This is a genomic window from Aureimonas sp. AU22, from assembly GCF_001463745.1.
GTDB lineage: Bacteria > Pseudomonadota > Alphaproteobacteria > Rhizobiales > Rhizobiaceae > Aureimonas.
Genome location: NZ_BBWJ01000014.1, coordinates 56,459 through 277,661, shown reverse-complemented (window position 1 = coordinate 277,661; position 221,203 = coordinate 56,459). Strand labels below are relative to the sequence as shown.

Sequence of the window (221,203 nt, the reverse complement as noted above, 5' to 3'; positions counted from 1 at the left end):
TCCGTTCGACGGTTCGGGCACGGCGGTGATCCCGGGCCAGTTCACGGACTTCCGCTCGAACGGCGACTTCGACTTCCACACGGTCACCGCGAAGCTGTCCTACCGCTTCAACTAAGCCTCCGGGCCCTTTGGCTCACACTTGAAAAAAGCCCGCCGCGTCGAAGGACGCGGCGGGCTTTTCGTTTCAAACGCTCTGAAAACTCGGGTCAGCCTGCGTTGTACTTGCGGTCGAGGGCGTCGATGGCGTCGACGTTCGAAGCCGACGAGCCTGCCGGGTCGAACTCCGACTCCAGGTACTTGTCGACTATCGCCTTGGCGAGTTCGGGGCCGATGACCCGCGCACCCATCGTGATGATCTGCGCGTTGTTGCTCTTGGCGGCGCGCTCGGCCGAATAGGTGTCGTGGGTCAGAGCGGCACGGATGCCCGGCACCTTGTTGGCTGAGATATTGACGCCGATCCCGGTGCCGCAGCACAGGACCGCACGGTCGTATTCGCCGTCGACCACCGCGCGCGCGATGCGCTCTGACGTCGTGGCGTACTTTTCGGCCGATCCATCCGGTGCCTGGCTGGCGTCCACGACCGTCAGGTTCGCGCGGTTCGCCAGATGGTCCTTGATCGCCTGGACGAGGGGCTGACCGGCGCTGTCGCCGCCGAGGATGATCTTCATGGGGTCTCACCTGATCGATTGGAACATCGGCCCACACGCTGTCGGCCGACGGCGCCGAGGGGCGCCTTTGAGATCATAATATCGTAGCCCTGTGCAAACGATCAAGCATTCATCCGCGCTCGCGGGTGGCCTGATCGAGCGCCAGAATGCCGTGGGCGTTGGCCAGCGATGTCGCGATCACGTCGATGGCGCCGGTGCGAAGGGCTGCGAGGATCGGCATCGCCTTCGTCGGCTCCGCGGCGACCGCGATCGCGGTCGGAATGGCGCGAATGTCGGCGAGACGCAGGCCGACCACGCGCCCGCCTAGGATCTCATTCCGCTCCCGGCCCTCAATGTCGTAGAAGTCGTAACCCATCAAGTCGCCGACGATGCCGGCCGCCCGTGCCGCCAGCAGCTCCTCGCGGCGGAACCAGCCCATGCGCGCCATATGGCTCGCCTCCCCGAGGTCGCCGACGCCGACGAGGGCGAATGCGGCGCTGCGGCCGAGGTCCAGCGTCTGCTTCACCGTCGGGTTGCGCATCAAGGCGGCGCGCAAGGTGGCGTCGGGAACGTAGGCGGGCGCGTAGAGCGTTTCGGGCACGCCGCCGAATCGGCGCGCGAGCTTCCGGCAGATGTGGTCGGCGTTGGCCGGCTCTCCCGCCTGGTGCGCCCCGCCGGTGGCGGAAACGAACGTCGCCGACTCCAGCATCGGGCGCCCGCGCGTTTCCGCAACGGCGGCGATGTTGCGCCCCATGCCGACGGCCACCACCGCGCCCTCGTGCAGCACCCGCTCCAGATAGTCGGCGACGAGCAGCGCCACTTCCGCCCGCTGCGCCTCGGGGTCGCGCCGGTCCACGGCGATCAGCGCGGCCTTCACCCCGAACCGCTCCTGGAGCCGCCGCTCGAGATCGGCTTCCACTGCGCGATGGACGCGGATGCGCACGTCTACGATTCCCGCCTCGCGCGCCTGGCGAAGCAGTCGGTTCACCTTCATGCGGGAGAGCCCGAGTTCGGTCGCGATCTCCGCCTGCGTCGCCTGCCCCTCGTAGTAGCGGCGAGCCACCTGCATCATCGCATCGACATCGGCGGGTGCTACGGCGTCCATGGTGGCCCTTTCGGATCGGCCCCGCGCGGGTTCGGCACGCGCAACTCTATGCGTTCATATGACAGACACGCGTTCATATGAACAAATTTCATCGGCCGGACATTGATTCAAGCGGCTGCCCGTGTTTCTGGTGACGGACCACAAGGCGAGACCGGCATGGCCGGTCGCGCCGCAAGGAGGCCCCGCGACGACGCGCGGGCCGCGATCGAGGGAAACGAGGACACCGTGGATACGACACAAGCTCCCAGCCTGGATGCCAAGGAAATCCGCGCGATGGCCAGCGGCATCCGCTTCCTGTCGATAGACGCGGTGGAAGCGGCGAAGTCGGGCCACCCTGGCATGCCGCTCGGGATGTCGGACGCGGCGACGGTGCTGTTCAGCCGGTTCCTGAAGTTCGACGCCAAGCGTCCGCACTGGCCCGATCGCGACCGCTTCGTGCTGTCGGCCGGCCACGGCTCCATGCTCCTCTACAGCCTCCTGCACCTCACGGGCTACGAGGACTTCACGATCGACGAGCTGAAGCGCTTCCGTCAGCTCCATTCCAAGGCGGCCGGCCATCCCGAGTTCGGCGAGGGCGCAGGCATCGAGACCACGACCGGTCCGCTCGGCCAGGGCCTCGCCACCGCCGTCGGCATGGCGCTCGGTGAAAAGATCCTGCGCGAGCGCTTCGGCGAGGAACTCGTCTCGCACTACACCTACACGATCGCCGGCGACGGCTGCTTCATGGAGGGCGTCAGCCAGGAGGCGATCTCGCTGGCCGGCCACCTCAAGCTGAACAAGCTCATCGTCCTGTGGGACGACAACCGCATCACGATCGACGGCGCGACCGACCTCTCGACGTCGGACGACCTCGCAAGCCGCGTCGAAGCATCCGGCTGGGCCACCGCCGCCGTGGACGGCCACGATCCCGAGGCGGTGGCTGCCGCGATCGAGGCCGCGCGTCGCTCCGACAAGCCGACGCTGATCGCCTGCCGCACCACGATCGGCTACGGCGCGGGCAAGAAGGCCGGCACCTCCGGCGTCCACGGCTCGCCGATCGGCGCCGAGGGCATCGCCTACGCCCGCGACTATTTCGAATGGGCGCACGAGCCCTTCGTCCTGCCCGATGTCGTCACCGATTTCTGGAAGGCCGTGGGCCACCGCGGCGCGGCGGAAGCCGACGCCTGGGAACAGCGCCTCGCCGCGTCCGCCCACGCCGATGCCTGGAAGGCCCTGATGGCGGAAGGGCTCGACGGCGACGCGGCCGCGATCCTGGCCGACGTCAAGGCGACGTTCGCCTCCGAAGCGGCTTCCGTGGCGACGCGCAAGGCCAGCCAGACCGTCATCGAGGCTCTGGCGGCCAAGTCCGCCAAGCTGATCGGTGGCTCGGCCGACCTCACCGGCTCGAACCTGACGAAGGCCGGGGCGATGAAGCCGATCACGGCCACCGACGCCACCGGCAACTACATCTACTACGGCGTGCGCGAGCACGGCATGGCCGCCGTGATGAACGGCCTCTCGCTGCACGGCGGCTTCACCCCGTTCGGCGGCACGTTCCTGTGCTTCTCCGACTACGCGCGTCCGGCGATGCGCCTGTCGGCGCTGATGCACCAGCCGGTCGTCTACGTCATGACGCATGATTCCATCGGCCAGGGCGAGGACGGCCCGACGCATCAGCCGATCGAGCACCTCGCCTCGCTGCGCGCCATGCCGAACATGCTGGTCATGCGCCCGGCCGACGGCGTCGAGACCGCCGAGTGCTGGGAAGCCGCGCTGAACGCGACGAAGTCGCCGACGACGCTGGTCCTGTCGCGCCAGAACCTCAAGGCCCTGCGCACCGGGCAGCAGGGTGAGAACCTCTCGGCCAAGGGCGGCTACGTTCTCGCCGAGGCCGAGGGTGGCGCCCGACAGGTGACGATCCTCGCGACGGGCTCCGAGGTCGAGATCGCGGTGGCGGCGCAAAAGCTTCTGGCAGGGAGCGGCGTGCGCGCCGCCGTCGTGTCCCTGCCCTGCTGGGAGCTTTTCGCCAAACAGCCCAAGAGCTACCGCGACGATGTCCTCGGCTCGGCGCCGCGCATCGCCGTCGAGGCCGCCTCCCCGTTCGGCTGGACGCGCTTCGTGGACGAGGAGGACGACGTCGTCGGCCTGCCCGGCTTCGGCGCCTCGGCCCCCGGCGCCGACCTTTACAAGCACTTCGGGCTGACGCCCGAGAAGGTCGCCGAGAAGGCCCGCGCCAAGGCCGGCGCCTGATCCGCAACTCCCGTCCCGAACAGGGCCGGCCGATCGCATCGGCCGGCCCTGTCCGCATCTGCGCCGCACAACCGACAAGGCAATCGCGATGACCAAACGTCCCTGGATCGGCACCAGCTGGAAGATGAACAAGACGATCGCGGAGGCCGACGCCTTCTGCCGGATCGTCTCGGGTTCGTCCCTTGCACGCGACGACCGGGCGCAGCTCTTCGTGATCCCGCCCTTCACCGTCCTGCACCGGGTGGCCGACGCGCTCGGCGAGACCGACATCATCGTCGGCGCCCAGAACGCGCATTGGAAGGACGCCGGCGCCTGGACCGGCGAAGTCTCGCCCGTGCAGGTCAAGGACTGCGGCGGACGGCTCGTCGAGATCGGTCATTCGGAGCGTCGCGAGCATTTCGGCGAGACCGACGAGACGGTCGCCCTGAAGACCGAGGCCGCTGTCCGCCACGGCCTCGTGGCGCTCGTCTGCATCGGCGATACGCGCGAGGAATACGACGCCGGCCGCACGGCGGAGGCCCTTCGCCGCCAGACCGAAGCCCTGATCTCGCGCGTCGACTGGAGCCAGCCCGCCAAGGTGATCGTCGCCTACGAGCCGGTCTGGTCGATCGGCGAAGGCGGAACGCCGGCCGAGCCGGGCTTTGCGAACGAACAGCACGCCCGCATCAAGGAGCTGACGCGCGAGAAGCTCGGCTTCGCCCTGCCCGTCCTCTACGGCGGCAGCGTCAATCCCGGCAACTGCGTCGAGCTTGCCGGCCAAGAGCATATCGACGGCCTCTTCATCGGCCGGTCCGCCTGGAATGCGGAGGGTTACCTCTCCATCGTGTCCGACGTCGTCTCGTCCCTGTCCTGACCCCGCCCGGAGGAACCCTTTGGCCCTGATCACGCTTCGCCAGCTTCTCGACCACGCCGCCGAGCACAGCTACGGCGTGCCCGCCTTCAACATCAACAACATGGAGCAGGGCCTAGCGATCCTGGCTGCCGCGGCCAAGACGGACTCGCCCGTCATCCTTCAGGCGAGCCGCGGCGCGCGCGCCTATGCCAATGACATCATCCTCGCCCGTCTGATCGAGGGTTTGGCGGAAATGCATCCGGACATTCCGATCTGCATGCATCTCGACCACGGCAACAACGAAGCGACGTGCATCACCGCCATCCAGCACGGCTTCACCTCCGTGATGATGGACGGCTCCCTCAAGGAGGACGGCAAGTCGCTTGCCGACTACGCCTACAACGCCGCCATCACCCGCAGCGTCTCCGATATGGCGCACTGGTGCGGCGCTTCGGTCGAGGGCGAGATCGGCGTTCTCGGCAGCCTCGAGACCGGCGGCGGCGAGCAGGAGGACGGCCATGGCTTCGAGGGCACGCTCGACCACGACCAACTCTTGACCGACCCGGACGAGGCCGCCCGCTTCGTCGAGGACACGCATGTGGACGCGCTCGCCGTCGCGATGGGCACGAGCCACGGCGCCTACAAGTTCTCGCGCAAGCCCGATGGCGAGGTCCTCGCGATGAACGTCATCGAGGCGATCCACAAGAAGCTGCCGAACACCCATCTCGTGATGCACGGCTCCTCGTCGGTTCCCCAGGACCTGCAGGACATCGTCAACCAGTACGGTGGCGACATCAAACCGACCTGGGGCGTCCCGGTCGCCGAGATCCAGCGCGGCATCCGCCACGGCGTGCGCAAGATCAACATCGATACGGACTGCCGCCTGGCCCTCACCGGCGCGATCCGCAAGGTCTTCGCGGAGAACCCCGAGGAGTTCGACCCGCGCAAGTATCTCGGTCCCGGCATGGCCGCGATCACCAAGCTCGCGGCACAGCGCTTCGAGGAGTTCGGCACTGCCGGTCACGCCTCGGGCATCAAGCCGATCGACCTTGCCGACATGGCCAAGCGCTACAAGACCGGCAGCCTGAAGGTGTCGAACGCAGCCTGAGGGCGTCCGGGCGCGGCTCTCAAGCCGCCGCGCCCGCTCTCTGCGAGACGCCTGCGATCAGATCGACCGCGCGGCTCGCCAGCGCCATCACCGGCGCATTGGTGTTGCCGGATGGGATCATCGGCATCGCCGAACAATCGATCACCCGTAAGCCCTCCACCTCGCGTACGCGAAGCGCCGGATCGAGCACCGCCATCGGATCGGCGTCCGGCCCCATCGGGGCGGAGCCGACCGGGTGGTAGTTCGTCTTCACCGTCTTGCCGCAGAAGGCCTCGAGCCCCGCGTCGTCGGCCACGTCGCGGCCCGGCAGGAGTTCGTCCTTGATCCCGTCCGACAGCGGACGCGAGGCCAGAACCTCGCGTGCGAAGCGCAGTGAGGCGACGGTCAGGCGCAGGTCGTCGGGATGGCCGAAGAAGTTCGAGTCGACAAGCGGCATGGCGTCCGGATCGGCCGAGCGCAGCCGGACCGTGCCGCGCGCCTTCGGCCGCAGGAGGCACGATGTCAGCGTCACCCCGTGGCTGGGCTTGGCACTCGAGACGTCGCGATCGAGGTAGACGATCGGCGCGCAGTAGAGCTGGATCGTCGGACGCTCGCCGCCGTCCGGGTCGTAGAACAGACAGGATTCGATGCCCGTCGTCGTCACCGGGCCGGAGGCGAAGAGCATGTATTGCAGGCCGTTGCGAACCATCGGCCAGCCCTTGTCCTGCCCGAAATAGCCGCTCGGCCCCTTCGTGGTCGCGATCACGGGAACCTCATGGTGGTCCTGAAGCGCGGAGCCGAGACCGGGTAGATCCGCGACCACCTCGACCCCATGCTCACGCAGGTGATCGGCAGGCCCGAGGCCGGACAGCATCATGAGCTTGGCCGTGTTGTAGGTGCCCGCGGCGAGCAGAACCTCGCGGCCCGCGCGAACCGTCTTCACCTGTCCGTTCACCCGATAGGAAAGCCCCGTCGCGCGGCCGCCTTCGAACAGCACGCGATCGACCTGCGCTCCGGTGACGATCGTCAGGCGCTCGTCGTTCAGGAGGTCGGCGATGAAGGCCGTGACGGCGTCGCAGCGCTCCATCCGGCCGTTCCGAACGCCCATCGTGTGCTGCATCACTCCGACGCCGGCCTGCCGCGCGCCGTTGAAATCGGGGTTCAGCGGGATGCCCATCCCCTGCGCCGTCAGGAGATAGTCCTGCGTCGTGTCGCACAGGGCTCCGGGGTCGGAAACGAGGAGCCCACCGTCGATCCCGTGGTAGCGATCGTTGAACTTCGTGTTGCGCTCCAGCGCGCGGAAATGCGGCAGGAGGTCCTCGTAGGCCCAGCCCGAGCCCGAGCCGAGATACGCGTCCCAGCCATCGTAGTCCTCGCGCTGCCCGCGCATGTAGACCATGGCGTTGACCGCGCTGCCGCCGCCGAGCGCCTTGGCCTGCGGCACGATAGGTGCACGCCCGCCGAGGCGCGGCTGTGCGGCGGTCTTGTGCATCTCGAGGAAGTCGTCGCGCGCCAGATACTTCATGTACCCTGCCGGCATGCGCATCAGGCGGGCGGTACGGGCCGGCCCGCGCTCCAGGATGAGAACGCGCGCGCCGTGTTCGCGCACGAGGCGCATGGCGGCGACGCACGCCGCCGTTCCGCCGCCTGCGATAACGAAGTCGTATGCACTCATGGCGTTCCGTTTCCCCGCGGAGGCAGCATCGTTCGGCGTGCCGCCCTCGTGCCGATGCTTGCCGATGCCGGAGCGGCACGCAAGCTCAGCCGTAGCGGGCGATGTCCTGCAGCGACGGCATGAGTTCGGGCGAAGCCGCCACCAGCGCGTTGCCCACGAAGAGACTGTCGCCGGCGAGGAAATCGCTGACCTCGCCGCCCGCGCCCTCGATCACCGCCATGGCGCCGAGGCAATCGTAGGAATTGATGTGCGACTCGACGTAGCCGATCAACCGTCCCGCCGCGACATAGGCGAGCGACAGGGCGCCGGAGCCGTCACGGTAGAACATGCCGCCCGCTTCCAGCAGGCGCTCGAACACCGGAAGGAGCTCCGAGGGCGGGCGCCGCGTCGAGTATCCCGTGGCGACGAGCCCTTCCTTCACGCTCGCCGCGCTGCGCACGCGGATCGGCTGGCCGTTCAGCGTCGCGCCCCGACCGGCACCGCCCACGAACAGCTCGTCGCGCGCCGGCGCATAGACGAAGCCCATCCGGTTCACGCCGCCCTCGACGAAGGCGATCGAGATGCACCAGCTCGACATGCCGCACACGAAGGGCTGCGTGCCGTCGATCGGATCGACGACCCAGATGCCCTGCCCCGTCCGGAACTCGCTGCGTCCGCTCTCCTCGCCGAAGAAGGCGTCGTCGGGAAAGGTCTCGGCCAGACGCGCCCGAATCAGCTTCTCCACCGCGACGTCGGCTTCGCTGACGACATCCTGCAGGCCCTTCGAGGAGATCGTCAGCGTCTCGACCCGGCGGAAATAGTCCAGCGCCAGTGCGCCCGCCTCACGGATCAACGCGAGGGCGAAATCGGAGCGGCGGTCGAGTTCGGTCTGGTGCATGAGATGCTTTCGAAAAAACGAGGGGACGTCGGTCAGAGGCGCGGCGTCAGCCGTCCTTCCAGAGCCAGGCGGCGCCGCGCACGCCGCTGGAGTCGCCGTGCCGGGACTGGACGATCGGCGTGTGGAAGACGGTGGAGAACGTGTACCTGGCGATGCGGCCCGGCAATTCGTCGTAAAGCTCGGGAATGTTGGACATGCCGCCGCCCATGACGAAGACGTCCGGGTCGAGCGTGTTGACGACGACCGAGAGGCCGCGCGCGGTCCGGTCGCAATAGCGGTCCCAGATGAGGCCGGCCAAGCGGTCGCCGGCGCGCACCTTCTCCATCACGCCTCGCGCCTTGAGTTCCGTGCCCGTATGACGCGCGTACTCGGCCTCGAAGGCACGGCCCGAAACCCAGGTTTCCAGGCATCCGTGCTTGCCGCAGTAGCAGGGCGTGCCGGGAAGCTCGGAGGCATGCGGCATCGGCAGCGGATTGTGGCCCCACTCCCCGGCCGAATTGTTGGGGCCGTGATGCGCCCGTCCCCCGACCGCGATCCCCGCGCCCGCGCCGCTGCCGAGGATGACAGCGAAGACGACGTTGTAGCCGGCGCCCGCCCCATCCACCGCCTCGGACGCGGCGAGGCAATCGGCATCGTTCTCCACGCGCAAAGGGCGGCCGAGCCGCTCGTGCAGGTCGGCCTCGACGGGTCGACCGAGCAGCCAGGTGGAACTGGCGCCTTTCCCGATGCGGGTTTTGGGCTCCAGCGAACCGGGAATGCCGATGCCGACGGTACCGCGCTCTCCCGTCGCCGTCTCGAGCCGGTCGATGATCGAGCCGATCATGGCGATGCAACCGTCGTAGTCGTGGCGCGGCGTGTCCTCGCGAAACCGAGCGAGCTCCTGGCCATCGGGCGAAAGCGCCACGCCCTCGATCTTCGTGCCACCCCAGTCGATGCCGATCAGCATGCCCCATCCCTTCACGCGGCGTCCGTTTGCGCCCATCCCCGCGCAAAACCCGTCATAGATGCTCATGATACCAGACGCCAGCGGAAGCTTTCCCGTGACCGATCCGAACCGGTGGAAAGATGCGTGATCGCGTCCCATCTGCGGAGGACATGCCCCGGCCCGGAGACTTCGCGATGGGTATCGCCATTCCGTTCGACAACAGCTACGCGCGCCTGCCGAAGGACTTCCACGCCCATGTTCCGCCGAAGCCCGTCGCGGCACCTCGCACGGTCAAGGTGAACCGGGACCTGGCGGCAGAACTCGGGATCGACGCAGCCGCACTGGAATCGAGCGAAGGCGCCGGCGTCCTGTCGGGCGCTGCGGCCGCGCCGGGCTCGGAACCGATCGCGCTGGTCTACGCCGGTCACCAGTTCGGCCAGTTCGTGCCGCGCCTCGGCGACGGACGTGCGCTGCTTCTCGGCGAGGTGGTCGATCGAAGCGGCACGCGGCGCGACATCCAGCTCAAGGGCTCGGGCATCACGCCCTATTCACGCCAGGGCGACGGCCTCGCCGCCCTCGGTCCGGTTCTGCGCGAATACCTCGTCAGCGAGGCGATGCACGCTCTGGGGGTGCCGACGACGCGCTCACTCGCCATCGTGACGACCGGTGAAAGCGTCTATCGCGAGACCGAGCTTCCCAGGGCCGTGCTGACGCGCGTCGCCGCGAGCCACATTCGCGTCGGCACGTTCCAGTACTTCGCCGCGCGGGACGACATGGATTCCCTGCGAGCACTGGCGGACCACGCCATCGCGCGGCACCAGCCGGACGCGGTCAGCGAGCCCGACCGCTACCGCCGCTTCCTCGAAGGCGTCGCCCGGCGCCAGGCGGACCTGATCGCGCGCTGGATGCTGCTCGGCTTCGTCCATGGGGTGATGAACACGGACAACATGGCGGTGTCGGGCGAGACGATCGACTACGGTCCCTGCGCCTTTCTCGACGCCTACGATCCGGCCACCGTCTTCAGCTCCATCGATCGGGGCGGCCGCTATGCCTACGGCAACCAGCCGGCGATCGGTCAGTGGAACCTCGCGCGCCTTGCCGAATGCCTGCTGCCGCTTCTCTCCGATAAGGAAGCGGAGGCGATGGAACAGGCGACCGGCGCGCTGTCGCTTTACGCCGACGCGTTCAATACTGCCTATCAGGCGGGGTTTCTGGACAAGATCGGCCTTTCCGGCGGCGGGGAGGAGGACAAGGCGGTGGCCGAAGACCTCCTGCGCCGGATGCAGGCGAACGGCGCCGACTTCACCGCGACGTTCCGTGCCTTGTCGATGGTGGCGGACGGCGGCGACACCTCGACGGTCTCCTCGGGCTTCCGCGATCCCGCCGTCTTCGACGAATGGGCCGAGACTTGGCGGCAGCGCTGGGCATCGGGCCGTGCAAGTCCCGCCGAGCGCGCCGACGCGATGCGCCGGGTGAACCCGGCGTTCGTTCCCCGCAACCAGCGGGTGGAGGAGGTCATCGCCGCAGCCGTCGGGAACGACGACTTCGCTCCGTTCGAGGCGTTCTTGTCGGTGCTGACCCAGCCCTACGCCGACCAGCCGGACGCTGCGCGTTGGGCGGATCCCGGCCCGGCCGCACCGTATCGGACATTCTGCGGCACCTGACCCAGCATCGCATCCACGGGGAAGCTTCACGAAACCGTCATGCGCGCCCTCCCGCGGCGTGGATGACCGTTTCCAGCCGGCCATGCCATTGGCGAACACCGTCTGCGCCTTAGTCTTGCCAGTACGAGGCCGCGTGCCCCGATCTCTGGATACCAGACGAGGTGTTGCCCCCGGCCATGCTGGAGCGAGCGGACGAACCCTATTGCGGCAGCCCACCGGTTCCAGCCGAGCTCTTCACCGCCTGGAATCTCGATCCCGTGCTCATCACGGCGCTGGGGATCGGGCTCACGGCCGGGCTTCTGGTGATCCGCCGAAGCGGCGTCGATGTCGCCGCCCGCCGCCGATGGTTCCTCGCCTGCGTCTTCGTGCTGGCGGTCGCGTTCCTGTCGCCCCTCTGCGCCCTCTCCTCGGCGCTGTTCTCGGCACGGGTCGTCCATCACGTTCTGCTTGTGGCCGTCGCAGCCCCCCTGGCCGTTCTGGCGTTTCCCGCCCGCTCGGCCCTCGGTGCGCGCTGGCTCGGCGTGGCGACGCTGGTGCATATCCTGACCCTCTGGATCTGGCATGCACCGCAGCCCTACGCCTTCGCGCTGTCGAGCGACGCGGCCTACTGGATCATGGAGCTGACGCTGATGGCGTCGGCCGTCACCTTCTGGCGCGGCGTGCTCGGCCCGCGTGCGGCGACCGCTCCCGCCCTCTTCGCGCACCTGACGGTGATCGTGCAGATGGGTCTCCTCGGCGCCCTGATCACCTTCGCGCCCGCGCCGCTTTATGCGCAGCACTTTCTAACCACCACGCCGTTCGGCCTTACGGCGCTCGAGGACCAGCAGCTTGCCGGTCTCGTGATGTGGGTCCCGGCGCTCGTGCCGTACCTTGCGGCAGCTCTCGCCGGCGTGGTCCGGCTGGCGAGCGGCGAGGACGCGCGAGCGGGGTCGCCCGCTTGATTCTCGTCTGGGCCAAGAGCCTGCACATCGCCGCGCTGGTGGTATGGGCCGCGGGGCTTCTGACGCTGCCTGTCCTGATGGCCCAACGCGAGGCGTTGGGTCACGGACGCGAGCTCGACCGTCTGCATGCTTTCACCCGTTTCGCCTATATCGTCGTGATCTCGCCCGCAGCCTTCGTGGCGGTCGGCTCCGGCACGGCGCTGGTGCTCCTGCGCGAGGTGTTCACGCCCTGGTTCGCGGTGAAGCTGCTGCTCGTGGGAGCCCTCGTCGCGGTCCACGTACGCCTCGGGCTTCTCGTGCTTGCGGTGTTCGACGAGGAGGGTCACTTCCGCCTGTGGCGCCTCGTGCTGGCGACGGTTCTGATCTCCGCGATCCTCGTTGGCATTCTTTGGGTGGTGCTCGCCAAGCCCGTGGTCCCCTTGGACTGGATCCCCCGCTTCGCCTTCGAGCCGGGCGGGCTCGGCCGCGCCGGCGACGACGTCATTCGTCGTCTGACACCATGATGCCGACGCCATGATGCAGGATCAGCTTGCCGCCGTGCCATCCCGCCAGCCCCGTGAAGATGCTGCCGAGAACCGACAGGAACAGGCCGACCGGCAGCACCTGATCCGGGCTGGCCAGACGCAGGCCCCAGTTGGTCGCGATGATCGAAATCAGCATCATCGCGGCGATGGCATGGGTCCAGCTTGCCGCACGCGCGCGGATGCCGGGCACGAAGATCAGCTCCATCGTGCCGACCATGGCCGCGATCACCCCGAAACCGAGTGCCGCTCCCGCCGACCAGAGCCCGGCGCGCAGCCAGAACGGATCGCCGGACCACCAGTAGAAGAGGTCGCAGCCGAGCGTCGCGATCACCAGCGCGATCGGGAAATGCACGCTCATCGCATGGATCGGGTGGCCGGCGACGGCGATCGCGGAGCTCACGTCCTTTTCCGCCACCCGTTGAAGGACGGGGCTCTTGCCGGACGTCGTCTCGCTCATGAAGCGGCTCCCGTTTCGGTGCCCGTTGGGCCTTTGCGCTCAACGGGCATGTGGGGCGTCGCGGCCTGCCTGCCACTCCTGTCGGCCTGTTCCGGTCCGCTCTCGGCGCTCGAACCCGCAGGTCCGGCCGCCGCCTCGACCGCGTTTCTCTGGTGGGTGATGCTGGCGGGCGCGACCGCGATCTTCCTGTTCGTGCTGGCGCTCGTCGCTCTGGCCTTCTGGAAACCCGGCATCGGCCGCAACGTCCCGCCCAAGCGGTGGCTCGTCTGGGGCGGCCTCGCCTTTCCCGGCGTGGTGCTGAGCGCCCTCCTCGTCTTCGCGCTTCTCACCGGCGAACGGCTGCTCGCCCATCCAGGCACGCCGGGCCTCTACACGGTGGAGGCGCATCCCACCCGCTGGGCCTGGCGCTTCCGATACGAGGACGGACGGACAAGCGCCGACGTCCTGCACCTTCCGGCCGGACGGCCGGTCGACATCCGCGTCGTCGGCTCCGACGTCATCCACTCGTTCTGGGTGCCGCGTCTCGGCGGCAAGATCGACGCCATACCCGGCCACGTGAACACGATCCGCCTCCAGGCCGACCGGCCGGGCGCCTACGGCGGCGTCTGCGCCGAGTTCTGCGGGGTCGGCCATCCCGCGATGAAGTTCGCGGTCGCGGCGCACGAGGTCGGCGACCTCGAGGACGCGCTCGCCGACCTGCCGCAGGAGGGCCGATGAGCGCCGCCGAGCCCGTCCGTCTCCATCACGAGCTGGAGCGCATCTGGCGCACGCCGCGCGGCCTCGGCCAGCTTTCGGCCGTGAACCACACGGTGATCGGCCGGCGCTTCATCGCGGCCGCCTTCGTGTTCTTCGCCATCGGCGGCATTCTGTCGATGCTGATCCGCGCCCAACTCGCCTCGCCGCGCAGCGCCTTCGTCGGGCCGGAACTCTACAACCAGATCTTCACCATGCATGGCACGGTGATGATGTTCCTGTTCGCCATCCCGATGTTCGAGGGGCTGGCGATGTACTTCCTCCCGAAGATGCTGGGCGCTCGCGATCTCGCCTTCCCCCGCATGTCGGCCTACGGCTTCTGGTGCTATGTCTTCGGCGGCTCGATCCTGATCATGGCGCTTCTCGTCGGCGCCGCGCCCGACAGCGGCTGGTTCATGTACACGCCGCTCTCGTCGGGCCGCTATTCGCCCGGCATCAACGCCGATGTCTGGTTGCTCGGTATCACCTTCGTCGAGATTTCGGCGATGGCGGCAGCGGTGGAGTTCACCGTCTCGATCCTCAAGATGCGCGCGCCCGGCATGTCGCTTGCCCGGATGCCGATCTTCGCCTGGTACATCCTCGTCACCGCCGGGATGATGCTCGTCGGCTTTCCACCGCTGATCCTCGGCTCCATCCTCCTGGAGCTGGAACGCGCCTTCAATCTGCCCTTCTTCGACCCGCTGCGCGGCGGCGATGCGCTTCTCTGGCAGCACCTATTCTGGCTGTTCGGGCACCCGGAGGTCTACATCATCTTCCTGCCGGCGGCGGGCATGATCTCGACGATCCTGCCGGTCCTCGTCGGACATCGGCTGCTCGGCTACTCCTGGATCGTGGTCTCGGTCACAGCCATGGGCTTCCTGAGCTTCGGCCTCTGGGTCCACCACATGTTCACCGTGGGCATCCCGCATCTGGCGCAGGCGTTCTTTTCGGCGGCGAGTGTGCTCGTAGCGGTGCCGACGGGTGTTCAGATCTTCCTGTGGATCGGTACGATGATGGCGGGCCGGCCGAAGCTGACGCTGCCGATGCTCTATCTCGTCGGCTTCTTCGCGGTCTTCGTGTGCGGCGGGCTGACCGGCGTCATGCTCGCGATCGTGCCCTTCGACTGGCAGGCGCACGACACGCACTTCGTCGTCGCCCACATGCACTATGTGCTGGTCGGCGGCTTCGTGTTCCCGATGCTGGCGGCCGCCTACTACTACCTCCCGCACTTCAGCGGCCGGCTGCCGCTCTACGGCGTCGGACACGTCGCCTTCTGGCTCATCTTCATTGGCTTCAACCTCACCTTCCTCGTCATGCACCTGACAGGGCTGCTCGGCATGCCGCGCCGCTACTACACCTACGAGAGCGGCTACGGTTGGGACTGGCTGAACCTCGTCTCCTCCATCGGCGGTTTCGTGACCACGATGGGCTTCGCGCTGGTCGCCTTCGACTTCATCTTCCAGTTCCGCTTCGGACGCGTGGCGCAGCGCAACCCCTGGACGTCCGGCGGCCTGGAATGGGCGACCGCGACGCCGCCGCCGTCCTACGGTTTCGCGTCGCTGCCGCAGGTCGAGGGGCGCGATCCCCTCTTCGCCGACCCGGATCTCGGCCAGGCACTCGCGGCCGGCAAAGGATACCTTGCGATCCCCCGCAACGACTGGCAGGAAACGCTGGTGGTGGAGATGGCGACCGGCAAGCCACAGGCGATCCAGCTGCTGCCGCAGCCGACCGTCCTGCCGCTTGCGACCGCGCTGTCGACTGGCGTGTTCGTCCTTTCGCTGCTGTTCAAGGTCTATCCGCTGGCGATCGCCGCCGTCGGCTTGACCCTGTTCCTGTTTCTCCTCTGGACACGTGCCACGGGTGCGACCGTCGATCGCGGCGAGATCGACGCCGGGCAGGGTCTTCGCCTGCCCGTCCACGCCGAGACCGCGCGTCCGTTGTCGTGGTGGGGCATGAGCTTCGTCCTCCTGGCCGACGCCACGATCTTCGCGTCGCTCCTGTTCGGCGCGCTGTTTCTCTGGCTCGTCGCCCCCGGCTGGCCGCCACCGGTGGTGGCCGAACTGCCCGCGGGGCTGCTTGCCGCGGCCGGACTGGCTGTCGTGGCCGCCGCGCTCGGGGGGAATTCGGCTGTCGCGGCGCTGAAGCGAGGGACAGGCCTCCCCGGCGTCCTCGTGGCAGCGATCGCGTCGGCAGCGGGAACGGCGCTTCTCGTATGGGCGGTCCTTCTCGTGCCGACACCGACCGCGCACGCGCATCTGGCGCTCACGGCCGCGATCCTCGTCTATGCCGCGCTTCATGCGGCGCTCGGCACGGTCTTTGCCCTGTTCTGCCTCTGGCGCATCCGCGCCGGGATCGTTTCGCCGCGGCGCAGCGCGGACCTCTCGATATCGGCGCTTTGGCAGGGCTACACCGCGGTGTCCGGCGTCGTCGCCGTCGCCTTCGTCGCCATCATGCCGTGGCTGGCCGAGGTCGAAAGGATCGCACCGTGATCGGGGACCGGTCGGCCGCCAATCTTCTGGTCCTCGTTGCCGGTCTGGTGATCTGGAGTTCCGCCTTCGTGTCGCTCTACGCGCTTCTGTCGGTGGGGTGTGCGTTCGGATGGGAGGCGCGCAGCATCGGGCCGATCTCCGTCCAGCGTGCCGTTCTCCTGGCGGTATGGATGGGCCATCTGGCCGTGCTTGCGCTGCTCGTCGCGTGGGTCTGGCGAAGGGCGCGCCGCGCGAAGGGTGACGAGGAGATGGCCGGTTTCTTCGCTCGCACCGCGCTCGGCGCCGCCGGCGTCTCGGTCGCGGTGACGTTGGTCAACTACGCGCCGATCATCGGGCTTTCGGCTTGCCTTTGACAGGCGGATGGGCGGGTCGATCCATGCCGACCCGTCCGGCTTCATGCGTCAGGACACGGTGCCGCTCAGCGGCCCGTCTCGAACCCGTTGCACCAGGCGCGCCAGTCGGCACTGCCCGGACGGTAGGGGTTGTCACGGCGCGACCGGTTGGTGCGGGCGGCATCCTCGCCTTCCATGCGCACCATGTCGTCGCGCGTCAGAGCGAAATTCGCTGCCTTCATCATTCGATTTTCCTTCACGATATCCATCAGTCCCTCCCGCCTATGGATCACAACAATTGGTCAACCATACGACGGGGCCGCTCTATAGGGCGACCGTGTCGCCTGTCAAAGAGGCGCGGCCGAATTTGCCGCCGATGGTTTCCGCCCCCAAAGCTGGGACCGTTTCCTTTCCCGTGCAACTGACACTATGTTTCGCTTCGTAGCATTTCGCTTTCGTTTTCGTTTTTGCCCGCGGTCGATCGAGGTTGCCCATGTTGTCGGAACGCCAGGCCCGGATCGTCGAAGCCGCGAAACGTGAGGGCAAGGTCCTGGTGGATGCGCTGGCGAGCCGTTTCGAGGTCAGCGTCCAGACCATCCGCAAGGACCTGAACGAACTTTGCGAACAGCGTCTCCTGTCGCGTATCCATGGCGGCGCCGTGCTCGGCTCTGGGGCGGAGAACGTGGGTTACGACGCGCGGCGCGCCATCGCCGCCGTGGAGAAGCTGGAGATCGGCCGGGCGGCGGCCGACCTCGTGCCGGACCGTTCCTCGCTCTTCATCAACATCGGCACCACGACGGAAGCGGCCGCGCAGGCCCTCCTGCATCATGCGGGCCTCCTCGTGATCACCAACAACCTCAACGTCGCCAACGTGATGCGGCCGAGTCCTCAGATCGAGGTCATCGTGGTGGGCGGCGTGATCCGGCGCAGCGATGGCGGGATCGTCGGTGAGGCGGCCGTCGACTTCATCCGCCAGTTCAAGGTCGACTTCGCCATCGTCGGCGTTTCGGCCATCGACTCGGACGGTGCCCTCCTCGACTTCGACTACCGCGAGGTGCGCGTTGCACAAGCCATCATGGCCAATGCCCGCCATGTGATTCTCGTCTCCGACGCTTCGAAGTTCGACCGAAGCGCTCCGGTTCGGATCGGCCATATCTCGCAGGTGCAAAGCTTCGTCACCGACCGCTGCGGGTCGGAGGAAGTGCGCGACATCTGTCGCCAGGCCGGCGTGCGACTGATCGAAACGGCGGCACCCGCCGGCGACCGCTGAGGTCGCTTGACTTTCGTTTATTTTCGCTTTTAATCGACTGACTTTCGCATCTGCGCGGTTATTGCTGCAATGCGAAAGCGGTGGAGTCATGCGGCACTTCGACGTTTTCATCATCGGTGGCGGGATCAACGGGTGCGGCATCGCCCGCGACGCGGTGGGTCGCGGCTACTCGGTGGGGCTCGCCGAAGCCAAGGATCTCGGCAGCGGGACCTCGTCCTGGTCGACGAAGCTGATCCATGGCGGCCTGCGCTATCTCGAGCACCACGAGTTCCGCCTGGTGCGCGAGGCGTTGATGGAACGCGAGGTGCTGTGGGCCATCGCGCCGCACATCATTCAGCCCCTGCGCTTCGTGCTGCCGCACCATTCGGGCCTGCGTCCGTCCTGGCTCCTGCGGCTCGGCCTGTTTCTCTACGACCATCTCGGCGGACGGAAGAAGCTCGCGGCGACGAAGACCGTGGACCTCACTGGCCCGCTCGGTGCACCGTTGAAACGGGAGTTCTCCAAGGGTTTCGAGTATTCGGACGCGCGCGTCGACGACACGCGCCTCGTCGTCCTGAATGCGCGGGACGCAGCCAAGCGCGGCGCCACCATCCAGGTTCGAACCCGCGTCACCGCCGCGCGCCGCGACGGCGACGGCTGGCTGATCTCGCTGGAAGACGCCGAGACCGGAGCGACGGAGACGGTCGGGGCGCGTTTCCTCGTCAACGCCGCCGGCCCTTGGGTCGACCGGGTCATCCAGACGGCGCTGTCGAAGCCGGACGCCCATAACATCCGCCTCGTCCAGGGGTCGCACATCGTGATGCGCAAGCTCTACGATCACGACCGCGCCTATATCTTCCAGAACGCTGACGGGCGCATCATCTTCGCCATCCCCTACAACGACGATTTCACCCTCGTCGGGACGACCGATCGCGACTACTCCGGCGATCCCGGGCAGGCGGCGATCAGCGAGGAGGAGACGACCTATCTCCTTCAAGCCGCCAGCGAGTATTTCGCAAAGCCCCTGCGGCGGGAGGACATCGTCTGGACCTTCTCGGGCGTGCGCCCGCTGTTCGACGACCACGCATCCAAGGCGCAGGAAGCCACCCGCGACTATGTGCTGAAGGTCGACAAATCGGCCGGCGCGCCGCTTCTCAACATCTTCGGCGGCAAGATCACGACCTATCGTCGCCTCGCCGAAGACGTCGTCGAAGCGATCGAGAAGGCGTTGGGGTCCCGGAAGGGGGCCTGGACCGGCGCCGCTGCCCTGCCGGGCGGCGACTTTCCGGTCGATGGCCTCGCGGCACTGGAAGCCCGGCTGGCCGATGCCGCACCGGATCTCTCCCCCTTCACGCGCGCCCGGCTGGTGCGCGCTTACGGCACCGACGCCCTCGCGATGGCAGGCGAAGCCGGTGCGGATTGGGGTCGTGATCTCGGACATGGCTTGACCGAACGCGAGGTGGCATGGCTCGTTCGCAATGAGTGGGCCCGCACCGCGGAGGACGTGCTCTGGCGCCGCTCCAAGCTCGGCCTGCGCTTTGCGCCCGCCGAGACCGCGGCGCTGGAAGATACCCTGCGGGCTCTCGTCTCGCGCGAGCGAAGTCCGGGCCTCGCGGCCGAATGAACGACACCGCACCGGGGAGGGTGCGGCGATGACACGACGGGACAAGCTGCACGGGAGGACTTGGTGCTGCTACTGGAACAGGTCGGCAAGCGCGTCGGCGCCGAGACCCATATCGCGGACGTGAGCCTGACGCTGCAGCGCGGCTCGCTCAACGTCCTGCTGGGCCCGACGCTGTCGGGCAAGACCAGCCTGATGCGGCTGATGGCCGGCCTGGACCGGCCGACGAGCGGCCGCGTCTACATGGACGGACGCGACGTGACCGGCGTGCCCGTGGCCAGGCGCAACGTCGCGATGGTCTATCAGCAGTTCATCAACTACCCGTCAATGACGGTCTTCGAGAACATCGCCTCGCCGCTGCGCGTCAAGGGTCGAACCGAGGCGGAAATCCGAGAGGCGGTGGCCGGCGCGGCGAAGCTCTTGAAGCTCGAGCCCTATCTCGAGCGCACGGTGCTGAACCTTTCGGGCGGCCAGCAGCAGCGCACCGCGCTCGCCCGTGCGCTGGTGAAGAAGGCCGACCTCGTTCTCCTCGACGAGCCGCTCGCCAATCTCGACTACAAGCTCCGCGAGGAACTGCGCGAAGAGTTGCCGCGCATCTTCGCCGAGGGCGGCGCGATCTTCGTCTACGCCACGACCGAGCCGACCGAGGCGCTGCTTCTCGGCGGCAATACGGCCACCCTTTCGAAGGGCCGTGTGACCCAGTTCGGTCCGACACCCGACGTCTATCGCCGCCCGGCCGATCTCGAGACCGCGCGCATCTTCTCCGATCCGCCGCTCAACGTCCTCGCCATGACGGCACGCGCCGGCCTCCTGTCGTCGCCGCACGGCTTCTCGATCCCGGCAACCAATCTTGCCGATGGCGACTATCTCGTCGGTGTTCGTGCGCACCATCTGCGGGCCGGCACCGCCGCCCCCGGTGCGGCTGCGTTCGAAGCCCGCGTCGTGGTGACGGAGGTCACGGGCTCGCAGACCTATCTCCATGCCGAACTCGGCGGCGAGCGGATCGTGGCCGTCCTGCCGGGTGTGCGCTCGGCCGAACGGGGCGAGCCGATCACGCTGCATTTTGCCCCCGCCGACATGCGCGTTTTCGGCGCCGATGGGCGGGCCGCCGCCCCTGCCCTCGCACGCGCGGCCTGAGGACAAACCGATGGCCAAGATCCAGCTCGACCATATCCGCCACGCCTACACCCCGGAACTCGCGCGCGCCGGCACCTATGCCCTGCGCGAGGTGGACCATGTGTTCGAGGACGGCGGCGCCTATGCGCTGCTCGGCCCCTCCGGCTGCGGCAAGACCACGCTCCTGAACATCATCTCGGGGCTTCTCGTCCCGTCCGAGGGGCGTCTGCGCTTCGGCGACCGGGACGTGACGGAGCTGGCGCCGGAAGCGCGCAACATCGCGCAGGTGTTCCAGTTTCCCGTGATCTACGACACGATGACGGTGGCCGAGAACCTCGCCTTTCCGCTGCGCAACCGGAAGGTGCCGGAGGCCGAGATCCGCACCCGCGTCGCCACCATGCTCGACCGCCTCGCGCTGACGCCGAAGGCCGACCGCAAGGCCCGCGGCCTCACGGCGGACGAGAAGCAGAAGATCTCGCTCGGCCGCGGCCTCGTGCGCAACGACGTCAACGCCATTCTGTTCGACGAGCCGCTGACCGTGATCGACCCGCAGATGAAATGGGTCCTTCGCTCGCTTCTGAAGGAGCTGCACCGCGAATTCCGGGCCACCATGGTCTACGTCACGCACGACCAGACCGAGGCGCTGACCTTCGCCGAGAAGGTCGTCGTGATGTACGAGGGCCAGGTCGTCCAGATCGGCACACCGAAGGAGCTCTTCGAGCGCCCCCGCCACACCTTCGTCGGCTACTTCATCGGCTCGCCCGGCATGAACGTCCTGCCGTGCCGTATCGAAGGCGGGCGGGCGGTGCTGGACGGCGGGTCGGTCGAGACCGACCTGGCGGCGCCCGCGACGGCCAAGCGCCTGGAGCTCGGCGTGCGGCCCGAGTTCGTACGGCTCGTGCCCCAGGGCAGCGACGGCTCCATGCCCATCCGCATCGACAAGATCGAGGATATCGGCTCCGAGCGCATCGTGCGCGCACGCCTCGGCAACGAGAAGCTCGCCGCGATCCTCGCCGAGGGTGCCGAAGTGCCGGCCGACGCCGCCGTGCGCTTCGAGCCCGGCGCCGTCAATCTCTATGCCGACAGCTGGCTCGTGGCGGAAAGGGCCTGAGGCGATGGAGAAGACCTGGAACAACAAGGCCTGGTTCATGGTCCTGCCGGTGCTCCTGCTGGTAGCCTTCTCGGCGGTGATCCCGCTGATGACCGTGGTCAACTATTCGGTGCAGGACTCGTTTGGAAACAACGAGTTCTTCTGGGCGGGAACCGAATGGTTCACCGACGTCCTCCAGTCCTCGCGCTTCCACGATGCGCTGGTGCGCAACCTCATCTTCTCCGCCATCATCCTCGCGATCGAGGTGCCGCTCGGCATCCTCGTAGCGCTCGCCATGCCGAAGAAGGGTATCTGGGTGCCGGTCTGCCTCGTCCTGATGGCGCTGCCGCTCCTCATTCCCTGGAACGTCGTCGGCACGATCTGGCAGGTGTTCGGGCGCACCGACATCGGCCTCCTCGGCCACACGCTGGCGAGCCTCGGAATCCCCTACAACTACGTGCAGAATTCGTTCGACGCCTGGGCGACGCTGATCGTCATGGACGTCTGGCACTGGACGAGCCTCGTCGTGCTGCTTTGCTACGCCGGCCTCGTGTCGATCCCCGACGCCTACTACCAGGCCGCCAAGATCGACGGCGCCTCGCGCTGGGCGGTGTTCCGCTACATCCAGCTGCCGAAGATGGGCCGCGTGCTGCTGATCGCCGTGCTCCTGCGCTTCATGGACAGTTTCATGATCTACACCGAGCCCTTCGTGGTGACGGGCGGCGGCCCCGGCAACTCGACGACCTTCCTGTCGATCGACCTCGTGAAGACGGCGGTCGGGCAGTTCGACCTCGGTCCCGCCGCCGCCATGAGCCTGATCTACTTCCTGATCGTGCTGCTTCTCTCCTGGGTCTTCTACACGGTCATGACCAATGCCGGGACCGACCGGCCGAACACGGGAGACCACGCATGAGTGCCACGGCCGTCTCCCCCGCCACGGAAGCGCATGGCGCCATTCCGCCGGCCCTTCATTCGGAGAATGCCCTGAAGGCGCGCTCGCGCATGGCCTCCGGCCGGTTCCGCCCGAAGGCGCTGATCCCGGCGCTCTACATCCTGTTCCTGCTCCTGCCGATCTACTGGCTCGTCAACATGAGCTTCAAGACGAACCAGGAGATCGTCTCGACCTTCACGCTGTGGCCGCAGAATCCGACCCTCGAGAACTACCGGACGATCTTCACCGACCCCTCCTGGTACAACGGCTACATCAACTCGATCATCTACGTCGTGATGAACATGGTGATCTCGGTGTCGGTGGCGCTGCCGGCGGCCTACGCCTTCTCGCGCTACCGGTTCCTCGGCGACAAGCACCTGTTCTTCTGGCTGCTGACCAACCGCATGGCGCCGCCGGCCGTCTTCGCCCTGCCCTTCTTCCAGCTCTACTCGGCCTTCGGTCTCATCGACACGCATATCGCCGTGGCGCTCGCCCACTGCCTCTTCAACGTGCCACTGGCGGTGTGGATCCTGGAAGGCTTCATGTCCGGCGTGCCGAAGGAGATCGACGAGACCGCCTATATCGACGGCTACTCGTTCCCTCACTTCTTCTTCAAGATCTTCATGCCGCTGATCGCGAGCGGCGTCGGCGTCGCGGCCTTCTTCTGCTTCATGTTCTCGTGGGTCGAGCTCCTGATCGCGCGCACCCTGACGGTTACGGACGCCAAGCCCATCTCGGCGATCATGACGCGCACGGTCTCGGCCTCCGGCATGGACTGGGGCGTTCTGGCGGCGGCGGGTGCCCTGACCATCATCCCCGGCGCGATCGTGATCTGGTTCGTGCGCAACTACATCGCCAAGGGCTTTGCCCTGGGGAGAGTGTGATGGATCGTTCGAGCCCGTTCCTGCGCAACACCATCGCCAAGGGCTTTGCCCTGGGCCGCGTCTGAGGAGGCACACATGAACTTCTCATGGATGGCCTGGACCTGGCCGACCGCCGCCTTCTTCCTCTGCATCTTCGCGCTGATCGCGATGATGGGCGTGTGGGAGGTGGCCTCGCCCGGCGGGGGACCGCGCCACGGGGTCCTTCGCTTCGAGACGACGCGCGGCGACCGCCTCTTCGTCTCGCTGCTCGGCTCGGCCTTCATCTGCTTGGGCTCGCTGTTCTTCTTCCCCGATGCCGACCTCTGGTGGGCGCTCGGGGTGTGCCTCGTCTATGCGGGGCTGGTGTTCCGCTTCGTCTGAAGCGGTTTCGAACCCCATCGCGCGCGGCCGGTCGCGCGGGAGGGCCTTGCCGACCGGCTGCAGACTTTAAGGTTTTTGGGAGGAGACCGACATGAAGAAACATTGGATGATGAGCGCGGCCGGAATGGCTATCGCGCTCGCCACCGGCCCCGCTTTCGCCGACATGAACGCGGCGAAGTCGTTCCTCGATGCCGAGATCAAGGACCAGTCGAGCCTCTCGCGCGCCGAGCAGGAAGCCGAGATGCAGTGGTTCATCGATGCCGCGAAGCCCTTCGCCGGCATGGAGATCAAGGTCGTCTCGGAAAATATCACGACCCATGACTACGAGTCGAAGGTCCTCGCCAAGGCCTTCTCCGACATCACCGGTATCAAGCTGACGCACGACATCATCGGCGAAGGCGACGTGATCGAGAAGCTGCAGACGCAGATGCAGTCGGGCGAGAACATCTACGACGCCTACGTCAACGATTCCGACCTGATCGGCACGCACTGGCGCTACAACCAGGTCCGCAACCTCACCGACTGGATGGCCGGCGACGGCAAGGATGTGACGTCCCCGACGCTCGACATCGCCGACTTCATCGGCACCAGCTTCACCACCGCGCCGGACAAGAAGCTCTACCAGCTTCCCGACCAGCAGTTCGCCAACCTCTACTGGTTCCGGTACGACTGGTTCAACGACGAGAAGAACAAGGCCGACTTCAAGAAGGAATACGGCTACGACCTCGGCGTGCCAGTCAACTGGTCGGCCTACGAGGACATCGCCAAGTTCTTCACCGGCCGCGAGATCGACGGGAAGAAGGTCTACGGCCATATGGACTATGGCAAGAAGGACCCCTCGCTCGGCTGGCGCTTCACCGACGCCTGGCTGTCGATGGCCGGCAACGGCGACAAGGGCCTGCCCAACGGCCTGCCGGTCGACGAATGGGGCATCCGCGTCAACGACCAGTCGCAGCCGGTCGGCTCGTGCGTGGCGCGCGGCGGCGACACCAACGGCCCGGCGGCCGTCTACTCGATCGAGAAATACCTGGAGTGGCTGAAGGCCTATGCCCCGCCGCAGGCGCAGGGCATGACCTTCTCCGAGTCCGGCCCCGTGCCGGCGCAGGGCGAGATCGCCCAGCAGATCTTCTGGTACACGGCCTTCACGGCCGACGCCGTCAAGAAGGGTCTGCCGGTGGTCAACGAGGACGGCACGCCGAAGTGGCGCATGGCCCCCTCGCCGCACGGCGTCTACTGGGTCGACGGCATGAAGCTCGGCTACCAGGACGTCGGCTCCTGGACGCTGATGCAGTCCACCCCGACCGAGCGCGCCAAGGCCGCCTGGCTCTACGCCCAGTTCGTCACCTCCAAGACGGTGGACGTGAAGAAGAGCCACATGGGCCTCACCTTCGTGCGCGAATCCACGATCCGGCACCAGAGCTTCACCGATCGCGCCAAGGATCTCGGCGGCCTCGTCGAGTTCTACCGCTCGCCGGCCCGCAAGCAGTGGTCGCCGACCGGCACCAACGTTCCCGACTACCCGAAGCTCGCGCAGCTCTGGTGGCAGGCGATCGGCGATGCCGCGGCCGGCAACAAGACGCCGCAGCAGGCGATGGATTCGTTGTGCGAGGAGCAGGAGAAGGTGATGGCCCGCCTCGAGCGCGCCGGCATCCAGGGCGACAAGGGGCCGAAGCTCAACGAAGAGCACGACCTCGCCTACTGGAACGCCGAAGCGCAGAAGAACGGCACGATCGCGCCTCAGCTCAAGAAGGAGAACGAGAAGGAGAAGCCGATCACCGTCAACTACGACGAGCTGGTGAAGAGCTGGGCGGACGCGGCTCCGGCCAAGTGACCGCCACCGCGTGACGCATGAGCGGGAGGGCCGGATCGTCGGCCCTCCCGCACCCGTTTAACGATAAAGGGCACCGCCTCATGACCGGATACGTGCTGGCGATCGACCAGGGCACCACGTCCTCCCGCGCCATCGTCTTCGACGACTCGTTCCGCGTGGTGGGCGTCGGGCAGCAGGAGTTCGAGCAGATCCTGCCGCGCTCCGGCTGGGTCGAGCACGATCCGGAGGAGATCTGGCGCACGGTGGTGGAGACCGTGAAGACCGCCCTTGCCGACGCCTCGCTCTCGGGCCGGGACATCGCCGGCATCGGCATCACCAACCAGCGCGAGACGACGCTGATCTGGGACCGGGAGACCGGCCAGCCCATTCACAACGCCATCGTCTGGCAGGACCGGCGCACGGCCGACATCTGTCGGACGCTCGTGGAGGACGGCGCCGAGGGGCTGATCTCCGAACGCACGGGCCTCGTGGTCGACCCTTATTTTGCGGGCACCAAGATCGCCTGGATGCTCGATCACGTCTCCGGCGCGCGGGCGAAGGCGGAAAGCGGCAAGCTCGCTTTCGGCACGGTGGACACGTTCCTTCTGTGGCGGCTGACGGGCGGACGCGTCCATGCGACCGACGCCACCAACGCCTCGCGCACCATGCTTTTCGACACCGCGCGCAACGAGTGGGACGACGAGCTTCTGAGGCTCCTCGACGTGCCCCGCGCGATCCTGCCGGAGGTGCGCGACTGCGCCGCCGACTTCGGCACGACCGACGCCTCGCTCTTCGGCGAGGCCATCCGCATCTGCGGAATGGCGGGGGACCAGCACGCCGCGACGCTCGGCAACGCCTGCTTCCAGCCCGGCATGATGAAATCGACCTACGGCACGGGGTGCTTCGCCGTCCTCAACACCGGCGCGGAGCGCGTGCGCTCGGCCAACCGCCTCCTGTCCACGATCGCCTACCGCATCGACGGCCGGACGACCTACGCGCTGGAGGGTTCGATCTTCATCGCGGGTGCCGCCGTGCAATGGCTGCGCGACGGGTTGCGGCTCGTCGAGAAGGCGTCGGACACCGGGCCCATGGCGGACAGGGCGGACGACACGCAGGACGTCTATCTCGTCCCCGCCTTCACCGGGCTCGGCGCGCCCTGGTGGGACGCCGATGCGCGGGGCGCGATCTACGGCCTCACACGCAACACGGGGCCGAACGAGATCTCGCGCGCGGCACTGGAGGCCGTCTGCTTCCAGACGGCCGACCTCCTGTCGGCGATGCGGCTCGACTGGCCAGGCGCGGCGGACACGGTGCTGCGGGTCGACGGCGGCATGGTCGCCAGCGACTGGACGATGCAGCGCCTCGCCGACATCCTCGACGCGCCGGTAGATCGGCCGACCGTCCTCGAGACCACCGCGCTCGGCGCGGCCTGGCTGGCGGGACGGCACTGCGGCGCCTGGCCCGACATGGACGGTTTCTCCGCCCGCTGGCGCCTGGAGCGCCGGTTCGAACCGACGATGGATGCCGTGCGGCGCGGCCAGAAACTGAAGGGCTGGCGGCAGGCCGTGCGCCGGACCCTGACGGAGACCGTCGCGGGCTGAGTATCCCGCGAAAGCCGTGTCCGCTTTCGCCTCCGGACGATGCCGCGTTCAGCACGTCCGGTGAACTGACTGCGATGGGCGGGCTCTAGAACACCGTGACGTCCGTTCCGTCGCGCGGCGAGGCGGTCTGGCAGCCGGGGTTGAAGAGATCGGCCGGGTCGAGAAGCGCCTTGATGCCGAGGAGGATGTCCTGCTGGACCGCCGAGCGTCGGGCGGCGAAATCGTCCCGTTTCAACCGGCCGATGCCGTGCTCGGCGCTGATGCCGCCGGCGTAGCGATCGACGATCGCGTTGAGCGTCGTCTTGGCGAGGTAGAGCTTGGCGTCGCGCTCTTCGCGCGAGATGCCCGCAGGCGGCAGCACGTTGAAGTGGATGTTGCCGTCGCCGACATGCCCGTAGGCGACGGGCAGGCAGTCGGGAAGCCGGGCGGCGATCTCCGCCATGCCGTCCGCGATGAACGTGGCGACCTTCGACGGCGGCACAGACAGGTCGGTGCGCAGATGCACGCCGCGCTTCGCCTGACCCTCGTTCATGCCGTCGCGGATCTGCCAGAGGTCGGCCGCCTGCGCCTGGGACGCGGCCAGCACGCCGTCGATCACGTAGCCCCGATCCATGGCGAGTTCGAAGAAGCGCTCGACGAGGGGTTTAAGATCCAGCGAACCCGTGGCCGACACGTCGATCAGGGCATAGGCGGGGGCCGCTGCGATCTGCGGCAGCGCGAGGCTCGGATCGGCCTCCTTGGCCAGCATCATGCCTTCCGGCGGAACCAGCTCGAACGCCGAAAGGAGATCGCAACATTCGCGCCGGGCCAGCGCATAAAGCGCCATGACGTCGTTCCGGTCGCCAAGCGCCAGGAACGCGGTCTCGACACGGCTCGGCTTCGGCACAAGGCGGATCGCGGCGGCCGTGATCAGGCCGAGCGTGCCCTCGGCACCGATGAAGAGCTGCTTGAGGTCGAGGCCCGAATTGTTCTTGCGCAGCGTCGACAGGCCGTTCCACACCGTGCCGTCGGCGAGCACGACCTCGAGGCCGAGGATCATCTCGCGCGTCATGCCGTAGCGCAGGACGTTGATGCCCCCGGCATTGGTCGAGATGTTGCCGCCGATCTGGCAGCTGCCCTCCGCGCCGAGGGACAGCGGGAAGAACAGATCCTCCGCCTCCGCCGCCTCCTTGATGGCGGCCAGGACGCAGCCAGCCTCGACCACGGCCGAGAAGTCCGCCGCGTCGATGCCCCGGATGCGGTTCATGCGCTCCATCGAGACCACGACATGGCCACGCGCGCTGGTCGGCAGCGCGCCGAGCACGAGCCCGGTATTGCCGCCCTGCGGGACCACGGCGAGACCGTTCTCGGCGCAGAAGCGCACCATCGCCGACGCCTCGGCCGTATCTCCGGGGCGCAGCACCGCCACGGCGCTGCCCTCGACGTCGCCATGCCAGTCGCGCCGGTAGCGCTGGGTATCGAGGGGATCGAGCAGAACCGCGCGGCTTCCGAACAGCTGGAGAAGCGCCTGTCCCGTCTCGGCGGCATCGGTCAACGTGGTGGTGTCCATTCGCTTGTCCTCCCGCACCGGAAGTGCACCCTCGGCACGGGCGAGGCAAGCGACATCGCGTTTGCCGCACACGGAGGGCGTGAGCCGGGGCGGCTGGCCATCCACTCGGCTATCCGGCAGGCGATCGTCTCTCATGGCGCTCCAGCCAGGCCTGCAACTCGGCCTCGGCCTGGTCCAGCCCCGCGCGGTTGAGAAGGCGGCGCATCAGCGCCAGGCTGACGGCGCGGGTGCGCAGGTTGAAGAGGTCCGCGCCGTTTGCGCCCTGATAGGCCCCGACCTTCTCGTAGACTTGCTGCAGCCGGTTCTGGACGCTGCGGAGCGAGATGCCGCGCCGCTCGGCGATCATCCGGTCTGTGAGGCCGAGCGCCAGATCGACCAGCACCTCGTACTCGACATCGGACAGCCCTTCCGAGCGATTGGCCGCCTTCTGCTGCACGCCGCGGATCTCGCGGTCGATGACGCACTGGCCTTCGACGAAGACGCCCTTCAGGGCGAGGCCCAGGCGCTCCTCCGAGGCCGACTTCAGGATGTAGCCGTAGGCGGCGCCCGCCGGCACGATGCGCGAGACGCCGCGCACATAGGCCTCGTCGGCATAGTTCGACCAGAAGAGGATGCTGGTGTCCGGCCTGTCGCGCCACAGCGAACGCGCCATGTCGACGCCCGTTCGGCGCGGCATCTGGAGATCGACGACGATCGCCCGTGCGTCGCGGTTGCGCGCCAGCCGCTCGCCCTCTTCCCCGTCGCTTGCCTCGATGAGCGCACGGCCCGGCAGGACGTTGCGGATCACGTCGCGCAGGAAGGCACGGTGCACGGCGTCGTCCTCGACGAGCAGGATCTCGCCGGCACTCATCGGGCGACGCCCGTCGCATCGGGACCGATCGGGAGGACGAGCGACATCAGCGTCCCGCGCCCGCCCGGCTGGCGGTCGAGGAAGAAGCTCGCGGAGATCAGCCGGGCGCGGGTCTGCATGTTGCGGATGCCGCCGACGCGCCGCCGCTGCGGCATGGGGGCGAAGCCGGTCCCATCGTCGCGGACTTCGATGCGCAAGGCGCCGTCGCGCCCGTGGCCGATCCCGACCTTGATCAGCGAGGGCTCGGCATGGCGCGTGGCGTTGTTCACGGCTTCCTGCACGATGCGGAACAGTGCGACGCGAAGCGCGGGATCCAGCGTGTCCACGAGCCCTTCGCTCGCATCCTCCAGGCGCCACTCGATGCCGGTATCGGCGAGCGCGCGGCCGAGAAAATCCTCCACGCCTTCCGCGAAGCCGAAGAGTTCGAGGACGTTGGGCCGCGCGTCGTCGATGATGCGGCGAAGCTCGTCGACGCAGCGGTGCAGCCCATCGATGGCCGGCGACAGCGTGTCCGGCGCGGGCGCGCCGTCGCGCACCGTTTCCAGCCGGCGAACGATCCGGGTGAGGTCGGCCAGCGTCTGGTCGTGCAGATCCATGCCGATGCGCTGGCGCTCGCGCTCCAGTTCCTCCGTCAGCCGCAGCGCTCCTTCGCGAAGACCCTCCTCGCGCGCCCGGCCTTCGGCCTCCTCGATGGCGAGCCGGCGGGCGTCCTGGCTGGCGCGCAGGGCATAGAAGTAGGGGGCCAGCATTTCCGCGACGTGCCTGGCGAGCGTCACGTCCTCCTCGCCATAGAAGCCGGCATCGTGCTTGGAACAGGAGAACGCGCCAATCACCTCGCCGCGCACCAGCATAGCGGCATGGATGCGCGAGCGCAGGTTCTGGTCGAAGATCGGATGGTTGAAGGCGCCCTCGAACCCGAAGCGCGGGTCCTGCGTCGCGTCGCCCGTCACCATCGCATGCTCGTGGCCGAGGAGGATGCGGCGGATCGGGCTGCCGGAAACGGGAATCGGGTGGGCGGTAAGGCTCCAGTCGGTGTGCAGCCCCGCCTCGTAGGCCGCATGGATGTTGCCGCCGGAGCCGAGGAGGCAGACGTCGAGATGGTCGTGCGGCAGCACGTCGCCGAGTTCCGCCGATACGGCCTGGATGGCGGCCTGGAAATCGAGATGGCCGGCGAGCGCCCGCGAGATGCGCAGGAGATGGCCGAACACGGCTTCCGCCCCCGGCAGGGTGCGAGAGCGCACGGATCGGCGCGGGGAATGAAGGCGCATCGTCATGCCGGGGATCGCACCATGTTTGCGCCGGGGCCGCCAGTGCCGATCGCATGGGAGACACCGGGTTCCCGGCAAGCCATTTGCGGGAACCCGCAAACGTCTTGCACGAACCGGATTGGACAGGGAGGCCCGCGATGGTCAACACTCCGGTCCAGCCGTCGGGAGCGGCCCTGTCCGTGCGGCCTCGTGCGGACCTGGAACGGGAGGGGCCGAAGCGGCCCATGGGAGGACCTATGATCGCAACGCGTCTCTTGATGGCGGGCACCGCCGCCGCATGTCTGTTCGCCGCCGGATCGGCTTTCGCCGACACCGCCGACAAGACCATCGCCCTGTCCAACAACTATGCCGGCAATTCCTGGCGCCAGGCCATGTTGCAGAGCTGGAAGACGGTGACCGACAAGGCCGTCGCGGACGGTGTCGTGAAGTCGGCCGACGCCTTCACCACGGCGGAGAACCAGGCGACCGAACAGGCCGCGCAGATCCAGAACATGATCCTGCAGGGCTACGACGCCATCGTCATCAACGCTGCTTCGCCGACCGCGCTGAACGGCGCGGTGAAGGAAGCCTGCGACGCCGGCATCACGGTGGTCTCCTTCGACGGCATCGTGACCGAGCCCTGCGCATGGCGCGTGGCCGTCGATTTCAAGAAGATGGGGTCGGGCCAGATCGACTACCTCGCCAAGCGCTATCCGGACGGCGGCAATCTCCTGGAGATCCGCGGTCTCGCCGGCACCTCGGTGGATACCGAGATCCACGAGGGCATCGCGGCCGGCGTCGCCGCCAACTCGAAGTTCAAGATCGTCTCCGAGGTCCAGGGCGACTGGACACAGACCGTGGCGCAGAAGTCGGTGGCGGGCGTCCTGCCCAGCATTCCGCAGGTGGTCGGCGTCGTGACGCAGGGCGGCGACGGGTTCGGCGCGGCCGAAGCCTTCGCGGCGGCCGGCCGCCCGACCCCCACGATCATCATGGGCAACCGCCAGGACGAACTCGCCTGGTGGAAGCAGCAGAAGGACAAGGACGGGTACGAGACCATGTCGGTCTCCATCGCACCGGGCGTCTCGACGCTGGCCTTCTGGGTGGCGCAGCAGATCCTCGACGGTCAGGAGGTCCCGAAGGACCTCGTCGTGCCGTTCCTGTCGATCGACCAGGCCGGGCTCGAGGAGTCGCTGAAGACGACGCCGGAAGGCGGCGTCGCGAATGTCGAATACAGCCAGGACGACGCCAAACAAGTGATCGCCGAGGCGAAGTGACCTTTGACGGCGGAGGGGACGCGCTCCCCTCCGACGTCTGAACACCACGCCGAAGCAGCCCTGTGAGTGTTTCCATGATGCAATCCGACGGCGGCGCCGCGCCCGCCAACGCCTCCGTGCGTCCGCTGGTGGACCTCCAGGGCGTCACCAAGGCCTATGGCGCGGTGCGGGCACTCGGCGGTGTCGACTTCGCGATCGCCGCTGGCGAATGCGTCGGGCTCGCCGGCCACAACGGCGCTGGCAAGTCCACGCTGATGCAGGTCCTGGCCGGCAACGTTCGGCCGGACACCGGCACGTTGTCGGTCGCAGGATCGGACGAAACGGGCCGATATTCCGTCGAGCGCGCGGGCCGCCTCGGCGTGCGCTGCGTGTTCCAGGAACTCTCCCTCTGCCCCAACCTGACGGTGGCCGAGAATGCGCGGGTGCGACATGCCTTCCTGCGCGGGTTCGGCTGGCGGGCGCGCGCCGCGACGCTGATCACGGGACAGCTCGACGCGATCTTTCCCGGCCATGGTATCCGGCCGGGCGATCTCGTGTCCGACCTCGCCCTCGGCCAGCGGCAGATGGTGGAGATCGCTACCGTCTTCGCAGCCGGGGAGACCCCGCTGTCGCTCGTCATCCTCGACGAGCCGACCTCCTCGCTCGACGCCCAGGTCGCGGGCCAGCTTCTGGCCCATGTGCGTCGCTTCGTGGCCGAGGGCGGCAGCGTCGTCCTGATCTCGCACATCCTCGGCGAGATCCTCGACACCTGCGACCGCATCACCGTGATGAGCGACGGTAGGGTCGTTGCCGACCGCCCCGCCTCCGAGTTCACCCGCCACTCGCTCGTCGAGGCCATGGGCCACGTGGCGCATACGGACGACACTGGGAGCGAGCCCGAAACGGCCGCCGAACGTTCCGGAACTCCCGTGGTCGCCGCGGCCGCCCCGCCCCGCCAAGGCAACGGACGCCGCGTCGAGGCGCGCCGGGGCGAGATCATCGGGCTCGGGGGGCTCGCCGGCCACGGGCAGACCGCGCTGCTCGTCCTCCTGCAGAACGCCTCGCGCGGCCGCTCGCGCTTCGCCGAACTCCATGGACGCACGGCGTTCGTGGCCGGGGACCGGCAGAGCGACGGCGTGTTTCCGCTCTGGTCGATCGGCGGCAACGTCACCGTGCGCTCGCTGTCGGCCCTCAGCCGCTTCGGCCTCATCGACGCCAGGGCCGAGCGGGCGATGGAGGACGCGTGGAAGGCGCGCATCGCCATTCGCACGCCCGACATGGGAAACGGCATCCTGACGCTGTCGGGCGGCAACCAGCAGAAGGCGCTGTTCGCCCGAGCGCTCGCTTCCGACGCCGAGATCGTGCTGATGGACGACCCGATGCGCGGCGTCGACATCGGCACCAAGCAGGAGGTCTACGCGCTGATCCGCGCTGAGGCCGCCAAGGGCCGCACCTTCCTCTGGTACACCACGGAGTTCGACGAGTTGCGCGCCTGCGATCACGTCTACGTCTTCCGATCGGGGCGGATCGTCGCCGACATGGCCCGCAGCGAACTGTCGGAAGCCCGCGTGCTGCAATCCTCGTTCGAGGAGAGCGCGGCATGACGCGCAGCCCAGCCCTCGCCCGGACGCTGCGAGACCTCCTGCCGCCGGTCTCGCTGGCGTTGCTCCTCGTTGCGATCTTCGTCATCCAGCCGCGCGCCATGAGCTATCTCGGCCTGTCGCTGATGCTCAACCTCGCATTGCCGATCGCGCTGGCCACGATGGCGCAGCTCTGCGTGATCGCGGTCAACGACCTCGACCTCTCGATCGGCGGCTTCGTGTCCTTCGTCGCCTGCATCGGCGCGACGCTGCTGAACGACGCGCCGCTCCTGGGGCTCCTCGCGCTTCTCGGCTGCATCGGCGTCTATGCGCTTCTCGGCGCGCTGATCCACCTGCGCAACCTGCCCTCCATTGTCGTCACGCTCGGCATGAGCTTCGTCTGGCTCGGCGCGGCGGTGCTGCTTTTGCCGAGCCCCGGCGGCAGCGCGCCGGCCTGGCTCTCGGGCCTCGTTAAGCTCAAGACGCCGCTGGTGCCGCTCGCCATCATCGCGAGCGCGCTCCTGGCGATCGCTGGGCACTTCCTCCTGATGCGCTCCTCCTTCGGCACGGTGCTGCGCGGCGCCGGCGGCAATGCGCAAGCAGTGCAGCGCGCCGGCTGGTCGCTGCTGCGCGCGAAGATGACGATGTATGCGCTCTGCGGCTTCTTCGGCGTCCTGTCGGGCCTCGCGCTCGTCGGGCTCACGACGTCGGCCGATGCCAACATCGCGCTGCGCTACACGCTCCTGTCGATCGCGGGCGTGATCCTCGGCGGCGGCGAATTCACGGGCGGACGCATCTCGCCGGTGGGCGCGGTGCTCGGCGCCCTGACCCTGACGCTGGCGGGCTCGCTCCTCTCCTTCATGCGCATTTCGCCGGACTGGCAGATCGGCGCGCAGGGGGCGATCCTGATCGTCGTGCTGGCGCTGCGCGCGCTCGTCAATCGCGTGGAAAGGCAGGCGGCATGAGCGGCGCGACCACCCCCTCCCCGGCCGTGCGAAGCGCGGCGCCCTCGCGCCCCTGGGTCTTCTCGTTCCTGGGTGCTGGCGCGGTGTTTCTCGCAACGATCGCCTTCACCGGCGGCACCGGCGCCGGGCAGATCCTGTCCACCGCGCTCACATTCGCGACCATGTACGTGATCGTCGGCCTCGGGCAGATGTTCGTCATCACCACCGGTCCGGGCAATGTGGACCTGTCCATTCCCTCAACCATCGCGCTGGCGGGCGCCGTGTCGATGACGGTGATGGGTGGCAGCGACGCGATGATCCTGCCGGGGCTGCTGGCGGCGCTCGGCGTCGGCGTCGCGGTCGGGTGCTTCAACTTCGCGCTGATCCGCCTCCTTCAGATCCCGCCGATCATCGCGACGCTGTCCGCAAGCTTCCTCATCCAGTCGGTAGCCATCGCCTATGGACGCGGCCTGCGCGTGCGCCCGCCGGAGGCTTTCGGGGACTTCGCCACCGGTCGCGTTCTCGGCATCCCCTATCTCGCGATCGCCACGCTGCTTCTGTGCGCCGTGATGGGCATCCTGCTTCATCGCACCGTTTACGGGCGCTCGATCTCCGCGATCGGGCAGAACCCGCGCGCTGCCCTGCTCGCCGGCATTCGCGTGGAGCGGCTGCGCTGGGCGACCTATGTCCTGTCGGCGGTGCTCGCCGGCCTCTGCGGCGCGGTGCTGGCCGGCTTCTCCGGCGGCTCGTCGCTCAACATGGGCGAGGAATACCTGTTGGCGTCCATCGCCGTGGTGGTCGTCGGTGGCTCGTCCGTGTCGGGCGGGCAGTCCAACGTGCCGGGGCTCTGGGGCGCGTCGATCTTCCTCTACCTGCTGGTGACGATGCTAAACACGTTCGGCGTCGGTGCCGGGCTGCGTCTCCTCCTCACCGGCCTCATCATCATCGCGATCATCACGGTCGCCGGCGGTCCGAAGACCGGTCGCAACTGAAGGAAACGCCCATGGCGATCATGACGCCCTACGAGGTCGACGACGAGCGTTTCGAGGCGCTGACGCTTCTCAACGTCGAGCTGGAACAGCTCTTCGACGGCTGCCGCTGGGCGGAGGGGCCGATCTGGATCGCCGACGCCGGGCACCTCGTATGGAGCGACATTCCCAACAACCGGATGATGCGCCACATCCCCGATGTCGGCACCTCGGTGTTCCGCCAGGGCTCGAACTACTCCAACGGCAGCACGCGCGACCGCCAGGGACGGCTTCTGTCCTGCGAGCACGGCACGCGTCGCGTCACCCGCACGGAAATCGACGGAACGATCACCGTCGTCGCCGACGGCTTCGCCGGCAAGCGGTTGAACTCGCCCAACGACCTCGTGGTGCGCTCGGACGGCTCGATCTGGTTCACCGATCCGACCTACGGGATCATGGGCGACTACGAGGGCAATCGGGCCGAACCCGAGCAGCCGGCGCGCGGCGTCTACCGCGTGGACGGTGGGAGCGGCGCGATCACGAGGGTCGTGGACGACTTTCTGCAGCCCAACGGGCTAGCCTTCTCGCCGGACGAAAGCCTGCTCTACGTGGCCGACAGCGGCGCCAGCCACACTCATGGCGCGCCGACACATATCCGGCGTTTCCGCGTCGAGGGCGAGAGGCTGAAGGACGACGGCGTGTTCTGCCATATCGACGCCGGGGTGCCGGACGGCATCCGGGTCGACACGCAAGGCAACCTCTGGTCGAGCGCTGCGGACGGCGTGCATTGCTTCGCCCCGGACGGCACGCGCCTCGGCAAGATCCGGGTGCCCGAGGTCGTTGCCAACCTCTGCTTCGGCGGCGCACGGCGCAACCGCCTGTTCATCACCGCGACGCGCTCGCTCTACGCGATCTACGTGGGTGCGAGGGGCTGCTAGCCCCTCATCTCGGCCTACAGGAAACCGAGGATCCCATTCGAGCCGGCGCTGCCGCCCAGCAGTGCCACGGCGGGCGAGGTCGCGGCACTCGCGTTCGCGGTGTCGTAGAGCGTCGAGAAGCGCGCGATGAACTTGTCGAGCTTCTTGGCGTCCTGGAAATCGGTGAAATCGATCTTCGCTTCCAGGAGCTTCGCCTGCTTCTCGATGTCCATGCTGGCAATGCTCGCCGGAAGGCCGAGAGCAGTGCGCACGACCTCGAAGAGAGCCTTGTCGGCGAGGATGCCGTAGGCGCTCGTCACATCGGGCGCCTTGCGCAGGAAATACAGTGCGAGCCGCCCACCCTCGCTCTGTTCCCCGACCTGCTTCTCCATCGTCTGGAGAAGAAACTGGTTCTGGGTCGACAGGAGCTTCGCGCCGCTCTGCGCCCCTTCCGCATCGCGCTGGATCGTTCCCTCCGGCGTGAAGTTGAAGGCCTGGACGAACTGGACGTATTTCTTGTCGCCCTTGGCATTGGCGAAGCTTTTCGGATCGGACAGATCGCTCGTCAGGAGCTTGCGCAGGTCGCGATCGGAGATGGTCTCGTCCTGCAGCCCGTAGGCCCGGAGCGCATACTTGACCGTCGCCGTGTCGGCGACGAGGTCGTCCAGCGAACGGATCTGGCCCATGGCCGTGAGATACGCCTTGGTGTCCGCCTTGATGACCTCCTTCTTCGCGTCGTTCACGTCCTTGCCGAAGGACGCGGCATAGAGCGAACCGGTCGCCGTCTGCGCCGATGTGGACTGCGCAAGACGCTGCGTCGTCGTCTTTCCGTCCGCACCGAAGTTGAAGGCGGCGGCAAGTCGCTCGTAACGCTCGTCCTTGAGCTTGCTGACGTAGCTGTTCGGATCGGACGGATCGCTGAGCAGGACCCGACGGATCTTCATCGACGACTCGGTCTTCGGGTCGATGTCGAAGGCGACGAGGATGTAGTCGAACGCCGCCTTGCCAAAGGCCGCATCGCGACCCAGCAGATCGTTGATCGTCTTCATGTTCGACAGGCGCGCCTGGAACACCGACGTCTTGCGCTTGTCGTCCTGAAGGGCGGTCGTCTGGTAGTTCGCATGGAAGCCGTCTTCCAGCGTCTGGACGCTCGCCCCGCCGTCGAACAGCGCCCCGTTCGCCGGCAGGCTGCCGTCCGCCTGGAAGTTGAAGGCTGCGTTCAGGGCCTTGAACTTCTGCTTGAGGGCGATCGCCTCGGGGGTCTTCTCGGACATCTCGGGCAGCGCGCCCACGAGGTCGCCCGGCTGCGCCTTCAGGACGTTCAGGACGAAGCTGTCGGAGGTCAGGGCGGGGTCGATCCCGAACGCGTTCAGCACGTAGGACAGAAGCTGAGGGTCGCCCGTGATATCCGATGCCTTCGCGACGTTCGTGATGGCGGCGGCGAAGTAGCTCGTCTTGGCCGCCGCGGCCTGGGACGTGGCTCCCGCTCCCATGCTGTCGAAGTAGGTGGCCGTCAGATCCGCGACCTGCGCGCCGGTCTGAAGCGCCATCCCGGCCTTGACGCTGCCGTTCGCGTCGAGATTGAACATGTCGCGCAACGCCACCAGGCCGGGGTGGCCGGAGGTCGTGCCGTTGGTGATCGCTTCCCTGATGGCCGCCTTGTTGGCGGACGACGGCTCGAGGGAAGCCGCCTTCTCCAGGAAGGCCAGAAGAGCCGGGTCGTCGAGGATGACCGCTGCCACGTCGGTGGCCTGCGGGTTTGCGATGCCGGCGACGAGTTGGTCGATCCTGCTCTTGAACAGGCCGACATCGGCGGAGGCCCGTCCCGCAAGCGCGACGCGATGCTGGCTGTAGGCATCCGCCAGCGCCTCGCTCTGTGCGGCCGTCTGGATCGCAGCCTTGCCGGCGGATCCGAACTGGAACGAGGACGCAAATTCCCGATAGCGCTTGTCGGTCAGCTTGTTGGCGAAGCTGTTCGTATCCGACAGGTCGCTCTCGAGGACCTTACGCATCAGCCCCTTGGACTGGATCTGGTCCTCCAGCCCATAGGCCTTCATGGCGTAGGCATAGAGACGCTGGTCGTCGAGCAGATCGTCCGGCGTCTTCACCTTGCCGATATTGGCTTTGTAGTATTCGGCGTCCCGCTGCACCGCCGTTTGGGTGGCCACGCGGGCCAGCGACTTCGACAGGTCGGCGCTGTAGAGGCGGTAGTTCATCAGGGTCGAAAGCACGGCACCAACCTTTGTCGAGCGCACCGTTCCCGGCGCGGGACAGTCGCGCGATTGTCGCGTGGCATGATTAATCGACGGTGAATGAGCTGGCGCCTTACTGGGTCTTCAGGATCTCGCCGCCCAGCTGGTTCTTCGGCAGGAAGTCGAACTGGTCGACCATCATATCCTCGACGACCGGCTTGCCGTACCGCGCGTTGACGTTGCCCTTGAGCTCGGCCAACAGGGCCGGGAGGTCGTAGCGCGCGGGATGCTTGAAGTCGAAGTTCGAGACCGAATAGACCGACTTGAACGCCTGATCGAGGATGATCGGATCGGGCGGCACGGCGAGGGTCGCGGCCGTCTTGCCGTCGATCGTGTAGACGAAGCGAGCCAGGACATAGCCCTGGATCGCGTTCTCCGCGATGATGGGGACTGCGATCGTGTCGGTCTTCTTGTAGTCGAGACCTTCGAAATAGGTGGGCGCGGGCGGCGCCCCTGGCGGCGCTTCGGCCGCCATGTTGGCGACCGCGTACCCGGTACCCAGCGTCACGATGCAGACCCAGATGCCGATACCGAGGATCTTGATCATCCGATCCGCTTCGTCCCGTTCTGCGGGGCGCCATAGGTGCCGTCGGACTCGGCTTCTGCGATCGCCCGCGTGATCAGGCCCGCGACCTCGGCCGTGGCTTCCATGTGCAGTTCGAGAAGGCGGCTGTTGTCGTCGAGACGCTCGCGCAGGGTGGTAAGGCGGTCCCGCAGGTCGCCGCTCACCGTGGCGGCGTCGATGCCACGATTGATGCGGGTGAGCTCCAGGAGGCTCTGGTTCTTGCGATGACTGATGTCGCCCAAGCCCGAATGGTCTCGGGCGTTCAGCGCCATCATCTCCCCGGCGATGACGGCTTCGAGCCTGTTGATGGCCTGCGTAAGAACCGCTTCCAATGCCTCTACCCTTTTACCATGCGGACGAACCGCTTTTCATCGTTGACGGGGGATCTCGCCCCCGTTCGTCAGGTCGTCTTCCGCGTGGTCGCCGGAGCCGAGGGCACGCCTCGTCCTTCCTTCTCCAGCATCTCGGCAATTCCGACCCCGCCGGCCTTCGCCATCTCGTCGCCGATCCGTTCGGCCAGCATGGAGCGCCAGATATTGCCGGCCGTACCGGTGCCGAAGAACGACGTGTTTTGGCTCGGCAGCATGCTTTCGATGAAGCTTCTGAGTACGAAGCCCTCGAACTTCTGCAGGGGGCGCAGTTCCGCACTGCGCGAGGTCTGGTGGCGGAAGCCGACGTCGTCGAGCCCGCCACCGAGCGAGGGCGAAGCGGCCGGCCCCGACGGCATCGCCTTCTCGAACGCCTCCGCCTGCGCCGCGCCGTCGATCGAGCGGGAAGCACTCGCAGAGGCCGCCCGTTCCGTGCGCTCGGAAGCGAACGGAGCCGCGAGGGGAGAAACGGTCATGGATGCCAGTCCCGGAGTTGGATCACAGCGCGGGGACCGATTCCGGCTCCGCGACTTGCTGACGAAACTTGTAAGCCAGCCCACTTATTCGAAGCTTGCGGCGCGTGCGGCGAGATGATCCTCGAGCGCCAGAAGCAAATCGGCGCGCTCCGCCTCGGCACGCTCCGAGGCGCCCGCCTTGTCGGCGGCACGCTCGATCCGCTTCTCCGTCGCCTGCGCCTTCTGCACCTTTTCGCGCGCCACGGCTTCGCGCTCGCGCGTCTCGCGCAGGGCCAGGTCGTTGCGCCGAAGCGCCGCCGCCTTTCCCTCCAGGAACAGCCCGTGCATCAGGGACTGGGATCCGAGCGTCTCGAGAAGTTCGCGCTCGTTCTCCAGAAGCCGGGTCTCCTCGCGAACGAGTTCGCCGAGGCGCCACTCTTCCAGCTGGCGCATCTTCTCCTGGACGTCGCGCACGCGCGCGAGACGTTCGGCTCGGCTCTTGCCGCTCATCCGTTGATCACCCAGGTGCGGAAGCCTTCGATGAACAGCGTCAGGTAGTCGCCGATCGAGAAGCCGAGAAGGACGAGGCCGCCCGCGAGAACGAAGGGAAGCGAGATGAAGTAGATCGGGATCTGCGGGGTCATCTTGTTGGCGAGGCCGACCGCGAAATTGACGATCACGGCATAGACGACGAACGGACTGGCGATGCGCAGGCAGAGGTGGAACGTCTCGTCGAGATTGTCGACGAGCGAAGTGAGGCCCGTCCGAATGGAAAAGCCGAGTTCCACCGGCATCGCCCGATAGGACGCCAGGAGCGCATGCACGATCTCGGCATGCAGGTTGAGCGCGAAGATCAGGACCGTCGCGGTAAGCGTGATCAGCGACACGAGGGCGGGGTCGGCCTCGTGCCCCTCGATCGGCACACCGAGCGCCTGGCCCATGCCGATCGCGTTGGCGATCACCGCGCCGGAGAACTGCAGCGCGATCATGAAGACGCGCCCCAGAAGGCCGATCAGGAGCCCGTTCAGGAGTTCACCGAACATCATCGCGATGCGCAGGTCGTCGGAGGCGCCGCGAACCAGCGGCATGATGTCCGGCAGGAGCCGGGGCGACACGGCGAAGGCGATCGCGATCGCCACGAACAGGCGGATGTGGGCCGGGATGCGCAGGGACGAGAAGCCCGGCAGCACCATCAGGCAGGCGCCGATCCGGCAGAAGACCAGAAAGGCCGACAGGATCAGGACTTGCGCCTCGGGCGTCACGAGATCGAACCGAGCGCCTTGATGTCGACGCCGCGCGCGATTTCCAGGTGCGAGAGCACCGGCAGGTTCACGAAGATGCGCTCGATCATCATGCGCACGTAGGGGCGCGCGTCCGGCGAGGCGACGAGGACGAAGTTCTCGCCCTGGTCCGTCTTCTCGCGGATGACCTTGGACGCTTCGGTCGCGAACTGTTCGACAAGGCGCGGATCGATATCGAACTCGATGACGTCGCCCTTGGAATCGCGCTTCAGTGCCTGGTGGAATGCGAGGTCCCAGCGGTTGCCGAGACGCAGCACGCCAAGCTGGCCGTTGTGGAGGAGATCGCCGCAGATCTGTTGCGCCATGCGGGTGCGGACATGCTCGACGATCTTCTCCGACCGGCGCACGTGCGGCGCGATCTCGGCGATGGCCTCGAGGATGAGCGTCAGGTTCCGGATCGAGACGCGCTCGGCGAGAAGCAGCTTGAGCACCGCCTGAAGACCGGAATAGCTCATGTGCGTCGGCACGATCTCTTCGATCAGACGCTTGTACTCGGGCTCCAGTCGCTCGAGCAACGAGCGCATGTCCTTGTAGGACAGGAGATGGGCGAGGTTGTTGCGCATCACCTCCGACAGGTGCGTCAGGATGATGGAGAGCGTGTCCACCGGCTCGAAACCGGCGCGGCGCGCGGACGAGGCGAAGGTCTCCGAGATCCAGGCGGCACGCAGGCCGAAGGCCGGCTCCTTGGTGAGATCGTGCGGCATGTCGGGCGCCGGGGCATCGCCGAGCACGATGAGAAGGTCGCCGAGGCGCACGTCCTGCGTGGCGACCGTGGTGCCGTGCACCTTGATCGCATAGGCCTTGCCGGCGATGGACAGGTCGTCCGACAGCTTGATCTCGGGGATCACGAAGCCGTAGCGCGAGGCGAAGCGACGGCGCATCTTGCCGACGCGGCTTGCCAGCTCGTCGCGCGAGAAGGACAGGTGCGCCGAGACCTGCTTGCCGAGCACGAGCTCGACCTCGATGATGCGCAGCGATTCCTTGACCGACTGACGTTCGGCTTCGACGGCCTGCGCCTCGCGCTCGCGCTGGGCGACCTGCACCTTCTCCGCTTCCGTCGCGCGGCGGCGCGGGATCACATAGGCGATCGTGCCGAGAAGCACCGCGACGATCGCGAACGGCAGGAACGGCAGGCCCGGCAGCAGCGACAGGACGAAGAGCAGCGAGGCGGCAACCATCAGCGCGCGGGGGTAGTGCCCGAGCTGCGTCATGATCGCGCTTTCCGCCGCGCCGCGCGTGCCGCCCTTGGACACGAGGAGGCCGGCGGCGAGCGAGACAACGAGCGCCGGGATCTGCGTCACGAGACCGTCGCCGACCGACAGCTTGACGAAGACGTCGGCCGCATGCCCGGCGTCCATGCCGTGGCGCGTGACGCCGATGATGATGCCGCCGAAAATGTTGACGGCGGTGATGATCAGGCCGGCGATCGCATCGCCGCGCACGAACTTCGAGGCACCGTCCATCGAACCGAAGAAGGAGCTTTCCTCTTCGAGTTCGCGGCGGCGGGTCTGCGCCTGCTTCTCGTCGATGAGGCCGGCGGACAGATCCGCGTCGATCGCCATCTGCTTGCCGGGGATGGCGTCGAGGGTGAAGCGGGCGCCGACTTCTGCGATACGCGTCGCGCCCTTTGTGATGACGAGGAAGTTGACGGTGATCAGGATGATGAAGACGACGATGCCGATGACGAAGTCGCCGCCCATCACGAACTGCGAGAAGCCGCCGATCACGTAGCCGGCCGCGTTGTGGCCCTGATCGCCTTGGCTGAGGATGACGCGCGTCGTCGCGATGTTCAGCGACAGACGCAGCATCGTTGCCAGCAGCAGCACGGTTGGAAAGGCGGAGAAGTCCAGCGGCTTTTCGATCCACAGCGCCACCATCAGGATCAGGATCGACAGGGCGATCGAAATTACGAGGCCCATGTCGATCAGGAAGGCCGGTATGGGAACGAAGAGCACCGCAAGCACCGCGACGATGCCGAGCGCAAAGCCGATGTCGCGCATGCTGGCCCGTGGGGGCAAGGACGATGAGGAGATTTTCAGCGTATCGACGGCCATGCGCATCGGTCCTGGACGGCCTTCGGCGCCAGTGCGCGGAAGGCGGGATCGTTAACGCTTTATTGCCAGTCCGGACTGGTGCCGGGCTGGCGGACGCCCGAAACGAAAAAGGCCCGAGCCGGTCGGCTCGAGCCTCGTGGATGCAGACGACGCGGCTGGTGCCGCGGCCGTTCAGAAGCCGTGCTCGATCCGCGAGAAGGCTTCCTGCGTGAACGCATAGACCTGCGCGCCGGTGAAGGACGCGGTGAAGGCGATGATGACGAAGATCGCCAGGATCTTCGGCACGAAGGTCAGCGTCACTTCCTGAATCTGCGTCAGCGCCTGGAACAGGGCGATCACGATGCCGACCAGCATGGCGCCGCCGACGGCGGGACCGCATGCGGCGACCACGGTCCAGATCGCGGACTGGACGATGTCGATGGCGTCCGCCTCGTTCATGCTACTCGACCTTGATGCCGGCTTCGAGAAGCACGAGCTTGCCGTCCGCAAGCGTCGCGATCGCACCGTCTGAGGCGACCTGGATGGACTTCACGACACCGGTCACGCTTCCGTCGCCGGTCGTCACGGTCCGCCCGATCAGGTTGTTCGCCTGGGTGAGCGTCGAGAGCGTCGTCATCGCCTCGAGCTTCTGGTTCAGCTTGATCGACTGCTCGACGTTCGAGAAGGACGCGAGCTGGCTCATCTGCGCCGTCGGATCCGTCGGGTTGAGCGGATCCTGGTTCTTCATCTGGGCCACGAGCAGCTTCAGAAAGGCATCGTAGTCGAGGCCGGTCTTCATCTCGCTGGTCTTGTTGCCGGTGGCGGCGGCCGTGGTCGCGGCTGCGGCGGAACCCGTCACGTTCGATACGGTGGTCATGGTTCAGCGTGCTCCCACTGCGACCGCCGCGGGGCGAACGATCGACTTGAAGTCGGGCAGGTGCAATCCCTCCCCCTTCATCACCAGTTCCTCGAGCGGGAGCAGCGAGCGCAGCCGCTTCAACCCCTCGAAGTTGCGATCGCGGTGGACGAGGTCCACGACATCCTGGATGCCCGAGCGGATATCGGCCGACGAGAAGGCCGCCAGAAGCGACGGATAGGTCCGGTCGAACAGCGCGCGAGCCTCGGCGGCACCCGCGGGATCGATCAGCATCAGCTGGATGATGAAGTAGAGCTGGCGAAGCGGCGTGGTCGCGTCGTCGGCCTGCATGACGTGGCTTTCCAGAAGAAAGGTCACGTCGTTCATGAACTCGAGATGGGTCTTGCGATCGACGCGCATCACAGCGCCGTTGACGAAGATCCGCTCGCCGGCGCGCAGCGTGATCCGAAGCGTGGACATGCCTATTCTCCGAGTCCGTCGCGGATCATGGCGGTGATCTCGATCATCGCCGAGAAGTCGTCGCTGCGACCGAGCCGGATGGCTTCCGCCTCGCGCATGATCCAGAGGCCGATCGAGATCAGCGCGGCGCGCAGCTCCTCGGGAAGAGCGTTCTCGGGGTTGGCGAGATCCTCGACGAGCACGCTCCACAGGCTGCGCGTGAGATAGATGGCTTCCACAGCCTCGCGGGACTTCGGACCGGAGGCCTGCGCGCGCTTGAGGGCGTCCACCGTGCGGTCGAGCGCCTCACGCTCCCGGTCGCGAGCCGTCGCGGAACTCTCCGAAGTGACTTCCGCATAGGAGAACTGATACATGCTTCGTGTCCCGTGAGGCTGGTTCGCGGTGGCCGGCCCGTGGTGTCGGCGGCGCAGCGGGATGGATCAGAGATAGTTGAGAAGGCTGAGGTTCTTCAGTCGGCCGGTGACGGTGTAGGACGCCTGCAACTGGGTCTCGAGCGTGGTCACGCGCAAGCTCGCCTCGGTTGGGTCGACGCCTTCCAGACGTTCGATCGCGGCCTTCACGAGGTCCTTCTGGGTGTTCAGCGCGGTATCGGCGAGCGTCACGCGGTTGATGCGCGTGCCGACCTGCGCCTGAAGCTGGATCAGCCCGTCCTTTCCGGCATTCAGCCGCGTCAGGGCGGCGTTCGCCACTTCCCGGCGCGCGGCTTCGTTCATGCCTTCCATTCCGACCGAACCCAGAAGGGAGTATGCGGCCGTGATCTTGCGGAAGGCTTGCTCGTTGGTGGTGAGCGAGGACTCGATCGTCTCGTTCTTGGAGATGCGCGAGACGACCGGCGTGTCGGACGCGTTGGACCAGTCGTCCCAGCGCGTGTCCTCGAACGCCGCGTCGAAGCGGTACGTGACTCCCCCGACGTCGATGCCATCGTTCGAGAAGTACCCGTTCAGATCGGTCGCCGATACGTTGGCGGCGGTGATGGTGGTGCCCTTGTCCGCGCCGAGCGCAAGCAAGAAGTCCTTGAAGTCCGCCGCGACCTTTGCGCTGGCGTCATCCAAGGGGGTCTGATCGGTCTGGGCGCCGGCGAAGAGGTACTGTCCCGTGACGTTGACGTTCAACGATCCGATCATCGCCTCCAGCGACGCCTTGGCCGTGTCCTTCACCGCGCTGACGGCCACGGCGTTGTTCACGTCGCTCATGAGCGTCGTCAGCGCGCCCGACACGGTCTCCGACTGCGTGCGCAGGCTGTCCAGCGTATCGTCCATCAGCTCCAGGCGGCTCGTGACGAGCTTGTTGGAGTCCAGCATCTTCTGGATCGTGGATTCCTGCGAGTGGTACTGCACCGCTTCGCCGGTGAGGCGGCCGAGCGTGTTGCCGACATCGACCAGTCGGCCCGAGCTCAGTTCGCTGCTGGCGTCCCGGAGGTCGGACTGGACCCGCATGATGGTCGCGCGCGTCGCAGCGTTGAAGGAGAGCGAGGAAATGGACATGGCAAGCGCGATCCGTCAGATGGACTGGAGGAGTTGGGACAACATCTGATCAACGGTGGAGATGATCTTGGCCGATGCCTGGTACGAGCGTTCCAGTTCGATCAGGCGGGTCAGTTCGACATCGAGGTTGATTCCGGTTTCGTTCGACAAGGTCTCCTCGGTCTTGGAAACCAGGGTCGAGATCGACGTCACCGACCGCGAGGCGGCGGAGCGGGCGTCCTGCAGCCAGGAGATCGACGAGGACGCATAGCCGCTCAGGGTGGCACGTGGATCGGCGCCGGAGGTGGCGGAGAACCCGCGCATGCTGTTCATCGCGTTGGCGAGCGCGTTGATCCGCCCGCTGAAGCCGCCGAGAGCCGTCGGATTGTAGTTGTATTCGCCGCCGTTGACGCCGTCGCGCACCTTCGTCGGGTTGGCGAGAACACCGTCCGCGAGGGCCAGCGTCGAGGCCAGGCCGGCGTTCGGGTTGGGCCCGGAAAGCGTGGAGGCCCCGATGCTCAGTCCCGTCGTGGCAGTGGCGCTCAGTCCCGAAAGCGACAGGACGCTCTGGCCGACGCCCGAACCCGACATGGTCAAGGTGCCGCCTGCCCCATCGACGGACACACGCCCCTTGCCGAGAACGGCACCGGAGGAACTCTTTCCTTCGGCGATCATCTCCTGGAGACGGGCTGCGAAGTCGTCCGATGTGGCCAGCTGGGTAGCGTCCACCGTGCCGGACACGCTGTATTCCACGCCTTCATACGTCACGGTGAAGGAAAGCGTCCCCGGCGTCGGCGCGCCGCTGAAGGTGCCGATGCCGACGGGGCCGAGCGTTTCGGTGGCGAGCTGGGTCGAGGTGAAGAGGCCCGCCTTCGCACCGACGGCCGGAGACGTATCGTTCTGATCGGCTTCGGAGAACGCCGAGATCAGTCCGCGCGCCAGTTCGTCGAGCTGTGCCCCGTACGTGTTGGCCACCTTGTCGCGGACATCGGTGAGGCCGACGATCATGCCGCCCTTGGCGGGCATGTAGGAGTTCGAGCCGGTCACCGCGACGCCGTCGATATAGAAGGCGTTGCCTTCCCCGCCGGGCACCAGAGACGCCGTCTTCTCGAAGGCAACGGCGCGGGCGGTGTTCTCGAGCAGCGTCACGCCGGAGTCGGTGTAGATCACCATGTCGTTGTTGCCGCGCGTGCGCACGCTCACGCCGACATATTGCGACAGTTCCTTGACCAGGCGGTCCCGCTGGTCGGACTGGTCGGTCACGTCCTCGCCGCTCGTCGTTCCCGCGACGACCCTGCGATTGACCGCCTCCAGATCCTTCAGGATGCGGTTCATGTCGCTCGCGGCGATCGACAGGTTGTTGTCGGCGTCGCGGCGGATCGACTGAACCGTGTCGGCGTTGTCACGGATCGTGGTGACGAGATCCTGGGCAGCCTGCGCCGCCGCTCGCGCCAGATCGTAGTTGCCGGGCGTGTTGGCAAGGCTGCTCAGCGCGTCGTTGAGCGCGGCGACCTTGGCCTGCGGCGACTGCTTCGCGTTCGTATCGCCGACGACCTCGTTGAGACGCGCATAGGCGTCGGCCTGCATCGTGGCGACCGTGAGCTTCGACGTCGCGTCCAGCATGTTGCGGAACAGGGTGGAGTTCGACGACTGCGCGATCGAGGTGACCGTCACGGTGCCGTTCGGCCCCGTGACCACGTTCGCGATCTTCCGCGTCGCGCCCGCGGTGTTCACGTTCGCGATGTTGCTCGACGTGATCTGCGTCTGAAGCTGCGAGGCGGCCAGCGACGATTTGGCAGTGTTCAGCGCGGCGGAGAGCGACATGGGAGCGTTCCGGGAGGACGGGAAGGACGATCGTGCCAAGGGCGCGCCGCGTCAGCGCGACGCGCCCTTGCATCAGGGGTCGGCCGAGGTCAGAGACCTCAGCGCTTGAGGTTGACCAGGACGTCCATGATTTCGGAGCCGGTCTGGAAGACCTTCGAGTTGGCGGTATAGGACCGTTGGCTCTCGATCATGGTGGTCAGCTCGGAGGCGAGATCGACGGTGGAGCTCTCGAGCGCGCCGGAGATGACGTCGCCGAAGCCGTCCGATCCGCCGAAGCCCATCAGGACGCTGCCGGATTCGAGGCTCGGCGCGAAGGCGTTGCCCGAGACGACGGTCATGTTGTCGGGCGCGGTCACCTTGGCGAGCGGGATCTTGTAGAGATCGCGGAAGGTTCCGGACGTGAACAGCGCACGGACCGTGCCGTCCTTGCCGATCTGGAGCTTGTCGATCACCTCGGCGGGGTTGCCGTTGACCTCGGCCGCGAGCGGCTGGTTGTCGCCGGTGAACTGCGTGGTGTTCCCGATGTCGAGCATGAAGGAGTCGGAGCCGTTGATGCCGCTCAAGTCGATCTTGAGGGTCTTGCCGTCCGTGCTCGTCATCTTGGTGCCATCGGCGATCGCCGACAGTGCGTACCCGTTGGCCGGGTCGAACGTCAGCTTCGCGTTACCCATGGACTCCGTGAGCGCCACGTAGTCGGCGGGATCGGCCGGCAGCGGCACTTCGTTGTAGGGGAACGGTCCCGACGAACCGGGCGTCGCGCCGCGGCTGTCGAAGATCGCCATCTCCCACTCGTTTTCGCCGGTCTTGGTGTAGTAGATATCGAGCTTCACCGCTTCGCCCGAATTGTCGTAGACGGTCAGCGACTTCGAGATGGTCGTCTTCGGGTCGGCCGTCGGCGGTCCGTTCTTCGAGGGGAGATTGGCGTCGACCGTCTCGGCGACATAGTTCTTGTTCAACGGGATGGTGAGCGTGCCCTTGGTCGTCGGGCTCGCGCTGAGCAGACCGGCGCTGAGGTTCACCTCCTGGAGGCCCTCGAAGCCGTTGAGCACGTAGTCGGTGCCGCCAGCCTTCACCGGGTAGCCCTTCAGCGTGTAGCCGGCGGCGTTCACCAGAGTGCCGTCGGGCTGCTGCGTGAAGGAGCCTGCGCGCGTGAGCATGTTGGCGCCGTTGCCGTCGTCGACGACCAGGAAGCCCTGCCCCATGATCGCGAGGTCGACCTTCTTCGAGTTCACCGAGTTGGCGGTGTAGGACAGTCCCCCCTGCTCGCTGATCAGCGTGCGCACGTTGGCTTCGACGGCGCCGGAATTGTACATGCCCTTGCCGTTGGCCAGCATCTGCGACGCGAACTCGGTCGTCGTCTGCTTGTAGCCAGTGGTGTTGGCGTTCGCGATGTTCTCCGACACGGCGCTGAGGCGGGTTGCCTGCGCGTTCATGCCCGAGACGCTCGTGCGCATTAGTCCGCCGATGCTCATACTGCCAGCCTCTACGTTACCTGGGGTTGCGGCCACATTAGGAAGGCTGGCTTGTGCGAAGCTGCTGTCACACAAGGTTTATATAACAGAGCATTAACCATTTCTTAATAAAGAAAGGGCTCGGCACTTTCGCGCCGAGCCCTCCGGAAGTCGTTTGCAAGATTATGTCGCGGTGGACGCGTACGATCAGACGCCGATACCGTAGCCGAGGTAGCGCTTGGAGGAGACCGGATCGTAGCCGAGACGCATCTTGAGCTTCTTGCGAAGCTTGGAGATGTGGCTTTCGATGACATTCTCCTCGACGTTCTCGTCGAAGATCCCATAGATCGCGCTGAAGAGCTGCTGCTTGGAAACGCGGCGCCCCTTGTTGGCAGCCAGGTATTCGAGGATGCGGCGCTCGCGGCGGGGCAGAACCATCGGCTGGCCGGCCACCTCGGCATCGCGGCCATCGGCGAAGACGGCGATCTCGTCCACCGTCGTCTTGGCGCGATCGACGGTGATTTCGCGGCGGCGGATGGCACCGACGCGAGCCAGGATTTCCTTGACGTGAACCGGCTTGGCGACGACGTCGTCGATGCCGGCGGCGAAGAGGTCGAGCGTGGAGTTGAGAGCCTTGGCCTCGGCCAGAGCGATCATCGGCGCGGTGGAGCGGCTGCGAACCAGGCGGGTGAAGGTGCCGCGCTCGGGGAAGTCACCAAGCAGGAACGCCTCGACCGCCGACAGATCGTTGTCGGAAGCGGACTCCACCCAGTCGCGGAATTCCTCGACGCCGAAGCCAGCGGAGGACACCCCTTCCGTGCCGAAAAGGGACTTGTAGCCGTTCGTGACCAGCTCGCGATTGTCCACAACTACGATCATTTGTCCCCGCCGCGTGACTTGCGTTTCGTTAGGAAACAAATAACCAATCCGCCGCGAATCGGGCCATCCCCAAAAATAACTATAGGGTTAACGCGCCGTTACCGACCGTGTGCGTTTCGCGTTCATAAGCAATTGGTTAACGTAGAGTTCTGTCAAAAGACGTTAATCACACCCGGTTGATTTTCAACTTAAGGGTGCAGTCTTTCGCCGAGCTTGCAACTGCGAAAAATCCGGCACTGGGAGGATCGCGAGGGCGCATCCGGATGCAGAAAGGACGCCGCGAGCCTGTAGGCCCGATGGCGCCCTTCTGGTGAATTCGTCAGAGATAGGTCGAACCGGACCGTGGCTTGGCAGGCATCGCCTCGTCGTTGCGACGGTCGGGCGTCTGACGTCGTCCCGGGCGATCGTCCGAACCGCCCGACTGATCCCGCGTTTCCGAGCGCCCCTCGCCGGCGGGACCACCGCCGGTGTCGCGCTGCTGCGATCCCGTCGCCCCGCCTTCGGCCGTACGGACCTGGCCGCTGTCGCGCGTGATGACCGAGATGGCGGCGTCGTCCAGCGAGAAGCCGGCATGCTCGAGAAGCTTGCGCAACGAGGCCTGGTCGTCGAGCAGCATCGAAGCGGTATCGCTTCGGCTTGCGGCGAGCTCCAGCGTCAGGCGTCCCTCGTTCAGCCGCATCGAGACATCGACCGTGCCGAGATGCTCGGGATGGAGCTGGATGGTCAGGGTTTTCAGGGCGCCGCCGCCGGCCCGCATGCGCAGATGCGCATCCGTCGCGCGGGGTGCGGCATCGGCCGGGGCCTTGCTCGGGTCGCCGAGCGCCTCCATGATCGGCCCGGCGACCTGCCCGGCGAGGTTGTAGCCGGACGTGGACGACGGACCGGCATCGATCGATCCCGCCGGGGAAACGGCTTCCGCGCCCTTTGCGGCACTGCGCCTTGCGGCGAGTTCCGCCAGCGCCGACTGTGCGGCCGCCGAACCGTCGCGGCCCGTGTCGCCCCCGGAGCGCTCGTTGCCGGCGCGCCCGAGACGGGCGAGCGCTTCGTCGAAGCGCATCGGTGGCGCTCCGTCGGTCTTCGAGGTCGCAGAAACTTCCTCGACCGCTGCGGCCTTGGCGTCGGCTGCCCTCGCCTTCGACTGCTCGGCAAGCGCTACGGCCGACCGTTCGACGCCTGCCGCCACGGCCTTCGCCTTCGTGTCGGCAACGAGGGCATCCTTCTTCGCCTTCGCAGAGCCTTCCACCAGAACCATGCCGTCCTGGCGGGGTTCGAAATGCGTTTCCATTCGAAGGACGTCGAGCTTCATCGCGCCCTTCTCCTTCACCGCGGAGGCTTCCAGGGCCTCTGCCCCGTCGAGCGCCGGATCGACCGATGCAACCGCAGCGCGCGGCTCCGCCGCTTCCGCAGCGTTTCGTCGCGCGTCCTGCACGGCGGCCTTCTGCGAGGTCAGCGCCGCAAGCGCACCCAGAATGGACTGCAGGGGCGCCGTCTCGGTCTGGACGTCGGCGTCGGTATCTCCCTCAGATGCGGGACCGGAGGTCTCGTCCTTCGCGTCCACATCCGCGCCGGATATTGGATCGGCGTCTGCCTTCGCCGCCTTGTCGTTGGAATTGGCCGAACGCTTGCCCTCGGCATCGCGCACCGCCCGTCCGAACGCAGCGCCCATGGCGCCCCGGTCCGCATCGGCGCCGTTGGGAGCACGCGATGAGCCGTCCTTGTCGAGGGGCGCAAGGGACAGATCGATCTTCATGGCTGGGACTTCTTCATTTCCAGGGATGCGGCGTCGAGGGCAGCGCGTGCCCGCGACAGGATCGTGGACGTTTCCGGTGCGTCCGGAGACACGTGGCTGACTTCGGACATCAGGGCAGGTTTGGCCATCGAGTCCAGGACCGAATAGGCGGCATCGAGAAGCTTCTGGTCTTCGGCATGCAAGAGGCTGCGATCGATGCCGTCGAGCGCCGACCGAGACGCCTCCTGTCCGTCGATGCCGAGCGAGGACGCCGTTCGGTAGAGGGTGGCGCGCGCCTGGTCACCGGGCTGCAGACCGGCAAGCTCGATCGCACGATCGGCGGAGCGGGTCGCGAACTGAAGGTTGCCCGAGACCAGCGAACGCCGAGCGGCCGCAAGGTACAACCGCTGGCGCCGGTCCACGGGCAGCGCCTCCACGACGCCGTCCATCGCCAGAAGCGTGCTCTGGGGATCCGGCATGGCCCGGCCGACGACCATCGCCACGTAGCGCGTCTCGAAGTTTGCGGCGTAGCTCGAGTCGTGGAACGCATCGAAGTAGCGGCGTGCCAGCCGGTCGCCGGCTTCATGGTCGCCATCGGCGTCCACGAGCGGAACGCCCAGACGCAGCGCCGCCTCCTCGATGAGGGTACCGGGCGCTAGCAGCCGCGCCAGAGCGAGATGGCCCACGGCCGTGTCCGGGTGGTCGAGCTGGTGGATCTGCCCGAGCGCCAGGCTGACCTGCGCCGCGAGCACCGGCTCCAGCTCGTCCACCGCCACCGATTCCAGTTTCTTGGCCGCGGTCGGAAGATCGTTCTGCACATAGGCGAGCGCCCCCTCGAACAGGGGCTTCTCGTTTTCGGGGAGCCGGCCCTGCTGGAGCAGAGCCTGGATGACATCGGGCGTGCCGCCGCTGAAGGTGAAGAGCGCGACCGCGCGCGTGTTGCGCGGATCGTTCCAGACGTCCGGCTGCGCCTCCAGGAAGGTCTGGCCGAAGCGCCGCAGGAGCAGCGCCTGGACGCGAATGGCCCGGACGTTGCCCCGCGCCACCTGATCCTGAAGAAACTGCACCGAGCGCATCACGTCGAACGGCATGGGCGACCGGCTGTCCGACCAGTGCGTGTTGCGCCCCTCGGCCAGGGCAGCGGGCGTTTCCTGATGCGGGGCGTCGGCCGCATTCGGCGCATCGGGTGCGGCGGCGGCCTCTTGGGACTGGGCCCCATGCTCCGCGGCTTCGGGGGCAGCCGGGGCATCCATGCCGCGCGCCGGCAGCATGGACGCACCGAGCAGCAGCGAGCCGAGCAGGAGCCGCAGGGAGTTCGTCACGCCTTGGGTTCTTTCAACAGGATCTCGATCCGCCGGTTGCTGGCAGCTTCGGGATCGGATGCGTTGCTGGGCTGGCGGTCGGCGACGCCTTCGATGGCCTCGACCCGCTTGTCGTCGAGCCCGCCACGGCGAAGCATGTAGTAGGCCATATGGGCGCGATCCGTGGACAGGCGCCAGTTGTCGACCTGGCCGCCGCCCGAATAGGGCCGAGCGTCCGTGTGGCCCCGGATGACGATGTCGCCGGGCCGGTCCTTGAGGATGGCCGCGATCTTCTCCATGAGCCGGATGGCATCGGCCGTGGGCCGGGCCGATCCGATCTGGAACATGCCGGTGTCGAGCGTGTCGGCGAGCGAGATCGTCACCGTGCCGGAGCCGGCATCGCCGCTCTTCACCTGAACGTCGGCGCCGTCCTCGGCCGGAACGCTGGCGTCGATCTGCTTCTGCAGTTCGGCCGCATCGCTCTGTTCCGGCGTCGCGGGGGCTACCGGCTCGGCAACCTGGACGGGCGGCGCAGGCGGCGTGGGCGCTACGGCCACGGTGGCGAAGTCGTCGGGCGTGACCTCCACCTGCTTGCCGGCGACGGCGTTCGGCGTCAGCTGCCAGGACGTCGGGTCGAAGGGATCGCGATAGGCGTCGCCGCCGTTGAGTCCGGGCAGGCCCGTCCCGTCCGGCTTTCCGCTGGCCTTGCCGGTCTCGCCGGCCGCCTCGTTCTCGGCCACGATCTCGGCGAGCACGGCATAGGGATCGCGGAACAGGGCCTGGTCCTCGCCGCCCTTCGCGTCACCGCCCACAGGCTTGCCGTCCGGCATGCCCGGCTGGTCGCTGGAGCCCTTCGTCTCGCCCTGAGTTGGAGCCGCGACGTCGGGATCGCGACTGACGCCATCCGTCGGAGGAACCGGGTTGTTGAGCTGGATCGGGTTGAAGTACTGCGCGATCTGCGCCTTCGTCGCGTCGTCCGAGACGCTCGTCAGCCACATCACGAGGAAGAAGGCCATCATCGCCGTCATGAAGTCGGCGAAGGCGATCTTCCAGGCGCCGCCATGGTGCCCGTCCTCGACCTCGCCGCTGCGACGGACGATGATGATCTCATGCCTCTCGGAGTCGACTGCACTCACGAAAGCGCCTCCTCGACGGCCTTGAGCCAGGCGGCGAGACGAGTCTCGATCACCGTCTGGTTGGCGTCGATGCGCACGTCGGTATGGGTCTCGTCGGCGTCGAAGGAGACGTGGCGGGCGTGGTCGCCGAGCTTGCCTTCGAGCGAATGGAGAAGGTCGCTCGGACCCGAGGCCGCGATCTTCACCGTCGTCCCGTCGAAGGCGATCGTCTTCACGGCGCCGGCAAGCTCGTCCATCGTCATCCGCTTGCGCGCATCGAGGACGAGCGGGCGCAGGAGCGCGCTTAGCGTGGTCTTCAGCGCGTCCTCGAAGACCGCCATCTGGAGGATCACTAGATCCGCGAGGCGGTCGCCTTCGGTCTCGACCCACTGCCGACGCGCTTCGACGAGCGCGCCGTCGTTGTCGGCCGCCAGGGTCTGGCGCAGGGTTTCGATCCGCTCGTCGGACACGCGCTCAAGGTCCTGGCGCACGGATGCCTCGGCTTCCGCCGCGCCGTCCTGGTGCGCCTGTGCCAGCGCGATCTCATGAGCGCGCACGAGAGCCTCGCGCTCCCGCGCCCAGGCGCGCCGCTCGGCTTCGAGCTCGCGCAGCGGAACGCGGGGCTCCGCCACCGGGCGCGTCGGGGCCGGCGCGACGCCGGCCACTTGGAGCGCCTTCGCCGGGATGGCGGTGGGGCGAAGCGCAGCCGGGGTCTGTGCCGGCTTGGCCGCGGGGCGCGAAGGCTGGGCGGCCGGCGAGGTGACGCGCGGCAGGCCGGCCTCGAAGGCGCGGGGCGCCGCCGGGACCATCCGGCGCGGCGCCGGGGTGCGCAGGGGCACGAACTCGTCTTCGGCTTCGTCCGACAGGAATTGCGCGAGCGGGATCATGGCTTAGGCCGCCTCTTTCTGGTGAATCCACTGCTTGAGGATGGCCGCCGCTTGGGCTTCGTCGAAATCGACGAGCTTCTCGAGGCGGACCTTCGGCGAGTTGGCACGGTTGCGGGTGAGTTCGTCGAAAAGGTCGTCGTTGGCGGGAGGCTCGCCGTAACCGAGCGAAGCCACGAGGTCCGCGCCGAAGCCGGGAGGGGTGCCCAGCGGCCCGAAATCGCCGCCGTCGAGCATCGGGTTCTGCAGCTCGATCGGTCCGTCGCCGGCCAGAAGGCCCTCTTCGGCATTGTCGTTGGCGGCAGGTGCCGAGATGGCGCGGATCGCGGGCTTCAGGCCGAACCAGATGACGAGGACGGCGACCACGAGGATGGTGAGCGCGTTGACCACCGTTCCCGACTGCTTCAGCAGCATCTCGCCATAGCCGAGCGAGGGGACGGGCTGGAGGTCCTGGCCGTTGGACACGAAGTCGACGGCGGTCACCTCGAGCTGGTCGCCGCGGCTGTCGGTGACGCCGGCGGCCGATGCGACGAGCGTCTTCACCTCGGCGAGCGCGGCGTCGATCTGCTCCTGGGTCGGGTTCTCGCCGAGCGTGGCCGCGAGGCGGGCGCGGTTGACGACGACGGCGATCGACAGGCGGCGTACGTCGTAACCGTCCGAAACGGTCTGCGTCGTCGTCTCGTTGATTTCGTAATTCGTCAGCTCCTCGCGACGCTCGTTGGCCTCGGAGGACGAGGTGCCGGGCGCCGAGGCCTGCGGAGCGGCCTGCGGCACGTTCTGGGCGGCGGTCGCCGCGTTGTCGTTGCCCGCGGCATCCGTCGACTGTCCGGTCTCGCGGACGGTGCGCGTCGAACGCTCCACCCGGCCGTCCGGATCGAACTTGCGGGAGGAAATCTGGCGACGGTCGGTGTCGAGGCGCGCGATGACGCTGGACTGGAAGTTGCCGACGCCGAGGTAGGGCGCGAGCGTGCGACGGATCGAGTCCTGGATCGAGGACGAGACGATGCCTTCCATGCCGAGCTGCTTGGTCGAGGTGGCGTTGGAGGCGTCGTCGCCGGAGGCGAGCAGCGTGCCGTCCGTGTTGAGCACGGTTACCTGATCGACCTGCATGCCGGGAATGGCGGAGGACACGAGATGGCGGATCGCCTGCGCGTTGGCGAAGTCCTCGGTGTTGTCGGTGCGGATCACGACGCTGGCCGAGGGCTTCTGGGTCTCGCGGCGGAAGGAGCCGGCCTCGGGCAGAACGATATGGACGCGCGCGGCGCGAACGTCCTTCAGCGTCTGGATGGTGCGGGCGAGTTCCCCCTCGAGGGCGCGCACCCGCGTCACTTCCTGCATGAAGGTGGTGAGACCCATCGAGCCCATCGAATCGAACAGCTCGTACCCGGCGTTCTCCGAGCGCGGCAGGCCTTTCTCGGCGAGCAGCATGCGGGCGCTGGCGGTCTGGGAGAAGTTGGTCGAAACCGTGTCGCTCGCCGCGTTCACGTCGAACGGGATGCCGGCCTCCGTGAGCGCGGCGCCGATGCGGGCGACGTCCTGCCGGTCGAGGCCGGAATACAGGGTCTCCATCGCCGGCTTGGACAGGTAGAAGGCGGCGAGGCTCACCAGCGCGATGGCGACGACGCCGATCAGCGCGAGCGCCCCCAGCTTGCGGCCGCCCAGCGCCTGAAGGTTGGACAAGAGTTTTTGGGCCTCGGCCCGAGCGACCATCGCCATACGTTCGCCTGCGGATGCGGGAAGTGATGGCTGCAATGTGGCCGCACAAGCTTGCGCGGACGTGATGACCTTACCGAATAATGAAGAATGGAGGAGTTGGCGTGGAACCGCTTCCGGAATCGTAAACCCTCCGGCACGGGGAGCACCGGAGGGTCGCTTTGCTAAGCCGCCAGCGAGTGGCGCGACGGGGAGACGCGATGCGTCGCCTTGGCTTAGCGGAAGAGCATCAGGACGTTCTGAGCCGAGTTGTTGCCAATGGCCAGGGCCTGGTAGGCGAGCTGCTGGCGAACCTGAAGGGCCGAAGACTTGGCGCTTTCTTCTTCAAGGTTCGCGTTGACGATCGATCCGAGGGCGGTCTCGTTGATGCCCTTCAAAGTCGTCTGGAAGTCGAGTTGGGAGGCAATGGTTTCGCCGAAGGCGGCGATCTTAGCCTGATAGCCCGAAATTTCGCCGATAGCGGCATCCGCCAGGGCCGAAAGCGCAGTCACGTCGGCAAGGTCATCCTTATCAGCTCCGGTCAGTGCCGTCATCGCCGCAGCACCCGTAGCGTCAACTGCGGTAAATGAGGCGGACGCACCGGTTTCATTGGACCACTTTACCGTCGTTGCGCCGGCTGTGGTGACGAGGTTCGTACCCTGGAACTTCGCCGAGGCCGCGACGCCTGTGATCTGCGACATGTAACCGGTGATCTTGCCGATCACTGCAGTGAGTGCCGAGCCTGAAGCGCCAGAAATGGTCGCATCGTCGGATGCCGTCTTGATCTTGTTGAGAAGCTCGGTGATCTTGTCGATGCTAGCGTTGGCCGCATCGAACTTGCCCTTCGCGATACCCAGATCACCTGCCAGCTTATCCTGCGCCGTGATGTTGCTTCGGATGCTCTGAGCCGTTGCGAAAAGAGCTGGGTTATCGGAAGACTTGTTGATCTTAAGGCCGGTGCCGATTCGCGTCTGGTTCTGCGCGATATCCTGGTTGATCTGACGCAGGCTGGCAAGAACGGCAGAGTTGGCGGCAGTGGTGTTGAGCGAAACCATTGTATTTTCCCCGTTTTGTTTGAAGCTTTTCTTGAGCCGTTGCTCTCTGCTTCGAAGACAAAACTACCGGGGAACTCGGAACGCCTACTGTATTCGATCGCTAAAATTCGACGCATCGACCCGAAACGACTGCAGCGCTCAAAGTATAGATTACAACCTCAACAGCGTTGCGCGACCATTCGATTCAAGTTTTATGCGTTCAGGGCCAAGTCGCTGAAATCTCTGATATCGAGGGGATGGAAAACGAAAAAGGCCCCCGAACCCGTTGGGTCGGAGGCCTCGAAAGTCAGGGAATGTGCGTGGGAGCGTCGCTACATGAACGAGCGCACTAGGCTTCCCGTCAGCATGTTCCAGCCGTCGATCAGGACGAAGAACAGGATCTTGAACGGCAGCGAGATGATCGTCGGCGGCAGCATCATCATGCCCATCGACATGGTGAGCGTGGCGACGATCAGGTCGATGACGAGGAACGGCAGGACGATCAGGAAGCCGATCTCGAAGCCGCGGCGCAGCTCGGAGATCATGAAGGCGGGAACGAGGATCCGGAAGTCGACCGTGTCACCCTCGTTCGAGCCCTGCTCGACGACCGGCAGGCGGTCGCGGATCGAGGCCTCGTTGATGTTGTTGAAGAGCGCGAGGTCCTCTTCGCGCACCTGATCCAGCATGAAGGCGCGGAACGGCTCGGCAATGCGCGGCAGCGCCTCCTCTTCCGTGACCTCGCCCCGCATCATCGGCTGGAGGCCGTCGCGCCAGGCCTGGTCGAAGGTCGGCATCATCACGAAGAAGGTGATGAAGAGCGACAGCGAGATGATGATCAGGTTGGCCGGCGTCGTCTGCAGGCCGAGGCCCGTGCGCAGGATCGACAGCGCGATCACGACGCGGGTGAAGGCGGTGACCATCACGAGGAGGCCGGGGGCGACCGAAAGGACGGTGACGATCCCGAACAGCTGAACGATGCGGCCGGAAACGGCGGTATCTCCGGCTGGGATGAGCGAGGCGAGACCGCTCGCCGCGCTCGCGACCGCGTCCTGCGCGAGCGCCGGTGCGACGCTGGCGGCCAGGATCGCCAGAAGGATGAGAAGCCGCTTCACTTGACGATCAACGAGCGCACGATGACGTCTTCGACGGCTGTGGAGCGCAGCTTCGCGCGCTCCAGCAGATCCTCCTTCAGGTGAAGGAGGCCGCGCGAGCCCTCGATCTGCGCCAGTTCAAGCGTGCGCAGGAACACGAGCGTGTCGGCCTGGATCTGGGCGGCGAGTACGGCCTGATCGACGCTCTCGTCTTCCGAAAGCGAAAGAAGAAGGCCCGCCTCCAGTCGCACCTGCGTGCCCGGCGGCGAGGCGAGATCGGTGACGATCGCTTCGAGCTGCTGGACCACTTGCTTGGTGCCGGCCGGAGCCGCGGCAAGCTTGGGCGTGTCGGCCGAGACCTCGGCGGAGGCGGCCGCAGGCGGGGCGACGGCAGCCGGCGGGTCTTTCTTGAGAAGGAAGCCGAGCGCGCCGCCACCGGCGAGCGCGATCACGGTCAAGCCGACCAGCGCGCCGATCGTCTGCGCCTTGCTGCTCTTCTTGGGCGGCGCCACGCCATCTGGCAGGAGACCCAGGGCTTCGTGGCTGAGCTCGGTCATCGGTCGCTCCGGCGGCATGGAATAGGGCAGCCGGGCGCGGTCTGGGCGGGATCGTCCCGCCGGGCACCGCAGCCCGGCAAGGAAGTGTTAAGGATTTGCCCTGTCGCGAGCCTTGCCAACCGGAGGCCGCGAGGCGGGTGCCGTCGCCGCCACGTTCGGGAGAGCGGCTCCGCCGCTCCCCCGGATGGGCTTGATCCGTCAGTAGGGCAGCACGGTGTCCAGGACCTGCTGGCCCCAGCCCGGCTGCTGCACCTCGGTGAGGCGCCCGCGTCCACCGTACGAGATGCGCGCTTCGGCGATCTTCTCGTAGTTGATCGTGTTGTTGGGAAGGATGTCGCCCGGCCGGATGATGCCGGCGATCGACAGGACGCGAACCTCGAAGTTCACGCGCACCTCCTGCTGGCCGGCGATGTAGAGGTTGCCGTTCGGCAGGACCTGCGTGACGACGGCCGCCACTGAGACGTTGATCTCTTCCTTGCGGTCGACCTTGCCCTTTCCGGTAGCCTTCGTGCCGTTCTTCAGCCCCAGCGTCGCGCCGACGGTGGGCAGTCCGATGGAGCCGAGCGAGCCCTGCAGATCGGCGCCGACGTCGACGCCGGTGTCGCGCGAACGCTTGGTGTTGTTGTCGAGCGTCGCCTTGTCGTCGATCTTGATCTTGACGGTGACGATGTCGCCGACGTTGAGGGCGCGCGTGTCGCGGAAGAGATCGGCATTGCGGCCGGTCCACAGCGAGTTGACGTTGCGCGGCAGCTCCCCGGGGCCCGGCCCGGGCGCGGGTTGGACGATCGGCGCGTTCTGGTAGAGGCCGGTTCCCACGGGGGTCAGGATTGGCTCGCGGAGCGCGTCTTCGCGGGTGGTGGAGCAGCCGGCCAGAAGGCCCGCCGCAAGGAATGGGGCGATGGCTCTCACAGGGTCTCATCCTTCGCACCGGCCTCGGCGGAGGCACGGTCGGTCTTCTTGACGATCAGCCCGGCGAGCTCCGAGGCGATGGGCGCGGGCATCTCGGCGAGGATCGCGCTGGCCTGGCGCGACTTCAGGCGCGTCAGGAGCGAAGCGGCGATCGGGCGCTCCAGCGCCGCCATCTGCGCGGCGGCAGCATCCGGCTTCATGCCGGAATAGATGCCGATCACGATGTCGGATGTGGAGTCGATGAAGGCGCGGCGCTCGCCGAGCCATTTCTCCACCTCGGCGCGCTTGGTCTCCAACTCGTCGATCTTGGCGGAGATCTCGTCCTCCGCCTTCTTGATCTCGGCGAGCTGCAGCGCGTTGCGCGCGTCGAGTGCGGGATTGGCGATGTTGGTGCAGAAGCGCTGGGTGTCGGTCATCGACACTTCGGGCGGCACGACTTCCTTTCCGTCCGGTCCGATGACGCGCAGCTTCGCGGGGCCCGTCGGCATCTGCGACGGCGGCTCGGACGCGCCCTCCGCTGCATAAGCGGAGCTAGCCGTCAGGAAGGCAAAGGCCAGACCGAGGGAAAGGCGGGCGCGCGGGGAAACGGTGGAGGTCATTACTGCACCACGATCTCGGCCTGCATGGCGCCGGCCGTCTTGATAGCCTGAAGAATGGCGATGATGCCCGTGGGCTTGAGGCCGAGACGGTTCAGCCCGCGCACGACGCTTTCGAGATTGGCGCCTTGCACGATGGCGAGGTTGCCGCCGCCCTGCTCGGCGTTCACCGTCGTATCGGCGGTGACGACGGTCTCTCCGTTGCCGAAGGGCGCGGGCTGGGAGACGTTCGGTATGTCGGTGATACGCACCGTCAGGCTGCCGTGCGTGACGGCGACCGTCGAGATCTGCACATCCTTGCCGATGACGACGGTACCGGTGCGCTCGTCGATGACGACCCTGGCGGACTGGTCCGGCTCGATCATCAGGTCGCCGAGATCGGCGATGAAGCGGGTCGACGACATCTTGGCCGGGCGCGTCAGCGAGATGGTTCGGAAATCCTGCTCGCGCGCCACCGGCTTGCCGTAGGCGCGAACGGCGAAGGCGTTCACGGCATCGACCACACGGATCGCGGTCCGGTAGTCCGGGTTGCGCAGTTCCATCGTGATGTTGGGCGTATCGACCGTGGCCCGCGGCACCTCGCGCTCGATCAGAGCGCCGCCGGCGATGCGGCCCGTGGTCGGCGTGCCCTGCGTCAGGCTTTCGTTCGTGCCCTCGGAGGTGAAGCCGCTGACGGCAAGCGCCCCCTGCCCCACCGCGTAGATCTCGCCGTCGGGTCCGTAGAGCGGTGTCATCACGAGTGTTCCGCCCATCAGCGAAGCGGCGTCGCCGAGCGAGGAGACCGACACGTCGATGCGTGAGCCGATGCCGGCGAAGGCCGGCAGGTCGGCGGTGACGATCACCGCCGCGACGTTCCGGGTGCGCGGGTTGGCGCCGCGCACGTTGACGCCCATCCGGTCCAGCATCGACTGCAGCGACTGCTCGGTGAAGGGCGAGTTGCGCAAGCTATCGCCCGTGCCCTGGAGGCCGATCACGAGGCCGTAGCCGACGAGCTGGTTGTCGCGCACGCCCTTGATCGTGGTGACGTCCTTGATGCGCACGCCGCCGGACTGGCGGGCGCGCGGCACGATGGTCTGGAAGTTCTCGCGCGCGCCGATGCCGGCCTGCGCGTAGCCGAAGTCCTGAAGGCCGTAGTCGGCGGCCTCTGCGGGAAGCGCGAACGCGACGAGGCAGGAGCCGAGGACGAGGCGACGGAAGATGCCGCTCATTGCGCCAACACCTCGACGGATCCGTCCTCTGAAGCGATGCCGCTGACGAGGACGCCGCTGTCGATGTTGCGCACACGCACCGCCTGGCCCGCCTGGGCCGACTGGAGCGGAACGCCCTTGCCGGTGATCAGGAGCCCTTCCTCGCGGTACACGAGCGTCACCGGCGCACCGGCCGTGACGGCGTCGGGCGACTTCAGGTCGCTGAGGAGGATCGGCTTGTTCGGCAGAAGGGTGCGGCGCGCGAGCCGGTCCTTCAGCATGCCCTCTTCCACCACATAGGCGGCGAGTTGGTTGCCGGGCACGGAGAAGCGGGCCGAGATGACGCCCCGCTCCAGAACGCTCTGGCCGGGATAGACCACAGCGGTCGGCACCGGCAGGTTGAGGTCGGCCGCACCCGCGGAGCCTGCGGCCGGGACGAGGCCGAGCGCGGCGGCGGCCAGGACGTTTCTCGCAAGACGGACGATCGCGGTCATGATGCTTAGCGGATGCCCTTGGAGACGACGCCCGACATCTCGTCGGCGGCCTGGATGACCTTGGAGTTCATCTCATAGGCGCGCTGCGCCGAGATCAGCTCGGAGATTTCCTTCACCGGGTCGACGTTCGAGTTTTCGAGATAGCCCTGCTTGATGACGCCGTAGCCCGGATCGCCCGGCACACCGGCGATCGGGGCGCCGGAGGCGGCCGTCTCGCGGAAGAGGTTGTTACCCTCGGCAGCCAGGCCCGGCTCGTTGGCGAAGTTGACGAGCGTCAGCTGGCCGATCAGCTGCGCCTCCCCGTCGACCGTCGCGTACACCTCGCCCGAATTGTTGACGGTGATGTCGGTCGTGTTCTCCGGAACGGTGATGCCGGGATCCACGGTGAAGCCATCGAGCGTGACGATCTGCCCCGTGTCGTTCTTGTTGAGGGCGCCGTCGCGCGTATAGAGCGTCTCGCCACCCGGGCCCTGGATCTGAAGCCAGCCCTGGCCGTTGATCGCGAGATCGAGATTGTTGCCGGTCTGCTCCAGGGCGCCCTGGATGTGAACGGCGCGCACGGCCGCGGTGCGCACGCCGAGGCCGATCCGGGCGCCTTCCGGCACCACGTTCTCGCCGCCGCGCGACGGCACGCCCTGCATCCGCTCCACCTGGTAGAGAAGATCGGTGAACTCGGCGCGGGCGCGCTTGAAGCCGGTGGTGTTGATGTTCGCGATGTTGTTCGCGATCACTTCGACGTTGGTCTGCTGGGCGTTCATGCCGGTCGCGGCGATCGCAAGGGCGCGCATGGGCTGGTACTTTCGTTAGATCGACATGCGGGAAAGTTCGAGATAGGCGGAGACGACCTTGTCGCGCAGCGCGACGGCCGTCTGGAGCGTGCGCTCGGCGCCCATCACGGCATCGACGACGGCCTGGGTGGAAGCCTTGCCGTTGACGCCCTGGATGGACGTCGTCTCGGCGCCCTTCATGGTCTGCGAGGCTTCACGGGCGATCTCGGTCATCGCGGCGGCGAAGCTCTGGCCGGCTTCGGTCGTGGCGCCGGCACCGATGGCGGAAGCGGGGGACATTCCGTCGAGGCGCAGGGCGTCGACGCGCGGCATGGCACTGCCGATGGCGGGGATCATGGGCGTCAGCCTCTCATGAGATCGATGGTGAGATTGATGAGCTCGCGCGCCTGCTTGATGACCTGCAGGTTCGCCTCGTAGGAACGGTTGGCCTCGCGCATGTCGGACATTTCGACCAGCATGTTGACGTTCGGCATCTTCACGTAGCCGTCCTTGTCCGCGGCCGGGTTGCCGGGATCGTGCTCCATCTTGAAGTCGGAACGGTCGGTGCCGACCGACTTGATGCGCACGAGGTCGGCGCCCAGCAGGCGGTCGATCTCGCTGGTGAAGGCCACCGTCTTGCGGCGGTAGGGATCGCTGCCGGGCGTCTCGCCGGTGGAACGCGCGTTGGCGACGTTCTCGGACACGACGCGCATGCGCTCGGACTGGGCCTCGAGGCCGCTGGCGGCGATCTTCAGGGCGGAGGTGATGGAGTCGGTCAAGGCATCAGCCCTTCAGCGTCGACAGGTACATGCGTTGAAAGGACTTCGCGACCGAGGTCGAGAGGGCGAAGTCGCGCGAAACCTCGCCGGCTTTGAGCATCTCCTGCTCCAGGCTCACCGAGTTTCCGGAATGGGTGACGTCCCAGGGCGTCTGCTTGGTCTCGTCGGTGCCGAACTCGCGCCCGGCTGAGGCCACGAGGTGGCTCGGGTTGGAGCCGGCCATCTGCAGCGAAGTCGTCTCCAGCACCTCGGAGAACGGCGTCACGTCCTTGGCGCGGTAGGTCGGCGTGTTGGCGTTGGCGACGTTTTCAGCCACCACGGCCTGGCGCGCGGACAGCCATTCGGCACGGCGGGAACTGAGCCCGAAAAGGTAGAACTCGCTCAACGGTCGCGTCCTCGAACAGGTCTTCGATGTCCCTTCATAGGAAGAAGCACTTGTCCGAAGCTGACGATCTTACAGATTTCTTAGTATTAAGAGATCGTTAATTAGTATTAACGGACAATAAACCCACAAACGAAAAGACCCCGCCGATGGCGGGGTCCGAAGAATGCGACTGCGTTGGATGCGTCAGGCGTTGCGGGCCGTCACGAGGCGCGCGGCGGCGATGGCGGCCTTCAGGCGTTCCGTGTTCGCGGCCGGATCGGCGTCGGGATCGGAAAACGCGATGTAGTTGATATGGACCGCCGCCTTCGTGGCGGTGAGCGACAGCTTGAAGTGCACCGTCACCTCGCCGCCGTGGAACTCCATATCGAGGTCGATCGTCGGCGCGCTGCCCCAGTTGAGGTGCACGTCGCCGCCGCCGGCGAAGCGGAGCGAGCCGGGAGCCAGGTAGAGCTGCGCCGAGGACTCCACGATGTCGGCGATGTTGCCGAACTGGTCCATGCGCAGGAAGGCGACGTAGTCGACCACGTCGACCAGCCGCAGCTCGGCCACCACTTCCTTGATCCCGTTCGCCAGCGCCTTCTCGCGGTCGGCTGCATACTTGTTGCGAACGTTGAGCATGACGTGGGAACCCATGGAGGACCTTTACACGATGTGGACCGATACGACTTCCCCAAGGGAAGGCAGGCGTCGACAGGTCGGCCGGTTTAGGCTGCCCCGATCTCCAGGCGCGATTGTGGCCGCGACTGAAGGAAGTAGATGAGTTCCGCGACCGCCTTGAAGAACTGCGGCGGAATCATCTGGTCGATCTCGACATGATCATACATCGACCTTGCCAAGAGCTTGTCTTCGATGACGGGGATGTCGTTGGTCTCGGCGATCTCGCGGATCTTCAGCGCGAGCACATCGACACCCTTGGCAACGACCACCGGCGCGCCGCCTTCCTCGCGCACATAGCGCAGGGCGATGGCGTAGTGCGTCGGGTTCGCGATCACGACGGTGGCGCGCGGCACGGCGGCCATCATGCGGCGCTTGGTGCGCTCGCGGGCGATCTGGCGCTGGCGCGCCTTCACCATCGGGTCGCCTTCGGACTGCTTCATCTCGTCCTTGATCTCCTGCTTGGACATGCGCAGGTCGCGCCGCCAGAGGATGCGGGAGAAGAGGAGGTCGGCGGCGACGAGGACGATGGTGGCGACCGATACCGCCGCCAGGAGCCGCATGGCGAGGCCGAGGATCGTTTCGGGAAGAAGGAGTGGGTCCGAGAACATCGTCTTCAACAGCAAGGGCAGTTCGTCGGACAAGATCCAACCAACGATGATCGTAACGGCGGAGAACTTGAATAAGGCTTTACCGAACTCGGTGAATCCGCGGCGCCCGAACATCCGACCCCAGCCGCTGGAGAGCGACAGGTTGGAATATTTCGGCCGGATGCGTTCCAGGTTGATCTGCGGAGGGTTCTGCAGGAGCGAGGCGAGAATGCCGGCGAGCATGAAGAGACCGGTCGCCGGCAGCACGAACTTGGCGCTTTGCAGTGTGATGGTATGCAGGAACTGCAGCGCGTCGATGCCGTTGCCGATCGACCATTGCGTCGGGTTCTCGAAGGTGACCTTGAGATCGCCGGCCAGCTGGGCGGCGTTGTTGCGGGCCTGGAAGACCACGACCGCGATCGCGGCCAGCAGCGAGGCAAGGATCGGCGCCTCGCGGGAAACGGGAAGGTTGCCCTTCTCGACCGTATCGCGAATCTTCTTCTCGGTCGGTTCCTCGGTTTGGGACTCCTTGTCCGCACCCTCCGCCATGCCGCGCTCGCCTCCTCATGAAACGATGGCGACCCCGGACGCTCATTGGCGCCGGGGTCGCGCGTTGGATCAGCCCTCGGCCTTCTCGGTGAGGTCGATGCGGCCTTCTGCGGCGAGGCGGAGCGCGGCTCCGGCGATCGCGCGTCGCGCCGCCTGGATCCCGTCCGCCGGCGCGGGTTCGTTGCGGCCGAGTTCGGCCTCCACCATGCGACGGGCTCGGGCACCCATCGCGGAGAGGACCGCCTCGCGCAGATCCTGCGGCGCGCCGTTGAGCGCCAGCGTGACCTGCTCGACCGAGATCGCGTCGAACAGGACGAGGCGCCCCTTCTTCGACAGATCGGCCACGTCCTCGAAGGCGAAGAGCAGCTTGCGGAGCGCTGCCGCTTCCTCGGGCTCGGTGGTATCCAGCGAGGCGAGGAGTTCCTCGGTCTGCGCCTTGTTCATGCGATTGACGATCTCCGCCATGGTCGCATAGCGCTCGCGGCGCTCGGCACCGTTCGAGGAGGCGACGAAGGCTTCGCGGCAGCGCCGCTCGATCAGTCGGGCGATGGGCTCCGGCGGCGGAGCCGACGAAAGCATGCGGCGCATGATGTCGTTGCGCCGGGCCGGCGGCATGTTGGCGACGATGGTGGCCGCGAGCTCGGACTTCAAGCGCTGCAGCATGTAGGCCGCGACCTGCGGATGCTCGCGGTCGAGCAACTTCGTCACGGCTTCGGACCCAAGCTGCTCGATCTCCTGCCAGACGGGCACGCCGCTGTCGTCGACCGGCATCGCCTCGCCCTCGAAGACGAGCGCGAGCTCCTCCTTCGACAGGCTCGAGCGCAGGAGCTTGGTCATCTCGTCGTCGAGCCCGGTGATCGCCGGACCCGCCCGGAAGGCGTCCTGGAAGTCGGCGACGATCTCGTCCAGTTCCATCGGGGTGACGGAGTTGGGCAGCGCCGCGCTCTGGCGCAGGGCGCGGATCTCGTCCGCGGAGAGGTGCTTCAGGAGCTTGGTCGCGCCCTCCCCTCCCAGCGTCAGGAGCAGGACCGCGGCGCGCGAGGCGCCGGACAATGTCGGCGCTCCCAACTCTCGGCTCTGATAGGCTTCTGAGAGCATCGTTGATTAAGCGCCCTTGGCGCGGGGCTGGCGAGCGGTCGGGGAGACGATCTCCGTCAGCGTGATGCCGAAGCGCGATTCCTCGTTCTCGAGCACCACCACTTCGCCGCGGGCGACGATGCGCCCGTTGACGATCAGGTCGACCGGATCGGAGATGTTGGTGTCGAGCTTCACCACGGCGCCGCGGCCAAGCTTCATCAGGTTGGCCACGGGCATCACGGTCGAGCCGAGCACGACCTGCATGGTCACCGGGATGTTCATGATGACGTCGAGATTGGGCGTCGCCTCGACGACCGGCTCCTCATCGACGTCGGCGAAGTTCATGCCGTGGCCCATCTCGTGGACCTCCTCGGCGTCCTCGATCGTCTCGTCCATCTCGAAGCCCGCATCCATGGCGCCGAACTGGCCACCGAAGGGGGTTTCGGTCTCGAGTTCCATCGTCTCGTTCTGCATCGGGGTCGTCCTCGGAATGGGTCGGATCGCGGGCGATCCGCAAATCAACGGATAGCGGTCGGAACTGACGCGAAGCGGGAGATCGCGTCGTTGTCATGGGAGATCGGAGCGGCCGTGGCGGGAGCGACACGCCGGTGCTCGTAGGACTCGATGAGAACGTCCAGCCGGTCCGCCAGCTCCTGTGCCTCGGCGGCCCGTTCCTCGAGCGCCCGCAGCGTGCGCACGCCCTCACTCTTGAGGAGCACCACGGCGTTGGCCGCGCGATTGATCGACGCGTCGGCGTCCTCGAGGGCCTGGCGGAAGCCGTTCTCCTCCGAGCGAAGCCGCTTCAGCTCCTTGTACATGGAGCCCGTCCGCCAGCTGGTGACGAGAAGGGCGCCGACGAGAACCGCGTCAATGAGCCAGGATGTCATCGATGAACTCCTCGGTCGGGTCCACGGGTTCGGACACCTTGACCACATAGGTGTCGCGCGAACGGCCCATCGAGCCGCGGAACAGGCGCTGCCCCTCGCATTCCAGAAGCACGAGGCTCTGCATGGTGGCGTCCAGCGCAATCGTCTGGCCGACATGGAAGGTGGAGATTCCGCCGAGCGAGGTCTGCTGCTCGCACAGGATGGCGCGCACATGCATGTCGGTCTTCTGGAAACCGGCCTCGAGGTCGCGCGCCCAGGTCTCGTCGACGATCGAGGGGCCCTCGTCCGGCATCGCCGCGAACTTGCGGCGATGGGGCGAAAGAACCGCCTCCGGGATCGCCACCCGCAGCGCCGCCTCGCAGCGCCCGATCGAGACGCGGAACCGGAATTCGATGAAGGTGCGCGCCTCCGGGGCGATCCACTCGTCGAGCTTCTCGCCGATCGCGTCCGTGAGGAGGCGGTCGGCCGACATGCCGAGCGCCACGACGTCGGCGAAGACCGCGTTGCCGGCCTCCACGAAGGTCCGCAGCGCGGCGTCGGCGAAGAAGCGTCCGACGCTGGTCAGCGGCCGGGCCGGGCCCGGGGCATCGCGTCCATCGCCGCCGAAGCCGGCTTCGGTGACGGTGTCGGCGAAACGACCGTCCGCCGCCACCAGCGCCGTCTCGCGCCACTTGGCGGAGCGAACGGAGAGGACGAGCTTCGTGTCCGTGTCCGACAGGGCCGAAGGCGACAGGACGAAGGGCGAGGATGCGATGAATTCCACGGTGAGCGGCGAGGCGTGACCCGCCGCCAGCTTGGCGGACACGGCCTCGGCCCACTGGGTGCCGATCAGCTTGAGACGCGGAAAGCGCTCGGGCTCGATGCGGGCGGCGGAGCGCAGGCGCTCGCCGATGTTGCGTTCGGTGACCGTGTCCATGATCAGTCCTTACGCGGCGGAGGGAGCGCCGCCGATGGTTTCGGCTTCGACCTGGTCGATGGTCGGGCGGTCGTAGGCGGAGATCGCCTTGCGGCCGTACTCGAGCGCCACCTGCGGCAGGGCGCCGTTCATGTAGGCGATCAGCGTCTGCTTGATGATGACGTAGAGGCGTATCTTCTTCTCGCGCACGCTCTTCACCTTCGTGGCGAGCGGTCCGAAGATGCCGTAGGCGAAGAAGATGCCCGCGAAGGTGCCGACGAGGGCGGCGCCCACGAGATGGCCGAGCACTTCCGGCGACTGGTCGAGGGCGCCCATGGCGTGGACGATACCCAGAACGGCGGCGACGATGCCGAGCGCGGGCAGACCATCGGCGATGTCCTGGATGGCGTGCTTGGGCTTCAGCTGGTCACGCGCGACCGTCTGGATCTCTTCCTCCATGAGGGATTCGATCTCGTGAGGACGGGCATTGCCGACGATGATGAGGCGGCAGTAGTCGCAGATGAAGTCGGTCATCGGCTTGTTCTTCAGGATGTTCGGAAACGCGCTGAAGATCGCCGACTCGGCCGGGTTGTCGACATGGGACTCGAATTCGGAGCGGGACTTCGACTTCATCTCGCGCATCAGCGAATGCAGCAGGCTGAGGAGATCGAGATAGTCGCGCTGCTTCGGCACGGCGTTCTTGAACGCCTCGCCGATCGCCTTGCCGGTGTCCTTCACGACCTTCATGTTGTTGGCCACGAGGAAGGTGCCGAGCGCGGCGCCCAGGATGATGACCAGCTCGTAGGGCTGCCACAGGACATAGAGGTGGCCGCCCGCCGCGACGTAGCCGCCTAGAACGCAGCCGATCGTCACGATAAGGCCGAGAATGATACCCATCGGGGTGTCCCTTGAACGATAAAGGAATTGGTAAGAAGGATTAACGGGGCGGACTTGCGCGAGACTGTGCGTTCGCGGGCTTTGCGGGTCAGCTTCGATCCATTCGGGCAAGGCAGGATGGCGGCGATTTCGGTCCGCCCGCTGGCGGCGCCGGCACCATTCCTGCCGATCATTCCCGGGTTCTTCCATGCAAACCACGCTTCCCGTCGCCCTCTCCGCGCAGCTCGCCATGGAGAAGCGTCTCGACACGATCGCCAACAACCTGGCCAACGTGGGCACGGCGGGGTTCCGCTCGGAGGAGGTCAAGTTCGAGAGCGTCCTGTCGCGGGCCTCGGCGCGCACCGTCGCCTTCGCCTCGGACGGTCAGCAGTACATTTCGACCCGCGCCGGCGCCCTCACCGAGACCGGCAACCCGATGGACATGGCGGTCGCGGGCGAGGCCTTCTTCGCGATCCAGACGCCCAAGGGGACAGTCTACACCCGCGACGGCCGGATGCAGATGTCGGAGGCCGGCCAGCTTCAGACGGTGAACGGCGAGCCCTTCCTCGACGTCGGCGGCGCGCCGATGGAGGTCGATCCGAACGGCGGCCCTATCCATATCGCCCATGACGGCATGCTCACGCAGGCCGGCGGGCAGCTCGGCGCGGTCGGGCTGTTCCGGATGCCGGCGGGCGCGAACCTGACGCGTGCGGGCACGTCCGGCGTCATTCCCGACGTCGCGGCCCAGCCGGTCGTCGAATTCAACGACGACCGTGTGGCGCAGGGTTTCGTCGAGGGCTCGAACGTCAACCCCATCCTCGAGATGACCCGGCTCATCGAGGTTCAGCGGATCTTCGAGCAGGCCGCCAGCATGATCCAGACCTCCGAGAACTCCCTCAACGAGGCGGTGACGCAGCTCGGAGCCTCGAAGTGAGGGAAGCCAGCCGGAAGAAGGACTTGTCCGTCCTGGACCAACCGCTGGTGCGCGTCAGTGGCCATGTGGTCGACGTCACGCCGCAAGCGTTCCGCGTCGCCGGCCTCAGTCCCTATGTCCGCCTCGGTGACTGCGTCGTCTGCGAGGGGCCGCATGGCCCGGAGCTTGGCGAGGTCGTGCGCGTCGAGGAAGCTGCGGCAACGGTCAAACCGTTCGCCGTGCGCTTCCACAGCGGCGTTCGCACCCTTGCCTACCGGACGGGTCCCGTCACCGTCTCGCCCTCCCCGGCCTGGAAGGGGCGCACGATCGACGCCTTCGGGCGGCCCTGCGACGACCTCGGTCCGCTGGAAGACGGCGACCGCGAGTTCGCCACCGACACCCTGCCGGACGCCGCCATGCGCCGGGCCCGCATCCGCCAGCCCGTGCCGACGCAGGTCCGGGCGATCGACATCTTCACGCCGTTGATCCGCGGCCAGCGCATGGGCATCTTCGCTGGCTCCGGCGTCGGGAAGTCCACGCTGATGGGCATGCTGGCCCGGGCCCCCGGCTTCGACACCGTGGTGGTGGCGCTCGTCGGCGAGCGCGGCCGCGAGGTGCGCGAGTTCCTTGAAGAAACCATGCGCGGCGAGCTTTCGCGCGTCGTCACCGTGGTGGCGACGGGCGACGAGAGCGCCATGATGCGGCGCCTCGCGCCGAAGACCGCGATGACGGTGGCGGAATACTTCCGCGATCGGGGCGAACACGTCCTCCTGATCGTGGACTCTGTCACGCGCCTTGCCCATGCCGCCCGCGACGTGGCGCTCGCGGCCGGCGAGCCGCCGGTCGCGCGTGGCTATCCCCCGAGCGTCTTTTCGGAATTGCCGCGGCTTCTGGAGCGGGCCGGCCCCGGCTTGGAAGGCAGCGGAACGATCACGGGCCTGTTCGCGGTTCTTGTCGACGGCGACGATCACAACGAACCGGTGGCGGACGCGATCCGGGGCACGCTGGACGGTCATATCGTTCTCGACCGCACGATCGCCGAGGAAGGCCGCTTCCCCGCGATCGATCTCCTCAAGTCGATCTCGCGTATGGCGGATCTCGCCTGGAAGCCGGAAGAGCGCGAACTCGTCTCACGCCTGAAGGCGATGATCGCGCGGTACGAGGATACCCGGGACCTAAGGCTTCTCGGCGGCTACCAGCGCGGCGCCGACCCGACCCTCGACCAGGCGGTCGACCTCGTGCCCCATGTCTACGGCTGCATGATGCAGCATCCGGGCGACGACCCCGCCCGGGCCCCGTTCGACGAACTGTCGCATCGGTTGAAGACGGGCCTCGGCGGATAGGCACCGCCGGCGCCCTCGCCGACCGTCCGGGAATGCCGGGGCCGTCTCAACCGGCCTTGGCGGCCTCGGTCTCGATGGGGCGGCGGAAGCGGCCCGTACGGAAGCCCTCGCGAACGTCCATCAGCATCTTCGGAAGATCGGACGCCGGCCGGGGCCGCGAGAACAGGTAGCCCTGCACCTCGGTACAGCCCTCCTGCTGCAGCCGCATGAGCTGATCCACCGTCTCCACGCCCTCCGCGATCACGCTCATCTGCATGGCCGCGCCCAGCCCCATCACCGCGCGCACGATGGCGATGTTCTCCTCGCGGCCCATGTCGCGCACGAAGGACTGGTCGATCTTGATCTTGTCGAAGGGGAATCGGCTGAGGTAGCCGAGCGACGAATAGCCGGTGCCGAAATCGTCCATCGAGACGACGAGGCCAAGCCGCCGCAAGTTCTGCAGCGTTTCCAGAACCCCTTCGGCATCGTCGAGGAACAGGGATTCGGTGACTTCGAGCTGCAGCCGCTCGGGCGCGAGCCCGCTCGACTTCAGCGCGCCCTGCACCACCGAAACGATGCTTGGGCTCTTCACCTGGAGCGGCGAAAGGTTGACGGAGAGCGTGAGGTTGCCGGGCCAGGCGGCAGCCTGACGGCAGGCTTCGATCAGCACGAACCGTCCGAGCGGCCCGATCATGCCCATCTCTTCCATGAGCGGGATGAAGGTCGACGGGCCGACGAGGCCGCGCGTCGGATGGCGCCAACGGGCCAACGCCTCGAAACCCGAGACGGCCTGCCGCCGCAGATCCACGAACGGCTGGAAGTGCAACTCGAATTCGTTGCGCTCCAGCGCGGCCCGCAGGTCGGCGACCATCAGTTGCTTGGCCTGCAGCTCCTCGCGCAGTTCCGGCCGATAAGCCTTGAACTTGCGTGTCGGCTGAGCCTTCGCCTGCTGGAGCGCGAGTTCGCAGTTCTGCATCGCTCGCGCGGCGTCGAGACCCGCCATGCGGTCGTCGCGGCTGATCGCCACCATGCCGACCGCCACGGCGACCGCGAGCGGGCGTCCGGCCACGCGGATGGGTCGGCCTTCGACCGCCCCCATGATGGTGCGGGCGAGCCGCTGCTTGGCGCCCGGCTCGCCGCCGATGGCGAGGAGAATGCCGAACTCGTCGCCGTCCAGTCGCGCCACGAGGGCGTCCTCCGGAACGAGCGAGCGGAAGCGCTCACCCAGCTGCCGCAGGAGGTCGTCGCCCGCCGCCTGGCCGAGCGTCGCGTTCACGGTGTTGAAGTCCTCGACGTCGATCGAGAGGACCACGACCTCCCCTTCGACCACGTCGTCTCGCAGCATCGTGTCGAGACTGGCGTAGAACCGCGCACGGTTGGCGAGCCCGGTCAGCGCATCCTGCCCGGACAGTCGCTCCATCTCGCGGCTGACGGCCTTGAGGCGCGTCACGTCCTCGAAGATCACGATCGTTCCGCCGACCTGCTGGCTGGCATGGCGGCGCAGCTCGAAGCAGCGGCCGTCCGGCGCGTCCCGCGTCTCGGTCTCATGATGCGGTTGGGCGAGGAGGTGGGCGAGAAGCGGGTCGCCGCCTGGCGACACCGCATTCATGCCGACCTGCATGGACGGGAAGAGCTGGGTGAAGGCGGCGTTGACGCTGAGCAGCTTGCCGGCATCGTCCATCACGCAGAACGCCTGGGACACATTGTTCAGTGCCGCTTCGAACCGCTTGCGCTGGCGCTGGATCTCGTCCTCGTAGCGGCGCGCGGTCTCGCGACGGCCCGCGGCGATCTCCTGGATCCGATCGTCGAGGGCCACCTCCACGAACTGGATCGCCGATTCGAGTTCCGCGATCGCATCGCCGCCCTTGGGCGCGATACCCTCCTCGCCGCTCACGCGCAGAAGGCTGGAGGTTGCCTGACGAATGGATCCCGCGATGCTGCGGGACAAGTAGAGAAGGATCAGAAGCCCGGTCAGGAGACTGGCGAAGGCACCGACCGCGATCAGCCGTTTCAGGTCTTCGGAGCGGGAGGCGGCGTCACCGCGCAGGGTCTCCACGCTCTTGCGCAGATCGTAGCCGATGCTGTTGAGGCTGGCGACGATCTCCCCCATCTCGCGGCGAACGAGGCGCCGCGTGACCTCTCCGTCCGCCATCCGGAGCCGGTTGATGCTGTAGTCGAGTTCATCGAACTTCGCCGAGACGTCGCGACCGTCGAGCGAAACGGAGCGCAGTTCGGCCAGGACCTTGGCGAGGCCATCGGCGAGCTGAGCCGCATCCTCGCGCGTGACCACGTGATTTACGTCGCCAAGGCGTTGCCGCTCGAAGCGATCGGCCAACTCGTCCGCCCTGATGGCGGCGGCTTCGACGCGGGCGAGCGGGCTGGTCCCGTCGCGCAGCACGCGCTCGGACGCCTCGACGAGCGCTCCGCTGCTTCGATCGATCGTCATCGCGAACCCGGCGCCCAAGAGCCCGAGAACCAGTCCGCTCGCCAGAAGCTTGGCATTGATGGACATGAACGACCGCATCTTTCGCATACGGAAACTCGCCGGCCGGACAAACCCGAAGATTCGACCGATGTCGTCAAGATTTAGAGCCTTCACGTTATGGTTCCGTTACCTGACCGGGCATTTCGGAACGACCGATCCGAAGGTGCAAGAAGATCGACACTTTCCTCGGTTCGATGGCGGGTCCTGATTTCCGGCTTAATTTTCCGCAAGGTCAGCGGTCGGTCTTGTGGCTTGCGATGAATTGGGCCAATCCCCCTTCGCCTTGAGCCCGGCGAGATGTTCGGCGAAGGCAGGATGTGCGGGTGACGATGAGCGTGGAAGCGGAAGTCACAGAGCTCGCGGCGACGCCGCGGTCGAGCCGAGGCTGGAAGACCTGGGTGCCGGTCGGCATCGGACTGGCCATCACGGTGGTCGCGTTCGCCACCCTCCACACCATGATGTCGAGTCTCTCGGTCGAAGAGATCCACGACGCCGTGGCGAGCGTTCCGATCACGGCGTTGTTTCTGGCGATCCTCTTCACGATCGTCAGCTTCGCGGCCGTCTCGCTCTACGACGTCGTGGCCGTGGAGACGATCGCGCCCGGACGGGTGTCGCGCCCCGTGGCGGCGACCGTGGGTGCGGCCGGCTACGCCATCTCCAACGCCCTCGGCTTTCCGCTCCTGACCGGCGGCGCGCTGCGCTACCATGCCTACAAGTCGGGCGGCATCGAGCTCGCCGATATCGGCCGCATCGTCGGCACGTCCTGGTTCGCGCTGTGGTTCGCGCTCGCCATCATGCTCGGCGTCGCGCTGATGGTGGATCCGAGCGGCATCCCGCTCCTCAAGGATCTCGACCATCGCGTCGATCTGATCCTCGGTGTCGTGATCGTCGCGCTGGTGGCGCTGTTCGTGCTGTGGCTGTCGAGGGGTGCGCGCGAAGTGCGCATCGGGCGCTTCCAAATGGCTCTTCCCTCGCACAGGGGCGCCCTCGTCCAGCTCGTCGCCGGCATCGTCGACGTCGGAGCGGCGGCCGCCGTGCTCTATGTCCTCATGCCGCCCGGTACCGTCGGCAGCTTCCTTCTGTTCTCCCTGGTGTTCGCGGTCGCGACCGTCGTCGGCGTCGCGTCCTCCGCGCCGGGCGGGCTCGGCGCGTTCGAGGCGACGCTGCTCGTCACGCTGGGCGTCTCCGATCGGGCCGACGTCGTCGCCGCGCTCGTCCTCTACCGCCTGATCTACACCGTCCTGCCGCTCGTCGTGACCGTTGTGGCGCTGGCGGTCATCGAGGCGGTGCGGCGGCGCGGCGTGGTCGCCGGACCGGCCAAGGAACTTGTGCGGGCGGTCGAGCCGATCGTGCCGCCGGCCGTCGCGGCGCTCACCTTCGGCGGCGGGCTGGTGCTTCTCGCTTCGGGTTCGCTGCCGAGCGTCGAAACGCGCATTGGCGTCCTCGGCGACATCATCCCCCTTCCCTTCATCGAGATGTCGCAGCTCGCGGCAAGCTTCGTCGGCGTCGCGCTTCTGATCGTGGCACGTGGTCTCGCCAAGCGGCTCTGGCGCGCCTGGGTGGTGTCGCTCGGCCTCCTTCTGGCGGGCGCGGTCTTCGCCCTCTTCCGCAGCCTCGACTGGGAGGAAGCCGTCCTTCTCGTCGTTCAGGCGACGCTCCTCCTCGGGTTTCGCCGCGCCTTCTATCGCCGCTCGGTGCTCAACCCGTTCGCGCTGACATGGAGCTGGCTGGCCGCGGTGCTCGCAACCGTGATGGCGTCGATCTGGCTCGGCTTCTTCGCCTATCGCCACGTCGAATACGCCAACACGATGTGGTGGGACTTCGCACTGGATGCCGATGCGCCCCGCTTCCTGCGCGCCAGCGTCGTGGCGGTCGCCATCGTCGCGGCGGTGGGCCTCGATGTCGCCATCCACCGCCGCACGGAGCGGCTGCATCGGTCGAGCGCGGTTCCGCCCGAAGTCGCGCCGATCGTCGCCGCCTCGCCGTCCACGGTCGCCTCGCTGGCCCTCCTCGGCGACAAGCGGTTCCTGTTCTCGCCCGACCGACGGGGCTTCGTGATGTATGCCCGCTCCGGCGGCAGCCTCGTCGCGCTGGGCGAACCCATCGGGCCGCCGGACGTCGTGGCGGAACTCGCCTGGAGCTTCCGCGATCTCGCCGATCGGCAGGCCGAACGACCCGTCTTCTATCAGGTGGGGCCGCAGAGCCTGCCGCTCTTCCTCGACATGGGCCTGTCAGCCCTGAAGCTCGGCGAGGTCGCCCGTGTCGACCTTCCGGCCTTCAAGCTCGAGGGCCAGAAGATGCAGAACCTTCGCACCGCCATGCGGCGCGCCGAGCGAGAGGGCCTCCTCTTCGAGATCATCGGGCCGGACGCGGTGGCGGCCGAGATGGCGGAACTGCGTACCGTCTCCGATGCGTGGCTGGAGAACAAGGCCGGATCCGAGAAGGGCTTCTCGCTCGGCTATTTCGACGAGACGTACCTGTCGCACTTCGACATGGCCATCATGCGCAAGGACGGTGCGATCGTCGCCTTCGCCAACTTGTGGCGCGGCGCCGACAAGGAGGAGTTGTCGATCGACCTCATGCGCTTCCTGCCCGACGTGTCGCGCGTTCTGATGGACGCGCTGTTCGCCAAGCTCCTCCTCTACGGCAAGGAAGAGGGCTATCGCTGGTTCAATCTCGGAGCCGCGCCGCTGTCGGGGCTCGTGGATCGCCGCGGCGCCTCGCGCTGGAACCGCTTCGGCTCGTTCCTCTATCGACGCGGCGGCAACTTCTACCATTTCGACGGGCTGAAAGGGTTCAAGCAGAAGTTCAACCCGGTCTGGACCCCGCACTACCTGATCTGCCCCGGCGGCTTCGACACCGCCAAGTGCCTCGTCGACGTCACCGCCCTGATTTCCGGACGCCCGAAGCAGGAACCATGAAGCGCACCCATTCCGTTCTCTCCGCGTCCCTTGCCCTCATGCTTCTGGGCGGCGCGAGCGCGGCATTCCTCGCCTCGCACGCCTTCGACGAGGCAGCGGGAAGCCTCGCCGCCGCGCGCATCTCCTACGAGAACCTGCAGGACGTCGAGGTTCTGCAACCGAGCGACGACCCGAACGGGCTCGTCGTGCTCGTTTCCGACCGGGGCGGCATCACCCAGGCCGACCGGGATGTCGCGTCCGAACTGGTATCCGAAGGGTTGATCGTGATCCCGGTGGACCTCGATCGATGGCGCACCGCGCTGGAAACCGATGCCGGGCCGGACGGCGAGTGCCTCTATCTCGGCTCCGACCTCGAGGGCATCGCCAAGGAGGCGCTTCGCGCGCTCGAACTCGACACCTATTTCCATCCGGTCGTCGTCGGCCGTGGCGAGGGCGGCACCCTGGCCTATGCGGCCGTGGCCGATGCGCCGGCGGCGACGCTGGCCGGTGGTGTCGCCCTGGATGCGCCGCCCGCCGCCCACACCCGCGTCCCCGTCTGCGAGGGCGCGACCGCGACGCCTGCCGGTCCTGGTGCCTACTCCTACGACCGCGCCGCGGATCTGCCGGTGCCCTTCACCTTCGTCGTGGCCGAGGGCGCCGAGACCGCCACGGCGATGACGGCGCCGATGCGCGCCGGCCAGTCGGCGGTCGCGACCGCCGATGGTCGCGTCGCGGCCGTCGCCAAGGCTGCGCTGGCGATCGCCGACGCGGATCGCACGGAGCTCCCGATCGTCGTCGGCAAGCCGAAGGGCCAGCCGAAGGGCGTCGTCGTGTTCTTCTCGGGTGACGGCGGATGGCGCGATCTCGACAAGACCATCGGTGATTGGCTCACCGCCGAAGGCATCGAGGTGATCGGCGTCGATTCGCTTCGCTATTTCTGGTCCGAGAAGTCGCCGAAGCAGATGGCCGAGGACATCGGCGATATGCTGTCCGATGCCAAGCCCGCTCCCGGCGTGCCGATCGGCCTCCTCGGCTATTCGTTCGGCGCCGACACGCTTCCCTTCTCGTTCGATGAACTCGCCCCCGAATGGCGGCAGCGCGTCTCGCTGATCGGGCTTCTCGCCCCTTCCGCGCAGACCGGATTCCAGATCTCGGTCGGCGGCTGGCTCGGCATGTCGACGGGCGACAGCGACGTGATCGCGGCGGCGACCGGCCTGCCCGCCACCCGCGTTCTCTGCGTCTACGGATCGGACGAGGACGACAGCGCCTGCGAGGACGCCAAGCTCTCGGCCTTCACGAAGCTTGCGCTGGATGGGGGCCACCATTTCGACGGCAACTACGACGCGCTCGCGGCGCGTCTCCTGGCCGCCCTGCGGAACGGACCGACGGCCGCCCTCGCGGCGCCACCAACCCCCGCCGGTCCGCCCGCGCCCGCGCCCGCGAACTAGGGCATCAGCTGACCGCCGTTCACCTCGAGAATCTGTCCGGTGACGTAGCCGGACAGGCTGTTGGACGCGAGGAAGAGGTAGGCCGGCGCGCAGTCCTCCGCCGTCCCCAGCCGCTTCAACGGGATGGCGGCCGCGGTGGCGTCGAGCTTCTCCTGCGAGGAGTAGCGACGGTGGAAGTCCGTCATGATCGTGCCCGGCGACACGGCGTTGACGCGGATGCCGTCCGGCGCGAGCTCCTTGGCGAGCGTCTTGGTCCAGGCGGACACGAAGGCCTTGGCGCCCGAATAAAGCGCAGATCCCGCGCTGCCACCCGAACGGCCGGAAATCGACACCGTGTTGACGATGGAAGCACCCTCGGCCGCCCGAAGAGCCGGAAGGAGCGCGCCGGTCAGTGCGACGACCGAGCGAATGTTGAGGTCCAGCACATGGTCGTAGTCTTCGCGCGTTTCCGTGCCCGCCGGGATGCGCCCGCCCATGGTGCCGGCATTGTTCACGAGCACGTCGACCGAGGAGACACGCGCCAGGATCTCACGCGCAAGGTCGGAGCCTCCCTCGGGCCTCGACAGGTCCTCGGTCAGGAGCGTGAGGCGCGCACGTGCGCCGGCCGGAAGGCGGGCCAGAAGATCGCCCTCCACATGCGAGAGGTCGCGGCCAGCATGAACGAGGACCTGCGCCCCGCAGCGCAGAAACGCGAGCGCCACGGCGGCACCGATGCCGCGTCCCGCGCCCGTCACCACCACCGTCCGCCCCTCGAACAGCCTTGCGTCGAATCCGATCATGCCTGCCTCCTCATTCCCCGCATCGGAACGGGCGGAGAGCGACACGTCAAGCCGGACGGCGCGGCAGGAGGGCGAGCACCACGAGGCTGAGCCAGCCGGCGATCAGCACCGTGCCCCCGATCGGGGCGGCGTTGGCGAACAGACGGCTGCCGGCGACGGCGCGCATTGCGAGATCGCCGGAGAAGAGGACCGTCCCGAGGAACATCAGCCCGCCCGGCAGGAAACGCGCTCGCAGCGTTCCGCCCGGGGCCAGTCCGAGAGCGAGAAGTGCGGGCGCATGAACGAAGGCGATGGCCGCCGCGATGGCGACGAGGTTGGCGTCGGCTCCCCCGTGCGCGGCGAAGGCGGCACCAGCCGTTCCGGCGGCACCAAACAGACCTGCAGCGGCAACGAGAATCCTTGCCGTCACAGGATCGGTCTTTGCGGATCGCCATCCACCGCGTCGTCCCCGCCGGGTCTTCGGGGCTTCATCTCGTCCAGCACCGAACCCGACCACATGCGATAGCCGGCCGTATAGGCCGCCTTTCCGAGAAGATGCGCGGCGATCGGTGCGGTGAGGAAGAAGAACACGATGGCGGCTATGGCGCGAAGCACTTCCGCCGTCTGCACCGAGACGATGGCGAGCGCCACCAGCGCCAGCGCCGAGCCGACCGTCCCGGCCTTCGAGGCCGCATGGACACGGGTGTAGAAGTCGGGCAGGCGCAGGATGCCCACCGATGCGACCAGCGCGAACAGCGATCCGAGGATCACGAAGAGCGCGGCGAGCAGGTTCCCGACGGCGGTCATGGCTGCGGCTCCTTGGTGAGGACGGCCTCGTCGATCTTCTCCGGCTCCATGACCGCTACCGGGGAGCGCTCGGTATCGCCGCGTGCCATGATGAAGCGGGCGAAGGACACGGTGGCGAGGAAGCCGACGAGACCGAGCGCGATGGCGATGTCGACATAGAGCGTGAAGCCCGTGTCGATGCCGATCACCGCGATGAGGCCGATGGAGGAACTGGTGAGGACGTCGAGCCCGAGCACGCGGTCGGGCAGCGTCGGTCCCTTCCAGATGCGCACGACGGTGAGCGTCAGCGACAGGCACAGGAACACCAGCGCGATCGACAGCGCCCAATCGAGCACGAGCTCCGAAAACTGGAGGAAGCTCATTGCGACAGCTCCAGAATCCGGCGCTCGAAGCCTTCCGAGATTTCCCGTCGGCGGGCGTCCGGGTCGGAACAGTCCAGGGCATGGACGTAGAGGGTGCGCTCGTCGTCCGCGATGTCGAAGATCAGCGTTCCCGGGGTCAATCCGACGAGGTTGGAGAGGAGCGCGATCTCGAACTCGCTGCGCATCTTGTGGCGATACAGGAAGACCCCGGGCTTGAGGTCGAGCTTCGGCCGCATCACCACGAAGGCGACCCGCCAGGCCGAAACCGCAAGGTCGTAGATCAGGAACAGGATGAGCGAGACGACCTTGCGCCCGTGCTGAAAATAGCTGCCTGCCCCGACCTGCTCGCGGATGAGATAGAGCGAGGCCGCTCCCAGAAAGAAGCCGAAGATCAGGTTGGCGAGGCTGAACCCGCCGGTGATCACCAGCCAGACCAGGGCGAGCAGGAGGTTGGCGACGAAGGGGGTCATGGCACCTCTCCAAGCACCGCTGCCAGATACTGGGACGGGTGCAGCACCTGATGCGCCGCCTGCATGGACAGGTCCGCCAGGGGTTGCGGCCAGACACCGATGGCGATCACGAAGACGCAGAGGGCCACCAGCGGAATGGTCGCAAGGGGACGCCCGGGGGGCGGCGCACGGAACGCGTCCTCGGCCGCATGGTGGTCGGCGTCGGGGTGCGCAGGCAGCGGGCGCCAGAAGGCGAGTGCGAAGACGCGTGCGCAGGCGATCGTCAAGAGGAAGCCCGAGAGGAGCACGGCGAACGCCAGCCACGGCAGGTCTGCGGAGATGGAGGCGCGCACCAGCAGCATCTTTGGCCAGAAGCCGGAGAAGGGCGGCAGGCCGGCGACGGCCAAAAGCAGCACCAGCATCAACGCCGAGAATAGGGGATGGCGCCGCCACAGACCGCCCATCTCGTGCAGCGACGACGAGCCGTTGCGGAAGGCCGCGACGCCGGCGGCCAGATACAACGCCGTCATGACGACGATGGAGTGGACGGCATAGAAGATCGCGCCGCCGAGCCCCGTCGCCAGCGGTCCGTCCGCCGAGACGCCGTTCTGTATCAGCGTTCCGGCTCCGCCGTTCCTGAGGACGCTGGCGGCGCCCGTGGTGATCGCGCTCGACGCGCTTTCCAGGACCGGCGGGATGGCGATGCCGGCGAGGATCGTGCCGATGCCGGTGATCACCGCGTAGTTCAGCATGCGCCGAAGGTCGGACTGCGCCAGCGCGCCGAGCGCGCCGAACAGCATCGTGAGCGCGGCCATCCAGGCGATGACGACGCCGAGCCCTCCGCGCTCCGGCGGGAACAGCATCAGGACCACGCGGATCAGCGCATAGATACCCACCTTCGTGAGGAGGCCGGCGAACAGCGCCGACACCACGAAGCGCGGCGTGTGGTAGGAGGCCGGCAGCCAGAAGTTGAGGGGAAACGCCGCGGCCTTCATCGCAAATGAGACGACGAAGAGCGAGGCGATGGTCAGGAGGATGCCGTTGCCCTCCATGAGCGCCGACTTGGCGGCGATATCGGCCATGTTCAGCGTGCCGAACAACCCGAAGAGATAGCCGATCGTCAGCAGGAAGACCGTCGCGCCGATCAGGTTGAGGAAGCAGTACTTCGTCGCCCCGTCGAGCTGCTCGCGCTCGGAGCCGAGGATCAGCAGCCCGAACGAGCCGATCAGCAGCACCTCGAACCAGACGTAGAGATTGAAGATATCGCCGGTCAGGAAGGCGCCGGACACACCGCCCATCACCATGAAGAGGAACGGATAGAAGCCGTAGCGCCGCCCCTCCTCGTCGATCGAGGCGATCGCGTAGATGCCGCAGGCAAGGCCCGCGAAGCCGGCGACCGAAAGAAACAGCGCGCTGAGAAGATCGGCCGTGAAGGAGATGCCGAACGGCGGTCGCCATCCCCCCATGGCCATCGACATCGGCCCGCCCTCCGCGATGCGCCAGAGAAGCGCCAGATCGGTCGCGAGAAGCAGCGTCAGCCCGATCACCGCGATCACCGGATGAAGATCCATCCGCCGGCGCATCATCAGAAGCACGGCACCGAACATGAAGCAGATGACGACGGGCAGAACCAGGAGCGCCTGGTCCGGCGCGAACCGGTCCAGCACCATGGCTTGGGCGATCAGGGTTGCGGTTTCGTCCATCCGTCCCTCCCCTCAGAAGCCGAGGGGCGGAAGCCCCTCGTCCTCGGGTTCGGCCACGCGCATTTCCATCGTGTCGTCGGTTTCAAGGTCTTGGTAGGCGCGATAGGCGAGCACGAGCAGGAACACGAAGAAGGAGAAGGAAATGACGATCGCCGTAAGCACGAGCGCTTGCGGCACCGGATTGGCGATGGCCTGCGGCGGCACCTTGAGGCCCGCCGGAATGAGCGGCGGCGCGATCGGCTCGATCCGCCCCGCCACGAAGAGCGACAGGTTGACGGAATTGCCGAGCAGCACGACGCCGAGCAGCATGCGAATGATGTAGCGCGACAGGAGCAGGTAGATCGTCACGGAGAACATCACCGCGACGAGGCCGGCCAGAGCGATTTCCATGTCAGTCGGCCTCCCTCATCCGGAATAACGCTCCTCGAGCGACAGTGCGATCGACGAGATCGCGCCGACGATGACCAGGAACACACCGAGGTCGAAGATCAGCGTGGTCGACAACGCGACCTCCGCACCCGCCACGGAAATGAAGGCCCAGAGCCCCGTCATGAAGGGCGCGCCGCCGAACAGGGGCATCAGCCCGGCGAGGACTGCCACGATCAGACCGAAACCCGCATAGGCGATCGGGTGATAGTGCAAGGCGCGGCGAACCGCGTCGACGCCGCAGGCCATGCCGTAGACCGCGATGGCCGAGGAAGCGATGAGCCCGCCGATGAAGCCGCCGCCCGGTTCGTTGTGGCCGCGCAGCAGCACGAACAGGGAGAACAGGAGCATCAGCGCGGTGATGTAGGGCGCGGTGACGCGGAAGATGACCGTTCTCATGGATGCAACTCCCCGGACCGGCGGCGGCGCTTTCGCGAATGGCGCGCATCGGGTTTCGTCGCCCGGATGCGCACGAGCGCCAGGATGGCCGCACCCGTCGTCAGGACCACCGCGATCTCGCCCCAGGTATCGACGCCGCGGAAGTCGACGAGGATGACGTTCACGATGTTGCGCCCGTGGGCGATCGTGTAGCTGTAGGTCTCGTAGAAGCGCGCCAGTCCGGCATCGAAGGGCCGCTGCGTCACGGCGAGCAGAAACATTCCCAGCCCCAGCCCGCCAGCTGCCGCAAGGCCAGCATCCCCGACGATCTTGCGCCATGGACGGCGGTCGGCCGGCATCAGCCGGAGCCGCGTCATGACAAGGGCGAGGATCGACACCGACAGGATCTCGACCATGAACTGCGTGAAGGACAGGTCCGGCGCGCCGAGCAGCATGAAGAGCAGCGCCACCGCCAGGCCCTGAATCCCCAGCGAGACGATCGCCGTGAGGCGGCTGGCCGAGAAGGTGACCACCAGGATTCCGAGGATCACGATGCCGATGATGGCCCATTCGTAGAAGAACAGCCGGGGAAAGGCAGGAACCGTCGGCAGCGAGCCAGCCCAGATCATGGTGATCCATACGGTGGCGACGATCACGCCGAACGTGACGCGCATGTAGACGTCGAGCCGCCCCGGCTGAAGGCGGTTGGTGATGTGCCAGGCCAGCACCACGAGGCCGCGGATCGCCTGATCGAAGCCCTTGTCCGGACCCCACCCGATCCGCGCCAGAAGCCCGGCGATGCCGGCACGCATCCGCTGAGCCCGGAGGAAAAGCGCGACCCCGAGTGCCACCGTGACGAGGGACAAGATCAGCGCCGGCCCCCAGTGGAAGCCGAGCGCGATGTCGACGGCGAGCGCACCGTCGAGAGCCGGCGGCGACATCGGGTTCGAGATGAACTGGTGCGTGGTCTGCGAGAAGATCGCTGCCAGAAGACCGATGACGCCGAGAAGCAGCGGTCCGAACCAGATCATCGGGCTCGTCTCGTGAGCGCGGCGCATACCGCTCGGCAGGGGACCGAGGAACGGCTTCAACGCCACGAGGAGCGCGACCGCGAACATCAAGGCATTGCCGGACACCGCGGCGATCGTGGTCAGAACGCCGCGGATGTCGGCAACCGCCGTCGCGGCGTAGACCTCTTCCTTGGCGAGGAAACCGAAGAGCGGAGGCAGACCACCCATCGCGGCGGCGCCGAGGATCGCGGCGGCAAACGTCAGCGGCATCTTCCCCCGGAGGCCACCGAGCGCCCGGATATCGCGCGTTCCCGCGCCGTGGTCGATCGAGCCGGCGACCATGAAGAGGCAGGCCTTCGCGAGCGAATGGGCGAAGAGATAGAGGACCGCCGCCTCCACCGCGAGTTCCGAGCCGATGCCGAGCAGCATGACGAGGAGGCCGAGCGAGGCGACCGTGGTATAGGCGAGCATTAGCTTGATGTCGCTCTGGCGCAGCGCCAGCACCGCGCCGATCACCAGCGTGACCCCGCCGAAGACCGGCAGCACGAACGCCCAGATCGCACTGTCCCCGGCCATCGGGAACATGCGCATCAGGAGATAGATGCCGGCCTTCACCATGGTCGCCGAGTGGAGATAGGCCGAGACGGGCGTCGGCGCCTCCATGGCGTTGGGCAGCCAGACGTGGAAAGGCATCTGCGCCGACTTCGTGAAGGCACCGACGAGGATCAGGAGCAGCGCGGGCGCGAAGATGCCGCTGGTGCGGAAGGCGTCGGGGGCGTCCAGAAGCAGGCTCAACGAGGACAGCCCGGTGCCCTCGCGCATCATCAGAAGGCCCGCCAGCAGCGCCAGCCCGCCCCCGCCGGTGACGACCAGCGCCTGCACGGCGCCCCGGCGCGCGGCCTCGCGCTCATGATCGAAGCCGATCAGGAGGAAGCTGGTGATGGAGGTCAGCTCCCAGAAGATGAACAGGGTGATGAGGTCGTCCGCGAGGACGAGACCCAGCATCGAGCCCATGAACATCAGGATATAGGCGTGGAACCGGCCCCGCTTGGAGCCGCGCGGCATGTAGCCGCCGGAGTAGATGACGACCAGCGCACCGATGAACAAGATCAGGAAGGCGAACCCGAAGGACAGACCATCCAGCCGGAAGGCGAAACGAACGCCGAAGGACGGCACCCAGTCGAATCCGAAGAGGATCGGCGTCCGCGCCTGAACCTGCGCGCTCTGCTGAAACAGAATCGCGAGCGCACCGATCGGAAAGAGCGCCAGAAAGACCGACCCGAGGCGATCCAGAAGGATGATGGAGAGGGGGGCGACGATGGCCCCAAGGAACGGAAGCGCCAGGGCGAGAAACAACAATCCGTCCGATAGGTAGTCCATCCAGTCCCCGTGATCCCCCGCGCGCTGCCCGGCTTCAGTCATGCCGCCCTTCAGCAAAGGCTAAGGCGCAAACCCGCTTTTTCAAGCTTAAACAGCTTGTGACCGGCCGGTTTCCGCCCTCGGCGAAGCGACGCGCGCTTGTGGGAGGGGCGCCGGACTCCTAGCTAGGCAGCAACCGACGATCCCGAACAGGAGGGTGCGATGTCCGACCATCTCAAGGTCCAGAAGAGCGATGCGGAGTGGCGCGAGCAGCTGACACCCGAGCAGTATCAGGTGGCACGCGGACACGGCACCGAGCGGCCGTTCACGGGACCGAACTGGGACCAGAAGGCGGACGGTCTCTACACCTGCGTCTGCTGCGACAGGCCGCTGTTCCGCTCCGAGACGAAGTTCGAGTCCGGCACCGGCTGGCCGAGCTTCTACGAACCGGTGGATCGGGATTGCGTCGTGGAAGTCACGGACCGTTCGCACGGCATGACGCGGACGGAGGTGCGGTGCGCCGATTGCGAAGCCCATCTCGGCCATGTCTTCGACGACGGTCCTCGCCCGACCGGCCTGCGCTACTGCATGAACGGATATGCGTTGAACTTCCAGCGCGATTGAGACACGAGGCTCATCGGCGAGGCGCCGGCGCGCCTCGCTTCCCGCCCTCCGCGGCCCTGATCGGACATGCCATGCCTCCCGTCTTTCGCGACGACCTTCCCCCTCCCCCGCCCGCCGTTCGCCGTCCGGTCTCCGACGAGAGGCACGGCCAGACCCGCACCGACGACTACGCCTGGCTGCGGGCACCCAACTGGCAGGAGATGTTCAAGGACACGAGCCTCCTCGACCCCGCCATCCGGGCGCATCTCGACGCCGAGAACACCTATGCCAGGGCGGTGATGGGCGATCTCGACGGGCTCAAGGCGGATCTCATCGCCGAGATGCGCGGACGCATCAAGGAGGACGACTCGTCCGTGCCGGCGCCGGACGGAGCCTATGCCTACGGCGTATCCTATCGGCACGGCGCCGAGTATCCGCGCTTCGTGCGCCGCCCGCGCCAAGGCGGCGACGAAACTGTGATGCTGGACGGCGAGGCCGAGGCGGAGGGTTCGGATTACTTCTCGATCGGTGGCGTCGACCATTCGCCCGACCATCGCTGGCTCGCCTGGTCGCGCGACGACAAGGGCTCGGAGTTCTATGACCTGACGGTGCGAGATCTCGACACGGGCAAGGATACGGCCGAGCTCGTCGCCGATACCAGCGGCGGCGTTGCCTGGGACGCCCGCTCGCATGGGTTCTTCTACACCCGCCTCGATGCCAACCACCGCCCGAGCCGCGTCTTCTACCATGCGCTCGGCACGGATGCGGCCGATGACCAGCTGATCTACGAGGAAACCGATACCGGTTTCTTCATGGGTGTCGGCGGCACGCAGTCCAACAATTTCGTGGTGATCGACATCCACGATCATGAAACCTCGGAAGCCTGGCTCATTCCCGCCGTCAACCCGGCCGCCGAGCCGCGCCTCGTCGTGCGCCGCCAGACCGGCGTCGAATACGACATCGACGAGGCGGACGGCACCCTCTACATCCTGACCAACGCCGACGGCGCGCGGGACTTCAAGATCGCGACCGCTCCGGCCGACATGCCAGGCAAGGAGAACTGGCGCGATCTCGTGCCCCACGAGGACGGGCGCCTGATCCTCAGCCACCTCGTCCTAAAGCGTCACCTCGTCTGGCTGGAGCGGCGCGACGGGCTTCCCCGCATCGTGGTCAAGCGGCTTGCCGATGGCGCCGAGCACGTCGTCGCCTTCGACGAGGAAGCCTATTCGCTGGGCCTAGGCGGGACCTACGAGTTCGACACGACGGAAATCCGGTTCTCCTACTCGTCGATGACGACGCCGAACCAGACCTTCGCCTACGATGTCGAGACGCGTGAGCGTACCCTCCTGAAGACGCAGGAGGTTCCCTCCGGCCATGACCCGGCGATGTACGTCACACGCCGCATCCACGCCCCGGCCGCCGATGGCGAGACCGTGCCGATCTCGCTGGTCTACCGCCACGATACGCCGCTCGACGGCTCGGCACCATGCCTCCTCTACGGCTACGGCTCCTACGGGATGACCATCCCGGCCTCGTTCAACACCAACTGCCTGTCCCTGGTGGATCGCGGCTTCGTCTATGCGATCGCCCATATCCGCGGCGGCAAGGACAAGGGGTTTCGCTGGTACGAGGCGGGACGGCGCGAGCACAAGCGCAACACGTTCACCGACTTCATCGCAGCTGCCGACCATCTCGTGGCCGAGGGGTTCACGCGATACGACCGCATCGTCGCGCATGGCGGCTCGGCCGGCGGCATGCTGATGGGCGCCGTCGCTAACCTCGCGCCGGAGAAGTTCGGCGGCATCGTCGCGGTCGTGCCCTTCGTCGACGTGCTCAACACGATGCTGGACGACACGCTGCCGCTGACGCCGCCCGAATGGCCGGAATGGGGCAACCCGATCGCCTCGCCCGCCGACTACGCCACGATCGCTGGCTATAGTCCCTACGACAATGTCGGCGCGCAGGCCTATCCTCCGATCCTGGCGCTCGCCGGCCTCACCGATCCGCGCGTGACCTATTGGGAGCCCGCCAAGTGGGTGGCCCGGCTGCGGGCCTTGAAGACGGACGCCAATCCCGTGGTGCTGCACACGAACATGGGCGCCGGGCACGGCGGCGCGTCCGGGCGCTTCGCCAAGCTCGACGAGGTGGCAATGATCTACGCCTTCGCGCTGAAGCTGATGGGTCTGCCGGAGCGTCGGCCCAGCGCCTGACAGCCGTTCGCGAGGGGAGCGTCAGTTCCCCTCGCCCGCGCTCGCGACGGCGGGGATCGCCTTGAGGTAGGCGGCGATCGCCTCGCGATCTTCCGGCGGAAGCCGTGCCAGATTGTTCTGCACGGCGACCATGGAGCCGCCGACGCTATCGAAGTCCGGCGTGAAGCCGGTCTCGAAGTAGTTCACGAGATCGGATTGCGACCAGTCCGCGACCGCACCGCCCGGCGTGATGTTCGGGATGTTGCCGTCGCCCTCCGGGGCGGGGCCGCCGGCGAGCCAGCGCGCATCGTCGAGACCGCCGAGGCCGCCGAGGGACCGCGGCGTATGGCATTCGCCGCAATGGCCGGGACCCTCCACCAGATACTGCCCCCGCTTCACGAGTTCGGGCGCGTCGGCCGGCAGCGCCACCACGGGCTTCGGGTCGAGGAAGACCCGCTGCCAGAGACCGACGCCCCGTCGGATGTTGAACGGGAAGCTCAGCTCGTGCGCCGGCGCGACGACGTCGGACGCCGGCAGGGTCAGAAGATAGGCGTGGAGATCCGCGACGTCCCCCGGCGTCATCCGGGCGTAGGACGTGTACGGGAAGGCTGGATAGAGCGGCTCGCCGTTCGGACCGACGCCGCGCTGCATGGCATTGGCGAAGTCGGCGAGCGACCAGGCGCCAATGCCGGCCTGCGGGTCGGGCGAGATGTTGGGCGCGTGGAAGGTGCCGAACTTCGTCACCAGAGGCGGCCCGCCAGCCAACGCCACGGGCCCGTCGCCCTGGCCTTCCGCGGGCGCATGGCAGGAAGCGCAGCCACCCGCATGGAACAGGCGCTCGCCGCGCACCGCATCGCCGCTGCCCTCGGCCGCGATCGCCTCCGGCTCCAGCCGCGTCGGGCTCGTCAGGGCATAGGCCGCGCCGGCCAGAAGGACGACGGCTCCCAGCGCAACGAGGACGCCACGCGCGGCCACGAGCGGAGCCTACTTGGCGCGGAACTGCTGGTGGCAGCTCTGGCAGTTGGCGGCGACGCCCGCGAACGCCGTCTTGAAGGCGTCCACGTCGGCCGGCTTGGCGTCGAGCGCGGCCTGCGTGTCGGCCACGAACTTCGCGTTGGCTGCCTGGAATTCGTCCGGCTTCTCCCAGATCGCGGGCGAAGCCTCGGTCTTGCCACCCGTCTTGGAGTCCTCGGGGAACAGCGTGCCGAACTTCTTGGCGTCCGTGTTCAGCGTCTGGAGGATGTCGGTCGCCTTGGACGCCTCGTAGGGCTCCTCACCCTTGATCAGCGCGCTGGCGGCCCGAGCGGCCTTGGCGTTGTTCTTCATGAGCTGCTGGCGCTCGGCGATGACGTCCGTGTTCTGCGCGACGGCCGGAACGAGCGGCGCCATCAGCGCCGCCGAAATCACCAGCCCGGCGAAACCCATCTTCCATGTCGGCATGCCCGATTCTCCCAAACGACCTTGGAACGCTTCCAGGGAGAAGATAGCGGAATTGGATGCATGTCCATCCGTCGGTTGGTCGCGGCCTCCGCACGAAACGAAAAGACCCCGCCGCATTCGCTGCGGCGGGGTCTTCCGATTCAAACGATCGCTCGGGGCGTTCAGGCGCCGGCGGCCTCGTAGCGCTCGAGGACGTAGTCCCAGTTGACGAGGTTGTCCACGAAGGCTTCCAGATACTTCGGACGGGCGTTGCGGTAGTCGATGTAGTAGGAATGCTCCCACACGTCGACGCCCAGGATCGGCGTCGCGCCCTGCACGAGCGGGTTCTCGCCGTTCGGCGTCTTCACGATCTGCAGCTTCCCGTCCTTGACGGCGAGCCAGGCCCAGCCCGAACCGAACTGCGTCTTGCCGGCTTCGATGAAGTCGTTGCGGAACTTGTCGTAGCCGCCGAGATCGGAATCGATCGCCGTCTGCAGCTTGCCCGGCAGGCTCTTGCCACCGCCGTTCGGCTTCATCCCCTTCCAGAAGTGGATGTGGTTGTAGTGCTGGCCGGCGTTGTTGAAGAGCGGCTGGTTCTTGCCGTAGGACTGCTTCACCACCTCTTCCACCGACGCGTCGGCAAGGCCGGCCTCGGCAGCGAGCTTGTTGCCCATGTCGACATAGGCCTGATGGTGCTTGTCGTGGTGGAACTCCAGCGTTTCCTTCGACATGTAGGGCTGAAGGGCATCGTAGGCGTAGGGAAGTTCGGGCAGGGTGAAGGCCATCGGTCGTCTCCTTCTTCTCGAGTCCGCCGCGGGCGATTCGATCCCGCCGACGGGCACTGGAACCGGGGCCTTAGCTAGAGCCTCATGCCCGCTTTGTCAGCCTCGACCGTTGCGAAAGGGCGGCTGCCGGGAGAATATCCATCCGCGGAAGGTGCCGCCGGGCGACCCGTCAGGAGACCTTAAGGCTTCGGAACGAAAGTCGCCTCGGCGCGTTCTGAGCGCATGTGTTGATGCGGCCTGTTCGCAAGCTTCCGGAACAGGAAGCAGGATGGGGCGCCTGTTCTGGCTGGATCATGACCGAAGATCGTACTTCACGCGCCCTGTCGCGGCGTTCCCTGCTGCAGGGCCTTGGGCTCGGCGCCGCCGCCTTCGCCCTTTCCGCTTGCACCACGGATAGCCGCGCGCGCATCGCCAATCTCACCCCATTCAACGGCGGTACCGGGCCGGGTGGCGTCAGCCCGGAATACGCGACGGCCTACGGCCCGATCCAGGACGGCGGTTTCCTGATCCCCGGCATCGATCTGCGACGGGTGGACACGCGCTACCTCCGCCGCGAGGTCGCCTATGCCGGTCCCGAAGAGCCGGGGACCATCATCATCGACACACCGACACGCTATGCCTACCTGATCCAGCCCGGCGGCACCGCGATGCGCTACGGCGTCGGCATCGGCCGCGACGGCTTTGCCTGGGAGGGTCGCGCACGCGTCCAGTTCAAGCGCGAGTGGCCGCGCTGGACGCCTCCGTCCGAAATGATCGCGCGCCAGCCGGAACTTGAAATCTACCGCAACGGGATGGAGCCCGGCCTCAAGAATCCGCTCGGGGCCCGCGCGCTCTACCTCTTCCAGAACGGCCAGGACACACTCTACCGGCTGCATGGCACGCCGGAATGGTGGACCATCGGCAAGGCGGTGTCGTCGGGCTGCGTGCGCTTCATGAACCACGACATCATCGATCTCTACGACCGCGCCAGCGCCGGCGCGACCGTGATCGTCAATCAGGAAGGCGGCGCGGCGGTCTGAGCCGCCCTGTCCTCGTTTGCCGCCGGTCAGGTCACCTTGTTCCGGCGGCGGAACGCGGGCGTATCCCATCGCCCCGTCGTCAGGATATCCGCGAGGATCGCGGCGCCGCTGCGGACCTCGTCCTCCCCAAGATAGAGCGGCGTGAAGCCGAAGCGCATGATGTCCGGGGCGCGGTAGTCTCCGATGACGCCTTCCGCGATCAGCGCCTGCATCACCGCGTAGCCCTCCGGGTGCCGAAACGACACCTGCGATCCCCGCTTCGACGGGTCCACGGGCGATGCAAGTTCGAGGTCCGGCACGTGGGCCCGCACTTCGCGGATGAACAGTTCGCCGAGTTGAATGGACCGCGCGCGAACCGCCTCCATGTCGATCCCCTCCCAGACGTCCAACGCCGCGTCCAGTGCCGCAAGCGCCAGGATCGGCGGCGTGCCGACGCGCATGCGCTCGACGCCGGATGCCGGGCGGTAGCTCGGCTCGAAGGCGAAGGGTGCGTCGTGTCCGAACCAGCCGGACAAAGCCGGCCGCACCGTGTCCGCTAGGGGCTTCGCCACATAGATGAAGGCAGGTGCGCCCGGCCCCCCGTTGAGATATTTGTAGGTGCAGCCGACGGCGAAATCCGCTCCGGCCCCGGCCACGTCCACCGGCAGGGCGCCGGCGGAATGGGCCAGGTCCCAGATGGCCAGGGCGCCCGCGGCGTGGGTCTTTTCGGTCAGGGCGACCATGTCGTGCAGTCGGCCCGTGCGATAGTCGACCTGCGTCAGCATCACCGCCGCGACGCTCTCGTCGATCGCAGCCTCGACCGCTTCCGGCTCGACGACACGCAACTCGTGCCCGCGCCCGAGCGAGGCGATCAGGCCCTGCGCCATGTAGAGATCGGTCGGGAAGTTGCCGGTATCGGAGAGAATCACACGCCGATCCGGCCTTAGTTCAAGCGCCGAGGCGAGCGCCTGGTAGACCTTGATCGACAGGGTGTCGCCCATGGTGACCGAGCCTGCCGGCGCGCCGATCAGCCGGCCGACGCGGTCGCCGACGCGGCGAGGCAGGTCCACCCAGCCGGCACTGTTCCAGGCGCCGATGAGCGAGCGGCCCCACTCATCCGAGATCACCTGCGAAACGCGTGCGCCGACCGCTTTCGGAAGGGCTCCGAGGGAGTTTCCGTCGAGGTAGACGAGGCCGTCCGGCAGGTCGAACAGCGCGCGCGTGGCGCGAAAGGGGTCGGTCTGGGACATGGGCTCCGAGGCGAACGAGGGTGCCGGCGCACTCACGTCGCGGCTCTGGCAGCCTTGTGCGATGGATCGTGCCGAGCGTTCAAGCTGCGTCTTCCGGCAGCGTCATCTCGGAGCCGAAACCGAGACCCGCTACGAATGCGTTCCAGTCCCTTGCGCGCAGCGCGCCGCCGGAGGCGGCCCTGTGTCCGTTGCCGTATTGCTCGTCGGCCCCCGCGGGACGATGGTCGGCCAGAAAGGCCAGGATATCGCGATCGGTCGCCGTGCGCACCGCGAAGTGCACCCAGCCCGGCCTATAGCCCGTGTTGGCCGCGATCACGATCCGGTCCTTGAGGCGTCCCCGCCAGGCCTGGGCCACGAGCGGATGGATCTGGCAGCCGGAGGCGAAGCGGACGATCGCGACGTCGCCGACGACGCTCGGCGCCACCTTGCGCGCGGCGTCGAGCGCCGTCGCAACCTCCGACTTGGCGTCAAGCAAGGCGGCGGTCTCGGCATGCTCGCCCGACAGGACGGCCTTCGGGCCATCCGCCTTCTCCAGGAGGGCGAACGCGGCCGATGCATCGCCGCCTGCGGTGCGGCGCGGCGCGTTGACCAGCGAGACGGCCTTGCGGAGCGCGGTGATGCCGTAGCGCGAACGCGCATCCGCCATTTCGGCAAACCCTGAGTCGTCCGCGAGGTCGCCGATCAGCCCGATGGCCGCCAACCAGAGAAGATCGTCCGCCACCCCCATCGCCTCGGCGCAACGATAGGCAAGAAGGCTGGTGGTCGGGATCGGGTCGTCGTCGATGCCGCTGATCGTGACGGCGTTCGTGGGGCGGCCGGTCGGCACATGGTGGTCGACGAGGACGACCGGCACGTCATCGCGCGGCAGCTTTGCCGACACGCCCAGATCGGCGATCACCAGACCACCGAGAGCCCTGCCCGCGATCTCACGCCGGAAGGCGTCGGAATACGCGTTCTCGCCCTTGCCGATAATGCGCACCTCGGGCGAATGGCCCGCGCGCTGCAGGGCCTTCTTGAGGATCACGCCGGCGGACAGGCCGTCCGCGTCGTTGTGGCAGACGATGAGAGGATCGGGACCGAAGCGCTCGATGGCCGATGCGAAGTTCTCCGGCTTGTCGTAGGTCGCGCTGCCCCGGGCCATGCCCCCTCCCACCTCGGTTCCTCGCAAGACAACGCAGCGGATGCGATCCCGCTCCAGGCCGCGACGTCTGTGGTCGGCCAAGGAGTCCGCCGCGGCGAGCAGGAACCCGGCTTCGCGCATGCCCATTGCCCCAGCACCCAGTGCCGGGCGAACGGGCCCGGACGAAGCGACGAGGGGATACGGCATGGTGGACCGCACCAGCATTCGAGAGCATCAGGACGTGAAGGGATCGGACGGGGGCCATGTCGGCACCGTGGATCACCTCGACGGCGACCGGATCAAGCTCACCCGAACCGACCCGGCGGCCGGCGGCGAGCATCATTTCATTCACCTCGACAGCGTGGACCGGGTCGATGGCGGGGCGGTGATCCTGAACCGGACGACGGCGCAGGCGCGCGACGAGTGGGGGGTCGAGGCTGTGGGCGCTCTGCCGGGCGAAGACGACGAGCACGGCGCGGAGCCCGGCTCATCGACCGCGGGTCCGTAAGCGGCGCGAACACCGCAACCTTATTGGGAAGGGGCCGGCATCGAATGACCGATGCCGCTCCTGAGAAACGGAGATATCGAATGGACAGCATGCAGGACGGCGAAGGCACGCTTCTGAAGTTCTGGCGCGTGCTCTTCGGGGGCAGCGAGGGAACGGGGATGACCAAGCTGATGGTCTTCCTCGCCGCCTACATCCTAGTGTTCGGACTTCTGTTCGCGTTCGCCACGCGTTGAGTTCGAACGCGGCCGATCCCCCTTAGACGGCGCGCAGGCGAAGCTGCCGGTTCACCCGCAAGGCGATCAATGTGCAGACCGCGCCGGACAGGAGATAGATCCCGACCGCGGCCAGACCGAAGCGGCTGGTCGCACCAAGGGCCACCAGCGGCGCGAAGCCGGCACCGATCAACCAGGCCAGGTCGGTCGTGAGCGCCGAGCCGGTGTAGCGGTCGCGGCCGGCAAAGTTCGACGCCACTGCGCCCGCCGACTGGCCATGCGACAGGCCGAGAAGCGCAAAACCGATGAGGATGAAGGCCGTCTGGCCCGTCGTGCCGCCGCCCAGAAGGAAGGGCGTCGCGACGCTGAAAACGGCGATCGCTCCGGCGCAGATGCCGAGATGGGTGCGCCGGCCGATACGGTCCGCGATCGAGCCCGACAGCAGGATGCAGACGAGGCAGATGGCCGCACCGCCGAGCTGCGTCAGCAGGAACTCGCCCGGTGAGCGGTCGGAGAACAGGTCGATGTACGAGATCGGGAAGATCGTCACGAGGTGGAACAGGGCAAAGCTCGCGAGCGGCACGAAGGCGCCGACCAGCACCGCAGTGCCTTGCGTGTTGAGCACCTCGGCAACGCTGACCGGCGTCAGGTCGCGGCTTTCGTAGAGTTCGGCGTATTCCTCGGTCGCGATGAGCCGCAGCCGGGCGAAGAGCGCGACGACGTTGATCGTGAAGGCGACGAAGAACGGATAGCGCCAGCCCCAGTCGAGGAAGTCCTCCGACGACAGGTTGAGGTAGAAGAAGGCGAAGAGCGAGCTCGCGATGATGAAGCCGATCGGCTGCCCGAGCTGCGGAAGCATCGCATACCAGGCGCGGTGCTTCTCCGGCGCGTGTAGGGCGAGAAGCGAAGCAAGTCCGTCCCAGGCGCCGCCGAGCGCGAATCCCTGGCCGAGCCGGAACAGGATCAGCGCTGCGACCGACCATAGGCCGAGCGTCTCGTAGCCCGGAATGAAGGCGATGGCCGCCGTCGAGCCGCCCAGAAGGAACAGGGCGATCGTCAGCTTGACGCCGCGTCCATGCCGCCGATCGACCTCCATGAAGAGGATCGAGCCGACGGGGCGCGACAGGAATGCGAGGCCGAACACGGCGAAGGCGTAGAGCGTGCCCGTCAGCTGGTCGGTGAAGGGAAAGATCAGGGCCGGGAAGACGATCACGGACGCGATGCCGTAGACGAAGAAGTCGAACGCTTCCGACGCACGCCCGATCACGACGCCGATCGCCAGTTCGCCGGGGGATACGTGTCCGTCCGTCGAGACGAGACGGGCGTCGCGTTCCATTTCCGTGGATGATCCCACTGACTGGTTCGGCGTCGACATGCCGCAGCTCCTGCGAATTGGACGTGATGCCCGCCCCTGGAAAAATATGGCGTGCTACGATGTCGAATAGGTCGCTCGCCGCATATTCGTCAAACGGAGCGCGGTTGGACAAAACGTCCAATCCCCATTCCGAACCGCAAAACTTACATCCCGCAACAAGACACCGGGACTGAGATGGTCGTTTTGCTCCAGAGATCCTTGCGCGCCCTCGCATTGTTGCCGCTCCTCCTGCTTCTGGGCGGGTGCAATCTCGTGGTGATGAATCCGTCGGGCTACATCGCCAACCAGCAGGCCAACCTGATCCTCATCTCGACTGGCCTGATGCTGCTGATCATCGTGCCGGTGATCGTGGCGACCTTCTGGTTCGCCTGGCGCTACCGGGCGAGCAACCCGGACGCCGTGTACGACGGCGACTGGCACCACTCGACCCGGCTCGAGGTGCTGATCTGGACCGCGCCGCTGATGATCATCATCGCGCTGGGCGCGATCACCTGGATCTCGACGCACCTCTTGGACCCCTATCGCCCGCTCGACCGCATCGACGCCGCCCGGCCGGTGACCGCCGAGACCCAGCCGATCACGGTCGAGGTCGTGGCGCTCGACTGGAAGTGGATGTTCCTCTACCCCGAATACGGCATCGCGACGGTGAACGAACTGGCCGCCCCTGTGGATCGGCCGATCAACTTCAAGATCACCTCCAGCGCCATCATGAACACGTTCTACGTGCCCGCGCTCGCCGGCATGATCTATGCCATGCCCGGCATGGAGACCAAGCTGCACGCGGTGATCAACAAGCCCGGCGTCTACGAGGGCCTGTCGGCCAACTATTCGGGTGCCGGCTTCTCCAACATGCACTTCAAGTTCCACGGGCTGGAACAGGGTGATTTCGACGCATGGGTCGAAAAGGTCCGCTCCGAGGGCCAGACGCTCGACCGCGCGCGCTATATGGAAGTCGAGAAGCCGAGCGAAGCCGAGCCGGTCCACTACTACTCGTCGGTCGAGGACGGCCTCTACCCGGCGATCCTCAACATGTGCGTCGCGCCGGGCAAGATGTGCATGGACGAGATGATGCATATCGACATGCAGGGCGGCGCGGGCCACGACAGCGCCGAGAACCGCGATCGCCTGATCTACGACGGGCACCGCCATCACGACGGTGCCGGCCATGGTCCGGAAGGCTATGCCGGAGCTTCGACAAGCGAGGGCGAGAGCGAGGCGCCGGGCGCGACCTTCCCCGCCTCCGGCCGCGACTCCCGCTCGCAGGAAACGCCCGAAGGCGTCGCGCCGCAGGACGGGACAACAGGGCAGGCCGCCCCTGCCGGCGGTCACGAAGGCCATGCGGGGCACGGCGGCACCGAAGAGGGCAGCCCGGCTCCCAACCAATTGAATCAGGCGAACTGATCGACCGCCGGGACGATACGACGCCCCGGCACGACCCAGCGCGAACCAGCGGATCCCAGATGTTCTCCAATATGGATCTTCAGCAACTGATATTCGGGCGCCTGACGCTCGATGCCATCCCGTATCACGATCCGATCCTGATCGTGACCTTCGCCGTGGTGGCGATCGGCGGCATCGCTCTCCTCGGTGCGCTGACCTACTACAAGCTCTGGGGCTATCTCTGGACAGAGTGGTTCACGACGGTCGATCACAAGAAGATCGGCATCATGTACTGCATCCTTGCGATCGTGATGCTCCTGCGGGGCTTCTCGGACGCGCTCCTGATGCGGGCGCAGCAGGCCATGGCCTTCGGCGCCAACGAGGGCTATCTGCCGCCGCACCACTACGACCAGATCTTCACGGCACACGGCGTGATCATGATCTTCTTCGTGGCGATGCCGTTCATCACCGGCCTCATGAACTACGTCGTGCCGCTGCAGATCGGCACGCGCGACGTCGCCTTCCCCTTCCTCAACAACTTCTCGTTCTGGATGACCGTGGGCGGCGCGGTGCTCGTCATGTTCTCGCTTTTCGTCGGCGAGTTCGCGCGCACCGGCTGGCTGGCCATGCCGCCTCTTTCGGGGCCGGCCTACAGTCCGGGCGTCGGCGTCGACTACTACATCTGGTCGCTGCAGATCGCCGGCGTCGGCACGCTCCTGTCCGGCATCAACCTCATCGTCACCATCGTGAAGATGCGCGCCCCCGGCATGACGATGATGAAGATGCCGGTCTTCACCTGGACCTCGCTCTGCACCAACGTCCTCATCGTCGCCGCCTTCCCGGTGCTGACGGCGGTGATGACGCTTCTCATGCTGGATCGCTACGTCGGGACGAACTTCTTCTCGAACGATCTCGGCGGCAACCCGATGATGTACGTCAACCTCATCTGGATCTGGGGTCATCCGGAGGTCTACATCCTGATCCTGCCGGCCTTCGGCATCTTCTCCGAGGTCGTGTCGACCTATTCCTCGAAGCGCCTCTTCGGCTACGCCTCGATGGTCTACGCCACGGTCGTCATCACGATCCTCTCCTACCTCGTCTGGCTGCACCACTTCTTCACGATGGGCTCGGGCGCCAGCGTGAACTCGTTCTTCGGCATCACGACGATGATCATCTCGATCCCGACGGGCGCCAAGATCTTCAACTGGCTGTTCACGATGTATCGCGGGCGCATCCGGTTCGACGTCCCGATGCTCTGGACCATGGGTTTCATGGTGACGTTCGTGATCGGCGGCATGACCGGCGTCCTTCTCGCCGTGCCGCCGGCCGACTTCGTGCTCCACAACTCGCTGTTCCTCGTTGCGCACTTCCACAACGTCATCATCGGCGGCGTGCTGTTCGGCCTCTTCGCCGGCATCAACTACTGGTTCCCGAAGGCCTTCGGCTTCCGGCTCGACGAGTTCTGGGGCAAGATGAGCTTCTGGTTCTGGCTGACCGGCTTCTGGTTCGCCTTCGCCCCGCTCTACGTGCTCGGCCTGATGGGCGTGACGCGGCGCGTCAACCACTTCGAGGATCCCTCGCTTCAGATCTGGTTCGTGATCGCGGCCTTCGGTGCCGTTCTGGTGGCCATCGGCATCGCCTCGTTCCTCATTCAGATCTACGTGAGCATCAAGAACCGCGACAAGCTTCGCGACCTGACGGGCGATCCGTGGGGCGGACGTACGCTGGAATGGGCGACTTCCTCGCCGCCGCCGGCCTACAACTTCGCCTTCACGCCGATGATCCACGACGGCGACGCGTGGTGGGACATGAAGCGCCGCGGCTATGCGCGTCCGCTGACCGGCTTCCGGCCGATCCACATGCCCAAGAACACGGGCGCCGGGGTGATCCTGTCGGCCCTGTCGCTGGCCTGCGGCTTCGCGATGGTCTGGTACATCTGGTGGCTGGCCGCCGTGTCCTTCGTGGCCATCGTCGTCGTCGCCATCGTCCATAGCTTCAACTACAAGCGCGACTACTACATCCCGGCCGATGAGGTGGCGCGATCGGAACAGGAGCGCACGCAGCTCCTGGCGACGGCGAAGGTCTGACGTGATGGCGACTGCAAACGCGATCTCCGCATCCGGCAAGGCCGACGAGGACCTGAAGTTCTACGTCTCGGAAGAGGATGGGCACGCCGAAGGGGGAACCCTCCTCGGCTTCTGGCTCTACCTGATGAGCGACTGCCTGATCTTCGCGGTCCTCTTCGCCTGCTACGGCGTCTATGGGCGCTCCTACGCGGCCGGCCCTTCGGGAGCCGACCTCTTCGACCTCAAGCTCGTGGCCCTCTCGACCGCGCTCCTGCTCATCTCGTCGATCACCTACGGCATGGCGATGCTGACCATGGAGAAGGGCGCCAAGGGCGCGACCCTTCTGTGGCTCGCCGTCACCGGCCTCTTCGGCCTCGGCTTCCTCGGCGCCACGGCCTACGAGTTCCACCATCTCATCGAGATCGGCGCGGGACCGCAGCGCTCGGCCTTCCTGTCGTCCTTCTTCGCGCTTGTGGGCACCCACGCCCTGCACGTCGCCTTCGGCGCGCTGTGGCTGGTGGTGCTGATGGTGCAGGTCGTCTGGAAGGGCCTGATCCCGGAGAACCGCCGCCGCCTCATGTGCCTGTCCATGTTCTGGCACTTCCTCGACGTCGTCTGGATCGGCGTCTTCTCCTTCGTCTATCTGATGGGGTCGCTGGCATGAGCGAGAAGCATCACGGCGCACAGGTCGAGGTTCTGCACGACCACCACGAGGCGGGCCACGGCAGCCTCAAGGGCTACGTCACCGGCTTCGTGCTTTCGGTGGTCCTGACGGCGGTCCCGTTCTGGCTGGTCATGGGCGGCGTCTTCGACAGCAAGCTGGTGACGGCGCTCCTGGTCATGGGCTTCGCGGCCGTGCAGATCGTGGTCCACATGGTCTACTTCCTGCACATGAACACGAAGTCCGAGGGCGGCTGGAACATGCTCGCGCTCATCTTCACGGTGGTGATCCTCTTCATCACCATCGCGGGCTCGCTCTGGGTCATGTACCACCTCAACACCAACATGATGCCGGCCATGCAACACGACATGAGCCAGATGCCGTGACGGATACCCGGCGCACGGCGCCGGGGCCGGAACCCACGCTTCGGGCGGGGCGGCCTCGCAGCCGCCTCTCCCTTCTCCTCCTCGGCGCCTCCGGCCTCCTGGTCTTCGCGGTCCTCGTGGCGCTGGGGATCTGGCAGGTGCAGCGGCTCGGCTGGAAGCTCGATCTCATCCAGCGCGTCGAGGCGCGCATCGCGGCCCCGCCCGCGCCACCCCCGCCCCCCTCGCAGTGGGCCGCATTCGACGGCGTGGCCGAAGAATATCGCAGGGTCCGGCTCGAGGGCACCTTCCGTCATGACCGCGAGACCCTGGTCCAGGCCCTGACCGAACTCGGGGCGGGCTTCTGGGTCATCACCCCCTTCAGCACAGCCGACGGCACCACCGTCCTCGTCAACCGCGGCTTCGTTCCGCCCGATCGCCGCGACCCCGCCACGCGCCGGGAGGGAGAGGTTGCGGGTCCCGTTTCCATAACCGGCCTTCTGCGGCTCGACGAGCCGGGCGGCGGGTTCCTCCGCTCCAATGATCCGGCTGCGAACCGGTGGTACTCGCGCGACGTCGGCGCGATCGCTGCCGCGCGCGACCTCGGCCCCGTCGCGCCGTTCTTCGTCGACGAAGCCGCAGGCGAGACGCCGGGCGAGCTGCCCGTCGGAGGTCTCACCGTCGTGACGTTCCGAAATCATCACCTCGTCTACGCCATCACCTGGTTCACGCTCGCCGCCATGCTCGCCGGCGCCGGAGCCTGGATCGCGCGCGACGAGCTTCGACGCCGGCGCGCCGACGCGCCGCTCGCAAGGCCAACCGCGTGAGCGCGGGCACCGATCGGGTGGAGAACCCTCCGACGACGCGCCTCGCACGCATGCGCGCGCGTCTCGTGCACGGCGCCCCGGTGGAGGACGCGGCGGGACGCAAGAACCTCCTCCTCCTGATCCAGCTCCGCTGGCTGGCGGTGGCCGGCCAGATCGCAAGCATCGCGATCGTCTGGCAGTTCCTGGGCGTCACGCTGCCCGTCGCGCCGATGATCGGCGTCATTCTCGGGCTCGTCGTCCTCAATCTGGCGAGCCTCATGCGGCTGCGGATGCGGCTTGGCGTCAGCAATCTCGAACTCTTCGCCGCGCTGCTGTTCGACGTGGCGGGGCTGACGGCACAGCTCTACCTGAGCGGCGGCGCCACCAACCCGTTCACCTCGCTCTACCTCCTTCAGGTCACCCTCGGGGCGGTTCTCCTGAGGCCGTGGTCGTCGGTCGCCCTGGTGCTTCTGACGGTGCTCTGCTTCGCCGGGCTGACGGCGGTCTATCGCCCGCTCGACTTCGTCGAGCAGGAGGGGCTCGGTCTGATGAGCCTCCACATCATCGGCATGCTGGTGTGCTTCGCGCTGAACGCGGCGCTGCTCGTGGTTTTCGTCACGCGGATCGGCAACAACATCCGCGAGCGCGACACGCGCCTGGCCGATCTACGCCAGCAGGCGGCGGAGGAAGACCATATCGTGCGCATGGGTCTTCTCGCCTCCGGCGCCGCCCACGAACTCGGCACTCCCTTGTCGACGCTGTCCATCATCCTCGGCGACTGGCGGCGCATGCCCGCCCTCACCGCCAACCCGGAACTGGTGGACGAGATCGAGTCGATGCAGGCCGAGGTGCGGCGCTGCAAGTCGATCGTCACCCATATCCTCATGTCGGCCGGCGAAGCGCGCGGGCTTGAGGCGGGCGTGACGACGATGCACCAGTTCCTTGACGGCCTCGCAGCCGACTGGCGAACGACCCGCCCGAGCGCGAACTTGCACTACCGGAACAGCTTCGATCGCGACCTGCCCATCGTGTCGGAATCGACCCTGCGGCAGGTCGTCTTCAACGTTCTCGACAACGCCTACGAGGTCTCCCCGGACCATATCCAGTTCCATGCCGCCAGGATCGGCGACAAGCTGCGCCTTCGGGTCGAGGATCGCGGTCCCGGCTTCGATTCCGCGATCCTGGCGGCGCTCGGCAAGCCCTATCAGTCCACAAAGGGGCGCCTCGGCGGCGGGCTCGGGTTGTTCCTGGTCTTCAACGTCGTGCGCAAGCTCGGCGGCAACGTGCGGGCCGAGAACCTAGGCCAAGGCGGCGCGGCCGTCGAACTGATCCTGCCGCTGGACGCGCTGTCGATCGAGGAGGAAGGTTGATGAGCGATCGTCTGCTGGTGGTGATCGACGACGACGAAGCTTTCGCCAAGACGCTGAAGCGTTCCTTCGAGCGGCGGGAGTACGAGGTCGTGGTGGCCCCCGACGCCGAAGCGCTGCGCGCCCTCCTCGACGAACGCACGCCGGGCTTCGCGGTGGTGGACCTCAAGCTCGCGGGCACGTCGGGTCTTGCCTGCGTCGAGATGCTGCACGAACACGACCCCGACATCCTGATCGTGGTGCTGACGGGCTTCGCCAGCATCGCGACGGCTGTGGAGGCGATCAAGCTCGGCGCCTGCCATTACCTCGCAAAGCCCGCCAACACCGACGACATCGAGGCGGCCTTCGGGCGCGGTGCGGGCAATGCCAACGTGCCGCTGACCAACCGTCCGACATCGATCAAGACGCTGGAATGGGAGCGTATCCACGAAGTGCTGGTGGAAACCGACTTTAACATTTCCGAGGCGGCGCGCCGGCTCGGCATGCACCGGCGCACCCTGGCACGCAAACTCGAGAAGCGTCCCATCAAGTGACCCCAAGCCCCGCGCGGGCTATGGAACGACAAGCCCACCGGGACACGCGATTCCAGGCCATGCAGCAGGACGGAGAGACGATGCACGACGCCGGGTTCGACCCACCAACCGCCATCGAGGCGCTGCTGTTCGATCTCGATGGAACGCTGGTCCACACGGATCCGCTCCATCTCGTAGCGATGCGCGACCTCCTGAAAAGCGAGGGCGTTGCGATCGACGAGGAAACGTTCGTGACGCGCGTCTCCGGTCAACCGAACGAGACGGTGGGACGCTTCCTCTTTCCCGAGCGCACGGCCGCCGAGCACCGCGACTTCATCGCACGGAAGGAGGCCCGCTTTCGCGAACTCTCGGGCCAGCTGACGCCGCTCGCCGGGGTCGTCGCCTTCATTGACCGGGCGCGGGCGGACGGGTTGCGCATCGCGCTCGTCACCAACGCGCCGCGCAGCAACGTTGCGCACATGCTCGGCACGCTCGGCATCGCCGATCGCTTCGAGATCGTGATCTACGGCGACGAGATGGAGCGCGCGAAGCCGGACCCCCTGCCCTATCGGCTGGCGCTGGAAGCGTTCGGGCTCCGGCCGAACCAGGCCATCGCCTTCGAGGATTCGTTGCCGGGCCTGGCAGCCGCCAAGGGCGCCGGACTGTTCTGCGTCGGCGTCGCCACCAGCCGGTCCCCGGACGAGTTGCGAGCGGCCGGCGCCGACCTCGCCGTGGCCGACTTCGAGGATGCGCAGATCCTCGCCTTCCACGACGTGCGCGACTGGGACCGCGCCATCGCCTGACCCGCGAAGGCGCCGCGCGCCGCCATGGGAGCGGCGACGCGCGGGGGACGAACCGTCAGGCGGCGCGCAGGGCGGCGGCCGGCTTGAGGTTCGCCTCGGTGATCGTGCGGTCGTCTTCCAGCGAGCGGCTCGCGACGAGCCCGCCCTTCTGCAGCTCTCCGTGATAGGCGCGCACCGCCTCGTCCGGGGTCAGCGCGCCGTCGGCGACATGGCGCATGGTCGCGACCATGGCGAGAGGGTCCTCGGCAAGATTGATCTTGCGGCCGAACAGTGCGACGCGGGCGCCGTACTTCTCGGCCTGCGCCACCAATTCGAACGTATCGCGCGCGGTGCCCGCACCGCCGCCGAGAACGCCGACGACCAGCGTCGAGTCGAACCCCGCCAGTTCCTCCAGCGCCTTCGGACCGTTGTAGACGATCTTCAGGAACTCCGGGCGATCCTCGCGCGACACGCCGGCGAGCGAGCGCAGGATGCAGTCGTTCATGTATTCGCCGAGCGCTTCGCGATCGAGGTCGAGCGGCACGTTCGGATTGAACACCTCGTAGAAATACTTGAACTCGTTGGCGGCGGCTTCGCGCCGGAATTCGGCAAAGGCCTCGAGCGAGGCGATGTCGGCCGCCAGATCGTTGTTGAAGGTCACGGAGTAGAGGCCGAGGTCGGTACCCTTCACGGGCTGGCCCGGCTGGGGCGACGCCGTGCCGTAGCGAACGCGCGACAGTTCGGCGGTCCGGAACGGAAGCGAGGGGACCTGCGTGTAGCGCTGGTGGCGCATGCCGCCCCAGCAGTCCGTCGTCTCGTTGGCGCGGATGGCAGGCTTCACCGCGCTGCCATCGAACGCGCCGCGCGCATGAAGCTCGTCCAGATTGGAGACCGACACCAGCATGATGTCCACGGCGTCCTGGCGGATCACCGCCTCGATCGCGTCGAGGAACTCCTGGCGCGTGCGCCGACGCCCCTGCGTGCCGTCGGCATTGCGCAGGAAGCCGGTGCCGCCGACGCCGGACCCCATGTCGCTGTCCTTGGCGTCCGCGATGATGAAGTCCGACCGGCTGTAGCGCCCGGCGCGAATGTTCTGAAGCTTCTGGTCCAACCGCAGCACGACGAGTTTCCCTTGGAGCGTTGACGAGGGGAGCGCGGCGAGAACACGAGAGCAGGCCGCGGATGAAGCCCGATACATACGCTCAAATTCTTCCATTGGAAATCGAAATCAGTCACATTCGGAACTGACGGGTGATGCGAGGCAGCTTTCCCGAACGAACCGGACGAAGAGCCAATCTGCCCGATGTGACGCAGCACCCGATCCGGAAAGGCGCACGCGTCTGCAGCATGAAAATGCTGCATAGCGATGACGTTTTGTGGTTGACCTCTCCCAAATATTCGCATGACGCTGGAAGAGATTGACAGAGACAGAAGGTGGGGGTGGCCATGCACGACACAGAACCGGACTGGCACGCCGCATACGAAACCCTCGCCCGCCGACTTCCCGCTGCGGCGCGCACTGCGCCACTGACGCTCTGCGGCATGAGCGCCTGCGTCGATGCCCGGATCGAACTGTCGGGCGCGCACGCGCTATGGGCGGCGACGGAGGGAAATGCCGCGACATTCGCCGCCATGCTGAAGGACCGGGTCCGGCGCGGCGTCGGCGGCGAGGTTCGCGTCGAGTGGCCGGAAGGGCCAGCCTGGCTCGCCGGCCACGTTCCCGCCCGCTATGCGCTCGGCGGCGTCGGCCCGCAGGCCGGCTGGGTGCTCACGACGCTCGGCGCGCCGGCGATCGTCAACCTGTCCGACCGCAGCGCGCACATGCTGGCACGCCTGCCGCCGGGTATGCTTCTCGCCGAGGGCGACCGCACGGTGCGCGCCCGCTCGGTCCAGCCGCGCGGCGAGCGGCGGCCCGACATCTACATCTTCGAGTATACGGCCGGGCGTCCGGTGGGCGATGTCGTGCCGGGCCGCTCGTCACGCATCATCGTGCGCTTCGGCGATCCGGGCCTCGAGAAGGACGCCGCCTTCGACGAACTGACGCCGCATCTCGCCCCCGAGGCCGGCACGGGGCTCGTGGCCGGCTTCAATTGCGTCCCGCCCTGCGAACTGGCCGCCGAACTCTCCCGCGTCTTCGCCCTCACCCGCCTTTGGCTGGGCGCCGGTCTTCCCGCCGTGCATCTCGAGATGAGCACGTTCGAGGACGCGGGCCTGCGCGACGAGGTGCTCGACGCTGCACGGGGCGCGGTGACCTCGATCGGCATGAGCCATTCGGAGATGCGCGACCTCGTGCCCGGCACCGAGGACGCCGAGCTGCCGGCCGCGATGCGTGCCCTTGGGCAGCGCCTCGATCTCGACCGCGTCTGCGTCCACGCCGACCATTGGGCGCTCAGCGTGACGCGCGACGATCCCGACCGCGAACGCGAGGCGCTGATGGCCGGCTGCCTCGTCGCCAGCGCGCGCTCGATGGCCGGCCAACCCGTCGTGCCGCAAGGCGTTCCGGAAGGTGCCGCGTTTCATGCGCTGCCGGTGGAGGACGGCTCGCTTGGCGGCGGCTGGGCCAGCGTCGCGGTGCCGAGCCCCTATCTCGCCTCGCCCGCCACGACGCTCGGCCTCGGCGACACGTTCACGGCGGGCTGCCTTCTGGTGCTCGGCTCCACCGGACGTGCCGCGCAGCAGCGCCGCCGAGCCTGACCTCATCGCAGACGGGACAAGCATCGATGTACAAGCAGAAATCCGACCTTTCGGGCCAAGCCGCCTTCATCACCGGTGGCGGGCGCGGCATCGGGCTTTGCACGGCCGAGGCGCTTCTGGAGCACGGCGCGCGCGTCGTGATTTCCGACCGCGACCCGGCCGTCCTCGAAGCGGGGCGCGCGGAACTGGCCGAGAAGGGCTGGCAGGTGGACGCGGTGCTTCTCGATGTGACCGATTCGAAGGCCGTCGCCCGCGCGGCCGAGGATGCCAACGGACGCCATGGCGGCATCGACATCCTGGTCGCCAACGCCGGCATCGCCTGGCCCGACACGCCGGGCGAGAGCATGTCGGACGAGGTCTGGCACAAGGTCGTCGATGTCGATCTCAACGGCTGCTACTGGAGCTGCCGTGAATTCGGCCGGGCGATGCTGGAGCGCGGTCGCGGCGCCATCGTCACCGTCGGCTCCATGTCGGGGCTGATCTCCAACAAGCCGCAGCGGCAGGTTCACTACAATGCGGCAAAGGCGGGCGTGCACCACATGACACGCTCGCTGGCCGGTGAGTGGGCGGCGCGCGGCGTTCGGGTCAACGCCGTCGCGCCGACCTATGTCGACACGATGATGTCGCGCGGCGGCTTCACCGACGACACGCTGATGCCGACCTGGATGGAGTTCACGCCGATGAACCGGCCCGCGCGCGCCGACGAGATCGCCTCGGCGATCCTGTTCCTGGCGACCGACGCCTCCAGCGCGATGACGGGCTCGATCGTCGCGGTGGATTGCGGCTATACCATTTGGTAACCCCGTCCGGCCCCGTGCGTACGGACGGGCGGGGTGGAACGCGACGCCCGTCGACAGGAACACCCATGGACGCCCCCACCAAACGCGTCGAGATCATTCCGGCCAAGCGCCGAGCGATGATCCTCGACTACCTCAAGGTCAACGGGACGGCCTCGATCGGCGAACTGACGGACGCGATCGGCGGCTCGCAATCCACGATCCGGCGCGATCTCGAGCATCTGACCGAGGGGGGGTATCTCGAACGCACCCATGGCGGCGCGCTGCTGATCCCGCCGCTGCGCGCCACGTTCGAGCGCGAACCGGCGCTCAACGCCCACTACCAGCACCGGCAGAAGGCCGCGATCGGCCAGGAGGCAACCTCGCGGCTGAAGGGCGGAGAGAGCGTCATCTTCGATTCCAGCTCCACCGTCATCGAGGTGGTGCGCGCGACGGCGGTGCGACGGATCCCCCTCACCGTGGTCACCAACAACATCGAGATCGCGCGCATCGGGTCCAGCGTTCCGGAATGGCGCGTGATCGTGACTGGTGGAACGCTCCGGCCGGCATCCGACATCCTGATCGGCGACCCGGGCGAACCCTTCTTCGAAACCATCCATGCCGACATCTGCTTCACCGGCGCCTATGCCGTCACCGGGCAACTCCTGACCGACGCCTCCATGGAAGTGGCATCGATCAAGCGCGCCATGATCCGGTCGGCCCGGCGTACCATCCTCCTGGTCGACAGCACGAAGTTCCAGGCACCCGCCTTCTGTACGTTCGCCCAGCTTTCGCAGATCTCCGAAGTCGTCACCGACGGGGGCGTCGATCCCGAAATCGCCGCCGGCCTGCGTGCCAGCGGCACGGAGCTGACCGTGGTGCCCCTGCCGGGCGGCTGATCCTCAAGCCGAAGCGCGCAACGTCAACCGAGCCGGCAGGAGCACGCGGTCGGCGGGCCCTTCCGCGTTTCGGATCGCGCCGAGCAGCATCTGCGTTCCCTGGCTTGCCAGACCCTCCACATCCTGCGCCACCGTCGTGAGCGCGGGACAGGCGTAGCGGCTGAGCGGGTGGTCGTCATGCCCCGCGATCCGCAAGCTCGCGCCGGCCTCCCGCCCGACCCGCATCCCCCGCGCGAAGGCCGACGCCAGCGCGCCCAGCGCCAGTCGGTCGTTGGCGCAGAGAACGGCATGAAACGACGGCGCACCTGTCGCCATCATCGCTTCCATCGCTTCGAACCCCAGCCGCTCGAACTCCCATCCGCCACCGGGCGCAGGGATGAGCACGGGCTCCAACCCAAGCTCCTGCATGCGCGCCACGTAGCTCGCGCGCCGAGCGCGGGCGCTGGCGTTGACATCAGGCATGTCGAGATAGGCCGGTGTCTCGCCGCTCTCGACGAGATAGTCGACGAGGGCCGCGATGCTCTGCCGATTGTCGTTGCCGACGAAACCCGCCCCCTCGCCCGCCGGACTGTCGAGGAACACCAGAGGCACGCGACGTCCGACCTCCTCCGCCTGGCGTGCAAGTGCGTCGGCGCCGCAGGAGGCGACGAGCGCCCCAGCCACACGCTGGTCGAGCAGCGTTTGCAGCGCCAGAGCCTCCCCCTCGGCCTCGCCGCGCGATGACAGGACCAGGGGCCAATATCCGCCCGCGGAACAACGCGCCTCCACCCTTGCGACCAGCGCCGCATAGAACGGGTCGGCGACCGTCGGCACCACGATGCCGATCGTGCGCGCACGGCGGCGGTTGAGATTGCGCGCGAACGGGTTGGGCCGATAGTCGGACTGCGCAAGCGCCGCCTCGATCCGGTGGCGCGTCGCCGGCCGCACGCTGTCCGGGTCGTCGAAATACTTCGACAGCGTCGGGCGCGAGATGCCGCTCGCCCGCGCGAAGTCCTCCATCGTACGGTGGCGGGGCGGAAGCGGAATAGTGGCTCTCCATTTCGTCTGGAGCGCTATCGTCACCATGAAACTTTGCGCGCGTAAAGTTTTCCCGTTGACCCGGCGAAGGGTCCGTCGCAGGTTCGGGACGGCGCGGTGGGAGGAACGGCGCGCCCCGGACTTGGGGAGGGCTTGTGATGAAGACGGTGGTGACCACCGGCGAGATCGTCGTCGAGATCATGGCCACGCGGATCGGCCAGACGTTCCTGGAGCCCGGACCGCTGGTCGGCCCCTTCCCGTCCGGCGCACCGGCGATCTTCATCGATCAGGTCGGTCGCCTGGGTCAGCCCTGCGGCATGATCTCCTCGGTCGGCGCCGACGATTTCGGGACGATCAATCTCGAACGCCTCGCGGGCAGCGGCGTCGATGTTTCGGCGATCGCCGTTCATCAGGGTGCGGCCACCGGCAGCGCCTTCGTTCGGTACGCGCCCGATGGCAGCCGCGCCTTCGTCTTCAACATCGTCAACAGCGCCTGCGGGCTGATGGCGATGAACGAGGCGGCCGAGGCGCTGATCGCGCGCGCGGACCATATCCATGTGATGGGATCCTCGCTCTTCTCGACCAGCGCGATCGCCGTGATGCAGACAGCCGTGGACCGCATCCAGGCGCGCGGCGGCACGGTGTCCTTCGATCCCAACATCCGGCCCGAGCTCCTGGCCGGCTCGATGCGCGAGGCGCTGGAATGGGTGGCGGCGCGTTGCGATCTGTTCCTGCCGAGCGGAGCCGAGCTTTTCCTGTTCACGAAGGCGCGCGACGAGGACGGCGCGGTGGCCGAACTGCTCGCCGCCGGCCGCTCCGCCGTGGTCGTCAAGAAGGGCGGGCAAGGCGCCGTCTTCTACGATGCCGGCGGCCGCACCGCCGTTCCGGCCTTCCACGTCGAGGAAGTCGACCCGACAGGCGCGGGCGATTGTTTCGGCGCCGGCTTCGTCTGCGCCTGGCTGCGCGGCGACGCGCCGTCCGACGCCCTGCGCCTCGCCAACGCGTGCGGCGCCCTCGCGGTGACGGCCAAGGGGCCGATGGAGGGCACCCGCTTCCGTTCGGACATCGACGCCTTCATCGCCGCGCAGGCCGAGGTTGCGGCATGAGCGCCACCGAGCGGCTCCGCACGCTGCCACAGCGGTTCCAGGCGGGCGAGCACGCCGGTATCGCCTCCGTCTGCTCCGCCCATCCGTTGGTGATCGAGGCGACCTTGCGCCACGGCTTGGCCCACGACCGTGACGTCCTGATCGAGGCGACCTGCAACCAGGTCAACCAGGACGGCGGCTACACCGGCATGACGCCGGCGGACTTCCGCCGTTTCGTCGAACGCATCGCCGCCATGGTCGGCTTTCCCCTGGATCGGCTGGTGCTGGGCGGCGACCATCTCGGACCCAACCCGTGGAAGCACTTGGCCCCGGCGGAGGCCATGGCGAAAGCCGAGGCGATGATCGACGCCTTCGCGACCGCGGGCTTCGCCAAGCTCCATCTCGACGCCTCGATGGGCTGCGCGGGCGAGCCGCCGTCGCTCGACGACGAGACCGTGTCGGAGCGGGCGGCGAGGCTTGCCGCAAGAGCCGAAGTCGCCGTCAGCCGGGAGGGGCTGGTGCCGCCCGTCTATGTCGTCGGCACCGAAGTGCCGATTCCCGGCGGAGCGCTGGAGGCGCTGGACCATCTGGCGGTGACCGGCCCCGATGCCGTGCGGCGCACGGTGGACGTGCATGACCGCGCCTTCGCGGCGCTGGGTCTCCAGGACGCCTTTTCCCGCGTCATCGCCGTCGTGGTGCAGCCCGGCGTCGAGTTCGGGCACGAGGACATCGTCGTCTACCAGCCGGAAGCGGCGCGCGATCTCGTCGGCTTCCTCGCCCGAGAGCCTCGTCTCGTCTTCGAAGCCCACTCCACGGACTACCAGCCGGACCAGGCGCTGCGCGATCTCGTGCGGGATGGCTTCGCGATCCTGAAGGTCGGTCCCTGGGTCACCTTCGCCTTGCGCGAGGCGCTCTACGGCCTGTCCCATATCGCCGATATCCTCGCCCCCGCGCCGGGCGAGCCGTCGCTTCCCCAAGCGATGGAAGCGCTGATGGCGGAGAAGCCGGACAACTGGCGGAAGTACTGTCACGGCTCGGCGGACGAGCAGCGCGTCCAGCGGCATTACTCGTTGAGTGACCGCATCCGCTACTACTGGCCCGAACCGCAGGCGCAGCAAGCCGTGGATCGCCTGATGGAGCGGTTGGGAGAGCGCCCGATCCCGCTTACCCTGATCGGCCAGCATCTCGGGCGTCTGGCCCCCACGGTCGAGGCCGGCCGCACGGCGCCCACCCCCCGCGCGCTTCTTCTGGCCAGCATCGATCGGGTGCTGGACGTCTACGACCACGCCACGCACTGATACGGAAAGACCATCATGGCCCGCATGGGGATCGGCATCATCGGCTGCGGCAACATCGCGGCCACCTACCTCCGCAACGCCCGCCTGTTCGGCGATGTCGAACTCGTCGCCTGCGCCGACCAGATGCGGGAGACGGCGGAGCGCCGCGCCGCCGAGTTCGGCCTCCGGGCCATGAGCGTCGAGACGCTGCTGGCCGAGCCCGACGTCGATCTCGTCCTCAACCTCACCATCCCCGCTGCCCATCGCGCGGTGACGGAGGCAGCGCTTGCCGCCGGCAAGCACGTCTTCACCGAAAAGCCGCTCGGCGTGACGCTCGCGGAGGGCCGCGCGCTCGTCGCGCAAGCGGAGCGTCGCGGCCTCGCGCTCGGTTCGGCGCCCGATACGTTCCTTGGCGCGGCCGGGCGGCGGGCGCGGGCCCTCGTCGATGCCGGGGCAATCGGCAAACCGGTGCTGGGCACCGCCTTCATGATGGGGCGCGGTATGGAGCACTGGCACCCCAATCCGCAATTCTACTACCAGCCGGGCGGCGGACCGGTGCTCGACATGGGTCCGTATTACCTCACCATGCTGGTGAACCTCCTCGGCCCCGTCGTTCGCGTATCGGCCGTCGCGCGAACGGGTCAGAGCGAGCGCCTCGTCACCGCCGAAGGGCCCTTCCAGAACACCCGCTTTCCCGTCGGCACCCCGACGAGCCTCCTGTCGCTTCTGGAATTCGCCGGCGGGGCCGCCGTCACCTTCGGCGCATCGTGGGACGTGTTCCGTCATTCTAACCATCCGATCGAACTGCACGGCACGGAAGGATCGCTGCGGCTGCCCGACCCCGACACGTTCGGCGGCGACGTTTCGCTCTCGTCACGTGGCGAGCCCTGGCAAGATCACCCGAGCGAGCCGGAGCGCTTCGGCGCCGTCAACTGGCCCTTCGACGCGCCGCGCCTTGCCAACTACCGCATGCTCGGCGTCGCCGACCTCGTCCGCTCCGTCGGGCAAGGACGTCAACCCCGCGCCTCCGGTCGGCTCGCGCTGCACGTCCTGGAGATCATGGAAGCGATCCTGCGCGCCGGCGAAACCGGCGAGCCGGTCGCGATCGAAGGCGGCGCCGATCGACCCGCCGCGCTCGGCGAGGACGAAGCCGCCGGCCTGCTCGCCGGGGCAACCGCATGACGCTCGACCCGCAGGCCGCAGCAGTCCTGGCGCTCGGAGCCGAAGGGGAAGCACCGCCCTTCGAGGCGGGCACGGCGGCGGACGCAAGGCGCGCCTATCGTGCCTCCTATCTCGCCTTGCGCGGTGATCTGGAACCGGTGGCGAGCACGGTGGAGGTCACGATCGAGGGTCCTGTCGGCCCCATTCCCATGCGCCTCCATCGCGGCATCGACGCGCCCGAGACGGGTGCGCCCGCCCTCCTTTACCTGCACGGCGGCGGATGGGTGATCGGCGATCTCGACTCGCACGACGACATCTGCCGCTGGTTCGCCAACGCGGGGCGCTGCCTCGTCGCCTGCCCCGACTATCGCCTGGCGCCCGAGCATCGCTTTCCCGCCGCGGTGGAGGACGCCGCCGCTGCGTTGGGCCATCTTCATGCGCGTGCCGACGACCTCCGCATCGATCCCCACCGTATCGCCGTCGCGGGCGACAGCGCGGGCAGCAACCTCGCGGCGGTGCTCGCCCTCATGGCGCGCGACGGCACGGTGCCGCCGTTGGAGGCGCAGCTCCTGCTCTATCCCAACACGGATGCGAGGCAGACTGCCGACAGCTACCGTCGCTTTGCCGAAGGCTACGGTCTCACGGCGCGGACCATGCGCTGGTTCCGCGACCAGTACGTGCGAGACGGCGCCGACATCGCGGACTGGCGCGTATCGCCGCTTCTCGCCGAAACGCTCGCCGGCGCGCCGCCGGCCTTCGTGGTCGTGGCGGGCCAGGATATCCTCGCCGACGAGGGCGCGGCCTATGCCGAACGGCTGCGTGCGGCGGGCGTGCCGCTCGTCCTGCGTCGGCGGGACGACCAGATCCACGGCTTCGCCTCGGCCGGACGCCACATCGACGCAGCACGGCAAACCGTGATCGAAGCGGCACGGAGCTGGGCCGCGTTGCGCGTCTCCGACGCCAATTGACGCGCGGATTGCCGCAAAGCCCTTCCCGAAATGGTGTTGCTTCCGTATGTCCCCGTGTCTCGCAGGTCGGCTCGCCGGACTGCACGCACTCGAAGGATCTGACGCCCCGGTGAACCAGCGTCCGCAGGAAACACTCTAGAGATGGCGACGATGGAAGAGGTCGACCCCATCATCACGGTCTTGCGCCTCGTCGAGGAAGAGGACGACGGCAGCGCCATCGCGCGCCGGTTCTTCGAGCATCATCCGGAACTCGACCGAGCCGCGTTCCTGGAAGCCTGCTCCGTGGCCCTCGACATCATCGGATTGAAGCCGTCGCAACTCCACTGAGGAGAAGCGGGTTCAGGCACTGGTCGGCGGGTGCGAGGCTGGACGGATCGGACGCCGGGCCTCGCCCCGCCTAAGGGGTGCATCGGCTCTATAGCCGACACCTCGTTACAGGAGCATGACGGATCGGCGACGCTTTCTAGCGGTTGCCGAGGGCATCGCGGATCGCCGCCAGCCAGACGACCACGGCTTCCGCCCCCGGATCGGGAATGCCGACCGCCCGCTCGCCGAGATAGCTCGAACGGCCACGTCGCGGCGCCATGGCGGCCGTCGCCTCCGCGCCTTCGCGAGCCGCATCCACCGCCGCCGTCAACGTGCCTCCGGCCTCGAGGACCTCTGCAGCCGGCAGAAGCGCATCCAGCATGGTTCGGTCGCCCCGCCTCGTGTCGCCGAGTTCAGCGATCGCCTCGGTGCCTCGAACGAGGGCCGATGCCCATTGCGTCGAATTCGGCGTGGCGACGCCGTCGAGTTCGCGCGCGGCCCGCAACAGCCCCGCCGCATAGAGCGCGCCGGACGTTCCGCCGACCGATCGGCGCAGGCTGAAGGACAGGGCGCGCAGGATCGAGGCGGCATCGGCGTTCGCCCACCCGTCCATCTCCGTCATCGCGACGGCGGCGCCGCGCGCAAGGTTGAGGCCGAGATCGCCGTCGCCGACCTTCTGGTCGAGCGCGGTCAACCGTCCCTCCTCCGCCCGCAACCGCTCCCCGGCCGCGCGCAGCACCGCCAGGATGGGAGCGCTCTCGCCCGGTCGCATCGCCTGCGCCGTGCGCGCGCCCGACGCGATGACGGATGGTCCGGCGCCGAGCGGCCCGGAGCCCCGTCCCGGCCAGGCGGGCGCCGAGGCCGGCGCATCGAGGAGGCGCAGCGTGTCGGCATCGGCGCGCAGCAGCGACAAGGAGCAGCCGGCCATTTCCAGCGCGGTCAGGAAGGTGCCGGTCCAGAGTCGCTCGATCCGCAGACCATGGGCGGCGGCGGCAGACACCGCGTCGCGCGTCACGATCTGCATCTCCATCGCCGGCGTCGCGCCGAGATTGTTGACGAGGAGGGCCACCGGCTCGTCGTCGCGCAGAGCCAGTTCCGACACGATGCGATCCATCAAGGCGGCGGTGAGCGCGCGGGATGGGCGCAGCGGCTCGCGGCGCACCCCAGCCTCGCCGTGGATGCCGAGCCCGAGTTCCACCTCGTCGTCGCCGAGCTCGAAGCTCGGCTTTCCGGCGGCCGGCACGGTGCAGGCCGAAAGGGCGACGCCCATCGAGCCGAGGCCGGCGATGGCCCGTTCCGCGGCGGCCTTCACCTCGGCCAGCGAGGCGCCCTCGGCCGCCCGGGCGCCGGCCACCTTGTGAACGAGGACGGTGCCGGCGATGCCGCGCCGACCGGCGGTATCCGTACCGACTGCGAGCGCCACGTCGTCTGCGACGACCACCATCTCGACCGGGATGCCTTCGCCGCGCGCGATCTCGGCGGCGAGGCCGAAGTTCAACCGGTCGCCCGTGTAGTTCTTGACGATGAGGAGCACCCCGGCCGGACCGCCCACCGCCTGAATGGCCGCCAGCACCGCATCGGTCGAGGGCGACGTGAACACGTCGCCGCAGACCGCGGCCGTCAGAAGCCCCTCGCCGACATAGCCTGCATGCGCGGGTTCATGCCCCGACCCGCCGCCGGAGATCAGAGCGACATGGCCGCGCTCGCGGAACGCGGTGAGATCGGCGCGCACCAGGACCCGCTCGCCTTCGAGGATCGCGAGGCTCGGATGGGCGAGGCACAGCCCTTCCAGCATCTCGTCGACCACGGCACCGGCTTCGTTGATGAGCTTCTTCATGCTCTGTCGTCCCCTCCCGCGGCGCGAATGCCCGCCGCATCCCGGAAGAGCCTACAAAGACCGCCGTCGGCCTAGAAGGTCCGAAAGCGGCTTAATCGTCGGTCCGGCGAATGTTTTCGCCCCAGGCGCCGGCTTCATCCGCGTTCACGCGGGCGGATTGCCGCCGGGCTCGCGGGGCCGCGTCACGATGCGGCCTTCCTCGGCCTTGTGATAATACTGGCTTGCGACCAGCCAGCCCTTCAACGGTCGCAACGGCAGGATACAGGTGATGAGCAGGAACGGCAGCGAAACGAAGATGTGGACCCAGAACGAGGGCTCGAAGGCCACCTCGAGCCAGACCGCGAAAAGCACGGCCGGGACGCAACCGAAGCACACCACGAAGAATGCCGGGCCATCCGCCGGGTCGGCGAAGGAATAGTCGAGACCGCAGCGATCGCAGCGCTCGGCGAGCGTCAGAAACCCCTTGAACAGATGCCCCTCGCCGCATCGCGGACAGCGGCCGCGCACACCGACCTTCCATGGCTCCAACCTCGGGGCACCGGAGTGATCGGTCATGACATGTGTTCCTTTCGCGGTCGGGGTCTTGCCCTTTCCATATAGCTCGAGACGGTGATGAGACAGCGCGGGAGGTTGGGCAAGTTGTCCAAGCCCGGACCGTCCCCCTCGCTGGAGGGAAACGGTCGCGCCGGAGCGGACCGACCCGGCATGGCGCTCTCACACCGCGAGCCACCTTCGCGGCCCTCGCCGCGACGGCCCGCGTCAACGCACGACGGCGCGCCCTTCCACGCGGTCCAGACGCCGTTCGAGGTTCTCCTGCCGGATCATCGACGGCAGCAGGAAGAGGTCGATGACCTGGCCGATGCCGAAGAGGCCGAGCGTCAGGAGCCACAGGAGCCCGGTCCAGGGCCGTCCGAGATAGAAGCGGTGCAGCCCGCAGATCCCCACGAGGCAGCAGAGCCAGAGGACGAAGGCGGCCGGGCCGGATTTCATGGGGCATGTCTCCTGTTGGTGTCGCCCCAGACATGGAGATCGCCGGCCGCCATTGCCAGGAAGGCCGTCAGCGCCCCCGCTTGAATGAGCCGAGGATGCCCCGCACGATCGCGGTCGTGACGGTGGAGGCGACGGTGCGGCCGACCTGCTTCATCACCGTCTCGGCCACGGTCTGGCGCTGATAGCCGGAGCGAGGGGCGGCACGCGGCGCGGCGCGTGGGGCCGGCCGCTCGCGCGGCACCTCCTCCTCGCGCGAAGCCTCGCTTGGCTCACCCCAGGGCGCGCGTGGCTCGGCCGAGCGGCGTGCGGCGGCATCGGCTCGGGTGCGGGCGGCATCGCGCCCGCGCGCGACCGCGGCTTCCGCCTCAACGCGTGCGGTCTCCCGGCCCTGCAGCTCCGCCTCGGCACGGCCGGTCAGGAGTTCGTAGGCGGACTCGCGGTCCACCGGCGTGTCGTAGCGCCCCGCGACCGGGCTCATGCGCATCATCTCGGCGCGCTCGTCCTCGGTAATCGGGCCGACGCGACCCGCCGGCGGACGGATCTTGACCCGCTCGACCATGGTCGGCGCGCCGCCCTGGCCCAGCACCGATACGAGCGCCTCGCCCGTGCCGAGCTCGGTGATCGCGGTGGCGCTGTCGAAGGCTGGGTTCGCCCGGAACGTCTCGGCTGCCGTGCGCACCGCCTTCTGCTCGCGGGGGCTGTAGGCGCGCAGAGCGTGCTGGATACGGTTGCCGAGCTGGGCGAGTACCTTCTCAGGCAGGTCGAGCGGGTTCTGCGTGACGAAGAAGACCCCGACGCCCTTCGACCGGATCAGCCGCACCACCTGCTCGACGCGATCCACCAATGCCTTCGGCGCGTCGTCGAACAGGAGATGCGCCTCGTCGAAGAAGAACACGAGCTTCGGCTTGTCCGCATCGCCGACCTCGGGAAGCTCCTCGAACAGCTCGGACAAGAGCCAGAGCAGAAAGGTGGCGTAGAGCCGGGGGCTGCGCATCAGCTCGTCCGCCGCCAGCACGCTGACGACACCCCGCCCCTCGCGGTCGCAGCGCATGATATCGGCGACGGTGAGCGCCGGCTCGCCGAAGAACCGGTCGCCGCCCTGCGTTTCGAGAACGAGGAGCTGGCGCTGGATGGCGCCGACCGTCGCCTTGCCGACGTTGCCGTAGAGCCGGGAGATCTCGTCGGCCCGGTCGAGGACATGCGCGAGCATCGCCTGCAGGTCCTTGAGGTCGAGGAGCAGAAGTCCGTCCTCGTCGGCGATGCGGAAGGCGATGTTGAGAACGCCCTCCTGCGCCTCCGTCAAGTCCATCAACCGCGAAAGAAGGAGCGGTCCCATCTCCGAAACCGTGGTTCGGACCGGGTGCCCCTTTCGACCGAAGAGGTCCCAGAAAATCGTCGGGAAGAAGTCGTTGTACCAGGGATCGAGACCGATCTCCGCCGCGCGCTTGGCGAACGCCTCCTTCGGCTCGCCGCGCACCGACAGGCCCGACAGGTCGCCCTTGATGTCGGCGCAGAACACCGGCACGCCCGCGTCGGAAAAGCCTTCCGCCAGAACCTGGAGCGTCACCGTCTTGCCGGTGCCCGTAGCCCCTGTCACCAGACCATGACGGTTGGCATAGGCGAGATCGAGATATTCCGGCTTCGCATCGGCGCCCGCGCCGATGCCGCCGAGGAGAATGCGCCCGTCTTCGAGCATGATTCGGCTCCCGTCCCATCCTGGTCGGTCGACGATACCGCTTCGCAACCGCTGCCGTCGATTCCATCGGCCGCGATCATGGCCGATTGCGCCAATCCGGCAGACTTGCCATCCTCCCGCCGATCACCGCCCCCCGAGCCGGGGGGCGCTTGGAGAATCGCAAGGCCAATGAACGAACTCTGGAACCGCATCGCCGCCTCGGCCGAGACCGACGCCGAGACCGCGAAAGTCGCGGTGGGCCATATCCTGTCCTACATGAAGGCGGAAAGCTCCGACCCCGCGGTCGGACGGATGATCGAGGAGACACCTGGGGCGGGCGATGCCCTGGAGGCCGCCGGCGATGCGGACTTCTCCGGCGGCATTATGGCGCTGGGCGCCAAGCTGATGGGCCTTGGGCTCGACATGGGCCAGATCCGCTCGACGGCCGAGGAGCTCGTCGCCTATTCCAAGTCGACGGCCGGCGAGGAAACCGTGAACCAGGCGATCCATTCGGTCCCGGCGCTCGCGCCGTTCGTCTAAGGGCGTGTCGAAGCGGCCATAGACGGCCGGTATCCAGCGACAGGCGTCGAAGCCCGGACTTGCCTTTCGGCACGGACCGGGCTTTGGCTCGCGCCAAGCGAAGAAGTCGCGGCTCGCGGGCCGCGACCGCGTTCCAGCGAGGACGACGGCCCATGATCGACGCCTATACGGTCTTTGGTTCGCAGGTGCGGCGCCACGCGCGCATCACGGCTGACGAGCTGCCGCCCGAGGCGGTCTGGTTCGACCTGCGCAATCCGACCCGCGAGGAAGAGGACGCGATCGAGAGCCTTTGCGGCATCGAGGTGCCGACACGCGAGGAGATGCGCGAGATCGAAGTGTCCAGCCGCCTGTATTCGGAGGACGGCGGGGACTTCATGACCGCCTCGCTGGTCTACGGGCTGGACGAGGGGCGACCGGACTTCGGGCCCGTCACCTTTATCCTCGTCGGCCAGCGTCTCGTCACGCTCCGCTACACCGACCCGCGCTCGTTCCAGATCTACTCCAACAAGCTGTGCCGCGGCGAAAGCGCCGACGGCGGCAACGCGCTTAGCGTCTCGTCGCTCAAGCTCTATGGTCCGCCGCCGGCGCCGCCCAAGCCCTCGCGCATGCGGGGGCCGACGGCCGATTCCATCGCGATCGGGCTCCTGGAAACCGTCATCGACCGAATGGCCGACCTTCTCGAATCGATTGCGGCCGATCTCGACCGGATCGGCTCCGACATCTTCCGCTCCTCCAGCGACAACACCCCGACCGCCACCTCCGACTTCAAGGAACTGCTTCAGCGCCTCGGCGCCGCCGGCGACCTCGCCTCGCGCACGCGGGAAAGCCTTGCCACCCTCGACCGCCTCCTGCCCTTTCTTCAGTTCGTGCTGGACCGGCGCAAGCCGCAGAAAGAGCTGAAGATGCGGGTCAAGGCGATGGCGCGCGACATCCACTCGCTCAACGACTTCGTGTCCTTCCTGTCCAACAAGACGACCTTCCTGCTCGACACCACGGTCGGCATGATTTCGATCGAGCAGAACGCCATCATCAAGATCTTCTCGGTCGCCGCGGTCGGCTTCATGCCGCCGACGCTGGTCGCCTCGATCTACGGCATGAACTTCGTCCATATGCCGGAGCTCAACTGGAGTTTCGGCTATCCGCTCGCCATCGTCCTGATGGTGCTCACCGCCGTCTTCCCTCTCCTGTTCTTCCGCTACAAGAAGTGGCTCTGAAAGGATCGTTCCCATGCGCGACGAACGCCTGGCGCGTCTTGCCGTCCTGATCGACGCCGACAACGCGTCGGCGCAGATCGCCGACGGCCTGTTCGAGGAGATCGCCACGATCGGCGAGGCCAGCGTGCGCCGGATCTACGGCGACTTCTCGTCGTCGCGCTCAAAAGGCTGGACCGAGGTCCTGTCGAAGCACGCGATCATCCCGCACCAGCAGTTCGCCTATGTCACCGGCAAGAACGCGTCCGACATCGCGCTGGTGATCGACGCGATGGATCTCCTCCATTCCGGACGCTTCGACGGGTTCTGCCTCGTCTCGTCCGACAGCGACTTCACGCGGCTTGCCGCGCGCATCCGCGAGCACGGCGTGGACGTCTACGGCTTCGGCGAAAAGAAGACGCCGGAAAGCTTCCGGCAGGCCTGCCGCCGGTTCGTCTACACGGAGAACCTGCGCCCCGACGCCGTGGTGGCAGCCGCCGCTGCCGCGCCCTCGATCGCGCGTGCCGCCAGCGCCAACCCGCTCCTGCAGCAGGTGATGGACCAGATCGAAACCGACGATGGATGGGTGCCGCTCGGACTCTTCGGCCAGCGGCTTCTCAATCGCCAGTCGGACTTCGACCCGCGCACCTACGGACACAAGAAACTGAGCGATCTTGTTCGCGAATGCGGCCTGTTCGATCTCGAAAAGACGCCGGGCGGGATGCTGCGCATGCGCATGCGGTCGGCGCCGCCGACACCGAAGGCGACCGTCAAACCGGCGCCCGCTCCCAAACCGCAAGCAGCCGCCAAACCTTCGCCCACAGCGAAGCCTGCGGCGCCCGCACGCGCCCCAGCGCGCAAGGCGGCCGAGCCGAAGACGTAGCGGACCTCAGAAGCCGACCGCGCGGACCTCGCCCACTGCGGTCCCCTGCCAGTTGCGCAGTGTCGTGTGCGAGAGGGCCTCGTAACGGTCGGCAAGCGCCGCATCGTGCGGGCGCAACGTGCGGGAGAGGACGGCAGCGACCGCCGCTTCCGACGCGCGCGTCGCCCCGTCGTCGATCTTGAGCGCGAAGCCGAGGCCGAGTTCGGGCACCGCCCCGCAGAAAACGCCTTCCGCCCCGGTCTTCGCGAACACCCGGCCGGGCGCGGCTTCCATCAGCGTGACGCAGGCGCGCCGCGTCCCTGCCATCAGCCACGGTTCGGCCATGCAGGCCTTCATCAGCCGTTGTCCTGCCGCCGCGCGTGCCGCATCGACGTCGTGTCCGGCCGCCAACCGCGCGAAGCCTTCCGCGAAACGGTGCAACGGAGCGGCGTAGGTCGGGATCGAGCACCCGTCGATTCCGGCGGGCTCGTCCTCGCCGGGCCGGGTCCGCGTCAGGTCGGCAAGGACGTCGCGCACGCGCCGCTGCACCGGGTGTTCGGCCGCCACGTAGCCGCTGGGATCCTCGCCCTCGTGGACCGCCGTGCAGAGGAAGCCCGCATGCTTGCCGGAGCAGTTGTTGTGCAGCGGACCGGGCTCCTCGCCGCGGCGGGCGAGCTCGAGCGCCACACGCTGCTCGAACGGCCAGTGGCAGCCGCATTCGAGATGCGCCTCCGCGAGCCCGGCCTTCGCCAGCACCGCCGCCGCGCGGGCGACATGGCCCGCCTCGCCGGAATGGGAGGCGCAGGCGAGCGACAGATCACCGTTATCGAGGCCCATCGCGTCGGCGGCCCCCGTCTCGATCAGGGGTATCGCCTGAAACACCTTGATCGCCGAGCGCGGGAACACGGAGCGTTCGCTCTCGCCGCAGGCCAGAACCGTTGCGCCAGCCGCATCGCAGACGGCGACATGCGCCAGATGCCGGCTCTCGACGGCATTGCCGCGCGTCGTCTCGATCACGATATTCGTGGTCATGCCTGATGCCCCCCGCCAGATCCGTCATGCGATGGGCAGACCTATCACGCCCGTCCCGCTCCCGTCACCGGAACACCGATGATCCTTCTGCGCGCCGTTGTTCTCGGCATCGTCCTCGTCTTCCTCCTGCCGGCCGGGCTCTCGGTCCTGTTTTGGAAGCTCGGCGAGCATCCCGGCTCCTGGCGGGAGGCGGACTGGAGTTCGGCCGCGATCCTGCCGGCGTCCGACGCCGACGAGAACGCGGCGGTCTATGTCTTGGCCGCGCGCACCGGGGGGTTGAAGGGCGCGCTGTCCGAGCATTCCTGGATCGTGATCAAGCCGGCCGGTTCAGGGCGCTACGAGCGCTTCGACAAGGTGGGTTGGGGCTCGCCGATCCGTCGCAACGGCTATGCGGCGGACGGGCGCTGGTATTCCAACGTTCCACGCGTCGTCGCGAGGCTGGAGGGCGAGGCGGCGGAGCGGGCGATCCCGCAGGTTCGGGCTGCCATCGAAAGCTATCCGTTTGCCGCCCGTGGCGGCTATCGCATCTTTCCCGGCCCGAACTCCAACAGCTTTGTCGCGCATGTCCTGCGCAACGTGCCCGATCTCGGCGCGGTCCTGCCGCCAGCAGCCGTGGGGCGCGACTTTCCGGTGGACGGACGCCTTCTCGCGCTGGACACGCAGGCGCACGAGTTGCGCATGTCGCTGTTCGGATACGCCGGGCTGGCGATCGGCGCGCGGAGCGGCTTCGAGATCCAGTTCCTCGGTCTCGTCGCCGGCATCGATCCGTTCCGAGGCCTTCTGAAGATTCCCGGCTTCGGCAGCCTGTCCTTCACCGGTTGAGGACGCGCCGGCCGCATTCCCTGCCGCGCGGATTTTTGCTAGCCGGAATGAAAGGGGCGCACGGACAAGGCCCCAATGGGAGACGGCCATGTTCTTGAGTTGCGGCGACAACCTGTTCGACCTGTTCGCCGACAGCGAGGCGGCCGACGTCTCCCATATCGCGCTCAACGGGCGGATCGGCGGCTCGGCGCTCAACGTGGCGCTGGGGCTCGCCCGGCTCGGCCACCGGTCGGCCTTCTTCTCCAAGGTCTCCAGCGACCTGTTCGGCCAGCGCATCAAGGCCTTCATGGATCGCGAGGGGATCGACCGTCGGCTCGTCATCGAGACCGACCGCAACACGACCCTGGCCATGGTATCGCTCGGCTCGGGCGGCACGCCGCGCTACGACTTCTACATCGAGGGCACGGCGGATCGGTCGATCGATCCGTCCGAGGTGCCAACGTCGCTGCCGACGGACCTCGCGGCGATCCACCTCGCCGGTTCCTACTCCACCGTGGCGGAGCCGACGGCCGGTGCGCTGGCAAGGCTCGCTGCGCAGGAACACCGGCGCCGGTTCATCTCCTACGATCCCAATATCCGCGCCTCGGTGGTGCCCGATCTCGACATCTGGCGTTCGCGGATCGGGGCGACGGTGCCTTTTGCCACCATGGTCAAGGCGAGCGAGGAGGACATCGAGCAGGTCTATCCCGGCCGGAGCGCCGAGAGCGTCCTCGCTGCCTGGCTGGAGGCCGGCGCCTCGCTTGCCATCGTGACGCTGGGCGACAAGGGCGCAATGGCGATGACGAGCGGCGGCGCGCGCGCCTCCGCGCCCGGGCTGTCGGTCACCGTGGCCGATACGGTGGGCGCGGGCGATACGTTCCAGGCAACGCTTCTGGCGCGCCTCTTTGAAGCGGGCCGCCTGTCGGCGGACGGGGTTTCGTCCCTGGCCGAAAGCGAACTGTCGGAGTTTCTCACCTTCGCCGTGCGGGCTGCGGCCCTGACCTGCTCGCGCCGCGGCGCGGACCTTCCTCGCCGCGCCGACCTCGGTCTGCCGCCGCTCGACTGAGCGCATCCCGTAGAGAACCGGGCGGACGGAGCGGCGGGAACCCTGCCGCCCCCGACATTTTCGGACCGCCCCGGCATCCGTTCGGCGAACGTCCTCTGTCCCGCCATCGATCCAAGCAAAGAAAAACCCGCTGCCCAGAAGGACAGCGGGTTTTTCCGTTCAGACTGTCGAAAGGCCGTTGCCGGCCTTCCGGTATCCGCTTCTTAGTTGAAGCGGAACGAAGCCTTGGCCCACACGGTGTGGAAGTCCAGGTCGTCGTTCGACGAAGCCGTGAACGGTTGCTGGACGCCAGCGGCGTTGCGGTAGGTGACCGTGGTGTCGGTCTTGCCAAGGTCGGTGTAGAGGTACTCGAGGCCGAGCGAGAGGTTCGGCGTGACGAGGTAGTCGACACCGGCGCCGACGGCGTAACCGACGTCGTCCGAGTTGGAGTCGACGGTCGGGGTGAAGCCGGCGAGGTTGCCCGTCAGCGTGCCCGGAGCGAAGAACTTCGTCTCGGTGTCGGCGTAGGCGAGACCGCCCGTGGCGTAGACGGCGAAGCGGTCAGCCGCGATACCAGCCTTCGCGCGGACGGTGCCGACGAAGTTGATGTCCGAGGAGATGCCGAACACGTCGGTGCCGAGGCTGTAGGTCGAGGACGACGAGGCGTCGATGTAGTTGATGTCGGCAACCGCACCGATGATGAAGTTGTTGATCTGGTAGTCGTAGCCGACGTGCACGCCGCCGATGAAGGCCGCGTCATCGCTGCTGTCCGAACCGCCCGAGAAAGCGGTCGTCTGGACGACGCCCGTGTTCGGGTTGTAGCGGACGTCGCCGGCGTCGTTGTTGAACGCCACGCCAGCCTGGCCACCGACGTAGAAGCCGGTCCAGGAATAGGCCGGGGCAACTTCGACCACGGCCGGAGCAGCGGGCTCCTCATAGACGACGTCGGCAGCGAGGGCCGGGGTGACGAAGGCCGTCGAGGCCAGGAGAAGGGCGAAACGCTTCATGTTGATACTCCAGTGTCGCCGGGGCGACGTTTCTTGCAACGGACTTTTGGTCCGGAACGTGAGACCCGGTTTCGTCCGGGCTTGAGGCGATTTAGGGTCCGCACCCCTGCCGAGGCAATGGCACCGAAGGCGATCCCGACCGTCATGTGGCAGGTCGGCAACACGGGCCGTCCGCCGGGGATGACGTTCACCGCAATCAATAGGTCGGCAACCTTAAGGCAAGTTTAACCGCGACCTGTGCGGCAAGCCGCCATTCGCGTGGCATTTCAACAAGTTGCCGAGCCGAACGCTGGACGGATCACGAAGATTGTCGTGGCTGTGGGAGTTGTGATCGGCAGGATAGCCACTTGCCCTTGAAACGGGTGGCGGAGCTGCCCTCCTGACCATGTCCGCCGAAATTGAGGATGCCCCGTTTCTGACACGAAACCGCCGCAAGTCCGGAAGTTCGTTAGGATTTTCGCGCGGCTCGCCGTTTCGTCGGAAGATGGCTGCCTTGGGCCGGCGAACGATGATCCCGTTAGGTCACCCCTTGCGCTCTGCCATCGAAGGAGGCATCGTCGCGCCCCTTCAGGCGGCCCGCCTTCGGACGGGCCGCCCGTGGACTTGATCAGGCGTAGATGTCCATCACGTCGGCCAGCAGCTTCAGCGCCTCTTCCTTCGAGCGCTGGAAGGAGTTGCGGCCGATGATCGAGCCGTTTCCGCCGCCGTCGCGGATCGCGCGAACCTCGTCCAGAAGCTCGTCCGTGGTCTTGGCGGCACCGCCCGAGAACACGACGATGCGCTTGCCGGCGAAGGATGCCTGCATGATGTGGCGGACGCGGTCGGCGCCCGTCTCGCCAGCAATTTGGTTCTTCTCGTACGTCGCCTTCGCCTCGGCGAGATCGATGTGGTCGGTCGGCAGCTTCACCTTAATGATTGTGGCACCGAGAAGCGCTGCCATGTGGGCGGCATAGGCGATGATGTCGAGCCCGGTTTCGCCCTCCTTCGTGACCTTGCCGCCACGCGGATAGGACCAGACCACCGTCATCAGACCGCGCGACTTCGCCTGCAGCGTGATCTCGCGAAGCTCCTCCATCATGTCGTAGGAATCGTCGGCACCGGGATAGATCGTGAAGCCGACGCCGACGCAGCCGAGGCGCAGCGCGTCTTCCACCGTGCCGGTCAGGGCCTGGTCCTGCTTGTTGACCAGCGAGTTGCCGCTGTTGAGCTTGAGGATCAGCGGAACCTCGCCCGCGAACGTATCGGCGCCCTGCTCCAGGAGGCCGAGCGGCGCGGCGTAGCCCGACACGCCGGACTCGATGGCGAGGTTGTAGAGGTAGTGCGGATCGTAGGCGACCGGGTTCGGGGCGAAGCTACGGGCCGGGCCGTGCTCGAAGCCCTGGTCGACCGGCAGGATGACGACGCGGCCCGTGCCGGCCAGTCGTCCATGCATCAGGAGACGCGACAGGTTGGTCTTCAGGCCGGGCGTCTCGCCCTCGTACCAGGACAGGATCTTGCGGACGGTATCGGTTCTCATCATCGGCGTGTCTGCCCTCTTCGTCGGATCGGAACGCGCCGGCTTGCACGGCGTCCACGCTGTCATGCGGTCGCGTCGCCCGTCCGTAAAGTGCCGCTCAAGATGGTCGACACATTAAAATCGGTTCAAATAGTCTCCCGGCCTCGGCACCTTCCGAAGTTGCTTAACGGCGGGCCACGATCGACCGCCGCATTTCTTGTCCTATGCAGAGGCGAAAAGCTTCAGACCGCGATGCAAACAGAAAAGGAGGGGCAAGCCCCTCCTTCCGCAGTCTTCTAGCGATGGAAACCGGGTTCAGTCGCGATAGTAGCCGACGGTGCGCTTGCTGCGGCCGACGACGCCGCCGACGGCACCGGCGATCAGGCCGAGAAGCAGGCCGACGAAAGCGCCGAAGGCCGCGCCGGAGGCGGCGTCCGCCGCTTCGCCAGCGGCCTGACGAGCCTGAGCCACGGCCTGGTCGTACTGCTGCTGGAACTGGTTCAGGCGCTGCTCCGCCTCGGCCTGGCTGATGCCGGCCTGGGTCGAGATCACCTGAACGGCCGCGCTGCGCTGCTGCGGGGTCGCGTCCTGGCCGAGACCCTTGAAGATCTCCGCGGCAGCCGCCGTGAGATCCTGCTGGCCCGTGGCCTCGCGGGCCTGATTGGCCGCCTGCTGCGCCTGGTCCTGCGCCTGGCCGGCCGCCTGCTGGGCCTGATCCTCACCGCGCGCGAGGAGCTGGCGAGCCTGGTTCTGGAGCTCGGGCGGCAGCGAGTCGATGGAGTTGGGCACCACGGCCTTCACCGCCGAGCCGAGCGACGAGACCGTGGAGCCGAGCGCGCCGAACGCGGTCGTCACCAGGGCCGATGCGCCGCTGGTCAGGAGGTACACGGCCACGAGCGTCGCGGTGGCCCAGGTCGTGACGCCATGCAGCGCTGCGTCGCGCTTGGAGGCGCTGCCGGCGAAGCGCGCCGCGGCGAAGGCACCGAGGAAGGTGGCGATGAGGACGGTCGCGATCGCCCAGATACCGCCGGCCGAGCCGAACGTCGAAAGCGCCGGGCTGTCGCCGCTCTGCGGATCGAGGGTGGCAAGACCGATGCCGAAGCCCAGAAGCGCCAGCATCACCTGGAAAACCAGCGCAAGGATCGTGCCCGCAATGATGGCGCCCCAGGATATGCGCTTCACGGGCGCCGCTGCATATGCACTGCGATCGACGACATCGACCATCTCGATTACTCCACCTATGACTCGACCGCTTGGCTTTGCGGCGGTGTGATGTTCCTTCCGGCTCGGGGCCGGTTGCCAGAAGTGAAGATGGAGCGTCCCGGTGGTTTTCCAGGAGGTGCGAGTTGAATTCTGTCTCGCGCGATAGATCGTCAGCGAGACTTCGAATTGGCACCCAAGTGCTGACGGACCTCGGTGTGCGCCTGATGGCGACCGACCCCGGCTTCGTCCGGGCCCGGATGGGCCTGCGCGTCACGTTGACGGCGGCGCTCGTGCTGGCGTGCCTGACCCTGGTCTACCGGACGATGATCCCGCTTTCGCCTGCCGCATTCTCCGCCGGCCTGATCTTCGCGATCCAGGGCGTCGTCTCGATCCGCGACCCGTCCGCTTCCGCGCGTCTGCGCACCCGGCTCCTGTCGGCAGCGGCCGGCATCGGCCTCCTAACGATCTGCAGCCTCCTGTCGGCGCAACCACGCGTCGTCGATGGTCTGTTTCTCGCTGTGGCCTTTGCGGCGGTCTACATCCGACGCTGGGGGCAGCGCTGGACGGCGGTCGGCATGTTCGCCTTCATGGCGAGCTTCGCAGGAGCCTACTTCCGTCCGCACCTGTCCGAGATGCCTGGCATCGCCCTGGCCATCGTCGTCACCGGTACGGCCGCCCACCTCGTGCGCGATGTTGTCGTGCCGGACCGCCCGGTCGGGGATCTGAAACGGGCGCTTTCCGGCGTCGATCATCGCGTCGGCCGGGTCGCCGCCCTGATCGGCGAAGGGGGTCGCGAGGGATGGACCGATCGCCGCCGCCACCGCGTGCGGCTGGCCCACCAGGGGGTGCGCGACGCGATGGGGGTCGTGGAAGGCATGCTTCCGGACGAGCCGAAGCGCGGCTCCGCCACGCCGGGCGCGACGCCCCTCGCGATCGAACTCTTCGATCTCAACCTCGCCCTCGAGTCCGTTCTCGGGGAGGCGCTGGCGCAGGAGGGCCCGAACGAGACGGCGAGACGGCACCTCGCCGATAGCCTGCGCCGCCTTGCCCGCCTGCGACGCCGCCTGCGACGGGCGGCCACGGCGCTGACCGAGGCCGATCTCGCCTCCGATGTTCCGGCCGGCACCTCGACGGGAACGAAGCTTGCGACGCCGTTCTGGAACGACGACGCCGCACGAACGGCGATCCAGGTGACACTCGCCTGCGCCCTCGCCATGGCCGGGGGCATGTGGCTGTCGACGGACCGCTGGTTCTGGGCGGTCCTGACGGCCTTTCTCGTCTTCACCAATGCGCAGTCGCGAGGCGACACGGCCATCCGGGGGCTCGGCCGCGCCGCCGGAACCGCTTTCGGCATCGTGGCGGGAATGGTTCTGGCGACGCTGATGCACGGCCAGTTCGCGCCGAGCCTCCTCCTGTGTGCGCTCTGCACCTTCCTGGCCTTCTTCTTCCTGCAGGTATCCTACGGGACGATGACCTTCTTCATCACCGTGACCCTGTCGCTCGCCTACGGGCTTCTCGGGAACTTCACGCCCGAACTCCTGGTCCTCCGGCTGGAGGAAACGGTGATCGGTACGGGGTCCGGCATCCTCGTGTCCTTCCTCGTGTTTCCGCAGCGGACGAGCACGGCCACCGGCAAGGCCGTCGCGGCATTCCTGAAGGACCTCGACCGCCTCCTGCAGGCGATCGAGGAGCGGCTCGACGGCAACGCGTCGGACTGGCGCATCTATGCGATCTCGCGCGCCCTCGACCGACGACACGCCGCCATCCTGTCGGCGAGCCGTCCGCTCGGCCGCACCTGGGTCTCGGGCGCACGGCGGCGCTCCGTGCGGGTCGGGCGCCTGCGCTCGGCGGTGATCAGTCACTGGGCCCACCGGCTCGCGGCCGCCTCGATCCGCCGGGTTGTCGATCCGCCGGCGCTGCGCCGCGAACTGGCGCGGTGCCGGGGCGCCATCGCCGCGGTGTCGGGTCCGGAGTTCTTCCAGCGATCGGCGACGCTTCCCCGGCTCGCCAGCGATCGCGATCGAGAGGCAAGCGCCGGCGACGAACTCGATCCCGTGCTCGCAGCCCGGGCGATCACCCACACGCTGGCGCAGCTTCTGCCGGAAAGCGCCCCCGGCGCTGGCGCCAGGCTGGGTCGGGTGCCGGGAAGCGTCTGAAACGGCTTCACAAACCGGCCCCGGACGTGGCATTGCCGCATCACCGGAAGACTTTCCCTGGCCTGAGCCGAAGTTTCCCTGGCGCGGTCGTCGTTCCGCCCTCTTTCTGACGGCTGCGTCGTGGGCATGCGCCCTGCCGAACCGACATTTGTGAAGGACCTTCGCCGCGTGACCTCGCTCCTCCTCGACCAGCGCCGCACCCGTTTCCTCCCGCTTCTCGGCGGAGCGGTGCTGCTTGCGCTTGCCGGCTGCCAGAGCGGCCCGACGCTTCAGGCCATCAGCCTCGACCAGGCGCAGGGCTCGGCGGAGAACCTGTCCTCCCTCACCGCCGCCGTGAACGCCGATCCGCGCAATCCGGAAGCCTACAACGTGCGCGGCATCGCCTATGGCCGGTCGGGCGACAACAAGCGGGCGATCCAGGACTTCACCACCGCGATCCAGCTCGATCCCAACTTCTATCAGGCCTATGCCAACCGGGCCCTGGTGCTGCGACAGACCAACCAGAACGCCGAGGCGGTGGCGGACTACAACCAGGCGCTCAAGATCAATCCGAACTACGATTCGGCCTATATCGGGCGCGGCAACATCTACCGCATCGCCAACCGCAACCGCGAGGCGCTAGGCGATTTCCAGCGCGCCATCGACCTCAACACGACCGATCCGCGCGCCTACCACAACCGCGGCCTCCTCTATCAGCTCGACGGCCAGCACCGTCAGGCGATCGAGGATTTCGCCACCGCGATCTCGATGGATGCCAATGCGCCGGAGCCCTATTCCGGCCGGGCCGTGTCATACCTCGCGCTCAACAACGTCGAGGACGCGGCGGACGACATCAACCGCGCCATCCAGCTCGACGGCAAGCGAGCCGAGTTCTGGGCGACGCAGGGCCTCGTCCTCGAGGCGCGCGGCGACAAGGCGAAGGCGTACCGTTCCTTCGCGCACGCCGCCTCGCTCGATCCGAGCTACCAGCCGGCCAAGGACGGCGTCGCGCGCACGCGCGGCTCGGCCGGCGGCGCCGGGGCCTGACGTTTCAAGCCGTCACGTTTCGTGACGGCGGGCATGCGAAGCCTAGCGAAACCAACGGCATGGCAAATGGTTAACGGCGCGAACAAGCGTTCCTAACCGAGTGTCCATTCCATGAAGAAGACCATTCTCGCCGCCCTCGCCCTGGCCTCCGCGGCCGTCCTACCCTCCGCCGCAGAGGCGGGAGCCAAACTCGGCACGCTGGTGTGCAAGAGCGAGGGCACGATCAACCAGGTCGTCTCGTCCAGCGAGACGGTCCTGTGCAACTACGTCCCCTTCGGCAGGACGCGCGCCACCGAGACCTATGTCGGCACGCTCGACACCTATGGCGTCGACCTCGGCATCACCGGCCGCACCCTGATGACGTGGTCGGTCCTCGCCGCGAGCTTCCAGGGCGGCCAGCCGGATTCGCTCGCCGGCCGATACTACGGGACGAGCGTCGACGCATCCTTCGCACTCGGCGTCGGGGCCAAGTCGCTGATCGGCGGGCCGGACCGGGGCTTCACGCTGCAGCCGACCAGCGTCCAGATCCAGGAAGGCGTCAACGCCACGGTCGGTGTCGCGCGCCTGACGCTGGACGAGGCGCAGCCGGTCGCCATGATCTACAAGCCCTGACCCAACGCCGGACGCAAAAAGGGCCCGCACTCGGTGCGGGCCCTTCCTATATCGGACGTTTGCAATCGTTCAGTGATGCGTCTGCAGGTCGGGACGGTCCGTCTTCGCCTGGGTATCGCCGCCGAGGATGTAGCTCGCGACGAGGAAGAAGACGATCGCTGCGAGCACGCTCAGGATGATGCCCGCGCTGGCGACGAGGCCAGCCAGCATGCCGACCAGGATGGCGACGATCGCGATGGAGCCGTACTTCACCAAGGCCAGGAACCCCATGTAGGTCCTGTCATGCTCGGCATAGTCCATCGTGGTGCCCTTCCACTCGTAGCCCTGATCCTCGGCCATTCGCTCAATCCTCTCCACTACGCCCTGTTGCGCGTTGTTATACGGGAAGCGGGCGGAGTGACAATCGCCCGCGCGCAACGCCGGTCATGAAAACGGGGCACCGAAGCGCCCCGTTCCGCGGTTTCATGCTGCGCGCGTTCTCAGGCGGCCTGACGCTTCTCGTGGCGGCCTTCCTCGACCTCCTCGATGATCTTCGCGATGAAGGCCGGCAGGTCGTTCGGATTGCGCGAGGTGATCAGCGCCTGGTCCGTCACGACCTCTTCGTCGTGCCAGCGGCCGCCAGCATTGACGACGTCGGTCTTGATCGACTTGAACGACGTCACGTCGCGATCCCTGACGATGCCGGCCTCGACCAGCAGCCAAGGCGCGTGGCAAATGGCGGCCAGCGTCTTCTTGGTGTTGTAGAAGTCGCGCACGAAGGACACGACGGTCTCCTCGGCGCGCAGCTTGTCCGGGTTGATCTGGCCACCCGGCAGCACGAGCGCGTCGTAGTCGTTGACGGAGACCTGCGAGAGGACCTTGTCGACCGGTACGCTCGCGCCCCAGTCGGTTTCGTCCCACCCCTTGATCGAGCCTTCCTTCAGCGACACCACATGGACGGTGGCGCCGGCCGCGCGGAGCTTCTCCAGCGGCTGCATGAGTTCCGACTGCTCGAAGCCGTCGGTGGCGAGAATGGCGATCTTCGATTCGCGAATGCTGGGCATCGGATGGTCCCTTCGGATCGCGGACATGCCTCGACCGGGTCGTAGCCCCGTCTGATGTCCGCCGGTGTTGGTGTTCGCCTCACCAACGGTCGCCTCCCGCGACGGTTCCTGCCTTATTCCTCGCTATCGGCCTCACCGTCGATCGCCGCGGCCGCATGCCCATAGGAGAAGCCGGCGCGCATGAGCGCAGCGACGTCCCGATCACGCCGCTCCACGCGTTCCCGCAGGCGGTGCGGCCCGAGGCGTCGCCGCTTGGCGAGGCGGCGCGCGGCCTCCGCTTCGTCGGTCTCGTCGTTCGCCATGACGGCGGCCACCGTGTCGCGGTCCACCCCCTTTTCGGCCAGCTTCGCGACGCTCTGCCGCATCGAGGTGCCGCGCCGGCGCAGGGATGCCAGGCGCGCCTCGGCAAAGCTCCGGTCGTCGAGAAGTTTCAGTTCCACGAACCGCGCCACGGTCTCCCCGATCAGCGACTCGAAGGGCGCCGCCTCCTCGCCGCGCGCGTGGGCGCGCCGCATGACCTTGCGCTCCAGGACACGGCGGAGGTTCGCCTCGGTGGAAGCGTAGCGTTCGAGGTAATGGCTGGCGGCCCGGAACAGCCAGTCGCGGGTGATCGGGCGCGGGGTCTTGGCGTTGCGGGCAGCGGCGTCGGTCATTCAGCTCATGTAGGCCGCGGCACGGCCGAGGTCACCGGCCCCGAACGGGAAACGGCCCCGCGCGCGACGCGCCAGGGCCGTTTCCCGTTGCTGCATTGAGAGCTTGGATCAGGCGGCGGCTGCGGCCACCTCGAAGGAGCCCGGCTCGCGGATCACCGTCGCGGCATCCACGTCGTGGCCGAGAATGCCGATCTCGTAGGCGATCGTGGCCGCCTCGGCACGGGCTCGCTCGATGCCCGGTGCGACGTCTTCGCCCAGTGTGAACAGCGTGCCGCCATGCAGGAAGGGCGTCTCGTAGGCCGCCCGCAGAACGAGCCCGACCTCGAGCCGCGCCGTGGTGGAGCGCTCGATCATGCCCTCGATGGTGCGCGCGACGCGGCTCGGAATGGTGGTGACGCCGCTGGCGACGAAGGCCCAGTCGCGACCGCGACGACCCTTGTCGGCCTCGGTGGCGAGCAGCCGGTCGGTGGCGAGCGCCGCATAGGCCGAAAGCGGCGAGAAGCGGACCGGGATCAGCGCGCGGTCGGACAGGCGGGCACCGGCACGGATCATCTCGGCGTTGTCGCCGGCGTCAATTACCGCCAGATCGCCGCGACGGCGAGCGGCGCGCACGATGCGCTCCAGCGTGATCTCGTCGTCCGCCACCTCGACGGTGCAGAGCGCGGGACGACCGGGCTTCCGCGCCCAGTCCACGAGATCCTTGTCGCGGCCCGCATCCACCAGCACGACCGGAATGTCGGCGGCGGCGGCGACGCCGGCGAGCGTCAGGGCAAGGGTGGTGGAACCGGAGGTCTTGAGGGAGCCGATCGACAGGACGGGCGTCATGGAATTTCCTTCTGGAAGCATCGAGCCGTTCCCGGGAAGGTTTGGCCCACGCACCCGGACTGGCGGGCGAAAAGCGATGTGGATCGTTAAAGCGCTTCCTGCTTGACCGGGCCTTGCGGTCGCGCGATCCGATGAAAATGTGATTCGCGCTTGCACCTTCTCGAGGACCACGACCGTGCCAGACCATGCGACCCTGATCGCCGTGCCCGCCGATGTCAGGCGTTTCGAGAACTACGAGTGGCATGCGGCACCCTCGACCTACCTCGCCGCGATTCTCGAGGCGGCCGGAGGCGTGCCCGTGATCGTGCCAGCGCTGGTGGACGAGGGAGCGCTCGACCTGGTGTTGGCCCGCGTGGACGGCGTCCTCGTCACCGGTTCGGCATCCAACGTCCACCCGAGCCGCTACGGCGTCGAGCCGACGAGCGCGCACGAACCCTTCGACCCCGCGCGCGACCGGCTGACCGAGGCCCTGATCCGCAAGGCGCTGGCGCGCGAGGTTCCGCTGCTTGCGATCTGCCGGGGGCATCAGGAGCTCAACGTGGCGCTGGGCGGCTCGCTCGCGACCGAGATCCAGGACTTCGAGGGGCGGATGGATCATCGCGCGCCGACCCATCCCGAACAGGACGCCCGCTTCGCGCTGCGCCACCCGGTTGCAGTCGAACCCGGCGGACGGCTGGCGGCGATCGTCGGCGACGGCGCGGTCGAGGTGAATTCGCTGCATCGGCAGGCGATCGACCGGCTGGCGGAAGGGCTCCGCGTCGAGGCGCGTGCGCCGGACGGCACGGTGGAGGCCGTGTCGGTGGCCGATGCGCCGGGGTTCGCTCTCGGCCTGCAGTGGCACCCGGAATACTGGGTGCTAAGCGATCCCGCCTCGCGTGCGATCTTCGAAGCCTTCGGAGCGGCCTGCCGCGCCTATCGCGACGCGCGGGCCTGAGGGCTAGCCGGGCAGCGAGGCGAGGAGAAGACCGAGACCGACGACCATCAGCAGCAGCGCGCCGCTCGCCTCGAGACCTGTGCGCAGCCCCCTGCCCCATCCGCCGGACCGACCGGCGAGGAGCGCGAGCCCCTTGCCCGAGACCGCGACGGTGGCGATCGCCGACACCGTGATCGCGGTGCCGAGCGCCATGGCGAGAACCGACAGGCCACCGGCGCCGTAGAGGCCGTTCATGAGTGCGAAGGTGAGCACGACGATCGCGCCCGAACAGGGCCGCAGCCCGATGGCGACGACGGTCGCAAGGGCAGTGCGCCAGCGGAAGGCCGGGCCTTCGAGGAGGCGCGCGTCGATGATATGCGGCCGGCCGCAGTCGCAGGCGTCGCCCGATGGATCGTCGCAGACCTCGGCCCCGTAGCCGCCGGACGCCTGCAACCCGCTCGGAACCGCCGGGCCGCCCGCTTCCGTGAACGTGCCACGGCCCGCGAACGCCAGACCGCCGCGCGGCATCGGCGCCAGCGCGCGGAGGCGCTGCGCTGCGAGGCGCACCAGCGGCCAGCCCTTGCTTAGCAGCAGCCATGCGCCGAGAAGAGCGATCATGGCATAGGAGCCGAGTTCGAGCCCGAAGGCGAGATCGGTCATCGACAGGCCGGTGCCGCGCAGCGCGAACCAGCCCAGCGCGACGACGACGATGGCCGACAGCGCCTGAACCAGCGCCGCCGCGAAGGACAGAACGACGCCGCGACGCAGCGCGACCTCGTTCGCCAGCATGTAGGATGAGAGCACGGCCTTGCCGTGCCCCGGCCCTGCCGCATGGAAGACGCCATAGACGAAGGACAGACCGGCGAGCCAGAGAAGGCCGCCCTGGCCGTCGCGCAGCGCGACCAGCGCCTGTCGCAGCTCCACGAAGAATTGTCGCTGGACCGCGAGGATTTCCATGAACACGCCGGCGAACGGGCCGCTCGGCGCCGTCGTCACCTCTGCCGTTCCGATGCCGAGCGAGGACTGCGCGTGGGCACAGGCGGCGGCCGCGAGGAGCAGCGCCAGCGCCGCTCCCAGACGCCTCAGCCCGCCTTGCACGACACGTCCACTCGGGTCGCGAGGAGCTGGGAGAAATTCACGCCGTCCTCCGGGATCGACTGACCGGGTTTGAGCATCGACACGGAGTTCATCCACTCGCTCGCATCCTCGTCGGGATCGGGTCGCGTGTAGGCCTTGGTGCATGTCTTGGGCAGGTCGAGGAGCTGGAACGCGTTCTCGTCGGCGAAGTCGAAGGCGACGAAATAGGATTCGTCGTAGGCGGAGAAGGTGACCGGAGCCGCCTTCAGGTCGATCGCCTCCGCCGGCTTCATCTCGAAGAAGAGAATGAGCTGCCCGTTCTGGAACAGGCCCCGGATGTCGGTCGGAGGGGTGAGCTTGATGTCCCGATTGCCGACGCTGACGAAGGTGTAGAAGTCCCATTCCGCGATCGACTGGCGCACCGTCTCGGCGACGGCCTGCACCTCGTCGTCGTCGAGCGTGCCGTTGCCGTTCTTGTCGAAGTCCACCACCACGCTGGAGGAGAACAGCTCGTCGAAACGCCAGATGTTGCGCAGCGAGGAGAGCATGCCGTCCGCCGTGCCGACGATCTCCATCCGGGAATCGGCGAAGACGTGCGGATGGGCTTCCGCAGAGCCGCAGGCGGCGATCGACGCAACAAGGGCTCCCGCCAGGAAAGTTGGTCGACGCATGCTCGTCCCCGGTTCGCTGCCGCCGCGCAGGGACGATTAAACCAAGGCGAAAGTGCGGAGAAGGCCCTCGTCCCGCGTCAGCGCAGGACCACCACGCGCGCCCCGACATGGACGCGCTCGAACAGATCCATCACGTCGTCGTTGCGCATGCGGAAGCAGCCGGCCGAAGCCGCCGAGCCGATCGAGTTCGGCGAGTTGGTGCCATGGATGCGATAGGTGCCCCAGCCGAGGTTCATCGCGCGCTTGCCGAGCGGGTTCTGCGGTCCCGGCCCCATGGAGGGGGGCAAGCTCGGCTTCTTCTCGCGCATCGACGGCGTCGGCACCCAGGTCGGGTTCAGGCGCTTCTTGGACACCCAGCTGGTGCCGAACCATTGCTCGCTCGGCTTGCCGACGGCGATGTCGTACTGCAGGGCGGCATCCTCGCCCGTCACCAGGAAGAGCTGGCGCGCGCCGGTCATCACCACGATCGTGCCGGGCTCGTAGTCGCCGATGAACACGGTCTCGCGCACCTGGACACCGGCATGAGCCGCCGAGCCTGCCCCCAGGATCAGGGCGGCAGCGAGAAGCTTGACGATCGGGCGCATTCGGGACCTCGGCATTCCTGGTGATGCCGGGACGCGCGCGTCAGGCGGCGGCGCTCATGTCCCGGCCCGGACAATTCTTGCGGAACCAGGTTGCCAAGAAGTCAACGAAGACGCGCGTTCTCGCAGGAAGATGGCGACGATGCGGAAACACCGCATAGATGCCGGCGTCCTTGGGGACGAAATCGTCGAGCACGCTGACGAGCCGACCGGCCTCGATCTCCGAGCGCGCCACGAACTCCGGGAGCATGGCGATGCCGAGCCCGGCCAGCGTCGCCGCGCGCACCGTGTAGGGCGAGTTGGCGGAGAAGCGGCCGGACACGCTGATCGGCAGCGGGTCGCCGGTGCGGGGGTCCTTGAACGTCCAGTTGTAGAGAGCCTTTGCGTTGGAATCGATCACCGCCGGCATGCGTGCGATCTGGCTGGGGTGGGTGGGCGTGCCGTGCTCGGCAAGGAACTGCGGCGTCGCGCAGATGGTGAAGTCGAGCGAGCCGAGGCGACGCGCGATCATCGCCGAATCGGTCAGCCGCGTCATGCGGATCGCGACGTCGAAGTTGTCCTCGAGGAGATTGACGAAACTGTCGTTGAGATGGAGGTCCAGCGAGATGTCGGGATGGGCGGCCGAGAACTCGACGAGGCTGAGGCCGAGTTCGGCGTCGCCGAAGGTGCGTGCGGCGGTGACCCGCAGGGTGCCCTTCGCCTCCCCCGTGGCTTCGCGCGCCTCCTCGTTCAGGGTCTCGAGATCGGCGAGGATCGCCGAGGCGCGCGTCACGTAGACCTCGCCCGCCGCCGTCAACGCGACCTGGCGCGTCGTGCGGTTGATCAGGAGAACGCCGAGCTCGTCCTCCAGCTCGCGCACGTATTTCGACAGAAGCGCCTTGGATCGGCCGGTCTTGCGCGCGGCGGCGGAGAAGCCCTCGGCCTCGACCACGGCAAGGAAGGCGCGCATGCGGGTCAGGGTGTCCATCGGCATATCTTTCGTGTGCGAAACTGACCGGTGTTGCCGTCTGACGACATGATGGCCGCAAGTCCAGCAGGATTTCCAAATCGGCGCCAGGGCGCAATTTTTCTGTTGCGTATGACAGCGGCCGTTTCTATATCCCGCCTTGCCCAATGTCGCACGTGCCTGTGGGCGTCCCCCGGACCTTCGAATGCGAAGATCACCGGGTCGGTCACTGGAGTTCGTCTCCAGGTCGGTTTCGCTGCTGGCGAAATCGTGGACGCCTTGAAGCAACGACGGTGAGGGCCTTTCTGGTCTCTCCTGGTCTCCATAGCCAGGAATACTGCAGAGGCACACCATCCTTGCCTGAAGTGCGGCGAGCGTAGCTCTCCAATCCACGGCAGACTTTCCGGATCTTCTGTCGGCCTTGCGCCGTCATCGGGTCCGATCATGTCGCGTTTCGCGTTCGCTTCACGTGCGGGGTCTCCACCGGCTGCATGTGAAACCGAATGCGTACGCTCCTCGTCAACCTCATGGTTAACCGGAGCTTCCGATGGCTACGCAGCGCATTCTCGACTTCATCGCCACCCGCCGTCCTGCCGGGCCTTGCCTCGTAGTCGATCTCGACATCGTCGAGGACAATTTCCGCGCCTTCCGCAAGGCGCTGCCGGATAGCTCCATCTTCTACGCCGTGAAGGCCAATCCCGCGCCGGAGATCCTGCGTCTTCTGGCTTCGCTAGGCTCGTCCTTCGACTGCGCCTCGGTCGCCGAGATCGAGATGGCGCTCGACGCCGGCGCGACGCCGAACCGCATCTCCTTCGGCAACACGATCAAGAAGGAGCGCGACGTCGCGGCCGCGCATGCGCTCGGCGTCTCGCTCTTCGCGGTGGACTGCGTCGAGGAGGTCGAGAAGGTGGCCCGCGCCGCACCCGGCGCGCGCGTGTTCTGCCGCGTCCTCACCGACGGCGAGGGCGCCGAATGGCCGCTGTCGCGCAAGTTCGGCTGCGTGCCGGCGATGGCGATCGACGTCCTCACCCATGCCCGCGACCTCGGGCTCGTCGCCACCGGCGTCTCGTTCCACGTCGGCTCGCAGCAGTGCGACACCGAGGCCTGGGACAAGGCGCTGGCCGACGCGGCGATGGTGTTCGGCCAGCTCGCCGAGCGCGGCATCGTGCTGACGCTCGTCAACATGGGCGGCGGCTTCCCGACGCGCTACCTCAAGGATGTTCCGTCGGCCCAGGCCTACGGCCGCTCGATCTTCGCCGCCCTGCGTCGCCACTTCGGTAACCAGATCCCGGAGACGATCATCGAGCCCGGCCGCGGCATGGTCGGCGACGCCGGCGTCATCAAGGCCGAGGTCGTGCTCGTGTCGAAGAAGTCGGCCGAGGACAAGAACCGCTGGGTCTATCTCGACATCGGCAAGTTCGGCGGTCTCGCCGAGACGATGGACGAGGCGATCCGCTACCCGATCGTGACGGCGCGCGACGACGACCGCATGGAGCCCTGCGTCATCGCCGGCCCGACCTGCGATTCGGCGGACGTGCTCTACGAGAAGACCCCCTACCCGCTGCCGATCTCGCTGACGGTGGGCGACGAGGTTCTGATCGAGGGTACCGGCGCCTACACGACGACCTACTCGGCCGTCGCCTTCAACGGGTTCGAGCCGCTCCGCTCCTACGTCATCTGACGGGCGGACCGCCCGTCAATTCCTGAACATCCGTCCCGGCGCCCTGCGTGCCGGGGCGCTTCGTCGCCGGCGTCCCCGAAAGGCGCCGCGCTTTCGCTCGTCCCCACTCTGGAGGATGACCGCCGATGTTCGCGCGCTCCCAGCTCTTCGCCGACCTTCCCTTCCTGCCGCCCGCCTTTTCTCTGCGCCCGGAGACCGCCGCCGACGAAACCGCGCGCGAGGCTCTCCTCGACGCGGCCATGGGTCCGAACCGTCGCCGCAAGTCTTCGGAGGCGATCCGCCGCGACCGGCTCGCCGCCGAAGGCCTCTCGCTCGTGGCGGAATCGGACGACGGCGAACTTCTCGGCACGGTGCGCCTGTGGAATGTCTCGGCGGGGACACGTTCCGGCGAGGACGTTCCCGCCCTGCTGCTCGGCCCGCTCGCCGTCTCGGCTCGCTGCGAGGGGCTCGGCATCGGCTCCGCGCTGATGCGGCGCGCCATCGCCGAAAGCCGCTGGCGCGGCCATGGCGCGATCGTGCTGGTCGGCGACGCGCCGTTCTACGAGCGGTTCGGTTTCCATGCCGATGCGGCAAGAAAGCTGGCAATGCCGGGACCGTTCGAACGGCACCGTCTCCTCGGGCTCGCCTTGCGCGACGGCGCCCTCACAGGCGCGCAGGGCCTGATCGTGCCGACCGGCCGCTCCCTCCCCGCTCCCATCGCGGCCTGACGCCCGAAACATAAGGGAGGCGGTTATTCGCCCCCGACCGACCTTTGTCTTTGCCCCCGGCCCGCGAACGTGCTTCAGGTGGACCGGGGGACGACATCACCGCCGACGCGTAGAGCTTCGGCGACTTTCCATGATGGCAGCACGGCTTGGAAACGGGAATGACCGGGGACGCTGCGGCTCGATTGGCCGCTGCCGAAAGCAGGATCGCCGAATTGACGCGCGAGAATGCGCGTCTGGGCACATCCGCGGCACCGCCGCTCGATGCCTCTCTTCACACAACCCTACCTGTAGCCGTCTACGAAACGCTGCTGACGACCGTCGCGGACTATGCGCTGATCGCGACCGACGGCGATGGTCGCGTGACCCTCTGGAACCAGGCGGCCACGGACGTCTTCGGCTGGTCGGCAGAGCGCATGCTCGGGCGTTCGGTCGCCGACATCTTCACGCCCGACGACCGCGCGGCGGGCCGGGTCGAGGAGGAGATGGTGACCGCAATTCGCGAGGGGCGCGCTGCGGACAACCGTTGGCTCCTGCGGGCCGACGGCACGACCTTCTTCGCGCGCGGCGAACTCGTCCCCTTGCGGGATGCGTCGGGCTTCCAGATCGGGTTCCTGAAGATCCTCCGCGACCGCACGGATGAGGAGATCTCCCGGCTGGAGCTCGCCGCCAGCCGCGAGCGGCTGCAGTTCGCGCTCGACGCCTGCGCCCTGATCGGCACGTGGGACTGGCTCCTGCCGCAGGACCTCATCTACGCGGACGCGCGGTTCGCGAACCTCTACGGCGTGGACGAGACGCGCGCCGCCGGTGGACTTCCAATCGAGGCCTACCTGCACGGCATCCACCGCGACGACCAGGCCCGCGTCGGAGCGGCGATCGAAGCGACGCTTGCCTCCGGCGGAGAATTTGCGGCCGAGTATCGAACCGTTCGGACCGACGGCGCGGTACGCTGGGTGCATGCCCGCGGGCGTTGCTTCCTGAACGACGCCGGACGGCCGGTCCGCTTCCCTGGCGCCGTGGTGGACATCACGCACGACAAGCTGCGCGAGCGGCGCCAGGACGCGTTGCTGCGGCTCGGCGACGAGGGAGAGTTCGGCGAGGCGATCGACTACACGCTGAAGGCGCTGCATCTCCTGGGTGAGACGCTGGAGATCGGACGCGTCGGCTATGCCACGGTGGACCCGACCGAGACCTATGCCACCATCGTCGGCGAATGGACCGCACCGGGTCTCGAACCCCTGTCTGGCCGCAAGCGGATCGCCGACTTCGGCAGCAGTCTCGTCGAGGCACTCCAGACCGGTCTGACAGTCATCGAGGACGTGCGGACCGATCCGATCACGCATGACGGATCGCAGGCCTGGCAGGCGATCGGTTCGCTGTCGATGATCAACCTGTCGGTGCGCGAAGGCGGCCGGCTCCAGGTCATCCTCTACCTCCATCACACGTCCCCGCGCATCTGGCCGAGCGACGAGATCGGCTTCATCCGCGAGGTCCTGAACCGGGCCTGGACCTACTCCCGCCGCCGCACGGCGGAACGCTCGCTGATCGAGACCGAGGCCCGCCTGCGCCTCGCGCACGAGGCGGCGGAGATCGGCAGCTTCGACTACGACCTCGAGACGGGTGACATGGTCTGCGACGCGCGATGCCGCGAGATCTTCGGGCTCGGCGTCGACGTCGCGGTGACCTATGCGCAGACGCTTCGCCCCCTGATCCACCCGAACGATCTCGATCGGGTGCAAGGTGCGGTGCGGCGCGCGATGAAAGCGCCGACGGAACGGAGCTTCGATCTCGTGTTCCGCATGTCGGGACACGATGACGGCCGAGCGAGAACCGTGCACGCCAGCGGCCAATGCGTCGTCGCCGACGGTGCGGCGGTTCGGATCGTGTGCGCCGTGCGCGACGTGACGAAGGCCAAGGAAGCCGAGGAGCGGCAGGCTTTGCTCACGCGCGAACTGCAGCACCGGGTCAAGAACACGCTGGCCATGGTGAATGCGCTGGCGAACCAGACCATGCGGCGCGCCGCGAGCGCGCAGGATGGGCTGGCGGCCTTTTCGGCACGCCTCATCGCGCTTGGCCACGCCCACGACATCCTGACCCAGACGAGCTGGACCAGCGCTCCGATCGAGGCGATCGTCTCCCAGACCCTCGCCACCCACGGCGATGGCGGCGAGCGAATCGCCTGGAGCGGGCCCGACATCCGATTGACGGCGCGCCAGAGCCTGGCGCTCGCACTGGCACTGCACGAACTCGCGACCAACGCGGCGAAATACGGGGCCCTGTCGAACGAGACCGGACGGGTGCGGATCGCATGGCGCATCGGCCTGGGGGCAGCGCGCGAGAGCCTGCGCTTCGAATGGTGCGAGAGTGGTGGGCCGCCGGTCGTCGCTCCCGACCGCAAGGGATTCGGCTCGCGCCTGATCGAGCAGTCGCTGGCAGCCGAATTCGGCGGCGAGGTCGTCGTCAGCTACGACCCCGCCGGGCTCCTGTGCACCATCGAGGCCGACCTTCAGCTCGACCCGGAGGACGCCGTGCTTCCGTCTGCCCTCGGCGAAGGCTGAAGTGCCTCAGCCGGCGATGTCGATGACGCCGGCGTCTCCGCTTTCCGTCCCGAACGCCAGGAACCGCCCCTTCGCGTCCCAGGCGAGCGTGCGCGCCGCGCTCGATCCGCCGCGCCGCAGGAGTGCTTCCTTGGCGTCGGAAAAGCGCACCGCCAGGATCATGCCGTCGGCATAACCGATGGCCACGACGTCGTCCGACGGATGGCAGGCGACGGCGACGACGCCGGTGTCGCCGCGCGTGCCGAGTTCGAGCGGCGCCTTGCCCATGGGGCCGTCCTTGCCCGTGAAGGGCCAGAGGATGGCAGCCGGGGCGCCCGAGGTCGCCAGGAACTTGCCTTTGGCCGACCAGGACATGCTCTTCACCTTGGCGGGATAGCCGGTCATGCGCATGTGCTTGCCGTCGTCGAGACGCCAGCCGTGCAGCGCGTTCTCCTGCATGATGGTAACGAGGAAACGGCCGTCCGGCGAGAAGGTGGCGCCGGTATGGGCACCCTTCCATTCCAGTTCCTGCGCCTTGGCGTCGGTTCCTGCGAAGAACAGCGAGGCGCCATCGTAGCGCGCGGTCGCGATGCGCAAGCCCTTCGGCGCGAAGGCGAGGTCCTCCACCGTGCGCCCGTGGGCGAACTCGCGGACTCCGCCCTTGGCGTCGCGCACGAAGGCCGTCCGTCCCACGGCATAGCCGACCGCCCCGCCCGGACCACCGGCGACCGACGAGATCCACTTACGGCCCGCCGACGCGATTTCAGACGACTGGCGGTCCGGCGTCGTGGCGACCACGCGCCCGTCCTCGCCGCCCGACAGGAGCCGCGGCGCGAACGGGTCGAGCCGGGCGGACAGGAGCCCGCCCTTGTGCGCCTCGATGACGGTTTCGCCCCCGGCTGGGAAGCGGATCGTGCCGTCCGACAGAGAGAAGACCGGCTCGTCCTTCAGGAAGGCGGCGGTCTCGACATGGCCGTCGAACGAATAGGGGGCAATGTCAGGCATCAGGCGGGCGCGGCCTCGCGCGTCTTGGCCGCGCAGGACCGGAATTCGGCCTCCAGCCGCTCTGCGTCGAGTTCCCGGCCGATGAAGACGAGCCGGCTCTCGCGGGGCTCGTCCTCGCGCCACGGCCGCTGGTGGTCGCCCTCGATGATCATGTGGACGCCCTGGATCACGTAGCGGTCCGGGTCGCCCTTGAAGGCGATGATGCCCTTGAGACGCAGGATGTTCGGTCCTTCCGTCTGGGTCAGGTTCTGGATCCAGGGGAAGAAGCGGTTCTGATCCAGCTCGCCGCCGCGCAGCGAGATCGACGTCACCGTCACGTCGTGGATCGGCGCCACCTCGCCGTGATGGTCGTGGCCATGATCGTGATGGTGGTGATGGTGGTCGTGATGGTCATGATCGTGATGGTCATGGCCATGGTGGTCGTGGGCGTGATGGTGATGGTCGTGGTCGCAGTCCGGCCCGCAGACATGGTCGTCGTGCGCCTGCGCCGCTTCTTCGAGGAAATGCGGATCCTGGTCGAGAACTCGGCTGAGGTCGAACGCGCCCTGCCCGAGCACGCGGTCGAGCCGGATCGCGGAGCGCTCGGTGCGGTGGATCACGGCGGACGGGTTGATGGCGCGCACGGTGGCCTCGACGCGCGCCAGTTCCTCCGGCGTCACGAGATCGGTCTTGTTGAGGAGTACGACGTCGGCAAAGGCAATCTGGTCCTCGGCCTCGCGCGAATCCTTGAGGCGCAGGCCGATGTGCTTGGCGTCCACCAGCGCGACCACGGCATCGAGGCGCGTCTTGGCGCGCACGTCGTCGTCCATGAAGAAGGTCTGCGCCACGGGAACGGGGTCGGCGAGGCCCGTGGTCTCGACGATGATGGCGTCGAAACGGCCGGTGCGCTTGGTGAGGTTCTCCACCACGCGCACGAGATCGCCGCGCACGGTGCAGCAGATGCAGCCGTTGTTCATCTCGTAGATCTCTTCGTCGGTCTCGACGATGAGGTCGTTGTCGATGCCGATCTCGCCGAACTCGTTGACGATCACGGCGTAGCGCTTGCCGTGGTCCTCGGTGAGGATGCGGTTCAAGAGCGTCGTCTTGCCGGAGCCGAGATAGCCGGTGAGCACGGTGACGGGGATCTGGCCCTCGGTCGGGCGGGACGTGTCGGACATCGGGATGCCTCCTTGCCTGGAGCGCCCGATATAGGCCCGCTCGATCAGTTTTGCACGGGGACCACAGGCCAATCCACGGCGGCGACGTCTTCGAGGAACTCCGCGAAGCGCGCGGCCTGGTGATCGAGGATCGCGCGGCCGATATCCGCCGTGCCGAGGCCGGCATCGCCGACGGTGCCGACGGGGTTCAGATCCTCGGCCAGCCAGCCGAAGCCGAGCCGTCCATGCGCGCGCAGGTGGCGGCGCTCGGCGGCGAGCCGGGTCTGCAGCGAGGCGCGATTCGCGATCCGGTCCGTTCGAACGAGGTCGGGCCGGATGTGCAGCATCAGCGCGGTCTCGAGAGCGCCGCCGTGGATGCCCGTCGCCACCTCCTCGTCCGATAGCAGGCCGGGCGGCAGCTTGAAGCGGTTCCACGAGGCGCTGGCGCAGAGGAGGCCGCGCCGGCGTCGTAGATCGAGCGCCGCCGCCTCGACGGCCTGGGTGTTGCCGCCATGCGAGGACACGATCGCCATGCGCCGGAACCCGGCATCCGCCACCCCTTCGCCGAGGCGAACGATCGTCTCCGTCGCGACGCGCCAGCCGAGCGACAGCGTGCCGGGAAAGGCGAGGTGTTCGTCGGAGGCGCCGACGCGCAGGGTCGGCAGGAACACGGCTTCGAGGTCGGCGCGAAGGCACGCGATCGCGCGGGACACCATGGCGTCGGCGATCAGGGCGTCGGTGCCGAGTGGCAGGTGCTCGCCATGCTGCTCGACCGCCGCGACAGGCAGCACCGCCACCGCCCTGTCGAGCATGCCCCGCCGTTCGGCAAGATCGGCGCTGGTCAGCTCCTCGAATCGGCGCGCGAGGCTCATGGGTGGCTCTCCTCAGACTGCGAAGGCTTGTAGAGGCCCGCAGGGAATGGTGAAAGGCCGCTTGGCGTGGACAAGACAGGGCGTCCCGGTCATCCTCGCGTCGAGAAGACCGGGTGATCGAGTATGGGCGAGCGCAAGAAAATCAAAGGTGGCGCGGTCGGCGCTCAGCTGACGCTGACGGCCCGCGCCGTGCGCAACGCGCTATCGCACGAGTTGGCCGCGCGTGGACTGTACCCTGGCCAGGACGCCGTGCTTCTCGCCATCGCGGAGGAAGACGACGGCATCTCGCTGCGCGACCTCGCGGAACGCCTCGCCGTGCGCCCGCCGACCGTCACCAAGACCATGACGCGGCTGTCGGCGCAGGGCATCGTCGAGCGCCGCCCGTCCGGCACTGACGCACGCCAGAGCTTCGTGCATCTGACGGACAAGGGCCAGAGCCTCGTCGCGGAGGTCCGCCTCGTGCGGGGCGGCGTTGAGAAACGGGCGCTCAAGGGCATGAAGACCAAGGACGCCCGGCGGCTGCGCAAGCTGCTGCGCCGGATCGAAAAGAACTTCGCCGACGATGCGCCGGCCGCCGCGTCGGGGGAGACGGAGGATTGACGGGCTCCGGTTGCGTCGAACAAGGCCAGTCCTTACACCCGAGGGCTGAGCACGGGCGCATGGACATGGAACGGCACTAGGTGGCGCAGAAGGTCAAACTGTCGACGATCGCCGAACGGCTCGGCCTCTCCACGGCGACCGTTTCGCTGGCGCTGCGCGACAGCCCCCTCGTGGCGGAAGTGACGCGCGAGCGCATCAAGGAAGAAGCCCGCACGTCCGGCTACATCTACAACCGCCGCGCCGCGAGCCTTCGCACCTCGAAGTCCGGCATCGTCGGGGTATGCGTCCACGACATCATGAACCCGTTCTACGGCGAGATCCTGAAGGCGATCGAGGACGAACTCGACCGCCATCGCCAGACCTTCGTGCTTTGTAATCACTACGACGACCTGTCCAAGCAGCGCTCCTTCCTTGACACGATGCTGCAGCTCGGCGCCGACGGGCTGATTATGTCGCCGGCGATCGGCACGCCCGCCTCGGACATCCGTCTCGCCGAGGACAACGACCTGCCCGTCGCCCTCATCGCGCGCACGGTGGAAGGCTCGGGCGTCGCCTCGTTTCGCGGTGACGACGCCTACGGGATGTCGCTGGTGGTGCGGCACCTGATCGAGGAAGGCCATCGCAGCATCGCGCTCGTCGGCGGCACGGACCAGACATCCACTGGCCGCGACCGGGCGCAGGGCTACCGCGACGCCTTGCAGGAAGCCGGCATCGCCTTCCGCCCGGAATGGTGGATCAAGGGTCCGCGCTCGCGCCACCAGGGCTTCGATGCGGCAAACGAATTCCTAACCCTCGCCGACAGGCCGAGTGCCGTTGTCTGCTTCTCCGATCTCGTCGCGCTCGGGCTGATGTACGGCCTGTCTCGTGCGGGCGTCCGGCCGGGCGTCGACATCGCCATCTGCGGCTACGACGACATCGACGAGGCGGCGATCGCCATGCCGCCGCTCACCACGGTCGCCAACGGGCAGACGGAGGTCGGCCATCGCGCCGCCAACGCGCTTCTGGCCCGTTTGAACGGCGCGCCAGCCGAGGAGCGGCTCGAACTGATCCGTCCCGCCTTGCGCGTGCGCCAGTCCAGCCGCATCGGTTCCGGAACCCTCACTCCATCCCTCGCAAAATGAGCGCCCGCGTGTCCCCATCCAACGACGCCACCGTCCTCGTCTTCGGCCCCTACAACGGAGACGGCGTCACCGAGCTGGAACGCCGCTTCACGGTCCGCAAGCTGCGCGAGCGCGACCTCGCCGAACTGCCCGAGGGCGAGCGCGCCTCGATCCGCGCCGTGGCGGTCGCCGGTCACATCCCCAACGCGGCGATCGATGCGCTGCCGAACCTCGAGGTCATCGGCCATTTCGGCGTCGGCTACGACGGCGTCGACGCCGCCCATGCCGCCTCGCGCGGCGTTGCGGTCACCAACACGCCCGACGTCCTCACCGATGAGGTGGCCGACACGACGCTTGGGCTTCTCCTGATGACCGTGCGCGAGCTCGGCCAGGCGGAAGCCTATGCGCGCGCCGGGCGCTGGCAGGCGGAGGGCCCCTACCCGCTCACCCGATTCTCGCTGCGCGGCAAGACGGTCGGCATCATGGGCCTCGGACGCATCGGCCTCGCGATCGCCAAGCGCCTGGAAGCGTTCGGTCTCGCCATCGCCTACCACAACCGCTCGCGCCGCTCGGACGTGTCCTACGCCTATCACGATACGTTGGAAGGCCTCGCGAAGGCCGTCGACATTCTCGTCGTCGCAGCGCCCGGCGGCGCGTCGACGGACAAGGCGGTGAACGCCGGCATCCTTCGCGCGCTTGGACCGGACGGCATCTTCATCAATATCGGGCGCGGCTCCACCGTGGACGAACCGGCGCTGATCGACGCCCTCCGGGACGGCACCATCGCCCGCGCGGGCCTCGACGTCTTCGCGGACGAGCCGCGCATCCCTGCCGATCTTCTCGCCCTGCCCAACGTCGTCGTCCTGCCGCACGTGGCGTCGGCCTCGCGCGACACGCGCCGCGCCATGGGCAACCTTGTCGCCGACAACCTGTCGGCCTGGTTCGCCGGCGAGCCGCTGCCGACCCCCGTTCCCGAGAGCGAGGCGGCCGGCCTCTCCCGCGCCAAGGTTTCGTGAACGCTCCTGGGGAATCACGCCCTTTCGCGTGATCCAGCCCCAGGTTATGCTGCGCTGCGATCATTCGCATCGACATCCACGATCTGGGAGACGGTTCATGCCCGTTCTCCGGCCTCGAAAACGCCGCAGCCCTTCGGCCGCGGCGTTCGCAGCCTGTTTCCTTCTCGGCCCGGTCTTGGGCACCGAGCCAACCGCCCACGCCGCGCAGCTCGAAACCGCTCTGCGTGCCGCAAGCGATCTCGCACTTGCGGCGGGCGCTCGCGTCAACGCGCGGATCGAGGACGTGCGCGATCCCGGCGTGACCGCCATGTCCGGCGTCGACCTCGACCTGCGGCTTGCGCGAAGCCAGGCGGACCGCACGCTCGACCCGTTCCTGGCGCAGCCCGAGCCCGACCTGCCGACGCTTCTCTGGGACAACGACTTCGACGGGCGCCCCGCACCGACCGCCGAACTGGAGGTGAACCGCAAGGCCACGAGCGACGGGTCGGGCGATGTGTGGGGCAGCGGCGTGATCGAGTTCGGTCGCGACCTAGACGGCATGATCGCCTCGCGGCAATCGCGTGCCGACGTCGCGACCGGCTTCGATCTCGCGCTCTCGACGCGCGGTTCCGCCGGCATCGCCGCCGGCTTCAACCGCACCTACCAGTCGGATGGCGGCGCGCTGGACCTGCCCACGGTCTCAAGCTACGGCACCTTCGCCCCGACGCCGGACAGTTTCGTCGATCTCGCCGTGGGTTTCGGCCCCTTGTACGCGTCCGCAGCCTCCGCGGGCGGAGCGATCGGGTCCGGCGAGGCGGGCTTTGCGACCGCGACCTACGGCTCGCGCATGAGCGCCGGCTCGGTGGTGCTTTCCCCCTACGGCCGCTTCGAGTCGGCCGCCATCCGCACCCAGCCGCGCGGGGTCGGAACGGGGTCGGCCCTCTTCGCCAGCCGTGCCTCGGCCGTGGCCGGCATCAAGACGGCGCGCGCGATCCGTCGGCCGGACTACGCGCTCGCGCCGGCCCTTCGGCTGGAGGTTCGTCAGGATCTCGCGCGAGCGCAGTCGCTCGGGCGAATGGTCAGCCAGGAACTGACGATCGCGCCGGAGATCGAGGCGGAACTCGCGCCGCACTGGACCGCGCGGGTCGAACATCGCTCGCGCTTCGGCGGTGACGGCGACACCCGCTCGCTGCAGCTGCGCCTCGAAGGCAAGTTCTGACGAGATCGCATCGTTAACCCTCAGGTAAGGATAACGATGCGATACTGTCTCTCTGTCCGCTTGCCCCTCCACGTGTTCGGGAACCATCGCTTCCCGGGAGCCGCAGGCCGTTCAAGGGTTTCGTGCCGCTCGGCAAGGCGGTGCATTTGGAGATTGGTCATGAGATTTGCAGCCGTGGCGCTAGGCGTCGGCTTCGTCGGTACGATCCTCGCCAACCTTCCCGCCCATTCGGACGCGAATGCCGAAAGCCTCGTGTCGCTGATGCGTCCGTCGAGCGAGATCACCGGCTCGATCGAGCCCACTGGTCCGCAGCCGGCGGCCGCGATCCGCCTCATCGACCTGCGCAACGGCGCAACCTGCAAGATCGCCGGTCCCGCCGACGCCGCGGCCGGCTTCCGCCGCGCCCCGCTCGGACCCGACTGCGCGGCCTCGCCCGAACTGGCTCGCGTCGCCTACTGGAAGACCACCGGCGACGGCTCGCTCATCATGGCCGACGGCGGCGGCGAGACCGTGCTCGAGTTCATTCCGGGCGACGGCGTTCTCTACGAGTCGATCTACCCGTCCAACGCCCTGATCACGATCGTTCCCGCGCGGGGCTGACGCTCCTCAGGGGCGCGACTGGGCGAGCGACCGGCGCTGCCGGCCGTTCGCGTCGAAATTCTCTGGCCGCAACCAGGCCTCGAACCCGGCCTTCACCCTCGGCCAGTCGGCGTCGACGATCGAGAACCAGGCGGTGTCGCGGTTGCGGCCCTTGACCACCATGTGCTGACGGAAGACGCCCTCGAACGTGAACCCGAAACGGAGCGCCGCGCGCTTCGACGGCGCGTTCCCGTCGTTGCATTTCCATTCGAGACGTCGGTAGCCGAGTTCGTCGAACACGCGCGAGAACAGAAGGTGGAACGCCTCCGTGGCGGCGCGCGTCTGCTGGAGGCTGGGCCCGAGGCAGATATGCCCGATCTCGACGACGCCATTGGCCGGATCCAACCGCATCAACGCCGCGACCCCTTCCGCCCGGTTCGAGGACAGGGGAACGATGGCATGGAACATCGGATCGACGCCGAGATAGTGCGCGTTGGCGTAGCGCCCGAAATCCTCAGGCGTCTCGAACGGACCATAGGCCAGGTAGTCCCACAGCCGGTCGTGCCCCGCGAAGGCTTCATGCAGTTCGGCGAAGCGCCGCGCGTCGCGCATCGGCTCCACGCGAACGGCATCGCCGATCATCGCACCGTGCCCCGGCATCTCGCGAGGTTCCCAGTGCGAAAGGTCGTGGCTCGTCATCGCGATCGGTCCCTCAGAAACGCCAGAACGTCTTCGCGCAGCTGCCTGTCGCCGAGCGGCAGGGCGGTCGCGAACGAGCTGATCGTACCGATATGGTCGAGGTCGGGATAGAGTTTGTGCGTCACGGGAACGCCGGCGCGTTGTAGATGACGGGCCAGGGAGCGCGCATTCTCGGGATCCACCGTCGTGTCTTTCGCGCCATGCGCCAGGAAGCTCGTCGGATCGCCCGCGCCGACGAAGCGCACCGGCTGGCTGGCGTCGCGCAGGGCTGGCGGGAAGATCCGCTTGTAGCGCTCCTCCGTCAACGGCAGGAAGTCGTAGGGCCCGGACAGGCCTACGAAGCCGGCGATCCCGGTATTCGCCCCAGCAGCGTCGAGATAGCGGCCGTCATAGGCGAGGAGCGCGGCGATCTGCGCGCCGGCCGAATGGCCCATGAGGAAGATCGGGTGCCGGCCGGGCGCGATGCCAGCCCCTCCTTGACGTGCGAGCCGCTCCACGGCTGCCACGGCCCGCGCGCCGTCCTCCACGAAGGTCGGGAAGCGCACCTCGGGGTAGACCCGGTAGTCCGGAATGGCGACGACGAAGCCCGCCGATGCCAGCGACTGCCCGAGGAAGGGGTAGATCGACTTCGAACCGGAGTCCCAGCTTCCGCCGTAGAAGAACACGACGATCGGCGTCGACGCCCCCGCCCCATTGGGCACGTAGAGATCGAACGTCCCGCGCTCGCCCGGCATGTAGCGGATATCGGGGATCGTCTCGAAGCCGGCGCGGCTGGTCAGCGCGTTGAGAAACGCCGGGCCCGAACAGGCCGACAGCAGGCCGGCGAGCAGAACGACGAGAAGCAGACGGGGAATGGCGTGCAAGGGGATCGCGGGTCCGGGAGGCGGAAGGTCCTGCGGAAGATGGGAGGACGAAAGGCGGCGGCCAGTCGCCGCCGCCCCGCTGCGACGTCAGCGACGCCCGAGCGCCGCCGCCTCCCTTGCCAGCGCGGTGATCTCGTCGAAGCGACCGGCCGAAACCAAGTCCTTGGGCGCGACCCAGGAGCCGCCGACGCACACGACGTTGGGAAGGGCGAGGTAGTCGGAGACGTTCTTCGGGCTGACGCCGCCCGTCGGGCAGAAACGAATGCCCTGGAACACGGGCGCGAGCGCCTTCAGGTAGGGGATGCCTCCCAACTGCTCGGCGGGGAAGAACTTGAGGATCTCGTAGCCTTCCTCGATCATCGCCATCAGCTCGCTCGGCGTCGCGGCGCCCGGCAGAAGCGGCACGTCGGAGGTCTTGGCGGCGTCCAGCACCTCGTGCGTCGTGCCGGGCGAGACGATGAAGCGGGCGCCCGCCTCCACCGCGGCATCTAACTGGCGCGGGGTAAGGATCGTGCCGGCGCCGCACAGCGCCTCCGGGACTTCGGCGGAAATGGCCTTGATTGCATCGAGCGCAGCCGGGGTGCGCAAGGTCACCTCGATGCCCGGCAGACCGCCCGCCGCCAGCGCACGCGCGAGACCCACACCCTCCGCGGCGCTTTCCACCGCGACCACCGGCATGACGGGCTGGCCGGTGAGGATTTCCAACAGGGCGTGGGTCTTCTGGGTCATCGGTTTCCTGGTCCTTGCGCTGACGGCCGGTTCGTTGTTCAGCTTTAGCCCAACGGTCAGCGCGTCGAAACCCGGCGGTTCAACCGATTTGCTACCAGTTCATCGGCAGGCCGGCCCGGAAACGCTCCCACCACGAGGGCGGCTGCAGGACACGCTCGTCGGGCGCGTCGAGAACCGCCAGGAAGGTCTCGCACCAGACCTGAGCCGTGTTGGCGAAGACGCGCGCGCGCATCGCCTCGTGCCGGCGCTGCCGCTCCTCGAGCGGCATCTCCAGCGCTTGACGCAGGGCGCGGACGAGATCGTCCGGCGAGTAGGGATTGACGATCAGTGCCTCGGGCAGTTCGGCGCGCGCGCCCGCGAAGCGCGACAGGATGAGGACACCGGGATCCGCCCGGTCCTGCGCGGCGACGAATTCCTTGGCGACGAGGTTCATGCCGTCGCGCAGGGGCGTGACCATACAGATCTGCGCGGCGCGGTAAATGCCGGCCAGCGCCCGCCGGGTGAAGCCGTTGACCAGGATCTGGATCGGATTCCAGTCGATCGTCGCGAAGCGGCCGTTGATGTTGCCGGCCAGCCCCTCCAGCTCCACGCGGAGATCGGCATAGGCCTCCACCTCCCCCCGCGAGACGGGTGCGACCTGCAGGAACTGCGTCTGTCCGCGCAGATCGGGGTTGTCCTCCAGCAGCAGCTCGTAGCCGCGGAACCGCTCCACGATGCCCTTGGAATAGTCCATCCGATCGACGCCGACGATCTGGTGCCGGCCATGCGAGATGGCCTGGACCATCGCCTCGTGCTCGCGCGCCTCCTCGGACAAGGCGAATTCGGCGAAACCCTCGGCGTCGATGCCGATGGGAAAGGCGGATGCGCGCACGATCCGCCCGTCGGAGGTGCGCACACGGTCGCCGTCGATGTCCTCAGCCCCGAACTCCTGGATGCAGAAGGCCACGAAGTTGCGCCGGTCGTTCTCCGTCTGGAAGCCGATGACGTCGTAGGCGAGCATCGCGCGCACGAGATCGTGGCTGGCCGGCAGCGCGGTGAGCATATCGGGCGGGCAGAAGGGAATATGCAGGAAGAAGCCGAGGCGTCCGTCGTATCCCGCCTTGCGCAGTTCCTGCCCCAGGAAGAAGAAGTGGTAGTCGTGAACCCAGACCAGGTCGTCCCCTTCCAGAAGCGGAAGCAGGCGTTCGGCAAAGCGGCGGTTGACCTTGCGATAGACCCGCTCCGACTCGCGATCGAAAGCGGCGATGTCGAGCCGATAGTGCAGGAGCGGCCAGAGCGAGCGGTTGGCATAGCCGAAGTAGAACCCTTCGATCTCTTCCTGCGTGAGATCGATCGTCTTCAGGGCGGTATGGCCATGCTCCTCGACACGGATCTCGCTGGCCGTGCCCTCGGCCGAGATCTCGCCGCTCCAGCCGAACCAAAGGCCGCCGCGACGCCGCAGCGCGTCGGCCAGCCCCACGGCGAGCCCGCCGGCCTTGCCCTCGTCGCTGAGAGGGCCCACCCGGTTGGATACGATGACCAGCCGATGATTGCCGTCCGCCATCCTTACGAAGCCTCCTTCATGTCGCCATCGCCCGCTGCCGGCTCTACCCCGAGCCAACGATGGACGGAGTCCACGCACGCCAGCCTGTAGTCCGCCTCGCTCGGGCCGGTGCCGACCTTGACCGACACGCCGTCCAGCGCCTTGACGGCGGCGAAGCCGAACTCATCGGTCGTATCGTCCCCGAGATAGACCGGCACGCGGCCGACGAACGGCTCGCGCGCCATGAACGCCGCCAGGGCCTTGCCCTTGTCCATGCCGCCGAGATGCACCTCGACGATGTCGGAGCCCTTCATGACGGCGAAGCCCGGTTCGTCCTGCACGGCGCGCGTCACGAGCTCCGTTGCGGCGTGCTCCAGTTCTGGATGTCCCCGGTAGTGAATCACGAGGGAGGTTCCCTTGTCCTCCAGCCTCAGGCGGGGCTCTTCGGTCACGCCGATGGACAGGACGAGCCGGATCGCATCGAGACCCGCAGGCCCGGCGAGCAGGACGAGCGGGCCGCCCGGCTCCTCGCGGCGCTCCAGTCCGTGGACGCCGCCAGCCGCGAAGGCGAGCGGCGCCAGGAAGGCGTCAAGGTCGGCGATGCGGCGCCCGCTGAGAAGGGCGAAGGCACCCGAGCATTCGCGCTGGAGGGTGCCGAGACGCTCCACCGCCTCGCGCGAGATGCGAACGTCCTCCGGCCGGTCGACGAGTTCGACGAGCGTCCCGTCGAAGTCGATGAACAGCGCGTGGCGGGCGGGGTCGAGCGGCGGGGGGAGGTTCATGGCCGCGAAGATAGGGGAAACCACAGGGATGCCTACCCTTGAAATGCACGCACAACCGCCCCACGCCGGCCATAGTTTCCCCGATTGCCCCTCCCCTGCTTCAAGCGCCCGGAAGATGCCGCCGAGCGACGGCGCGGATCCGCGATGCCGTCCGTGATCGGCGAAGGGACAGGGCATGAGCGACCGCACATTGCGAATCCAGACGAGGCTCCGGGCGCTCGGCTACGATCCGGGGCCTTCGGACGGGATCCACGGCCGCCGGACGATAGCCGCCGTTCGCGCGTTTCAGAGCGACCAGAAGCTCGTTGTGGACGGGATCGTCGGCCCGCTGACGCTGGCACGACTGTTCGCGGGAGAAGCGCACGGTGCCGAGAGCCCCGATCATCCCTGGTACCAAGAGGCGCGTCGCCTCGTCGGTACGCGCGAGGTGCCGGGCCAGGGCAGCAACCCGGTGATCGAAGACTGGGCGGAGGGGCTCGGCATTCCCTACCGAGGCGACGACATTCCCTGGTGCGGCCTGTTCGTGGCCCATTGCATCGGTGCCACGCTCCCCCAGGAGCCCCTGCCCGCCCATCCGCTCGGCGCACGCAACTGGGCGCGCTTCGGCACGCCGTGCGATCCCGGCCTCGGGTGCGTTCTAGTCTTCTGGCGGGAGAGCCGAGCCAGCGGCAAGGGCCATGTCGGCTTCTATGCCGGCGAGGACGAGACCGGCTTCTACGTGCTCGGCGGCAACCAGAGCGATGCGGTGAACGTCAAGCGCCTGCCGCGTTCGCAGTTCCTCGGGGCGCGGTGGCCGGCGACCGCGCCGTCCGCCGCCCGGCAGGTCGTGCGCATGGGCCTGACCTCCGGCGTCTTCGAGACGTCCTTGAGCTGACTCAGCGAAAGGCCGGCCCGCCTTTCGGGCGAGCCGGCCAACGGTCGGTGGCAGGTGCGATCAGGCCGCTTCGGTGATGCGCTCGGCTTCGTCGCGAACGGCCGGGACCGGCTTCAGCTCGGAGCGCACGAAGACGCCCGGCGCCGCATGGTCGCCCGCCACTTCCGCCGCGATCGTGTCGGCGGTGATGGCGGACAACGTCCAGCCGAGATGCCCATGGCCGGTGTTGTAGTAGACACCCTTCGCCTTGCCGCGGCCGACGCGGGGCAGCATGTCCGGCATCATCGGACGCAGACCCGCCCACGGCACCACGGAGGCGGTGGAGACGCCGGGGAAGCGGTGACGGCACCAGTCCACCAGCGGCTTGATGCGATCCATGCGGATGTCGCGGTTCTCGCCGGCGAACTCCGCTGTGCCCGCGATGCGCAGACGATCCTCGCCGAGACGGCTGGTGACGATCTTCGCCTTGTCGTCGAGCAACGAGACGTAAGGGGCACCCGCGCGGCTCGCCTCGTCGGTGAGGTTCACCGTGATCGAGTAGCCCTTCACCGGATAGATGTTGACGCGGTCGCCGAGCTGGCTGGCGAAGCGGCGGCTGGCGACGCCGGCACACACGACGACAGCGTCGAAGTCCTCGCGCACCGCCTCGTCCTCGCTGCCCACGGCCCGCGAGAAGACGGCCGCGCCGCCCTCGCTACGCGTCGAAAGCCGCGTGACGTCCGCTTCGTAGCGGATGGTGCCGCCGTGGCGCACGACCGCGTCGGCGAGACCGCGCGTGTATTTGTGGATGTCGCCGGTGAAATCCGATTCGGTGAAGAAGCCGCCGTGGAACGTTCCGGCGAGCGCGGGCTCGATCGCATGGATCTCGGCATCCGTCAGGCTGCGGCGCTCGAGTCCGCCCTTGGCATACAGGGCGCTGACGCGGGTCGCATGGTCGAACTCGGACTTCGATTCGTAGACATGCAGGATGCCGCGCTTCATGAGGTCGAATTCGAAGCCCTCGCGCTCGGCCATTTCGATGAGGTGGCGGCGGGCTGCGATGGCGAGCTTCACGGTCGCGACCGTGTTCTCCTCGTAGGAGCGCGCGGCGAGCACGAATTCGGCCATCCAGGACAGCTTGTGCCAGGTCGGCGCCGGATGGACGAGAAGCGGCGCGTCCTTGCGGAGCATCCACTTGATGCCCTTGAGGAACGTCGACGGCGAGTTCCAGACTTCGGCGTTGGAGGCGGAAAGCTGGCCCCCGTTGGCGAACGAGGTTTCCATGGCCGAATAGGCGTTGCGGTCGAAGACCGTCACGTCGAGGCCCTGGGACAGGAGCTTGTAGGCGGTGGTGATGCCGGTGATGCCGGCACCGATGACGGCGACTGAGGTCACGACAGGTCCTTTCCCCGCGCTCTCGCGGGTTGCCTTCGTGCCCCTCCGTCACTGGCCTGAGAGTTTCACGGAAAGGGATGAATTCCCTCGTCCGCTTTCTCCTTCGGCGGACGGCCAAACGAGCCGTCACTCTCCGGATTTGGTTTGCGCCGCGCGGTCCTTTTGCCTGAGAGTTTCCGGGGCGGTTGCTCCTTCGGCGCCGGCCTTTCGGCCGGTCTCTCCCGCAAGCGGCGATAGGGTCTAGATAGCGGGATAGGACGAATGCGGCAAGTTCAAAGAATCCGCAGACGCTGCCTGCATTCTATGCAACGCGCCGTCCCGTGTCGGTCGAGAACAGGTGGAGCGCTGCCGGATCGAATCCGATCCGCAGTGTGTCGCCAAGATCCTTGCGCACGTGGCCCGACGTGCGGAGCGCGATGTCGGCGCCGCCTGCGGGCAGGCTGCCGTAGAGATAGGTTTCCGCGCCCACCCGCTCGATCGCGGTGAGGACGACCTCTGTCGAGGGGCGCCCGTCCCCCGCCCCCTCCACGATGGAGACGTGCTCAGGCCGAATGCCGAGGACCTGCGTCCCGCCGGGCGCCGTGCCGAGCGCACGGTCCATGCCCTCGACCTTCAACGCTTCGGCTATGGGCACGAGGTTCATCGCCGGCGAGCCGATGAAGCTCGCGACGAAGAGCGAGGCCGGACGCTCGTAGACCTCGATCGGCGTCCCCACCTGCTCGACTTGCCCCCCGTTCAGCACCACGAGCCGGTCGGCCAGCGTCATCGCCTCGAGCTGGTCGTGCGTGACGTAGAGGCTCGTGGTCCTCAGCCGCTTCTGCAGGCGGCGGATTTCGGCGCGCATCGAAACGCGCAGCTTGGCGTCGAGGTTGGAAAGCGGCTCGTCGAACAGGAAGGCGGCGGGCTCGCGCACGATGGCACGCCCCATCGCGACGCGCTGGCGCTGGCCGCCGGACAGCTGGCCCGGCTTGCGGTCGAGATAGGTCTCGATCTCGAGGGCCCGGGCCGCCTCGCCGATGCGCCGCTCGATCTCGGGTGCCGGCATCTTCCGGTTCTTGAGACCGTAGGCGAGGTTCTGCCGCACGCTCATGTGCGGGTAGAGCGCGTAGTTCTGGAACACCATGGCGATGTCCCGGTCGGCCGGCTCGAGTTCGTTGACCCGTCGATCCCCGATCCGCACCTCGCCCGCCGTGATCGTCTCCAGCCCGGCCACCATGCGCAGGAGCGTGGACTTGCCGCAGCCCGACGGACCGACGAGCACCACGAACTCGCCGTCCGCGATGTCGAGCGAGATGCCCTTCACCGCCTCCTGGCCGTTCGGATAGGTCTTGCGGACGTCTTGAAGCGTGATCGAGGCCATTACTTTTCCGATTCCACGAGGCCTTTGACGAACCAGCGCTGCATCAGCACCACCACCAGAACGGGCGGCAGGATGGCGAGGATCGCCGTCACCATGACGAGGTTCCACGGCGTGTCGGCGTCGGCGAAGGAGACCATCTTCCGCAGGCCGATCACGATCGTGTTCATGGAATTGTCGTTGGTGACGAGGAGCGGCCAGAGATACTGGGTCCAGCCGTAGATGAAGAGAATGACGAAGAGCGCCGCGATGTTGGTCTTCGACAGGGGCAGGAGGATGTCCCGGAAGAAGCGCATCGGGCCCGCCGCGTCGACGCGCGCCGCCTCGACCAGCTCGCCCGGAATGGTCAGGAAGAACTGGCGGAACAGGAGCGTGGCCGTCGCCGAGGCGACGAGCGGCAGGATCAGCCCGGCATAGGTGTCGATCAGGCCGAGATCCACCATCACCTTGTAGGTCGGCAGGATGCGCACCTCGACGGGCAGCATCAGCGTCATGAAGATGAGCCAGAAGAAGGCCATCCGGAAGGGAAAGCGGAAGAACACGATCGCGAATGCGGACAGGAGCGAGATGACGATCTTGCCGAGCGCGATGCCGAGCGCCATCACGAACGTGTTGAACAGGAGCGTCCAGACGCCGACGCCGCCGATCCGCCCGACGCCGCCGAACAGCGCTTCCCCATAGTTCTCTACGAACCGGTCGCCCGGCAGGAGCGGCAGCGGTGGGCGCAGGATCTGCGACACCGGAAGCGTCGAGGCGACGAACGTGTAGTAGATCGGAAAGGCGACGATCAGGACGCCGAGGATCAGGACGCCGTGCGCGAGCGCTGTGGCGAAGGGGCGGTTCTCGATCATCGCCTCACCCGTAATGCACGCGCCGCTCGACGAAGCGGAACTGAAAGGCCGTGAGCGCCACGACGATCGCCATCAGGATCACCGACTGGGCGGCCGAGGCGCCGAGATTGAGATTCACGAAACCGTCCGTGTAGACCTTGTAGACCAGCGTCTCCGTCGCCTTGGCCGGACCTCCCCCGGTCACCGAATCGATGATGCCGAACGTGTCGAAGAAGGCGTAGACCGTGTTGACGACGAGCAGGAAGAAGGTCGTCGGCGCGATCAGCGGGAAGACGATCGTCCAGAAGCGCTTCGGGCCCCTCGCCCCGTCGATCGCCGCCGCCTCGATCAGCGAGCGCGGGATGGACTGAAGGGCGGCCACGAAGAACAGGAAGTTGTAGGAAATCTGCTTCCACGCCGCCGCGACGATCACGAGCCCCATCGCCTGCTCGCCCTTCAGGAGCGGGTCCCATCCGTAGCCGGCCGAGCGCAGCATGTAGGCGAAGGTGCCCATGGTGGGATTGAACATGAAGAGCCAGAGCATGCCGGCGATGGCGGGCGCCACGGCATAGGGCCAGATCAACAGCGTGCGGTAGAACGCCTTGCCGCGCAGCACCTTCTCGGCCGAGGTCGCGAGCAGGAGGGCGAGCCCCATGGCCAGCACCGCGGTCGACAGGCTGAAGAACACGGTCGTCTTCAGCGCGTGGAGATATCCCGGGTCGGACAGCACCTGCCGGAAGTTGGCAAGCCCGACGAACTGCGTCTTCAGGCCGAAAGCATCCTCGCGCAACACCGATTGATAGAGCGCCTGGGCGCCCGGCCAGTAGAAGAAGACGAGTGTGACCAGAACCTGCGGCGCGAGCAGCAGATAGGGCAAGAGCTTGTTGGGAAAGGTGACGCGGGTGTTCAAACGGCCGTCCCGAGCATGACATGGGAGCGCCCCGCCGCGAACGGCGGGGCGCCTTGAGGGTGAGGGTCGCCTGTGCGGCCGCTTACTGGCCGGCGGCCTGCGCGATCGCCGCGTTGCCGCGCTCGACGATCTTGCCGAGCGCCGTCTTGGCGTCCTGGCTGCCGTTCAGCATGGCCTCGAACTCCTCGTTCATGATGTCGCGCACCTGCGGCAAGTTCGGCAAGCGCACGCCCTTGGAATTCTCGGTCGGGGTCTTGCCCATCATCTGCTGGATGGGAATCTCGCGGGCCGGATTCTTTTCGTAGAAGCCGCTGGCCTTGGTCGCCTCATAGGCGGCGAGCGTCACTGGCAGATAGCCGGAGACTTGGTGCAGGCGCGACTGGATGTCGGTCTGCGACAGGAACTCGAAGAAGGCGGCGACGCCCTTGTACTCCTCGTCGGACTTGCCGCCGAAGACCCAGAGGCTGGCGCCACCCGGAATCGTGTTCTGCGGCGCGCCGTTCCCCTTCGGGTCGTAGGGAAGCTGGCCGGTGCCGTAGTTCATGCCGGACTTCACGACGTCGCCGAGGCCACCCGACGATTCGGTCAACATCGCGCACTCGCCCGACAGGAAGAGCTGCTTGGCCTCCGCCGTACGGCCGCCGTAGCGGAACGTGCCGTCCTTGGCGAGGTCGGCGATCGCCTGGAAGTGGTCGACGAAGATCGGCGCATCGACCTCGAGCTTCACGTCGAGCGCCGCGAGGCCGTTCTCGTTGGTGCCGTAGGGCACGTTGTTCCAGGCGGCGAAGTTCTCGGTCTGGATCCAGGTCAGCCAGGTCGAGGTGAAGCCGCAGGGGGCGGCGCCCGACGCCTTGATCTTCTTTGCGGCGTCAAACACTTCCGGCCAGGTCTTCGGCGGATTGTCGACGTCGAGGCCCGCTTTCTGGAAAGCGTCCTTGTTGTAGTACATGATCGGCGAGGACGAGTTGTACGGGAAGCTCAGCATCGTCCCGTCGGGCTTGGAATAGTAGGACACGATGCCCGGCAGGTACTTCGACTTGTCGAAGCTCTGACCGAGCACCTCGGCCACCGGCTTGATGGCACCCTCGGCACCCATCATCACGCCCGTGCCGGCGTCGAAGATCTGGATGATGGCGGGAGCCTGCTTGGCGCGGAACGCGGCGATGCCGGCGTTCAGCGTCTCCGGATACGTGCCCTTGAAGACCGGCGTGATCTTGTAGTCGGACTGCTTCTCGTTGAATTCCTTCGCGAGCTGCTCGACGACATCGTTGTTGGCGCCGCTCATCGCGTGCCACCACTGGATCTCGGTCTGCGCCATGGCGGCGGTCGAGGCGAAAAGGGCGGCCACGATCGTCGCGGCGGCGGTTGTCGTCTTGGTCATCGCATCAGGCTCCCAGCGCCGTGCCTTCATGGCAACGGTCCGTCACCGCCCTCCTAGCGGTGCGGACCGACAGTCGCATGTCGAACCTACGATGGTTCTGTGACAGTGCAAAGCCTTGTCAGAGTTTCACTTTCCACCATCCACACGCACCTCGTGCGCTCACTCGCCGCGTGGGAACCGCTGCGAATCCTCCAGGATGTTGAGATCCATGTGATTGCGCATGTAGCGCTCGGACGCCTTCTGCAGCGGCTGGAAGTCCCAGGGGTAGTAGGCGCCGTTGCGAAGCGCCTCGTAGGTGACGTGGCGGCGCGCCTGGCTCTGGCGCACCTGCGCGTCGAAGGCCTTCAGGTTCCAGAACGCGCGCGCCTCGGCGTCGAAGGCGGCGAGGGTCTGCGCATGGTCCGCATCCCCGGCGAGGTCGCGCAGCTCCGACGGGTCTTCCTCCAGATTGAAGAGCTGATCGGGATCGGCCGCGCAGCGGGTGAACTTCCAGGGGCCCCGCCGGATCGCGATCATCGGCGCGATCGAGCCTTCGGCGGCGTATTCCATCGGCACTGCCGCCGCACGCTCGCCACGCCGCGCGGTGTCGAGGAGCGAGACGCCGTCGAGCCATTCGGCCCCGTCCGACAGATCGATGCCGGCAAGCTCGGCCAGCGTCGGCAGGACGTCGAGCGTCGACACCGGCTGCATGTAGGGGCCGGGCGGAAGGCCGGGCGCCGAGACCATGAGGGGCACGCGGGCCGAGCCCTCGAAGAAGTTCATCTTGAACCAGAGGCCGCGCTCGCCGAGCATGTCGCCGTGGTCGGACACGAAGAGGATGATCGTGTCCTCCAGCATTCGCGTCCGCTGGAGGATGTCGACGAGCTCGCCGACCTTCTCGTCGATGTAGCTGATGTTGGCGAAGTAGGCCTGGCGCGAGCGCGCGATCATCTCGTCGGTGATGCGATACTTGTGATCCTCGCAGGCGATCATCAGACGCTGCGAATGGGGGTCCTGGTCGGCGAACTCGATGCGCTCCACCGCCGGCAGGAGCGCCGGCGAGTTGCGGTAGAGGTCGAAGAACCGGCGCCGAGCGACGTAGGGGTCGTGCGGGTGGGTGAACGACACGGTGAGGCAGAAGGGCCGGTCGTCGTTGCCGCGCGACAGGTCGTAGAGGCGGGCGCCCGCATGGTGCGCGACCTCGTCGTCGTATTCCAGCTGGTTGGTGATCTCGGCAACGCCCGCCCCCGTCACCGAGCCGAGATTGTGATACCACCAGTCGATGCGCTCGCCGGGCTTGGCGTAGTCCGGCGTCCAGCCGAAGTCCGCGGGATAGACGTCGGTCGTCAGCCGCTCCTCGAAGCCGTGGAGCTGATCGGGCCCGACGAAGTGCATCTTGCCCGACAGGCAGGTCCGATAGCCGGCGCGGCGCAGGTAATGCGCGAAGGTCGGGATGTCCGAGGCGAACTCCGCCGCGTTGTCGTAGACCCGGGTCTTGGAGGGCAACTGGCCGCTCATGAACGAAGCGCGGGCCGGCGCGCAGAGCGGACTCGCCGTATAGGTGTTGACGAAGCGGGCCGAGCGGGCCGCCAGCGCCTTGAGGTTGGGCGCATGGAGGAAACGCGCCGGGCCGTCCGGGAAGAGGGTCCCGTTGAGCTGGTCCACCATGACGATCAGGAAGTTGGGCCGGCTCTTGTTCATGACGGACTCGACGAATGAATGCGAAACTGCCGCGGCAATGACCGCGGCAGCGTGGGTCCGTCAAGCGAAGACGGGGATCAGCCTTCGATCTCGGCCTTTACCGCATCGAGACCCGGCTGTCCGTCGAGGGTGGTGACGCCGGCGAGCCACGCGTCGAGCGTGCCGGGGTTGCTCTTCAGCCAGTCCTTGGCGGCCTTCTGGGCCTCCGTCCCATCCGCCAGCGCCGCCATGATCTGGTTCTCCTGCTCCACCGTGAAGTGCAGCTGGGTGAAGAGCTTGGCCGCATTCGGGCACTCGGCGGCGTAGCCGGCGCGCGCCAGGGTGAAGACCTCGGCGGCGCCGAAGTTCTTGCCGAAGAACTCGTCGGCGCCCGACAGATAGGTCAGGCCCATGTTGTTCATCGGGTGGGGCTCCCAGCCGAGGAACACGATCCAGTCCTTGGACCGGGCGGCGCGCTGGACCTGGGACAGCATGCCCTGCTCGCTGGAGTCCACCAGCTTCCAGCCCGAGAGGTTGTAGGCCGGCGCGTCGATCATCGACTGGATGTTCTGGTTGGCCGGCGCGCCGGGCTCGATGCCGTAGATTTCCTTCTTGAACTTGTCGGCGTTGGCCGCGAGGTCCTTCACGTCCTTGACGCCGGCCTCGGCCACGTAGTTCGGCACCGCGAGGGTGAAGCGGATGCCCTGGAGGTTCTGCGTCAGGACATCGGCCGCCTTCTTGGCGTCGAGTTCGTCGCGGAACTTTTGCTGCGCCGGCATCCAGTTGCCGAGGAAGACGTCGGTCTGCTTGTTGGCGAGGGCCTGATAGCCGACCGGAACGCCCAGCGTCTCCACGGTCTGCTCGTAGCCGAGCCCTTCCAGCACCACGCCCGCGAGCGCATTGGTGGACGTGATGTCGCTCCAGCCGGGATCGGACATGCGCACCGTCTTGCAGGACGCGGGATCGGCGGCCAGCGCCGCGCCTGCCATGCCGGCGCCGAGGATCAAGGTGGCGGCGACGAGGGATGCGTTTCGGATCATGGGGGCCTCCTGCCCGTCCGCCTTCGCGGACATGGATGGGAGCGCCGCTCCCGACCCCGCCATCTCAACGATTACGCCGCGGAAACACAAGATACGTCCTTTGCGTGTACACGCCTTTGCGCGAAACGTTTCCGTCTTGCGGCACCCTATTCGGCGGGGCTCGCCGCTTCCCGCGGATGGGCGTCGTCCGCCGAGCGCGGGAGCCAGGGACGCAGACGCCGGGCGAACCCGTCGAGGTAGGTCAGCGCCACGGGCACGAAGATCAGCGTCAGCACGGTCGAGGAGAGGAGACCGCCGATCACCGCATGCGCCATCGGCGCGCGCTGCTCGCCGCCCTCGCCGAGGCCCAGCGCCAGCGGCAGCATGCCGAAGATCATGGCGAGCGTCGTCATCACGATCGGCCGCAGGCGCACTTGGCCGGCCTCCGCCAGACTGTCGCGCAACGAGGCACCGCGCGCGCGCGCCTGGTTGGAATAGTCGACGAGCAGGATCGCGTTCTTGGTCACGAGGCCCATCAGCATGATGAAGCCGATGATCGAGAAGATGTTGAGCGTCGAGCCGGTCGCCAGAAGCCCGAGCAGCACCCCGATCAGCGACAGCGGCAGCGAGGTCATGATCGCGAGCGGCTGGATGAAGGAGCCGAACTGCGAGGCGAGGATGAGGTAGATGAAGATGACCGCGAGCCCCAGGGCCTGGACCGCGTAGCCGAAGCTCTCTGCCATGTCCTCGGCCTCGCCGCCGAACGTCACGCGGTAGCCTGGCGCAAGATCGAGGCTCGCGATCTCGCGCTGGAGGTCGGACACCACCTCGCCCAGCGCCCGTCCCTCGACATTGGCCGAAATGCGGACCTCGCGCGACAGGTCCCGCCGGTTGATCGACGACGGGGCCACGCTGTCCACGACGTCGGCGACCTGATCGAGCGAGACGAGGATCGGGCGTCCGTTCGCGTCCTGGCGGCTGGAGGCGACGCGCAGCTCGCGAAGCTGCGCCGCGCGCTCGCGGCCGGTTTCGGGAAGCCGGACCAGAACGTCGTAGGTCTCCCCGTCCGGCGCGTTCCAGACCGAAATGGCATCGCCCGCCACCAGCGGGCGCAGCGTGTCGCCGATCGCCTGGAGCGAGACGCCGAGGTCGCTCGCGGCCTCGGAGCGGATGCGCACGGCCAGCGTCGGCTGCTCGTCGTCGAGCGTCGATTCGATCTCGACGGCACCGGGGATCGCGCGAAGCCGCGCGATGATCTCGTCCGAAAGGCGCTTCAGCTCCGCTTCGCCCTCGCCGAGCACCGAGACCTGAAGCGACTTGGCATCCGCGCCCCCGCCCCCGCCCCCGCCGAGCGAGGGCTGATTGACGGAAATCTTGAGCCCCGCGATGCGAGACAGGCGCTCGCGCAAGGGCTCGGCCAGATCCATCGTGGCGCGCGTGCGTTGCGCGATCGGCACCAGCGTCACCGCGACGCCGGCCGAGTTGAAGCCGCGCGAGGCCGCCGCGTTGACGGTGGAATAGTAGGTTGCGACCTCCGGCACGGCGGCGATCACGCGTTCGACCTGGGCCACCTTGCGCGCGGTATAGTCGAGCGAGGAGCCTTCCGGCGTCTCGATCGTCACGGTGAACTCGCCGGTATCCCCAGCCGGCACGAACTCGGCGCCGATGCGGGGCACGAGCGCCAGGCTGACGGCGAAGGTCACGAGGATCGCCCCCAGCGTGATCACCCGGTGCCGGAACGTCCAGCGGATCACGCCGGCGTAGCGCGCGGCGAGGCGCTCGAAACCCCGGTCGAAGCGGGCGACGAGGCGGCCCAGCGGACCGCGACGGGCATTCGGCTGCGAGGCGGGATCGTACCAGACGCTGGAAAGCATCGGGTCGAGCGTGAAGGAAACGAAGAGCGAGATCAGGACCGCCACCGCGACCGTGACGCCGAATTCGAGGAAGAACCGCCCGATGATGCCGCCCATGAAGGCGACGGGCAAGAACACGGCGACGATCGAAAGCGTCGTCGCCAGCACCGCAAGCCCGATCTCCTCCGTGCCGTCGATCGCGGCTTGGCGGTGCGACTTGCCCATGTGGAGATGGCGCGTGATGTTTTCGCGCACCACGATCGCATCGTCGATCAGGATGCCGATGGCGAGCGACAGCGCCAACAGCGTCATCGTGTTCAACGTGAAGCCGAGGGCGTGGATCACGGCGAAGGTGCCGATCACCGAGATCGGCAGGGTCAGACCGGTGATGACCGTGGAGCGCCACGAATTCAGGAACAGGAAGACGATCGCGACGGTGAGGAGCGCGCCCTCGATCAAGGTCCGCTGCACGTCGGCGACCTGCGCGGCGATCGATCGCGAGTTGTCGCGCGAGACGGCGAGGTCCACCCCTTGCGCCTTCAGTTCGGTAGCGAGCTTGGCGATCTCGACCCGCAGTGCGCGCGCCACCTCCACCGTATTGGCGCCCTGCACCTTCACGACGTCGACGCCGAGCGCCGGCACGCCGCTGTAGCTCGCGCGGCTGGTAAGCTCGGCCCCGCCCTCGCGCACGGTGGCGACGTCCGCGAGACGAATCGGCGCCCCGCCGTCGGACGTGACGATGATGCGCTCGAAGCCTGCGGCATCGGCGATCCGACCTTCCACCGTGACGTTGCGCCCGGTGATGCCGGCGGTCAGCGTGCCGGCCGCGATGTCCTGGTTCTCGCGCCGGATGGCGTCCATCACGCCGGCCGGCGCGACACCGAAGGCCTCCATGCGGTCGGGGTCGAGGAGCACCTGGATCTGCCGCTCGGCGCCGCCGACGATCGCCGTCTGGCCAACGCCTTCCACCACGTTGAGCCGGCGCGTGATGACCTGATCGGCGATGGAGGTGAGTTCGGGCAGCGTGCGCGTCCCCGAGGACACGGCGAGCGACAGGATCGGCTGGTCGTCGGGATTGAACCGCGTGATCTGGGGCGTGTCGATGCCGTCGGCAAAGCCTGCCTCGAGACGCGAGACGCGGTCGCGCACCTCCTGCGCGGCGGTGCGGGAATCGGTCTCCAGCGTGAACTCGACGATCACCAGCGACCGGCCCTCGAAGCTCTGCGAGGTCACGCGATCGACGCCGCCGATCGTGTTGACCGCCTGCTCCACCGGCCGGGTGATCTCGGACTCCACCGTTTCCGGCGAGGCACCGGAATAGGTCGTCGCGACCACCACCACGGGCAGATCGACGTCCGGGAACTGGTCGAGGCCGAGCCGGCCATACGAGAACAGGCCGATCACCACGATCGCCGCCATCATCATCGTGGCGAAGACCGGGTGGGCGACGCTGATGCGGGTGAGGATCATGCGGGGCCGGCGCCCTCGATCGTCACCGCCGTCTCGGCCTTCAGATCGGGAAGCGGCGCGACGACCACCGTCTCGCCCGCCGCGACGCCGGATCGAACGACGACCAGCCCTTCGCGCGGCAGATCGGCGCCCGTCTCGACCGCCTGTCGCTCCAGCCTGCCGTCGCGGGCCGCAAGCACGAAGGCACCCGCTTCGTCCTGCCGGATGGCGGCGGGCGGCAAGGCGACCACCCTCTCCATCGTCTCCACCGCGATCTCGCCGACGGCGAACATGCCGCCGCGGATCGCGCCGTCTGTGTTGGGAAGCGTGACGAAAACCGTGATGGCGCGCGACCCCGTCTCGGCTTCCGGCGCGATCCGCGCCACGCGCCCCTCGAAGACGCGTTCGCCGACACCCTCGAAGCGCAGGCGCGCGACCTGGCCGATCGCGATGTCGCTGATGCGGCTGGTGGGCACGCTGGCCGCGACCTCGACCGTGGACATATCGACCAGTTGCAGGAGTTCGGCATTGAGGCCGACCGTCTGGCCCGCTTCCACGGCCCGCGATGCGACCACGCCGTCGAAGGGTGCGGTGACGACCGCGTCCTCCAAGCCCTTTCGTGCATCCGCCACCTCGGCTTCCAGCGCGCGGGCCTGGGCCTGGAGGTTCAGGAGCTGCGAGCGGGCGCTCAGGAGATCGGCATCGGAGGTGATGCCGCGCGTGCCGAGCTGCTCGCGGCGCTCGAGCGTCCATTCGGCCAGCCGGATCTCCGAGCGCCGGGCTTCCAGCGTCGCCTCACGCGCCGATAGGGCCGAGCGCAGAAGGGTCTCATCGAAACGGGCCAGCACATCGCCGGCCTTCACGGGCTGGCCGACGTCGACCGGAACCTCCAGCAGCCGGCCCGTCACCTCGGCGGTGACCATGGCGCGGCGGATCGGGCGTGCGGGACCGGACACCGCGACGGTGCGCGCGAAGTCGCGCACGGCCACCTCTTCCACTTCGAAGGATGCGAGTTCCACCGGGCCGGCCTCGCGCGCCGCCGGGGTCATGACCGCTGCGTCCGAGCGTTCGGCCCCGCGATCGAGCGCGAGATAGGCGCCCGCGCCGAGGCCGAGCACGAGGAGGCCCGTCAGAACCCTGCGAAGCCTTGCGGCCATGTGTCTGTATCCGATGCGATTCGAAAGCTGGGCCACCCAGAGCGCGAAAGGGTGGCGTCAACGTGACATCGTGTTGGCGCGCCCCGGCGTCAACCGCCGCCCGAGACGGGATCAGCCGGCGGCGAAGATCGCCGCCAGATCGTCCTGCGTCAGCCGGCGGATCTCGCCCGGCGCCAGATCGGCCGGCAGCGCCAGGGCGCCGATCGCCTCGCGGTGCAGGGCCTCGACATGATTGCCGGCGGCCGCGAACATACGCCGCACCTGGTGGTAGCGCCCCTCGTGCACCTGGAGCAGCGCCTCCTGCGGGCCGACCACGGTCAGTTCGGCTGGTTTCAGCGGCTTGTCCTCGCCCTCCAGCATCAACGTTCCGGCGGCGAAGAGATCGCCCTCCCCGCCCGTCAGCGGCCGCGCGAGATGAGCGCGATAGAGCTTCGGCACGTGCCGGTTCGGCGAGATGATGCGATGGAGCAGCGCCCCATCGTCGGTCATCAGGAGGAGACCGGACGTCTCCTTGTCGAGGCGGCCGACCGTCGAGATCGCCGGATCGCGCCGCCGCCAGCGCGCCGGAAGGAGTTCGTAGACAAGCGGCCCCGCCTCCTTGTGGGAACAGGTGACCCCGAGCGGCTTGTGGACCATGAGCGCGAAACCCGGCAGCGGATCCAGCGGCTCGCCGTCCACGACCAGCCGGGTTTCGAGATCCGGCGTCAGCCGGATGCGCTCGTCGGCCCGCACGAGAGCCTCGCCGTCCAGGCGGATGCGCCCGTTCTTCGCCAGAAGCTGGATCTCCCGGCGCGAGGCATAGCCGAGGTTGGCCAGAAGCTTGTCGAGACGAGCGGTCGGGACCTTCGTCATTTGCGCGCTTCGATGATCTTGTAGCCGGCCTCGTCGGCGAGCACCGTCATGGAGCGGAAGGCGGCGCGCAGCGTGTCCTCGTAGGGCATGTGCCGGTTGGCGACGAGGACCAGGGTCCCGGAGCGCCGCAGCATCCGCGCGGCCGCCGTGATGAAGGCCTGGCCCAGCGCGCGATCCTCGATGCCCTCGGCGTGGAAGGGCGGGTTGGAGACCACGAAGTCGAGATCGGCGAGCCCCGTCAAACGCGCGTCGGCCCAGAGGAAACGGGCGCGCGGATCGGCGACGTTGCGGCGCGACGCCTCCACCGCCCGGCGATCGATCTCGACGAGGGTCAGAACCTCGACAGCAGGTGTGGCCAACAGGGCCTTGGCCAGGATGCCGAGACCCGCGCCGAGATCGGCGCCCTGCCCGGCAAGCTTCGGCAGACGATCGAGAAGCAGCGCGGTGCCGGGATCGACGCGGTTCCAGGAGAAGACGCCGGGCTGCGACTGGAGCCCGATCTCCTCGACCAGAACCGGCGCTCCGGCCGCGATCGCCTCCTCCAGCCCCGCCAGGGCGTCCGGCCGCTCAACGCTGCAGATGCGCTGGCGGGCCTTGGACCGCTCCGCGACGTAGCACTCGAAGGCTTCCAGTTCGCCCCGCAGGCGTTGTCCACCCTTGTCCTTGGGCGCAAGCACGGTGAGCGCGCCGCCGGGCGCCAGCGCGCGCAGGGCATGGGCCAGCACGTAGCGGCGCTCGATCGAGCCCGGCGGCGCTGCGACCACGATGCTTTCGAGCCTGGCGTCGGGCAGGCTTTCGATCGCGGCCGAGCCGGGCCGAAGCGGCGAGACCTGTACGGCGTCGTCCGGCAGCGCGACGAGATCGGAGGGCGGCGCGCCGTAGACGGCACTCCGGGGGATGAAGGAATGGATATCGCTCACCGCGCCCCCTTAGCAGTTTTGCACCCGAAGCCGGAAGCCACGGCGGGCGATGGCGGCAGCGAGGTTTTCGAAAGGCACGGAACGGACCGGCCGTCCCCAGCCGCGGAGGCATCCCTTGCAGGTTCATACTTGACTCCCACAGTCATATTTGAAACGACCGGCCACGAAATTGCCACAGATCGAAGGCCGTCCCGCCATGCCGCTTCCGTCGACCCCTCTCCGTTCCCTGCGGCGCGCCGCGCTCCTCGGCTGCAGCATCCTTGTCACGGCGGCCCCGGCCCTCGCGCAGGACGTGGTTCTCGACACCGTGGTCGTCGAGGGTGCGGGCGCGGGTTCGGGCGGCGCGGCGGCCGAGGGCGTTGGGGTCGGCGGCGGCCTCGGGACGGAAGGCTACGTCGGGCGCGAGGCGCGCGTCGGCACCAAGACCGACACGGACCTGCGCAAGGTGCCCCAGGCCGTCTCCGTCGTCTCGCGTCAGGAACTCGACGACCGCAACGTCCAGACGCTGGTAGAGGCCGCACGCTACACGGCCGGCGTGCGCGCCGGCGCCTTCGGCTTCGACCCGGCCTTCGACACCCTTTATGTTCGTGGCTTCAACGTCGCCAACACGGGCTACTACCGCGACGGGCTCCGCTCGCTCGGCGGCTCCTTCGCCTATTTCCGCAACGAGCCCTACGGGCTGGAGGGCGTCTCGATCCTCAAGGGTCCGAGTTCGGTCCTCTACGGTGCTTCCGCGCCGGGCGGCATCGTCAACCTCGTGTCGAAGCGCCCGACCGACGCGCCCTTCCGCGAGGTCGTCGGCCAGATCGGCACCGACAGCCATTACCAGGCGAACTTCGACGCCTCCGGTCCGCTGGCCGGAAACGACAACGTCCTTTACCGCATCACCGGCATCAAGCGCTCGGCCGATACCGAGTTCGTGGCCGCGCGCGACGACCGCACCTACATCGCCCCGGCCTTCACCCTGCGCTCGGACGACCGCAACACGCACTTCACCTTCCTCGGCGAGTACACGGACACCAAGTCCGGCGGCGGGCGCGGCTTCTTCACGACCCCGGACGCGCGCATCACCGACATCGAGCAGGGCGACCCACGCTTCCGCGACCTCGATCAGGAACAGGGCCGCGTCGGCTACGAGTTCGAGCACCGCTTCGACGAGAACGTCACGGTGCGGCAGAACCTGCGCTACCAGTCGATCCGCACGGACATGCGCTTCACCTCGGTTCTCGGCATCAACCCCGATGGGCTGTCGGCCTACCGAAGCGCCGGCGAGATCCTTGACGACGCCAACGGGTTCGCCGTCGACAACCAGGTCGAGGGCAAGTTCGAGACGGGCGCCGTCAGCCACACGCTTCTCGGCGGCCTCGACTACACCTATTTCGACGGGCAATACCGCTATGGCGGGACGACGGCGCCAGATCTCAACCTCGTCACCCGCAACTACGGCCAGCAGCCCATCGAGGGGCCGACGTCGCACAATCTCACCAACACGACGACGCATCAGAGCCAGATCGGCCTCTACCTTCAGGACCAGGTCGAATACGAGCGTGTTGTCCTCACCGTCGGCGGTCGCTACGACTGGCTCGACACCGACACCTTCAACAACAACGACCCGTCCGCCACGGTGCGCGCCGAGGATCGCAACTTCTCCGGCCGCGTCGGGCTGTCCTATCTCTTCGACAACGGCATCACGCCCTATGCCAACTACTCGACCTCCTTTGCGCCGACCGTCGGCACGGCCTTCGACGGCTCGGCCTTCGACCCGACGGAAGGAGAGCAGGTTGAAGTGGGCGTGAAGTACGCGCCGGACTGGATCGCCCTGACCGTGGACGCGGCCCTGTTCCGGATCGAGCAGAACAACCTTCTGGTCACCGATCCGGTCAATACGTCCGGCTTCTTCCAGGTCCAGACCGGAGCCGTCCGTTCGCAGGGCTTCGAGCTTCAGGCCAATGCCGCCCTGGCGGAAGGGCTCAGCCTCGTCGCGGCCTATTCCTACACCGACCTGTCCTTCACCGATGGCGACAATGTCGGCAACCAGGTGGCCGGCATTCCCGAGCACCAGGTCTCGCTCTGGGGCAACTACGAGGTGCAGTCGGGCGTGGCGGAGGGCCTTGGCCTCGGCCTCGGCAGCCGGTTCCTCGGCGCCACGGCGGCCGACGATGCCAACACGCGCGAGAACGATGGGCGCATCCTGATCGACGCAGCCGTCTCCTATGAGTTCGGCGCGGCGAACCCGAAGCTCGAAGGCATCCGCGCGCAGATCAACGCCAACAACATCTTCGACAACCGCGCCTCGCTCTGCAACAACGGCTACTGCTATCGCGAGCAGGGCCGCGACGTCATCGGCTCCCTCCGCTTTCGGTTCTGATCGAGACGGGATCCTTTGAGGGCGAGGTGGCTTGGGGTAGATTGAATATCGCTCGCCGCGCTCGCGAATCGCGCGGACGCCCAGAGGAAAAGGCGCCCATCATGGACCGTCGGTCCATCGCACCCGTGCCGCCGGAAGGCCCCATCATCCTGTTCGACGCCGAATGCGTTCTGTGTTCGGCCAACGCTCAGTTCGTCCTCGATCACGACAAGGCTGGTCATTTCCGCCTCGCCTCGATGCAAGGGGATGTGGGACAAGCGCTGTATCGACGGCACGGCATGGACCCGAATGCTCCCTCGACGATGATCATCGTCGATGGTGATCGCCTGCGCCGCGACAGCGATGCGGTCCTCAGCATCTACGAGACGCTCGGCTTCCCCTGGAAGCTGCTGACCGTCTTCCGTCTAGTGCCGAGGCCGCTGCGCGACTCGGTGTATCGTTGGGTCGCCCGCAACCGCTATCGCCTATTCGGCAAGCGCGAGACGTGCTGGATCCCCGAGCCCGCGCAGAGAAGCCGCATCCTTTGAGGGAAAGGGGCGTGTGATGGAAAGGGGCGTGCCCCCCTATCGTCAGGTGCTGGGCACCGCGTTCGAAGCCCTTCCGGTCGAACTGCGCGATTTCCACGACACGCAAGCGGAGCGTCGCTGGGTCGGCACATGCGACATCCGGCAAGGCGGCGGGGCCCTGGCACGCCTCCTCGCCGCGCTCTTCGGTTTTCCTCCGCCGGGGATCGCAGTTCCCTTGAGCGTGACGGTCACGCCAACCGCGTTGGGTGAAACCTGGACACGCGACTTCGGCAGGTCCCGTCTTCGATCGACCCAGTGGGCCGGCAAGAGGGGCGACGCGCGCCTTCTCTTCGAAGGCTTCGGGCCTGTGAGCGTCGGGTCCGTTCTTCTCGTCGAAAGCGGCCGTTTGCAGATCATTCCAAGCAAGGGCAGCGTTTTCGGCGTGCCCCTCCCCGCTTGGCTCTTGCCACACGGCGAAGCGTTCGAGGCGAGCGAGCAAGGCTGTTTCGCCTTTGACGTCTCGATCCATGCGCCGTTCGTCGGCCTTCTGGTCGCCTATCGTGGGCGGCTTTCGCTCCCGCCGCCCGATGGCGATGCGTAGAAACATCCATCCGAGCCGCGCCATGCGGTCGCAAGGTGGACCAAGTCCGTGACGAATCGGTTCCGTGCCCCATAACCTTTAGGTGGCGCGGGAACCCGCGTGTATCGAACAGGACGTGCCCCCGAGGCGCGGACCTTGCGACGAGCACCGGAGACAGAAGCGATGGCCGTCCTTTTTGCCCGAGCGCCGCCCGGCGAAGCCGGAGCACCGGACGCGCGGGCGCAGTTGGACGTGCACAGCCGCGGTCCCGCTTGCCTGATGCCCGACAAGGTCGGCGTGCCGGCCGCGCTCCTTCTCGCCTTCGCGCTTCTGGCTCTCCCGTTCGCGATCGCCAAGGCGAACCGGATTGTGCCGGGGGTGCCGCACGGCTTCCTCGGAGCCTTGCCGCCTGGAACCGGAACGGCATTGCTGGTGGCTCTGATCGCACTGGCCGGCCTCGGCGCCCTGCGCCTGCCACCCGCCTGGCGCCTCGCCGGTGCGCTGGCGGGTCTTGCAGGGTTGCTTCTGGCGGTCGGGCTCGCTCCCCGCCACCTCGCTGCGCCGTCGAATCCCTATGCCCGCGTCTCGCCGGGGTCGGGCTTCTGGACGTCGCTCGCCGCCTTCGCGCTGTTGGCCACCGACGCGCTGACGCGACTAAGCCCCACGCCCGCGCTTCGGCTGGGCCTCCTCCTCACCGTGTGCGCCGCCATCGCGGCCCTTCTCGGCACCGGCTACTTCGACGGCCTTTCGGTGATGCGCGAATATGCCGTGCGGCGCGAGACCTTCGCGCAGGAGGCCTTGCGCCATCTCGCGCTGGCCTTCGGCTCCATGGGCATCGCCGTCGCCCTCGGCGTGCCCTTCGCGCTGGTGGCCTGGCGTGTTCAGGCCGTGCGCGCGCCGGCCCTTGCGGTCCTTAACGTCGTGCAGACCGTGCCATCGATCGCGCTGTTCGGGCTGCTGATCGCCCCGCTCGGCTGGATCGCACTCCACGTGCCGGGAGCCGCCGCCATCGGCGTGCGCGGCATCGGGGCAGCGCCGGCTCTCGTCGCGCTCGTTCTCTATTCGCTGCTGCCCGTGGTCGCCAACACGCTGGCGGGGCTCGCCGCCGTTCCGGACGCCGCGCGTGACGCCGCCACCGGCATCGGCATGACGCGGCGCCAGCGTCTCGTCGGCGTCGAGCTTCCGCTCGCCCTGCCGGTGATCCTCGCGGGGATCCGCATCGTGCTCGTGCAGAACATCGGCCTTGCAACCGTCGCGGCCCTCATCGGCGGCGGCGGGTTCGGGGTGTTCGTGTTCCAGGGGTTGGGCCAGAACGCCACCGACCTCGTGCTTCTCGGAGCCCTGCCGACGGTCGCCCTCGCCTTCGCCTCGGCCATCGTTCTCGATGCCGCCACCGACGTCGCCACCATCGCCCGCAAGGGGAACGCGCCATGATAGAGATCCGCGGCGTCACCAAACGCTACGACGGCGCGCCCGTCGTGGACGACGTGTCCCTGACGATCGAGCCGCGCACGGTGATGGCCGTGGTCGGAACCAGCGGCTCCGGCAAGACCACGTTGATGCGGATGATCAACCGCATGATCGAGCCGACCGCCGGCGAGATCCGCATCGACGGCGCCGACATCCGGTCGGTGCCCGGTCCGCTCCTGCGTCGCCGCATCGGATACGTCATCCAGAACCACGGCCTGTTTCCGCACCGGACGGTGGGGCAGAACATCGCCACCGTGCCGCGCCTCCTTGGCTGGAGCGATCGCGAGATCGGCCTTCGCGTCTCGGAGCTTCTCGATCTCTTCCAGATGCCGGCGCGCGACTTCGCCGACCGCTTCCCGCACGAGCTTTCCGGCGGGCAGCAGCAGCGCGTCGGCGTCGCGCGGGCTCTGGCGGCCAGGCCCAACATCCTCCTCATGGACGAGCCGTTCGGCGCGCTCGACCCGATCATTCGCGCGAAAGCGCAGAGCGATCTCGAGACCCTTCAAAGGGCAACAGAAACCACCATCGTCCTCGTGACGCACGACATGGAAGAGGCGATCCGCCTCGGTCACAGGATCGCGGTGATGCGCGGCGGGCGCGTCGTCCAGTGCGCGAGCCCGTCCGAGATCCTGGCGCGGCCCGCCGACGGCTTCGTGGAGGAGATGGTCGGCAGCGGCGACCGGGCACTTCGGCTTCTGGCGGTGGAGGCGATCGATGCTCTGCTCGAGCCCGGCGAAGCGCCGGGCGCGCCGCTGGCGCGCGGCCTCAACCGCCGCGATGCGTTGGCGGAACTCCTTTGGTCGGGCCGGGAGGCCGCTCCTGTGCTCGACGAGCGCGGGCTTCCCGCCGGCATCATCCGCCGCGACGCTCTGATCCAGAGCGCGGCCCGTCCGGCGTGAGGCTCGCCGCCCCCCTTGCGCGCGCCGCCGCGCTGGTGCTTCTGGCTGCCGCCCTGTTCGCGCCGGAGGCGTTCGCGCCGCTTCTGGCGTCCCTCGCCGGCAACGGCGCGCCGCCGGTCTACACCCAGACGAGCCTGTTCGCCCTGACGCTCAGCCATGTGGAACTCGTGCTCGCCGCGATCGCCGCCGCCTTCGTGGTCGCGACGGGGCTCGCGATCCTCGTCACTCGGCGCTTCGGCGCGGACTTCCTTCCCCTGTCGCGCAGCATCGTCAATGTCGGGCAGACCTTTCCGCCGGTCGCCGTCCTGGCCCTCGCCGTACCCGCCGTCGGCTTCGGGGTGGCGCCCACCGTCATCGCGCTCTTTCTCTACGGTCTCCTGCCGATCTTCGAGAATGCCGTCGCGGGCCTCAACGCCGCCGGACCGCCGGTGATCGAGGCGGCGCGCGGCGTCGGGCTGACGCCCTGGCAGCGTCTGTGGCGGGTGGAACTGCCGCTCGCCCTGCCGCTGATCGTCTCGGGCCTTCGCCTGTCGGTCGTGGTCGGGCTCGGCACCGCGACGATCGGCTCGACGGTCGGGGCGCCGACGCTCGGCGAGGTGATCATCGCGGGGCTTCTGTCGAACAACATCGCCTTCGTGGTGCAGGGCGCGGTGATCGTCGGCCTTCTCGCCGTTCTTTCCTTCGACGCCCTCACCCTTCTCGAACGCCGCCTTGCCGTGCCGCGTCGCGGCTGACCCAACCCGTCTCACTTCCAAGGACCCGTGGCATGACAATCCAGCCGCAACGCATCCGCATGCTGAAAGAGGGCGAGCCGCGCGAAGGCGGCGCCTATGTCCTCTATTGGATGCAGGCCGCCAAGCGTGCCCACGGCAATCATGCGCTGGAATACGCCATCGACCGGGCGAACGAGCTCGACCTGCCGCTTGTCTGCGTCTTCGGAATGACCGACGTGTTCCCCGACGGCAACGCGCGCCACTACCACTTCATGGTGGAGGGTCTGGCCGAGGTGGAGGCGGACCTCGCCAAACGGCATGTGACGTTCCATGGCGCGCTGGGAAGCCCGGACGAGGTCGCGCTGTCGCTCTCGAAGAAGGCCGCGCTGACCGTCTGCGACCGGGGCTATCTGCGGATCGAGAAGGAATGGCGGCGCAAGCTCGCGGCCGCCATCGACTGCCCCTTGCACCAGATCGAGACCGAGGTGGTCGTCCCCGTCGAGACCGCCTCGCCCAAGCATGAATACGCCGCGCGCACGCTGCGACCGAAGATCCACCGCCTCTGGGACGAGTTCCTTCAGCCCCTCTCCGAGCGGCGCGTGAAGCGCAAGGAACGGGCGGACGTGCCGAAGAGCCGCCTCGACCTCTCCGACCCCGCCAAGCTTGTGGCGTCGATGAACGTCGATCACAAGATCGGCGGCGTGAAGCGCTTTCGGGGCGGTCAGGGCGAGGCGCGAAAACGCCTCAAGGCCTTCCTCGGCAAATCCTTCGCGACATACGGTACGACGCGCAACAAGCCGGAGGCGGCCGCCGCCTCGCACATGAGCCCCTATCTTCACTTCGGCCAGATCGGCTCGCTCGAGATCGCGCTCGCCGTGCGGGAAGCGAAGACCGGCGGCGACGAGGACAAGGCGTCGTACCTGGAGGAGCTGATCGTGCGGCGCGAGCTCGCGCTCAACCACATCTTTTACGAGGAGCGCTACGACGACTACGCCTGCCTGCCCGACTGGTGCCGCAAGACCCTGGGCGAGCACGCGGGCGACAAGCGCGAGCACGTCTATTCCGAAAAGCAGCTGGCGGCGGGCGAGACGCACGACCACTACTGGAACGCCGCCATGCGCGAGATGCGCGAGACCGGCTTCATGCACAACCAGCTGCGCATGTACTGGGGCAAGAAGATCGTCGAGTGGTCGCCCTCTCCGGAGGAAGCGTTCCGCACGGCCCTGCGCCTCAACAACCGCTACTTCCTCGACGGGCGCGACGCCAACTCCTTCACCAACATCGCCTGGCTCTTCGGCCTGCACGACCGCCCCTGGGGCCGGCGCCCGATCTTCGGCAGCATCCGCTATCTCGGCCCGGCGACGCTCAAGAAGTTCGACGCCGACGCCTATGTCGCCACGGTGGAGAAGCTGGCGAAGGCGGAAGGCAAGTCCTGAGCCCTCACCATTCGATCGGTCGTCCGTCATAGGCCAGGAAGCAGCCGCTTCGTTCCGCCGCCAAGCCGTCGAGGACCGCGAGCAGCGCAGCGGCCGAGGCATCCGGCGTCAGTCGGTCGCGGCTGCCGGCGAAAGGATCGGACAGCCGCGTGGCGACGGTGCCGGGGTGAAGCGCGGCCAGCACCGCGTCGGGCCGCGTGCGCGCGACTTCCACGGCCGCGGTGCGCACGATCTGGTTCAGCGCCGCCTTGGCCGCGCGATAGGAGATCCAGCCTCCGAGATGGTTGTCGCCGATGGAGCCGACCCGCGCGCTCAAGGTCGCAAAGAGCGCGCGGCGGCCGCGGGGCAGGAGCGGCACGAAATGCTTGAGGATCAGCGCCGGACCGATGGCGTTGACGGCGAACTGGCGCGCCATGACAGCCGGATCGAGCGCACGGAGCGCCTTCTCCGGGCCTCGGCCGTCGATCACGAGAGCGCCCGTCGCGTCGAAGAGGAGTTCGAACTCCCGGCCGTCGAGGCGCCCGGCCGCCGCCGCGATGGAGGCCTCGTCCTCGAGATCGAACCCGTCGCCCCGCGACAGGCCGGTGACGCCGGCGCATCGCGGGTCCTTCTCCAGCGCGCTCACGACCGCGCCTCCGATGCCCCCGCTGGCGCCGAAGACGATGGCGCGATACCCGTCTGGAAGCGATGGCAGCATCAGGTCCCTCCGACATTCCGGCGTGCCGGTTCAGAAGGCCGGAACCGGGTATCCGCCGCCGGGGTTCCCTCGTCCCAGACAGCATGAGGCAACGCATGGCGAAGATGCGCCGCAAGGCCGACCTGCCGGAAAAGCCCTGCCGAAACTGCGGCCGCCCTATGGTCTGGCGCAAGGCCTGGGCGCGAACCTGGGACGAGGTGCTCTACTGCTCCGACCGCTGCCGCGCCGAGGCGAAGCGCGCACGCGCAACGGATCTCAGAGAAACGACGTCGAATCCTTGAGGACGACCGCCGCGCAGAAGGCGGCGTTGGCGACCAGCAGGCAGAACACCGCGAAGGAGCCGAGATCCTTTGCGTGCTTGGCGAAGGACGAGAACTCCGGCGACACGCGATCGACGATGAGTTCGATCGCCGTGTTGACGGCCTCGATCGCGCCGAGGATCGCCAGCAGCACCAGCTGGATGAGGAACGCGGCGGCCGAGGCTCCATGCAGCGCCAGCACGAGAACCAGCACGAGGCCGAACAGGATTTCGTGCCGGAACGCAGGTTCGCGCAGGAGCCGCCTGCCGCCGTTGATCGAATAGCCCGCGGCAGCGAACACATGCTCCACACCCCGCAGCTTGGGCGGGGGAAAGCTGGTGGAAGGCGATCGTTCGGTCATCGACGAAGCGTCCGAGGCGAGGCGCGCCGGACGCGGCGACACCGTCAAAAGGGTGAGCCGCTGGTTAGGCCATGGGCATGGCGGCAGCAAGGCGGCCGGGGTCAACACTTCGGCAGGAAAGCCTCCGCTGCACACTCTCAGGCGAGGAGCCGCCGTATGGTCTCGCGGTTGGTGCGCACGGCCTTGGCCGGATCTGCGCCGGCTTCTTCGGATTCCTCCTCCAGCACCACCCAACCGTTGAAGCGCGGCGCGCTGCTCGCTGACGCGACGACCGCCGAGACGTCGCAGACCCCCTGCCCCAGCATTGCCCATATGCCTGATGCATCGACGTCCTTCAGGTGAAGGTATCGGATGCGCGCGCCGTGGGTCCGCAGCGTGTCGATGATGTCCATCCGCCCGCGCAGGATGTGACCGGTGTCCGGCACCCAGCCGACCGTCTCGCCATCGAGGAGCGCGAAGAGCGCGTCGTAGTCGGAGCGGCTGAAGAGAAGCGTGTCGTGGTGCGAGCTCGGATGCACCGCGACCCCGACGCCCATCGCCTTGCCCAGCGCGGCGGCGCGGTTGTAGACCTCGGCGGCGACGCGGAACTTGGCTTCCCTCGGCCCGTCCGACATGACGGTGGCCGAGCCCATGGACAGGACCGCATCCGGAAAGCGGGCGAGGAAATCGATCCAGCGACGCGCCGTCTCGACATCGGCCTCGACCTCGCCCGCCTCGGTGAAGCCGCTGCGCGATGCGATCGCGAGGGCCGCAAGCGTCAGTCCGCGCGCCTCGAGGGCCCGCGCGAAGGCCTCCGGTGCGCCGCTATAGGCGCCGATCATCGCGTCGGTGATCTCGATCCCCTCGTAGCCGCCGGCCGCGATCGCATCGAGAAGATCGTCCGGCCCACCGGCGAAGCGATCGCCCAGCATCTCCCACGTATAGGTCTGACAGCCGATCCTGAGATTTGTCATGGTCGCCTTGCCTCTCCTGCCACGAACGGGGCGCAGTCTGACCAACCGCGCATCCCGGTCAAGCCTCGGACGCGGCAAGCCGACGGTTGTGTTTCGGGCTGCGGGATGATAGCTCTCCGACAGCATCAAGAGTTGGACCGATGTCCAACGCCAACCTGCCGTCCGGGCAAGGTGGCGCTCCGCAAGGGGGATGTGGCCGCACCGGCAACCAAACGGAGCCCCGCCATATCTTGCGCATCGGTCCCGCGACAGTCGGCGGAGTCCTGCATGCCGTTCCAGCCTTCCCATCAGCATCCGCTCGCCGGAGCCGGCGTCGAGCGCCGCTATCTCGGTCTGTCGCGCCATCCCGGTACGGGCTTCGCGAAGCGGCCGGGCGAGGTCTGGCTGGTGTTCCATGGCGAGTGGACCGGGATCCATCGTCTGGACCCGCGCGACGGGCGCACCGTGCATCTGGAGCGGGCCATCGACGGCGATCACCGGGCGGACGCGGCACGCTGGGCGATCGAGACGTTCGCGCTCGCCCCGGCCGAGCGCGCCGATGCGCGGGTGCTCGTGGCAGCCAACCGCGCGGGTTCGGCCGATGCCCCCGCGACCCGGCGCTCGGGCGGCTGACGACAACCGCTCTCAGGCAAAGCGCCGCGCGCCCGCGACGCACGCGACGACGCCGAGCGTGATCGCCACCATGGCGGGCGCGACGGGCTCGCCGAGCAGCAACGCGGCCAGCGCCAGACCGAAGAAGGGCTGCAGGAGCTGCAGCTGTCCGACGCCGGCGATGCCGCCGAGCGCCAGGCCCCGGTACCAGAACACGAAGCCGACGAGCATCGAGAAGACCGAAACATAGGCGAGGCCTGCCCAGGCCGGCGCCCCGATTGCGCCCCAGCCGGTGGGAACCGTCAGGAAGGCGAGTGCCCCCATGAAAGGCAGCGCCAGAACCAGCGCCCACGAGATGACCTGCCAGCCGCCGAGCCTGCGCGAAAGCCGCGCTCCCTCCGCATAGCCGAGCCCGCAGACCAGCACCGCCGCAACCATCAAGAGATCGCCGCGCAGCGACGCGGCACCGGCCTGTGCCAGCGCGAATCCCGACACCAGCGCGGCGCCGACGCCGGCGAAGAGCCAGAAGGCCGGCTTCGGCCGCTCGCCGCCGCGCAGGACGCCGAACAGGGCGGTGGCCAGCGGCAGGAGGCCGATGAACACGATGGAATGCGCCGCCGTGACGTGCTGGAGCGCCAGGGCCGTCAGAAGGGGAAAGCCGACGACGACCCCGAGCGCCACGACGAAAAGCGCCGGCAGATCGGCGCGGCTTGGTCGGCGCCGGCCGCCGAAGCCGAGCAGGAGAGCGGCGAGGACGGCGGCGATCAGGGCACGTGCCGAGGTCAGGAACACGGGCGAGAAGTCCCCGACCGCCACCCGCGTCGCCGGCAGGGAACCGCTGAAGATGATCACTCCGATGAGCCCGCTGCCCCAGCCCCGCATCGAATTGCGCATGATCATTCCTCCCGTCGCGTCGCGCAACGCTACGATCCCGCCCCTGGCGCAGCCAGTCACGGTTCCATACAATCGAGACGAACCGTATGGCTTCGGCCGCCCACACGGTCTGGGCTCGGAAAGTGGACAAGAAGGCGATGGGCAGCCGCACGAACACCGTGGTGGAGGCGATCCGCGGCCGCATCGCCGCGCGCGCGCTCGTCGCCGGGGACAGGCTCCCCTCCATCCGGGGATTGGCCGCCAGTCTCGGCGTCTCGCCCTCAACGGTGGTCGAAGCCTACGAGAGGCTCGCGGCCGAAGGACTGGTGCGGGCACGCCCGGGATCGGGTGTCTTCGTCGCCAGAACCGCCGCGCCTCTGCCGCTTCCCGCTTCATCCGGCCACGCCGAGCGGGCGATCGACCCGTTCTGGGTCTCGCGCCAGGCGCTGGACGCCGATCCCGGCGCTTCCAAGCCCGGTTGCGGCTGGCTGCCGCCCGAGTGGCTTCCGACGGATGCGATCCGCCGCGCCCTGCGGAAGGCGGCGCGCGCGGACGAGGCGACGCTCACCGACTACGGCTCGTCGCACGGATCGCTCCCGCTCCGCCGCCTCCTCGCGCGGCAGTTCGCGGGCGAAGGGCTCGACATCGGCCCCGACGCCATCCTCCTCACCGCGTCGGGCACGCAGGGGCTGGACCTCGTATGCCGCCTGCTCCTGCGACCCGGCGACACCGTGTTGGTGGACGACCCCTGCTACTTCAATTTCCGCGCCCTTCTCGCCGCGCACCGCGTCGCGGTCGCAGGCGTACCGATGACGCCCGCGGGGCCGGACGCCGCGCGGTTCACCGAACTCGCAGCCCAGCATCGCCCGCGCCTCTACGTGACCAATTCCGCGATCCACAATCCGACAGGGGCGAGCCTGTCCCCCGCTGTCGCGCACCGCATCCTGGCCGCCGCCTCGCAGCACGAGATGACGATCGTCGAGGACGAGATCTTCTCCGATTTCGAGCCAGAACCCTCGCCCCGTCTGGCCGCACTCGACGGGCTGGAGCGCGTGCTGCGGATCGGCTCCTTTTCCAAGACGCTGTCGGCATCGGTTCGCTGCGGGTTCATCGCCGCCCGGCCGGACTGGATCGAAGCGTTGCGGGATCTCCAGATCGCGACGAGCTTCTCGGCCGCCGGGCCGCTCGGCGCCGCGATCGTGCATGAGCTCCTGTCCGAGGGGGGCTATCGGCGCCACATGGACGCGCTGCGCCGCCGGCTGTCGCAGGCGCGCCGCGATGTCGGCGAACGGCTGGAAGCTCTCGGATTCACGCTGTGGACGGTGCCGCGCGGCGGCTTCAATCTCTGGTGCGAGCTTCCCGAAGGGCGGGACGCGGCGGCGCTGGCGCGACGCGCGCTGGAGGACGGCGTTGTTCTGGCGCCCGGCGACGTGTTCAGTCCGTCGCACGGTGCCGGGACGTTCATGCGGTTCAACGTCGCCCAGATGTCGGACGAGCGGGTGTGGAGCGCTTTGGCGAGCGGCCTTGCGCCGCCCGCCGCGTCGGGTCAGCCCGCCGCCCGCTGCTCTCCGCCGCCATAGCAGCTGAGCGCGCGGAAGGTGCGGGCTGAAACCGGCCGGCTGTACAGATAGCCCTGCCCCATGCCGCACCCCTGCGCGCGCATCAGCGCGTGATGCTCCATCGTCTCGATACCTTCGGCAATCACTTCGATGTCGAGACCGTGGGCCATGTGAACCAGCGCTTGCGTGATCGACCGATCCTTGTCGCACACGTCGGCGCCGCTGACGAAGGAACGGTCGATCTTGATCTTGGTGACGGGGTAGTGACGCAGCATGCTGAGCGACGCGAAGCCCGTGCCGAAGTCGTCGAAGGCGAGACCGACGCCGAGATCGCGAAGCCGCGTGAGCTGCTTCAGGATCCGCTCGTCCGACGACAGGATCGTGTTCTCGGTAATCTCGAGTTCCAGCGCGTCGGGGGGTAGGCCGTGCCGTTTCAGGGCGCGCTCGATCTCGCCGACGAGGTCGCCCGACTTGAACTGCAACGAGAAGAGATTGACCGCCACGCGGAAGCCTGGAAACACGGACGCTCGCCACTCCGCCGTCTGCCGGCAGGCTTCGTCGATGATCCAGCCGCCGACCGGAATGGCCAGGGCATCGGTTTCCAGAAGCGGGAGGAAGGCGCTGGGCGGCAGGACGCCGCGCACGGGATGGACCCAGCGCAGAAGCGCCTCCGCCCCGCACAGCTTGCCATCGCGCAGGGTGACCTGCGGCTGGTAGTAGAGCTCGAACTGCTTGTTCTCCCACGCCGTGGCGAGTTCGGCCCGGGCCAGACCCTTTTCCACGACGCGCAGGCGAAGGTCCGGCGTAAAGAGTTGGGTGCGCCCCCGTCCCCCGCGTTTGGCCTTGTAGAGCGCAAGATCCGCGTCGCCGATCAGCGCTTCGGGCGTCTCGTCGCCGCCCGCGCACGCGATCCCGATGCTGGCGCTGATGCTGACCATCGCGTCGTCGACCGTGATCGCCTCCTCAATGGCGTCGATCAGCGTCTCGCCGAGCCACTCCCCTTCCATGGGATTGGCCACGTCCTCCATCAGGACCACGAACTCGTCGCCGCTCATGCGCGCCAGGAAGTGTCCCGGACGGGTATGCGCGCGCAGGCGGCGGGCGACTTCGGCAAGGACCATGTCGCCGGCGAGGTGGCCGAGCGTATCGTTGACCTCCTTGAAGCCGTCGAGATCGATCAGGAGAAGGGTCAGATGCCGCTTCGCCTCCAGAAGCTCGGCAAGCCGGCGATCGAGGCTCGCGCGGTTGGGTAGCCCGGTCAGATGATCGACCATCGCGGCGCTGCGGAGGCGCTCTTCCATGCGCTGGCGCTCGCTGATGTCGCGCATGATCGCGCCGAACCGGCGCTGGCCGCCTTCCAGCCATTGCGACAGCGACAGCTCGATCAGGATCTCGGCGCCATCCTTGCGCATGGCAGGGAGATCGACCGATCGTCCGATCAGATGCGGCGCGCCGTCACCTGCGACCCGTGCCAGCCCGTTGCGATGAGCCGAGCGCGCGTCGGGGGGAACGATGATGTCCAGTGATCGGCCGATCGCCTCGCGTGCGGTGTAGCCGAACAGGCGTTCAGCGCCTGCATTCCAGGCGAGGATCGTATTGTGCGCGTCGGCGACGACGATGCCGTCCGGCGAAGCGGACGCGATGCCCTCGGAGCCATCGCTCGGTGCCGGCGCGGCCATTTGGGCCAACTCGATCTGCATGGCGCAGAGTTCGGCAAGCTCGCGCATCGTCCGGCGCTCCGCCGCACCGAACGGGCCGCGCCGTGCGGAAAGGACGACGCTGTAGCAGCCGATGAGCGTGCCGTCGGCCTGTCGGAGTGGCAGGTATGCGCCGGTCATCGCCGAACCGGGTCGGCGGCCCGTCGTCTCCAGCGGGCGGATCAGGACATCGCGCGCCTTCCTCAGCGCGGGCAGCAGCGCCTGCGCCGATCCACCCTGTCCCGTCGCACGCCCGGCCGTCGCGATCGGCCGAAGCCGGTCGCCGTCGAGGATATGGATCTCGACGAGCGAGGCGCCAAGCACCTTCCGCGCGTAACTGGAACTGCGGGAGAACTGATGGCCGGTGAAGGTCATGAGTCGCTCGAAAGGCCCGAGGGTCATGTCGAGTTGGGATTCCATCGTCTCCAACATGCGATGCAATGCACGAAACGAGAGGACCCTATAACGTCACAGGTAAAAAAATGACGTGCCAAGCCCCGCTGTTCTGCCGAGCACAGTTGCGGGACGAAGCAAGTGGAAAAAGGGCGGGTGCATCGCTGCATCCCGCCCCTCGAATCCCTTCGGAATGCTCTGCGTCCGGGCGGCGTCAGCCGACCTGCTTGAGAAGTTCGTCGATGGACTTCTTGGCGTCGCCGTAGAACATGCGCGTGTTCTCCTTGTAGAAGAGCGGGTTCTCGATGCCGGAGTATCCGGTGCCCTGCCCGCGCTTCGACACGATGACGCGCCGTGCCTTCCACGCCTCGATCACCGGCATGCCGGCGATCGGGGAGTTGGGATCCTCTTCCGCCGCCGGATTGACGATGTCGTTGGCGCCGATGACGATTACGACGTCCGTCTGGGGAAGGTCCTCGTTGATCTCGTCCATCTCCAGAACGATGTCGTAGGGAACCTTCGCCTCGGCGAGGAGCACGTTCATGTGCCCCGGCAGGCGACCGGCGACCGGATGGATCGCGAAGCGCACGGTCTTGCCTTTGGCGCGCAGGCGGCGCGTCAGTTCCGAGATCGAGCTTTGCGCCTGCGCCACCGCGAGGCCGTAGCCCGGCACGATGACGACGCTGTCGGCCTCGTCCAGCGCCTGCGCCACGCCGTCCGTATCGATCGCCACCTGCTCTCCGGTGATCTCCTGCGCCGGACCGCTCGCACCGCCCCAACCGCCGAGGATCACGGACACGAAGTTCCGGTTCATCGCCCGGCACATGATGTAGGACAGGATCGCGCCGGACGAGCCGACGAGCGCGCCGGTGACGATCAGGAGATCGTTGCCGAGCGTGAAGCCGATCGCCGCCGCCGCCCAGCCGGAGTAGCTGTTCAGCATGGACACGACGACGGGCATGTCCGCCCCGCCGATCGCCATGATGAGATGCCAGCCGAGCGCGCCGGCGAGGATCGCGACGAGGATCAGCGTCCAGAGGCCGGCCCCGTTGAAGTAGAGGAGGCCGAGGATCAGGGCGACGACGACGCCCGCGAGGTTGATCGCGTGCCGGTTCGGCAGCACCAGCGCCTTCGAATCGAGACGACCGGACAGCTTGCCATAGGCGACCACCGAGCCGGTGAAGGTCACGGCGCCGATGAAGACGCCGAGGAACACCTCGACGCGCATGATGGCGAGTTCGACTGGCGTCTTCAGCGCCAACGTCGCGGCAAAGCCGGTGAGGAGTTCACCGCGCCCCTCGGCCAGCGCCCGTGCGACATGCGCCGCCTCGAGGTCGGCGTTGAAGCCGATGAAGACGGCGGCGAGACCGACAAACGAATGCAGCGCCGCGACGAGTTCGGGCATCTGCGTCATCTGCACGCGGCCGGCGAGCCAGCCGCCGATGAGCCCGCCGACGACGATGAGCGGCACGATCAGCCACAGGGCATCGAGCGCCGGGCCCGTGATCGTTGCGAAGACGGCGAGCGCCATGCCGACGATGCCGTACCAGACGGCGCGCTTGGCGCTTTCCTGGTTGGACAAGCCGCCGAGCGACAGGATGAAGAGGATGGAGGCGACGATGTAGGACGCGCCGACGAGACCTTGGCTCATGGGATCGTCCTCCTCAGCTCTTCTGGAACATCTTGAGCATCCGGCGCGTCACCATGAACCCGCCGAAGATGTTGACCGACGCCATGAGGATGGCGAGGCCGGCGAGGAACGAGACGAGCCAGCCAGACGTGCCGACCTGCAGGAGCGCACCGAGAATGATGATCGACGACACCGCGTTGGTGACGGCCATCAGCGGCGTGTGCAGTGCGTGGGAGACGTTCCAGATCACGTGGTAGCCGACGAAGCAGGATAGGGCGAAGACCACGAAATGCTGGAGGAAGCTCGGCGGGGCGGTCAGTCCGATCAGCATCAGAAGGATGGCGCCGCCAGCCAGGAGCATGATCTGCCGCTGGCCGCTCTGCTTCGTCGCGAGCGCCTCGCGAGCCGCCTTCTCGACCGCCGTCTCCTCGACGGCCTTCCTGGGCGCCTGGCGGGCGATGGCCTGGATCTTGGGCGGCGGCGGCGGATAGGTGATCGCGCCGTCGTGCGTCACGGTCGCGCCGCGGATCACGTCGTCCTCCATGTCGACGACCGGCACGCCGTCCTTCTTCGGCGTCAGGTCGTCCATCATGTGACGGACGTTGGTGGCGTAGAGGGTCGAGGCCTGGGTGGCCATGCGGCTGGGATAGTCGGTGTAGCCGACGATGCGAACGCCGTTGGCGGTCTCGACCACCTCGTCGGGCACGGTCAGGTCGCAGTTGCCGCCGCGCTCGGCGGCGAGATCGACGACGACCGAGCCCGGCTTCATCAGCGCGACCATGTCCTCCAGCCAGAGCTTCGGCGCGTCGCGGCCGGGGATCAGCGCGGTGGTGACGACGATATCGACTTCGGGCGCCTGTTTGCGGAAGAGCTCGAGTTGCTTGGCGCGGAACTCCGGGCTCGACGGCGCGGCATAGCCGCCCGTCGCGGCGCCGTCGGCGGCTTCCGCGAAGTCGAGGAACAGGAACTCGGCGCCCATCGACTGGATCTGCTCGGCGACCTCGGGCCGCACGTCGAAGGCCCGCACCTGGGCGCCCAGCGACTGCGCCGTGCCGATCGCTGCAAGGCCCGCGACGCCCGCGCCGATCACCAGCACGCGCGCCGGCGGCACCTTCCCGGCGGCCGTGATCTGGCCGGTGAAGAAGCGGCCGAACTGGTTGCCCGCCTCGATCACCGCACGATAGCCCGCGATGTTGGCCATGGAGGACAGGGCGTCCATCTTCTGGGCGCGGCTGATGCGCGGCACCATGTCCATGGCGAGCACGGTCGCGCCCTTCGTGCGCAGATCTTCGAGAAGATCGGCGTTTTGGGCGGGATACAGGAACGAGATCAGGATCTGGCCGGAGCGGACGAGGGCCACCTCCTCCCCTTCCGGCGGCCGCACCTTGGCGACGATGTCGGCTTGCGACCACAGCGCGTTGGCATCGAGCACCACGCGCGCGCCGGCCGCCTCATAGGCCGCGTCGGAAAAGCGCGCGGCGTCGCCGGCGCCTGTCTCGATCAGGCATTCGTAGCCGAGCTTCTGCAACCGTCCGACGCTTTCGGGCGTCAGCGCGACGCGCCGCTCGCCAGCGAATCGCTCCTTGGGCACTCCAAACTTCATGTCGATCCTCCCACCATGGGGAGGACTAATGCCGTTTCGCGCGGCAATCCACCAGCGATTCCGTGCCGCATCCCGGCGGGGCAGCGATTGAGCCTCCCGCGGATCGGCGCCGGCTCCGGTCAGCGTCCTTGTTCGAGCAGCTTACGCAGCGTCGAGCGGGGTACGAACTCGCAGCCGACTATGCGCCGCTCCGGCGGTCGGCCGGGCGCGTCGATCCGTTCGGACAGCATGTCGAGCGCGCCAGCGACGACCTGGTCGACCGGGGCACGCACGGTGGACAGGTCGAAGGCCGGCCAACTCGCCATCTGGATGTCGTTGAAGCCGACGATACCGGTTTCCGGTGCCGCACGCCCCATGGCGCGAAGCGCGTCGAAGGCTCCGATCGCCAGGAGATCGTCGGCGCAGAACACGGCATCGAGGTCCGGAGCCTGCGCGACGAGCTTGCTTGCCGCGGCAAAGCCTGCGGCCTGTGCGTATCGCCCGGCATGGACGACCGCCGGCTCCACGAGGCCAGCGTCGGCCAGCGCGGCGCGGAAGCCCGCCAGCCGGTCCTGCGTCGTCGACACGTCCTCGCCGCCACCGATGAAACCGGCACGCCGGTAGCCACGCCGCACCAATGCTTCGGCCACCAGCCGCCCGCCTTCGACATTGTCGACATGAGCTGCGCTGATGCTCGACCCCGGCCGCGGCGCGCCGAAGGCGATCACCACCGGCACGCCCGCTGCCGCGACCGCCTCCGCGAAATCCGGATCGAGCGTGGAGGAAGCAACGATCACGCCGTCCAGCTGATACTGGCGGATGAGGGTCACGGTGTCGTCGATCGAGAAGTCGCCCGAAAGATTGAACACCAGCGGCCGAAGCCGTCGCCGCTGGAGCTGCAAGGTGAAGGCGTCGACGACGTTCATGATGAACGGGTTGACAAGGGCGTTGGACACGAGGCCGATCAGTGCCGAGCGGCCGGTCATCAGGCTGCGCGCGAGGGCGTTGGGCCGATAGCCGAGCCGATCCGCCGCCCGGACGATCCGGGCGCGCGTTTCCTTGGAGACGGAGGCTCCGTCGGTGAAGGCGCGCGATACGGCCGAGGGCGAGACGTCCGCCAGCCGGGCGACGTCGCTCAAGGTAACGCGCCGTCGCCCCCCCTCGCCCATGCGGCCCTCGCTCACCGCCCGCTCAGCGCGCGGGAACCTCGATCACGCGCTTTTCGGCGATCGAACGGTTGCCGGCCTCGGCCAACTCCAGCGCGCGAAGGCCGTCGCGGAAGGTGACCGCCGGCGGCTTGCCGGCCTTCAGCGTGGAGAAGAAGCTGACCCACTGCGCGGCGAAGGCGTCCATGTAGCGGTCGAGGAAGAAGTTCGAGAGCTGCGAGCGCGTATCCGTGCCGGTCGCGAGGTTGACGCGCAGCTCATCCACCAGCGGATTCTCGGCCCGCAGGGAGCCCTTCTCGCCGAAGGCCTCGATGCGCTGGTCGTAGCCATAGGCGCAACGTCGCGAGTTGAGGATCTGGCACTGGACCCCCGACGCCGTGCGCATCACGACGCTGATGCTGTCGTGGTCGCCAACGCTGCCGATTTCCGGATCGACCAGCACCGAGCCCGTCGCGAAGACCTCGACCGGCTCCTCGCCCAGGATGAACCGGGCCATGTCGAAGTCGTGGATCGCCATGTCCTTCAGAATGCCGCCGGAACTGGCGAGATATCCGATCGGCGCGGGCGCGGGATCGCGGCTGATGATGGTGAGGTTCTCGATCTTGCCGATCGCGCCTTCGCTCAGACGTTCGCGCAGGCGCGAGAAGGTCTTGTCGAAGCGACGGTTGAAGCCGATCTGCACGCGGTCCGCCGCGTCGCCGATCTCAGCCATGCACTCCAGAGCACGGGCGAGCGACAGGTCGATCGGCTTCTCGCAGAAGACCTGCTTCCTGGCCGCCACCGCGCGCACGAGATAGTCGGCATGCGTGTCCGTCGGCGTCGCGATGGCGATGGCATCGATGCCGGGGTCGGACAGGGCAGCGTCCACATCGCCGTAGACGGCGCCGCCGAAGCGTCCCGCAACGGCTTCCGCCGCCTCGCGGCGCAGGTCGTAGACGCCCGCCAGCTCGGCACCCGCACCCTTGATCCCCCGGGCATGAACTTCCGCGATGCGACCCGCACCGAGCAATGCAACACGCATGTCCTGGTTCTTTCTCTCGACCGAAGGATCGGCCCGTTTCCACCCCGCGCGCCGCTAGCGGACGCGCCCCGCCAGATTTGTAGCTTCGGGCCAATGGCAGTGCAAGGCCTTGCAAAACGTGAGAATAGAGGCAGGCGCACATTCCCTCGACGCGCGATTACAATCCCTTGCAATGATCCACCGACGTCGTGGCTTCTCGCCCCGCCCGATCACTAGCTGGCTGCCGGCCAACTGGGCGACTTGGCACTGGAAACCCGAACTGCGGGGACAGGACCCGACGCCCAAATCGACGTCCCCGAAATCGGGCTGGACGAGCGCGCGCCGGGGAGATAGCCGGGACGGATGAGCCCCATGTCGCATCCTGCCGCAGCCGCCTCGACCGATCGGGTCCTTCCGGGCATCGCCCTCATGCTGATGTTCTGCATCGTGGCCCCATTGATCGACGTGGCGTCGAAGTTCGCGGTGCAGAGCGTCTCCACCGGCACGGTGACCCTCGGGCGGTTCCTCGTCCAGGCGTCCCTAATGGCGCCGATCGTCGTGGCGATGCGCTTGCCGTCCCGGCTCGATGGGCGGGCGGTCGCGCTGACGGTGCTGCGCGCGGTGGCCGGCATCGGCTCGACCTTCTGCTTCGTTGCGGCCGTGCGCGTCATGCCCATCGCCGACGCCCTCGCCATCGCCTTCGTTTCCCCCTTCATCCTGCTGCTGATGGGCCGTTTCCTCCTGAAGGAGCAGGTCGGCCCGCGCCGTATCGCGGCAGCGCTCGTCGCCTTCTGCGGCACCGTTGTCGTGATCCAGCCGTCGTTCACCCATTTCGGCGCAACGGCCCTGCTGCCGGTCGGCAGTGCCTTCTGCTTCGCCCTTTACATGCTCGTGACGCGGCAGCTGAGCCGTCGCCAGCATCCGGTCGCCATGCAGTTCCACACGGCGGTGGCCGCAAGCCTCCTGTGCCTGCCGCTTCTGGGCCTCGGCACGCTCGCAGGCGTCGCGTCGATCACCTTCACGGTGCCCGGAGGCACGATCTGGCTGGCTTGTCTCGCGGTCGGCGTCGCCGCCACGATCAGCCATCTCGCGATGACATACGCCCTGTCCTTCGCGCCGTCCTCCACGCTGGCGCCGCTGAACTACCTGGAGATCGTGACCTCGGTTCTCTTCGGTTTCCTGTTCTTCGGCGACTTTCCGGCCGGTATGACATGGACGGGCATCGCCATCATCGTGGCGTCCGGGCTTTACGTGATCCATCGTGAACGGGCCGTGTCGCGCTCGCGGGCGATGGCGGCGGCCTGAAGGGTCCGACCTCGACGCGATCCCCGCCTTCCCCGCGATCCTCGGGGCTAGCTCGCAAAGACAGAGACCTACCATCGTCCGACCCGTCCCGTGCCGGGACCGCGCGGGAAGCGGCCTCGACAGCGATGCTGGGGTAACACGATGCATGTCGCGACGTCCCGGGCCTCAGCAAGCGAAGGCCTAGAACGTCTTCCCGCGCATCCACAGCGCGACTTCCGCCGCTATCTCGACGGCGGAACCGCGGGAACCGCGTTGCACCGCGGAGACGAACTGCTCGTCCGTCTCGCAGTTCAGGCAGTCGACGGGGGTCAACCACGGCCATCTGGTGATCGCGTCGATCATGTAACTGCGCTTGCGCGCCGCGCTCACTCTCGTGTCGTCTTCATCAAGGTAAAACATGGCAACCTCGACCGTCAGCCAGAAGGCGCAGGCGCCTTCGACTGGAGTAGGTAGCCTCCTGTTGTTTCGGGACGGTTTCGCCTCGCGGGATGTCGACCGTCCTTCGAATTTCGCCTTTCAGCGACCGGCTCCCATGCCAGCTGCCTCCCGTCGGCACTTGCGCGCTCCATGCAGCTTGAGAACATGGCTGCGATCCGCACGTGGCGGCCGAAGGCGGAGATGGTCGTCCGTGGTCGTTCAATCCTGCGCCGTCGGCCGCACCACGATGCTGCCGATCTCGACATCGTCGGGCTGATCGATCGCGAAGGCGATGGCCCGTGCGATGGCGTCCGGCGAGATGGCGAGTTCGCGCTTGCGGCGCCCGATCTCCTCGCGGACCGCGGGATCGCTGATCAAGGTGTCGACGAAGGTCGTGTCGATGAAGCCGGGCGAGACCTCCGTCACGCGCATGCCAGCCACCGACTCCTGCCGGAGCGCCTCGGTCGCCGTTCGCAGGGCGTTCTTGGTGGCGGCGTAGACGCCCATGGTCGGGACGATCTTCAGCCCGGCCGTGGAGACGACGTTCACGACATGGCCGCTTCGCTGGGCGGTAAACAGCGGCAAGGCAGCCGCGATGCCGTAGAGCGCGCCTTTCAGGTTCACGTCGATCATGGCGTCCCAGTCTTCGACCTGCAGCGCATCGAAGCGCGAGATGGGGCCGATCCCGGCATTGTTGACGATGACGTCCAGCCGACCGAACCGGTGGCGGGCAAGATCGACCAGAGCCGCGAGGTCGCCCCGCCGGGTGACGTCGACCGTCCGGTACACCGCGTGCCCACCCGCCGCCTCGATCTCAGCCGCGACCGCGGCGATCTCCGGCTCGCTGCGCGCGCCCAGCACCAGACGTGCCCCCCGAGCGGCCAGGTGCAGGGCCGTGGCCCGGCCGATGCCGCGGCCAGCTCCGGTGAGGGCGATGGTCTTGTTTTCGATCGACATGAGAGACGTCCTCGCTTTGCCAAAAGCGCAGACTAGGCCGCCGTCGCAAGCGGCTCTATGTTCGATTGACTGCATTCTTGTCGCGATCCGCCGAAATCATGCTCGATCCCTTCTCCGAAGTCGTGTCGCTTCTCGGAACGCGAAGTGTCCGCGGCACCAGCCTTGAGGCCTCGGGCGACTGGGCGCTGCGCTTCGACGGGCGCGCGCGGCTGAAGTTCGTCGCGATGACGACGGGACGATGCTGGCTCGTCCTTCCGGACGCAGCACCCGAACCGATGGCCGAAGGCGACGTGTTCCTCCTCAGCGACACGCGCTACACGGTGGCGAGCGATCCCGCTGTGGAGCCGACCGACGGCATGGAGCTCTATGCCGCGCCCGGACATGATGCCGTTCGCCTTGGCGACGGCCGCGACACCGTCATGATCGGCGGAGGCAGCGCCTTTGCGAGTGGCTGCGCTCCTTTCGTGCTCGACGCCCTGCCTCGGTTCCTCCGCATCGCCCCGACGTCGCCAGCGGCCGCGGGCATCGCGCGGACCCTATTGTCGCTTCGGGCGGAGATCGGGAATGCGGGTATCGGCAGTTCGCTGGTCGCGGAGCGGCTGGCCGAGATCCTCGTCGTCGAGGCCGTCCGCGCCTTCGTCGCGGCGGGATCGAAGGATGACATCGGCTGGATCGCCGCCCTGTCCGATCCTCGCCTCGCCAGGGCGATCGGCCTGATGCACGGCGAGGTTGCCCGTCGCTGGACGGCGCCGATGCTGGCGCGCGAAGTCGGCATGTCCCGCTCCGCCTTCGCGCAACGTTTCACGCAGCGCGTCGGTCGCCCGCCGATGGACTACCTCGCACTCTGGCGAATGGTCCTCGCGCGGCGCAAGCTGTCCTCGGGATCGAGCGTCGCCACCGTGGCGGAAGAGGTCGGCTACGCCTCGCAGAGCGCGTTCACGCAGGCCTACAAGCGAACCATGGGACGCACCCCGCGCGCCGCGGACTGAGGATCGAGGGCGAAGGAAAGACGTACCGGACCACGGCGGCGTTTGTTCGACGAAGGCTGCGGCGACGGACCTCGCGCGCGTGCGCCCCCTCACGCGGCGAACCCGGTTCGCTTACCGTCCCGGCCGTATCTGGAAAGTCTGTGATGCCGCGCGGACGCCTACCGTCCGGCGCCGCGGTCGAGCACGGTCCCCCGCATCAACGGAGACCGACCCATGAACCATTCCATTGCATCCACGTCGCTCGACACGCTCGCCGAGCGCATTCCCGCCGACACCCCCGTCCACATGCTCAACCTGCTTCGCTTCCGGCCCGGCGGCCGGGACGTCTACTTCTGTGACTACGTCGGTGCATTCCGCGCGATCCTCACGGGCATGGGTATCGATGGGGTGCGCCCGATCTGGACGGGCGATGTCGCCGGGTTTGCGGCAGGTCCGGAGGACGAGGCGTGGGATGCCGTACTGATCGTGCGCTACCCGTCGCTTGCCGCCTTCCGCGCCATCGTGGAGAGCCAGCGCTATCGCGACGAAGCGCTTCCGCACCGACTGTCCGCGGTGGCGGACTGGCGGCTGATCGCGCAGACCGAGATGCCGCGCGCCGCTTGAGGCGTCGCCCTCCGTCAATCGATCCGAAGCGAAGGCGGCTGGCGCCGGAGGAAGGCGATGACGCTTTCCACCCGAGCCGGCGTCAGCCGCGTGTCCCGTCGCAGGATCGAGACCGGCATGTCGTCGTCCCGCCGGGGTCGCAGGAGTTCCACGACGCGCCCCTCGCGCAGCGCCTCGGCAGCGAGGAACAAAGGTGCTCGCGCGATCCCGAGCCCGTCGAGCGCGGCTCTCCAGCCCGTCTCGCCGTCGTCGAAGACGGCGATGGGATCGGGCACGGTTCGAACGCGCATCGCGGTCTCGGGGTCGCGGAAGGTCCAGGCTCTCACCAGCCCGTCCTCGCTGGCACGAAAGCCGATGAGGTCGTGGCTTGCGAAGTCCGTGGGGGTCTCCGGCAGCGCGCGGTCTCGCAGATAGCGCGGTGCGGCGCAGACCACCCAGGGGCAGGCGAACCAGAGGACCTGGACGTGGCCCGGAACGCCGTCGAGCGGACCGGTGCGGATCGCCAGGTCGACGCCATGCTCAGCTAGGTCCAGAAGTTCGTTGCTGGCCCGAAGATCGAAGCGGATGTCGGGATGCTGCCGGCGCAGCGCCGGCAGCGACGGGACGAGGCAGTGACGCATGAAGGCGACGGGAGCCGTCAGCCGCACCGTGCCGCCGCTGCGCTCTCCCGAATGATCGAGCACCTGCGCGACCTCGGCGAGTGCACGCGCCGCCGCCCGCGCCGGCTCGATCAGGGCCAGTCCCTCATCGGTCGGCGAAACCGCATGGGTGGATCGGTGCAGGAGCTTGACGCCGTAGGCCGCTTCGAGCCGCGCCATCGTCTTGGACACGACGGAGGCGGAAAGCCCCAGTCGCCGCCCCGCCTCGGCGAAGCTTGCGGTCTCCACGATCGCCAGGAAGCATCGCAGCTGCAGAAGCGAGGGATCGGATGGAGGTTGGAGCATCTCGCGACCGGTTTGCGCGCGTTCGGGTGTTGCGTCAGGCATCGGCTCGGCGCTCGCGACCATTCGAGCAGCCGGATCGATGTCGGCAAGCCTTGCCGCCGGGCTTCACGCCGGCAGCGATGCGGTCGCCCGCAGGCCGGGGCTTCGAAGCGTCAGCACGATGTCTCCGCCATGCTGGCGCGCGATCGCGCGCGCGATCGGCAGGCCGAGGCCCGCCCCTCCCGTCTCGCGAGATCGCGAGTCCTCCAGCCGCACGAAGGGCGTGAAGACGTCCTCGATCCGATCGATCGGGATGCCCGGCCCGTCGTCCTCGACGAGGATCTCGACGCCCGACGGGGTCGCCACGAGACGAACCTCGGCATGTCCGGCGTAGCGCACGGCGTTTTCCACGATGTTGCGAACCATGCGCTTCAGATTCTCCGGGCGGCACCGATAGGTCACGCGCTCGTCGTGCAAGAAGTTGACGGACTGGCCGAGTTCGGCGAGGTCCTCGCAGACGCTCTCGACCAACGCGGACAGGTCGATCGTCCGGGTCGCTTCGTTGGTCGTGTCCTGCCGGGCGAGCGACAGCGTGGCCTCCGTCATCTCCTCGAGCTCGCCGATGCTCGACAGCATCCGGTCCTTGAGCTCGGCATCCTCGATGAATTCGGTTCGCAGGCGCAGCGTCGTGATGGGCGTGCGCAGGTCGTGGCCGATCGCTGCCAGCATGCGCGTCCTGTCCTCGACGAACCGATGCAGGCGCTCCTGCATGCGGTTGAAGGCTTCCGCCGTGCGGCGGACATCGTCGGTGCCGCACGCCTTGAGGGGCGGCACGGCCTCGCCACGTCCCAGTGTGTCGGCGGCCTTGGTCAGCTGGCGCAGCGGCCCCGAGACCCCGTGAAGGATCACCATGGCGACCATCGAAACGAGGATGGCCGTCAGCGCCAGGGCGAGCGGCAGATGGGTCTTCCAGATCGACGGCAGGAATTCCTTGTAGAACGCGGCGTTCAGGGCCTTCCCGTCGCCGAGCGGCACGATGACCCCGGCACCGTTGCGCTCGGCATAGTCGAGATAGACCGCCTGGGGTGGCAGATCGGTCTGCCCCGGAACCGCCCTCGTCCAGGTCGCGTCGATCGTCGGCAGATCGGCGTCCGGTCCGTTGGATTGCGGATCGACCGCTCCGGATGCACCGGACGGGGCCCCGTTCAGGAGAACGCGCAGCGGCACCTCGAAGCGCTCGGCCGCTTCGTGCACCCAGCTCTGCAGATCGGGGGCGACGTCGCGCGAGATCCAGAAGCGCGTGTATTCCGTGCTGTTGACCCGCGCGATACCCGACTGGACGTCGTCGGACGAGGACTCGATGAGCCTGGCGACCGCGGCGGCGCGACTGGCGAGTTCGGTCCGCGCGGCCGTCTGCATGTCGGCCTGGAACTTGCCCCAGGAAATCCAGATGCCGATCGACTGCGATGCGAACAGCGCGATCAGCATCGAGCCGAGGAGCTGGACCGTCAGGCTTCTGTGCCACCAGTGCAGGATGCGGCTCATGGCGCCGTGACCTCCGGCATGAAGCTGTAGCCGCCGCCGCGATGGGTCTGGATGATCACCGGGTTCTTCGGGTCGGCCTCCACCTTGCGGCGAAGGCGGCTGATCTGGTTGTCGATCGAGCGGTCGAACGGGTCGGCCTCGCGGCCCACCGTCAGGTCGAGAAGCTGGTCGCGGCTGAGGACGACGCCGGGGCGTTCGATCAGGACCTTGAGCAGGCGGAACTCGGCGGTCGACAGGGGAACCCCGATCCCGTCGTCGCCCTGCAGCTCGCGCCGGGCGAGGTTGAGGACCCAGCGGTCGAACCGCATCATTCCGGCGCTGCGCGCGGCCGCCTGCGGCGGAAGCTCCCGCACCCGGCGCAGGACCGCCTTGATGCGCGCCAGGAGCTCCCGCGGCGAGAAGGGCTTCACGAGATAATCGTCGGCGCCGAGTTCGAGGCCGACGATGCGGTCGGTCTCGTCGCGGCGCGCGGTCAGGAAGATGATGGGAATGCCGACCCCGCTGCGCGAGCCGCCCCTCAGCTCGCGACACACCGAGAGCCCGTCCTCGCCCGGCATCATGACGTCGAGCACGATGAGATCGATGGCGCCGCGATCGAGGAGACGCCGCAGCGCGGCGCCGCTCTCGGCAAGGCTCACCCGGTAGCCCTGTTGCTGAAGGTATTTGCCGACGAGATCGCGGATGTCCCGATGGTCGTCGACGACCGCTATATGTGGAACGGACTCCATGGACTGCCCCGGTTGCTGGTTCGCAAGCAATGCATACGGAAGGTTCCTGCAGAATGCCCGAAGAAAACTGTCGCGTAATGTGTCAGCCCGCGCGACGGCGGAGGGCTTTGCAGCATTCCGCCGATACAATTCGCGACAATAGAGGACGATGCCGACACAGCCAGACGACAGGACACGGTTAACTTGCCTCTCGAAGCGACGAGGCCAACCGTCGTCGCCTCCCCGGACTGCCCCGGCGGCCTTGCCGCACTGGCAGACGGCGTCCGGAGCCGTGGATCCTCGAGAGATCCACGTTCACCATGTTCGAAACGATACGGAGAAGCATGCGCCATGACACGCTCGAAAGCGGCGAACGACGCTCCCTTCGCCCTCAGTGACCTGCCCATCAGCTCGGTTCTCGCCCTGCTCTTCCCTCTTGTCCGAGACGACAGGCCTGCCGGCGTTGAAGCCGACCACCCGGCAGATGAGACGGAACGGCATCAGCCCTCGCTCCCCACGGTGACGGACGGTCGTCCTCATCGGCGGATGCTCGCCGCCCGTCGGAGTGATCGGACGGACGAACCAAAGCTCGACGGCCCCATTCAGTAGCCCCGAACCTTGCAACGGACGCGATCGCGTTCGCGGCGTGGTTCGGCGGCCCGGCCCCCCGGCGTGAAGGGGGCAGGGAACCCATCCAGAGGACATCATAGCCCGGGCGTGACCTCGCGCCTCGTGTGCAAGCCGATCGACCGCAGGCGCTGGATCGCGCCGCGCGCCGGCATCGGTGCGACCGGTCGCGCCCGCTTTGCGCCACCGCAACCCAACGGCGCGTCGATGCGTCGGCCCCAGCCATTGGAGATCCCATGCCACCCGTCAACGTCAACGGCACGCTCCGGACCGTCACCGCTCCGCAGGACAAGCCCCTCCTCTGGGTGCTGCGGGAAGACCTCGGGTTCCGCGGCACCAAGTACGGCTGCGGCGCATCGCAGTGCGGGGCCTGCCGCGTCCTCGTGAACGGGGAGTCCACCCCATCCTGCGCGATCACGCTCGGCGAGGTCGCGGACGCCACGGTCGTGACGGTGGAAGGGCTTTCCGGCGCCGACGGTGCGCTTTCTCCTGTGCAACAGGCCTGGATCGACGAGCAGGTGCCGCAATGCGGCTTCTGCCAGCCCGGCTTCCTCGTCGCCGTCACCGCGCTTCTCGACCGCGTGCCGAACCCGAGCGACGCCGAGATCGACGACGCTATCACCAACATCTGCCGATGCGGGACCTATCCGCGCATCCGCCGCGCCATCCATCGCGCCGCGGCGGCGCGCTCGCAGGCTTGAGGATCTCCGCGATGCCGAACCTTCTGTCCCGCCGCACCTTCCTACTCACAGGCGCGGCCCTCGGAGGCACCGCCCTCGTCGCCGCGGTCGGCGGCATCGGCTACCTCGCAACCGTCGACGTCGATGGGCTGTCGGGGCATGCCGAGGGCGAGCAAGCCGCCCTCAACGCCTTCCTGACGATCCACGACGACGGCCGGATCGTGGTGCAGGTCCCACGGGCCGAAATGGGTCAGGGCATTCACACGGGCCTGGCCATGCTGGTCGCGGAGGAACTCGACGTTCCCATGGACGACAGGCTGAGCGTGGTCTTCCCGACCGAACCGCATCCGGCCTACTCGACCTGGACGAACGTCCTGCAGGTCCGGCCGGAGGAGGCGAGCGGGCCGGTGGTGTGGTTGGCCCGGCGGGTGCTCGGGCAGCTCGGCTTCATTTCCACGGGCGCGTCGGGATCCACCATCGCGATGTGGCATCCGATGCGCGTCGCGGGCGCCTCGGCCCGGCACATGCTTCTCGAGGCTGGCGCCGCCCGTCTCGCCGTCCCGGTGGAGACCCTGACGACGGGCGACGGCTTCGTCCGTCACGCTGGCTCAGGGCGCAGCATCCCGTACGGCGAGCTCGCACGCGACGCCGCCGTGCTTGCGCCGCCCCACGACATCGTGCTCAAGCCCGCCGACCAATGGCGGCTGATCGGACGCTCGCAGCCGCGCGTCGACCTTCCCGCCAAGGTTCGCGGCGCGCCCGTGTTCGGCATGGACGTGGTTCTGCCGGACATGCTCCACGCCGCGATCCGACACGGGCCGGTCTTCGGCGCCGGGGTCGACCACGTGCGCAACGAGGCGGCGGTCCGCGCTCTGCCCGGCGTGATCGATCTTGCGGTCGTCGACGGTCGCCACGTCGCCATCGTCGCCGCTTCGTGGTGGCAGGCCGAACAGGCGGCTTGGCAGCTCGACGTCGCCTGGACCCGCACCGAGGCCGACGCGGTTTCGAGCCTCGACCTCTCGACGCGGCTTCTCGGCGCGCTCTCCGCGGACGATCCGCACGAGCATCTTCTCGAAGGCGACGTCGACATCGCGTTCGGTGACCCGTCCGCATCGCTCGTGGAAGCGGACTACCGCGTACCGTTCGTCGCCCATGCCTGCATGGAGCCGCTTAATGCCACCGTCGTCCTGCGCGCGGACGGGTCGGCCGAAGCCTGGGTCCCCTCGCAGGGGCCGCTCAGCATCCGGGTCGGCGTCGGCACGGGCATGGGCTGGGCGGGCACCGAGCCGACCTCGGTCACCTGCAACGTCACGATGAACGGCGGCGCGTTCGGCCGCCGCAGCGACCAGGACGTGGTCACCGAGGCGGCCTTCCTCGCCGCGCGGCATCCGGGACGGCCGGTCAAGCTGATCTGGTCCCGGGAGGAGGATATCGCGAGGGGCCTCTTCCGCAGCCATGCGGCGGCGAGGCTGCGCATGGCCCTCGGATCCGACGGGCTCCCCATCGCCTACGACGCCACGGTGGCGGCGCAATCGGTCATCCAGTCCGTCGCCGAGCGCAACCTGCCCATCAAGCCCGGGCCGGACGGCGACAGGCTGACGGTGGAGGGGCTGGAGAAGGCGCACTACGCCATTCCCGCGCGCCGGGTGCGCAGCCGGGACGTCGCGAGCCACATGCCGATCGGCCTGTGGCGATCGAACGGCTACTCCTTCAACACCTTCTTCGCCGAGAGCTTCATCGACGAATGCGCGGCCAAAGTCGGCGCGGATCCGCTGGCCTACCGACGCGCGCTCCTGCGCGACGATCCGCGTCATCTCGCGGTCCTCGACACGGTGGCCTCGCTCGCCGGTTGGGGAACCGCGATGGCACCGGGGCGCGGACGCGGGATCGCGATCGAGGCGTGCTATCGCAGCGTCATCGCACAGGTCGCCGAAGTCACGGTCGCCGCGGACGGCGAGGTCACGGTCGACCACGTGTTCTGCGCCATCGACGTGGGAACGGTGATCAATCCCGATGCCGTGGTCGCCCAGATGGAAGGCGGCATCGTCTTCGGCGTCACCACCGCTCTGATGAGCACGATCACGCTCGACGACGGCGCGGTGGTGGAGACGAACTTCCACGATTTCCCCGTCCAGCGCATCGCCAACGCGCCCCGGATCTCCGTTGCGCTCGTCGACAGCACGCTCGGGCCCGGCGGCGCGGGGGAGCCAGGCATCGTTCCGACCGCCGCCGCGATCGGCAACGCGATCTTCGCGGCGACCGGGCGGCGCCTGCGATCGCTCCCCTTCGCCACGACCGAGACCATCGGCGTGAGACGCACCCGCTCCGTCCTGAAGACGGACGCCGCCGCAACTTGAGCGTCCGCGATGTCCGGCGCCGCAGGCCGGGCGCGAACGCCTTCCCCTCTCTCCCCGAACCGACACCGCAGAAGGAGACGACGATGAGCAACCATTGGACCGCCAGGAACATGCCCTCGCAACGCGGCACCACCGCCGTCGTAACGGGAACCGGGGGCCTCGGCTTCGAGACGGCACTGGCATTGGCGCGAGCCGAAGCGGATGTCATCGTCGCGGGTCGCAATCCCGCCAAGGGATCGGACGCCGTCACGCGCATCCTGCGGATCGTGCCCGACGCCAAGGTCAGCTTCGAACCCCTCGACCTCGGCGATCTCGCCTCCGTCGCCCGGTTCGGTCGGCGTCTCTCCGACAGTCGAGACAGCATCGATGTGCTGATCAACAACGCCGGAGTCATGACGCCGCCGCACCGGCAGACCACGAGCGACGGGTTCGAGCTTCAGTTCGGGACCAACTATCTCGGACATTTCGCCCTGACGTCGCATCTGCTGCCCCTGCTTCGCAAGGGAAGCGATCCGCGCGTCGTGTCGCTCTCCAGCGTCGCGGCGCGCAGCGGCCGCATCGATTTCGCCGACCTCCAGGCCGAGCGCAGCTACAAGCCCATGGCGGTCTATGCGCAGTCGAAGCTCGCCTGCCTGATGTTCGCTCTCGAGCTTCAGCGGCGAAGCGACGAGGCCGGATGGGGCATCGCGAGCATCGCCGCCCATCCCGGCGTCTCGCGTACGGATCTTCTCCACAACGCGCCGGGCCGTCGCAGCCCGCAAGGCATCGTGCGCTCGCTCCTGCCCTTCCTGTTCCAGCCCGCCGCCCAGGGCGCCCTGCCCACCCTGTTCGCGGCGACCGCAACCGAGGTTCGTGGGGGCGGCTACTACGGTCCGCACAGGCTCGCCGAAACGCGCGGCTATCCCACGGAGGCGAAGTTGCCGACGGCCGCTCTTGCCGCTCACGTGGGCAAGCGACTCTGGGACGTCTCCGAGGATCTCATCGGCCTTCGCTTCGGTGGACCCGACGTCACGCCGCTGATCGCCTTCCTCACCATCCCAGAGCATGGGGGCTGAGCATGGATCCGCTCGCAAACCTCATGGCCTGCATCACGGTCTACGGATCGCTCGGCCTCTTCGCCTTCGGCCTTGCCGAGCGCTTCGTGCCGATCATGCCGTCCTACGGCATGCTGCTGGCAATCGGCATCTCCTCCGCGGAGGGTGCCTGGGCCCTGCCGACGGCTTTCGCCGCCACCACCCTCGGCAGCGCCTTGGGGTGCGCCGCGTGCTTCTATGCCGTGAGAGGCGTCGGCGAAGAGCGGTCGCTGCGCTTCCTCGAACGCGCCGGCGGATACCTTGGAATGCCGGGCGACCGGGTCGAGCGCCGCATCGCGGCCTATCGCCGGAACCGGACGGCGCTGGCCTTCTCGTTCCAGCTGCTTCCCACCGTGCGCCTGTTCGCCCCGACCTTCGCGGGCCTTCTGCCGGGCCGCTCGCTCGGCTTCCTCCTCGCATCGAGCGCCGGCATCGCGGTCTGGAACGGGCTCTTCATCGGCGCCGGCTTCCTGGCGTCCCATTCGGTGCGCGACGCGAACACCACGGTTCTGGCGCTCGTGGCTCTCGGCTGCCTCCTCGCAGCGCAGGCGACGATGTTTCTGAACGCGCGACGCCTTCCCGGCCGGCGCCGGACCGGCGGTGCGTCATGGTGAGCCCGTCGTCGGAGCGCTGGTGCGCCCGGTCCACCGAACCCACGGCCATGGCCGCCGCGATCCCCTACGCGACGCCGCCACGGCCGCTCGCGGACGCCTTCGGCTTCTTCCGGGCATGGCTGCAAGACCCGCTGCGGGTGGCCGCCGTCGCGCCGTCGAGCCAGGCCCTGGGTCGCCTCATCACCTCCGGCCTGTGCGAACGGACCGGACCTGTGGTCGAACTTGGACCCGGCACGGGCGTCTTCACGCGGGCTTTGCTCGAACGCGGCGTCAGACCGGAGGACCTCGTCCTCGTGGAGGCGCAACCGGACTTTGCCGAGGCGCTGCGGCTCCGGTTCCCGGATGTGCGCACGCTCTGCATGGATGCCGCGCGGCTGCGAACGCACGCACCGTTCTGTGATCGGCCCATCGGCGCGGTCGTGAGCGGATTGCCCGTGCTCTCCATGCCGCCGCGCCAGGTTCTGGCGATCCTGAAAGGGTCGTTCGACCGCATGGCACCGGACGGTGCGTTCCACCAGTTCACCTACGGGCCCCGGTGCCCGGTCCGCCCCGAGATCCTCGCACGCCTCGACCTCGAAGCAACGCGCGTCGGCCGGACGCTCGCCAACATCCCGCCGGCCGCCGTCTACCGGATCCGTCGCAAGGGGGCGCCACCGCATGACCGCGCATCGGAGCGTGTGTCGGCGTCGGAAAGCGCGGCTAGCGCGTAGCCTCGTGATCGCCTTCGTCCCGAACGCCGACGTACCGGGACCGCTCGCGCACGAAATCGACGAACGCGCGCATGGCCGCGCTGCTGTGGCGGCGGTTCGGATAGTAGAGGAACCAGCTCGGCAGGCTCGGGCTCCAGTCGGCCAGAAGCTCGACCAGCCTGCCGTCCGCCAGCGCGTCGCGGGCGTAGTCCTCGAAGACATGCGCGATCCCCTGGCCGGCGACGGCCGCCTGCAGCTCCTGTTGGGCGGAGCTGAGCGTCAGTCGTCCTTGTGGCTCGATCTCGAGGGATTCCCTGGCTTTCTCGAAGGCCCAGGTCGAAAGCGTCCCGCCGGGATAGCGGCGTCGGATGCAGTCGTGGAGAACGAGATCGGACGGCACCACGGGGCGATCGCGCCGGTTCACATAGTCCGGAGAGGCGACGATCGCGTAACGCAACGGCGGCCCGAGCGGCACCGCGATCATGTCCTGCGCCAGCTGCCGGCCGAACCGTACGCCCGCGTCGAACCCCTGCGCCACGATGTCGACGATGGCGGCGTCGCTGACGAGTTCGATGCTGACCTCGCGATACCGGTCCATGAACGCGAAGGCGAGCGGGCACAGGACGTGGTCCACCGCAGGCCCCGGCGCGTTGATGCGGATCTGGCCGGAGGGAACGTCGCGCAGCTGCCCGAGCTCGACCAGCGCATGGCGGACGTCCTCCAGCGCGGGCTGGAGGCGCTGCAGAAGGCGCTCGCCCGCTTCCGTCGGCGCGACGCTGCGCGTCGTCCGGTTGAGGAGCCGCAGTCCGAGCGACGCTTCGAGCGCATTCATCGTCTGGCTGATGACGGACGAGGAGACGCCGCGCTCCGCCGCCGCGGCGCGGAACCCTCCCGCACGCACGATGGCGGCAAAGACCTCCAGATGGTCGAGACGGACGGGGACCATTGCTCACCTCAGGCGATCAGCTTGCTCGTGTTTGATCGGCTTATCGAAACGGAGCCACTCCGTCACCCTGCCCTCCAGCCGCAGCGACCGAAGCGGTCGGTGCAGTGCGACCATTCCGCAGAGAGGAGCGACGAATGCTCACGATGAACAGACGCAGGATCATGCTGGGCGCCGTGGCCGGCACCGCCGGCGCCCTGGCCGGGGCGCCCTTCGCGCCGGCCGCGCTGGCGCAGGACGCCAGGCCGCCGGCCGGAAACGCCGGCCTCTATCGCTTCCGCATCGGCGAGATCGCCGCCACGGTCGTCAGCGACGGCGTGATCGGCGGGCCGCCGAGGGTCTATGCCGGCGATGCGCCGGAAGCGGAGCTGGAAGCCGTTCTGCGGCAGGCTTTCCTGCCGACCGACTTCATGACGCTGAACCTCAACACGCTCCTTCTCGAAACCGGCGGTCGCCGCATCCTCCTCGAGGCCGGCGCCGGAACGACGATGGGTCCGAACGGTGCCCGGCTGTTCGACAACCTGCGCGCCGCCGGCGTCTCGGCCGCGGACATCGATCTCGTCGTGATCTCGCACACCCATCCGGACCACGTCGGCAATCTCAGCACCGAGGCGGGCGAGCGGGCTTTCCCGAACGCCACGGTCATGGTGCCGCGCGCCGACTGGGCCTTCTTCGTCGAGAGCGAGCCGGACCTGTCCTACATGCCGGTCCCGCCGGAGTTCCGACAGCGCTTCGCCGCCAACATCAAGCGCAGCGTCGAGCCGGTGGCGCGCCATGTCGAGTTCTACGAGGCGGGCGCGGAGCTCGTGCCGGGACTGTCCACGATCGTGGCGGCCGGCCACACGCCGGGCATGGCGGCCTTCCTCGTCCAGTCCGGCAACGACCAGCTCCTTCTGACGGCCGACCTCGCCTACCATCCGGTGGTCAACATCGACCGGCCCTGGCGGCCGGGTCCCGACCGCGACGGCGAGACCGCTGCCGCCGCGCGCCGCCGCATCTTCGACCGGGCGGCCGCCGACTGCATGCTGGTCCTCGGCTTCCACTTCCCCTTCCCCGGTCTCGGCCGGATCCTGCGGACGGACACGGGCTACGCCTGGGTCCCCTCCGGTTGGCAGTTCTGAAAACGGGAGCGACGCGCGATGACGACGGATTCGCTGCGAATGGACAGGAGACGCTTCCTCGGCGCCGCCGCGGGAGCCGCGGCGGCAGGTGCCACGCTGGCGGGTGCGGGGCAGGCCGGCGCCCAGGCACCAGCGCCGGCGCGGGCGCCGGAGCAGGAAACCACCGAACCCGTGATCACACGGCGGATCGGGCGAACGGGTCGCGAGTTGGCCACCTTGGGGCTCGGCACGTTCCTGACCTTCGATCTCCTGCCGGGAGACCCGCGCGACCGCCTGCGCGACGTGGCGGCGCGCTTCGTCGCGGGCGGTGGCGGCGTCGTCGATACCTCGCCGCTCTACGGCTCGGCGGAGACGACGGTCGGCGCGATCCTCTCGGAAATGCCAGATGCCTCGGACGTCTTCCTCGCCAACAAGATCTGGGCCACCGGCGACTATCTCGGCGACACCGGACACGCGAGCGAAAGTCTCGAGCGCTCCCAGCTGCGCGTCTGGCGTTCCACCATCGACCTCATGCAATGCCACAGCCTGACCAACGCGCCCGTCGTCCTGCCGCTTCTCCAGGCGTGGCGGAGGGAAGGGTTGATCGGCCATGTCGGCGTCACGCATCACGAGTCCGGCTACCAGGACGACCTCGCCGCGATCGTGGAACGAGGCGAGGTCGACATGGTCCAGACGAACTATTCGATCTTCAACCGGACGGCGGAGGCGCGGCTCCTGCCCGCGGCGGCCGAACGGGGCGTCGGGGTCCTCGTCAACCTTCCTCTGGAGAAGGCGCGGCTGATGCATGTGACCAGGGGGCATCCGGTGCCGGACTTCGCTGCCGAGTTCGGCACGCGGAGCTGGGCCCAGTTCTTCCTGAAATGGGTCATCGCCCATCCGGCCGTGACGTGCGTTCTGTGCGGGACCTCCGACCCCGACCACATGAGCGACAATCTCGGCGCATTGCGCGGTGCCCTTCCCGGTGCGGCCATGCGGCAGCGAATGGTGCGCCACATGGAGACCATCCCCGGCTTCGACGCGATCGGATCCATGGCGTGGTATCCCGGAAAGGATGACCTCTACCGCGGGCAGATCCGTCAGGCGCAGGCCGCGGCCCGCGAACGCCTCGCAGACTGACGGCAGCCGCATCAGCGAGGGCACGCAGCCGAGGCGAGCGTGCCCGACCGGCTGGCGGACGCCGGGTGCAGCGCCTCAATCCTTTCGAGGCGTGGATGTCGCGGCGATCAGGGCAGCCCTCGCCGCTCTCACGTGACGGCGCATGGTGAATTCGGCGGCTTCCGCATCGCGCTCGGCGAGCGCTTCCATGATCCGCACGTGCTCCCGCCAGGCCACGAGACCACGTCCCTTCACCGACCCGTGTCGCGCCCGGCACAGCTTGAGCCGCGGGTAGAACTGGTCGCACAGAAGCTCCGTCAGCACCGGGTTGCCGCAGCCCCGGGCGACGCGGACATGGAAGTCGGTGTCGAAGTCCTGCTGCAGGTAGGGTCCCGCCGGATCGGCTTCCAACGCCCGACCATGCATGGCGACGATCTCCTGCAACTCGGCAATCTCGCGCTCGCTCATGCTCGCGGCCGCTAGCCGGCAGGCCATCGCCTCCAGGGCCTCGCGCACGTCGAGGATGGCAAGAAACTCATCGAGGCTCGGCGAGACGACGCGAACGCCCTGATTGGGCACATGCACCACGATGCCGCGTTCCTGAAGCCGACGGATCGCCTCGCGGACGGGTGCCCGGCTCACCTGCAGCTGATCGGCGAGCGCCGGCTCGCTCAGCTTCGCGCCTGGGGGAATATCGCCCTGCAGGATCGCGCGGCTGAGCTTCTCGTAGATCGACGCGGACTGGTTCGAACGCATGCGTCCTCGTGACGAAACCTCTCGGACAACGCAATCTGTCGACAAAGAACGCGAAACCCGACATTTCCCGGTTGCAATCCTACCGATCTTGCGAAACTCTGTCGACACTTCATCACGCATCGTTTGGGAGGACGGTTCGCAATGTCACATGCGCCTTGGTTGACGGCCCTTGCCCTTCTCGTTTCCGGAGCGGCGGCTGCGCAGGATTTCCAGCCCCGCAATCCGGAATGCATCGCACCGGCCGCGCCCGGCGGTGGCTTCGATCTCACCTGCCGCCTGACCTCGCAGAAGCTCAACGAACTCGGCATCGTGGAGCCGACGATCCGCACCACCAACATGCCGGGCGGCATCGGTGCAGTCGCCTACAACATGATCCAGGCGCAGCGTCGCACCGATCCCAACGTCATCGTCGCCGTCTCCACGGGCTCGTGGGTCAACCTCGCGCAGGGGAAGTTCGGCCGTTTCTCCGAGAACGACGTCCGCTGGCTCGGTGCCGTCGGCGCCGACTACGGGGTCCTGGCCGTGCGCAAGGACAGCCGCTTCAAGACGATGGAGGACTTCGTCGGCGCGCTGAAGGAGAACGTCTCGTCCGTGGCGATCGGTGCCGGCGGCACGGTCGGCAGCCAGGACTGGATGAAGCCCGCGTTGGTGGCCAAGGCGGCCGGCGTCGATCCCAAGGGGATGCGCTACCTGTCCTACGAGGGCGGCGGCGAAGCTCTTGCGGCGCTTCTCGGCGGCACGATCGAAGCCCTGCCGGGCGACGCGTCGGAAATGCTCGGCCAGCTCGAAGCCGGCGAGATCCGGGTTCTCGCCACCTTCTCGGCGGAGCGCCTGCCGGGCGCCTATGCCGACGTGCCCACAGCCAAGGAGGCAGGCTACGACGTGGAATGGCCGATCGTGCGCGGCTTCTACGCGCCTCCGGGCATCGAGGACGCGCAATACACCTATTGGACCGATGCGCTCACGAAGCTGAACGCCAACCCCGAATGGCAGAAGGCGCGCACCGAGCAGGGTCTCTTCGAATACGATCTCGTCGGGCCCGAGTTCGACGCGTTCGCCAAGAAGCGTACGCAGGATTTCCGGGCGCTGGCGGCCGAGGTCGGCCTGCCCACCAGCGGGAAGTGATCCCATGGCCGCGAGCGCGATCTTCGACCGCATCAGCGGGATCGTCGTCCTTCTCCTCGGACTTGGAGCCGTCTGGCACGGCGTCAGCCTCGAGGTCGCCTTCGCGGCCGATCCGGTGGGGCCGAAGGCCTTTCCGATCATCGTCGGCCTGATCCTCCTGGTCTGCGGCGCCTCCATCGTGCTGCGGCCCACGGCCATGACCTGGGAGGCCGGCGACTACGGCCGCATTGTCCTCGTCGCCGCCGCGTCCCTCGTCTACCCGTTCATCCTCGTGCCGCTGGGCTTCGTTCCCGCCACCGCCATCCTCGGCTTCCTGTGCGCGCTCGCGTTCAAGGGGCGGCCCGTGCCCGCGCTCGTCGGCGCGGTGGCGACGGCCGCCGTGATCTTTGCCTTGATCGACCTCGGGCTCGGCCTCGGCCTGCCGCGCGGCCCGCTGGGAATGTGAGACCATGGACGCTCTCGCTTCGCTCGCCTACGGCTTCTCCGTCGCGCTGACGCCGTTCAACCTTCTGCTGGCGCTCCTCGGCGCGGCGCTCGGCACCGCCGTCGGCGCCCTGCCGGGCATCGGGCCGATCAACTCGATCGTGCTCCTTCTGCCACTCTGCTATGCACTGGGCCTGCCGCCGGAAAGCGCGCTGATCCTCTTGGCCGGCATCTACTACGGCTCGGGCTACGGCGGGCGCATCTCGTCGATCCTTCTCAACATTCCCGGCGATCCCGGTCTCGTGATGACGACCGTGGACGGGTTCCCGCTGGCGCAGAAGGGGCGCGGTGCCGCGGCGCTCGCCATCAGCGGCATCGGCAGCTTCGTCGGCGGCACGCTGACGGTCGTACTGCTCACCTTCCTGGCCGTGCCGCTCGCCCGCATCGCGGTGACCTTCGGTCCGGCGGAATACGTCGCGCTGATGACGCTGTCCTTCACGCTTCTCGCCACGATCGGCGAGGCGCGGCCCGCCAAGACCTGGACCGCCATCGCCCTCGGCCTGCTGCTGGCGATGGTCGGCATCGACGGCGGCTCGGGGATCGAGCGCTTCACCTTCGGCTCGCTGGAGCTACTGGGCGGCATCGACTTCACGACGCTGACCATCGGCCTCTTCGCGGTGAGCGAGATCCTAGTCGTGGCCGAAGGACTGCGCTCCGGGACGGTGACGAACTATTCGGGCGGCGAGCGCTTGAAGTGGTCCGAGATCCGCACCTGCACGCCCGCCATGCTCCGGGCGACCGGCGTCGGCTTCTTCCTCGGCATCCTGCCGGCCACGGGCGCGGCGGTCTCCTCCGCGCTGGCCTACACGGTGGAGAAGCGCATCTCGGACAAGGGCACGTTCGGCAAGGGCGACATGCGCGGCCTTGCCTCGCCCGAGACCGCCGACAACGCCGCGCAGACCGCCTCCATGGTGCCGATGCTGGCGCTCGGCATTCCGGGCTCGGGCACGACCGCCGTGCTGCTTGGCGCGCTGATGATGTACTCGATCACTCCGGGGCCCCTTCTGTTCACGCAACGCCCGGAGATCGCCTGGGGCCTGATCGCGTCGATGTACATCGGCAACATCATGCTGCTGGTGCTCAACCTGCCGCTCGTCGGGCTCTTCGCCAGGCTGCTGCTCGTTCCATACTGGATCCTGTTTCCGGGCATCCTCGGCCTCAGCTTCGCCGGCGTCTACGCCGCGACCAACTCGCCGTTCGAGTTGGTGCTCACCGTGCTCCTCGGCATCCTCGCCTATGTCATGCGCAAGGTCGGCTTCCCGCTGATCCCGCTCCTCATCGCCTTCGTCCTGGCGCGCCTCTTCGAGGACAACCTGCGCCGGGCCATGTCGCTTTCGGACGGCGACCCCACCATCCTTCTCCAGTCTCCCGTCGCCGTCGTTATCTGGCTCGTGGCACTGGCCGTGCTGCTCGTCCCCGTGATCGCGCCACGCCTGCGCAAGCGCGTCGCGCACATGGCCGACAGCGAGACCTGACGTCCAAGGACCGCATTCCATGACCTATCTCGTCGCCGCCGACCTTCCCCGAGCCACCGCCGGCGCCCGCTTCCGCGCCCTCATCGATCGCCCGGAGATCCTGCGCATCCCGGGCGCGCACAACGGCCTCGCGTCGATCCAGGCGCGCGACGCCGGGTTCGAGGCGCTGTATCTTTCGGGCGCCGCGGTCAGCGCCTCGATGGGGCTGCCCGACCTCGGCATCCTCACCGTCGAGGACATGAGCTTCTTCATCCGCCAGATCGCGCGCGCCTCGGGCCTGCCGCTTCTGGCGGACGGCGACACCGGATACGGCGAGGCGCTGAACGTCATGCACATGGTCCGCTCCTTCGAGGACGCGGGCGCGGGGGCCGTGCAGATCGAGGACCAGCTCCTGCCGAAGAAGTGCGGCCATCTCAACGACAAGCAGCTGGCCGCGCCGACGGACATGGCGGCGAAGGTGAACGCCGCGCGGCGTGCCTCGCGCGACCTCGTGGTGATCGCGCGCACGGACGCCGCCGCGAGCGAGGGCATCGAGGGTGCCGTCGCGCGCGCCAAGCTCTATCTCGAAGCGGGCGCCGACGCGATCTTCCCGGAGGCGCTGACCTCGGTCGAGATGTTCCGCGAGGTCGCGGGCCGCCTGCCCGGCGTGAAACTTCTCGCCAACATGACGGAGTTCGGCCGCACCCCGGCCCTCACCGCGCAGGAGTTCCAAGACCTCGGCTACGCCATGGTGATCTGGCCGGTGACCTCGCTGCGCGTCGCGGCGAAGGCGCAAGGGGAACTCTACGCCCGTCTTGCGGCCGAGGGCACGCCGGCTTCGCTCCTCGATCGCATGCAGACACGCGCCGAGCTCTACGAGACCATCCGCTACTACGACTACGAGGCGCTGGACCGCACGATCGTCGCGACCGTCCTGCCCGCGTAAGACTGGGGCCACCCGGACCGCGTTCCACGCCGATAGGGAGCATCGACGATCATGCGCAACACCATCGCCTCGCTCGCCATCGCGGCGGCTCTCGGGTTCGGAACGGCACCGGCTCTCGCCGGGCAAACGGCAGCCAAGTCCACAGCCTCGATCCCGGCGGAGCTGAACTATCTCCTGTCCACCCCGCCGGGATACGAGTCCTCCAGCCAAGCCTTTCCGCTGATCGTCTGGCTGCACGGCGGCGACCAGGGCGGCAGCGATGTCGACAAGGTGCGATCGAGCGGACTTCCCGCGATGATCGAGGGCGGACGCGAGGTGCCCTACCTCGTCTTCTCGCCGCAGAACCCGAGCGAGGAACTGCTTTATCCCATCGAAACGGTGAAGGCGGCGCTGGACGAGGTCGTCGCCAGCCACCGCGTGGATCGATCCCGCATCGTCGTCATGGGCTACAGCCGGGGCGCCTTTGCGGCCTGGGCGATGGCCGAGCAGTATCCCGAGACGTTTGCCGCCGTCGTGCCGATCGCGGGCGGCGGCAACCGGCACTATCTCAACCGCACCGGCGAGACGACCGCCTTCTGGGTCTTCCACGGGACCGACGACGACGTCATTCCGCTGTCGGACTCGGTCGTGCTCTACGAGCGGCTGAAGGCCTTGAAGCGCAATGCCAGCCTGACCGTGTTCGAGAACACGAGCCACGAGGCGGTCGAGGCGGCGGCACTCGGCGATCCGGCCCTCTGGGACTGGCTCGCCGATCAGCGGCTGGAGGCGACGCCGTCCGCCACCGCCCAGTAGGTGCGCGGATCGGCATCGCGATCAAGGATCGAAGGGAACCGGCGATGGTGGTCACACCTGCACGATGGCGGTGTCGCCTCGCGAGCCTGGGAGGAACAAGATGCGTCGAATTCTGATGACCGCGAGCCTCGCGCTCCTGGCGGGCACCGCGGGTGCGCAGGAGACACCCGTCGTGAACGCCGGCACGCCCGCGCCCGACTGCACCGCGCGCGTCAACTACGATCGCAACGCCGATCTTCCCGGTTACCGCGACGCGGCCGGCATCTGCCAGCCCTTCATGCCGCTGAACCAGCTCGTGCCGGACGGCTATGCCGGCGACTTCTACACCGCGGAGTTCACCGACGCGAAGATCCGCGAACGCTGGTTGGCGTGTAAGGCGGACGAGGCCTGCGCTGCGGCGGCGCGCAGGGGCGCCAAGGGGTTTGCCCGCGTCGAGACGCGCGAAACCGGCACGGTCGGCACGAAGGGCCGGATCGATCCCGAAGGCGCGGTCGATCTCGCCGACATCCGCCGCCCGGCCGACTTCGGCAAGGCGCCCTACGGCGAGCCGATCGCGAGCGCCGATGATGAGGCCTTCGTGGTCGAGTTCACCGCGCCGCGCGATGCCTACGAGCGGGTCCACCTCAAGACCGACGGCGAGATCAAGCTGCGCGGCTGGTACATCCGAGGTGACGGCATTCCGAGCGGGAATGGCGGAGGTCAGCGTGCGCTGGTCGTGATGAACAACGGCGGCGGCAACGAGATCACCGCCCTGGACGATCCGAACTCCGCACCTGTCACCCGCGACGAAACGAGCGGCAAGTACGTCCTGAACGAAAAGCCGGACGGCCTGTCGGAAGAGCCCGGCATGCGCCACTGGCGCGGGTTCGCCCATGCTTTCCACGAAGCGGGCTTCGACGTCCTCGTCACCGATCGGCGCGGCAACGGCCTCTCGGGCGGGCAGAACGGCTTCAACACCGCCGAGCAGGCGGACGACATGGTGCGCGAGTTCGAGCAACTGGCGTCCGGCGAAGGCATGCGGGCGATGGGGCCGGACGGCAAGACCCTCGAAGGTGCGCCGGCGGCATCCGCCGTGATGGACGGCGCCGACATCGCGGCGATGCCGATCGTCCTCATGGGCTACTCGCGCGGCTCCTACGCCGTCGCCTATGCCATGCAGAAGAACTTCGTCGAGACATGCGACCGCGACATGCCCGATAGCGCCTGCGGCCCGGCGCTCGGCCGCGCCAACATCAAGGGCGCGATCCTCTACGGCCCGAACGCCGGCGGCCTCGGCACCCGCGTCAAAGGTCACGACATGATCGAGGCGGCGCTGCGCGAGGAGTTCTCGACGACGTATTATCCCGATGGCGAGGTTGCGGCGGGCGTCGCCCAATGGCCGGCGCTGCAGATCGTCAAGGGCACGTGGGACTATGTGGAGGGGCTGGAGGGAAGCCTCGACGCGCTGGACCGCGCGAAGGGCCTCAAGGACATCTTCGTCTTCCACGGCCCGCACCAGCTCGCGACGCAAGCCACCGAGAACATGACGCTCGCCGGCAAGCGCATGGCCGCGTTCGCGCTCGCCGCCGCAAAGGGCGACACCCGGATGGAGGGCGCGGCCGTTCCCGCCGACCTGCGCTCGCTCGTGCTCTCCGCTCCGCCGCACTGGGATACGACCACCAAGCCCTCGGATGCGCCGTAAGCCGCACGACGGGCCGCCTCCCCTTCGCTATGGTGGAACCACGGCTGTGAAGTCGGATCGGGTCATTTTCGGCGCGCGTGCAGGTCTTGGAACAGACGCGCGTCGAAAAGTTCGACGACTTCGGAATGACGCCGAGCGATGCTATCCGACGCTTGCCCGGGGGAGGAAGTTCACGACATGCGGGTCCGCCACACCCCGGTATCGACCAGGATGAAGCCCGGTGTACTTTCGGGACCGTGGCAACGGCTCAAAAGAGCGTTGCCCGACCATGCCGGTCCTCGTCGATTGCGTGACCTTTGCAGCCATCTGCGCCGGCTCGATCGGCACGATGATCCCGTCGGCATGGATTCCGGCGCGACAGCGGGACAGAGCATGAAGCCGGTACGGCTCTAGCGGCGGGTACCGTTCGTGCCGAAGGCCTGGTAGGCGATGGCGCCCGCGCCCGAAAGGCCCGAATTGTCGCCGAGCGCGGCCGTCACGACGGGCACGTCGCGGAACGGGGCGAGCGCGGCTCCCCGCATCGCGCGCAGGATGCCCGCCTCCAGCGCATTGAACTCGCTCGACATGCCGCCGCCGACGACGATCAGCTCTGGACTATAGAGGTGAAGAAGGTTGGCGAACCCGAGGCCGAGCATCGTCGCCTCCTCGGCGACGAGTTCGCAGGCCAGTTCGTCCCCATCGCGGGCGGCGGCGAAGACCTCCGGCCCCGTCAACGCCTCGTTCAAGCCGGAGAGCGCGCTGTCGGGGCGGTGCATCGAGAGGCGCCGCGCCCGCGCGAGAAAGGCGGTACCCGAGGCATAGGCCTCGAAGCAGCCGTGGTTGCCGCAGACGCAGAGCTCCCCGCCGTGCATCACCGTCATGTGGCCGATGTGGGTTGCCATTCCCTTGCGCCCACGCAGCACATGCCCGTCCACGACCGCACCGCCGCCGATGCCCGTCGAGACGGTGACGTAGACCATGTGCGATTTTCCGCGACCGGCTCCGAAGCGCCACTCGCCGATGGCGGCCGCGATCCCGTCATTCTCCAGTGCGACCGGTAGTCCGGCTGCCGCCTCCAGGTTTCGTGCGAGCGGGAAGTCCGTGAAGCCCGCGATCGTCGGGGTCGCCAACGCGATCCCCTTTTCGGCATCGAGCGGCCCGGGGGCGGAAAGCCCGATGCCCACGACCGGCCGCGTGCCGGCCGCTGCCGCCGCGTCGCGGCTCACCTGCGCGAGAGCCGCCACCACCGCGTCGGCGCCTTCGCGCGCCGGGGTCCGGCGAACCTGCCGGGCCAGGATCGCGCCTGCCTCGTCGACGAGCGCGCCGCGGATCTGCGTGCCCCCGAGATCCAGAGCCACGGCCAGGTTGGGCATCGCGGCGGCCTCCGTCAGAGCGAGTGGAGCCAGCGTGTGCGCTCCCGAAGATCGGGCGCGCCGAAAGCGAGGGAGCCGAGCACGACCGTCTGCGCTCCCGCCGCGCGCAATTCGGGAACCGTATGCTCGCGAATGCCGCCGTCCGCCGCCAGCACGATGCGCCGCTCCCGGCCTTGCGCCTCGATGAGGCGCTTCGCCTCCCGCAGTCGATCGCAGGCGGTCGGGTCGAGACCCTGCCCCTTCACGCCGATCGCGGTGCCGAGGAGCGTGACGAAGGACAGGCGCGGCAGAAAGGGCTCGATGCCTGCGACCGGCGTTTCGACGCGCAGGACCATGCCCGCCGCGACCCGCAGTGCCGCCAGTCGATCGAGCGCCGCCTCGGCGACCGTTCCGTTCTCCAGATGTATCGAGATGAGGTCGGCGCCCGCTTCGGCGAACTGCTCGATCTGCGACAGCACGATCGCGTCCGCCACCATCAGATGGACGTGTATCGGCTTCGTGGAGACCTTGCGCAGCCCGGCGACGAGGTCGGGGAAGAACAGGATGGCGGGGGCGAAGTGCCCATCCGCCACATCGACGTGGAGGATGTCGGCGTAGGGGTCGATCCGCGCCATGTCGTCGGCGAGGCGCACGAGATCGGCCGACCAGACGGAGTATTCGGCGACCAGTCTGTCGCTCGGCAGGTCCCGGATCCAGGACGGGGCCGCGGCGGCCGTCATCGCTGGAAGCCCTCGAGAAAGGCGGTGAGAGCGTCGTGGACGTCGGCCAGGTACGCGGGCTTGTCGACGGCCTTCGGCGTGACCGTCACGAGCCTCGCGCCGGGAATGAGCCCGGCCAAAGCGAGCGCATGGGCGTGAGGGTGGATCGCGTCGCGATCGTGTCCGATCACGAGCGTCGGCAGCCGCAGCGCCCACAGTTCGTCGTCCGCGACGCGCGGACCGTCGGCGGATATGGCCGTCAGGAGCGCCGCCGTGACGGCGACCGGCTCGCGCGAGAAGAAGCCGCGGAGCGAGGCCAGGTTGTCGGGCGCCTCCGACTCCAGCCGGCGTGCCGTCGCGCCGGCCATGAAGAGCGCCAGCGCCTCGGCGGGCGGATGGCTTGCGAGAAGGCGGCCGACTTCCGCGTTCGGCTCCATGTTGTCCGGCGCGGCAGCGGTGACCCAGGCGGGGCGTGCGATGACGAGGCCTCGCACGAGGTCCGGGCGGGTCACGGCCAGGCGAAGCGCGATGGCAGCGCCCATCGAAATGCCGCCAACGACGAGTGGCCCTCGCCCCTCGGCCTCGATCGCCGCGGCAAGGTCGTCGGTGAAGACGGGGATGGAGAAGCGCGACGGGTCGCCCGCCTGCGATCTGCCGTGCCCGCGCATCTCCAGCGTCAGGCGGCGGAAGCGCCGATCCGCCGGGAAGGCCTCGCGCGTCTGGCCCACGTCGCCGCAGAGCCCGTGCTGGAAGAACACGGGCAAGCCGTCGCCGCCGGCGTCGTCGAGATGCAGCGACAGGCCGTCGCGTTCGAAACCGCTCATGTCTCGACCGGGATCCCCGCCCGATCCAGGGCCGACAGGAGGAAGGAGGCCGCGCCCGGCGCTTCCTCGGCGGACAGCCCGTGGGCCACCAGGGCGCCTTGGAAACCCGCCTCACGGAGGCAGGCCAGATAATGCGGATAGTCAAGGACGCCTTTGCCGGCGGTGGTGAAGCCGCCGTCCGGCGTCCGGTCCTTGGCGTGGCCCATCACGATGCGGTCGGCGAGGAGATCGGTCGCCTGCGACACCAGCCGCCGCTGTTCGCGTAGCTCGGCCCGCTCGAACAGATTGGCGGGATCCAGCACGATCTTGAGGCGGGGGCTCTTCAGCGCGTCGATCAGGCGCCGCGCCTTTTCGGCGGAATCGACGACGTTGGCGAGTTCCGGCTCGATCCCGAGGTCCACGTCGTGCCGCTCGGCGATGGCAACGGCGATCTCCATCGCCTCGACGAGATCGCGCCAGGCATCGGGCAAGTGGTTGCCGGGGTGCTCGCGCCACTGGTCCTCGGGGTCACGCGTTCCGGTGCAGAGGGTGACGAGGCGCGTTCCCATCGCCGCGCAACGCGACGCCAGGACGTCGAGCCGCCGATGTCCGGCCTCGCGCACCGTGCGGTCGGGATGGATCATGTTGTAGGTACCGGACACGGCGACGATCTCGACGCCCGTAGTGCGCGACGCCCGGGCGACCGCGACCGTCGCGTTCGGCTCGATGGCCTCGGGCATGGCCGCGAGACCCGAACAGGCCATGTTGTACTGCGCGGCCGAGAAACCCGCCGCCTTCGCGGCAACGAGCACAGCCTCGGGCGTCGAGCCCGGGAAGGTCTTGGCGAAGATCCCGAGCTTCATCAGACGCCTCCCGTCACCTCGGCCAGGGTCACCCGCCGGCCCTCATCGACCGAGCGGGCGATCGCCACCATCGCGCGCACCGATGCCGTGCCGTCGTGAACGTCCGCGCCGGTCATTGGCGCCCCGTCGAGCACGGTGCGGGCGAAGCCCTCGACCTGTCGGCGGTAGAAATGCCCATCGGCGCCCAGAACCCGGTGGGTCGCGCCGTCCGCCTCGCGGAAGATGTCGACTTCCGAGGACTTGTAGTACCAGGGATTGAAGGTCTTCCCGAGGATCGAGCCGTTCTGCCCGTAGATCTGGAACCCCTCGTGCCAGTCCATGCGGACGGCGACGGTCAGGTCGAGATGGCCGAGCGTGCCGTTCGCGAACTCGACGTCCACGAACCAGCACCAGATGCCCGCGCGCTCCGACAGGCGCGCTTCGACCGAGACGATGTCGCCGGCGAAGTAGCGAACCGTATCGATGAGGTGGCAACCGTGCGCCAGCATGTAGTAGCGGCGCAGGTCCGCCTTCGGGTTGGCCGAGGGTTTGCGCGCGTTGGCGCTAGTGACGATCAGGGGCTGCACCGCGTCGGTCATGGGATAGCGATGCGTCGAGTCGCAGTACCAGGCCTTGAGCGCGACCAGTTCGCCCAT

Annotated in this window: 213 protein-coding genes, 1 pseudogene and 2 riboswitches (1 of these 216 only partly in view); of the genes and pseudogenes, 92 read left to right on the top strand and 122 right to left on the bottom strand. The window is 67.8% G+C overall.

Features of this window, described 5'->3' with window-relative positions; translation table 11 throughout:
* Positions 1-206 precede the first annotated feature (206 nt).
* Together AUL34_RS06120 and AUL34_RS06115 are read right to left on the bottom strand one after the other, a co-directional pair.
* The gene (locus AUL34_RS06120; RefSeq protein ID WP_061932224.1) at positions 207-668 is read right to left on the bottom strand and encodes an RpiB/LacA/LacB family sugar-phosphate isomerase; all 462 of its coding nucleotides are present in this window, start codon (positions 666-668) and stop codon (positions 207-209) included.
* A gap of 109 nt (positions 669-777) precedes the next feature.
* Positions 778-1,752, bottom strand: coding sequence for a sugar-binding transcriptional regulator (locus tag AUL34_RS06115; RefSeq protein ID WP_061932221.1), 975 nt, complete (start codon positions 1,750-1,752; stop codon positions 778-780).
* Positions 1,753-1,977: 225 nt separating this feature from the next.
* Here AUL34_RS06115 and tkt point away from each other — a divergent pair, with 225 nt between their 5' ends.
* The 3 genes from tkt (at position 1,978) to fba (ending at position 5,921) form a co-directional block, all read left to right on the top strand.
* On the top strand, positions 1,978-3,981 hold the full coding sequence (gene tkt / locus AUL34_RS06110; protein ID WP_274532648.1) for a transketolase: 2,004 nt from the start codon (positions 1,978-1,980) through the stop codon (positions 3,979-3,981).
* Between the two features lie 88 nt (positions 3,982-4,069).
* Positions 4,070-4,834, top strand: coding sequence for a triose-phosphate isomerase (locus AUL34_RS06105; protein ID WP_061932219.1), 765 nt, complete (start codon positions 4,070-4,072; stop codon positions 4,832-4,834).
* 19 nt (positions 4,835-4,853) lie between these two features.
* A complete protein-coding gene (gene fba / locus AUL34_RS06100; RefSeq protein WP_061932217.1) occupies positions 4,854-5,921 on the top strand; it encodes a class II fructose-bisphosphate aldolase in 1,068 nt (355 codons plus the stop codon).
* A gap of 19 nt (positions 5,922-5,940) precedes the next feature.
* On the opposite strand, the gene AUL34_RS06095 is transcribed toward fba, so the two are convergent.
* The 3 genes from AUL34_RS06095 to AUL34_RS06085 form a co-directional block, all read right to left on the bottom strand.
* On the bottom strand, positions 5,941-7,575 hold the full coding sequence (locus AUL34_RS06095; RefSeq protein ID WP_061932215.1) for a GMC family oxidoreductase: 1,635 nt from the start codon (positions 7,573-7,575) through the stop codon (positions 5,941-5,943).
* 85 nt (positions 7,576-7,660) lie between these two features.
* A complete protein-coding gene (locus tag AUL34_RS06090; RefSeq protein WP_061932213.1) occupies positions 7,661-8,452 on the bottom strand; it encodes an inositol monophosphatase in 792 nt (263 codons plus the stop codon).
* Between the two features lie 46 nt (positions 8,453-8,498).
* On the bottom strand, positions 8,499-9,398 hold the full coding sequence (locus AUL34_RS06085) for an ROK family protein (RefSeq protein ID WP_061932283.1): 900 nt from the start codon (positions 9,396-9,398) through the stop codon (positions 8,499-8,501).
* A 173-nt stretch (positions 9,399-9,571) separates the two neighbouring features.
* Between AUL34_RS06085 and AUL34_RS06080 the strand changes: the two genes are divergently transcribed.
* The 3 genes from AUL34_RS06080 to AUL34_RS06070 all read left to right on the top strand — a co-directional run bounded on the left by AUL34_RS06080 (position 9,572) and on the right by AUL34_RS06070 (position 12,485).
* Positions 9,572-11,041: a YdiU family protein gene (locus tag AUL34_RS06080; RefSeq protein ID WP_061932211.1), complete on the top strand. Its 1,470-nt coding sequence runs from the start codon at positions 9,572-9,574 to the stop codon at positions 11,039-11,041.
* A 176-nt stretch (positions 11,042-11,217) separates the two neighbouring features.
* The gene (locus tag AUL34_RS06075; protein WP_061932209.1) at positions 11,218-11,982 is read left to right on the top strand and encodes a cytochrome c oxidase assembly protein; all 765 of its coding nucleotides are present in this window, start codon (positions 11,218-11,220) and stop codon (positions 11,980-11,982) included.
* On the top strand, positions 11,979-12,485 hold the full coding sequence (locus AUL34_RS06070) for a CopD family protein (protein WP_061932207.1): 507 nt from the start codon (positions 11,979-11,981) through the stop codon (positions 12,483-12,485). The genes AUL34_RS06075 and AUL34_RS06070 overlap by 4 nt, the downstream gene beginning before the upstream one ends.
* Here AUL34_RS06070 and AUL34_RS06065 read toward each other — a convergent pair.
* The gene (locus AUL34_RS06065) at positions 12,463-12,963 is read right to left on the bottom strand and encodes a DUF2231 domain-containing protein (protein ID WP_061932205.1); all 501 of its coding nucleotides are present in this window, start codon (positions 12,961-12,963) and stop codon (positions 12,463-12,465) included. The genes AUL34_RS06070 and AUL34_RS06065 overlap by 23 nt on opposite strands.
* A 48-nt stretch (positions 12,964-13,011) precedes the next feature.
* Here AUL34_RS06065 and coxB point away from each other — a divergent pair, with 48 nt between their 5' ends.
* The 3 genes from coxB to AUL34_RS06050 are packed head-to-tail and all read left to right on the top strand — an operon-like array spanning position 13,012 to position 16,537.
* On the top strand, positions 13,012-13,680 hold the full coding sequence (gene coxB, locus AUL34_RS06060) for a cytochrome c oxidase subunit II (protein WP_061932203.1): 669 nt from the start codon (positions 13,012-13,014) through the stop codon (positions 13,678-13,680).
* The gene (gene ctaD / locus AUL34_RS06055) at positions 13,677-16,184 is read left to right on the top strand and encodes a cytochrome c oxidase subunit I (protein WP_061932201.1); all 2,508 of its coding nucleotides are present in this window, start codon (positions 13,677-13,679) and stop codon (positions 16,182-16,184) included. Before coxB ends, ctaD begins: the two co-directional genes overlap by 4 nt.
* The gene (locus AUL34_RS06050) at positions 16,181-16,537 is read left to right on the top strand and encodes a hypothetical protein (RefSeq protein ID WP_061932199.1); all 357 of its coding nucleotides are present in this window, start codon (positions 16,181-16,183) and stop codon (positions 16,535-16,537) included. The genes ctaD and AUL34_RS06050 overlap by 4 nt, the downstream gene beginning before the upstream one ends.
* 65 nt (positions 16,538-16,602) lie before the next feature.
* Here AUL34_RS06050 and AUL34_RS06045 read toward each other — a convergent pair whose 3' ends face one another.
* A complete protein-coding gene (locus AUL34_RS06045; RefSeq protein ID WP_156420808.1) occupies positions 16,603-16,761 on the bottom strand; it encodes a hypothetical protein in 159 nt (52 codons plus the stop codon).
* Positions 16,762-17,009: 248 nt separating this feature from the next.
* Here AUL34_RS06045 and AUL34_RS06040 point away from each other — a divergent pair, with 248 nt between their 5' ends.
* The 9 genes from AUL34_RS06040 (at position 17,010) to glpK (ending at position 27,178) form a co-directional block, all read left to right on the top strand.
* Positions 17,010-17,786, top strand: a complete 777-nt coding sequence (locus tag AUL34_RS06040) for a DeoR/GlpR family DNA-binding transcription regulator (protein ID WP_061932195.1) — start codon at positions 17,010-17,012, stop codon at positions 17,784-17,786.
* An 88-nt stretch (positions 17,787-17,874) separates the two neighbouring features.
* Positions 17,875-19,389 carry a glycerol-3-phosphate dehydrogenase gene (glpD, locus tag AUL34_RS06035; RefSeq protein WP_061932193.1) on the top strand — a complete coding sequence of 505 codons (1,515 nt, stop codon included), beginning with the start codon at positions 17,875-17,877 and terminating at the stop codon, positions 19,387-19,389.
* A 63-nt stretch (positions 19,390-19,452) separates the two neighbouring features.
* Positions 19,453-20,523: an ABC transporter ATP-binding protein gene (locus AUL34_RS06030; RefSeq protein ID WP_156420807.1), complete on the top strand. Its 1,071-nt coding sequence runs from the start codon at positions 19,453-19,455 to the stop codon at positions 20,521-20,523.
* A gap of 10 nt (positions 20,524-20,533) precedes the next feature.
* The gene (locus tag AUL34_RS06025; RefSeq protein WP_061932281.1) at positions 20,534-21,613 is read left to right on the top strand and encodes an ABC transporter ATP-binding protein; all 1,080 of its coding nucleotides are present in this window, start codon (positions 20,534-20,536) and stop codon (positions 21,611-21,613) included.
* A gap of 4 nt (positions 21,614-21,617) precedes the next feature.
* Positions 21,618-22,505: a carbohydrate ABC transporter permease gene (locus AUL34_RS06020; protein WP_061932189.1), complete on the top strand. Its 888-nt coding sequence runs from the start codon at positions 21,618-21,620 to the stop codon at positions 22,503-22,505.
* Between the two features lie 89 nt (positions 22,506-22,594).
* Positions 22,595-23,407 carry a carbohydrate ABC transporter permease gene (locus AUL34_RS06015; protein ID WP_082653186.1) on the top strand — a complete coding sequence of 271 codons (813 nt, stop codon included), beginning with the start codon at positions 22,595-22,597 and terminating at the stop codon, positions 23,405-23,407.
* Positions 23,408-23,482: 75 nt separating this feature from the next.
* Positions 23,483-23,767 carry a DUF2160 domain-containing protein gene (locus AUL34_RS06010; RefSeq protein ID WP_061932185.1) on the top strand — a complete coding sequence of 95 codons (285 nt, stop codon included), beginning with the start codon at positions 23,483-23,485 and terminating at the stop codon, positions 23,765-23,767.
* A gap of 106 nt (positions 23,768-23,873) precedes the next feature.
* Positions 23,874-25,598, top strand: a complete 1,725-nt coding sequence (locus AUL34_RS06005; protein ID WP_370539026.1) for a carbohydrate ABC transporter substrate-binding protein — start codon at positions 23,874-23,876, stop codon at positions 25,596-25,598.
* A gap of 80 nt (positions 25,599-25,678) precedes the next feature.
* Entirely contained in the window at positions 25,679-27,178 is a 1,500-nt protein-coding gene (gene glpK, locus AUL34_RS06000; RefSeq protein WP_061932181.1) for a glycerol kinase GlpK, read from the top strand.
* An 85-nt stretch (positions 27,179-27,263) separates the two neighbouring features.
* Here glpK and AUL34_RS05995 read toward each other — a convergent pair whose 3' ends face one another.
* From AUL34_RS05995 to AUL34_RS05985, 3 genes are all read right to left on the bottom strand, one after another.
* Positions 27,264-28,727 (bottom strand): FAD-binding oxidoreductase, encoded by a 1,464-nt coding sequence (locus AUL34_RS05995; protein ID WP_061932179.1) that lies wholly within the window; start codon positions 28,725-28,727, stop codon positions 27,264-27,266.
* A gap of 109 nt (positions 28,728-28,836) precedes the next feature.
* Positions 28,837-29,577, bottom strand: a complete 741-nt coding sequence (locus AUL34_RS05990; protein WP_061932177.1) for a response regulator transcription factor — start codon at positions 29,575-29,577, stop codon at positions 28,837-28,839.
* Positions 29,574-30,845 (bottom strand): ATP-binding protein, encoded by a 1,272-nt coding sequence (locus tag AUL34_RS05985; RefSeq protein WP_061932279.1) that lies wholly within the window; start codon positions 30,843-30,845, stop codon positions 29,574-29,576. The genes AUL34_RS05990 and AUL34_RS05985 overlap by 4 nt, the downstream gene beginning before the upstream one ends.
* Positions 30,846-31,081: 236 nt before the next feature.
* Here AUL34_RS05985 and AUL34_RS05980 point away from each other — a divergent pair, with 236 nt between their 5' ends.
* From AUL34_RS05980 to AUL34_RS05960, 5 genes are all read left to right on the top strand, one after another.
* Complete coding sequence (locus tag AUL34_RS05980) at positions 31,082-32,098, top strand: substrate-binding domain-containing protein (protein WP_061932175.1); 1,017 nt, start codon at positions 31,082-31,084, stop codon at positions 32,096-32,098.
* 74 nt (positions 32,099-32,172) lie between these two features.
* On the top strand, positions 32,173-33,681 hold the full coding sequence (locus AUL34_RS05975) for an ATP-binding cassette domain-containing protein (protein WP_244492458.1): 1,509 nt from the start codon (positions 32,173-32,175) through the stop codon (positions 33,679-33,681).
* Positions 33,678-34,622, top strand: a complete 945-nt coding sequence (locus AUL34_RS05970; RefSeq protein WP_061932173.1) for an ABC transporter permease — start codon at positions 33,678-33,680, stop codon at positions 34,620-34,622. Before AUL34_RS05975 ends, AUL34_RS05970 begins: the two co-directional genes overlap by 4 nt.
* Positions 34,619-35,593 (top strand): ABC transporter permease, encoded by a 975-nt coding sequence (locus tag AUL34_RS05965; protein WP_061932171.1) that lies wholly within the window; start codon positions 34,619-34,621, stop codon positions 35,591-35,593. The genes AUL34_RS05970 and AUL34_RS05965 overlap by 4 nt, the downstream gene beginning before the upstream one ends.
* 11 nt (positions 35,594-35,604) lie before the next feature.
* The gene (locus AUL34_RS05960; RefSeq protein ID WP_156420806.1) at positions 35,605-36,507 is read left to right on the top strand and encodes an SMP-30/gluconolactonase/LRE family protein; all 903 of its coding nucleotides are present in this window, start codon (positions 35,605-35,607) and stop codon (positions 36,505-36,507) included.
* 14 nt (positions 36,508-36,521) lie between these two features.
* Here AUL34_RS05960 and AUL34_RS05955 read toward each other — a convergent pair whose 3' ends face one another.
* From AUL34_RS05955 to motA, 38 genes are all read right to left on the bottom strand, one after another.
* Positions 36,522-38,717 (bottom strand): DUF1217 domain-containing protein, encoded by a 2,196-nt coding sequence (locus tag AUL34_RS05955; RefSeq protein WP_061932169.1) that lies wholly within the window; start codon positions 38,715-38,717, stop codon positions 36,522-36,524.
* A 94-nt stretch (positions 38,718-38,811) separates the two neighbouring features.
* Entirely contained in the window at positions 38,812-39,285 is a 474-nt protein-coding gene (locus AUL34_RS05950; protein ID WP_061932167.1) for a hypothetical protein, read from the bottom strand.
* Positions 39,282-39,635, bottom strand: coding sequence for a hypothetical protein (locus tag AUL34_RS05945; RefSeq protein WP_061932165.1), 354 nt, complete (start codon positions 39,633-39,635; stop codon positions 39,282-39,284). Before AUL34_RS05945 ends, AUL34_RS05950 begins: the two co-directional genes overlap by 4 nt.
* Positions 39,636-39,703: 68 nt before the next feature.
* Positions 39,704-40,147, bottom strand: a complete 444-nt coding sequence (locus AUL34_RS05940; RefSeq protein ID WP_061932164.1) for a rod-binding protein — start codon at positions 40,145-40,147, stop codon at positions 39,704-39,706.
* Between the two features lie 84 nt (positions 40,148-40,231).
* The gene (locus AUL34_RS05935; protein ID WP_061932162.1) at positions 40,232-40,636 is read right to left on the bottom strand and encodes a hypothetical protein; all 405 of its coding nucleotides are present in this window, start codon (positions 40,634-40,636) and stop codon (positions 40,232-40,234) included.
* On the bottom strand, positions 40,633-41,388 hold the full coding sequence (locus tag AUL34_RS05930) for a flagellar biosynthetic protein FliR (protein WP_061932160.1): 756 nt from the start codon (positions 41,386-41,388) through the stop codon (positions 40,633-40,635). The genes AUL34_RS05935 and AUL34_RS05930 overlap by 4 nt, the downstream gene beginning before the upstream one ends.
* Positions 41,385-43,481, bottom strand: coding sequence for a flagellar biosynthesis protein FlhA (gene flhA, locus AUL34_RS05925; RefSeq protein WP_061932272.1), 2,097 nt, complete (start codon positions 43,479-43,481; stop codon positions 41,385-41,387). Before flhA ends, AUL34_RS05930 begins: the two co-directional genes overlap by 4 nt.
* A 171-nt stretch (positions 43,482-43,652) precedes the next feature.
* Positions 43,653-43,919, bottom strand: a complete 267-nt coding sequence (fliQ, locus tag AUL34_RS05920) for a flagellar biosynthesis protein FliQ (RefSeq protein WP_061932158.1) — start codon at positions 43,917-43,919, stop codon at positions 43,653-43,655.
* Position 43,920: 1 nt separating this feature from the next.
* Positions 43,921-44,337 (bottom strand): flagellar hook assembly protein FlgD, encoded by a 417-nt coding sequence (gene flgD / locus AUL34_RS05915; RefSeq protein ID WP_061932155.1) that lies wholly within the window; start codon positions 44,335-44,337, stop codon positions 43,921-43,923.
* A 3-nt stretch (positions 44,338-44,340) separates the two neighbouring features.
* Positions 44,341-44,796: a flagellar biosynthesis repressor FlbT gene (gene flbT / locus AUL34_RS05910; protein ID WP_061932153.1), complete on the bottom strand. Its 456-nt coding sequence runs from the start codon at positions 44,794-44,796 to the stop codon at positions 44,341-44,343.
* Between the two features lie 2 nt (positions 44,797-44,798).
* Positions 44,799-45,149, bottom strand: coding sequence for a flagellar biosynthesis regulator FlaF (gene flaF, locus AUL34_RS05905; protein WP_061932151.1), 351 nt, complete (start codon positions 45,147-45,149; stop codon positions 44,799-44,801).
* A 66-nt stretch (positions 45,150-45,215) separates the two neighbouring features.
* Positions 45,216-46,280: a flagellar hook-associated family protein gene (locus AUL34_RS05900; RefSeq protein WP_061932149.1), complete on the bottom strand. Its 1,065-nt coding sequence runs from the start codon at positions 46,278-46,280 to the stop codon at positions 45,216-45,218.
* Positions 46,281-46,295: 15 nt separating this feature from the next.
* The gene (flgK, locus tag AUL34_RS05895; protein ID WP_061932147.1) at positions 46,296-48,083 is read right to left on the bottom strand and encodes a flagellar hook-associated protein FlgK; all 1,788 of its coding nucleotides are present in this window, start codon (positions 48,081-48,083) and stop codon (positions 46,296-46,298) included.
* Positions 48,084-48,181: 98 nt separating this feature from the next.
* Entirely contained in the window at positions 48,182-49,555 is a 1,374-nt protein-coding gene (locus AUL34_RS05890) for a flagellar hook protein FlgE (RefSeq protein WP_082653174.1), read from the bottom strand.
* Positions 49,556-49,741: 186 nt separating this feature from the next.
* Entirely contained in the window at positions 49,742-50,413 is a 672-nt protein-coding gene (locus tag AUL34_RS05885; RefSeq protein ID WP_061932143.1) for a response regulator transcription factor, read from the bottom strand.
* 319 nt (positions 50,414-50,732) lie between these two features.
* Positions 50,733-52,163: a flagellar hook-length control protein FliK gene (locus tag AUL34_RS05880; protein WP_061932142.1), complete on the bottom strand. Its 1,431-nt coding sequence runs from the start codon at positions 52,161-52,163 to the stop codon at positions 50,733-50,735.
* Positions 52,160-53,464 carry a hypothetical protein gene (locus AUL34_RS05875; RefSeq protein WP_061932140.1) on the bottom strand — a complete coding sequence of 435 codons (1,305 nt, stop codon included), beginning with the start codon at positions 53,462-53,464 and terminating at the stop codon, positions 52,160-52,162. The genes AUL34_RS05880 and AUL34_RS05875 overlap by 4 nt, the downstream gene beginning before the upstream one ends.
* Positions 53,461-54,579: a flagellar motor protein MotB gene (locus AUL34_RS05870; RefSeq protein WP_061932132.1), complete on the bottom strand. Its 1,119-nt coding sequence runs from the start codon at positions 54,577-54,579 to the stop codon at positions 53,461-53,463. Before AUL34_RS05870 ends, AUL34_RS05875 begins: the two co-directional genes overlap by 4 nt.
* Complete coding sequence (locus AUL34_RS05865; protein ID WP_061932130.1) at positions 54,576-55,445, bottom strand: hypothetical protein; 870 nt, start codon at positions 55,443-55,445, stop codon at positions 54,576-54,578. Before AUL34_RS05865 ends, AUL34_RS05870 begins: the two co-directional genes overlap by 4 nt.
* 3 nt (positions 55,446-55,448) lie before the next feature.
* Positions 55,449-57,158: a flagellar basal-body MS-ring/collar protein FliF gene (gene fliF / locus AUL34_RS05860; RefSeq protein ID WP_192845695.1), complete on the bottom strand. Its 1,710-nt coding sequence runs from the start codon at positions 57,156-57,158 to the stop codon at positions 55,449-55,451.
* 212 nt (positions 57,159-57,370) lie between these two features.
* Positions 57,371-58,189: a flagellin gene (locus AUL34_RS05855; RefSeq protein ID WP_061932128.1), complete on the bottom strand. Its 819-nt coding sequence runs from the start codon at positions 58,187-58,189 to the stop codon at positions 57,371-57,373.
* 311 nt (positions 58,190-58,500) lie between these two features.
* Positions 58,501-59,280, bottom strand: coding sequence for a flagellar type III secretion system pore protein FliP (gene fliP, locus AUL34_RS05850; protein WP_061932126.1), 780 nt, complete (start codon positions 59,278-59,280; stop codon positions 58,501-58,503).
* On the bottom strand, positions 59,277-59,816 hold the full coding sequence (locus AUL34_RS05845; RefSeq protein WP_061932123.1) for a flagellar basal body-associated FliL family protein: 540 nt from the start codon (positions 59,814-59,816) through the stop codon (positions 59,277-59,279). Before AUL34_RS05845 ends, fliP begins: the two co-directional genes overlap by 4 nt.
* Before the next feature lie 198 nt (positions 59,817-60,014).
* Positions 60,015-60,725 carry a flagellar basal body L-ring protein FlgH gene (flgH, locus tag AUL34_RS05840; protein WP_061932121.1) on the bottom strand — a complete coding sequence of 237 codons (711 nt, stop codon included), beginning with the start codon at positions 60,723-60,725 and terminating at the stop codon, positions 60,015-60,017.
* Positions 60,722-61,324, bottom strand: coding sequence for a MotE family protein (locus AUL34_RS05835; RefSeq protein WP_061932119.1), 603 nt, complete (start codon positions 61,322-61,324; stop codon positions 60,722-60,724). Before AUL34_RS05835 ends, flgH begins: the two co-directional genes overlap by 4 nt.
* Positions 61,324-62,529: a flagellar basal body P-ring protein FlgI gene (gene flgI / locus AUL34_RS05830; protein WP_082653173.1), complete on the bottom strand. Its 1,206-nt coding sequence runs from the start codon at positions 62,527-62,529 to the stop codon at positions 61,324-61,326. Before flgI ends, AUL34_RS05835 begins: the two co-directional genes overlap by 1 nt.
* Complete coding sequence (gene flgA, locus AUL34_RS05825) at positions 62,526-63,002, bottom strand: flagellar basal body P-ring formation chaperone FlgA (RefSeq protein WP_061932117.1); 477 nt, start codon at positions 63,000-63,002, stop codon at positions 62,526-62,528. Before flgA ends, flgI begins: the two co-directional genes overlap by 4 nt.
* Positions 63,003-63,007: 5 nt before the next feature.
* Complete coding sequence (gene flgG / locus AUL34_RS05820) at positions 63,008-63,790, bottom strand: flagellar basal-body rod protein FlgG (protein WP_061932115.1); 783 nt, start codon at positions 63,788-63,790, stop codon at positions 63,008-63,010.
* Between the two features lie 15 nt (positions 63,791-63,805).
* Positions 63,806-64,126, bottom strand: a complete 321-nt coding sequence (locus AUL34_RS05815; protein ID WP_061932113.1) for a flagellar hook-basal body complex protein FliE — start codon at positions 64,124-64,126, stop codon at positions 63,806-63,808.
* Positions 64,127-64,131: 5 nt separating this feature from the next.
* Entirely contained in the window at positions 64,132-64,548 is a 417-nt protein-coding gene (gene flgC / locus AUL34_RS05810) for a flagellar basal body rod protein FlgC (protein WP_061932111.1), read from the bottom strand.
* A 4-nt stretch (positions 64,549-64,552) separates the two neighbouring features.
* On the bottom strand, positions 64,553-64,933 hold the full coding sequence (gene flgB / locus AUL34_RS05805; RefSeq protein WP_061932110.1) for a flagellar basal body rod protein FlgB: 381 nt from the start codon (positions 64,931-64,933) through the stop codon (positions 64,553-64,555).
* A gap of 183 nt (positions 64,934-65,116) precedes the next feature.
* The gene (locus AUL34_RS05800; RefSeq protein WP_055889567.1) at positions 65,117-65,566 is read right to left on the bottom strand and encodes a hypothetical protein; all 450 of its coding nucleotides are present in this window, start codon (positions 65,564-65,566) and stop codon (positions 65,117-65,119) included.
* 71 nt (positions 65,567-65,637) lie between these two features.
* A complete protein-coding gene (gene flhB, locus AUL34_RS05795; RefSeq protein WP_061932108.1) occupies positions 65,638-66,726 on the bottom strand; it encodes a flagellar biosynthesis protein FlhB in 1,089 nt (362 codons plus the stop codon).
* Between the two features lie 69 nt (positions 66,727-66,795).
* Positions 66,796-67,824: a FliG C-terminal domain-containing protein gene (locus tag AUL34_RS05790; protein WP_082653172.1), complete on the bottom strand. Its 1,029-nt coding sequence runs from the start codon at positions 67,822-67,824 to the stop codon at positions 66,796-66,798.
* Between the two features lie 6 nt (positions 67,825-67,830).
* Positions 67,831-68,148: a flagellar motor switch protein FliN gene (fliN, locus tag AUL34_RS05785; protein WP_061932265.1), complete on the bottom strand. Its 318-nt coding sequence runs from the start codon at positions 68,146-68,148 to the stop codon at positions 67,831-67,833.
* Between the two features lie 173 nt (positions 68,149-68,321).
* Positions 68,322-68,690 carry a hypothetical protein gene (locus tag AUL34_RS05780; RefSeq protein WP_061932104.1) on the bottom strand — a complete coding sequence of 123 codons (369 nt, stop codon included), beginning with the start codon at positions 68,688-68,690 and terminating at the stop codon, positions 68,322-68,324.
* A complete protein-coding gene (locus AUL34_RS05775; RefSeq protein WP_061932102.1) occupies positions 68,671-69,606 on the bottom strand; it encodes a FliM/FliN family flagellar motor switch protein in 936 nt (311 codons plus the stop codon). The genes AUL34_RS05780 and AUL34_RS05775 overlap by 20 nt, the downstream gene beginning before the upstream one ends.
* A gap of 9 nt (positions 69,607-69,615) precedes the next feature.
* Positions 69,616-70,482, bottom strand: coding sequence for a flagellar motor stator protein MotA (gene motA / locus AUL34_RS05770; RefSeq protein WP_061932100.1), 867 nt, complete (start codon positions 70,480-70,482; stop codon positions 69,616-69,618).
* A 187-nt stretch (positions 70,483-70,669) separates the two neighbouring features.
* Here motA and flgF point away from each other — a divergent pair, with 187 nt between their 5' ends.
* Positions 70,670-71,395, top strand: a complete 726-nt coding sequence (flgF, locus tag AUL34_RS05765) for a flagellar basal-body rod protein FlgF (protein ID WP_061932098.1) — start codon at positions 70,670-70,672, stop codon at positions 71,393-71,395.
* Positions 71,396-71,418: 23 nt separating this feature from the next.
* Positions 71,419-72,717: a FliI/YscN family ATPase gene (locus tag AUL34_RS05760; protein WP_244492457.1), complete on the top strand. Its 1,299-nt coding sequence runs from the start codon at positions 71,419-71,421 to the stop codon at positions 72,715-72,717.
* A 46-nt stretch (positions 72,718-72,763) separates the two neighbouring features.
* Here AUL34_RS05760 and AUL34_RS05755 read toward each other — a convergent pair whose 3' ends face one another.
* Positions 72,764-75,208 carry a bifunctional diguanylate cyclase/phosphodiesterase gene (locus tag AUL34_RS05755; RefSeq protein WP_156420804.1) on the bottom strand — a complete coding sequence of 815 codons (2,445 nt, stop codon included), beginning with the start codon at positions 75,206-75,208 and terminating at the stop codon, positions 72,764-72,766.
* A gap of 302 nt (positions 75,209-75,510) precedes the next feature.
* On the opposite strand from AUL34_RS05755, the gene mprF reads away from it, so the two are divergent.
* Together mprF and AUL34_RS05745 are read left to right on the top strand one after the other, a co-directional pair.
* Positions 75,511-78,102 (top strand): bifunctional lysylphosphatidylglycerol flippase/synthetase MprF, encoded by a 2,592-nt coding sequence (mprF, locus tag AUL34_RS05750; protein WP_061932092.1) that lies wholly within the window; start codon positions 75,511-75,513, stop codon positions 78,100-78,102.
* The gene (locus AUL34_RS05745; protein WP_061932090.1) at positions 78,099-79,529 is read left to right on the top strand and encodes an AcvB/VirJ family lysyl-phosphatidylglycerol hydrolase; all 1,431 of its coding nucleotides are present in this window, start codon (positions 78,099-78,101) and stop codon (positions 79,527-79,529) included. Before mprF ends, AUL34_RS05745 begins: the two co-directional genes overlap by 4 nt.
* Here the strand turns inward: AUL34_RS05745 and AUL34_RS05740 are convergent.
* The 9 genes from AUL34_RS05740 to AUL34_RS05700 are packed head-to-tail and all read right to left on the bottom strand — an operon-like array spanning position 79,526 to position 86,802.
* Positions 79,526-80,308, bottom strand: coding sequence for an SDR family NAD(P)-dependent oxidoreductase (locus AUL34_RS05740; RefSeq protein WP_061932088.1), 783 nt, complete (start codon positions 80,306-80,308; stop codon positions 79,526-79,528). The genes AUL34_RS05745 and AUL34_RS05740 overlap by 4 nt on opposite strands.
* 46 nt (positions 80,309-80,354) lie before the next feature.
* The gene (locus AUL34_RS05735; RefSeq protein WP_061932086.1) at positions 80,355-80,717 is read right to left on the bottom strand and encodes a DUF423 domain-containing protein; all 363 of its coding nucleotides are present in this window, start codon (positions 80,715-80,717) and stop codon (positions 80,355-80,357) included.
* Positions 80,714-81,094 (bottom strand): monovalent cation/H(+) antiporter subunit G, encoded by a 381-nt coding sequence (gene mnhG, locus AUL34_RS05730; RefSeq protein ID WP_061932084.1) that lies wholly within the window; start codon positions 81,092-81,094, stop codon positions 80,714-80,716. Before mnhG ends, AUL34_RS05735 begins: the two co-directional genes overlap by 4 nt.
* Complete coding sequence (locus AUL34_RS05725) at positions 81,091-81,456, bottom strand: cation:proton antiporter (RefSeq protein ID WP_061932082.1); 366 nt, start codon at positions 81,454-81,456, stop codon at positions 81,091-81,093. The genes mnhG and AUL34_RS05725 overlap by 4 nt, the downstream gene beginning before the upstream one ends.
* A complete protein-coding gene (locus AUL34_RS05720; RefSeq protein WP_061932080.1) occupies positions 81,453-81,926 on the bottom strand; it encodes a Na+/H+ antiporter subunit E in 474 nt (157 codons plus the stop codon). The genes AUL34_RS05725 and AUL34_RS05720 overlap by 4 nt, the downstream gene beginning before the upstream one ends.
* Entirely contained in the window at positions 81,923-83,608 is a 1,686-nt protein-coding gene (locus tag AUL34_RS05715; RefSeq protein ID WP_061932078.1) for a proton-conducting transporter membrane subunit, read from the bottom strand. The genes AUL34_RS05720 and AUL34_RS05715 overlap by 4 nt, the downstream gene beginning before the upstream one ends.
* Before the next feature lie 12 nt (positions 83,609-83,620).
* Positions 83,621-83,998, bottom strand: a complete 378-nt coding sequence (locus AUL34_RS05710; RefSeq protein WP_061932076.1) for a Na+/H+ antiporter subunit C — start codon at positions 83,996-83,998, stop codon at positions 83,621-83,623.
* A 15-nt stretch (positions 83,999-84,013) separates the two neighbouring features.
* The gene (locus tag AUL34_RS05705; RefSeq protein ID WP_061932074.1) at positions 84,014-84,433 is read right to left on the bottom strand and encodes a Na(+)/H(+) antiporter subunit B; all 420 of its coding nucleotides are present in this window, start codon (positions 84,431-84,433) and stop codon (positions 84,014-84,016) included.
* Positions 84,430-86,802, bottom strand: coding sequence for a putative monovalent cation/H+ antiporter subunit A (locus AUL34_RS05700; protein ID WP_061932072.1), 2,373 nt, complete (start codon positions 86,800-86,802; stop codon positions 84,430-84,432). Before AUL34_RS05700 ends, AUL34_RS05705 begins: the two co-directional genes overlap by 4 nt.
* Positions 86,803-87,003: 201 nt before the next feature.
* On the opposite strand from AUL34_RS05700, the gene msrB reads away from it, so the two are divergent.
* Both msrB and AUL34_RS05690 read left to right on the top strand, forming a co-directional pair.
* Positions 87,004-87,405, top strand: a complete 402-nt coding sequence (gene msrB / locus AUL34_RS05695; RefSeq protein WP_061932070.1) for a peptide-methionine (R)-S-oxide reductase MsrB — start codon at positions 87,004-87,006, stop codon at positions 87,403-87,405.
* Positions 87,406-87,476: 71 nt separating this feature from the next.
* Positions 87,477-89,594, top strand: a complete 2,118-nt coding sequence (locus tag AUL34_RS05690) for a S9 family peptidase (protein WP_061932068.1) — start codon at positions 87,477-87,479, stop codon at positions 89,592-89,594.
* Positions 89,595-89,615: 21 nt separating this feature from the next.
* On the opposite strand, the gene AUL34_RS05685 is transcribed toward AUL34_RS05690, so the two are convergent.
* The 3 genes from AUL34_RS05685 to AUL34_RS05675 form a co-directional block, all read right to left on the bottom strand.
* Complete coding sequence (locus tag AUL34_RS05685; RefSeq protein WP_061932066.1) at positions 89,616-90,548, bottom strand: cytochrome c; 933 nt, start codon at positions 90,546-90,548, stop codon at positions 89,616-89,618.
* A 9-nt stretch (positions 90,549-90,557) separates the two neighbouring features.
* Positions 90,558-91,013: a cytochrome c gene (locus AUL34_RS05680; RefSeq protein WP_082653170.1), complete on the bottom strand. Its 456-nt coding sequence runs from the start codon at positions 91,011-91,013 to the stop codon at positions 90,558-90,560.
* Positions 91,014-91,174: 161 nt separating this feature from the next.
* Positions 91,175-91,777, bottom strand: a complete 603-nt coding sequence (locus AUL34_RS05675; protein WP_061932064.1) for a superoxide dismutase — start codon at positions 91,775-91,777, stop codon at positions 91,175-91,177.
* A gap of 293 nt (positions 91,778-92,070) precedes the next feature.
* Between AUL34_RS05675 and AUL34_RS05670 the strand changes: the two genes are divergently transcribed.
* Positions 92,071-92,796 carry a L,D-transpeptidase gene (locus AUL34_RS05670; RefSeq protein WP_061932063.1) on the top strand — a complete coding sequence of 242 codons (726 nt, stop codon included), beginning with the start codon at positions 92,071-92,073 and terminating at the stop codon, positions 92,794-92,796.
* Between the two features lie 26 nt (positions 92,797-92,822).
* Here AUL34_RS05670 and kynU read toward each other — a convergent pair whose 3' ends face one another.
* Positions 92,823-94,025, bottom strand: coding sequence for a kynureninase (kynU, locus tag AUL34_RS05665; RefSeq protein ID WP_061932061.1), 1,203 nt, complete (start codon positions 94,023-94,025; stop codon positions 92,823-92,825).
* 79 nt (positions 94,026-94,104) lie between these two features.
* On the bottom strand, positions 94,105-95,166 hold the full coding sequence (locus AUL34_RS05660) for a DHH family phosphoesterase (RefSeq protein WP_061932260.1): 1,062 nt from the start codon (positions 95,164-95,166) through the stop codon (positions 94,105-94,107).
* A gap of 184 nt (positions 95,167-95,350) precedes the next feature.
* Between AUL34_RS05660 and AUL34_RS05655 the strand changes: the two are divergent.
* Both AUL34_RS05655 and AUL34_RS22165 read left to right on the top strand, forming a co-directional pair.
* A pseudogene (locus tag AUL34_RS05655) lies at positions 95,351-95,572 on the top strand (DUF2171 domain-containing protein); the annotation flags it as partial.
* 161 nt (positions 95,573-95,733) lie between these two features.
* Entirely contained in the window at positions 95,734-95,886 is a 153-nt protein-coding gene (locus AUL34_RS22165) for a hypothetical protein (RefSeq protein ID WP_156420803.1), read from the top strand.
* A gap of 22 nt (positions 95,887-95,908) precedes the next feature.
* Here AUL34_RS22165 and AUL34_RS05650 read toward each other — a convergent pair whose 3' ends face one another.
* Positions 95,909-97,240, bottom strand: a complete 1,332-nt coding sequence (locus AUL34_RS05650; protein WP_061932059.1) for an MFS transporter — start codon at positions 97,238-97,240, stop codon at positions 95,909-95,911.
* A gap of 174 nt (positions 97,241-97,414) precedes the next feature.
* On the opposite strand from AUL34_RS05650, the gene cyoA reads away from it, so the two are divergent.
* The 8 genes from cyoA to AUL34_RS05610 are packed head-to-tail and all read left to right on the top strand — an operon-like array spanning position 97,415 to position 105,197.
* Positions 97,415-98,641 carry a ubiquinol oxidase subunit II gene (cyoA, locus tag AUL34_RS05645; protein ID WP_061932057.1) on the top strand — a complete coding sequence of 409 codons (1,227 nt, stop codon included), beginning with the start codon at positions 97,415-97,417 and terminating at the stop codon, positions 98,639-98,641.
* A 59-nt stretch (positions 98,642-98,700) separates the two neighbouring features.
* Positions 98,701-100,707: a cytochrome o ubiquinol oxidase subunit I gene (cyoB, locus tag AUL34_RS05640; RefSeq protein ID WP_061932055.1), complete on the top strand. Its 2,007-nt coding sequence runs from the start codon at positions 98,701-98,703 to the stop codon at positions 100,705-100,707.
* A 4-nt stretch (positions 100,708-100,711) separates the two neighbouring features.
* Entirely contained in the window at positions 100,712-101,350 is a 639-nt protein-coding gene (gene cyoC, locus AUL34_RS05635) for a cytochrome o ubiquinol oxidase subunit III (protein ID WP_061932258.1), read from the top strand.
* The gene (cyoD, locus tag AUL34_RS05630; RefSeq protein WP_061932053.1) at positions 101,347-101,733 is read left to right on the top strand and encodes a cytochrome o ubiquinol oxidase subunit IV; all 387 of its coding nucleotides are present in this window, start codon (positions 101,347-101,349) and stop codon (positions 101,731-101,733) included. Before cyoC ends, cyoD begins: the two co-directional genes overlap by 4 nt.
* A complete protein-coding gene (locus AUL34_RS05625; protein ID WP_061932051.1) occupies positions 101,730-102,536 on the top strand; it encodes an SURF1 family protein in 807 nt (268 codons plus the stop codon). The genes cyoD and AUL34_RS05625 overlap by 4 nt, the downstream gene beginning before the upstream one ends.
* A complete protein-coding gene (locus AUL34_RS05620; RefSeq protein WP_244492456.1) occupies positions 102,533-103,885 on the top strand; it encodes an ATP-binding protein in 1,353 nt (450 codons plus the stop codon). The genes AUL34_RS05625 and AUL34_RS05620 overlap by 4 nt, the downstream gene beginning before the upstream one ends.
* Entirely contained in the window at positions 103,882-104,415 is a 534-nt protein-coding gene (locus tag AUL34_RS05615; RefSeq protein ID WP_156420801.1) for a response regulator transcription factor, read from the top strand. Before AUL34_RS05620 ends, AUL34_RS05615 begins: the two co-directional genes overlap by 4 nt.
* Positions 104,416-104,474: 59 nt before the next feature.
* Positions 104,475-105,197, top strand: coding sequence for an HAD family phosphatase (locus tag AUL34_RS05610; protein ID WP_202814935.1), 723 nt, complete (start codon positions 104,475-104,477; stop codon positions 105,195-105,197).
* A gap of 55 nt (positions 105,198-105,252) precedes the next feature.
* Here AUL34_RS05610 and AUL34_RS05605 read toward each other — a convergent pair whose 3' ends face one another.
* Positions 105,253-106,296 carry a hypothetical protein gene (locus AUL34_RS05605; RefSeq protein ID WP_061932045.1) on the bottom strand — a complete coding sequence of 348 codons (1,044 nt, stop codon included), beginning with the start codon at positions 106,294-106,296 and terminating at the stop codon, positions 105,253-105,255.
* A gap of 326 nt (positions 106,297-106,622) precedes the next feature.
* On the opposite strand from AUL34_RS05605, the gene AUL34_RS05600 reads away from it, so the two are divergent.
* From AUL34_RS05600 to AUL34_RS05590, 3 genes are all read left to right on the top strand, one after another.
* Positions 106,623-107,870 (top strand): ADP-dependent glucokinase/phosphofructokinase, encoded by a 1,248-nt coding sequence (locus tag AUL34_RS05600; RefSeq protein ID WP_061932043.1) that lies wholly within the window; start codon positions 106,623-106,625, stop codon positions 107,868-107,870.
* A 26-nt stretch (positions 107,871-107,896) separates the two neighbouring features.
* Positions 107,897-108,670: an SDR family NAD(P)-dependent oxidoreductase gene (locus AUL34_RS05595; RefSeq protein ID WP_061932041.1), complete on the top strand. Its 774-nt coding sequence runs from the start codon at positions 107,897-107,899 to the stop codon at positions 108,668-108,670.
* A gap of 65 nt (positions 108,671-108,735) precedes the next feature.
* Positions 108,736-109,545, top strand: coding sequence for a DeoR/GlpR family DNA-binding transcription regulator (locus AUL34_RS05590; protein WP_061932039.1), 810 nt, complete (start codon positions 108,736-108,738; stop codon positions 109,543-109,545).
* A gap of 3 nt (positions 109,546-109,548) precedes the next feature.
* Here the strand turns inward: AUL34_RS05590 and AUL34_RS05585 are convergent, their stop codons facing one another.
* Positions 109,549-110,610 (bottom strand): LacI family DNA-binding transcriptional regulator, encoded by a 1,062-nt coding sequence (locus AUL34_RS05585; protein WP_061932037.1) that lies wholly within the window; start codon positions 110,608-110,610, stop codon positions 109,549-109,551.
* A gap of 110 nt (positions 110,611-110,720) precedes the next feature.
* Here AUL34_RS05585 and AUL34_RS05580 point away from each other — a divergent pair, with 110 nt between their 5' ends.
* The 5 genes from AUL34_RS05580 to AUL34_RS05560 all read left to right on the top strand — a co-directional run bounded on the left by AUL34_RS05580 (position 110,721) and on the right by AUL34_RS05560 (position 115,380).
* Positions 110,721-111,668 (top strand): sugar kinase, encoded by a 948-nt coding sequence (locus tag AUL34_RS05580; RefSeq protein WP_061932035.1) that lies wholly within the window; start codon positions 110,721-110,723, stop codon positions 111,666-111,668.
* Positions 111,665-112,945 (top strand): D-tagatose-bisphosphate aldolase, class II, non-catalytic subunit, encoded by a 1,281-nt coding sequence (locus tag AUL34_RS05575; protein ID WP_061932033.1) that lies wholly within the window; start codon positions 111,665-111,667, stop codon positions 112,943-112,945. The genes AUL34_RS05580 and AUL34_RS05575 overlap by 4 nt, the downstream gene beginning before the upstream one ends.
* A gap of 15 nt (positions 112,946-112,960) precedes the next feature.
* A complete protein-coding gene (locus tag AUL34_RS05570; protein WP_061932031.1) occupies positions 112,961-114,106 on the top strand; it encodes a Gfo/Idh/MocA family protein in 1,146 nt (381 codons plus the stop codon).
* Positions 114,103-115,053: an alpha/beta hydrolase gene (locus AUL34_RS05565; protein WP_061932029.1), complete on the top strand. Its 951-nt coding sequence runs from the start codon at positions 114,103-114,105 to the stop codon at positions 115,051-115,053. The genes AUL34_RS05570 and AUL34_RS05565 overlap by 4 nt, the downstream gene beginning before the upstream one ends.
* A 141-nt stretch (positions 115,054-115,194) precedes the next feature.
* Positions 115,195-115,380 carry a hypothetical protein gene (locus tag AUL34_RS05560; protein ID WP_061932028.1) on the top strand — a complete coding sequence of 62 codons (186 nt, stop codon included), beginning with the start codon at positions 115,195-115,197 and terminating at the stop codon, positions 115,378-115,380.
* Positions 115,381-115,516: 136 nt separating this feature from the next.
* Here AUL34_RS05560 and dhaK read toward each other — a convergent pair whose 3' ends face one another.
* From dhaK to AUL34_RS05540, 4 genes are all read right to left on the bottom strand, one after another.
* Positions 115,517-117,196, bottom strand: coding sequence for a dihydroxyacetone kinase subunit DhaK (gene dhaK / locus AUL34_RS05555; protein ID WP_061932026.1), 1,680 nt, complete (start codon positions 117,194-117,196; stop codon positions 115,517-115,519).
* A gap of 144 nt (positions 117,197-117,340) precedes the next feature.
* On the bottom strand, positions 117,341-117,751 hold the full coding sequence (locus AUL34_RS05550) for a DUF983 domain-containing protein (protein ID WP_061932024.1): 411 nt from the start codon (positions 117,749-117,751) through the stop codon (positions 117,341-117,343).
* Between the two features lie 204 nt (positions 117,752-117,955).
* Positions 117,956-118,186: an NINE protein gene (locus AUL34_RS05545; RefSeq protein ID WP_061932022.1), complete on the bottom strand. Its 231-nt coding sequence runs from the start codon at positions 118,184-118,186 to the stop codon at positions 117,956-117,958.
* Positions 118,187-118,253: 67 nt separating this feature from the next.
* Complete coding sequence (locus AUL34_RS05540) at positions 118,254-119,882, bottom strand: helicase HerA-like domain-containing protein (RefSeq protein ID WP_061932020.1); 1,629 nt, start codon at positions 119,880-119,882, stop codon at positions 118,254-118,256.
* A gap of 168 nt (positions 119,883-120,050) precedes the next feature.
* Between AUL34_RS05540 and AUL34_RS05535 the strand changes: the two genes are divergently transcribed.
* The 3 genes from AUL34_RS05535 (at position 120,051) to AUL34_RS05525 (ending at position 122,474) form a co-directional block, all read left to right on the top strand.
* On the top strand, positions 120,051-120,401 hold the full coding sequence (locus tag AUL34_RS05535; protein ID WP_061932018.1) for a hypothetical protein: 351 nt from the start codon (positions 120,051-120,053) through the stop codon (positions 120,399-120,401).
* A 152-nt stretch (positions 120,402-120,553) separates the two neighbouring features.
* On the top strand, positions 120,554-121,615 hold the full coding sequence (locus AUL34_RS05530; RefSeq protein ID WP_061932017.1) for a magnesium transporter CorA family protein: 1,062 nt from the start codon (positions 120,554-120,556) through the stop codon (positions 121,613-121,615).
* Positions 121,616-121,628: 13 nt separating this feature from the next.
* Positions 121,629-122,474, top strand: coding sequence for an NYN domain-containing protein (locus AUL34_RS05525; protein ID WP_061932015.1), 846 nt, complete (start codon positions 121,629-121,631; stop codon positions 122,472-122,474).
* A gap of 6 nt (positions 122,475-122,480) precedes the next feature.
* On the opposite strand, the gene AUL34_RS05520 is transcribed toward AUL34_RS05525, so the two are convergent.
* Positions 122,481-123,485 (bottom strand): asparaginase, encoded by a 1,005-nt coding sequence (locus AUL34_RS05520; protein ID WP_061932012.1) that lies wholly within the window; start codon positions 123,483-123,485, stop codon positions 122,481-122,483.
* Between the two features lie 78 nt (positions 123,486-123,563).
* On the opposite strand from AUL34_RS05520, the gene AUL34_RS05515 reads away from it, so the two are divergent.
* Together AUL34_RS05515 and AUL34_RS05510 are read left to right on the top strand one after the other, a co-directional pair.
* A complete protein-coding gene (locus tag AUL34_RS05515) occupies positions 123,564-124,307 on the top strand; it encodes a DUF3750 domain-containing protein (protein WP_061932010.1) in 744 nt (247 codons plus the stop codon).
* Positions 124,308-124,395: 88 nt separating this feature from the next.
* Complete coding sequence (locus AUL34_RS05510; protein ID WP_061932009.1) at positions 124,396-125,352, top strand: carbohydrate kinase; 957 nt, start codon at positions 124,396-124,398, stop codon at positions 125,350-125,352.
* Between the two features lie 203 nt (positions 125,353-125,555).
* On the opposite strand, the gene AUL34_RS05505 is transcribed toward AUL34_RS05510, so the two are convergent.
* The 3 genes from AUL34_RS05505 to AUL34_RS05495 all read right to left on the bottom strand — a co-directional run bounded on the left by AUL34_RS05505 (position 125,556) and on the right by AUL34_RS05495 (position 129,015).
* Positions 125,556-126,338 carry an outer membrane protein gene (locus AUL34_RS05505; RefSeq protein ID WP_061932007.1) on the bottom strand — a complete coding sequence of 261 codons (783 nt, stop codon included), beginning with the start codon at positions 126,336-126,338 and terminating at the stop codon, positions 125,556-125,558.
* 607 nt (positions 126,339-126,945) lie between these two features.
* On the bottom strand, positions 126,946-127,857 hold the full coding sequence (locus AUL34_RS05500) for a class I fructose-bisphosphate aldolase (RefSeq protein WP_061932005.1): 912 nt from the start codon (positions 127,855-127,857) through the stop codon (positions 126,946-126,948).
* A 291-nt stretch (positions 127,858-128,148) separates the two neighbouring features.
* On the bottom strand, positions 128,149-129,015 hold the full coding sequence (locus tag AUL34_RS05495) for a hypothetical protein (protein WP_210168809.1): 867 nt from the start codon (positions 129,013-129,015) through the stop codon (positions 128,149-128,151).
* A 218-nt stretch (positions 129,016-129,233) separates the two neighbouring features.
* Here AUL34_RS05495 and AUL34_RS05490 point away from each other — a divergent pair, with 218 nt between their 5' ends.
* The 3 genes from AUL34_RS05490 to AUL34_RS05480 all read left to right on the top strand — a co-directional run bounded on the left by AUL34_RS05490 (position 129,234) and on the right by AUL34_RS05480 (position 132,830).
* On the top strand, positions 129,234-131,192 hold the full coding sequence (locus AUL34_RS05490; RefSeq protein WP_061932001.1) for an FUSC family protein: 1,959 nt from the start codon (positions 129,234-129,236) through the stop codon (positions 131,190-131,192).
* 126 nt (positions 131,193-131,318) lie between these two features.
* Positions 131,319-132,218, top strand: a complete 900-nt coding sequence (locus tag AUL34_RS05485) for a tetratricopeptide repeat protein (RefSeq protein ID WP_061931999.1) — start codon at positions 131,319-131,321, stop codon at positions 132,216-132,218.
* A gap of 111 nt (positions 132,219-132,329) precedes the next feature.
* Entirely contained in the window at positions 132,330-132,830 is a 501-nt protein-coding gene (locus AUL34_RS05480; RefSeq protein ID WP_061931997.1) for a DUF992 domain-containing protein, read from the top strand.
* 69 nt (positions 132,831-132,899) lie between these two features.
* On the opposite strand, the gene AUL34_RS05475 is transcribed toward AUL34_RS05480, so the two are convergent.
* The 4 genes from AUL34_RS05475 to AUL34_RS05460 all read right to left on the bottom strand — a co-directional run bounded on the left by AUL34_RS05475 (position 132,900) and on the right by AUL34_RS05460 (position 135,351).
* Entirely contained in the window at positions 132,900-133,169 is a 270-nt protein-coding gene (locus AUL34_RS05475) for an aa3-type cytochrome c oxidase subunit IV (protein ID WP_061931995.1), read from the bottom strand.
* A gap of 140 nt (positions 133,170-133,309) precedes the next feature.
* Entirely contained in the window at positions 133,310-133,873 is a 564-nt protein-coding gene (locus tag AUL34_RS05470) for a type 1 glutamine amidotransferase domain-containing protein (RefSeq protein ID WP_061931993.1), read from the bottom strand.
* Positions 133,874-133,986: 113 nt separating this feature from the next.
* Complete coding sequence (locus AUL34_RS05465) at positions 133,987-134,526, bottom strand: regulatory protein RecX (RefSeq protein ID WP_061931992.1); 540 nt, start codon at positions 134,524-134,526, stop codon at positions 133,987-133,989.
* A 108-nt stretch (positions 134,527-134,634) separates the two neighbouring features.
* Positions 134,635-135,351, bottom strand: coding sequence for a hypothetical protein (locus AUL34_RS05460; protein WP_061931990.1), 717 nt, complete (start codon positions 135,349-135,351; stop codon positions 134,635-134,637).
* Between the two features lie 175 nt (positions 135,352-135,526).
* Here AUL34_RS05460 and AUL34_RS05455 point away from each other — a divergent pair, with 175 nt between their 5' ends.
* Entirely contained in the window at positions 135,527-136,285 is a 759-nt protein-coding gene (locus AUL34_RS05455) for a gamma-glutamyl-gamma-aminobutyrate hydrolase family protein (RefSeq protein WP_061932253.1), read from the top strand.
* A gap of 3 nt (positions 136,286-136,288) precedes the next feature.
* On the opposite strand, the gene AUL34_RS05450 is transcribed toward AUL34_RS05455, so the two are convergent.
* From AUL34_RS05450 to AUL34_RS05435, 4 genes are all read right to left on the bottom strand, one after another.
* A complete protein-coding gene (locus tag AUL34_RS05450; protein ID WP_061931988.1) occupies positions 136,289-137,362 on the bottom strand; it encodes a nickel/cobalt transporter in 1,074 nt (357 codons plus the stop codon).
* Positions 137,347-138,012 carry a DUF1007 family protein gene (locus AUL34_RS05445; RefSeq protein WP_061931986.1) on the bottom strand — a complete coding sequence of 222 codons (666 nt, stop codon included), beginning with the start codon at positions 138,010-138,012 and terminating at the stop codon, positions 137,347-137,349. Before AUL34_RS05445 ends, AUL34_RS05450 begins: the two co-directional genes overlap by 16 nt.
* 77 nt (positions 138,013-138,089) lie before the next feature.
* Positions 138,090-138,596: a L,D-transpeptidase gene (locus AUL34_RS05440; RefSeq protein ID WP_061931984.1), complete on the bottom strand. Its 507-nt coding sequence runs from the start codon at positions 138,594-138,596 to the stop codon at positions 138,090-138,092.
* A gap of 40 nt (positions 138,597-138,636) precedes the next feature.
* Positions 138,637-139,560 (bottom strand): LysR family transcriptional regulator, encoded by a 924-nt coding sequence (locus AUL34_RS05435; RefSeq protein ID WP_061931981.1) that lies wholly within the window; start codon positions 139,558-139,560, stop codon positions 138,637-138,639.
* Between the two features lie 526 nt (positions 139,561-140,086).
* Here AUL34_RS05435 and odc2 point away from each other — a divergent pair.
* The 3 genes from odc2 to AUL34_RS05420 all read left to right on the top strand — a co-directional run bounded on the left by odc2 (position 140,087) and on the right by AUL34_RS05420 (position 144,482).
* Positions 140,087-141,220, top strand: a complete 1,134-nt coding sequence (odc2, locus tag AUL34_RS05430; RefSeq protein ID WP_061931979.1) for an ornithine/lysine decarboxylase — start codon at positions 140,087-140,089, stop codon at positions 141,218-141,220.
* 125 nt (positions 141,221-141,345) lie between these two features.
* Positions 141,346-141,927, top strand: coding sequence for a GNAT family N-acetyltransferase (locus AUL34_RS05425; protein ID WP_061931977.1), 582 nt, complete (start codon positions 141,346-141,348; stop codon positions 141,925-141,927).
* Positions 141,928-142,139: 212 nt separating this feature from the next.
* Positions 142,140-144,482 carry a PAS domain-containing protein gene (locus AUL34_RS05420; RefSeq protein ID WP_192845694.1) on the top strand — a complete coding sequence of 781 codons (2,343 nt, stop codon included), beginning with the start codon at positions 142,140-142,142 and terminating at the stop codon, positions 144,480-144,482.
* A gap of 6 nt (positions 144,483-144,488) precedes the next feature.
* On the opposite strand, the gene AUL34_RS05415 is transcribed toward AUL34_RS05420, so the two are convergent.
* The 3 genes from AUL34_RS05415 to AUL34_RS05405 are packed head-to-tail and all read right to left on the bottom strand — an operon-like array spanning position 144,489 to position 147,474.
* Positions 144,489-145,466 carry a WD40 repeat domain-containing protein gene (locus tag AUL34_RS05415; RefSeq protein ID WP_061931973.1) on the bottom strand — a complete coding sequence of 326 codons (978 nt, stop codon included), beginning with the start codon at positions 145,464-145,466 and terminating at the stop codon, positions 144,489-144,491.
* A complete protein-coding gene (locus AUL34_RS05410) occupies positions 145,466-146,623 on the bottom strand; it encodes a GTP-binding protein (protein WP_061931971.1) in 1,158 nt (385 codons plus the stop codon). Before AUL34_RS05410 ends, AUL34_RS05415 begins: the two co-directional genes overlap by 1 nt.
* A gap of 44 nt (positions 146,624-146,667) precedes the next feature.
* Complete coding sequence (locus AUL34_RS05405; RefSeq protein WP_061931968.1) at positions 146,668-147,474, bottom strand: creatininase family protein; 807 nt, start codon at positions 147,472-147,474, stop codon at positions 146,668-146,670.
* Between the two features lie 123 nt (positions 147,475-147,597).
* Between AUL34_RS05405 and AUL34_RS05400 the strand changes: the two genes are divergently transcribed.
* From AUL34_RS05400 to AUL34_RS05380, 5 genes are all read left to right on the top strand, one after another.
* Positions 147,598-148,074 (top strand): MarR family winged helix-turn-helix transcriptional regulator, encoded by a 477-nt coding sequence (locus AUL34_RS05400; RefSeq protein ID WP_061931966.1) that lies wholly within the window; start codon positions 147,598-147,600, stop codon positions 148,072-148,074.
* A gap of 80 nt (positions 148,075-148,154) precedes the next feature.
* Positions 148,155-149,195, top strand: coding sequence for a LacI family DNA-binding transcriptional regulator (locus AUL34_RS05395; protein ID WP_061931964.1), 1,041 nt, complete (start codon positions 148,155-148,157; stop codon positions 149,193-149,195).
* Positions 149,192-150,190 (top strand): 2-hydroxyacid dehydrogenase, encoded by a 999-nt coding sequence (locus AUL34_RS05390; RefSeq protein WP_061931962.1) that lies wholly within the window; start codon positions 149,192-149,194, stop codon positions 150,188-150,190. Before AUL34_RS05395 ends, AUL34_RS05390 begins: the two co-directional genes overlap by 4 nt.
* 175 nt (positions 150,191-150,365) lie before the next feature.
* A complete protein-coding gene (locus tag AUL34_RS05385) occupies positions 150,366-151,388 on the top strand; it encodes a hypothetical protein (RefSeq protein WP_192845693.1) in 1,023 nt (340 codons plus the stop codon).
* A 159-nt stretch (positions 151,389-151,547) separates the two neighbouring features.
* A complete protein-coding gene (locus AUL34_RS05380) occupies positions 151,548-151,988 on the top strand; it encodes a hypothetical protein (protein ID WP_061931959.1) in 441 nt (146 codons plus the stop codon).
* 6 nt (positions 151,989-151,994) lie between these two features.
* Here AUL34_RS05380 and AUL34_RS05375 read toward each other — a convergent pair whose 3' ends face one another.
* The 5 genes from AUL34_RS05375 to otsB form a co-directional block, all read right to left on the bottom strand.
* Positions 151,995-152,666, bottom strand: coding sequence for a GNAT family N-acetyltransferase (locus AUL34_RS05375; protein ID WP_061931957.1), 672 nt, complete (start codon positions 152,664-152,666; stop codon positions 151,995-151,997).
* Positions 152,663-153,529 carry an alpha/beta hydrolase gene (locus tag AUL34_RS05370; protein ID WP_244492453.1) on the bottom strand — a complete coding sequence of 289 codons (867 nt, stop codon included), beginning with the start codon at positions 153,527-153,529 and terminating at the stop codon, positions 152,663-152,665. The genes AUL34_RS05375 and AUL34_RS05370 overlap by 4 nt, the downstream gene beginning before the upstream one ends.
* Before the next feature lie 87 nt (positions 153,530-153,616).
* Positions 153,617-154,258, bottom strand: coding sequence for a 2-dehydro-3-deoxy-phosphogluconate aldolase (locus AUL34_RS05365; RefSeq protein ID WP_061931953.1), 642 nt, complete (start codon positions 154,256-154,258; stop codon positions 153,617-153,619).
* A gap of 91 nt (positions 154,259-154,349) precedes the next feature.
* Positions 154,350-155,801 (bottom strand): trehalose-6-phosphate synthase, encoded by a 1,452-nt coding sequence (locus AUL34_RS05360; RefSeq protein WP_061931951.1) that lies wholly within the window; start codon positions 155,799-155,801, stop codon positions 154,350-154,352.
* A 2-nt stretch (positions 155,802-155,803) separates the two neighbouring features.
* Positions 155,804-156,586 carry a trehalose-phosphatase gene (gene otsB / locus AUL34_RS05355; RefSeq protein ID WP_244492452.1) on the bottom strand — a complete coding sequence of 261 codons (783 nt, stop codon included), beginning with the start codon at positions 156,584-156,586 and terminating at the stop codon, positions 155,804-155,806.
* Between the two features lie 151 nt (positions 156,587-156,737).
* On the opposite strand from otsB, the gene AUL34_RS05350 reads away from it, so the two are divergent.
* Positions 156,738-157,436 carry a TIGR02594 family protein gene (locus AUL34_RS05350; protein WP_061931947.1) on the top strand — a complete coding sequence of 233 codons (699 nt, stop codon included), beginning with the start codon at positions 156,738-156,740 and terminating at the stop codon, positions 157,434-157,436.
* Between the two features lie 60 nt (positions 157,437-157,496).
* Here AUL34_RS05350 and AUL34_RS05345 read toward each other — a convergent pair whose 3' ends face one another.
* The 11 genes from AUL34_RS05345 to AUL34_RS05295 form a co-directional block, all read right to left on the bottom strand.
* The gene (locus tag AUL34_RS05345; protein ID WP_061931945.1) at positions 157,497-158,810 is read right to left on the bottom strand and encodes a D-amino acid dehydrogenase; all 1,314 of its coding nucleotides are present in this window, start codon (positions 158,808-158,810) and stop codon (positions 157,497-157,499) included.
* A gap of 144 nt (positions 158,811-158,954) precedes the next feature.
* Positions 158,955-159,044, bottom strand: a riboswitch (glycine riboswitch).
* A 67-nt stretch (positions 159,045-159,111) separates the two neighbouring features.
* Positions 159,112-160,170, bottom strand: coding sequence for a sn-glycerol-3-phosphate import ATP-binding protein UgpC (locus AUL34_RS05340; RefSeq protein WP_061931943.1), 1,059 nt, complete (start codon positions 160,168-160,170; stop codon positions 159,112-159,114).
* Positions 160,170-161,018, bottom strand: a complete 849-nt coding sequence (gene ugpE, locus AUL34_RS05335) for a sn-glycerol-3-phosphate ABC transporter permease UgpE (RefSeq protein ID WP_061931941.1) — start codon at positions 161,016-161,018, stop codon at positions 160,170-160,172. The genes AUL34_RS05340 and ugpE overlap by 1 nt, the downstream gene beginning before the upstream one ends.
* 4 nt (positions 161,019-161,022) lie before the next feature.
* The gene (ugpA, locus tag AUL34_RS05330) at positions 161,023-161,907 is read right to left on the bottom strand and encodes a sn-glycerol-3-phosphate ABC transporter permease UgpA (protein ID WP_061931939.1); all 885 of its coding nucleotides are present in this window, start codon (positions 161,905-161,907) and stop codon (positions 161,023-161,025) included.
* 82 nt (positions 161,908-161,989) lie between these two features.
* Positions 161,990-163,288: a sn-glycerol-3-phosphate ABC transporter substrate-binding protein UgpB gene (ugpB, locus tag AUL34_RS05325; protein ID WP_061931937.1), complete on the bottom strand. Its 1,299-nt coding sequence runs from the start codon at positions 163,286-163,288 to the stop codon at positions 161,990-161,992.
* Positions 163,289-163,447: 159 nt separating this feature from the next.
* Positions 163,448-164,968 carry a choline-sulfatase gene (gene betC, locus AUL34_RS05320; protein ID WP_061931935.1) on the bottom strand — a complete coding sequence of 507 codons (1,521 nt, stop codon included), beginning with the start codon at positions 164,966-164,968 and terminating at the stop codon, positions 163,448-163,450.
* A gap of 77 nt (positions 164,969-165,045) precedes the next feature.
* Positions 165,046-165,987, bottom strand: coding sequence for a choline ABC transporter substrate-binding protein (gene choX, locus AUL34_RS05315; protein WP_061932251.1), 942 nt, complete (start codon positions 165,985-165,987; stop codon positions 165,046-165,048).
* A 146-nt stretch (positions 165,988-166,133) separates the two neighbouring features.
* Entirely contained in the window at positions 166,134-169,289 is a 3,156-nt protein-coding gene (locus AUL34_RS05310) for an efflux RND transporter permease subunit (RefSeq protein WP_061931933.1), read from the bottom strand.
* The gene (locus tag AUL34_RS05305; protein WP_061931931.1) at positions 169,286-170,425 is read right to left on the bottom strand and encodes an efflux RND transporter periplasmic adaptor subunit; all 1,140 of its coding nucleotides are present in this window, start codon (positions 170,423-170,425) and stop codon (positions 169,286-169,288) included. Before AUL34_RS05305 ends, AUL34_RS05310 begins: the two co-directional genes overlap by 4 nt.
* Positions 170,426-170,536: 111 nt before the next feature.
* On the bottom strand, positions 170,537-171,277 hold the full coding sequence (locus tag AUL34_RS05300) for a pseudouridine synthase (protein ID WP_061931929.1): 741 nt from the start codon (positions 171,275-171,277) through the stop codon (positions 170,537-170,539).
* The gene (locus AUL34_RS05295) at positions 171,274-172,197 is read right to left on the bottom strand and encodes a class I SAM-dependent methyltransferase (RefSeq protein WP_061931926.1); all 924 of its coding nucleotides are present in this window, start codon (positions 172,195-172,197) and stop codon (positions 171,274-171,276) included. The genes AUL34_RS05300 and AUL34_RS05295 overlap by 4 nt, the downstream gene beginning before the upstream one ends.
* 196 nt (positions 172,198-172,393) lie before the next feature.
* Between AUL34_RS05295 and AUL34_RS05290 the strand changes: the two genes are divergently transcribed.
* From AUL34_RS05290 to AUL34_RS05260, 7 genes are all read left to right on the top strand, one after another.
* On the top strand, positions 172,394-174,565 hold the full coding sequence (locus AUL34_RS05290; protein ID WP_061931924.1) for a TonB-dependent siderophore receptor: 2,172 nt from the start codon (positions 172,394-172,396) through the stop codon (positions 174,563-174,565).
* A 101-nt stretch (positions 174,566-174,666) separates the two neighbouring features.
* Positions 174,667-175,092: a thiol-disulfide oxidoreductase DCC family protein gene (locus tag AUL34_RS05285; RefSeq protein ID WP_061931922.1), complete on the top strand. Its 426-nt coding sequence runs from the start codon at positions 174,667-174,669 to the stop codon at positions 175,090-175,092.
* Between the two features lie 28 nt (positions 175,093-175,120).
* Complete coding sequence (locus tag AUL34_RS05280) at positions 175,121-175,672, top strand: DUF4166 domain-containing protein (RefSeq protein WP_192845692.1); 552 nt, start codon at positions 175,121-175,123, stop codon at positions 175,670-175,672.
* Positions 175,673-175,930: 258 nt separating this feature from the next.
* Positions 175,931-177,085 carry an ABC transporter permease gene (locus AUL34_RS05275; RefSeq protein WP_061932249.1) on the top strand — a complete coding sequence of 385 codons (1,155 nt, stop codon included), beginning with the start codon at positions 175,931-175,933 and terminating at the stop codon, positions 177,083-177,085.
* On the top strand, positions 177,082-178,020 hold the full coding sequence (locus AUL34_RS22525; RefSeq protein ID WP_061931918.1) for an ABC transporter ATP-binding protein: 939 nt from the start codon (positions 177,082-177,084) through the stop codon (positions 178,018-178,020). The genes AUL34_RS05275 and AUL34_RS22525 overlap by 4 nt, the downstream gene beginning before the upstream one ends.
* The gene (locus tag AUL34_RS22520) at positions 178,017-178,754 is read left to right on the top strand and encodes an ABC transporter permease (RefSeq protein ID WP_061931916.1); all 738 of its coding nucleotides are present in this window, start codon (positions 178,017-178,019) and stop codon (positions 178,752-178,754) included. Before AUL34_RS22525 ends, AUL34_RS22520 begins: the two co-directional genes overlap by 4 nt.
* Before the next feature lie 32 nt (positions 178,755-178,786).
* Positions 178,787-180,169 carry a deoxyribodipyrimidine photo-lyase gene (locus tag AUL34_RS05260; RefSeq protein WP_061931914.1) on the top strand — a complete coding sequence of 461 codons (1,383 nt, stop codon included), beginning with the start codon at positions 178,787-178,789 and terminating at the stop codon, positions 180,167-180,169.
* Positions 180,170-180,173: 4 nt separating this feature from the next.
* On the opposite strand, the gene AUL34_RS05255 is transcribed toward AUL34_RS05260, so the two are convergent.
* Positions 180,174-180,866 (bottom strand): SDR family NAD(P)-dependent oxidoreductase, encoded by a 693-nt coding sequence (locus AUL34_RS05255; protein WP_061931912.1) that lies wholly within the window; start codon positions 180,864-180,866, stop codon positions 180,174-180,176.
* Between AUL34_RS05255 and AUL34_RS23070 the strand changes: the two genes are divergently transcribed.
* Positions 180,857-181,147 carry a DUF2256 domain-containing protein gene (locus AUL34_RS23070; RefSeq protein ID WP_370539025.1) on the top strand — a complete coding sequence of 97 codons (291 nt, stop codon included), beginning with the start codon at positions 180,857-180,859 and terminating at the stop codon, positions 181,145-181,147. The two genes, AUL34_RS05255 and AUL34_RS23070, sit on opposite strands and share 10 nt — an antisense overlap.
* Here AUL34_RS23070 and AUL34_RS05250 read toward each other — a convergent pair.
* Both AUL34_RS05250 and AUL34_RS05245 read right to left on the bottom strand, forming a co-directional pair.
* Positions 181,122-181,526, bottom strand: a complete 405-nt coding sequence (locus tag AUL34_RS05250; protein WP_061932247.1) for a diacylglycerol kinase — start codon at positions 181,524-181,526, stop codon at positions 181,122-181,124. The genes AUL34_RS23070 and AUL34_RS05250 overlap by 26 nt on opposite strands.
* Before the next feature lie 137 nt (positions 181,527-181,663).
* Complete coding sequence (locus tag AUL34_RS05245; RefSeq protein ID WP_061931910.1) at positions 181,664-182,479, bottom strand: sugar phosphate isomerase/epimerase; 816 nt, start codon at positions 182,477-182,479, stop codon at positions 181,664-181,666.
* 117 nt (positions 182,480-182,596) lie between these two features.
* A riboswitch (SAM-I-IV-variant riboswitch) is annotated at positions 182,597-182,701 on the top strand.
* Positions 182,702-182,746: 45 nt separating this feature from the next.
* Between AUL34_RS05245 and AUL34_RS05240 the strand changes: the two genes are divergently transcribed.
* Entirely contained in the window at positions 182,747-183,091 is a 345-nt protein-coding gene (locus AUL34_RS05240) for a hypothetical protein (RefSeq protein WP_061931908.1), read from the top strand.
* 12 nt (positions 183,092-183,103) lie between these two features.
* Here the strand turns inward: AUL34_RS05240 and AUL34_RS05235 are convergent, their stop codons facing one another.
* Positions 183,104-183,964: a DMT family transporter gene (locus tag AUL34_RS05235; protein WP_061932245.1), complete on the bottom strand. Its 861-nt coding sequence runs from the start codon at positions 183,962-183,964 to the stop codon at positions 183,104-183,106.
* Positions 183,965-184,050: 86 nt separating this feature from the next.
* Between AUL34_RS05235 and AUL34_RS05230 the strand changes: the two genes are divergently transcribed.
* Entirely contained in the window at positions 184,051-185,523 is a 1,473-nt protein-coding gene (locus tag AUL34_RS05230) for a PLP-dependent aminotransferase family protein (protein ID WP_244492451.1), read from the top strand.
* On the opposite strand, the gene AUL34_RS05225 is transcribed toward AUL34_RS05230, so the two are convergent.
* The 5 genes from AUL34_RS05225 to iolG all read right to left on the bottom strand — a co-directional run bounded on the left by AUL34_RS05225 (position 185,490) and on the right by iolG (position 192,991).
* On the bottom strand, positions 185,490-187,619 hold the full coding sequence (locus AUL34_RS05225; RefSeq protein WP_061931906.1) for a bifunctional diguanylate cyclase/phosphodiesterase: 2,130 nt from the start codon (positions 187,617-187,619) through the stop codon (positions 185,490-185,492). The two genes, AUL34_RS05230 and AUL34_RS05225, sit on opposite strands and share 34 nt — an antisense overlap.
* A gap of 187 nt (positions 187,620-187,806) precedes the next feature.
* Entirely contained in the window at positions 187,807-189,243 is a 1,437-nt protein-coding gene (locus tag AUL34_RS05220; RefSeq protein ID WP_061931904.1) for an NAD(P)(+) transhydrogenase (Re/Si-specific) subunit beta, read from the bottom strand.
* 13 nt (positions 189,244-189,256) lie between these two features.
* On the bottom strand, positions 189,257-190,825 hold the full coding sequence (locus tag AUL34_RS05215) for a Re/Si-specific NAD(P)(+) transhydrogenase subunit alpha (RefSeq protein ID WP_061931902.1): 1,569 nt from the start codon (positions 190,823-190,825) through the stop codon (positions 189,257-189,259).
* Positions 190,826-190,944: 119 nt separating this feature from the next.
* Complete coding sequence (locus AUL34_RS05210; RefSeq protein ID WP_192845690.1) at positions 190,945-191,943, bottom strand: LacI family DNA-binding transcriptional regulator; 999 nt, start codon at positions 191,941-191,943, stop codon at positions 190,945-190,947.
* Between the two features lie 52 nt (positions 191,944-191,995).
* A complete protein-coding gene (gene iolG / locus AUL34_RS05205) occupies positions 191,996-192,991 on the bottom strand; it encodes an inositol 2-dehydrogenase (RefSeq protein ID WP_061931898.1) in 996 nt (331 codons plus the stop codon).
* Positions 192,992-193,342: 351 nt separating this feature from the next.
* Between iolG and AUL34_RS05200 the strand changes: the two genes are divergently transcribed.
* On the top strand, positions 193,343-194,275 hold the full coding sequence (locus AUL34_RS05200; RefSeq protein WP_061931896.1) for a DMT family transporter: 933 nt from the start codon (positions 193,343-193,345) through the stop codon (positions 194,273-194,275).
* Between the two features lie 180 nt (positions 194,276-194,455).
* On the opposite strand, the gene AUL34_RS05195 is transcribed toward AUL34_RS05200, so the two are convergent.
* Positions 194,456-194,674 carry a hypothetical protein gene (locus AUL34_RS05195; RefSeq protein ID WP_061931894.1) on the bottom strand — a complete coding sequence of 73 codons (219 nt, stop codon included), beginning with the start codon at positions 194,672-194,674 and terminating at the stop codon, positions 194,456-194,458.
* Positions 194,675-194,911: 237 nt separating this feature from the next.
* Positions 194,912-195,649 (bottom strand): SDR family oxidoreductase, encoded by a 738-nt coding sequence (locus AUL34_RS05190; protein ID WP_061931891.1) that lies wholly within the window; start codon positions 195,647-195,649, stop codon positions 194,912-194,914.
* Between the two features lie 77 nt (positions 195,650-195,726).
* On the opposite strand from AUL34_RS05190, the gene AUL34_RS05185 reads away from it, so the two are divergent.
* Both AUL34_RS05185 and AUL34_RS05180 read left to right on the top strand, forming a co-directional pair.
* Positions 195,727-196,638: an AraC family transcriptional regulator gene (locus AUL34_RS05185; RefSeq protein WP_192845689.1), complete on the top strand. Its 912-nt coding sequence runs from the start codon at positions 195,727-195,729 to the stop codon at positions 196,636-196,638.
* 213 nt (positions 196,639-196,851) lie between these two features.
* On the top strand, positions 196,852-197,241 hold the full coding sequence (locus tag AUL34_RS05180; RefSeq protein WP_061931887.1) for a hypothetical protein: 390 nt from the start codon (positions 196,852-196,854) through the stop codon (positions 197,239-197,241).
* Between the two features lie 14 nt (positions 197,242-197,255).
* Here AUL34_RS05180 and AUL34_RS05175 read toward each other — a convergent pair whose 3' ends face one another.
* The 3 genes from AUL34_RS05175 to AUL34_RS05165 form a co-directional block, all read right to left on the bottom strand.
* Positions 197,256-198,185 (bottom strand): LysR family transcriptional regulator, encoded by a 930-nt coding sequence (locus AUL34_RS05175; protein ID WP_192845688.1) that lies wholly within the window; start codon positions 198,183-198,185, stop codon positions 197,256-197,258.
* 105 nt (positions 198,186-198,290) lie between these two features.
* Entirely contained in the window at positions 198,291-199,709 is a 1,419-nt protein-coding gene (locus AUL34_RS05170) for an ATP-binding protein (protein ID WP_061931883.1), read from the bottom strand.
* A complete protein-coding gene (locus tag AUL34_RS05165) occupies positions 199,706-200,437 on the bottom strand; it encodes a response regulator (RefSeq protein ID WP_061931881.1) in 732 nt (243 codons plus the stop codon). Before AUL34_RS05165 ends, AUL34_RS05170 begins: the two co-directional genes overlap by 4 nt.
* An 842-nt stretch (positions 200,438-201,279) precedes the next feature.
* On the opposite strand from AUL34_RS05165, the gene AUL34_RS05155 reads away from it, so the two are divergent.
* The 5 genes from AUL34_RS05155 to AUL34_RS05135 all read left to right on the top strand — a co-directional run bounded on the left by AUL34_RS05155 (position 201,280) and on the right by AUL34_RS05135 (position 206,477).
* Positions 201,280-201,744, top strand: a complete 465-nt coding sequence (locus AUL34_RS05155; protein WP_061931877.1) for a (2Fe-2S)-binding protein — start codon at positions 201,280-201,282, stop codon at positions 201,742-201,744.
* Positions 201,745-201,755: 11 nt separating this feature from the next.
* A complete protein-coding gene (locus tag AUL34_RS05150) occupies positions 201,756-204,080 on the top strand; it encodes a molybdopterin cofactor-binding domain-containing protein (RefSeq protein ID WP_082653181.1) in 2,325 nt (774 codons plus the stop codon).
* An 83-nt stretch (positions 204,081-204,163) separates the two neighbouring features.
* On the top strand, positions 204,164-205,135 hold the full coding sequence (locus tag AUL34_RS05145; protein WP_061931873.1) for an SDR family oxidoreductase: 972 nt from the start codon (positions 204,164-204,166) through the stop codon (positions 205,133-205,135).
* A gap of 2 nt (positions 205,136-205,137) precedes the next feature.
* The gene (locus AUL34_RS05140; protein ID WP_061931871.1) at positions 205,138-205,767 is read left to right on the top strand and encodes a DedA family protein; all 630 of its coding nucleotides are present in this window, start codon (positions 205,138-205,140) and stop codon (positions 205,765-205,767) included.
* A gap of 47 nt (positions 205,768-205,814) precedes the next feature.
* Positions 205,815-206,477 (top strand): class I SAM-dependent methyltransferase, encoded by a 663-nt coding sequence (locus tag AUL34_RS05135; RefSeq protein WP_061931869.1) that lies wholly within the window; start codon positions 205,815-205,817, stop codon positions 206,475-206,477.
* Here the strand turns inward: AUL34_RS05135 and AUL34_RS05130 are convergent.
* Positions 206,467-207,402, bottom strand: coding sequence for a LysR family transcriptional regulator (locus tag AUL34_RS05130; RefSeq protein WP_061931868.1), 936 nt, complete (start codon positions 207,400-207,402; stop codon positions 206,467-206,469). The genes AUL34_RS05135 and AUL34_RS05130 overlap by 11 nt on opposite strands.
* Positions 207,403-207,536: 134 nt before the next feature.
* Between AUL34_RS05130 and AUL34_RS05125 the strand changes: the two genes are divergently transcribed.
* Together AUL34_RS05125 and AUL34_RS05120 are read left to right on the top strand one after the other, a co-directional pair.
* Positions 207,537-208,520 carry an MBL fold metallo-hydrolase gene (locus AUL34_RS05125; RefSeq protein WP_061931865.1) on the top strand — a complete coding sequence of 328 codons (984 nt, stop codon included), beginning with the start codon at positions 207,537-207,539 and terminating at the stop codon, positions 208,518-208,520.
* 18 nt (positions 208,521-208,538) lie between these two features.
* The gene (locus AUL34_RS05120; RefSeq protein ID WP_061931864.1) at positions 208,539-209,636 is read left to right on the top strand and encodes an aldo/keto reductase; all 1,098 of its coding nucleotides are present in this window, start codon (positions 208,539-208,541) and stop codon (positions 209,634-209,636) included.
* Between the two features lie 75 nt (positions 209,637-209,711).
* Here AUL34_RS05120 and AUL34_RS05115 read toward each other — a convergent pair whose 3' ends face one another.
* The gene (locus tag AUL34_RS05115; protein ID WP_061931862.1) at positions 209,712-210,371 is read right to left on the bottom strand and encodes a GntR family transcriptional regulator; all 660 of its coding nucleotides are present in this window, start codon (positions 210,369-210,371) and stop codon (positions 209,712-209,714) included.
* A gap of 141 nt (positions 210,372-210,512) precedes the next feature.
* Between AUL34_RS05115 and AUL34_RS05110 the strand changes: the two genes are divergently transcribed.
* The 6 genes from AUL34_RS05110 (at position 210,513) to AUL34_RS05085 (ending at position 216,852) form a co-directional block, all read left to right on the top strand.
* Entirely contained in the window at positions 210,513-211,496 is a 984-nt protein-coding gene (locus tag AUL34_RS05110; RefSeq protein ID WP_061931860.1) for a tripartite tricarboxylate transporter substrate binding protein, read from the top strand.
* Positions 211,497-211,500: 4 nt separating this feature from the next.
* Positions 211,501-211,941 carry a tripartite tricarboxylate transporter TctB family protein gene (locus AUL34_RS05105; RefSeq protein ID WP_061931858.1) on the top strand — a complete coding sequence of 147 codons (441 nt, stop codon included), beginning with the start codon at positions 211,501-211,503 and terminating at the stop codon, positions 211,939-211,941.
* 4 nt (positions 211,942-211,945) lie between these two features.
* Positions 211,946-213,454, top strand: coding sequence for a tripartite tricarboxylate transporter permease (locus AUL34_RS05100; RefSeq protein ID WP_061931856.1), 1,509 nt, complete (start codon positions 211,946-211,948; stop codon positions 213,452-213,454).
* A 19-nt stretch (positions 213,455-213,473) separates the two neighbouring features.
* Entirely contained in the window at positions 213,474-214,379 is a 906-nt protein-coding gene (gene prpB / locus AUL34_RS05095) for a methylisocitrate lyase (protein WP_061931854.1), read from the top strand.
* Between the two features lie 51 nt (positions 214,380-214,430).
* Positions 214,431-215,171, top strand: coding sequence for a prolyl oligopeptidase family serine peptidase (locus tag AUL34_RS05090; protein ID WP_061931853.1), 741 nt, complete (start codon positions 214,431-214,433; stop codon positions 215,169-215,171).
* Positions 215,172-215,271: 100 nt separating this feature from the next.
* A complete protein-coding gene (locus AUL34_RS05085; RefSeq protein WP_061931851.1) occupies positions 215,272-216,852 on the top strand; it encodes an alpha/beta hydrolase in 1,581 nt (526 codons plus the stop codon).
* 389 nt (positions 216,853-217,241) lie between these two features.
* Here the strand turns inward: AUL34_RS05085 and AUL34_RS05080 are convergent, their stop codons facing one another.
* The 5 genes in view from AUL34_RS05080 to AUL34_RS05060 are tightly spaced (at most 14 nt apart) and all read right to left on the bottom strand, a layout consistent with a single transcriptional unit that may run on beyond the window.
* A complete protein-coding gene (locus tag AUL34_RS05080) occupies positions 217,242-218,204 on the bottom strand; it encodes an ROK family protein (protein ID WP_061931849.1) in 963 nt (320 codons plus the stop codon).
* 14 nt (positions 218,205-218,218) lie between these two features.
* Positions 218,219-218,923 carry a ribulose-phosphate 3-epimerase gene (locus AUL34_RS05075; RefSeq protein WP_061931848.1) on the bottom strand — a complete coding sequence of 235 codons (705 nt, stop codon included), beginning with the start codon at positions 218,921-218,923 and terminating at the stop codon, positions 218,219-218,221.
* Positions 218,920-219,726 carry an alpha/beta fold hydrolase gene (locus tag AUL34_RS05070; RefSeq protein ID WP_061931846.1) on the bottom strand — a complete coding sequence of 269 codons (807 nt, stop codon included), beginning with the start codon at positions 219,724-219,726 and terminating at the stop codon, positions 218,920-218,922. Before AUL34_RS05070 ends, AUL34_RS05075 begins: the two co-directional genes overlap by 4 nt.
* Positions 219,723-220,568, bottom strand: coding sequence for a sugar phosphate isomerase/epimerase (locus AUL34_RS05065; RefSeq protein WP_061931844.1), 846 nt, complete (start codon positions 220,566-220,568; stop codon positions 219,723-219,725). The genes AUL34_RS05070 and AUL34_RS05065 overlap by 4 nt, the downstream gene beginning before the upstream one ends.
* Positions 220,568-221,203, bottom strand: partial view of a Gfo/Idh/MocA family protein gene (locus tag AUL34_RS05060; protein ID WP_061931842.1) — the 3' portion only. It continues 441 nt past the right edge of the window; the window shows 636 of its 1,077 coding nt (coding positions 442-1,077); its start codon lies beyond the right edge, outside the window; it ends in the stop codon at positions 220,568-220,570. The genes AUL34_RS05065 and AUL34_RS05060 overlap by 1 nt, the downstream gene beginning before the upstream one ends.

Bases quoted from the DNA above. Each gene is read 5' to 3' on its own strand.
- AUL34_RS05990 (WP_061932177.1), bottom strand. From the start codon at position 29,577: ATGAGTGCCGGCGAGATCCTGCTCGTCGAGGACGACGCCGTGCACCGT.
- AUL34_RS05390 (WP_061931962.1), top strand. From the start codon at position 149,192: ATGAGCGCCCGCGTGTCCCCATCCAACGACGCCACCGTCCTCGTCTTC.
- AUL34_RS05570 (WP_061932031.1), top strand. From the start codon at position 112,961: ATGGCCCGCATGGGGATCGGCATCATCGGCTGCGGCAACATCGCGGCC.
- AUL34_RS06045 (WP_156420808.1), bottom strand. From the start codon at position 16,761: ATGATGAAGGCAGCGAATTTCGCTCTGACGCGCGACGACATGGTGCGC.
- AUL34_RS05135 (WP_061931869.1), top strand. From the start codon at position 205,815: ATGGCCGCCGCGATCCCCTACGCGACGCCGCCACGGCCGCTCGCGGAC.
- AUL34_RS05425 (WP_061931977.1), top strand. From the start codon at position 141,346: ATGTTCGCGCGCTCCCAGCTCTTCGCCGACCTTCCCTTCCTGCCGCCC.
- AUL34_RS05235 (WP_061932245.1), bottom strand. From the start codon at position 183,964: ATGCGCAATTCGATGCGGGGCTGGGGCAGCGGGCTCATCGGAGTGATC.
- AUL34_RS05125 (WP_061931865.1), top strand. From the start codon at position 207,537: ATGCTCACGATGAACAGACGCAGGATCATGCTGGGCGCCGTGGCCGGC.
- AUL34_RS06115 (WP_061932221.1), bottom strand. From the start codon at position 1,752: ATGGACGCCGTAGCACCCGCCGATGTCGATGCGATGATGCAGGTGGCT.
- AUL34_RS05720 (WP_061932080.1), bottom strand. From the start codon at position 81,926: ATGACCCCCTTCGTCGCCAACCTCCTGCTCGCCCTGGTCTGGCTGGTG.
- AUL34_RS05780 (WP_061932104.1), bottom strand. From the start codon at position 68,690: ATGACATCCTGGCTCATTGACGCGGTTCTCGTCGGCGCCCTTCTCGTC.
- cyoC (WP_061932258.1), top strand. From the start codon at position 100,712: ATGGCGACTGCAAACGCGATCTCCGCATCCGGCAAGGCCGACGAGGAC.
- AUL34_RS06015 (WP_082653186.1), top strand. From the start codon at position 22,595: ATGGCCTCCGGCCGGTTCCGCCCGAAGGCGCTGATCCCGGCGCTCTAC.
- flgA (WP_061932117.1), bottom strand. From the start codon at position 63,002: ATGACCGCGATCGTCCGTCTTGCGAGAAACGTCCTGGCCGCCGCCGCG.
- AUL34_RS05530 (WP_061932017.1), top strand. From the start codon at position 120,554: ATGATCGACGCCTATACGGTCTTTGGTTCGCAGGTGCGGCGCCACGCG.
- AUL34_RS05240 (WP_061931908.1), top strand. From the start codon at position 182,747: ATGCCGTTCCAGCCTTCCCATCAGCATCCGCTCGCCGGAGCCGGCGTC.
- cyoD (WP_061932053.1), top strand. From the start codon at position 101,347: ATGAGCGAGAAGCATCACGGCGCACAGGTCGAGGTTCTGCACGACCAC.
- AUL34_RS05305 (WP_061931931.1), bottom strand. From the start codon at position 170,425: ATGGCCGCAAGGCTTCGCAGGGTTCTGACGGGCCTCCTCGTGCTCGGC.
- AUL34_RS05950 (WP_061932167.1), bottom strand. From the start codon at position 39,285: ATGATCAAGATCCTCGGTATCGGCATCTGGGTCTGCATCGTGACGCTG.
- AUL34_RS05215 (WP_061931902.1), bottom strand. From the start codon at position 190,825: ATGAAGTTTGGAGTGCCCAAGGAGCGATTCGCTGGCGAGCGGCGCGTC.
- AUL34_RS05080 (WP_061931849.1), bottom strand. From the start codon at position 218,204: ATGCCCAACCTGGCCGTGGCTCTGGATCTCGGGGGCACGCAGATCCGC.
- AUL34_RS05680 (WP_082653170.1), bottom strand. From the start codon at position 91,013: ATGCCGACATGGAAGATGGGTTTCGCCGGGCTGGTGATTTCGGCGGCG.
- AUL34_RS05465 (WP_061931992.1), bottom strand. From the start codon at position 134,526: ATGACCGACGCCGCTGCCCGCAACGCCAAGACCCCGCGCCCGATCACC.
- AUL34_RS05225 (WP_061931906.1), bottom strand. From the start codon at position 187,619: ATGGAATCCCAACTCGACATGACCCTCGGGCCTTTCGAGCGACTCATG.
- AUL34_RS05165 (WP_061931881.1), bottom strand. From the start codon at position 200,437: ATGGAGTCCGTTCCACATATAGCGGTCGTCGACGACCATCGGGACATC.
- AUL34_RS05250 (WP_061932247.1), bottom strand. From the start codon at position 181,526: ATGACCGAACGATCGCCTTCCACCAGCTTTCCCCCGCCCAAGCTGCGG.
- AUL34_RS05500 (WP_061932005.1), bottom strand. From the start codon at position 127,857: ATGATGAGAACCGATACCGTCCGCAAGATCCTGTCCTGGTACGAGGGC.
- AUL34_RS05120 (WP_061931864.1), top strand. From the start codon at position 208,539: ATGACGACGGATTCGCTGCGAATGGACAGGAGACGCTTCCTCGGCGCC.
- AUL34_RS05980 (WP_061932175.1), top strand. From the start codon at position 31,082: ATGATCGCAACGCGTCTCTTGATGGCGGGCACCGCCGCCGCATGTCTG.
- AUL34_RS05130 (WP_061931868.1), bottom strand. From the start codon at position 207,402: ATGGTCCCCGTCCGTCTCGACCATCTGGAGGTCTTTGCCGCCATCGTG.
- flhB (WP_061932108.1), bottom strand. From the start codon at position 66,726: ATGGCGGAGGGTGCGGACAAGGAGTCCCAAACCGAGGAACCGACCGAG.
- AUL34_RS05415 (WP_061931973.1), bottom strand. From the start codon at position 145,466: ATGCCTGACATTGCCCCCTATTCGTTCGACGGCCATGTCGAGACCGCC.
- choX (WP_061932251.1), bottom strand. From the start codon at position 165,987: ATGATCCGAAACGCATCCCTCGTCGCCGCCACCTTGATCCTCGGCGCC.
- AUL34_RS06080 (WP_061932211.1), top strand. From the start codon at position 9,572: ATGGGTATCGCCATTCCGTTCGACAACAGCTACGCGCGCCTGCCGAAG.
- AUL34_RS05190 (WP_061931891.1), bottom strand. From the start codon at position 195,649: ATGTCGATCGAAAACAAGACCATCGCCCTCACCGGAGCTGGCCGCGGC.
- AUL34_RS06075 (WP_061932209.1), top strand. From the start codon at position 11,218: ATGCTGGAGCGAGCGGACGAACCCTATTGCGGCAGCCCACCGGTTCCA.
- AUL34_RS05545 (WP_061932022.1), bottom strand. From the start codon at position 118,186: ATGAAATCCGGCCCGGCCGCCTTCGTCCTCTGGCTCTGCTGCCTCGTG.
- AUL34_RS05815 (WP_061932113.1), bottom strand. From the start codon at position 64,126: ATGATCCCCGCCATCGGCAGTGCCATGCCGCGCGTCGACGCCCTGCGC.
- AUL34_RS06025 (WP_061932281.1), top strand. From the start codon at position 20,534: ATGGCCAAGATCCAGCTCGACCATATCCGCCACGCCTACACCCCGGAA.
- AUL34_RS05510 (WP_061932009.1), top strand. From the start codon at position 124,396: ATGTTCTTGAGTTGCGGCGACAACCTGTTCGACCTGTTCGCCGACAGC.
- AUL34_RS05090 (WP_061931853.1), top strand. From the start codon at position 214,431: ATGCGCAACACCATCGCCTCGCTCGCCATCGCGGCGGCTCTCGGGTTC.
- flgF (WP_061932098.1), top strand. From the start codon at position 70,670: ATGCAAACCACGCTTCCCGTCGCCCTCTCCGCGCAGCTCGCCATGGAG.
- AUL34_RS06120 (WP_061932224.1), bottom strand. From the start codon at position 668: ATGAAGATCATCCTCGGCGGCGACAGCGCCGGTCAGCCCCTCGTCCAG.
- AUL34_RS05995 (WP_061932179.1), bottom strand. From the start codon at position 28,727: ATGGACACCACCACGTTGACCGATGCCGCCGAGACGGGACAGGCGCTT.
- AUL34_RS05865 (WP_061932130.1), bottom strand. From the start codon at position 55,445: ATGATCCCGCTCGCGCAATTCCTGTCGGACGAAGCCGAAGACGAGTTC.
- AUL34_RS05200 (WP_061931896.1), top strand. From the start codon at position 193,343: ATGTCGCATCCTGCCGCAGCCGCCTCGACCGATCGGGTCCTTCCGGGC.
- AUL34_RS05110 (WP_061931860.1), top strand. From the start codon at position 210,513: ATGTCACATGCGCCTTGGTTGACGGCCCTTGCCCTTCTCGTTTCCGGA.
- AUL34_RS05150 (WP_082653181.1), top strand. From the start codon at position 201,756: ATGCCGAACCTTCTGTCCCGCCGCACCTTCCTACTCACAGGCGCGGCC.
- ctaD (WP_061932201.1), top strand. From the start codon at position 13,677: ATGAGCGCCGCCGAGCCCGTCCGTCTCCATCACGAGCTGGAGCGCATC.
- AUL34_RS05585 (WP_061932037.1), bottom strand. From the start codon at position 110,610: ATGGTGACGATAGCGCTCCAGACGAAATGGAGAGCCACTATTCCGCTT.
- AUL34_RS22525 (WP_061931918.1), top strand. From the start codon at position 177,082: ATGATAGAGATCCGCGGCGTCACCAAACGCTACGACGGCGCGCCCGTC.
- AUL34_RS05275 (WP_061932249.1), top strand. From the start codon at position 175,931: ATGCCCGACAAGGTCGGCGTGCCGGCCGCGCTCCTTCTCGCCTTCGCG.
- AUL34_RS05710 (WP_061932076.1), bottom strand. From the start codon at position 83,998: ATGGAAATCGCTCTGGCCGGCCTCGTCGCGGTGATGTTCTCCGTGACG.
- AUL34_RS05740 (WP_061932088.1), bottom strand. From the start codon at position 80,308: ATGATCGGATTCGACGCAAGGCTGTTCGAGGGGCGGACGGTGGTGGTG.
- AUL34_RS05350 (WP_061931947.1), top strand. From the start codon at position 156,738: ATGAGCGACCGCACATTGCGAATCCAGACGAGGCTCCGGGCGCTCGGC.
- AUL34_RS05255 (WP_061931912.1), bottom strand. From the start codon at position 180,866: ATGCTGCCATCGCTTCCAGACGGGTATCGCGCCATCGTCTTCGGCGCC.
- AUL34_RS05670 (WP_061932063.1), top strand. From the start codon at position 92,071: ATGACCGAAGATCGTACTTCACGCGCCCTGTCGCGGCGTTCCCTGCTG.
- cyoB (WP_061932055.1), top strand. From the start codon at position 98,701: ATGTTCTCCAATATGGATCTTCAGCAACTGATATTCGGGCGCCTGACG.
- AUL34_RS05070 (WP_061931846.1), bottom strand. From the start codon at position 219,726: ATGAGCGGTTTCGAACGCGACGGCCTGTCGCTGCATCTCGACGACGCC.
- AUL34_RS06005 (WP_370539026.1), top strand. From the start codon at position 23,874: ATGATGAGCGCGGCCGGAATGGCTATCGCGCTCGCCACCGGCCCCGCT.
- AUL34_RS06095 (WP_061932215.1), bottom strand. From the start codon at position 7,575: ATGAGTGCATACGACTTCGTTATCGCAGGCGGCGGAACGGCGGCGTGC.
- AUL34_RS05700 (WP_061932072.1), bottom strand. From the start codon at position 86,802: ATGGACTACCTATCGGACGGATTGTTGTTTCTCGCCCTGGCGCTTCCG.
- AUL34_RS05460 (WP_061931990.1), bottom strand. From the start codon at position 135,351: ATGACGCCCGTCCTGTCGATCGGCTCCCTCAAGACCTCCGGTTCCACC.
- AUL34_RS05715 (WP_061932078.1), bottom strand. From the start codon at position 83,608: ATGGACGAAACCGCAACCCTGATCGCCCAAGCCATGGTGCTGGACCGG.
- AUL34_RS05595 (WP_061932041.1), top strand. From the start codon at position 107,897: ATGTACAAGCAGAAATCCGACCTTTCGGGCCAAGCCGCCTTCATCACC.
- AUL34_RS05085 (WP_061931851.1), top strand. From the start codon at position 215,272: ATGCGTCGAATTCTGATGACCGCGAGCCTCGCGCTCCTGGCGGGCACC.
- AUL34_RS05575 (WP_061932033.1), top strand. From the start codon at position 111,665: ATGAGCGCCACCGAGCGGCTCCGCACGCTGCCACAGCGGTTCCAGGCG.
- AUL34_RS05970 (WP_061932173.1), top strand. From the start codon at position 33,678: ATGACGCGCAGCCCAGCCCTCGCCCGGACGCTGCGAGACCTCCTGCCG.
- AUL34_RS05435 (WP_061931981.1), bottom strand. From the start codon at position 139,560: ATGGACACCCTGACCCGCATGCGCGCCTTCCTTGCCGTGGTCGAGGCC.
- AUL34_RS05855 (WP_061932128.1), bottom strand. From the start codon at position 58,189: ATGGTTTCGCTCAACACCACTGCCGCCAACTCTGCCGTTCTTGCCAGC.
- AUL34_RS05290 (WP_061931924.1), top strand. From the start codon at position 172,394: ATGCCGCTTCCGTCGACCCCTCTCCGTTCCCTGCGGCGCGCCGCGCTC.
- AUL34_RS05170 (WP_061931883.1), bottom strand. From the start codon at position 199,709: ATGAGCCGCATCCTGCACTGGTGGCACAGAAGCCTGACGGTCCAGCTC.
- fliF (WP_192845695.1), bottom strand. From the start codon at position 57,158: ATGGCGATGGTCGCTCGGGCCGAGGCCCAAAAACTCTTGTCCAACCTT.
- AUL34_RS22165 (WP_156420803.1), top strand. From the start codon at position 95,734: ATGGACAGCATGCAGGACGGCGAAGGCACGCTTCTGAAGTTCTGGCGC.
- AUL34_RS05525 (WP_061932015.1), top strand. From the start codon at position 121,629: ATGCGCGACGAACGCCTGGCGCGTCTTGCCGTCCTGATCGACGCCGAC.
- kynU (WP_061932061.1), bottom strand. From the start codon at position 94,025: ATGTCCCAGACCGACCCCTTTCGCGCCACGCGCGCGCTGTTCGACCTG.
- AUL34_RS05220 (WP_061931904.1), bottom strand. From the start codon at position 189,243: ATGAGCCAAGGTCTCGTCGGCGCGTCCTACATCGTCGCCTCCATCCTC.
- AUL34_RS05075 (WP_061931848.1), bottom strand. From the start codon at position 218,923: ATGACGGCCGCCGCGGCCCCGTCCTGGATCCGGGACCTGCCGAGCGAC.
- AUL34_RS05540 (WP_061932020.1), bottom strand. From the start codon at position 119,882: ATGCTCGAAGACGGGCGCATTCTCCTCGGCGGCATCGGCGCGGGCGCC.
- AUL34_RS05520 (WP_061932012.1), bottom strand. From the start codon at position 123,485: ATGACCACGAATATCGTGATCGAGACGACGCGCGGCAATGCCGTCGAG.
- fliQ (WP_061932158.1), bottom strand. From the start codon at position 43,919: ATGAACGAGGCGGACGCCATCGACATCGTCCAGTCCGCGATCTGGACC.
- AUL34_RS05610 (WP_202814935.1), top strand. From the start codon at position 104,475: ATGCAGCAGGACGGAGAGACGATGCACGACGCCGGGTTCGACCCACCA.
- AUL34_RS05880 (WP_061932142.1), bottom strand. From the start codon at position 52,163: ATGAAGATCGATCTGTCCCTTGCGCCCCTCGACAAGGACGGCTCATCG.
- AUL34_RS05375 (WP_061931957.1), bottom strand. From the start codon at position 152,666: ATGACGAGCCACGACCTTTCGCACTGGGAACCTCGCGAGATGCCGGGG.
- AUL34_RS05590 (WP_061932039.1), top strand. From the start codon at position 108,736: ATGGACGCCCCCACCAAACGCGTCGAGATCATTCCGGCCAAGCGCCGA.
- odc2 (WP_061931979.1), top strand. From the start codon at position 140,087: ATGGCTACGCAGCGCATTCTCGACTTCATCGCCACCCGCCGTCCTGCC.
- flgD (WP_061932155.1), bottom strand. From the start codon at position 44,337: ATGACCACCGTATCGAACGTGACGGGTTCCGCCGCAGCCGCGACCACG.
- AUL34_RS23070 (WP_370539025.1), top strand. From the start codon at position 180,857: ATGGCAGCATCAGGTCCCTCCGACATTCCGGCGTGCCGGTTCAGAAGG.
- AUL34_RS05580 (WP_061932035.1), top strand. From the start codon at position 110,721: ATGAAGACGGTGGTGACCACCGGCGAGATCGTCGTCGAGATCATGGCC.
- AUL34_RS05550 (WP_061932024.1), bottom strand. From the start codon at position 117,751: ATGACCGATCACTCCGGTGCCCCGAGGTTGGAGCCATGGAAGGTCGGT.
- AUL34_RS05790 (WP_082653172.1), bottom strand. From the start codon at position 67,824: ATGCTCTCAGAAGCCTATCAGAGCCGAGAGTTGGGAGCGCCGACATTG.
- AUL34_RS05380 (WP_061931959.1), top strand. From the start codon at position 151,548: ATGAGATTTGCAGCCGTGGCGCTAGGCGTCGGCTTCGTCGGTACGATC.
- AUL34_RS06065 (WP_061932205.1), bottom strand. From the start codon at position 12,963: ATGAGCGAGACGACGTCCGGCAAGAGCCCCGTCCTTCAACGGGTGGCG.
- AUL34_RS05755 (WP_156420804.1), bottom strand. From the start codon at position 75,208: ATGTCCATCAATGCCAAGCTTCTGGCGAGCGGACTGGTTCTCGGGCTC.
- AUL34_RS05065 (WP_061931844.1), bottom strand. From the start codon at position 220,568: ATGAAGCTCGGGATCTTCGCCAAGACCTTCCCGGGCTCGACGCCCGAG.
- AUL34_RS05310 (WP_061931933.1), bottom strand. From the start codon at position 169,289: ATGATCCTCACCCGCATCAGCGTCGCCCACCCGGTCTTCGCCACGATG.
- AUL34_RS05470 (WP_061931993.1), bottom strand. From the start codon at position 133,873: ATGCCCAGCATTCGCGAATCGAAGATCGCCATTCTCGCCACCGACGGC.
- AUL34_RS05400 (WP_061931966.1), top strand. From the start codon at position 147,598: ATGGGCGAGCGCAAGAAAATCAAAGGTGGCGCGGTCGGCGCTCAGCTG.
- AUL34_RS05440 (WP_061931984.1), bottom strand. From the start codon at position 138,596: ATGCGCCCGATCGTCAAGCTTCTCGCTGCCGCCCTGATCCTGGGGGCA.
- AUL34_RS05960 (WP_156420806.1), top strand. From the start codon at position 35,605: ATGGCGATCATGACGCCCTACGAGGTCGACGACGAGCGTTTCGAGGCG.
- AUL34_RS05505 (WP_061932007.1), bottom strand. From the start codon at position 126,338: ATGAAGCGTTTCGCCCTTCTCCTGGCCTCGACGGCCTTCGTCACCCCG.
- AUL34_RS05115 (WP_061931862.1), bottom strand. From the start codon at position 210,371: ATGCGTTCGAACCAGTCCGCGTCGATCTACGAGAAGCTCAGCCGCGCG.
- AUL34_RS05885 (WP_061932143.1), bottom strand. From the start codon at position 50,413: ATGATCGTAGTTGTGGACAATCGCGAGCTGGTCACGAACGGCTACAAG.
- prpB (WP_061931854.1), top strand. From the start codon at position 213,474: ATGACCTATCTCGTCGCCGCCGACCTTCCCCGAGCCACCGCCGGCGCC.
- AUL34_RS05845 (WP_061932123.1), bottom strand. From the start codon at position 59,816: ATGACCGAGCTCAGCCACGAAGCCCTGGGTCTCCTGCCAGATGGCGTG.
- AUL34_RS06010 (WP_061932185.1), top strand. From the start codon at position 23,483: ATGAACTTCTCATGGATGGCCTGGACCTGGCCGACCGCCGCCTTCTTC.
- ugpE (WP_061931941.1), bottom strand. From the start codon at position 161,018: ATGATCGAGAACCGCCCCTTCGCCACAGCGCTCGCGCACGGCGTCCTG.
- AUL34_RS05565 (WP_061932029.1), top strand. From the start codon at position 114,103: ATGACGCTCGACCCGCAGGCCGCAGCAGTCCTGGCGCTCGGAGCCGAA.
- AUL34_RS06105 (WP_061932219.1), top strand. From the start codon at position 4,070: ATGACCAAACGTCCCTGGATCGGCACCAGCTGGAAGATGAACAAGACG.
- AUL34_RS05245 (WP_061931910.1), bottom strand. From the start codon at position 182,479: ATGACAAATCTCAGGATCGGCTGTCAGACCTATACGTGGGAGATGCTG.
- mprF (WP_061932092.1), top strand. From the start codon at position 75,511: ATGAGCGTGGAAGCGGAAGTCACAGAGCTCGCGGCGACGCCGCGGTCG.
- AUL34_RS05260 (WP_061931914.1), top strand. From the start codon at position 178,787: ATGACAATCCAGCCGCAACGCATCCGCATGCTGAAAGAGGGCGAGCCG.
- flbT (WP_061932153.1), bottom strand. From the start codon at position 44,796: ATGTCCACGCTTCGGATCACGCTGCGCGCCGGCGAGCGGATCTTCGTC.
- glpD (WP_061932193.1), top strand. From the start codon at position 17,875: ATGCGGCACTTCGACGTTTTCATCATCGGTGGCGGGATCAACGGGTGC.
- AUL34_RS05835 (WP_061932119.1), bottom strand. From the start codon at position 61,324: ATGACCTCCACCGTTTCCCCGCGCGCCCGCCTTTCCCTCGGTCTGGCC.
- AUL34_RS05180 (WP_061931887.1), top strand. From the start codon at position 196,852: ATGAACCATTCCATTGCATCCACGTCGCTCGACACGCTCGCCGAGCGC.
- AUL34_RS05560 (WP_061932028.1), top strand. From the start codon at position 115,195: ATGGCGACGATGGAAGAGGTCGACCCCATCATCACGGTCTTGCGCCTC.
- cyoA (WP_061932057.1), top strand. From the start codon at position 97,415: ATGGTCGTTTTGCTCCAGAGATCCTTGCGCGCCCTCGCATTGTTGCCG.
- glpK (WP_061932181.1), top strand. From the start codon at position 25,679: ATGACCGGATACGTGCTGGCGATCGACCAGGGCACCACGTCCTCCCGC.
- AUL34_RS05650 (WP_061932059.1), bottom strand. From the start codon at position 97,240: ATGTCGACGCCGAACCAGTCAGTGGGATCATCCACGGAAATGGAACGC.
- mnhG (WP_061932084.1), bottom strand. From the start codon at position 81,094: ATGACCGCCGTCGGGAACCTGCTCGCCGCGCTCTTCGTGATCCTCGGA.
- AUL34_RS05175 (WP_192845688.1), bottom strand. From the start codon at position 198,185: ATGCTCCAACCTCCATCCGATCCCTCGCTTCTGCAGCTGCGATGCTTC.
- AUL34_RS06085 (WP_061932283.1), bottom strand. From the start codon at position 9,398: ATGCTGATCGGCATCGACTGGGGTGGCACGAAGATCGAGGGCGTGGCG.
- flaF (WP_061932151.1), bottom strand. From the start codon at position 45,149: ATGTATCAGTTCTCCTATGCGGAAGTCACTTCGGAGAGTTCCGCGACG.
- AUL34_RS05300 (WP_061931929.1), bottom strand. From the start codon at position 171,277: ATGACGAAGGTCCCGACCGCTCGTCTCGACAAGCTTCTGGCCAACCTC.
- AUL34_RS05745 (WP_061932090.1), top strand. From the start codon at position 78,099: ATGAAGCGCACCCATTCCGTTCTCTCCGCGTCCCTTGCCCTCATGCTT.
- AUL34_RS05725 (WP_061932082.1), bottom strand. From the start codon at position 81,456: ATGAGCTTCCTCCAGTTTTCGGAGCTCGTGCTCGATTGGGCGCTGTCG.
- AUL34_RS05100 (WP_061931856.1), top strand. From the start codon at position 211,946: ATGGACGCTCTCGCTTCGCTCGCCTACGGCTTCTCCGTCGCGCTGACG.
- AUL34_RS06020 (WP_061932189.1), top strand. From the start codon at position 21,618: ATGGAGAAGACCTGGAACAACAAGGCCTGGTTCATGGTCCTGCCGGTG.
- msrB (WP_061932070.1), top strand. From the start codon at position 87,004: ATGTCCGACCATCTCAAGGTCCAGAAGAGCGATGCGGAGTGGCGCGAG.
- AUL34_RS05410 (WP_061931971.1), bottom strand. From the start codon at position 146,623: ATGTCCGACACGTCCCGCCCGACCGAGGGCCAGATCCCCGTCACCGTG.
- AUL34_RS05890 (WP_082653174.1), bottom strand. From the start codon at position 49,555: ATGAGCATCGGCGGACTAATGCGCACGAGCGTCTCGGGCATGAACGCG.
- dhaK (WP_061932026.1), bottom strand. From the start codon at position 117,196: ATGAAGAAGCTCATCAACGAAGCCGGTGCCGTGGTCGACGAGATGCTG.
- ugpB (WP_061931937.1), bottom strand. From the start codon at position 163,288: ATGACCAAGACGACAACCGCCGCCGCGACGATCGTGGCCGCCCTTTTC.
- coxB (WP_061932203.1), top strand. From the start codon at position 13,012: ATGTGGGGCGTCGCGGCCTGCCTGCCACTCCTGTCGGCCTGTTCCGGT.
- AUL34_RS06040 (WP_061932195.1), top strand. From the start codon at position 17,010: ATGTTGTCGGAACGCCAGGCCCGGATCGTCGAAGCCGCGAAACGTGAG.
- AUL34_RS05515 (WP_061932010.1), top strand. From the start codon at position 123,564: ATGATCCTTCTGCGCGCCGTTGTTCTCGGCATCGTCCTCGTCTTCCTC.
- AUL34_RS05600 (WP_061932043.1), top strand. From the start codon at position 106,623: ATGCACGACACAGAACCGGACTGGCACGCCGCATACGAAACCCTCGCC.
- AUL34_RS05800 (WP_055889567.1), bottom strand. From the start codon at position 65,566: ATGGGTTCCCACGTCATGCTCAACGTTCGCAACAAGTATGCAGCCGAC.
- AUL34_RS05480 (WP_061931997.1), top strand. From the start codon at position 132,330: ATGAAGAAGACCATTCTCGCCGCCCTCGCCCTGGCCTCCGCGGCCGTC.
- flgK (WP_061932147.1), bottom strand. From the start codon at position 48,083: ATGTCGCTCTCCGCCGCGCTGAACACTGCCAAATCGTCGCTGGCCGCC.
- AUL34_RS05140 (WP_061931871.1), top strand. From the start codon at position 205,138: ATGGATCCGCTCGCAAACCTCATGGCCTGCATCACGGTCTACGGATCG.
- AUL34_RS05900 (WP_061932149.1), bottom strand. From the start codon at position 46,280: ATGTCCATTTCCTCGCTCTCCTTCAACGCTGCGACGCGCGCGACCATC.
- AUL34_RS05445 (WP_061931986.1), bottom strand. From the start codon at position 138,012: ATGCGTCGACCAACTTTCCTGGCGGGAGCCCTTGTTGCGTCGATCGCC.
- AUL34_RS05195 (WP_061931894.1), bottom strand. From the start codon at position 194,674: ATGTTTTACCTTGATGAAGACGACACGAGAGTGAGCGCGGCGCGCAAG.
- motA (WP_061932100.1), bottom strand. From the start codon at position 70,482: ATGGGTATCATTCTCGGCCTTATCGTGACGATCGGCTGCGTTCTAGGC.
- AUL34_RS05475 (WP_061931995.1), bottom strand. From the start codon at position 133,169: ATGGCCGAGGATCAGGGCTACGAGTGGAAGGGCACCACGATGGACTAT.
- iolG (WP_061931898.1), bottom strand. From the start codon at position 192,991: ATGCGTGTTGCATTGCTCGGTGCGGGTCGCATCGCGGAAGTTCATGCC.
- fliN (WP_061932265.1), bottom strand. From the start codon at position 68,148: ATGAACTTCGCCGACGTCGATGAGGAGCCGGTCGTCGAGGCGACGCCC.
- AUL34_RS05285 (WP_061931922.1), top strand. From the start codon at position 174,667: ATGGACCGTCGGTCCATCGCACCCGTGCCGCCGGAAGGCCCCATCATC.
- AUL34_RS05705 (WP_061932074.1), bottom strand. From the start codon at position 84,433: ATGAGAACGGTCATCTTCCGCGTCACCGCGCCCTACATCACCGCGCTG.
- AUL34_RS05360 (WP_061931951.1), bottom strand. From the start codon at position 155,801: ATGGCGGACGGCAATCATCGGCTGGTCATCGTATCCAACCGGGTGGGC.
- AUL34_RS05535 (WP_061932018.1), top strand. From the start codon at position 120,051: ATGAACGAACTCTGGAACCGCATCGCCGCCTCGGCCGAGACCGACGCC.
- AUL34_RS05230 (WP_244492451.1), top strand. From the start codon at position 184,051: ATGGCTTCGGCCGCCCACACGGTCTGGGCTCGGAAAGTGGACAAGAAG.
- AUL34_RS05965 (WP_061932171.1), top strand. From the start codon at position 34,619: ATGAGCGGCGCGACCACCCCCTCCCCGGCCGTGCGAAGCGCGGCGCCC.
- AUL34_RS05975 (WP_244492458.1), top strand. From the start codon at position 32,173: ATGATGCAATCCGACGGCGGCGCCGCGCCCGCCAACGCCTCCGTGCGT.
- flhA (WP_061932272.1), bottom strand. From the start codon at position 43,481: ATGGCCGTCGATACGCTGAAAATCTCCTCATCGTCCTTGCCCCCACGG.
- AUL34_RS05105 (WP_061931858.1), top strand. From the start codon at position 211,501: ATGGCCGCGAGCGCGATCTTCGACCGCATCAGCGGGATCGTCGTCCTT.
- AUL34_RS05675 (WP_061932064.1), bottom strand. From the start codon at position 91,777: ATGGCCTTCACCCTGCCCGAACTTCCCTACGCCTACGATGCCCTTCAG.
- AUL34_RS05405 (WP_061931968.1), bottom strand. From the start codon at position 147,474: ATGAGCCTCGCGCGCCGATTCGAGGAGCTGACCAGCGCCGATCTTGCC.
- AUL34_RS05365 (WP_061931953.1), bottom strand. From the start codon at position 154,258: ATGACCCAGAAGACCCACGCCCTGTTGGAAATCCTCACCGGCCAGCCC.
- AUL34_RS05690 (WP_061932068.1), top strand. From the start codon at position 87,477: ATGCCTCCCGTCTTTCGCGACGACCTTCCCCCTCCCCCGCCCGCCGTT.
- AUL34_RS05340 (WP_061931943.1), bottom strand. From the start codon at position 160,170: ATGGCCTCGATCACGCTTCAAGACGTCCGCAAGACCTATCCGAACGGC.
- flgG (WP_061932115.1), bottom strand. From the start codon at position 63,790: ATGCGCGCCCTTGCGATCGCCGCGACCGGCATGAACGCCCAGCAGACC.
- betC (WP_061931935.1), bottom strand. From the start codon at position 164,968: ATGAACAAGAGCCGGCCCAACTTCCTGATCGTCATGGTGGACCAGCTC.
- AUL34_RS05660 (WP_061932260.1), bottom strand. From the start codon at position 95,166: ATGGCCCGGGGCAGCGCGACCTACGACAAGCCGGAGAACTTCGCATCG.
- AUL34_RS05940 (WP_061932164.1), bottom strand. From the start codon at position 40,147: ATGACCGTTTCTCCCCTCGCGGCTCCGTTCGCTTCCGAGCGCACGGAA.
- AUL34_RS05985 (WP_061932279.1), bottom strand. From the start codon at position 30,845: ATGCGCCTTCATTCCCCGCGCCGATCCGTGCGCTCTCGCACCCTGCCG.
- AUL34_RS05935 (WP_061932162.1), bottom strand. From the start codon at position 40,636: ATGAGCGGCAAGAGCCGAGCCGAACGTCTCGCGCGCGTGCGCGACGTC.
- AUL34_RS05145 (WP_061931873.1), top strand. From the start codon at position 204,164: ATGAGCAACCATTGGACCGCCAGGAACATGCCCTCGCAACGCGGCACC.
- AUL34_RS05775 (WP_061932102.1), bottom strand. From the start codon at position 69,606: ATGGACACGGTCACCGAACGCAACATCGGCGAGCGCCTGCGCTCCGCC.
- AUL34_RS05155 (WP_061931877.1), top strand. From the start codon at position 201,280: ATGCCACCCGTCAACGTCAACGGCACGCTCCGGACCGTCACCGCTCCG.
- AUL34_RS05485 (WP_061931999.1), top strand. From the start codon at position 131,319: ATGCGCCCTGCCGAACCGACATTTGTGAAGGACCTTCGCCGCGTGACC.
- flgI (WP_082653173.1), bottom strand. From the start codon at position 62,529: ATGAGCGGCATCTTCCGTCGCCTCGTCCTCGGCTCCTGCCTCGTCGCG.
- AUL34_RS06090 (WP_061932213.1), bottom strand. From the start codon at position 8,452: ATGCACCAGACCGAACTCGACCGCCGCTCCGATTTCGCCCTCGCGTTG.